General features: G+C 33.5%; 197 protein-coding genes (2 of these 197 cut by a window edge). 125 read left to right on the forward strand and 72 right to left on the reverse strand.

The genetic code is table 11. The features are described from left to right. From NNL09_RS02220 to NNL09_RS02340, 25 genes are all read left to right on the forward strand, one after another. Positions 1-195, forward strand: the final stretch of a protein-coding gene (locus tag NNL09_RS02220) for an MBL fold metallo-hydrolase (RefSeq protein WP_196908979.1). The gene continues 972 nt to the left of window position 1, outside the view; only the last 195 of its 1,167 coding nucleotides appear in the window; the start codon falls outside the window, past its left edge; its stop codon occupies positions 193-195. Positions 196-379: 184 nt separating this feature from the next. Continuing rightward, complete coding sequence (locus NNL09_RS02225; RefSeq protein ID WP_025667107.1) at positions 380-949, forward strand: Crp/Fnr family transcriptional regulator; 570 nt, start codon at positions 380-382, stop codon at positions 947-949. A gap of 70 nt (positions 950-1,019) precedes the next feature. Further along, on the forward strand, positions 1,020-1,505 hold the full coding sequence (locus tag NNL09_RS02230) for a pyridoxamine 5'-phosphate oxidase family protein (protein ID WP_196908980.1): 486 nt from the start codon (positions 1,020-1,022) through the stop codon (positions 1,503-1,505). After that, positions 1,502-1,987: a thioesterase family protein gene (locus NNL09_RS02235; protein ID WP_196908981.1), complete on the forward strand. Its 486-nt coding sequence runs from the start codon at positions 1,502-1,504 to the stop codon at positions 1,985-1,987. The genes NNL09_RS02230 and NNL09_RS02235 overlap by 4 nt, the downstream gene beginning before the upstream one ends. A 56-nt stretch (positions 1,988-2,043) precedes the next feature. Then, the gene (locus NNL09_RS02240; RefSeq protein ID WP_196908982.1) at positions 2,044-2,475 is read left to right on the forward strand and encodes a hypothetical protein; all 432 of its coding nucleotides are present in this window, start codon (positions 2,044-2,046) and stop codon (positions 2,473-2,475) included. Between the two features lie 83 nt (positions 2,476-2,558). After that, complete coding sequence (locus NNL09_RS02245) at positions 2,559-3,653, forward strand: serine hydrolase (RefSeq protein ID WP_196908983.1); 1,095 nt, start codon at positions 2,559-2,561, stop codon at positions 3,651-3,653. 104 nt (positions 3,654-3,757) lie between these two features. Then, complete coding sequence (locus NNL09_RS02250; protein WP_160170136.1) at positions 3,758-3,922, forward strand: hypothetical protein; 165 nt, start codon at positions 3,758-3,760, stop codon at positions 3,920-3,922. Positions 3,923-4,438: 516 nt separating this feature from the next. Then, positions 4,439-5,197, forward strand: coding sequence for an SDR family NAD(P)-dependent oxidoreductase (locus tag NNL09_RS02255; RefSeq protein ID WP_196908984.1), 759 nt, complete (start codon positions 4,439-4,441; stop codon positions 5,195-5,197). Between the two features lie 24 nt (positions 5,198-5,221). Further along, complete coding sequence (locus tag NNL09_RS02260; protein WP_196908985.1) at positions 5,222-6,139, forward strand: AraC family transcriptional regulator; 918 nt, start codon at positions 5,222-5,224, stop codon at positions 6,137-6,139. Between the two features lie 164 nt (positions 6,140-6,303). Continuing rightward, positions 6,304-7,221: a pyridoxal-phosphate dependent enzyme gene (locus tag NNL09_RS02265; RefSeq protein WP_196908986.1), complete on the forward strand. Its 918-nt coding sequence runs from the start codon at positions 6,304-6,306 to the stop codon at positions 7,219-7,221. 180 nt (positions 7,222-7,401) lie between these two features. Beyond that, positions 7,402-8,193, forward strand: coding sequence for a leucine-rich repeat domain-containing protein (locus NNL09_RS02270; RefSeq protein ID WP_196908987.1), 792 nt, complete (start codon positions 7,402-7,404; stop codon positions 8,191-8,193). A gap of 172 nt (positions 8,194-8,365) precedes the next feature. Then, a complete protein-coding gene (locus tag NNL09_RS02275) occupies positions 8,366-8,878 on the forward strand; it encodes a GNAT family N-acetyltransferase (protein WP_196908988.1) in 513 nt (170 codons plus the stop codon). A gap of 110 nt (positions 8,879-8,988) precedes the next feature. Next, complete coding sequence (locus NNL09_RS02280; RefSeq protein ID WP_196908989.1) at positions 8,989-9,891, forward strand: DUF1963 domain-containing protein; 903 nt, start codon at positions 8,989-8,991, stop codon at positions 9,889-9,891. 167 nt (positions 9,892-10,058) lie between these two features. Continuing rightward, positions 10,059-10,436 (forward strand): nuclear transport factor 2 family protein, encoded by a 378-nt coding sequence (locus NNL09_RS02285; protein WP_196909466.1) that lies wholly within the window; start codon positions 10,059-10,061, stop codon positions 10,434-10,436. A 207-nt stretch (positions 10,437-10,643) separates the two neighbouring features. Continuing rightward, the gene (locus NNL09_RS02290; protein ID WP_196908990.1) at positions 10,644-11,150 is read left to right on the forward strand and encodes a flavodoxin family protein; all 507 of its coding nucleotides are present in this window, start codon (positions 10,644-10,646) and stop codon (positions 11,148-11,150) included. Then, positions 11,150-11,914 (forward strand): arylamine N-acetyltransferase, encoded by a 765-nt coding sequence (locus NNL09_RS02295; protein ID WP_196908991.1) that lies wholly within the window; start codon positions 11,150-11,152, stop codon positions 11,912-11,914. Before NNL09_RS02290 ends, NNL09_RS02295 begins: the two co-directional genes overlap by 1 nt. Positions 11,915-11,943: 29 nt before the next feature. Beyond that, positions 11,944-12,492, forward strand: a complete 549-nt coding sequence (locus NNL09_RS02300; RefSeq protein WP_025667120.1) for a GNAT family N-acetyltransferase — start codon at positions 11,944-11,946, stop codon at positions 12,490-12,492. A 113-nt stretch (positions 12,493-12,605) separates the two neighbouring features. Beyond that, positions 12,606-13,733 (forward strand): helix-turn-helix domain-containing protein, encoded by a 1,128-nt coding sequence (locus NNL09_RS02305; RefSeq protein WP_196908992.1) that lies wholly within the window; start codon positions 12,606-12,608, stop codon positions 13,731-13,733. A 98-nt stretch (positions 13,734-13,831) separates the two neighbouring features. Then, a complete protein-coding gene (locus NNL09_RS02310; protein ID WP_196908993.1) occupies positions 13,832-14,239 on the forward strand; it encodes a lipocalin family protein in 408 nt (135 codons plus the stop codon). A 197-nt stretch (positions 14,240-14,436) separates the two neighbouring features. Then, a complete protein-coding gene (locus tag NNL09_RS02315) occupies positions 14,437-14,997 on the forward strand; it encodes a TIR domain-containing protein (protein WP_196908994.1) in 561 nt (186 codons plus the stop codon). Between the two features lie 641 nt (positions 14,998-15,638). Continuing rightward, a complete protein-coding gene (locus NNL09_RS02320; protein ID WP_196908995.1) occupies positions 15,639-18,866 on the forward strand; it encodes a SusC/RagA family TonB-linked outer membrane protein in 3,228 nt (1,075 codons plus the stop codon). 11 nt (positions 18,867-18,877) lie between these two features. Next, entirely contained in the window at positions 18,878-20,293 is a 1,416-nt protein-coding gene (locus tag NNL09_RS02325) for a SusD/RagB family nutrient-binding outer membrane lipoprotein (RefSeq protein WP_196908996.1), read from the forward strand. A 296-nt stretch (positions 20,294-20,589) separates the two neighbouring features. Then, positions 20,590-20,970 carry a hypothetical protein gene (locus tag NNL09_RS02330; protein WP_196908997.1) on the forward strand — a complete coding sequence of 127 codons (381 nt, stop codon included), beginning with the start codon at positions 20,590-20,592 and terminating at the stop codon, positions 20,968-20,970. Positions 20,971-21,015: 45 nt separating this feature from the next. Continuing rightward, a complete protein-coding gene (locus NNL09_RS02335; RefSeq protein ID WP_025667127.1) occupies positions 21,016-21,600 on the forward strand; it encodes a penicillin-binding protein activator LpoB in 585 nt (194 codons plus the stop codon). A 188-nt stretch (positions 21,601-21,788) separates the two neighbouring features. Then, the gene (locus NNL09_RS02340; RefSeq protein WP_254514200.1) at positions 21,789-23,081 is read left to right on the forward strand and encodes a COG3014 family protein; all 1,293 of its coding nucleotides are present in this window, start codon (positions 21,789-21,791) and stop codon (positions 23,079-23,081) included. A 15-nt stretch (positions 23,082-23,096) separates the two neighbouring features. On the opposite strand, the gene hemL is transcribed toward NNL09_RS02340, so the two are convergent. Genes hemL through NNL09_RS02360 form a run of 4 tightly spaced genes read right to left on the reverse strand, consistent with a single transcriptional unit; the run spans position 23,097 to position 26,534 of the window. Then, complete coding sequence (gene hemL / locus NNL09_RS02345) at positions 23,097-24,383, reverse strand: glutamate-1-semialdehyde 2,1-aminomutase (protein ID WP_196908999.1); 1,287 nt, start codon at positions 24,381-24,383, stop codon at positions 23,097-23,099. Positions 24,384-24,385: 2 nt separating this feature from the next. Further along, a complete protein-coding gene (locus NNL09_RS02350) occupies positions 24,386-25,258 on the reverse strand; it encodes a glucosaminidase domain-containing protein (protein WP_196909000.1) in 873 nt (290 codons plus the stop codon). Position 25,259: 1 nt separating this feature from the next. Further along, the gene (locus tag NNL09_RS02355; RefSeq protein ID WP_196909001.1) at positions 25,260-26,207 is read right to left on the reverse strand and encodes a 1-aminocyclopropane-1-carboxylate deaminase/D-cysteine desulfhydrase; all 948 of its coding nucleotides are present in this window, start codon (positions 26,205-26,207) and stop codon (positions 25,260-25,262) included. Then, complete coding sequence (locus tag NNL09_RS02360; RefSeq protein ID WP_025667132.1) at positions 26,208-26,534, reverse strand: hypothetical protein; 327 nt, start codon at positions 26,532-26,534, stop codon at positions 26,208-26,210. 28 nt (positions 26,535-26,562) lie between these two features. Between NNL09_RS02360 and NNL09_RS02365 the strand changes: the two genes are divergently transcribed. From NNL09_RS02365 to NNL09_RS02375, 3 genes are all read left to right on the forward strand, one after another. Beyond that, positions 26,563-26,739, forward strand: a complete 177-nt coding sequence (locus NNL09_RS02365; protein WP_159025630.1) for a DUF5522 domain-containing protein — start codon at positions 26,563-26,565, stop codon at positions 26,737-26,739. Positions 26,740-26,894: 155 nt separating this feature from the next. Further along, the gene (locus NNL09_RS02370; protein ID WP_025667133.1) at positions 26,895-27,425 is read left to right on the forward strand and encodes a DUF4136 domain-containing protein; all 531 of its coding nucleotides are present in this window, start codon (positions 26,895-26,897) and stop codon (positions 27,423-27,425) included. A 94-nt stretch (positions 27,426-27,519) separates the two neighbouring features. Next, a complete protein-coding gene (locus NNL09_RS02375; protein ID WP_196909002.1) occupies positions 27,520-28,131 on the forward strand; it encodes a DUF4230 domain-containing protein in 612 nt (203 codons plus the stop codon). Between the two features lie 212 nt (positions 28,132-28,343). Here NNL09_RS02375 and NNL09_RS02380 read toward each other — a convergent pair whose 3' ends face one another. Then, positions 28,344-28,883: a dihydrofolate reductase family protein gene (locus tag NNL09_RS02380; protein ID WP_196909003.1), complete on the reverse strand. Its 540-nt coding sequence runs from the start codon at positions 28,881-28,883 to the stop codon at positions 28,344-28,346. Between the two features lie 36 nt (positions 28,884-28,919). Then, complete coding sequence (locus NNL09_RS02385) at positions 28,920-29,390, reverse strand: GNAT family N-acetyltransferase (protein ID WP_035096566.1); 471 nt, start codon at positions 29,388-29,390, stop codon at positions 28,920-28,922. 220 nt (positions 29,391-29,610) lie between these two features. On the opposite strand from NNL09_RS02385, the gene NNL09_RS02390 reads away from it, so the two are divergent. From NNL09_RS02390 to NNL09_RS02410, 5 genes are all read left to right on the forward strand, one after another. Continuing rightward, on the forward strand, positions 29,611-29,982 hold the full coding sequence (locus tag NNL09_RS02390; RefSeq protein ID WP_025667137.1) for a hypothetical protein: 372 nt from the start codon (positions 29,611-29,613) through the stop codon (positions 29,980-29,982). An 89-nt stretch (positions 29,983-30,071) separates the two neighbouring features. Beyond that, the gene (locus tag NNL09_RS02395) at positions 30,072-30,617 is read left to right on the forward strand and encodes a YceI family protein (RefSeq protein ID WP_025667138.1); all 546 of its coding nucleotides are present in this window, start codon (positions 30,072-30,074) and stop codon (positions 30,615-30,617) included. Beyond that, on the forward strand, positions 30,614-31,006 hold the full coding sequence (locus tag NNL09_RS02400) for a hypothetical protein (RefSeq protein ID WP_196909004.1): 393 nt from the start codon (positions 30,614-30,616) through the stop codon (positions 31,004-31,006). The genes NNL09_RS02395 and NNL09_RS02400 overlap by 4 nt, the downstream gene beginning before the upstream one ends. Before the next feature lie 10 nt (positions 31,007-31,016). Next, positions 31,017-31,862 carry a DUF5777 family beta-barrel protein gene (locus NNL09_RS02405; protein WP_196909005.1) on the forward strand — a complete coding sequence of 282 codons (846 nt, stop codon included), beginning with the start codon at positions 31,017-31,019 and terminating at the stop codon, positions 31,860-31,862. A 109-nt stretch (positions 31,863-31,971) separates the two neighbouring features. Continuing rightward, positions 31,972-32,166 (forward strand): hypothetical protein, encoded by a 195-nt coding sequence (locus NNL09_RS02410; protein ID WP_196909006.1) that lies wholly within the window; start codon positions 31,972-31,974, stop codon positions 32,164-32,166. A 76-nt stretch (positions 32,167-32,242) separates the two neighbouring features. Here the strand turns inward: NNL09_RS02410 and NNL09_RS02415 are convergent, their stop codons facing one another. The 9 genes from NNL09_RS02415 to NNL09_RS02450 all read right to left on the reverse strand — a co-directional run bounded on the left by NNL09_RS02415 (position 32,243) and on the right by NNL09_RS02450 (position 39,138). Next, positions 32,243-32,935 carry a nitroreductase family protein gene (locus NNL09_RS02415; protein ID WP_025667142.1) on the reverse strand — a complete coding sequence of 231 codons (693 nt, stop codon included), beginning with the start codon at positions 32,933-32,935 and terminating at the stop codon, positions 32,243-32,245. 291 nt (positions 32,936-33,226) lie between these two features. Then, positions 33,227-33,709 (reverse strand): GNAT family N-acetyltransferase, encoded by a 483-nt coding sequence (locus NNL09_RS02420; RefSeq protein WP_196909007.1) that lies wholly within the window; start codon positions 33,707-33,709, stop codon positions 33,227-33,229. A 132-nt stretch (positions 33,710-33,841) separates the two neighbouring features. After that, positions 33,842-34,888, reverse strand: coding sequence for an alpha/beta fold hydrolase (locus NNL09_RS02425; protein WP_196909008.1), 1,047 nt, complete (start codon positions 34,886-34,888; stop codon positions 33,842-33,844). Beyond that, positions 34,888-35,499: a hypothetical protein gene (locus NNL09_RS02430; protein ID WP_025667146.1), complete on the reverse strand. Its 612-nt coding sequence runs from the start codon at positions 35,497-35,499 to the stop codon at positions 34,888-34,890. Before NNL09_RS02430 ends, NNL09_RS02425 begins: the two co-directional genes overlap by 1 nt. Position 35,500: 1 nt before the next feature. Next, on the reverse strand, positions 35,501-35,626 hold the full coding sequence (locus tag NNL09_RS26165) for a hypothetical protein (protein WP_255518908.1): 126 nt from the start codon (positions 35,624-35,626) through the stop codon (positions 35,501-35,503). An 87-nt stretch (positions 35,627-35,713) separates the two neighbouring features. Beyond that, a complete protein-coding gene (locus NNL09_RS02435) occupies positions 35,714-36,850 on the reverse strand; it encodes an AraC family transcriptional regulator (RefSeq protein WP_196909009.1) in 1,137 nt (378 codons plus the stop codon). Between the two features lie 111 nt (positions 36,851-36,961). Continuing rightward, complete coding sequence (locus tag NNL09_RS02440; protein ID WP_196909010.1) at positions 36,962-38,110, reverse strand: ankyrin repeat domain-containing protein; 1,149 nt, start codon at positions 38,108-38,110, stop codon at positions 36,962-36,964. A 187-nt stretch (positions 38,111-38,297) separates the two neighbouring features. Then, positions 38,298-38,834 carry a DUF2199 domain-containing protein gene (locus tag NNL09_RS02445; protein ID WP_196909011.1) on the reverse strand — a complete coding sequence of 179 codons (537 nt, stop codon included), beginning with the start codon at positions 38,832-38,834 and terminating at the stop codon, positions 38,298-38,300. 10 nt (positions 38,835-38,844) lie between these two features. Continuing rightward, the gene (locus tag NNL09_RS02450; RefSeq protein WP_196909012.1) at positions 38,845-39,138 is read right to left on the reverse strand and encodes a hypothetical protein; all 294 of its coding nucleotides are present in this window, start codon (positions 39,136-39,138) and stop codon (positions 38,845-38,847) included. Between the two features lie 307 nt (positions 39,139-39,445). On the opposite strand from NNL09_RS02450, the gene NNL09_RS02455 reads away from it, so the two are divergent. Beyond that, on the forward strand, positions 39,446-39,778 hold the full coding sequence (locus tag NNL09_RS02455; RefSeq protein WP_025667148.1) for a single-stranded DNA-binding protein: 333 nt from the start codon (positions 39,446-39,448) through the stop codon (positions 39,776-39,778). A 94-nt stretch (positions 39,779-39,872) separates the two neighbouring features. On the opposite strand, the gene NNL09_RS02460 is transcribed toward NNL09_RS02455, so the two are convergent. Next, the gene (locus NNL09_RS02460) at positions 39,873-40,526 is read right to left on the reverse strand and encodes an OmpW family protein (RefSeq protein WP_196909013.1); all 654 of its coding nucleotides are present in this window, start codon (positions 40,524-40,526) and stop codon (positions 39,873-39,875) included. A 296-nt stretch (positions 40,527-40,822) separates the two neighbouring features. Between NNL09_RS02460 and NNL09_RS02465 the strand changes: the two genes are divergently transcribed. Together NNL09_RS02465 and NNL09_RS02470 are read left to right on the forward strand one after the other, a co-directional pair. Then, the gene (locus NNL09_RS02465) at positions 40,823-42,064 is read left to right on the forward strand and encodes a peptidase U32 family protein (RefSeq protein ID WP_196909014.1); all 1,242 of its coding nucleotides are present in this window, start codon (positions 40,823-40,825) and stop codon (positions 42,062-42,064) included. Beyond that, positions 42,064-42,294, forward strand: a complete 231-nt coding sequence (locus tag NNL09_RS02470; RefSeq protein ID WP_025667151.1) for a ferredoxin — start codon at positions 42,064-42,066, stop codon at positions 42,292-42,294. The genes NNL09_RS02465 and NNL09_RS02470 overlap by 1 nt, the downstream gene beginning before the upstream one ends. A 62-nt stretch (positions 42,295-42,356) precedes the next feature. Here NNL09_RS02470 and hppD read toward each other — a convergent pair whose 3' ends face one another. Continuing rightward, positions 42,357-43,514, reverse strand: coding sequence for a 4-hydroxyphenylpyruvate dioxygenase (gene hppD, locus NNL09_RS02475; RefSeq protein ID WP_025667152.1), 1,158 nt, complete (start codon positions 43,512-43,514; stop codon positions 42,357-42,359). A 25-nt stretch (positions 43,515-43,539) separates the two neighbouring features. Continuing rightward, positions 43,540-44,700, reverse strand: a complete 1,161-nt coding sequence (locus tag NNL09_RS02480) for a homogentisate 1,2-dioxygenase (RefSeq protein WP_025667153.1) — start codon at positions 44,698-44,700, stop codon at positions 43,540-43,542. A 356-nt stretch (positions 44,701-45,056) separates the two neighbouring features. On the opposite strand from NNL09_RS02480, the gene NNL09_RS02485 reads away from it, so the two are divergent. Continuing rightward, on the forward strand, positions 45,057-45,635 hold the full coding sequence (locus NNL09_RS02485; protein WP_025667154.1) for an XRE family transcriptional regulator: 579 nt from the start codon (positions 45,057-45,059) through the stop codon (positions 45,633-45,635). Between the two features lie 40 nt (positions 45,636-45,675). Here NNL09_RS02485 and NNL09_RS02490 read toward each other — a convergent pair whose 3' ends face one another. The 4 genes from NNL09_RS02490 to NNL09_RS02505 form a co-directional block, all read right to left on the reverse strand. Continuing rightward, entirely contained in the window at positions 45,676-47,499 is a 1,824-nt protein-coding gene (locus tag NNL09_RS02490) for a hemopexin repeat-containing protein (protein WP_196909015.1), read from the reverse strand. Between the two features lie 223 nt (positions 47,500-47,722). Continuing rightward, the gene (locus tag NNL09_RS02495) at positions 47,723-48,409 is read right to left on the reverse strand and encodes a phosphonatase-like hydrolase (protein WP_196909016.1); all 687 of its coding nucleotides are present in this window, start codon (positions 48,407-48,409) and stop codon (positions 47,723-47,725) included. 2 nt (positions 48,410-48,411) lie between these two features. Continuing rightward, entirely contained in the window at positions 48,412-49,569 is a 1,158-nt protein-coding gene (locus NNL09_RS02500; protein WP_196909467.1) for a TIGR03364 family FAD-dependent oxidoreductase, read from the reverse strand. Further along, positions 49,553-50,845, reverse strand: a complete 1,293-nt coding sequence (locus tag NNL09_RS02505; RefSeq protein WP_196909017.1) for a DUF5690 family protein — start codon at positions 50,843-50,845, stop codon at positions 49,553-49,555. The genes NNL09_RS02500 and NNL09_RS02505 overlap by 17 nt, the downstream gene beginning before the upstream one ends. A 637-nt stretch (positions 50,846-51,482) precedes the next feature. Between NNL09_RS02505 and NNL09_RS02510 the strand changes: the two genes are divergently transcribed. From NNL09_RS02510 to NNL09_RS02550, 9 genes are all read left to right on the forward strand, one after another. Continuing rightward, the gene (locus NNL09_RS02510) at positions 51,483-53,093 is read left to right on the forward strand and encodes a glutamate synthase-related protein (protein WP_196909018.1); all 1,611 of its coding nucleotides are present in this window, start codon (positions 51,483-51,485) and stop codon (positions 53,091-53,093) included. Between the two features lie 61 nt (positions 53,094-53,154). Beyond that, entirely contained in the window at positions 53,155-53,901 is a 747-nt protein-coding gene (locus NNL09_RS02515) for a hypothetical protein (protein WP_196909019.1), read from the forward strand. A gap of 5 nt (positions 53,902-53,906) precedes the next feature. Next, a complete protein-coding gene (locus NNL09_RS02520; protein ID WP_025667161.1) occupies positions 53,907-54,290 on the forward strand; it encodes a hypothetical protein in 384 nt (127 codons plus the stop codon). 19 nt (positions 54,291-54,309) lie between these two features. Then, positions 54,310-56,265 carry a thiamine pyrophosphate-binding protein gene (locus NNL09_RS02525; RefSeq protein WP_196909020.1) on the forward strand — a complete coding sequence of 652 codons (1,956 nt, stop codon included), beginning with the start codon at positions 54,310-54,312 and terminating at the stop codon, positions 56,263-56,265. Positions 56,266-56,267: 2 nt separating this feature from the next. Then, complete coding sequence (locus tag NNL09_RS02530; protein WP_025667163.1) at positions 56,268-56,486, forward strand: hypothetical protein; 219 nt, start codon at positions 56,268-56,270, stop codon at positions 56,484-56,486. Then, positions 56,483-56,893: a hypothetical protein gene (locus NNL09_RS02535; RefSeq protein ID WP_196909021.1), complete on the forward strand. Its 411-nt coding sequence runs from the start codon at positions 56,483-56,485 to the stop codon at positions 56,891-56,893. Before NNL09_RS02530 ends, NNL09_RS02535 begins: the two co-directional genes overlap by 4 nt. Further along, positions 56,893-57,924, forward strand: a complete 1,032-nt coding sequence (locus NNL09_RS02540; RefSeq protein ID WP_025667165.1) for a Rieske 2Fe-2S domain-containing protein — start codon at positions 56,893-56,895, stop codon at positions 57,922-57,924. Before NNL09_RS02535 ends, NNL09_RS02540 begins: the two co-directional genes overlap by 1 nt. 11 nt (positions 57,925-57,935) lie before the next feature. After that, positions 57,936-58,733, forward strand: coding sequence for a hypothetical protein (locus NNL09_RS02545; RefSeq protein ID WP_196909022.1), 798 nt, complete (start codon positions 57,936-57,938; stop codon positions 58,731-58,733). An 18-nt stretch (positions 58,734-58,751) separates the two neighbouring features. Then, entirely contained in the window at positions 58,752-59,993 is a 1,242-nt protein-coding gene (locus tag NNL09_RS02550; RefSeq protein WP_196909023.1) for a sodium:proton antiporter, read from the forward strand. A gap of 61 nt (positions 59,994-60,054) precedes the next feature. Here NNL09_RS02550 and NNL09_RS02555 read toward each other — a convergent pair whose 3' ends face one another. After that, positions 60,055-60,231, reverse strand: a complete 177-nt coding sequence (locus NNL09_RS02555) for a helix-turn-helix domain-containing protein (protein WP_196909024.1) — start codon at positions 60,229-60,231, stop codon at positions 60,055-60,057. A 295-nt stretch (positions 60,232-60,526) separates the two neighbouring features. Between NNL09_RS02555 and NNL09_RS02560 the strand changes: the two genes are divergently transcribed. Continuing rightward, a complete protein-coding gene (locus NNL09_RS02560) occupies positions 60,527-61,426 on the forward strand; it encodes a hypothetical protein (RefSeq protein WP_196909025.1) in 900 nt (299 codons plus the stop codon). A 297-nt stretch (positions 61,427-61,723) separates the two neighbouring features. On the opposite strand, the gene NNL09_RS02565 is transcribed toward NNL09_RS02560, so the two are convergent. Next, a complete protein-coding gene (locus NNL09_RS02565; protein ID WP_231389134.1) occupies positions 61,724-67,678 on the reverse strand; it encodes a fibronectin type III domain-containing protein in 5,955 nt (1,984 codons plus the stop codon). A gap of 747 nt (positions 67,679-68,425) precedes the next feature. On the opposite strand from NNL09_RS02565, the gene NNL09_RS02570 reads away from it, so the two are divergent. Continuing rightward, on the forward strand, positions 68,426-71,851 hold the full coding sequence (locus tag NNL09_RS02570; RefSeq protein ID WP_196909026.1) for an amidohydrolase family protein: 3,426 nt from the start codon (positions 68,426-68,428) through the stop codon (positions 71,849-71,851). Between the two features lie 979 nt (positions 71,852-72,830). Here NNL09_RS02570 and NNL09_RS02575 read toward each other — a convergent pair. Beyond that, positions 72,831-73,697 (reverse strand): bile acid:sodium symporter family protein, encoded by an 867-nt coding sequence (locus tag NNL09_RS02575; RefSeq protein WP_196909027.1) that lies wholly within the window; start codon positions 73,695-73,697, stop codon positions 72,831-72,833. Positions 73,698-73,893: 196 nt separating this feature from the next. Here NNL09_RS02575 and NNL09_RS02580 point away from each other — a divergent pair, with 196 nt between their 5' ends. Next, complete coding sequence (locus tag NNL09_RS02580; RefSeq protein WP_025667649.1) at positions 73,894-74,124, forward strand: hypothetical protein; 231 nt, start codon at positions 73,894-73,896, stop codon at positions 74,122-74,124. 23 nt (positions 74,125-74,147) lie between these two features. Beyond that, positions 74,148-74,306: a hypothetical protein gene (locus NNL09_RS02585; protein WP_160170146.1), complete on the forward strand. Its 159-nt coding sequence runs from the start codon at positions 74,148-74,150 to the stop codon at positions 74,304-74,306. Positions 74,307-74,462: 156 nt separating this feature from the next. Here NNL09_RS02585 and NNL09_RS02590 read toward each other — a convergent pair whose 3' ends face one another. The 7 genes from NNL09_RS02590 to NNL09_RS02620 form a co-directional block, all read right to left on the reverse strand. Further along, a complete protein-coding gene (locus NNL09_RS02590; RefSeq protein WP_231389135.1) occupies positions 74,463-76,058 on the reverse strand; it encodes a solute:sodium symporter family transporter in 1,596 nt (531 codons plus the stop codon). 153 nt (positions 76,059-76,211) lie between these two features. Then, positions 76,212-79,523 (reverse strand): VCBS repeat-containing protein, encoded by a 3,312-nt coding sequence (locus NNL09_RS02595; RefSeq protein ID WP_196909028.1) that lies wholly within the window; start codon positions 79,521-79,523, stop codon positions 76,212-76,214. 77 nt (positions 79,524-79,600) lie between these two features. Continuing rightward, positions 79,601-81,373 carry a RagB/SusD family nutrient uptake outer membrane protein gene (locus NNL09_RS02600; protein ID WP_196909029.1) on the reverse strand — a complete coding sequence of 591 codons (1,773 nt, stop codon included), beginning with the start codon at positions 81,371-81,373 and terminating at the stop codon, positions 79,601-79,603. A 12-nt stretch (positions 81,374-81,385) separates the two neighbouring features. Further along, complete coding sequence (locus NNL09_RS02605; protein WP_196909030.1) at positions 81,386-84,847, reverse strand: TonB-dependent receptor; 3,462 nt, start codon at positions 84,845-84,847, stop codon at positions 81,386-81,388. Between the two features lie 135 nt (positions 84,848-84,982). Further along, a complete protein-coding gene (locus NNL09_RS02610) occupies positions 84,983-85,990 on the reverse strand; it encodes a FecR family protein (protein WP_196909031.1) in 1,008 nt (335 codons plus the stop codon). A 182-nt stretch (positions 85,991-86,172) separates the two neighbouring features. Continuing rightward, positions 86,173-86,721: an RNA polymerase sigma factor gene (locus NNL09_RS02615; RefSeq protein ID WP_025667655.1), complete on the reverse strand. Its 549-nt coding sequence runs from the start codon at positions 86,719-86,721 to the stop codon at positions 86,173-86,175. A gap of 110 nt (positions 86,722-86,831) precedes the next feature. Next, the gene (locus tag NNL09_RS02620) at positions 86,832-89,108 is read right to left on the reverse strand and encodes a glycoside hydrolase family 3 N-terminal domain-containing protein (protein WP_231389136.1); all 2,277 of its coding nucleotides are present in this window, start codon (positions 89,106-89,108) and stop codon (positions 86,832-86,834) included. Between the two features lie 275 nt (positions 89,109-89,383). Here NNL09_RS02620 and NNL09_RS02625 point away from each other — a divergent pair, with 275 nt between their 5' ends. The 3 genes from NNL09_RS02625 (at position 89,384) to NNL09_RS02635 (ending at position 92,789) form a co-directional block, all read left to right on the forward strand. After that, a complete protein-coding gene (locus NNL09_RS02625; RefSeq protein ID WP_196909032.1) occupies positions 89,384-90,322 on the forward strand; it encodes a hypothetical protein in 939 nt (312 codons plus the stop codon). A gap of 49 nt (positions 90,323-90,371) precedes the next feature. Continuing rightward, positions 90,372-91,103, forward strand: a complete 732-nt coding sequence (locus NNL09_RS02630) for a glycoside hydrolase family 25 protein (protein ID WP_025667659.1) — start codon at positions 90,372-90,374, stop codon at positions 91,101-91,103. A gap of 147 nt (positions 91,104-91,250) precedes the next feature. Continuing rightward, positions 91,251-92,789: a serine hydrolase gene (locus NNL09_RS02635; RefSeq protein WP_196909033.1), complete on the forward strand. Its 1,539-nt coding sequence runs from the start codon at positions 91,251-91,253 to the stop codon at positions 92,787-92,789. A 79-nt stretch (positions 92,790-92,868) separates the two neighbouring features. Here NNL09_RS02635 and NNL09_RS02640 read toward each other — a convergent pair whose 3' ends face one another. From NNL09_RS02640 to NNL09_RS02725, 18 genes are all read right to left on the reverse strand, one after another. Continuing rightward, a complete protein-coding gene (locus tag NNL09_RS02640) occupies positions 92,869-94,932 on the reverse strand; it encodes a thiamine pyrophosphate-dependent enzyme (protein WP_035096775.1) in 2,064 nt (687 codons plus the stop codon). A gap of 116 nt (positions 94,933-95,048) precedes the next feature. Next, positions 95,049-96,122: a branched-chain amino acid aminotransferase gene (locus NNL09_RS02645; RefSeq protein ID WP_196909034.1), complete on the reverse strand. Its 1,074-nt coding sequence runs from the start codon at positions 96,120-96,122 to the stop codon at positions 95,049-95,051. Between the two features lie 100 nt (positions 96,123-96,222). Then, entirely contained in the window at positions 96,223-97,503 is a 1,281-nt protein-coding gene (locus NNL09_RS02650; protein ID WP_231389137.1) for a dihydrolipoamide acetyltransferase family protein, read from the reverse strand. 144 nt (positions 97,504-97,647) lie between these two features. After that, positions 97,648-98,244, reverse strand: a complete 597-nt coding sequence (locus NNL09_RS02655; RefSeq protein WP_025667664.1) for a transferase hexapeptide repeat family protein — start codon at positions 98,242-98,244, stop codon at positions 97,648-97,650. A gap of 99 nt (positions 98,245-98,343) precedes the next feature. Beyond that, positions 98,344-99,096, reverse strand: a complete 753-nt coding sequence (locus NNL09_RS02660) for an enoyl-CoA hydratase/isomerase family protein (RefSeq protein WP_196909035.1) — start codon at positions 99,094-99,096, stop codon at positions 98,344-98,346. A gap of 173 nt (positions 99,097-99,269) precedes the next feature. After that, positions 99,270-101,771 carry a phenylacetic acid degradation bifunctional protein PaaZ gene (paaZ, locus tag NNL09_RS02665; protein ID WP_196909036.1) on the reverse strand — a complete coding sequence of 834 codons (2,502 nt, stop codon included), beginning with the start codon at positions 101,769-101,771 and terminating at the stop codon, positions 99,270-99,272. 3 nt (positions 101,772-101,774) lie between these two features. Beyond that, complete coding sequence (locus NNL09_RS02670) at positions 101,775-102,986, reverse strand: 3-oxoadipyl-CoA thiolase (RefSeq protein WP_196909037.1); 1,212 nt, start codon at positions 102,984-102,986, stop codon at positions 101,775-101,777. Between the two features lie 95 nt (positions 102,987-103,081). Continuing rightward, entirely contained in the window at positions 103,082-103,507 is a 426-nt protein-coding gene (locus tag NNL09_RS02675) for a PaaI family thioesterase (RefSeq protein ID WP_196909038.1), read from the reverse strand. A 121-nt stretch (positions 103,508-103,628) separates the two neighbouring features. Continuing rightward, entirely contained in the window at positions 103,629-103,841 is a 213-nt protein-coding gene (locus NNL09_RS26285) for a four helix bundle protein (RefSeq protein WP_317193924.1), read from the reverse strand. An 85-nt stretch (positions 103,842-103,926) separates the two neighbouring features. Further along, entirely contained in the window at positions 103,927-105,090 is a 1,164-nt protein-coding gene (locus NNL09_RS02685; protein ID WP_196909470.1) for a 3-hydroxyacyl-CoA dehydrogenase NAD-binding domain-containing protein, read from the reverse strand. 5 nt (positions 105,091-105,095) lie between these two features. Then, positions 105,096-105,875, reverse strand: coding sequence for an enoyl-CoA hydratase-related protein (locus NNL09_RS02690; protein ID WP_025667670.1), 780 nt, complete (start codon positions 105,873-105,875; stop codon positions 105,096-105,098). 2 nt (positions 105,876-105,877) lie between these two features. Next, the gene (locus tag NNL09_RS02695; RefSeq protein WP_231389138.1) at positions 105,878-106,246 is read right to left on the reverse strand and encodes a VOC family protein; all 369 of its coding nucleotides are present in this window, start codon (positions 106,244-106,246) and stop codon (positions 105,878-105,880) included. Continuing rightward, positions 106,246-106,749: a 1,2-phenylacetyl-CoA epoxidase subunit PaaD gene (gene paaD / locus NNL09_RS02700; RefSeq protein WP_196909039.1), complete on the reverse strand. Its 504-nt coding sequence runs from the start codon at positions 106,747-106,749 to the stop codon at positions 106,246-106,248. Before paaD ends, NNL09_RS02695 begins: the two co-directional genes overlap by 1 nt. A 93-nt stretch (positions 106,750-106,842) precedes the next feature. Continuing rightward, positions 106,843-107,598, reverse strand: a complete 756-nt coding sequence (gene paaC / locus NNL09_RS02705; RefSeq protein ID WP_196909040.1) for a 1,2-phenylacetyl-CoA epoxidase subunit PaaC — start codon at positions 107,596-107,598, stop codon at positions 106,843-106,845. 100 nt (positions 107,599-107,698) lie between these two features. After that, on the reverse strand, positions 107,699-107,983 hold the full coding sequence (paaB, locus tag NNL09_RS02710) for a 1,2-phenylacetyl-CoA epoxidase subunit PaaB (RefSeq protein ID WP_025667674.1): 285 nt from the start codon (positions 107,981-107,983) through the stop codon (positions 107,699-107,701). A gap of 33 nt (positions 107,984-108,016) precedes the next feature. Beyond that, positions 108,017-108,997, reverse strand: coding sequence for a 1,2-phenylacetyl-CoA epoxidase subunit PaaA (paaA, locus tag NNL09_RS02715; protein WP_025667675.1), 981 nt, complete (start codon positions 108,995-108,997; stop codon positions 108,017-108,019). Between the two features lie 12 nt (positions 108,998-109,009). Continuing rightward, positions 109,010-110,083: a 2Fe-2S iron-sulfur cluster-binding protein gene (locus NNL09_RS02720; protein ID WP_196909041.1), complete on the reverse strand. Its 1,074-nt coding sequence runs from the start codon at positions 110,081-110,083 to the stop codon at positions 109,010-109,012. Positions 110,084-110,185: 102 nt separating this feature from the next. Next, positions 110,186-110,755 carry a TetR/AcrR family transcriptional regulator gene (locus NNL09_RS02725; RefSeq protein WP_025667677.1) on the reverse strand — a complete coding sequence of 190 codons (570 nt, stop codon included), beginning with the start codon at positions 110,753-110,755 and terminating at the stop codon, positions 110,186-110,188. Positions 110,756-111,005: 250 nt separating this feature from the next. Between NNL09_RS02725 and NNL09_RS02730 the strand changes: the two genes are divergently transcribed. Next, the gene (locus tag NNL09_RS02730; RefSeq protein WP_196909042.1) at positions 111,006-111,443 is read left to right on the forward strand and encodes an META domain-containing protein; all 438 of its coding nucleotides are present in this window, start codon (positions 111,006-111,008) and stop codon (positions 111,441-111,443) included. A 25-nt stretch (positions 111,444-111,468) separates the two neighbouring features. Here the strand turns inward: NNL09_RS02730 and NNL09_RS02735 are convergent, their stop codons facing one another. Continuing rightward, the gene (locus NNL09_RS02735; RefSeq protein WP_196909043.1) at positions 111,469-113,148 is read right to left on the reverse strand and encodes a T9SS type A sorting domain-containing protein; all 1,680 of its coding nucleotides are present in this window, start codon (positions 113,146-113,148) and stop codon (positions 111,469-111,471) included. A 117-nt stretch (positions 113,149-113,265) separates the two neighbouring features. Here NNL09_RS02735 and NNL09_RS02740 point away from each other — a divergent pair, with 117 nt between their 5' ends. Beyond that, complete coding sequence (locus NNL09_RS02740; protein WP_196909044.1) at positions 113,266-115,026, forward strand: aromatic amino acid hydroxylase; 1,761 nt, start codon at positions 113,266-113,268, stop codon at positions 115,024-115,026. Positions 115,027-115,348: 322 nt separating this feature from the next. Next, the gene (locus tag NNL09_RS02745; protein ID WP_196909045.1) at positions 115,349-116,524 is read left to right on the forward strand and encodes a DUF3103 family protein; all 1,176 of its coding nucleotides are present in this window, start codon (positions 115,349-115,351) and stop codon (positions 116,522-116,524) included. Between the two features lie 82 nt (positions 116,525-116,606). Here the strand turns inward: NNL09_RS02745 and NNL09_RS02750 are convergent, their stop codons facing one another. Together NNL09_RS02750 and alaS are read right to left on the reverse strand one after the other, a co-directional pair. Continuing rightward, complete coding sequence (locus tag NNL09_RS02750; RefSeq protein WP_196909046.1) at positions 116,607-117,560, reverse strand: GSCFA domain-containing protein; 954 nt, start codon at positions 117,558-117,560, stop codon at positions 116,607-116,609. Between the two features lie 60 nt (positions 117,561-117,620). Then, positions 117,621-120,254 (reverse strand): alanine--tRNA ligase, encoded by a 2,634-nt coding sequence (gene alaS / locus NNL09_RS02755; protein ID WP_196909047.1) that lies wholly within the window; start codon positions 120,252-120,254, stop codon positions 117,621-117,623. 206 nt (positions 120,255-120,460) lie between these two features. Here alaS and NNL09_RS02760 point away from each other — a divergent pair, with 206 nt between their 5' ends. From NNL09_RS02760 to NNL09_RS02785, 6 genes are read left to right on the forward strand one after another with little or no spacing between them, the layout of a single operon-like run. Continuing rightward, positions 120,461-121,438 carry a M23 family metallopeptidase gene (locus tag NNL09_RS02760; RefSeq protein ID WP_025667684.1) on the forward strand — a complete coding sequence of 326 codons (978 nt, stop codon included), beginning with the start codon at positions 120,461-120,463 and terminating at the stop codon, positions 121,436-121,438. 6 nt (positions 121,439-121,444) lie between these two features. Continuing rightward, on the forward strand, positions 121,445-122,551 hold the full coding sequence (locus NNL09_RS02765) for a CapA family protein (RefSeq protein ID WP_025667685.1): 1,107 nt from the start codon (positions 121,445-121,447) through the stop codon (positions 122,549-122,551). 2 nt (positions 122,552-122,553) lie between these two features. Then, entirely contained in the window at positions 122,554-122,883 is a 330-nt protein-coding gene (locus NNL09_RS02770) for a MerR family transcriptional regulator (protein ID WP_025667686.1), read from the forward strand. Positions 122,884-122,909: 26 nt separating this feature from the next. Further along, entirely contained in the window at positions 122,910-123,512 is a 603-nt protein-coding gene (locus NNL09_RS02775; RefSeq protein ID WP_025667687.1) for a LemA family protein, read from the forward strand. Beyond that, complete coding sequence (locus tag NNL09_RS02780) at positions 123,512-123,949, forward strand: TPM domain-containing protein (RefSeq protein WP_025667688.1); 438 nt, start codon at positions 123,512-123,514, stop codon at positions 123,947-123,949. The genes NNL09_RS02775 and NNL09_RS02780 overlap by 1 nt, the downstream gene beginning before the upstream one ends. Then, positions 123,950-124,744 (forward strand): YgcG family protein, encoded by a 795-nt coding sequence (locus tag NNL09_RS02785; protein ID WP_196909048.1) that lies wholly within the window; start codon positions 123,950-123,952, stop codon positions 124,742-124,744. It begins immediately after the preceding gene. Positions 124,745-125,183: 439 nt separating this feature from the next. On the opposite strand, the gene der is transcribed toward NNL09_RS02785, so the two are convergent. From der to era, 4 genes are all read right to left on the reverse strand, one after another. Beyond that, positions 125,184-126,491 carry a ribosome biogenesis GTPase Der gene (gene der, locus NNL09_RS02790; RefSeq protein ID WP_196909049.1) on the reverse strand — a complete coding sequence of 436 codons (1,308 nt, stop codon included), beginning with the start codon at positions 126,489-126,491 and terminating at the stop codon, positions 125,184-125,186. Positions 126,492-126,795: 304 nt separating this feature from the next. Continuing rightward, on the reverse strand, positions 126,796-128,328 hold the full coding sequence (locus tag NNL09_RS02795; protein ID WP_196909050.1) for a choice-of-anchor I family protein: 1,533 nt from the start codon (positions 128,326-128,328) through the stop codon (positions 126,796-126,798). A 199-nt stretch (positions 128,329-128,527) separates the two neighbouring features. Continuing rightward, positions 128,528-130,534, reverse strand: coding sequence for a collagen-binding domain-containing protein (locus NNL09_RS02800; protein ID WP_196909051.1), 2,007 nt, complete (start codon positions 130,532-130,534; stop codon positions 128,528-128,530). A gap of 388 nt (positions 130,535-130,922) precedes the next feature. Beyond that, a complete protein-coding gene (gene era, locus NNL09_RS02805; protein WP_025667378.1) occupies positions 130,923-131,804 on the reverse strand; it encodes a GTPase Era in 882 nt (293 codons plus the stop codon). 223 nt (positions 131,805-132,027) lie between these two features. Between era and NNL09_RS02810 the strand changes: the two genes are divergently transcribed. Continuing rightward, on the forward strand, positions 132,028-134,049 hold the full coding sequence (locus NNL09_RS02810; protein WP_231389139.1) for an OmpA family protein: 2,022 nt from the start codon (positions 132,028-132,030) through the stop codon (positions 134,047-134,049). Positions 134,050-134,093: 44 nt separating this feature from the next. Here the strand turns inward: NNL09_RS02810 and NNL09_RS02815 are convergent, their stop codons facing one another. The 3 genes from NNL09_RS02815 to NNL09_RS02825 form a co-directional block, all read right to left on the reverse strand. After that, positions 134,094-135,437 carry a sodium:alanine symporter family protein gene (locus tag NNL09_RS02815; protein WP_196909052.1) on the reverse strand — a complete coding sequence of 448 codons (1,344 nt, stop codon included), beginning with the start codon at positions 135,435-135,437 and terminating at the stop codon, positions 134,094-134,096. Between the two features lie 75 nt (positions 135,438-135,512). Then, the gene (locus NNL09_RS02820) at positions 135,513-135,980 is read right to left on the reverse strand and encodes an RNA methyltransferase (RefSeq protein ID WP_196909053.1); all 468 of its coding nucleotides are present in this window, start codon (positions 135,978-135,980) and stop codon (positions 135,513-135,515) included. 79 nt (positions 135,981-136,059) lie between these two features. Beyond that, a complete protein-coding gene (locus NNL09_RS02825; protein ID WP_196909054.1) occupies positions 136,060-136,902 on the reverse strand; it encodes an N-acetylmuramidase family protein in 843 nt (280 codons plus the stop codon). Between the two features lie 569 nt (positions 136,903-137,471). Between NNL09_RS02825 and NNL09_RS02830 the strand changes: the two genes are divergently transcribed. The 3 genes from NNL09_RS02830 to NNL09_RS02840 all read left to right on the forward strand — a co-directional run bounded on the left by NNL09_RS02830 (position 137,472) and on the right by NNL09_RS02840 (position 142,032). Continuing rightward, positions 137,472-138,047, forward strand: a complete 576-nt coding sequence (locus tag NNL09_RS02830) for a hypothetical protein (protein WP_025667383.1) — start codon at positions 137,472-137,474, stop codon at positions 138,045-138,047. Positions 138,048-138,215: 168 nt separating this feature from the next. After that, positions 138,216-141,275 (forward strand): histidine kinase, encoded by a 3,060-nt coding sequence (locus NNL09_RS02835; RefSeq protein WP_196909055.1) that lies wholly within the window; start codon positions 138,216-138,218, stop codon positions 141,273-141,275. Between the two features lie 7 nt (positions 141,276-141,282). Then, on the forward strand, positions 141,283-142,032 hold the full coding sequence (locus tag NNL09_RS02840) for a LytTR family DNA-binding domain-containing protein (protein WP_025667385.1): 750 nt from the start codon (positions 141,283-141,285) through the stop codon (positions 142,030-142,032). Positions 142,033-142,071: 39 nt separating this feature from the next. On the opposite strand, the gene NNL09_RS02845 is transcribed toward NNL09_RS02840, so the two are convergent. Then, positions 142,072-143,313 (reverse strand): NAD(P)/FAD-dependent oxidoreductase, encoded by a 1,242-nt coding sequence (locus NNL09_RS02845; protein WP_025667386.1) that lies wholly within the window; start codon positions 143,311-143,313, stop codon positions 142,072-142,074. Positions 143,314-143,424: 111 nt separating this feature from the next. Between NNL09_RS02845 and hutH the strand changes: the two genes are divergently transcribed. The 33 genes from hutH to NNL09_RS03010 all read left to right on the forward strand — a co-directional run bounded on the left by hutH (position 143,425) and on the right by NNL09_RS03010 (position 176,531). Next, positions 143,425-144,960 carry a histidine ammonia-lyase gene (hutH, locus tag NNL09_RS02850; RefSeq protein WP_196909056.1) on the forward strand — a complete coding sequence of 512 codons (1,536 nt, stop codon included), beginning with the start codon at positions 143,425-143,427 and terminating at the stop codon, positions 144,958-144,960. Further along, positions 144,960-146,087, forward strand: a complete 1,128-nt coding sequence (locus tag NNL09_RS02855; RefSeq protein ID WP_196909057.1) for a WG repeat-containing protein — start codon at positions 144,960-144,962, stop codon at positions 146,085-146,087. Before hutH ends, NNL09_RS02855 begins: the two co-directional genes overlap by 1 nt. A 56-nt stretch (positions 146,088-146,143) precedes the next feature. Further along, positions 146,144-146,875: a 3-oxoacyl-ACP reductase FabG gene (gene fabG, locus NNL09_RS02860; RefSeq protein ID WP_109098371.1), complete on the forward strand. Its 732-nt coding sequence runs from the start codon at positions 146,144-146,146 to the stop codon at positions 146,873-146,875. A gap of 15 nt (positions 146,876-146,890) precedes the next feature. Beyond that, positions 146,891-148,114 (forward strand): beta-ketoacyl synthase, encoded by a 1,224-nt coding sequence (locus NNL09_RS02865; RefSeq protein ID WP_025667390.1) that lies wholly within the window; start codon positions 146,891-146,893, stop codon positions 148,112-148,114. Positions 148,115-148,117: 3 nt separating this feature from the next. Further along, positions 148,118-148,366, forward strand: a complete 249-nt coding sequence (locus tag NNL09_RS02870; protein WP_024771999.1) for a phosphopantetheine-binding protein — start codon at positions 148,118-148,120, stop codon at positions 148,364-148,366. A 6-nt stretch (positions 148,367-148,372) separates the two neighbouring features. Further along, positions 148,373-149,263 (forward strand): lipid A biosynthesis acyltransferase, encoded by an 891-nt coding sequence (locus NNL09_RS02875; RefSeq protein WP_196909058.1) that lies wholly within the window; start codon positions 148,373-148,375, stop codon positions 149,261-149,263. After that, positions 149,260-150,189, forward strand: coding sequence for a dialkylrecorsinol condensing enzyme DarA (locus tag NNL09_RS02880; RefSeq protein ID WP_196909059.1), 930 nt, complete (start codon positions 149,260-149,262; stop codon positions 150,187-150,189). The genes NNL09_RS02875 and NNL09_RS02880 overlap by 4 nt, the downstream gene beginning before the upstream one ends. Beyond that, positions 150,189-151,325, forward strand: coding sequence for a beta-ketoacyl-ACP synthase III (locus NNL09_RS02885; protein WP_025667393.1), 1,137 nt, complete (start codon positions 150,189-150,191; stop codon positions 151,323-151,325). Before NNL09_RS02880 ends, NNL09_RS02885 begins: the two co-directional genes overlap by 1 nt. 1 nt (position 151,326) lies before the next feature. Beyond that, positions 151,327-151,758: a hypothetical protein gene (locus NNL09_RS02890; RefSeq protein WP_025667394.1), complete on the forward strand. Its 432-nt coding sequence runs from the start codon at positions 151,327-151,329 to the stop codon at positions 151,756-151,758. Further along, positions 151,758-152,213 carry an ABC transporter permease gene (locus NNL09_RS02895; RefSeq protein WP_025667395.1) on the forward strand — a complete coding sequence of 152 codons (456 nt, stop codon included), beginning with the start codon at positions 151,758-151,760 and terminating at the stop codon, positions 152,211-152,213. Before NNL09_RS02890 ends, NNL09_RS02895 begins: the two co-directional genes overlap by 1 nt. 7 nt (positions 152,214-152,220) lie before the next feature. Further along, a complete protein-coding gene (locus NNL09_RS02900) occupies positions 152,221-152,628 on the forward strand; it encodes a hypothetical protein (protein ID WP_025667396.1) in 408 nt (135 codons plus the stop codon). Continuing rightward, positions 152,618-153,613: a BtrH N-terminal domain-containing protein gene (locus tag NNL09_RS02905; RefSeq protein ID WP_025667397.1), complete on the forward strand. Its 996-nt coding sequence runs from the start codon at positions 152,618-152,620 to the stop codon at positions 153,611-153,613. Before NNL09_RS02900 ends, NNL09_RS02905 begins: the two co-directional genes overlap by 11 nt. Positions 153,614-153,625: 12 nt before the next feature. Continuing rightward, positions 153,626-154,366 (forward strand): ABC transporter ATP-binding protein, encoded by a 741-nt coding sequence (locus NNL09_RS02910; protein WP_196909060.1) that lies wholly within the window; start codon positions 153,626-153,628, stop codon positions 154,364-154,366. Next, on the forward strand, positions 154,359-155,627 hold the full coding sequence (locus NNL09_RS02915; protein ID WP_196909061.1) for an ABC transporter permease: 1,269 nt from the start codon (positions 154,359-154,361) through the stop codon (positions 155,625-155,627). Before NNL09_RS02910 ends, NNL09_RS02915 begins: the two co-directional genes overlap by 8 nt. Then, the gene (locus NNL09_RS02920; RefSeq protein ID WP_152538381.1) at positions 155,605-156,066 is read left to right on the forward strand and encodes a thioesterase family protein; all 462 of its coding nucleotides are present in this window, start codon (positions 155,605-155,607) and stop codon (positions 156,064-156,066) included. The genes NNL09_RS02915 and NNL09_RS02920 overlap by 23 nt, the downstream gene beginning before the upstream one ends. Further along, entirely contained in the window at positions 156,059-157,204 is a 1,146-nt protein-coding gene (locus NNL09_RS02925; protein ID WP_196909062.1) for a beta-ketoacyl synthase N-terminal-like domain-containing protein, read from the forward strand. The genes NNL09_RS02920 and NNL09_RS02925 overlap by 8 nt, the downstream gene beginning before the upstream one ends. Before the next feature lie 17 nt (positions 157,205-157,221). Then, the gene (locus NNL09_RS02930) at positions 157,222-158,283 is read left to right on the forward strand and encodes a methyltransferase (protein WP_025667402.1); all 1,062 of its coding nucleotides are present in this window, start codon (positions 157,222-157,224) and stop codon (positions 158,281-158,283) included. Between the two features lie 7 nt (positions 158,284-158,290). Next, a complete protein-coding gene (locus NNL09_RS02935) occupies positions 158,291-158,911 on the forward strand; it encodes a 3-oxoacyl-ACP synthase (RefSeq protein ID WP_196909063.1) in 621 nt (206 codons plus the stop codon). A 1-nt stretch (position 158,912) separates the two neighbouring features. Further along, positions 158,913-159,170, forward strand: a complete 258-nt coding sequence (locus NNL09_RS02940; RefSeq protein WP_024771985.1) for a phosphopantetheine-binding protein — start codon at positions 158,913-158,915, stop codon at positions 159,168-159,170. Between the two features lie 17 nt (positions 159,171-159,187). Further along, positions 159,188-160,390 carry a beta-ketoacyl-[acyl-carrier-protein] synthase family protein gene (locus NNL09_RS02945; protein ID WP_196909064.1) on the forward strand — a complete coding sequence of 401 codons (1,203 nt, stop codon included), beginning with the start codon at positions 159,188-159,190 and terminating at the stop codon, positions 160,388-160,390. Between the two features lie 60 nt (positions 160,391-160,450). Further along, the gene (locus NNL09_RS02950) at positions 160,451-161,515 is read left to right on the forward strand and encodes a beta-ketoacyl synthase N-terminal-like domain-containing protein (protein ID WP_025667405.1); all 1,065 of its coding nucleotides are present in this window, start codon (positions 160,451-160,453) and stop codon (positions 161,513-161,515) included. Then, positions 161,509-162,285, forward strand: a complete 777-nt coding sequence (locus NNL09_RS02955) for a polysaccharide deacetylase family protein (protein WP_196909065.1) — start codon at positions 161,509-161,511, stop codon at positions 162,283-162,285. The genes NNL09_RS02950 and NNL09_RS02955 overlap by 7 nt, the downstream gene beginning before the upstream one ends. Beyond that, positions 162,278-162,895 (forward strand): outer membrane lipoprotein carrier protein LolA, encoded by a 618-nt coding sequence (locus tag NNL09_RS02960; RefSeq protein WP_196909066.1) that lies wholly within the window; start codon positions 162,278-162,280, stop codon positions 162,893-162,895. Before NNL09_RS02955 ends, NNL09_RS02960 begins: the two co-directional genes overlap by 8 nt. Further along, positions 162,876-163,487, forward strand: coding sequence for a hypothetical protein (locus NNL09_RS02965; protein ID WP_196909067.1), 612 nt, complete (start codon positions 162,876-162,878; stop codon positions 163,485-163,487). Before NNL09_RS02960 ends, NNL09_RS02965 begins: the two co-directional genes overlap by 20 nt. Then, positions 163,484-164,080 carry a porin family protein gene (locus NNL09_RS02970; RefSeq protein WP_196909068.1) on the forward strand — a complete coding sequence of 199 codons (597 nt, stop codon included), beginning with the start codon at positions 163,484-163,486 and terminating at the stop codon, positions 164,078-164,080. The genes NNL09_RS02965 and NNL09_RS02970 overlap by 4 nt, the downstream gene beginning before the upstream one ends. A gap of 6 nt (positions 164,081-164,086) precedes the next feature. Then, positions 164,087-164,452 (forward strand): 3-hydroxyacyl-ACP dehydratase, encoded by a 366-nt coding sequence (locus NNL09_RS02975; protein WP_196909069.1) that lies wholly within the window; start codon positions 164,087-164,089, stop codon positions 164,450-164,452. Between the two features lie 120 nt (positions 164,453-164,572). Next, positions 164,573-165,070, forward strand: coding sequence for a hypothetical protein (locus tag NNL09_RS02980; RefSeq protein ID WP_025667411.1), 498 nt, complete (start codon positions 164,573-164,575; stop codon positions 165,068-165,070). 21 nt (positions 165,071-165,091) lie between these two features. Further along, positions 165,092-166,276 carry a DUF2062 domain-containing protein gene (locus tag NNL09_RS02985; protein ID WP_196909070.1) on the forward strand — a complete coding sequence of 395 codons (1,185 nt, stop codon included), beginning with the start codon at positions 165,092-165,094 and terminating at the stop codon, positions 166,274-166,276. Further along, the gene (locus NNL09_RS02990) at positions 166,276-169,965 is read left to right on the forward strand and encodes an MMPL family transporter (protein ID WP_196909071.1); all 3,690 of its coding nucleotides are present in this window, start codon (positions 166,276-166,278) and stop codon (positions 169,963-169,965) included. The genes NNL09_RS02985 and NNL09_RS02990 overlap by 1 nt, the downstream gene beginning before the upstream one ends. Before the next feature lie 3 nt (positions 169,966-169,968). After that, entirely contained in the window at positions 169,969-171,507 is a 1,539-nt protein-coding gene (locus tag NNL09_RS02995; RefSeq protein ID WP_196909072.1) for an NAD(P)/FAD-dependent oxidoreductase, read from the forward strand. A gap of 47 nt (positions 171,508-171,554) precedes the next feature. Continuing rightward, complete coding sequence (locus NNL09_RS03000; RefSeq protein ID WP_196909073.1) at positions 171,555-173,231, forward strand: C45 family peptidase; 1,677 nt, start codon at positions 171,555-171,557, stop codon at positions 173,229-173,231. Continuing rightward, positions 173,228-174,523 (forward strand): phenylacetate--CoA ligase family protein, encoded by a 1,296-nt coding sequence (locus NNL09_RS03005; protein WP_025667416.1) that lies wholly within the window; start codon positions 173,228-173,230, stop codon positions 174,521-174,523. The genes NNL09_RS03000 and NNL09_RS03005 overlap by 4 nt, the downstream gene beginning before the upstream one ends. Positions 174,524-174,767: 244 nt before the next feature. After that, positions 174,768-176,531: a serine hydrolase gene (locus NNL09_RS03010; protein ID WP_196909074.1), complete on the forward strand. Its 1,764-nt coding sequence runs from the start codon at positions 174,768-174,770 to the stop codon at positions 176,529-176,531. 81 nt (positions 176,532-176,612) lie between these two features. On the opposite strand, the gene NNL09_RS03015 is transcribed toward NNL09_RS03010, so the two are convergent. Together NNL09_RS03015 and NNL09_RS03020 are read right to left on the reverse strand one after the other, a co-directional pair. After that, the gene (locus NNL09_RS03015) at positions 176,613-178,352 is read right to left on the reverse strand and encodes an NAD(P)/FAD-dependent oxidoreductase (protein ID WP_196909075.1); all 1,740 of its coding nucleotides are present in this window, start codon (positions 178,350-178,352) and stop codon (positions 176,613-176,615) included. Between the two features lie 179 nt (positions 178,353-178,531). Next, positions 178,532-179,500, reverse strand: a complete 969-nt coding sequence (locus NNL09_RS03020) for a LysR substrate-binding domain-containing protein (RefSeq protein WP_196909076.1) — start codon at positions 179,498-179,500, stop codon at positions 178,532-178,534. Positions 179,501-179,607: 107 nt separating this feature from the next. Here NNL09_RS03020 and NNL09_RS03025 point away from each other — a divergent pair, with 107 nt between their 5' ends. The 18 genes from NNL09_RS03025 (at position 179,608) to NNL09_RS03110 (ending at position 205,470) form a co-directional block, all read left to right on the forward strand. After that, complete coding sequence (locus NNL09_RS03025; RefSeq protein WP_196909077.1) at positions 179,608-180,639, forward strand: alpha/beta hydrolase; 1,032 nt, start codon at positions 179,608-179,610, stop codon at positions 180,637-180,639. Between the two features lie 296 nt (positions 180,640-180,935). Next, entirely contained in the window at positions 180,936-181,343 is a 408-nt protein-coding gene (locus NNL09_RS03030; RefSeq protein ID WP_025667419.1) for a response regulator, read from the forward strand. 272 nt (positions 181,344-181,615) lie between these two features. Further along, positions 181,616-182,161 carry a heme NO-binding domain-containing protein gene (locus NNL09_RS03035; protein WP_025667420.1) on the forward strand — a complete coding sequence of 182 codons (546 nt, stop codon included), beginning with the start codon at positions 181,616-181,618 and terminating at the stop codon, positions 182,159-182,161. Beyond that, entirely contained in the window at positions 182,154-183,749 is a 1,596-nt protein-coding gene (locus NNL09_RS03040) for a PAS domain S-box protein (RefSeq protein WP_196909078.1), read from the forward strand. The genes NNL09_RS03035 and NNL09_RS03040 overlap by 8 nt, the downstream gene beginning before the upstream one ends. Positions 183,750-183,754: 5 nt before the next feature. After that, positions 183,755-184,891: an FIST signal transduction protein gene (locus NNL09_RS03045; RefSeq protein ID WP_196909079.1), complete on the forward strand. Its 1,137-nt coding sequence runs from the start codon at positions 183,755-183,757 to the stop codon at positions 184,889-184,891. A gap of 37 nt (positions 184,892-184,928) precedes the next feature. Continuing rightward, a complete protein-coding gene (locus NNL09_RS03050) occupies positions 184,929-185,948 on the forward strand; it encodes an ATP-binding protein (protein ID WP_231389140.1) in 1,020 nt (339 codons plus the stop codon). Positions 185,949-185,951: 3 nt separating this feature from the next. Further along, a complete protein-coding gene (locus NNL09_RS03055; RefSeq protein WP_025667424.1) occupies positions 185,952-186,272 on the forward strand; it encodes an Hpt domain-containing protein in 321 nt (106 codons plus the stop codon). 24 nt (positions 186,273-186,296) lie between these two features. Continuing rightward, complete coding sequence (locus NNL09_RS03060) at positions 186,297-187,028, forward strand: LytTR family DNA-binding domain-containing protein (protein ID WP_025667425.1); 732 nt, start codon at positions 186,297-186,299, stop codon at positions 187,026-187,028. 650 nt (positions 187,029-187,678) lie between these two features. Next, on the forward strand, positions 187,679-191,704 hold the full coding sequence (locus NNL09_RS03065; RefSeq protein WP_196909080.1) for a DUF4114 domain-containing protein: 4,026 nt from the start codon (positions 187,679-187,681) through the stop codon (positions 191,702-191,704). A gap of 435 nt (positions 191,705-192,139) precedes the next feature. Next, on the forward strand, positions 192,140-192,694 hold the full coding sequence (locus NNL09_RS03070; protein ID WP_196909081.1) for a transposase: 555 nt from the start codon (positions 192,140-192,142) through the stop codon (positions 192,692-192,694). A gap of 386 nt (positions 192,695-193,080) precedes the next feature. After that, positions 193,081-193,725: a hypothetical protein gene (locus NNL09_RS03075; protein ID WP_025667427.1), complete on the forward strand. Its 645-nt coding sequence runs from the start codon at positions 193,081-193,083 to the stop codon at positions 193,723-193,725. A 242-nt stretch (positions 193,726-193,967) separates the two neighbouring features. After that, positions 193,968-198,341, forward strand: a complete 4,374-nt coding sequence (locus NNL09_RS03080; protein ID WP_196909082.1) for a PKD domain-containing protein — start codon at positions 193,968-193,970, stop codon at positions 198,339-198,341. A gap of 21 nt (positions 198,342-198,362) precedes the next feature. After that, the gene (locus tag NNL09_RS03085) at positions 198,363-201,950 is read left to right on the forward strand and encodes a DUF6443 domain-containing protein (RefSeq protein ID WP_196909083.1); all 3,588 of its coding nucleotides are present in this window, start codon (positions 198,363-198,365) and stop codon (positions 201,948-201,950) included. A gap of 9 nt (positions 201,951-201,959) precedes the next feature. Then, positions 201,960-202,415 (forward strand): hypothetical protein, encoded by a 456-nt coding sequence (locus tag NNL09_RS03090; protein ID WP_196909084.1) that lies wholly within the window; start codon positions 201,960-201,962, stop codon positions 202,413-202,415. A gap of 331 nt (positions 202,416-202,746) precedes the next feature. Continuing rightward, on the forward strand, positions 202,747-204,006 hold the full coding sequence (locus NNL09_RS03095) for an RHS repeat domain-containing protein (protein ID WP_196909085.1): 1,260 nt from the start codon (positions 202,747-202,749) through the stop codon (positions 204,004-204,006). A 4-nt stretch (positions 204,007-204,010) separates the two neighbouring features. Beyond that, a complete protein-coding gene (locus NNL09_RS03100; RefSeq protein WP_196909086.1) occupies positions 204,011-204,223 on the forward strand; it encodes a hypothetical protein in 213 nt (70 codons plus the stop codon). A gap of 669 nt (positions 204,224-204,892) precedes the next feature. Continuing rightward, a complete protein-coding gene (locus NNL09_RS03105) occupies positions 204,893-205,087 on the forward strand; it encodes a hypothetical protein (protein ID WP_196909087.1) in 195 nt (64 codons plus the stop codon). Further along, on the forward strand, positions 205,072-205,470 hold the full coding sequence (locus tag NNL09_RS03110; RefSeq protein ID WP_196909088.1) for a hypothetical protein: 399 nt from the start codon (positions 205,072-205,074) through the stop codon (positions 205,468-205,470). The genes NNL09_RS03105 and NNL09_RS03110 overlap by 16 nt, the downstream gene beginning before the upstream one ends. An 857-nt stretch (positions 205,471-206,327) precedes the next feature. On the opposite strand, the gene NNL09_RS03115 is transcribed toward NNL09_RS03110, so the two are convergent. Then, positions 206,328-206,519, reverse strand: coding sequence for a ComC/BlpC family leader-containing pheromone/bacteriocin (locus tag NNL09_RS03115; RefSeq protein WP_254514202.1), 192 nt, complete (start codon positions 206,517-206,519; stop codon positions 206,328-206,330). Positions 206,520-206,730: 211 nt separating this feature from the next. Next, positions 206,731-208,770 carry a tetratricopeptide repeat protein gene (locus NNL09_RS03120; protein WP_317193925.1) on the reverse strand — a complete coding sequence of 680 codons (2,040 nt, stop codon included), beginning with the start codon at positions 208,768-208,770 and terminating at the stop codon, positions 206,731-206,733. A gap of 607 nt (positions 208,771-209,377) precedes the next feature. On the opposite strand from NNL09_RS03120, the gene NNL09_RS03125 reads away from it, so the two are divergent. The 6 genes from NNL09_RS03125 to NNL09_RS03150 all read left to right on the forward strand — a co-directional run bounded on the left by NNL09_RS03125 (position 209,378) and on the right by NNL09_RS03150 (position 217,879). After that, the gene (locus NNL09_RS03125) at positions 209,378-210,184 is read left to right on the forward strand and encodes a glycosyltransferase (protein ID WP_035094503.1); all 807 of its coding nucleotides are present in this window, start codon (positions 209,378-209,380) and stop codon (positions 210,182-210,184) included. Between the two features lie 95 nt (positions 210,185-210,279). Next, positions 210,280-214,308, forward strand: a complete 4,029-nt coding sequence (locus NNL09_RS03130; protein ID WP_196909090.1) for a DUF4114 domain-containing protein — start codon at positions 210,280-210,282, stop codon at positions 214,306-214,308. Positions 214,309-214,424: 116 nt separating this feature from the next. Then, entirely contained in the window at positions 214,425-215,687 is a 1,263-nt protein-coding gene (locus NNL09_RS03135; RefSeq protein ID WP_370540748.1) for an oligosaccharide flippase family protein, read from the forward strand. A gap of 102 nt (positions 215,688-215,789) precedes the next feature. Then, positions 215,790-216,086 carry an STAS domain-containing protein gene (locus NNL09_RS03140; RefSeq protein WP_025662981.1) on the forward strand — a complete coding sequence of 99 codons (297 nt, stop codon included), beginning with the start codon at positions 215,790-215,792 and terminating at the stop codon, positions 216,084-216,086. Between the two features lie 26 nt (positions 216,087-216,112). Then, positions 216,113-216,412: a hypothetical protein gene (locus tag NNL09_RS03145; RefSeq protein ID WP_196909091.1), complete on the forward strand. Its 300-nt coding sequence runs from the start codon at positions 216,113-216,115 to the stop codon at positions 216,410-216,412. A gap of 249 nt (positions 216,413-216,661) precedes the next feature. Then, positions 216,662-217,879, forward strand: a complete 1,218-nt coding sequence (locus NNL09_RS03150; protein ID WP_196909092.1) for a glycosyltransferase — start codon at positions 216,662-216,664, stop codon at positions 217,877-217,879. Positions 217,880-217,970: 91 nt separating this feature from the next. Here the strand turns inward: NNL09_RS03150 and NNL09_RS03155 are convergent, their stop codons facing one another. The 3 genes from NNL09_RS03155 to NNL09_RS03165 are packed head-to-tail and all read right to left on the reverse strand — an operon-like array spanning position 217,971 to position 223,839. After that, on the reverse strand, positions 217,971-219,515 hold the full coding sequence (locus NNL09_RS03155; RefSeq protein ID WP_317193926.1) for a cellulase family glycosylhydrolase: 1,545 nt from the start codon (positions 219,513-219,515) through the stop codon (positions 217,971-217,973). Next, positions 219,515-220,750 carry a hypothetical protein gene (locus tag NNL09_RS03160; protein ID WP_231389141.1) on the reverse strand — a complete coding sequence of 412 codons (1,236 nt, stop codon included), beginning with the start codon at positions 220,748-220,750 and terminating at the stop codon, positions 219,515-219,517. Before NNL09_RS03160 ends, NNL09_RS03155 begins: the two co-directional genes overlap by 1 nt. After that, positions 220,750-223,839: a hypothetical protein gene (locus NNL09_RS03165; protein WP_196909094.1), complete on the reverse strand. Its 3,090-nt coding sequence runs from the start codon at positions 223,837-223,839 to the stop codon at positions 220,750-220,752. Before NNL09_RS03165 ends, NNL09_RS03160 begins: the two co-directional genes overlap by 1 nt. Positions 223,840-224,171: 332 nt before the next feature. On the opposite strand from NNL09_RS03165, the gene NNL09_RS03170 reads away from it, so the two are divergent. Continuing rightward, positions 224,172-224,993: a dolichyl-phosphate beta-glucosyltransferase gene (locus NNL09_RS03170; protein ID WP_196909095.1), complete on the forward strand. Its 822-nt coding sequence runs from the start codon at positions 224,172-224,174 to the stop codon at positions 224,991-224,993. Between the two features lie 115 nt (positions 224,994-225,108). On the opposite strand, the gene NNL09_RS03175 is transcribed toward NNL09_RS03170, so the two are convergent. The 4 genes from NNL09_RS03175 to NNL09_RS03190 form a co-directional block, all read right to left on the reverse strand. Further along, positions 225,109-225,762 carry a class I SAM-dependent methyltransferase gene (locus tag NNL09_RS03175; protein ID WP_196909096.1) on the reverse strand — a complete coding sequence of 218 codons (654 nt, stop codon included), beginning with the start codon at positions 225,760-225,762 and terminating at the stop codon, positions 225,109-225,111. Between the two features lie 18 nt (positions 225,763-225,780). Further along, a complete protein-coding gene (locus NNL09_RS03180) occupies positions 225,781-226,500 on the reverse strand; it encodes a DUF4198 domain-containing protein (RefSeq protein WP_025662989.1) in 720 nt (239 codons plus the stop codon). Between the two features lie 85 nt (positions 226,501-226,585). Continuing rightward, positions 226,586-227,860, reverse strand: coding sequence for a DUF4374 domain-containing protein (locus tag NNL09_RS03185; RefSeq protein WP_035094505.1), 1,275 nt, complete (start codon positions 227,858-227,860; stop codon positions 226,586-226,588). Between the two features lie 24 nt (positions 227,861-227,884). After that, positions 227,885-230,272, reverse strand: coding sequence for a carboxypeptidase-like regulatory domain-containing protein (locus NNL09_RS03190; RefSeq protein WP_196909097.1), 2,388 nt, complete (start codon positions 230,270-230,272; stop codon positions 227,885-227,887). A 110-nt stretch (positions 230,273-230,382) separates the two neighbouring features. Here NNL09_RS03190 and NNL09_RS03195 point away from each other — a divergent pair, with 110 nt between their 5' ends. Continuing rightward, a protein-coding gene (locus NNL09_RS03195; RefSeq protein WP_152538228.1) for an AraC family transcriptional regulator crosses the window boundary here: on the forward strand, positions 230,383-230,686 show its 5' portion. Its footprint extends 713 nt past the window's final position; 304 of the gene's 1,017 nt are visible here — the first part of the coding sequence; the start codon lies at positions 230,383-230,385; its stop codon lies off the right edge, out of view.

The following is a 230,686-nucleotide window of genomic DNA, read 5'->3' on the forward strand; positions in this document are numbered from 1 at the left end:
GATGAACTAATTTTTCAAGATAAGAAATTAATGCTGCGAAGAAAAGGCGCATATATATTTGAGCTCTCTACGCTTTCTGATACCAAATTTCATATCAAAGGACAAGTACCATACAGATATATCTCTTTTTCGAATGATGGAAAAGAATTGACTTATTTTAATGGAAAAGAAAGTCAAATCGCAAAAAGAAAATAACAAATAATAATCACTGTTGCAGAAGTCCCTAATGTTATAAAAACCATGTAATGCTGTACCCTAGACAAACTCAGAATAGGCCTTTCGAAAAACTATTTTATGGTTCGAATTCATTATCTTTCCATAGTCAAATCATAACTATATGTAGTCCTAAGTATATCTGATGCGTCAAAAAAATAATTCAATGTTAGATGAAATTATTGCTAAAATAACAAGCCAATATGATACGCTGTCAAATGAAATCATTGAAGAGTGGAAAAGCGATATTTTAATGTTAGAATTAGAAAAAGGTACTCAGTTGGTACGTGAAGGTAGTTATACAAATAAGCTTTTTTATATCTATAAAGGGAGTGCAAAGGCATATCATTTAAAAGATGGAAAAGCCATAGCAGACTGGTTTTCTTTTGAGCATGAATTTATCTGTGCAATTACCGGTTATTTTTTGGGCCACCCTAGTGAGCATTATATAGAACTTACCGAAGATAGTATCTTATTAGAGTTTAACCGGAAACATATCAATATCCTTTCTAATAAATATCACGATTTTGAACGATTTACAAGAAATGCTATTACCAAAATAATGCTTCAACTACAGAAAAGGGTCGTATATCTTCAGTTCTCTACGGCAAAAGAACGATATGACTTTCTTTTAAAAGAATATCCTAAAATAGAATTACATATTTCATTAGGTGATATTGCTTCGTACATCGGTATAACCCAAGAGACCCTAAGCCGAATTAGAGCACAGAAATAGTCGAATTTGATCTATATCAAAAGATTTCTGTTTCCAAATATTGACTTTTACATTATGTAAAAGGAATAAAATGAATAGTATCGCAAACTGGAGATTTATCAGAAAGCATTTTAATGCTACCTATAAGACCAGCTTATCGGTTGCTATAGCTTCTGTAGACAATGATAACAAACCAACGGTAACACCAATAGGAACATTTTTTTTAAACAAAGATCAAACTGGTTTCTATTTTGAGAAATTTCCTAAAAAAATACCCGATAATGTAAAAACAAATAAAAACGTATGTGTTTTAGGCGTGAATAGCAGCAAATGGTTTTGGATAAAAGCACTTTACAAATTAAAATTTGATTCTTATCCCGCTATTAGACTCTATGGAGTGTTAGGAGAGAAAAGAAAAGCTACCGATATTGAGATCTCAAGACTAAACAGACGGATGAAGACAACAAAAGGATTAAAAGGAAATGCATACCTATGGGGAGATATGGAATACGTTCGTGATATAAAATTTACCACGGCAGAAGGAGTAAATATTGGAAAAATGACAGAAGCATTATGAAAATAACCAAAACCCCAGAAAGTATAGCAGTGATTCGTTTTCCTGATTGTGATCCATTCAATCATTTAAACAACTCCAGGTATATAGATTATTTTATAAATGCTAGAGAAGATCATTTGGCAAATAATTATGATTTTGATGTGTATCAGTATGCGAAAAAAACAGGTAGAAGCTGGTTAGTGACTCAAAATCAAATCGCATATTTTAATCCTGCGCAGTTAATGGAAAAAGTAATCATACTATCAACAATATTAGAATGGAATGCCAGCGATATTCTGGTAGAAATGCTAATGTGGAACGAAGAAAAGACCTTATTAAAATCGGTATTATGGACAACATTTACGCATTACGATTTAATTCATCAGAAGAGAAGTAAACATAATGCATATCTAAATGAAAAATTTAGTGAATATGAAAATCCGTTACCATCTCCGCTTCGCTTTGAGCAAAGAATAATCAACATAAAGCAGAATGATAAATAGCACAATACCTATTGAGTCTATTGATCTACATACCTATAACATAATTACAAGCCCATATGAAATCGACTTCAAAAATTTCAAAAATAGCTATAGTAGTTCCTATCCTCTTTTTATTATTTTATCACATATCTAAGCTATATACCATCTATTTTGAAGATGATATGGTAAACTCAAATAATTTCTTACACTCATTTCAAGATGCTATTCTTGTTTCGGCCATAATAACGATACAGAGTATTCTTAGAGGTATTATAATTATTAGTCTAGCCCTAATTATTTTCAGAAAAAATATAGGGCCAGCGTTGATGTGGCTAGGTATAGGAACACTCATTTCTACTCAATTTTTTATCGTATCGCAATCAAACCATGAGCTGATCCTTTCGATTCACTCTGGACTAAAACCGTTAAAAAGTTTAATTCTCCCTATAGTTATAACGTATCTATATAACAAAATCAATCCTACCAAGATATCAAATCATGTTTTCTAAAACCGTATTTTTGAAATGTGCCCTTATGTATAAAATGAACTTTTAAATAAAAATTGGTACGTATATTGTGGCTACTCTTTACTATGAAAAACATAGCAACCCAAACATTTTTTATTCTCATAATTAGTACATTTTGCTACGGACAAAATTCATATAAATATTCTCAGCCAAAAAATCTTGAGGATGGATGGGAAACAAGCAATCTGCACTCACAGAATATAGATACCACAAGAATCTATCAATTATTTAACCAAATACAGAATAGTAAAAACAAGTTGCACAGTATTTTATTAGTAAAAAATAATCAAATCGTTATTGAGGAATATTTCAACGACCATTCTGTAAATAAACAACACGACCTCCGCTCTTCAACAAAAAGCATAAGGTCAATTTTATTAGGGATTGCAATTGATAAAGGATTCATTGATAGTATCGACGATCCCATATCAAAGTATCTCAAAAATCTGGTGCCAACTAAAAATCTTGACGAGAGAAAAAATAAAATTACAATCAGACATCTATTAACAATGTCTCCTGGATTTGATTGTAATGACTGGGACAAGAAATCAGCAGGGCAAGAGGATAGAGTGTATAAAAAAAAGGACTGGCTTCAATATACACTTAATTTACCAATGGTTAACGAACCAGGAACAGTCTCTAATTATTGCTCTATGGGCGTAGTATTAATAGCCGAAATAATAAGTCTAGCTTCAAAAATGACAATCGATACATTTGCTCAACAATATCTATTCAATCCACTAGGCATTACTAATATAAGTTGGGAGCATACTTCGAATAAAAAAGTGATTCCTTCGGGAAAAAGGTTATATATGACCTCTCGTAATATGGCTAAAATTGGGCAATTGATACTCAATAATGGAAAGTGGAATGAAAGACAAATTGTTTCTAAAAAATGGATTGAGGAATCGACTACTCCAAAAACAAAAATTACAGGAATTGATTACGGCTATTTGTGGTGGAATATTCCATTTAAAGTAGGCGAAAAAATGATGGTTTCTAAAACAGCAACTGGAAACGGAGGGCAATATATCATGATTTTTCCTGAACTGGATATGGTTGCTGTATTTACAGGAGGTGCATACAACTCGCAAGAGGATAAGTTACCTTTTGCAATAATGAAAGACATCTTCTTACCGACATTCGCAAACAAAAAATAAAAATCGATAGCATTTAAAACTATTATGATTTTCTAATACAGAAGAAAAATCGTTAAACGAGATTTGGGGTATTCTAAAAAACCTAAATAGTTATCCAACCAAAGATGAAATTGATGCATTGGTATCTGGCTATCGAAGAAACAAGCCTTGAATTAAAAACCGATACATATGAAATGAAATTTATAGCAAACGGATATGTATTCGAGAATCAACAGTCTTTTTTCAAATCTTTAAAATACGGATACAAAGTAGAAGTGATACCCAAATAACGTAAAACAACACTTAGGTATATTAGGTATAACATTATACTAAGCCATTAACATTTACGTGAGGAGTTACCAGGTTTAATTCCTAAAATAGCATTAAACTGTTTGACTTCGCGTTTATAAAACTGGAAGAATTTACGTAGAAAAAAAGCAAAACTATGGCTGGGTTGTTTCATAAGTATGTAATTTTAGATACACTCTATTAGTATCGTTACATGTAAAAACATCACACTTTTTAGAAGAAATTTTTACGATAAAAATAATTGCTATCACTAAAACCTCTCTTATAATGATATACATCCTGCATAAAACATCAATAACCTCATTTTTGGGATAAACTCACCCATATTATATGAGTTTTAAAAAATCATCGGAGATATGTGTACTGGTATGCATATCGTACTATTGGCAGGAATTGATCTTTACACATTAGATTTGGATAAGACAACCATAGATTTGGAATATTATAGTTTTCTGCATTAACTCAACTTTGTATTGTAATTAAAAACAAATATAAAAATGAGTCAACAAACAGCAATTATAACAGGAGCAAGTCGAGGTTTAGGAAGAGATATGGCACTTAATCTTGCAAAGGATGGCATACACATTATCTTCTCCTATCATACCAACGATAAAAAAGCAAAGGAAGTTATTTTAGAAATAGAATCCATTGGGCAAAAAGCAGTAGCTTTTCCTTTTGATGCGAATAACTATAAAAGTGGGCAAGAATTTATGGTTAAAGCCACAGATTATCTAAAGCAACAAAACGGCAATCCTAACTTTGATTTTTTAATTAATAATGCTGGAACAGGAACTTTCAATTTGACATCTGATACTACTGAAGAACAATTCGACGAAATGATGAATGTACACCTCAAAAGTGTATATTTTTTAACACAAAAAGCATTACCATATCTTAATAGAGGCGGGCGAATTATTAATATTTCTAGTGGATTGACGCGTTTTAGTTTACCTGGGATGTCTGCCTATGCTATGATGAAAGGTGGCATAGAAGTATTTACACGTTATTTAGCAAAAGAATTGGGGCAACATAAAATTACGGCCAATGTTATTGCTCCCGGAGCTATAGCAACCGATTTTGCTGGAGGCAGTAATCGGGATAATGAAGAAAAAAGAGCCATTATAGCTAATATTACAGCATTAGGTCGTGTTGGTGAAGCCGAAGATATCGGAGGTACTGTTGCTTTTTTATGTTCTGATAAAGCAGGTTGGATTAACGGCCAACGCATTGAAGTGTCAGGAGGAATGTTGGTATAAAATCTTTTCCATAAATTTATAATAATGAAAGACATAATACACTTAAAAAAGGTTAGTGATTATCATAAACTAGCTCATATCAATCCTCCTGAACATCCGTTAATTAGTCTAATAGACTATAGTAATGTTAAGTACTCATCAGACATTAATGATTTGCAATGGAGACAAGATTATTATACTATTGGGTTAAAACGTAATGTGGTGCATAAGTTTTTTTACGGTCAACAAGAATATGATTTTGATGAAGGCGTAATGACTTTCGTTTCGCCAAATCAAGTGATGAGCTTAAGAAACAATCCAAATATCAAAAACCATACACCTTCTGGTTGGCTATTATTGATACATCCCAATTTTTTATGGAATTCACCTTTAGCGCATCAAATCAAACACTATGGCTTTTTTGGGTATACTATAAATGAAGCCCTTTTTCTTTCTGAAAAAGAAGAGCTAATGATGGTAAATCTTTTGAATACTATACGTCATGAATACCAATCTAATATTGATAAATTTAGTCAGAAGATTATTATTTCGCAGTTAGAATTACTACTCAATTATGCCGAGCGATTCTATGAAAGGCAGTTTATTACTCGTAAAATACCTAATCATCAAATATTACATAAATTTGAAAAAGTTTTGCTAGACTATTTTAACGATGAAAGCATGGATGACAAAGGTTTACCAACAGTTTTATGGGTTGCTAATTGCTTAAATCTTTCTCCAAATTATTTAAGTAGTATGCTCAAATCACTTACAGGGCAAAGTACGCAGCAACATATTCATAATAAATTAATAGAAAAAGCAAAAGAACAACTATCTACTACACCACTTTCAATAAGCGAAATTGCTTACAGTTTGGGTTTTGAGCATCCAGCATCTTTTAGCAAACTTTTCAAGAATAAAACAGAAATGTCTCCTTTAGAATTTAGAAAGTCGTTTAATTAATGATCTCTAGGGTAAAAGACATTCAAAATATCATATCCTATATTGTAAAACCTTATTTTTGATATACACTTATACAGTCTATTAGATGAGTTTTTAAAATAAATTCAAACTAATATGCGCATACTCAATATATATAGTATCGCTAGGCAATTTTAAAATAACAGATGGACCATAAACTTTACATAGAAACCCCAATTTATAGATCACATAAATTAAAAAGAGAGCAACAAAAAAATATATATTATAAGTTAGACTGCTATCAACCAACCGGTTCTTTCAAAATTAGAGGTATGGAAGAATTATGCCGCTTTCATTTCGAAAAAGGGAAAAAAAACTTTATTGCTTCTTCAGGCGGAAATGCAGGATATTCTTTAGCATACGTTGGGAAACATATAGGTGTAAAAGTTAAAGTAGTCGTTCCTAAAACAACTTCTGCATTTATGATTAACAAAATAGCAAATTTAGGGACCGAAGTCGAAGTATATGGTAATGTTTGGGATGAAGCTCATCGATACGCCCAGAAAATTTCGGAAGAGACAGGTGCTGTTTATGTTTCTCCGTTTGATGATCCTTTACTTTGGAAAGGCCATTCGACTATTATCGATGAATGTGCAAGACAAATAAAACAACCCGACAAAATTATAGTATCTGTTGGTGGCGGAGGCTTACTTTGCGGAATACTCGAAGGAATGAAAAAAAATGGATGGGAAAACACTCAGGTAATTACAACCGAAACTACAGGTGCAGCATCATTTTATAAAAGTTGGCAAGCAAAAAAAATTATAGAATTAGAAGAAATATCCTCTATTGCAACCAGTTTAGGAGCAAAAAAAATTGCTGATAAATCATTAGAACTAGCATCTCATTTCAATGTTAAACCAATCACCGTTAGTGATAAAGAAGCTATTGATGCTTCATTTATTTTTTTGGATGAATATAATGTAATCGTTGAACCGGCATGTGGAGCAGCACTTTCTGTTCCTTATTTTCATCCTAAATTGATAACAGAAAATGAAACCGTTTTAGTAATTGTATGTGGTGGAGTGAATACAGAAATAAATACATTACTTAGTAAAAAATAAACTCCACCCACCAGCAATACTAAAATGCTATAAATACCTATCAAAAACAACACATTCTATTTTGTAAAACCGTATTTTTGATATAAGCTCATATTGACCATGTGAAGTTTTAAAATAAATACAAACAAGTATATGTATTCTATTACAAATACTGTTATTGCCAGTACCAAATCGAGCCCTATGAAAATAATCTTAATTTTTCTTTTTACACTATTCATCAGCACTTCTATCCATGCTCAAAAATCTTCATACACTCTGGTAAATGATAGAAAAGGTAATCAAAGTGTTATCGAGTTTCTAGAAGAGTTAATCGATAAAAAAGAAAATATTGAAGAACTGGATTTATCCCACGGAAAATTAGATAGTATTCCTAAAATTATCGGGAGTTTTAAAAACTTAAAAGTACTAAGGCTCTATGGTAATAATTTGTCTAATATAACAGGGCAAATATGCCAACTCACCAATTTAGAACGTCTGGATTTACGGTTAAATATGCTTGAAAAACTACCCAAATCTATAGAATGTCTAAAACAATTAAAAGACTTAGACCTGCAAGAAAATTTATTAACCGAATTACCCGAATCACTTGGAAATTTATCCAACTTAACCGATTTGTATCTACAAAACAATCCGATAAGAAAATTACCTAATTCAATAGGGAATCTTAAACGACTACAAAATATATATTTAAGAAATAACGCAATTAAAGAGCTTCCGGATTCTTTTATCAACTTAGAAAATTTAGAAATTCTTTTTATTGTAAATAATCCTCTGGAACGACTCCCCGATGCTATAGGAAATCTTAAAACATTACAAAGTATTTCTATCTACGATAACAAAATTTCGAATTTACCTCAATCCATCGAGAAGTTGACCAAATTAAGATATTTAGATGTTCATGGAAATAAAATTAATCCTGCTAATATAGAAAATCTAAGGGAAAAATTAAAATATTGTGAAATTGAGAAGTAATGACACATTAGTACTTTAAAAATCAATTGATTGTAACGTCTTGTATTGAAAAAACAAAAATCACTTAGTAAAATCATATCTGATAAAATTCACAAAACATTAGCAATTTTTGGGTTGTTGCACTTTAAAAATAGTCAGACATTTGGATACACATTTCCTAAATGAAAAGAGTATGAAAATTGAAAATTGCACAATAGATGATATTGATGAAATATACAGGTTGTACAGAATAGCTTCAGCATATCAAAAATCAAAAGAAGGAGTTATTGTTTGGCCAGAGTTTGAGCGAAAACTTGTAGAAGATAGTATCTCAGAAAACAGGCAATGGAAACTTACCATTGATAACAAGATTGCTTGTGTATGGACCATCACATTTAGTGATGAGCAAATTTGGGAAGAAAAAAATGGCGATGCTGCTATCTATATTCATCGTATTGCAACCAATCCCGATTATAGAGGTCAAAATTTTGTGGCAATCATTGTAGAGTGGTCAAAAGAATATGCCAAAAAAAGTAATAAGGACTATATACGATTAGATACACTAGGCAACAATGTAAAGCTTATAGAACATTATAAAAAGGCTGGTTTTGACTTTTTAGGATTCTTTGATTTAAAAAACACAGAAGGATTACCCGATCATTATGGTAAGGCTCCCGCCAGTTTATTCGAAATAAAACTTAATTAGTAATCTAAAGAAGAAAAAAAGTAACTCATCAATTTCACTGAAAACAGGGAACTAAAAAACAGAAATGTAATCTATATTTGAGACAAAATAATAGTAATTCTACCTGACACATGAGTGACTTAAAAAATTTAATTATAGAAGAGATTAAAGAGTATGAATGGGACAAAATCGATGGTGTTATAAAATCAATTATCCCTAATATTATTTTCTCGGTCGATGAGAACAAATCTACTCAAAGTTTGTTAAATTCAAGATTTGGAGGAAAACCTGCAGCTCCTTCTGGTTTTACGTGGCCTTTACAATCTTTAGGGCAAAAGGCTCCGCTTGCTTTCTTTTTTCAGCTTAATTTTGAAGAAATAAAACCATTTGACGTAGAGAACATATTCCCCAAAAAAGGAATTCTTTTATGTTTTGCTTCTGTAACAGACGATATCATGTGGGAAGACGATTTGGAAGATGCTTTTAAAATCTATTTCTTTGCAGATACAGAAAATCTCGAACTTGTTGATATTCCAAACAACATCCCAGATGATCAAAAACTAGCTACGAGAACGATAACTTTCAAAAATAGTTTTCAACTTCCTCGTTACCCTTTTAATTTTGCATTACTAGAAGACGGTCATATTTCTGAAGATGATGCTGACGGAATTGATCAGGTTTCAGACGATATGATGGGCGAAGCTATCAATATCCAAATGCGAACAAAAATAGCTCTTGAGTCTGGTTTAAAACCACCAACTCCAAAAAATGATTTACACACGCTTTTTAGTCACAATATGTTATTAGGTGTTCCTTTTTCTGTTCAACATTATATTGCCGAAGAATGGGCCGAAAGACATCATGAAGATGATGATATGAGTCAAAATTATGTCAACTTGATTTCCTTTGAAATGAAAGGTCATGAAGGATATGGATTTAGTTCAAACGGTGCTCATCTTTACCTTTGTATAGATAAAGAAGATCTAAAAAATAACGACTTTAGTAATGTTATTGCCTTAGTTCAGAACACATAAATCCTTGTCTTTATTCCCTATTATATATAGTCTAAAATTGTTAATAAACACAAGAGGTTTTAACATGTAAACAGGGATTAAACAATCACTACATCATGATATACCGAAGAAATAAAATTATCTTAGTAACGGCTATGTAAAATTAGGGTAAAATAAGACTAAAAATGATGAACTTAGAAGAAAACAAAAAGAATGCTATCGCATTCTACAAAACTGCCTATACCGGAAATCCTAAAAAAGCGGTAGAATGCTACGTTGGCGATTTGTATATTCAACATAATCCAGATGTTAAAGATGGTACCCAGGGGTTTATTGATTACTTCGAAAAAATGCAAATCGAATACCCCGAGAAATCAATTGAATTTGTACGTTGTATTGCCGAGGGTGACTTAGTAGCATTACATACACATCAAATCTGGCCCGGAAATGATGAATATATAACTATGGATTTTTTTAGGTTTGATGAAAAAGGCAAAATTGTAGAGCATTGGGATGCCATCCAGCAAATCCCTGAAAAAAGTGCTAATAAAAATACCATGTACTAATTAAAGCTGCCATCGGTATCCTACTAAAACCTTCTTAACGAAATCAATCTAGTTAATACGCAAAACCTGGTATTACAAAAACATATGCTGTTTACCCATAATGATCACGCTGGTTTTTTTCTATCTTAGTCTCAGCATAGCATATCGTAGCAGATAACTATAGAAAACAACAACCAGATCAACAATATAAAAAGAACATCATACCCGATGAAGAAAGGAATTATAATTCTGGGGAGTTCAAATAGTAATGGAGATACATACAAGGCAGCTTCATTCGTTAGCCAGCAAATGAACTATTCTATAATAGATTTAAAAACAAAAAATATATCAGAATTTGATTACGAATTCAAAAATAGAGATGATGATTTTCACCCTTTAATTCATGAAATCGTAAATCAATATGACCTCATTATTTTTGCAACTCCTGTGTATTGGTATACCATGAGTGGAATTCTGAAAACTTTTTTAGATAGAATTTCTGATTGTTTAAAAATAGAAAAAGATACAGGTCGAAAACTAAGAGGAATGGAAATGGCAATACTTAGTTGCGGTTCGGATAAACAACTAAAAGATGGATTTCATATGCCATTTGTAGAAACATCAAAATATCTGGGAATGAAATATATCGGAGATGTACATTGCTGGGTCGAAAACAATACCCTTCCTGATTTGGTAGAAACAAAATTGAAGGATTTTATAAATCAAATACAATAATGGATATTGATCTCTATCTAGAACGAATAAAGTACAAGAAGGACTTAAGTGTTAATAAAAAAGTGCTTTTCGAACTTCAGCAATCTCACTTAAAAAATGTGCCTTTCGAGAATCTAGACATTCATTACGATAACGAAATCACACTTAACGTTGATACTATTTACAATAAAATAGTAGTTCAAAAAAGAGGAGGATTTTGCTATGAGTTAAACGGGTTATTCTATCATTTACTAAAAGAAATTGGGTTTGAGGTAAAAATGATTTCGGGTAGGGTTTATAACACATCAAAAGGGTACGGAAAAGAGTATGATCATTTAGCCATAATAACTTCTATACATAACAATGATTATCTGGTAGATGTAGGATTTGGTAAATTCTCATATACTCCATTACTAATTAAACCCGGAGTTAAATTATCTGATGATTTTGGTTATTTTGAGTTTGATAAATTCGATGATGATTATTTAAGAGTAAACGAAGTGGTAGATGAAGTATTGACTCCACAATATATTTTTAAAACTATAGGTCGAAATTTTAATGAATTTCAAGAAATGTGTATATTTCATCAAACCAGCAAAGATTCTCATTTTACACAAAAAAAAGTAATCTCCAGGATAACTGATACAGGAAGAATTACTTTAAATGACAATCAATGTAAAATTACCCAAGGAGCAGATACTAAGATCATAGAATTTACAAAAGAAACAAAATTGAACGAGCTTCTAAAAGAACATTTTGATATCGAAATACAGAAGCCTTCCTAAATCAAATTATAATATCATACTAAAAATAAATGGCAATTACATTTCCTATTATAGAAACAGAACGATTACGACTACGACAGTTTACAAACCATGATTTAGAGAATGTATATCTCGGTCTATCGAATCCCGATGTAATCAAATACTATGGGGTTAGCTTTAATAGTCGTGAAGCTACCAAAGAGCAAATGATATGGTTTGCAGAATTAGAGAAAAATGAAACCGGCATATGGTGGGCTGTTTGCTCAAAAGATGGTAACACCTTCTATGGCGCAGGAGGACTTAATGCTATCGAAAAAGAAAACAAAAAAGCAGAAATCGGATTCTGGCTTCTTCCCGAGCATTGGGGAAAAGGAATCATGAAAGAAGTAATGCCTCTCATTTGTAAATTCGGATTTGAAAATCTAGGGTTGCATAGAATTGAAGGTTTTGTAGATGCCGAGAATTCGAATTGCAAAAATGGACTAGCAAAATTAGATTTTGAATACGAAGGGACAATGGTCGATTGCGAAATCAAAAACGGAAAACATGTTAGCGTAGCTATTTATGCCATGTTAAATAAAAGTTCCTCTTCTAAGTAAAAAAGAATATCTATATTTTATTATCAGTCCTATTGTAATGCAATTGGTTTCTCTAATTAAACGAATGTCTAAACCAAACTACATAATTAAGATCAAATACATTTTTATTAAGTATGAATTTTGAAATATTAGATTTTTTGATTTTAATAGGGGTAACTCAAGGGTTTATCTTTGCAATCATAATTTTATTTTCCAAATTTTTTAAAAACAAGACCAATTTATACCTGGGCATAAGTCTTTTACTCGGAGTTTTTATCAATATTCAATATTGGGCCTTACATTATAATTGGTATAAAGAGTATCAAAATTTTAGAATACTAGAAGATATTGAATTAGTATTGGCTTTTCCGGTAACCTTATATTTTTATTACTTAAAATTATTAAATCCTTCACTAAAGCTTAGAAATAAGGAGTGGTTATTGTTTGTTCCTTTTATTATATCAGTAGGGTTAAACTTATATATTGGTGGGCAATTTTACTTTGATTTATATCCTATTCATAACAAAGCATGGATACCCCATTTTTATACAATAGAATATTACTTTTCGATTCTATTTAATTTAGGTCTACTTGTAGTAGAATTTCGCTTGTTATTTAAAAACAATATCAAAAATCAACCCGATATCGGCTATGATCTTAAATGGATACGTCTATTTTATACTTTTCATGTTTTACTCATCTTTTTTTGGATTTTAACAAGTGTAGTAGATTATTACTATAACAGTGATTATTCTATCATTATATGGCTATTACTTAATATTCTTTTTTATTGGATCGGTTATCAAGGAATATACAAGTTTACCTTGGCCAAAAACAGATTCGAAATAAGAGAGATTAACAAAAAGAAAACAAACGAAAAACAGAAAGAGCCTGTAAAACTTAAAGAAGGAGAAGACAACCCATATTTTAAAAAATTTATACAACTTCTAGAAACTGAAAAGTTATATAGAAATCAACAATTGAGTAGAGATGATATTGCAACTCGGTTAAATATAAGTATTGGTTACCTTTCTCAAATAATTAATAGTGTCGCTCAAAAGAATTTTTCTGATTATTTAAACGCGTACAGAGTGAAAGAAGCTAAAACTATGATTTTAGATCCTGAGTTTGATAATTATGATATGGTAGCAATAGGACTTGAAGCTGGATTTAATTCTAAATCTGCTTTTTATAAATATTTCAAGAAAGAAACCGGCCATACCCCAACTACATTTAAAAAAATGCACAAAGAACAGATGTAATGATAAAAAAAGAGTCCATAATTGTTCAATTCTAACTTTTAGAGACTTCTAACTTTTTGAACTCAACTAATTTTGCTCAAAACAAAAAAAGAAAAGTTATGAGCAAAAAACTAATTGTATTCGTTTTAATAACATTAAATATTACTTTTTCATGTAATACCGATGATGATGTCGTCGGTACAATTAATGAAACATTTATTGTTGGTCAATGGCAATTATCTAGTTCTACCAAAAATGGAACTGCTATTGATTTAGACACTTGTGATCTTATGGAAACTTATGTTTTTAGTAACTCTAATAAAGTAAGTATTACCCTTTACACTTTTAACACAAACAATGTATGTGAAGAAGGTGCTAAAACAACTTATGATTATACTATTACCGGTACTAATCTTACCATTAGCAACAATAGTGCTTTTGTAATCTCGACTCCAGAAAACGCCACTCTTATTCTCACATCCAAAAATTCATCAGATACTTTTGTAAATACATACACAAGGAAATAACCAAAAAATATCTCGTGTTAAAAATGTCTAGGTTTATTATCATTTTAAACCTGGACATTTCTATATTTTATAAGCTGAATATATAGTAAAGAAACCTTTTATTACACTCGGTATTATGAAGATTTAACAATATTCGTAACAACAAAACCCAGGGATAGTACGTTAAGATATTCACACACGATCATGTTAAAGAACTCATGAATATATTACCTAAATACGGGCTACTGCAGTTTAGAAATGCAGCGAGAATATATAGTAAGTCTATTACTGAAAGTCTGCAGCTCTTTAGAGAAGAAACAAAATTTCTTAAAACTTCTTTGTTTTTTTCTTATAAACACGACGAGCTAGAAGAACTCGATAGTGCAATTAATTTTTTAAAAGGGTTTGGTGTACTTATCTATGCAGATTATTTGTTGCTTGATCCAGATACTACAGAAAACCCCAGTAAGGTAACCGACAAAGAGATCCAGCAAAAAACAGAAGAAAAAATAAAGGATAATAAAAAGTTTATATTCCTGGCCACAGAAAATGCCATTAGTTCTAAACGTTGTAAATGGGAATTACGATACGCCAATACACAAAAACCCAAAGATCATATCGCTATTTTCCCTATACGAGAAGATTATACAGATTATGGTGGTGCCGAGTACTTACTAAAATTTCCTTACATTCAAAAAAGTGAAATCAATCCAGATGGATATGATGTTAAATCCCCTTATGGAGATGTCATAGAACTAGGTGCCTGGTTAGCATCTTAATTTGGTTTCTAAAATCTTAGAAAATACCATATCACAAGTTAAGTGATTTACTATTCAGAGTTTTGTCGTTTACCAAAACCCTGAGATCAAATTCTTATATGATTAATGGGCTTAACCATTTTTTATCTTCTTTAAATATTTTTTTGATTTTTTTTCAATATCTTCATAGTAAATCATAAAAAATTAAAAATTTACTGATTATCTACATTTTTTTATTTAAAAAAAACGAACTCCAATTGGGGGGTAATGCCCAATAACACGTCTTATATAATAGGCGCCATTATCAATACAAGTAACAATTAACGTAGTGCCCAAGCTTAACCAATTTCTAGTAATTGTAGGTATACTTACCTATTTATAGTATATCTCTCTGGTATAAATCTTAGTAAAAACACGAAAAATGCTTCTAAAAAAATCATTTAGTATACATATACTACATGTTTTATTACCCTCTATGTTAATAAAACACTTTGATATTCTATATATCCAATTCCTTTCTATATCAAAGATCCATTTTCTTTTTATTTCGGCATTTCATAAAACACTACCTATTCTATATACTCCCCAAAATATTCAAAATTATAATTCACCAACTAAAATGTAATAGCATTTTAATTCATGTCTAATCAAATCACAATTGTATGAGAAAACAACTCTTAATTTTAATGTGTGCAGTGCTGCTATCAAGTATTGGTTATAGCCAAACTACAATAACAGGTACTGTTCGGGACATAGCAGGTCCCTTACCTGGGGCAACAATTCTAGTACAGGGAACTAGAACTGGAACGACAACAGATTTTGACGGTAAATATACTATCGACGCAAACTCTGATCAGACATTAGTCTTTTCGTATTTGGGATATGTCACGAAAGAAATACCAATTGCTAATCAAACTACAATCGATGTTATCTTACAGGAAGATGCCGAAGCCTTAGGCGAGGTTATTGTAACTTCTTTAGGGTTTGTAGAAAAAAGAGATAAACTATCTTCTACTTATTCTAAAATCGATGCAGACAAGCTAGTACAACCTGTAGAGAATAAAATCATTGACGGTATAGCTGGTAAAGCCGCTGGGGTAAGTATCAATGCCACTTCTGGAGACCCCGGAGCTGGTTCTAATATTCAAATTAGAGGAACCAGTTCTCTGGGAGGTTCTAGCCAACCTCTAATTATTGTAGATGGGGTACCCTTAAACAATGATACCATAGAAGGTTCTGGTAGTGGAGATACCTCTGCAGGAGTATCACAGCAGTCCAGGCTTAATGACCTTAATCCAGATGATATCGAATCTTTTCAAGTATTTAAAGGAGCTTCTGCAGGAGCATTGTATGGAACAAGAGCACTTAACGGTGTAATTGTAATCACCACCAAAAAAGGTAAAAAAGGTAAAATGAGAGTTACCTTCTCTTCTGGTGTTTCTATCGATGAAGTCTCGTATAAGCATCCATTACAACGATCTTTTGGACAAGGTACCAATGGTAACTATAGTCCAACATCTGCCTTCTCTTGGGGGGATAGGATCTCGGACAGAAGCGGAGCTCCAGATGATGTAGATACTACAGGAGAATTTTTTGAATCTTTGGTAACCAATACTACTATTTATCCGATTACTCAAAAAAATAGAACAGATCAGTATGTAGATAGTAATTTTGACAAAGTATTTGGTACCGGGGTCACACTCGATAATCGTTTCACCTTAAGTACCGGAAGTGAAAAAGGTACCTATTTCTTAAGTGGAGGTCACGTAGATCAGGACGGAACGATTAAAAATAGTTATTATAAGAAAACTAATTTCACCTTATCTACTTCTCAGAATTTTACAGATAGGCTTACTGCTAATATCAAAGGAAATTACATACATACCAGCTCTAACAGAATTCAGCAAGGTTCTAATACCGCAGGGTTATATCTGGGATTACTGCGTACATCGCCAGATTTTGATATCACAGATTATAAAGGAGATTATAATAATGGAGCCGGAACTATTGTACAATCGCGTCATCGTTCTTATCGAAGATATCTTGGAAACAGTGATAATGTAATTTATAATAATCCTCTTTGGACCATCAATGAGCAAGGAAGTACTGCCAAAGTAAATCGTTTTATTGGTACAGCAGAATTAAAATATCAATGGAACGATAATATCAACTCTATCCTTAGAGGAGGTGCAGATTTTTATTCTGATAACAGGGTATATTTCTTTCCATACTATACTGCAAGTTCTACCCGAAGGTTTGGTTTACTTAATGACGAAACCATAAATAATGAAGAGTATACGATGGATATACTAACATCTTTTCGATATGCATTAACAGAACAGTTAAACACTAATGTTATTATAGGATATGGTATTAATGACAGGAGAAGAAAACGAGATTTTATTGAAGCAGATAACTTCATTGCCAATTTTAGAAAACCATTAGATCCTGTAGAAATTTCGGCAAAAGAAAATATCTCCTCAGAGATTACCAGAACCTCGAGAAGGAATATTCGCTTCTATGGTACTGCCAATTTTGATTATGCCGATCAATTGTTTTTAACTCTTGGAGGGGCATATGAAAAACATTCTGTACTCCCAAAAAGTGATAATGCATTCTTTTATCCAAGCGCAGAATTAGGCTGGACTTTTAGTCGATTAATTAATGGTTTTGATCCTTTATCCTTTGGTAAACTTAGACTTGCTTTTGGTCAGGTAGGTAATGTTCCTCTGGCACATAGAGAGGAAACCGTTTTTGAAGTAGGGTCTTTTTCTACTTTTTCTGATGCTATCGCACTCGAAGATTTTGGAGGAGGATTTCAATTCGACGAACGCCTTGGAAATCCAAACCTAAAACCAGAAATAAAAACAGAATACGAAGTTGGATTAGATCTTCGTTTCTTTAAAAATAGGTTTTCATTATCAACTACCTATTACAAAAACGAAACTAAAGATGTATTGCTTAATATAGCAATACCTCCAACATTAGGGTTTTCTGAAATTTATGGAAATGGAGCTACTATAGAAAATGAAGGGTTTGAAGCCGAATTGAAATATGATTTTATAAAAAACAGAGATTGGAAAGCTAGTGCTGCCATAAATTTTAGTACTAATAAAAACCTGGTTTCTAAGATCGAAGGAGGAGGAGTGGTTAATTTTACTCCCGGTAGTTCTATCCAATCTGTAGCTATCGAAGGAGAACCGTTAGGAGTTTTGTATACCCAAGGTGCTCAACGTAATGCTGATGGAAGTCTGGTACTAGATGCTAATGGTTTTCCCATAGTAGATACTAGCGGTAACAAAGTAGTAGGAGACCCTAATCCAGATTGGTTAGGAGGTTTACAATTAAGTATATCGTATAAAGATCTATCAATATCGGCATTGTTTGACACCAGTCAAGGTAATGATATGGCGCAAAGAACTCGTTTCATCACTTCATACTTCGGAACTCACGGAGATGTAGGAAACACTATTACTTTAAATGAAGATTTGGTGAATTTTAATGGAGATGTGGTACCAGCAGGTACAAGCGTAAGAGCTAATATAGGTAACTTCGGAAATGGAAATGTACTACTAGACGAGAGTTATTATAGAAACCTATATGGTTTTGGAGATGGTAAATTAAATGAATTTGCTGTTGGAGATGCAAGTTGGACAAGGTTTAGAGAACTTTCATTATCCTATTTACTTAATTCTGACGGTTTACAAAAGACAACAGGGTTAAGTTCGATTGAATTTACAGCCTCTGGAAGAAACCTGGTTATCTGGACCGATGTAGTTGGTATAGATCCCGACATAAATCAATTTGGAGTCGGTAGAGGAAAAGGGCTGGATTATTTCTCGAATCCAGGAGTGAGAACCTATGCTTTTAGTATTAAGTTTAATTATTAAAAAACGAAATCATGAAAACTATATATAAACTAATAGTATCCTGTATCGTAATCACGATGTTCTCCTGCGAAGATTATCTGGATGTTAACGAAAATCCAAATCAGCTGGTTGAAGTTCCATCGGGAGATCTCCTATTAAAAGGAACACTCTTGGCCAATGCACAGGTACAACAAGGACAACTTGCTAGAACATCTATGTATTATTCTGGTGGACTTATCGGGCTAAACCTGGTACAACAAACACTCTATAATTATGATTATACTCCTGGTGATTCTGATGCCGTCTGGGAATTGATCTATAACGGAATATTAGTTCAAAACAAGGAAATTAGAAGAATTTCTCCTAACCTAGATTTATTACAAGGGATCATCGATGTTAATGAGGCATTAGCTATTGGTACAGGAACATCTCTTTTTGGAGATATCCCCTACTCTAATGCAGTACCCGATAATGCCAGTTTAGAATCTCCTGATCCCACAATAGACTCGCAAACAGACATCTATAACAATTTGCAAACTTTACTGGACGGAGCAATATCTAAAATAAATAATGCCACGACTAATGTTGGTAGTGAAGATATTTATTTTTCTGGGAATGGAGCTTCTTGGGCAGCAGCTGCGTACACTCTAAAAGCTAGGTATTATTTACAAACCAAACAGTATGACCTGGCATTAAACAATGTCGTAAATGGTATTAACAGTGCATCTGGAACCATGGCATATAAACCTATTGGTAGTGTCGATACAAACAGTAACATTCTTTTTAATTTTGTAAACAGTAGTCGTGCGGGTGATATGACAGGAGATAATGCCTTTTACCGAGACCTTATAGATCCTGCTAATTCTTCTGGCAGAAATAATGCCAAGACAGATGAGACTGCTCGTAGAAACTATTCTTACATTAGTGGGGATGGAAATCAGGATGATGGTATTGATGGACCATCTACTCCTATGAAATTAGTAAGCTACGAAGAAAATTTATTGATCTGGGCAGAATGTATCTTACGTGTTAATAATGACAATCAGGGAGCTATTGATAAACTTAACGAACTAAGAACTTATCTGGATTCTGGAAATGCATTTAATCTTATCGATGCAGCAGATACATTTAATTATGATCCATATGTCCTGGCAGATTTTCAAGCAGGAGGAATTGAAAACACTGATAATATAGCAGTAGATAGAGCTATCTTAAGAGAGATTATCGAAGAACGTTATGTGACAGGGTTTAGCACCTATATGCCATTTAACGATGCCCGAAGATTACTCAAATCCGATAGTGATGTTATTGTCCCTTTTCCCTTAAACAATACCACCACTACAATCAATCCACAACGATTTTTATATCCACAGGATGAGTTAGATAGTAATGAAAATATCCCCCGACCCATTCCTGATTTATTTACTCCTACTGCAGTAAATCAATAACTAAATTATTCTATTTTTTTGGGAATGGTTAAAAACCTATGAAGTTAACTTCATAGGTTTTTTTATATAAAAATTAGAATACAAGCTGATCTGTTCTAATAAAGTAAGACTTAGATAAATTTTAACATTTCTAAAATAGGGTAATGTTACTACTAAATGTTGTGTATATAAATTGAGAAGTCAAAACAGCTTCATAGATATTAAGATTATTTTTTTTCATATGATGCAACCCTTTGGCTTTTATATTGTCATTTACTATTAGGTAATATTTATATAGAAACTAATCTATAAGCATTATGAGAAATATATTTTCAGTATTCGTTTTTGTTATGATAGGATGTATCGGGTCTGCACAAGAGACACAACTTGCACAAGATCAAAATCCTAATTACAAAAAGGCGATGAATAGATTTTTAAAAAATAGTCAGGAATATACAATACAACAAGGTACTACTGTGCAAGAGACCTATAAAGCTATTGATCCTCTCGAAGAAAAAAGAGAACTACGCTCGTTACGAAGACAATACCGATCACAAAGAGCATACTGGAGACATGAACGAAGATTAAAACGTATCGAAAATACCAGGTATTATGATTATGGATCTTATTATAGTTACAGACCGCGTGGATATGATTGGCTAACACTTGGCATATTAGGCGCATGCATTCTTTGGTAATATCACAAAAAACACATTATAAAATACATTAAATAAAATTACAAAATGAGAAAATCAATCGCTGCTATAGCAGTATTACTAGTAGTATCTTTAACTTCTTCATGCGCAAGAAAAATTACACGTGTAGCTCCGGATACACAAATTGATATTAGCGGACGATGGAACGATACTGATTCACGCTTTGCAGCAGAAGAACTAACGCAAGAAGTACTTACAGGAAACTGGATAACCGATCACACTCAGGAAAAAGGCAAAAAACCTGTGGTTATAGTTGGTTTAATACGCAATAAATCACATGAGCATATAGAAAGCGAAACCTTTATTAAAGATATAGAAAAAGCTTTTATTCAACGACAAAAAGTTAGAGTAGTACAAGGTGGTAAAATGCGCGAAGAGCTAAGAGCAGAACGCGCTGATCAACAGGATAATGCCTCTATGTCTACCGTTAAGAAATTTGGATTAGAAACAGGGGCAGATTATATGCTTCAAGGCAATATTAATTCTATAGTTGATGCACATAAAAGAAACAAAGTAGTATATTATCAAATCGACCTGGAGTTAACCAATATTCAAACCAATGAAAAAGTATGGATTGGAGATAAAAAAATAAAAAAGTTTGTAAAAAACTAATTCTGTAGCACTCTAAATTCACAAAACGCCAAGCTTTCCCAGGAAAGCTTTTTTGATAATTGAATATGGTCCATAAAAAAATGATCTTTCGCATTGTACTATTGTGTTGTTTTTCAATATTACTTAGTAACTGTGGCAGTTATCATACCAAGAGCACACTTTTTCAATCCAAGATACAACAGGGGGATATGGAAGGTGCCATGGAGGTGATCGAAGAAAATAAGTTTTTAGGAAAACCCAGAAATCATCTTCTATATTTATTAGAAAAAGGGAAATTGGCATACCTGGCGGGCAATTATACCTTAAGTAATGAGCTTTTAAACGAAGCAGATCTGTTTATCGAATCTAATAAAAGAGCTATAGGAAATCAAGTTCTGGGTATTCTTTTAAATCCCGAAAAAGAAACATATAAAGGAGAAGATTTTGAAAAAGTTGCAATACACTATTACAAAGCGCTTAATTATATATTTTTAAACCAATATGATGAAGCTATTGTTGAAGCAAAACGCATTTCATTACAACTACAAAGAATAAATGAAAATTATCCTCCCGAGAAAAAGAATAGATATAATGATGATGCATTTGCTCATATATTGCAAGGTCTATTATACGAAGCCTCGGGAGATATAAACAATGCATTTATTGCATATCGCAATGCTGTAGATTTATATCTAGAAAATCAAGGTACTTATATTGGAGTTAATATTCCTGAACAACTATGCCAGGATATGTTTCATACAGCAAGTGTTATGGGATTTACCGATGAAATAGAACGTTATGAAAACCTATTAAACACTACCTATATTCCTAAAAAAACTAATGAAGGCGGAGAAGCAATTATTTTTTGGGAAAACGGACTGGCTCCTTATAAAGATCAAACCTTTTATACGTTTACCATCTTACCAGGTAACGAAATCGGTTTTCTAACCATCATCAATGAAGATCTCTCTTTAAATTTACCATTACCGATACCAACCGGAGGGGATAATAATTCTGATTTTTCTGATCTGGATATTTTTAACGTTGCATTCCCTAAATATGTGAGTCAGCAATCTCTATACAATAATGCAGAGATACAAGTGGACAGTCTATCATATCCGTTTCAACTAACACAAGATTATGAAGAAATTGCTTTTAAAACTTTAAAAGACAGAACGTTTAGAGAGATCGGAAAAATTGCTTTGCGACTAGGAACAAAGAAAGTTTCAGAATACATAGTAAAAAATCAAAATAACGATTTAGGAGCTTTATTAGGGATATTTAATGCATTAACAGAAGGTGCCGACACCCGTAATTGGCAAAGTTTACCTAACAAGATATTTTATACTCGAATCCCTTTAAAGAAAGGAGAAAATAACTTGACCGTTAAATTACGTACACATCAAGGGGAATTAACTTCTAAAAATATTCAGATACAAGGAACCGGAGGAATTCAATTTGAAAAAATCACAACTCCACGAATTTCTCATCCCAGTCAATAAAATCGTGTTTATCCTCTAAAGTGTTTTAGCGACTTTTTGTACTGTAGCAATAGTTTCATCCAGGTCTTCATAGGTAAGTGCCTCGGTTATAAACCAGGTTTCAAAAGCACTTGGCGCAATATAAACACCGTTGTCTAGCATTCCATGAAAAAACTTTTTAAAAGTATCGTTATTACCCTTTGCGGCAGTATCAAAATCTACTACGGTATCTTCAGCAAAATGAACCGAAATCATAGAACCAATTCTATTAATCGTATGAGTAATATTATGCTCATCCAGAGCATTAGCAATTCCATGATGCAAGTATTCAGTCTTACTGGCAAGGTTTTTAAATATCTCAGGATTGTTATTTAATTCGTTTAGCATTGCCAATCCTGCAGCCATCGCTAGTGGATTACCGCTTAAGGTTCCTGCTTGGTATACGGGTCCAAGCGGTGCTAAATGATTCATAATTTCGGCACGTGCTGCAAAAGCACCAACAGGTAATCCTCCTCCAATTACTTTACCAAAAGTAACGATATCGGCATTTACACCTGTAAGCTCTTGCGCCCCTCCTTTTGCTAGTCTAAAACCAGTCATTACCTCATCAAAAATCAATAGTATACCATGGGTATCACATAGAGATCTAAGTCCTTCTAAAAATCCTTTTACTGGTGGGATACACCCCATGTTTCCGGCAATTGGTTCTATAATAATACAAGCAATCTCTCCTTGATTAGACATGATAATACGCTCTACATGATCCAAATCATTGTATCTGGCTAATAAGGTATCTTGTGCTGTTCCTTTGGTTACTCCAGGACTATTGGGACTTCCAAAAGTAACTGCACCACTCCCTGCCTGAATCAGAAAAGAATCACTATGCCCATGATAACATCCTGCAAATTTGATAATCTTATCTTTGTTTGTATATCCACGCGCCAATCGTACAGCACTCATACAGGCTTCGGTACCAGAATTCACAAATCGAATTTTATCGATATTAGGTACCATAGAAACTGCAAGTTCTGCAATTTGAGTTTCAATTTCTGTTGGCATTCCAAAACTGGTTCCTTTTTTAGCTTTATCGATAACCGCATTTACCACTGGTGGATGTGCGTGTCCCAAAATCATCGGTCCCCATGAGTTGATATAATCTATCAATCGGTTACCATCTTCGTCGTACAAATATGCTCCTTTGGCCTCTATAACAAATATGGGATCTCCTCCTACAGCTTTGAAGGCTCGTACTGGTGAATTAACCCCTCCTGGGATTACTTTTTGCGCTGCTGTAAATAATGCGCTACTTCTTTTATAGATCATGTTTAATTAAAATCTTCTTCCTCTTCGTCGGCAGCTGCTACTTTAAGAACTTGCCCGACCTTGATATTATTATTGACCAGATTATTAAATGCTTTGAGTTCCTCTACAGAAATTTTATACCTTTTAGAAATCGAATATAGAGTATCTCCTTTTTTTACTGTATAGCCATCCTTATTAGAAATGGAAGTTATAACTGCAACAGCTTTATTTTTTTCGTTTTTTCTTCGCGGTTTTTTACCAAGTACCTCATCATCAAACTTATCCAAATCATAACGCTCAATAATAGCAATAAGTTTTTGAGGATATTTCTTATCGGTAGCATAACCTGCTTCACGTAATCCACGTGCCCAAGATTTATAATCTTTTTGGCTAAATGTAAATAGTCTGGAATACCGTTTTCTATCTTTTAAGAATAAAGAATGATCTCTAAATGATTCGCTTGCTCGATTATATTTTCTAAAACATTCCTGAGAACGATCATCATCATGATATACCCGATCTCCTTCCCAATCATGACACTTAATCCCAAAATGATTTTTTGCTCTTTGGGTAAGGTCTCCATATCCTGCTCCCGATTCTAATATTCCTTGTGCTAATGTTATACTTGCGGGAATCCCATATGTTTTCATTTCACTTTTGGCAATACCCGAGAACTCATCGATATAACGTTGTACTTTATCCTTGTATGACAATACAGGAAGTGGTTTTTTGGTAGTATGCTCTTCAACTGTTATTTTTTCAGGACTTCGTTCAACCTTGGTTATAACCGCCGGTTTTGGCTTTGGTTTAGATGGTCTTGAAGATGTTACTTTTTTGCTTCCTCCACAAGAAATCATAACCATAGTAACACATAACAATACTATAAATTTCCTCATTTTAATATTCAATTGTAATAAGGGGTAGTTTCTTTTTCTTTAATTTTTTGTTCATTCCGGCTATCCCTTGCAAACCACCAGTATGAATGGCTAAAATACGAGTATTTTTCTTAAAAACACCTTTTTGCACCAGGTCAAAAATACCAAAAACCATCTTAACTGTATAGACTGGATCTAACGCAATATGTTGCTGATTGTTAAACATATTCATAAACTCTACTCCTTCTTGATTTATTTTACCATATCCCCCAAAATGATATTCAGAAATGAGTTTCCAATTGGTTTTTGATGTATGTTTTTTAATCTCTTTGTCAAGAAAATCCCCTTTTAAAGCAGGAAATCCCATAACCGTCTGATGAGCTTTAGCGCTATTAATAACTCCTGAAATTGTACCTCCTGTTCCCACAGCACAACAAATAATATCATAGACATTATCCTGTGGAGTTAATATTTCTTCGCAACCTTTAACAGCCAAATCATTAGTCCCTCCTTCGGGAATAATGTAGCACGAACCAAACTCATCTTTTAACTGTTCTAAAAAAGCTGAGGATGTTTTTTCTCTATATTGCTCTCTACTAATAAATTTAAAATGCATTCCTGAAGCATGAGCAAAACGTAAAGTATCATTTTCTGATAGTGTCTTCTCAAGGTCTTTAGCCAATTCGTCTCCTCTAATTATTCCTATGGTTTGCAACCCCATAATTTCTCCCGCTGCTGCTGTTGCAGCAATATGGTTACTATACGCTCCTCCAAAAGTTAGTATAGTAGCATAACCAGATTTTTTAGCTTCAATAAGGTTATATTTTAATTTCCTGAATTTATTACCCGAAACGTCTCTATGAATCTGGTCTTCTCGTTTGATATCAAGAACAACTCCAGCATTATCCAAAATAGAATGAGTAATCGATTGGTTTTTTGAAGGTTGTGTTTCAGAAAAAAAGATATGCATTTATCGATATTTAAAAAAACTCCAGAGTTTTCTTGTTTTGAGATAATCGAGGTCTTCTTCATTAAGATATGCTTCTCTTTCAAAAGAGATATTGCGATAGGCTTGCTGTAAATTTCGATATTGGATAACTCTAAACAAATATTCTGTGAAGTAAAAAACATAAAAAGGTATAACCAACAGTTCTGCCTGCTGTCTCAAGTGGATTTTTTCGTGATTAATAAAGACTTCATCCTCTTTAAGGAAAGAATTATTAACCACAATAAAAGGCCAAAGGGCGATGCCTACAAAACGACGGCCTATCAAATATTTGTTAACAACAATGGGCATATTACTGCAAGATACTATTTTTGTAACTATGGACAATCCTAAAAAAGTATTAACTCCAAAAGAAGGGGATTATTATATTACTCCAGAAGGGTATCGTTGTTTTACAGAACAATATCACTTAAGAAGAGGCTATTGTTGTGAAAGTGGTTGCAGACATTGCCCGTATGGTTATGATAAAAAAACAAATAGTTATTCTAAAAAATAGATTCACTATCTATCTCATGGTATGATTATTGTGGTTAAATTTGTATATAATAGCTATTGTTAAACCAATATCAAATGCTTATAAAATGATTGATAAAAACGTATTTTTATTTTCTGATCATCATGACATATTTGATATTATAAAAAACTAGGATTATGAAACTTTTTTCACTTTTATCATTAATCCTTATCATAACTCTTAGTTCTTGCTCCACAGTTCGTGTTGCTTCGGATTATGATAAGCAGGCTGATTTTAACACCTATAAAAGCTTTGCATTTTACAAGCCTGGAATCGACAAAGCAGAAATTAGCGATCTCGACAAAAAACGTATCCTGCGTGCTATCGAAGCAGATATGACCTCAAAAGGTTTTGCAAAATCAGCAAATCCAGATGTACTCGTAAGTATTTTTACAAAAACTAAGGAAAATGTAAACATCTATCAAAATAACTTCGGATGGGGTTATGGATGGGGATGGAATCCATGGTTCTGGGGAACTGGGTACAATACTGTTTCTACGACTACAGAAGGCACTCTCTATATAGATCTTATAGATGCTTCTAAAAAGGAATTGGTCTGGCAAGGAATGGGTTCTGCAGCATTAACTAAGAATGTAAACAAAAAGCAAGAAAAAATGAATGAGATTGTTACGGCAATCTTAGAAAAATATCCACCACAGGAACATTAAAAAAATACTCTTTTATTTATATTACAAATAGCCTTTCTTTATAAGAAGGCTATTTTTTTGTGTACATTTATACTCAACTTGATACTATAGATGTATGCGTAATTTTCTACTCGGTGCACTTTTAACAGCACTCCTGGTGTTTGGAATCAAATATGTTATTGATCAATCTAATACCCAAAAAACAGAAGTAGCATCTTCTGGTCTTATTCTGGATCAAATCAAAAACGTAGGTAAACTGGTAGTTACAGAAGGGCACTTTTCTGATATCATTACCTATAAAAATGATAAGACTTATTTTAATGTAATCTCATCAAAGAAAAAAATAATTGTAATGGTTAATGCCAATGTGCAAGTCTCTTATGACTTAAGAAAGATTGAGCATATTATTGATCAAGAAACAAAAACACTAACCATAACAAAAATCCCTGTTGCAGAGGTTAATATTAATCCCGAAATAAAATATCATGATATCGAAGAAGGGATCATCAATAAATTTAATCCAGAAGATCATAATGCTATACGCAAAATAGTAATGGAAGGGTTAAATAAAAAAGTACAAAAATCTGCACTCGTTACCAATTCGCAAAATCGACTCATTAGTGAATTGCAGAAACTATATATTCTTACTAATTCTCTGGGTTGGACATTAAAATATAAGGATACCACGATAGACAGTCAAATAGGTATTAAAGAATTTATATTTTAAAACCCTTAACTATAATCAAAAAATGGGAAGAACGAATTCTTCCCATCTTTAAATTTAAAAAAATCTGAATTACAGAATTCATTTTGTCCCTTAAACTCTAGTGTTATTACAGATTTACAAATTTGTTACTTCTTTATAACGCTTTACTTTCTATATACCCTACCCCTTTATTCAAAAAATAAAAAAATAAAAATTTCCCTACTCGTAAAAAGTTATGCAATTTCATCTATCTGATACCTTAATTCAACCGCTCCCGTAGTGTATTCTTTTGTCTCAATAAGCTTCAGTCGGGTTTCATTCGGGATTCCTTCAAAAAGTTCAACCCCTTCAGAAATGATTATCGGCATTACAAAAATCAGAATCTCATCTATAAGATTTTCATTAAACAACATTGTATTTACCTGTCCACCACCGATTAACCAAATATCATCCCCTTTCTGTTGTTTTAATTTTTTAATAAAATCGATATGATTTTCAGATATAAACTGAACATGCTTAGTATCCTTTACTTTCTTATTTCTGGTTAACACAAAGTTTTTTTTATCTGAATACGGAAAATCAATATCCCAACTCATCACCTGTTCATATGTATTGTTCCCTTGGATTGTAGTATCAATTGTTTTGTAAAACTCGTAGTAACCATGATCTGTGTTATCAGGGTTCGGTATAGATTCTAGCCAATGCACACTTCCGTCTGATTTTGCTATTTTCCCATTAAGACTCATGGCAATATACATCTTGATTTTTCTCATTTCATTCTTAGTTTATAAAATGAATCATTAGGTGTTTCATTTTTTTAGCATGTACTTTCGTTCTATAGTATTTTCTTTTTCAGCATAAAATTCTTCAACATAATTCATTTCTTTTTCAAGAATACGTATAGAACCAACATTATCTGTGCTTGCATATGCGGTTAACTCATTTAATTTAATCTGGTCAAAACAGTATCTAAACAATCCTTTTGCTATTTCTCTTCCAAATCCATTACCCCAGAAACATTCTCTTAATCGATAGGCTATTTCAAATTCTGATTTATCATTCTCATATACTCCACATATACCTACAAATTGATTGTTATTGCGTTCTATTACTGCCCAAATTTTAAAAAAAACATCAACATCTTTATAATACTTAATAAAACGATTTAATTCTTGTTTACTCTCTTCAAAATTCATCGTTTTTTTGATATATCTCATTACATTGGGATTACCCTGCATATCATAAAAAGATTCTAAATCGCTATCCTCTAAGCGTCTCACAAACAGTCTCTTTGTCTCAAACAATATCATTTTGCACTACAAATTACACATTAACATATAAGAATACTCCTTTTTATCACTATCACAAACCACTTTTCCCTTTATAGAGATGCTACTCATAAAAAAGTTACCTGATTTTGTAACCTTTTTCTAAAAAAATTATCAAAAGGCAAAAGCATAAAACAAAATTTAAAATAAATATAAACCAAACACACAAGTTATGAAATCAATATCAAACATCAACAAGGTTCTGGTTGTAGTTATAGTCATAATCGGATATAGTTGTTCTAGTGACAACGAAGACGATATTGCTCCACCTCCGCCGCCTCCTATGGGTGAAAAACTTACGTATACCGCAAATATCAAAAGTATAATTGATTCTAATTGTATAGGGTGTCATGCAAACCCTCCTGTAAATGGAGCTCCTTTTCCTTTAATCACTTTTCAAAATGTTAGTAGCCAAGCCTCTGCTATACTTAATGCTGTTTCTAAACAAACAGGAGAATCAGCAGCCATGCCGCCCTCGGGAAGATTACCACAGGGAACAATAGATAATATTGGTAAATGGATTGAAGATGGATTATTAGAATGATGAAACAAGTCATGACAAAATTTTTGACACACACCAAAAATGACTATTTGGCGAGTTCCATGTGACCTCTAAAACAATACTATAAACACATGAAAATATTCATAATCATATTTTGCTTTTTGATCTCTGGTATTTCTCGTTCTCAAGAAAAATATATAGAAAAAAAGGGAACTATTGCTTTTGAAGCTTCTGAAAAAACATTTGAACCTGTTAAAGCAAAAAATACATCTGTTACTGCAATTCTAAATATAAACACTGGCGAAATAGCCTCATTGGCTTTGATGAAAGAATTTAGGTTTAGAAATGCATTAATGGAAGAGCATTTTAATGAAAATTATATCGAATCAGACACCTACTCTAAAGCTATTTTTAGAGGAAAAATTATAGCTTTTAATTTTTTTGAATTATCCGAACAAGAAAAAGAGTTTAAAATCGACGGACGGCTTAAACTACATGGCAAAGAAAAAAGTATCGAATCGATACTATACATATCAAAAAAAGATAAATGCATCTCTATACGTGGGGACTTTGTTGTTGCACCACAGGATTTTGATATCTCTATTCCAAAAATCGTAAGGAATAAAATAGCCAAACAAGTAAAGGTGTTCGTTGATTTTAAATTACAACAACAATGAAAACCAAGAACTTTATCTTTCTTACTCTGGCGTTTATAGCAGCTACAGGTATTGTTTTATTAAGCTATATACATAAAGAGCATAGAGCCATACATACCGAAAAAGTTGATACCAACACTACGGCTATTGCATTCTATTCGGCATTTATTAAAGACAAAGCAGTTTTTAATGCGATTCATCTTGACAATGCAGTAGAATTAAAAGGTTTGATTACTGCAATAGAGTCTAATCGTATTGTTTTGGATCAAAAAATAGCAGTGACTTTAGAAAGTGATCTAACAGCGTTAAAAATCAACAAAAAAATAACGATCAAAGGAAGGTATGTAGGATTTGACGACCTCTTAGAACACTTAAAAATAGATCAGGCTACAGTTACAAGTACCCAATAAATGTATTATTATGAAAAAAATATTTCTATTGTTTTTAATTCCTCTATTGTCATTCTCGCAAGATGATTTACTTCAGGAAATCACTACTGAAAAAGATGACAATCAATATACGAGTACTGTTTTTAAAGGGTTAAAAATTGTGAATTTCGAATCTACCAAACTAGCCGACAAAGGATTATTTTATTTAGTCGTTTCTCATAGATTTGGTTCTGTTAAATCGGGAATTGAAGATTTTTTTGGATTAGACCAGGCCGTTACCAGGTTAAATTTTATGTATGGTATCAGTAATAAAATACAAATTGGTATATCCCGTAGTTCATTTCAGAAAACATATGAAGTTTCTCTGAAATACCGGTTATTAAGGCAAAAAAAGAGCAGTTTCCCTTTTACAGTAGTGAGTTATCATAGTATAACTGCAAATACCGATCTGGACAAAGAAGATTTACCCGGCCTCGAGTTTAAGCATCGGTTAGCTTATGTATCACAGTTATTAATCGCCAGAAAATTTAACAAAAACCTCTCACTACAGCTAATGCCAACACTTTTACATGAGAATCTGGTAAAAATTAGTGATCAAGATAATACGCAATATGTTATAGGAATTGGGGGGCGACATAAACTTACCAAAAGGTGGTCTGTTAATATTGATTATGGACTTCATCTTAACAGGGCTAGCAATTCTCCATTTAAAAATCCGCTTTCTATAGGGTTTGATTTAGAAACTGGCGGACATGTATTTCAGTTACACTTTACCAACGCCCAACCTATGAATGCAAGTGGGTTCTTGAGCCAGGGATCTGGTGATTGGAGTGACGGAGACTTTTTCTTTGGATTTAATTTATCACGAGTCTTTTAATATAACGGTTATGGTGTTTAGAAATACAATTCCTATTCAAAATCTAAAGTGTAATAATTGTGCTGCAGCTCTAAAAAAGAAAATATTGCAGATTCAAAACATTTCGGATGTGTATATCCACAGTGATTACTCTCATATTTCTTTTAATCATACTTCGGTCAATGATTTATCGAATATTGAAAATATGTTAACTTTTTTAGGGTTTCCTCCTGTAGGCGAAAAAATTAAAAAAAAGAATAATGCGGGATATTATTGTAAAGATCAATCCAGAAATTATTGTGTTTTCGAAAAAACCAGTGCATAGACTCACAATACAGATTACGAAATGATCTGGTTTTTTTGCTCAATAAAGAGTATTTCTACTTTAGATTTTTTCAATTTTATTCATAAAAAACGGTCATTTCATCCAACCCTTTTCTTTTTAAATCTGGTACATAGGTAGGGAATTTAGGATAGCCAACCGGAAGTAACAAAAAGGCTCTTTCGTTGGCCGGTCTCTTAAGGATATTTGTCAAAAAGTTCATGGGACTAGGTGTATGAGTTAATGTCACCAACCCAGCATTATGAATTGCAGAGATTAACATTCCACACGCAATTCCTATAGATTCATTCACATAATAATTATTATGTTTATCACCATTTTCTTCGAATTCATAAGCTTTTTTGAATGCAATAATCAACCAGGGAGCAACTTCTAAAAAAGGTTTATTCATATCGGTAGCTAGTGGTTCTAGGTCCTTTTTCCAGCGTTCACTCATCCTGTTCCCATAGTTTATTTTTTCTTCGATTTCTGCTTCTTTACGAATTTGGGTTTTTAAGGCCGGATTAGAAATAGCGCAAAATGTCCAGGGTTGTTTATGAGCTCCAGATGGAGCTGTAGAAGCACTTTTGATAAGATTTTCAATAACCTCTTTGGGAACATGTTTATCAGAGAAATCTCTTACCGATCTCCTTTTATCTAACCACTCGTAAAATGATTTACTTTTTAAAACTAGTTCTTCTTCAGGGAAAACATCAGAATGGTAAGAAACATGATTATATCCATTGATGGTAATGCTACTTGGTGATTCCATTTTTATAGTTTTATGTTATTGTTTAATTCCTACTTCGTCTTAGCTTATAAGTATATGGTTGTATAAAGTTAATATACTTTTTCTTAATTGATACATTTCATTTATTTTTTCTGAATCAGATTTTTACTGTTTTTTCCATTTTATAATCCTCTACAGAATATCCGTCTAGAAATGAATTTACAATCAATTCTTTGATTATAAATCCTTTTTTTAGGTAGATATCAATTGTATTTTGGTTTTCCCGGTTGACTATCAATTCAATTTTTTCGGCTTTATTTTCTTTTGCAAACCCTACACATCTAACTTTTGATTCAATTGCATTATGACTCTTCCCGAATGATCTCCAAAATAGTTTGATTCATTCTTAATAATTTCAAAGCCTAATTTTTTGTAAAAATCAACTGCAGGAGTATTAGGTTCGGTAGTCAAAAGAATACTGGTAATATCCAACTCATTAATTTTTTTTATAACAGTCGAAATTAATTTTAAGCCTATTCCCTGTTTTCTAAACTTTTTTTCGGTTGCCAAAGCTAGTATCCAGCCATCTTTCTCTTTAGGATTAATTCCTCCAAGAATATATCCTGCTATTTCTTTTTCTTCATTTTCGGCCACCAAAAAATAATCTGAAAATAAATCATAATACTGCCTAATCACAAATAGGGGATAATTCATCGGGGAAAACACTTTTTCTTCGATTTTGTATATAGTCTCTAGCTCACTTAATGTTACTTTTCTTATCGATATTTTCATTTGTTTTTCCTGAGATGATTTCAATGATAAAAAGTTTTAACTCAAATGTACTCTAAAATTTCTACTACTAGTTAAAGGAAAGAACAAAAGATGATTCTTCATTGTTAGGAGTTAACCTTGAGATCTGTACTACTAGATCATATACTTGCTATCTCACTATTTATGCAAATTGATAAAATCAATTACTTTTTCGGCAAAAAGATCTGGTTCTGTATCCATAGGGCTATGTGCCGATTTTTCAAAAATGAAGAGTTCTTTTTGATTAGACCCTAAATTGTCATAAGCTTCCTGGGCATATACCGTAGGAACACCAATGTCATATTTACCCCAAAGTACTAGTGATGGTATGGTAATTTCATGCAATCTATTGGTAAATGACACCTTCTGAAAAAGCCCTTTTTTAACCAAAATAGACTGTATTCTGTTAGCATTCCAAATATTTGTAAAGAAATTATATTGTGAACCATTATCATCAGATACTGGTTTATTAATCACCTTGTCATCAGCAAGTTTTTCTTCTGCTCTATACGCTTCTCTGTTCATTTTATAAAAATCATCCTCATTATAATCCGGGCCTACATTTTTTACTAGATCAAGTACAGCTTTCCAATAATCAATATTATTTCCTAAAGCAATCTGCTCATCTGCCATCTTCTTTAAAGCTATTTTATATTCGTTGTAAGATCCTTTAGGATCATGAGCACCGTCTACATCGATCCACCCTAAAAAATCTTCTTGATTTTTTAATAAGGTAGCAGGTCCCAAAGTGCCTCCCCAGCTATGTCCCATTAAAAATAATCGGGAATCATCACCATATTTAGCTTTTAACACCTTTACAAGAGCCAACACATCTTCTGCCATAATATCCACACTCACATCTGCTTCAGAGTAACTCCCCTGCGAGTTGCCAGAGCCACGTTGATCAAAATAAACAACGGCATTGTTTTTTTCAATTTTACTTTTAATGGTGTTTTTTCTATACTGCCATCCGGATCCACCGGGACCACCATGTAGTATAATTAGAAATACTTTTTCAGATGCATTGCCATGAATATACGCAGCCATATCTGCATTTTTATGTCTTACAAAAATGGTTTCGCTTAAGTCATTAATGTTATCATCGTCTTTTGAACAAGAGAAAATACTTAAAACGATTAATATTAGCACTACTATTTTTACGTTACTAAGAGTTATTTTTTTCATTATCTTTTTCTTTTAAAATTAAACCGATGACCGTAGTGCAATGATAAAACGGGTAATGTACCGGCATTATAATTGGTTCTAAGGGTTAATTGAAGGTTTAAATACCAACCCGAACGTTTTTTCCCTTTACGAAGTTTCCCTATCCCAACAGCAATAGAGGGAGCATAATATCCCCTGCCAGGCAAGGAAACTTTAGAAACACGATCTCCTTTTACCTCATACGTTTCGGGTAAAAATGATCGATAGTACCCAAGTGGATTTAACTCTACATTATATTGTTTGCCTTTGGGATTTGTTCTTCGCCAGATAAGGCCATAATAAGTAGATAGCCCATTATCTGTTTGTGTTGAGAAATTTGTAGAATAACCAAGATTTCCATTAAACAAAAATTGGTGTGTAATGATCTTTTGCCCTCTCTTTCTTTCTTTGATATTGATGTATTCTTTCCATACATATTCGGTACCAATAGTAAGTCCGTTATCCCAAGCAATATTTCCATAATACCCAATTTTAAATTCTGTTCTATCTAAAAAAGAAGAACCACTGATTTGATTTTGGGCTTGAAGATGCATAGTAGCTACAAGTAGAAAAATAATAGTATGTATTTTCATGTTACTTAAAACTAAATAAAGTAGTTAATACTAGTTTTTTTGCCATATACTTTTCTGTAATCTGAGCTTGTATAGCTGCCACACATAAAAGACTAATTGCAATAATTAGATATTGTTTTAAATTCATTTTAGTATTTAATTGATTTCTGTGGCAAACGTATATGTACTAAGGGTATTTAAGGTATTGAAACCTTAAATTTGAACAAATTCGTACTTATTTATACTTCTTTCGATAAGCATTTGGTGTAGTGCCTGCTATTTTTTTGAAAGCATTATGAAAAGTTGACTTTGAAGAAAAACCACATTCTAGTCCTATTGCCAAAAGACTATAGTTATCGAATTCTGAATTGAGAATTAAGTCTTTAACCGCCTCAACACGATAGTGATTAATATAAGTAGTAAAATTATCTCCTGTAGCTGTATTTACAAGCTGAGAAACATAGCCAGTACTAATACCTAGCATTTCTGCAACTTTATCCCTGTCTAATGTACTGTCTCTATAAATATGATGATTTGTACAAAGGTCTTCTAGCTTTTTGAAATAGGAGTGTTCTTTAGTAAAAGATTCTGTTTTTTTTGCCTCATGTATTTTAGATAGTTTAACATCGGTAACAACATCTGCAGTACTATCGTTTTTTCGTTTGTGTATTAAGGCTCTAATTTCTTCCTGATCTTTTGCTAGTCTAAATTTAAAAATACCAAAATAGCTCACCCAATGTATTAAGAATGCAACAACTACAGTAAGAATTTTCATGATAGGTGTAATATCATACTCTAAAAAAATACCAGAAAGTATAGTCAAAATCCAAGATCCAAATAATAGTACAGTTAACAACCACAAATGAGTAAGCCATCTTCTTTCCTGAGTATTCTTCGAATAACAGATAAGGACAAAGGCATAGATTAAAATGCCCGGTATGAAAAAAAGTATTATTAGAATTTGTATGAGATTTAGGAAAAGTAGAACGAAATTATAAGGAGTATCAAGATCAGTAATTATAGTAAGATCCTCAAAAACATCTAAAATTGTAGAATACAAATAGGGTACAAATAACCATATTATTTTTCTGGATTTTTTAATCGGACGATCAATTTGATGAGCAACATATAAAAAAATAAAAACAGGAAAAAGAAACCCCGAATCTATGGTGTCGATAAAGCTTAGTAATGGAATATTAGTATATACTCCAATATCATCAAGAACGAAATTTAGTAGAGAAATTGAAATTGAAAAAAAGGCATAGGCTAAATATTTATTCGCCTTGCTTTTGAATATAGGAGATTTTAAAATAATTATTCCCAAGACAACTCCTTGGAATATCGCAATATTAAGAAGGGCTATTAATATCAATGGTAAGTTTTATTTTAAAATTCAAGAGTTCATTTAATGTTTTATAACGTTTCTTGTATGGTTTGTTTTCCGAAAGGTAAAAAATGAACTGTACAAATTGTACTAGATTTTTTAATTCTCTAATAGTTTTATAATTCCCTCATTTTTCATCACTACAGCTAATGATAACGGTGTATGATTTTCTGCTTCTACATTTTTATCAGCCCCATTTGCTAATAACATGCGGACCATTTCATCACGTCCCATTTCTGAAGCTCTATGTAATGCAGTAAAACCTCTATCATCTTTAGCATTGACATCAGCATTATTTTTAATTAATAAGTCTAAATGCTGAATTTTATCAGATTGTACAGCATTCATTATAGGTGTTGCTCCTTCAGTTGATCTAGAGTTTGGATCGGCTCCATTTTCAAGTAAGAAATTCAAAATGTTTGAATCAGTTGTCATTGCCCATTGTAAAGTTGAAAGCCCATCTCCTGCCAAACAATTTATATTAACTCCTTTATTTAACTCATCAATAATTTTATCCATCTCACCTCTAGCAATTGCAATATGTAATAATGAATGAGTTCTTAATTTCAAATCAGTCTCATACTTGAAATTGTTTTCAAAATATCCTAAATGAGCCATGTTTCCATAAGTTGAAAAAGCCCACATTCCAGCCTGATCTGTGTTTTCAAATAAATCATTTGGAATTGGAGCAGGTATAGTTTCATTTAAAGAATGACTAAATAATAGAAACATTAGGATAGATTCGGTCATTTCTCGAGATTCATCATCTGTGAATTCTCCTGTTATTTCAGTTATTCTTAATTGGTTTTTCTCTTGAATGGTTTTTGCAACTACAAAAGCTTCCCTTAACCAACTTCTAATAAATATCAGACGATCATTCATAAAATAAATAGCCCATTTGTGTTCCATTGTTGAGGGGTTAAATAAAACTCCTTCTTCAAGTTTACCGTCAATTGGAATACTTAGATCACTAGAAAAACTCTTCCTTGATTTAGGAAAATAATCCTTAAAAGTTGTTCCATCTTCTTGGTTGTATGAAATAGCATTGGTCGCCATGCTCTGATCCTTTGAAGTAGAAAGCATATTTTGAGAAATTGGTCGTAAATCCAAAATGTTCAGGCCCCAAGGGTTTTGTTCTGGGGTAATCCATTGTAAATTATATTCACTTTTCTTGATTTCTTTTTTTTCAGGATCATTTTTCTGACCTCCTCCAAATAGTTTTTTTAAAATCCCCATATTTTTCTTCATTAAAAATAACGTTTAGCTATGCGTAATGTGGAAGCAGAAAATCAATGTTTTTCGACCTAACACTTAGCCAAAGTTTATGTTTTGTTTTTATCTTTTCTAAAATATTAAATTTAATACTTTGGCGACAAACCAAATAGACAATAACCTTTCGATTAGACCTAAACCCCGTATTATCGCATAGGTGTTGTTACCCAACGTTTTTTATCATTTCATTTATTCTTTTTTCCGCTTCTTCTTTTGTAATTCCATCGTAGTAATCTCTAACAAATGGATGGTCAAAATCTTCGTGTGGAAAAATCTCAGGTCTATCATTTCCGCTTTTTGTCATTACATCACAAGGAATAGAAGAAGTATCTCCATATCCGGGGATATTACTACATAACCAACCAAAATATCCAGTTTCGTGGTTTTCATTGTCAAAATTGGACTTATAATCAGAATAACTTTTTTCGCTTAATGAAACCCAAAGTCCGTATTCCAGTGTTTCACAAGCGTCATTTACTTTTTGAGTAAGTGTTACTCTTATAAATCGGTCAATTTGGTCTTCATATCGAATTTCACAAAAGTCTGTATCCAGTATTCCTATTTCTGATTTTTCATTACCAGAAAGATTATGATAATTAGCAGGTGAACTAAAAGCTAATGCTGGCCATTCCGAATGAACCCGTCCACATTCAGAGCATTTAAATTCCGTTGATTTATTTTTCTTTCTTTTCCAGAACATTTAATATTATTTAAGCGTCAAATACTACATAATGTATCAATCTTTCACATTTTTTTTCAAGAGTAGGATATTGTAATGATATATCTTCCATAAATTCTTTTACAAGGAAAGCTTCCATGAAATATTCGAAACCAGGACATTTTTTTTCTGTTACTTCAAAAGTTTTCCATTCTAACTCTTCCTCTGTTAAATTGAGTATTGTGACTTCCGATTCACTAGAAAATTCACAGTCAATCCTTTTAACATAAAGAACGGATTCTTCGTCAATTTTCTCAATGTTTGTTAAGAGTTCAATTAGTTTCATTTAATGTTGGGTAACAAGCAAATAAACGTATCTATAGTGTCTACTTATATTATCGTACTAAAATAGACTTTTTTGCAAAAAAAACATTAATTATTCAAATTCCTCATATACTCTAATAATCAACACTATTAATCATTTTCAAACGACTACAAACGATTACAAACGAAAATAAACACTTCCTAACCGAATATGGTTATGGTCCCATTCTAAGTTTGCATTGTCGAATTGAAGTAAGCTTTTCTTAAACCATAAAAGTTCTTCTCTGATTTGATAGGTATTAACTGTTTAACACGAAAAAATTAAAATTATGAACACGCTAAAAAACAAAGTACAGTTGATTGGAAACTTAGGACAAGAACCAGAAACTGTAAATCTGGAATCCGGTAAAAAACTTGTTAAATTCTCTATTGCAACAAATGATCACTATTATAACAAACAAGGAGATAAAATCACAGATACCCAGTGGCATAATATCATTGCATGGGGTAAAATTGCCGATATCGTAGATAAATATGTAAACAAAGGACAAGAAGTCGCGATCCAGGGTAAACTTACCTCTCGAAGCTATGAAGATAACGAAGGTCAAAAACGATATATCACAGAGGTAGTTTGTAATGAGCTATTGATGTTAGGAAAATAAGAACAATTAATTTATTTGAGTATTATTATAGCCAATCAAAAAACCGCTTAACAGATCTGTTAAGCGGTTTTCACAGTATCTAACTTGTATTTATTTACAATTTAATACCTACTCCGGCTCCAAATATCCATGGATTAATATCTACATCTGCACCTACAGTTGCGCCCAAAGCCGTCGTTGCATTAACCGTAGCATCTGTACTTAAAAATACTTTTTTGACATCTACATTTATAAACCATTTGTCGTTAAGCATAAAATCAAAACCACCCTGAAAAGCAAAACCTACAGCAGTATCATAATCTACATCATCGGCCACCGGTCCTTCGTCCACTCCATAAAAAAGGGTTAAATTAACACCGGCACCAACATAAGGAACAAAATTACCACCAGTAAAATGATATTGCCCAAGTAAAGTAGGAGGCAATAACCACACATCACCCAGATCTATATTTCCTGCAGCGGTGCCCACAGCTTTTACATCATGTTTTGTAGTTGCCAAAATTAGCTCTGCAGACCAGTTTTCGGTAAAAAAATAAGTGATATCCAGTTCTGGAACAACAGCCGTAGAAATATCTACATCTCCTCCTATAGCATCTATTGTAGCACTTTCATCTGGTGATACAACGATTCCTCTTAGTCTGATTTGCCATTTGCTAAAATCGGCATTATCATTTGATTTTTCTTGTGCATACGCAAAATTAGTCACTCCTAATAGTACAACCAACACAGTAATTATTACATTTTTCATCTTGAAAGAATTTTGAATTATGTAACAAAAATATCGACAAGAAAAAGGGCTAAATATGACTTTTATCATTCCTCAAATCAGGCTTCCCTGACTTCAAAAACGATTGTTTTTACATGCTTACAAACCAACACGTTATCTCTATTGAAAAGAATAAAAAAGAATGATTTTAAATATCATTTTTATTCAGCAAATAACATACATTTGCGTTTTAAAAATAAGAACTCTTAACCCCTAAATTTTTACATCAAAAAAGATGAAAAATAATGTATTTTTGTACTTGAATTAATGAAGAAAATATGACCCCAACAGGAACAATGGAGTTAATGGCACCAGCAGGTAATTTTGAATCTCTACAAGCTGCTATTGATAATGGAGCAGATTCTGTTTATTTTGGAGTAGATCAATTAAATATGCGAGCCAGAGCTAGCATAAATTTTACGATTGCGGATTTACCTGAAATAGCGCGTCGCTGTACCAAAAAAAATGTACGTACTTACCTTACACTTAATACTATAATTTATGATCACGATTTATCGATTATAAAAACCCTATTAGATGCTGCCAAGGCAGCAAATCTAACTGCGGTAATCGCAATGGATCAGGCCGTTATAGCTTATGCTAGACAGATCGATATGGAAGTTCACATTTCTACTCAAATCAATATCACCAATATTGAAACGGTAAAGTTCTATTCTCTTTTTGCAGACACTATGGTAATGAGTCGGGAACTAAGTTTACGACAGGTAAAGAAAATTTGTGATCAGATAGAGAAAGAACAAATTAAAGGCCCTTCGGGGAGATTGGTTGAAGTTGAAATTTTTGGTCATGGAGCACTTTGTATGGCTGTATCTGGTAAGTGCTACCTGAGCTTGCATTCGCATAATTCCTCTGCCAACCGTGGTGCCTGTAAACAAAATTGTAGAAAAAAATATAGTGTTGTAGATCAGGAAACTGGTTTTGAAATGGAATTGGATAATGAATATATCATGTCTCCAAAAGATTTATGCACATTAGATTTCTTAGATCAGGTTATAGACACAGGGGCCAAAGTATTAAAGATTGAAGGCCGTGGGCGAGCTCCCGAATATGTAGCCAAAGTAATTAAGACGTATCGTGAAGCCATAGATGCCTGTACCAATGGAGACTTTACCAAAACCAAAGTCGATCACTGGATGAAAGAATTAGAAAAAGTATACAACAGAGGCTTTTGGAGTGGGTATTATCTAGGGCAAAAATTAGGAGAATGGAGTGATGTTTCTGGATCCAAAGCCACACAAAAGAAAGTATACATCGGTAAAGGTGTTCACTTTTTTCCTAAGCCCAGCATCGCTGAGTTTAAAATTGAAGCTTATGATATTAAACTGGGAGATACGATTTTAATTACAGGCCCTACAACAGGAGTAGAAGAGTTCGAACTTAAAGAGATGATGGTAAACGATGAGCGATTAGATACTGCACAAAAAGGAGATTCGTGCACTATTCCTACTAATTTTAGAATACGCCCATCTGATAAACTTTATAAAATCGTTCAGGAATAATGGTAGTAGTTACCCTACAACGCGAAAAATGTATTGGTTGTAATTATTGTGTAGAAATGGCCCCTACCCATTTTCAGATGTCAAAAAAAGATGGAAAAACAGTACTACTACATGCCACAGATAAAAAAGGTTTCCACACCCTGAAATCTCCCGATAACACTATTTATGATGATTGTGTACAGGCTCAAAAAGCTTGCCCAGTAAAGATTATTACAACAAAGATGGTATAACCCCTCCTATCTTTAATAATGTAACGTTTCTTTAAAGGGCAGCCTATTCTATAAGTACATTTCTACAATGTTCCTCGTCTTGCCTGTTCTGCTTCTATAGATTCAAACAGGGCTTTAAAATTTCCTTTTCCAAAAGATTGTGCTCCTTTGCGTTGAATAATTTCAAAAAACAATGTGGGCCTATCGGTCAATGGTTTAGTAAAAATCTGAAGCAAATACCCTTCTTCATCTCTATCTACCATAATCCCATGTTTTTTAAGAAGTTTCATATCTTCTGCTATTTCTCCAACACGATCGCCAACGGTATCATAATACGTTCCTGGTACATATAGAAACTCTACCCCTCGTTTTTTCATTTCGCTAACCGTAAATACAATATCATCTGTAGCAACGGCTATATGCTGACATCCTGCTCCACCATAAAAATCTATGTATTCTTCAATTTGAGATTTCTTTTTGCCTTCGGCGGGTTCATTTATCGGAAATTTAATTCTTCCATTTCCATTGGTCATTACTTTACTCATTAAAGCCGTATACTCTGTAGAAATATCTTTATCATCAAAGGTGATCAGGTTTGCAAACCCCATCACTTCGTTGTAGAATTTTGCCCAAACATTCATTTGACCCCAATCTACATTACCTACCATATGATCGATATATTTTAAACCACAACTTGTTGGATTGTAGTGAGATTCCCATTTTTCGAACTTCGGAAGAAATGTCCCGTTGTAGTTTTTACGTTCAACAAAAACATGTACTGTATCTCCATAAGTATGTATTCCTGATCGCACTACTTCTCCATCTTCATCTTTTTCTACTCTTGGTTCAAAATAAGATTTTGCTCCTCTTTTTGTAGTTTCCTCCCAGGATTTACGAGCATCTTCGACCCATAATGCAATAACTTTAACTCCATCACCATGTTTTTGAATATGATCATATATTTCTTCACTTTCTCCACCTGGCATTGGTGTGGTAAAGACCAAACGTATTTTATCTTGTACGACAACATAGGATGTTCTGTCTTTTAGACCTGTCTCTAAACCTGCATAAGCCAAAGACTGAAACCCAAGTGCTGTTTTATAAAAATGAGCTGCCTGTTTTGCGTTTCCAACATAATACTCTACGTAGTCTGTTCCTAAAAGCGGTAAAAAATCTTCGGCTTCAGGAAATATTTTCTCTAAGCTGTATTTATAGTTTTCTATATTTTTTAAATCTGGCATGTCTTTAAATTTTTAAGTGAAAAACCTATTTGGTTTTCCAGGATTTATAATAATCATCTACTTGTAAATTCATTGCTTCTTCTGTAATCATAATAGGATTAAAGGGGTCTATCATAACTGCAAGTTCTTCTGTCGATTTTTTACCAACGCTTCGTTCTATTGCTCCTGGATGAGGCCCGTGAGGAATACCTCCCGGATGTAATGTAATTTGCCCTTTTTGGATATTATTTCTACTCATAAAATCGCCATCTACATAATACAGTAGTTCTTCAGAATCAATATTACTATGATGATACGGTGCAGGAACCGCTTTAGGGTGGTAATCATATAATCTTGGCACAAAAGAGCAGACCACAAATCCTGCAGCTTCCCATTGCTGATGTATTGGTGGGGGCAAATGTATACGCCCTGTTATGGGTTCGAAATCAAAAATTGAAAAAGCAAATGGGTAATTAAAACCATCCCAACCAATCACATCAAAAGGATGATTGGCATAGGTATATTCCCATAATACATCTTGTTTTTTAGAAATGATTTTAAACTCTCCCTGTTCATCATGCGTTTCTAAATTTTGTGGTAATCTAAAATCACGTTCACAAAATGGAGAATGTTCTAAAAACTGCCCATAATTATTTCTATAACGTTTAGGCGATTCTATTGCACTTGATGATTCGATAAATAATATTCTATTGGTTTCGGTATCAAAATTTATCTGATATGTTGTTCCTCTTGGTATAATTAAATAATCTCCATATTTAAAAGGAATATTCCCATACATTGTTTTTAATGTCCCCGAACCCACATGAATAAACAGCATTTCGTCTGCATCACTATTTCTATAAAAATAATCTTGTGAAAATGCTATGGGAGCAGCCAAACCGATCTTTAGATCATTATTGGTAAATAGTATTTTTCTGCTTTCCAGAAATTCTTCTCCTTTAGGAAGTGAAAACCCCTGAAAACTCATCGCTTTCATGTTTTTATCGATCGCAATTTTTGGAGTGATGTCTTTACCTCTTTTAATTTCTGAAACAACTGTAGGGGGATATAGATGATAGATAAGTGATGACATTCCTGCAAAACCTGCTGTTCCAAATAATTCTTCTTGATACAACCCACCTTTAGGGTTGTTAAAAGTGATATGTCTTTTATGAGGAATCTCTCCCAATGAATGATATCTAGGCATAAATTGTAATGTTAAAATGATTAATACGAAATAAATAGGCGTAAGGTTAGGCAAACCTTATTCTGGGTTTCTCTTAATGAGAAAGTGCAAATAGATGAGTATGTATATCCATTGAGAATTCACAACGCTAATAAAAGTATTGCGTTTTAGAAAAAACATGACAAATGTCATATTACAGCACATTTATTCTTCTGGTAAAGTACATAGCAAATCCAAAAAACACTATATGTAGTATTTCAAAAAGCATAATTTTGTTAAATAATACCTATTATTTCCCTGATCTTACGATCAGAAACATTTTCTTTGTCTTTACTTTTAAGAATATTGTTGTACTATTATTTACTATTTACAAACAAATGGAAGATTATTTAATAGGTATTGGTAAGCGTCTAAAAGAAATCCGTAAAAGTGATAAAAAAACCATTAATGACATTGCCACTAAAGCTGGAGTTAGTAATGGGCTTATTTCCCGAATTGAAAACGGAAGAACTATACCTTCTTTACCGGTTTTATTAAATATTATCAATGCGCTCGATATAGAGATTCCTGCTTTTTTTAATGGGATGCCTAGTCAGACTAATTTTACATTTTTAGTTACCAGAGCTTCTGAGTACAGTGTTATCGAAAAAGAGGATGATGCTATTGGATTTAGCTACAAATACATTTTTGGCAAACAGCTTTCTTCTATTGGATTTGAAGCTGTCTTTTTGGAAGTGCAACCAGGTTCTGAACGTAATAAAGTAGAAACTGATGCTTATGAATTTAAATATATCCTAACCGGAGAATGCCATTATATTATTGGAGACGAAGAAGTTCTTTTGAAAGAGGGAGATTCGATTTTCTTTGATGGACGGATTCCTCATGTGCCTGTAAATCGTGGAGAAACATCTTCTAAAATGATTGTTTTATATTTCTTTTTAGATAAAGGAAATTAAAAAGGCCACCAAAGGCAGCCTTTTATTTAGTTTGTCTTTTTTAGTCTAAAATTCCTGGCCATGTAGTATCATCCACATTTTTTGGATACCCTGAAACCATAGCATCTTTTTGCTTATCATATTTTATATATGTATTATCTGTTAAAAAGAAATATACGTACTTCGTATTCCAATCTACAACCGATGAGATAGAAGTGGCATAATTTCCTAATCCAGGCCAGTTGCCATTATTTATAGATCTGGGATAGCCAGGGTCTGCACTGTCATTCGTAATACTATAGCGAGTATAAGTCCCATCATTTAAGAAGAAATAAGCTTTATCATTATTCCAGTTTACGGCTCCAACAATCTTATCTCCCAAACCTTCAAGGCCTGGCCAGTTGTTATTATTAATCAAAGCGGGATATCCATTATCTACTTTATCTGCATTCATATCATATCTCAAGTACCTACCGTCTGATAAAAAGAAATATCCTTTATGATTATTCCATTTAAATGCTGCTGTGATCAATTCTTTGTAAGCTCCTAATCCAGGCCACAAACTATTACTTGTTTCTTTTGGATATCCCGAATCTGTTTCATCTTTTAGCTTATTATAACGTATATATTGCCCATCATTTCTAAAGAAATATGCTCTGTTGTTTAGAATATCATTCCAATCTAAACATGCTATAATTTTTAAATTCTGATTCCTTGATTCTATCGATGCAGTAGATTCTTCGATTCTAATAGTGTATGTTGTTTTCCCATCATTTGTTGCTGTGTCTAGATAATTCCCTTGAGAAGCAGGCACTGTGGTAACTAATTGATTGTTTTTGTAGATCTCTGCATTACTTCCACTATTCGATACCCAGAATAATTCATTTTGATTGTTATTAACAAACAGCAACTTTCTTGGCCCATCGGCACCTATTAATGGAGCTGAACTTAATTGCCAATTGGTTTCAATATTGATTTCCATATGTCTTAATATCGTAGGTACAATAGATGTCTGTGCAGGATATCCATACAAGCCATTAAAATCGGTATTTGGAAGATTTGATATTTTAGATTTGAATTCCTCGTTTCCGGGTTTGTTCATTCCGATAAATATTGTTTTTTCGGATTCTGTAGTTCCTCCATGACTATATCCTCCGTTTGAATTTCTGCCGTGATCTGTAGTAACCATAATCAACCAATCTTCGTTCTTGGTTGCTAAGCGTTGTGTAATAGCATCCATTAGTCGCCCCAATTGCTGATCGGCAGTGATAATTGCATTGTCATATGCACTACCAAACCCAGATGCATGCCCTACAATATCGACATTATCTAAATGAATAAATACCAAATCATGATTACTATTTGATATTTGATGTACTCCCAGATTAGTTGAATTAGCATCACTACCTCCCTCATTTCGATAATCAACCAGAGACATATCATTCTGTAAGAATTCGTGAATTGGGCTCCAGGTTGCAATACTTGCTATAGATGTATTGTTTTTATTTTCTTTGATAAGTCTGTATATGCTTTTGACTTTAGATTTGTATGTTCCCGAACTATTATTAGGCACACCGTGTTTATCTTTCCAGACTCCTGTTAAAATTGATGTCCATCCCGGGCCGCTTGATGTTGCTTGCTGACTCAAATTTCCTTTGATCCCACCAGTATAGGCTTTCGAAATATGTAGTTTATCCAGGTTTGGGGTATTGAGGGCAGCAATCCTTTCAAATTGTAATCCATCGATCCCCACCAGTAATACTTTTTTGGGCATCGATGTTTGTTTTGATGTATTGTTAGGGTCGGTCGGTAGATTTTCTTCACATCCTGTCATAAATACCAGGAAAACAAGAAAAGTAAGTTTAAAAAAGAGATTTGTTTTCATAAGTTGATTTTTTTAATATTAGTAACATTTTGATTCAAAATTATACAAATATTAAAATTAAAAACTACTCAAATAATCATTTAATCATTTGATAATTAAATTAATACAGAGCATTTATTTTCATAAAGCAAATTTCACTATTAGTTAACTTTTACACTTCTTAATAAACATTAAAAAAACCGCCAAAAGGCGGTTTTCAGAAACAAACAATTAAAACGTTGATCTAATAAAATATAATATTGATCAACTCTATTAACTCATTTACAATAAAATCTGGTTTCGCTTTTTCTAGTTGTTCTCTATTTTGTGCTCCGGTTAAAACGCCGACGGTAATTCCACAATCCGCATTTTTACCTTCTTCGATATCTATTGCAGAATCTCCTGCTTTTAATACTTTAGAAGCATCTGTAATATCAAACATTTGCATTGCCTTACAAATCATTTCTTTATGTGGTCGGCCATTAGTTACGTCATCTGCTGTGAGTAACGCATCAAAATGTTCTCCTTTTTTCCAACCTAATTTTGTAATAAGCTGATTTGCTGTCTTTGAATCGTATCCTGTATTAAGTACTACATTTATTTTATTATTTTTCAACACATCAAATAACTCTTCAACTCTTTCAAAAGCTACAACGTCTAACGCTGCATATAGTTTTTTTAAAATGGGCTTGAAATTAGAAAATGCTCTTTTTGCAGTACTTTTTACTTCTTCACAAGAAGTAACACTAGTCAAAATATCCTGTATAGCCTGATGTTTTTCTTTACCTGCTCCATGCTCAAGTACATCATTCAGGCTAATGTTATACCCCTCGTCATTAATGACTTGTTGTACGGTTTTATAGACTATATTATCTTCATTTACTGTGGTTCCTGCCATATCAAAAACAGCCAGTTCAATTTTTTTATTCATACTTATATATTAAAAATTCTTGTAATATTCTCTTTTGCAAAGCCAGCACTTCCTGTCATTCCTTTTCCTCCAATCCCGGTTATGATATGGATATTACTACCTATCGTTTCCTGAAACACGTCCTTCGTTTTACACTGAGAATACATCCCATACCATCGATTTTGAATATCATAAGTTGGTAAATCAATGATTTTTTGTGCCTCAGAAATCATAAAATCATCTATATTCATATCTAAATCATATCCCAAATCTTCTATATGTTTTGCATCGGCATATTCATGAGAATCTCCAACAATTACAGATCCATCTGGCGCCTGTTTAAACAAAATATGTACTCCCCATTTTTTCTGAAGTGAGTCTGGGTCTTCTTGTGATTTAATTCCTGAAAAGGCAGCACACTCGGTAAATGCTTCATAACGACGTATCGACCATCCCGTTAGAATATTTCCTGGTAATTGATATCCCGATTGAGGTTTAGTTTGAAGCATTTGTAGTTTTGTTACTTCGAGATCACTTTCACTGAAAAGTTTTGGGTACAGATTTTTAAACTCGTTTCCATTACAGATGATCACTTTTTCGGCTTCAAAAACTTCTTCGGAAGAAGAGGTAACTTTTACTGTTGTATTTACTTCCTCACAAGAGATTACATTTTGATTAGTAAAATAGGCCAGATTCATATGTTTCACCATAAAATCCTGCAATCGATGAATCATTTCTCTGGATTCTACAGTAACTTCCTCTGGGAAGAATAATCCTGCTTCTATATAATCCGATCGCAATCCCGGATATTTTTTCAAGCATTCTTCCTTTGTTAATAGTACTGAGGTATATTGGTTGTTCTTATTAATTTGATGAAGTTCTTCGATGAGCTGTACTTCTTCATGATTTGAAGCCAGATAAACAGATCCATTCTCTCGAAGGGTAATATCAAATTGTTGCTGAATCTCTTTATAAATTTTTAAACTTTCCCTACCATAGGTTTGCCATTTGGTATTCATCCCAGATGGAACTACTTGTCCAAAATTTTGAGTCGTAGCTCCTTGTGGTCTTCTATTTTTTTCTAGTAAGGCTACCTGTAATCCATTTTGCAGTGCATGATATGCATGAAACGTACCTAGCACTCCACCTCCTACAACAATGAGGTCATATTTTTTCATAATGTAATTCTGTTTGTATCGTTTTTAATCGAGTTTGATATGCATTTTTAAAATAAAGCAAGGACCCCAGTATGGAGAATACTCCTAATACTGTTACGCCATATGCTCCATAAATAAAAAAGTCTAACCATGTTAAATTTGCTTGTCCAAAATTTTTATATAACAAAGCAGATATGCTGCCTAAATACCCAAAAGAATCTGCTATATAGATTAAGAACCCCGCATTACCTTTTACTTTAAATGTTGCTATAAATCGATCAAAAAACAAGCAATTAAAAGGAACATAACAAATGTAGAGTCCAAAACCACAAATCACCATCCAGATAAAAGGGTTTAATATTTCTAACTGAAATAGTAGCGTAGAAATTCCAATACACAGGATACCTGTTAAAATCAAAAGATGGTAGATATACAATGCCTTTGCATTGTTTTTGATATAGAATGTACTTCCTAAGAGTAATAAGACCACTACAGCAATGATAGTTTCTGAAGTGGTATATACCGATATATCCCCCTGATAACCGATACTATCCCAAAGTTCTCGAGCAAAATTATCTCTAAAATCTCTAAATGCAGTTAAAATCGTATAAAACACCACAATTCCTATAATAGGTACAAGAAAGGAGTATAACAGGTTTTTTCTATCTATTGAAGACATTGGCATACGAGCAGAGCGCATTTTCTTATCTTCTTCAGTAGTACCCGGTAGCTTTTCTAACAACCATGCAAAAAACACTAATGGGATTATGAATAATGCCCCTGTGGTTGCGGGCATCCAAAACTGAGATACCTCCCAGGTATTCATAAGATATAAACCAATAGATTTTACAATTCCGCTAGATACAATAAAACTTGAGCATAGAGCTACTCCAAGTATTTCTGTAAACTTTCGTCCTTCTAAATATGAGAACACAATACCCCATATCATTCCTAGTGGTAAGCCATTAAAAAATAAAGAAACCGCATTGTATGGTCTAGGAAGGATCGCAAAAAGTAGTAATGCTAATTCTGCAAAAAGAATCAACCCAATTAGATAAAATATACGCTTTCCTGTTTTTAATTCTGAAATTATTTTAATCCCAAAAAACTTTGATAAAGTATATCCAAGCACTTGAGCAATAATCAATATGATTTTGTAATCTATATTGAAAACAGAAAAACCCTCAAAAGTCGCAACACTAAATGGCTTTCTAAATGCATACATACAAAAATATGCTCCGAAAGAAGCGATACAAGCATGTAAGATAAATTTTAGGTTAGAAAATTTAGTTTCTCTCAATTTTTTACAATTAGTAAATATTAAGCTTCAAAAATGAAAAATATTTTACTATTTGTAAAATTATAGAGTTTAAGAAATATTTACCATAGTTTTGATTAATTGTAAAATTCAGATTAAAAATATTTCCAAAACTAAGGCCATTAATAACGAATTCTTAATCTTGAAAAAGAGGTTGAAATCATTCTAAACGAATCACTGTACAATACAAAAATCTATTTTTTTTATTCCTCGAATAACTTATACCACTGATAATCAATAAATAAAAAAATTAATTGATAGATAGTATAGTTAGAATTGAGTATTTTTAATAATACTAACTAATAACCTATTTTCTTGAATATATGTGCTAACAATAGTTTTCTAAAGAAATTAATCTATTTAATAAACTAGAAGAATACTCTATTGCATTACCTACATAAGGTATAATAGTACAAATCAAGGCCTATTTGCTTTTATACTAGAGTTTGTTTTTGCAAACAACAATACCTGTAAACAAATGATTATTAGTCAGTTTTATCTAAAAAATAAAAACAATTATTGTAAGCTAATGAAAGTCTTACTAAAGTTTTGAGACCAAATACAATATTTATTCTGATTACGATCAAAATAAGCTCTACTTAAACTAATAAAAAAATAGATGAAACAACCAATCTTAATAGCTCAACTTAGTAATTTAGAAAATAAAGAACCTGCACACGCCTTGGTAAATGGATTAGATTTGGTCATTGTAAAATATGATGATGAAATTTCTGTATTATACGGAAGATGTTTACACAGGGGAGCGCTTATGGCGGATGGTCATATCGATGGGCATAATCTTATCTGCGGGGTACATGGTTGGGATTATCGCTATGACACTGGTGTTTCTGAGTATAACAACAGCGAGGTTTTACATAAATTTAGCACAAAAACAGAAGGAGACAATCTCTATGTAGATGAAATTGAAATCAACTCTTATATCACAGATCACCCACAACCATTTAACCGGGAAGAATACCTCGGTGCTTATGCAGATACTCACCCCGAAGAAACCGAACCCTATACAGGTTATATTAAAGAATTAGCTAAAAACGGTTTAAAAAACCTAGGACATCATGGATTCTCTGCATCCATGGGAGTAGATAGAAACACCTTACCAAAATGGAATGATATCCAATTTCTGCCAGCTCAGTTAGCCAACCGACCTTTGTTAGACCATGAAGAAGTAGCAACCAAAGTAATTATTGGCCCCAATGCCCAAAAACCTTTATCTATTGATATTCCTTTATTTGTAAGTGATATGAGTTTTGGGGCACTTTCTAGAGAAGCAAAAATAGCATTGTCTCGCGGAGCAGAAATGGCAGGGACTGGTATCTGCTCGGGAGAAGGTGGAATGTTACCACAGGAGCAGGAAAGTAACACCAAATATTTTTATGAATTAGCATCTGCGCAATTTGGATTCTCGTGGGATAAACTAGATAAAGTACAGGCCTTTCATTTTAAAGGAGGCCAAGGTGCAAAAACAGGAACCGGAGGACATCTTCCTGGAAGCAAAGTAAGTAAAGAGATTGCAGAAGTTCGAGGATTACGAGAAGGACAAACTGCAATCTCTCCTGCAACCTTTCCTGATTTTCATGGTGTACAGGATTTCAAAGCTTTTGCAGATCAGGTACGTGAACGAACTGGTGGTATCCCAGTCGGTTTTAAGATTGCTGCCAGTCATATCGAGAAAGATATACAGTTTGCATTAGATGTAGGCGTAGATTACATTATTCTGGACGGTCGTGGCGGAGGAACAGGTTCTGCCCCTACTATTTTGCGCGATAATATTAATGTGCCTACCATACCTGCACTCGCAAGAGCACGAAAGTATCTTGATAAAGTAGGCGCAAACGATGTAACGCTAATTATTACCGGAGGACTTCGTATTGCCGAAGATTTTGCGAAAGCAATGATGCTGGGAGCAGATGCTATTGCTGTATCTAACTCTGCTTTACAGGCAATTGGGTGTCTGGGGATGCGTGCTTGTGGAAGTAATAATTGCCCGGTAGGGATTGCAACACAAAAAGAATCTTTAAGAAGCAGAATGATTATAGAATCTTCTGCTAAGCAACTACATAATTATTTTGATGCGACCAATGACCTCATAAAGGTTATTGCAAGAGCTTGTGGATATGATGATATTTCAAAATTTAATCATAATGACCTTTCAACTTTTGATCACGATATACACCGATTAGCAGGTATCAATTATGCTGGTGTTATGTAGAACCTAGTTTAAAACAATAAATAAAAATTCTAACGAAGACTAACTAATAAATCAACAAAGTATGACTACTCAAATGCATTTAGCAGCGCAATACCTGGCAGCTGCAGGAATTAGCTTTCTAGAAAATAAAAGTGATGATAGCCACACTAATCTGGGGTTTTCTACAGATAGAGGAAGTTTATACACCAGACCTCTTAATTCATCTGGAGACTTGCTGTCTCTTAATTACCACCTTTTCACATTAGAGTGGACCAGTCATAATACAATAAAGACATTGCAATTAAACGGTACTTCGCATGTAGAAGTTTTGCAATGGATAAGACGTATGGCAAAAGATAGTGATCTCGATTCTCCTTATACCTATGCTCTACATTACGAATTACCATATACTATAACAGATAGTTACATCTACACACTGAAAGATATAAACAGATTGTCACAATTGATAGCATATAGAAAACTATCCAAGTTTGCTATTCAAGAATTTTTACAAAACAATCAATTAAGTTCTGAAATTAGAATATGGCCTCATCACTTTGATACAGGTGCTTTTGCTTCATTAGAAGACGAATCTGGTCTCGCCATAGGACTGGGACTTGCCATTCCTGACACGATGTGTAATGATTATTATTTCTACATCAGTGGATATCAAGGCCATGATGGTCTAAATACTTCTGATTTCAAACCGTTAACAACAGGAAAATGGTATAGTGAAGGATTTAAAGGTGCTGTTTTACCTATTTCTGGAGTAGATAAAACTACAATTATTGCCTTTTTTGAAGAAGCATTTACGGCATATAAAAATTAAACACTATGGAACATTGGTATATTCCGGCAACTATAATACCTGGTATTGGGCTTTTGATATTATCTACTTCTAACCTATTAGTTAATCTCAGTACCGAGATTAAAACCTTAATTGTAGAAGTAACGATCAAAGAAGTCCTCATTACACGTAAACTTAAGCAGCTTAAATTATTAAACAGTGCTATGGTTTTCTTGTATGTCGCTGTGGCCAGTTTTGTCATTTCTGCATTAGTTTCTGGGGTATATAGAAGCGTAGAAACCAATTTTGACTCTGCCATATACATTACTATAGCAGGCATTATCAGTGCTTTATTAGGTTTGATTGCACTAGTCATATATTCATTTAGAGCAGTAAAAATCAGGCAAGACCAATTTAATAACAAATGTTAACACCAAAAAATAATCGATCATGGCTTCAGAAAAAGAAATCGTATGGTATAAAGTACTCGGTAATAAAGACAAACTTCCCGAAGGAAGGGTACAAACCGTTACTGCTGGTCATCAAGGTATTTGCTTAACACATTTTGAAGGAAAATTCTCGGCATTAGATAATCGATGCCCTCATCAGGGTGGACCATTGGGAGAAGGGTCTATAGAAAATGGCTTGCTTCGTTGCCCATGGCATGGTTGGGATTTTGATCCTTGCACAGGACTTCCTCCTGGAGGTTATGATGATGGTGTAACCACCTTTGATGTTAAAGAAGAAGGTAATGCTATTTATGTAGGTATTCCCGAAGAACCTGCTCACGCAGAGACCGTTTCTGATATTATGATTGAAACTATGGTTAACTGGGGGATAGATACAGTTTTTGGGATGGTAGGCCATAGTAATCTTGGTGTTGCAGATGCTATGCGAAGGCAGGAAAAAGAAGGAAAATTACGTTTCTTTGGTATTCGTCATGAAGGTGCAGCCGCATTTGCTGCTTCGGGCTATGCTAAACTTACCGGTAAACCTGCTGCTTGTTTTGGAATTGCAGGCCCTGGAGCAACCAATATGTTCACCGGTATGTGGGATGCCAAAGTAGATCGTGCACCACTATTAGCACTATCTGGGCAAGTAAACACCCAAGTGGTCGGTACCGGAGCTTTTCAGGAAGTAGATCTCACCAAAGCATTTGATTCTGTAGCAGAATTTAACCACGCTGTTCATCAAAATTCTAACCATAGTGAACTAATGTCCTTAGCCATTAAAACTGCACTCATTAAAAGAGATGTTTCGCATTTAACTTTTCCTGATGAAGTTGCTTTCAGTAAAAAGCCCGATAAAGCAAAGTCGCAAACTCCAGAAAATAGAATTACCACTTTTGGTATTTCTCCGCCAAAAGAAATGGTCAATAAAGCAAGTGATATGATCCTCTCGGCAAAAAGACCTGTTATCATTGTTGGCCATGGAGCTCGTTTTAACATGGCTCCTATTATTGATTATGCAAAAACTCTTAATTGTCCTGTAATCACCACATTTAAGGGAAAAGGCCTTATTGCAGATGATCACGAATTAGGATGTGGTGTTTTAGGAAGAAGTGGTACTCCCATTGCTTCCTGGTTTATGAATGAAAGTGATCTACTTATCGTTTTTGGAGCTTCTTTTTCTAATCATACCGGTATTACTCCCAAAAAACCTATCATTCAGGTCGATTTTGATCCAATGGCATTAAGTAAATTTCATAAAGTTGATGCTGCTTTATGGGGAGAAATTTCAGAAACGCTGGATATTCTTACCAAAAAGACAAAAGGAAAAACAAATACAATAGATCAAAAACCTGAAATAGAAGAACGGTGGAAACTTTGGAAAGAAGAAAAACAAAGTCGCCTCGAAGATTCTAGTAGTAAAGGGCTAAGCTCTATTGCCGTTTTTGATGCAATGAACAGAATAACTCCTGCTAATGCTGTGATTGCCGTAGATGTCGGAAACAACACCTACTCCTTCGGTAGATATTTTGAACCCCAAAACCAATCTATTTTAATGTCTGGATATTTAGGATCCATAGGATTTGCATTACCCGCAGCAATGGGTGCATGGGCAGCACAAGGGCATGAAAGACCCATATGGTCTGTATCGGGAGATGGTGGTTTAGGGCAGTATCTGGCAGAGATTTCTACATTAGTAAAATACAATATGAATATTAAGCATGTCGTATTAAACAATGCTGAACTTGGTAAAATCTCTAAAGAACAACGTGCCGCAGAATTAGATGTTTGGCAAACTTCATTACATAACCCAAGTTTTGCTGCTTATGCAGAGAATTGTGGTGCTTTGGGAATACGGGTAGAGAAATTAGAAGATTTAACTCCTGCAATGGAAAAACTAAGAGATCACAATGGTCCTGCTTTACTCGAAATAATAACAGATGTAAATCTTATATAGTTATGATAATCGTAGTTCAGATTATAGTAAGTCTTTTAGCGCTTTACTTTGGAATAGGTTTTTTATTTGGAATCTATTTTTTCATCAAAGGTGCATTTCAATTAGATGAATTGATTACAGAAAGTAAATGGACAGTTCGTTTATTACTGGTTCCTGGAGCAATAGGTCTTTGGCCCATTCTTCTTTTAAAAATAATTAATAAATCAAGAATCGACTCATGACCTCAGGATTAAGAAAAACACATAAAATTATATGGATAGTACTGATCATTATCATGCCAGTATTAATCGTCTTATCTATTAAAAGTATCAAAGAACCTTTGCTTACAGATGATGATCTATCGCTAACTCCTATACTATCTGGGCAACGGATAGTTTTAGATGACGATAGTTTTTTTATCGGTGTAAAAGAACAAAATTCCTTAAACGCGCTTCAAATCATTTTGAAGAAACCTTTAAAAAGTGCTTCATCACTTGTATATGGAGTTCTACCAAGTGAAAAAAAAGACACCTATTTAGGAGTCTTGGATAAGAAAGGAGTATACATGTTTGAAATTGACAAACAGATTAGAAGTATCAGAATTTATGATGAAATAAAGAAAAGTGACATTGTTAATATAGAATTATAATGGGAGTAAATTATCAACCAGTACTTTGGAATAGGAACAAAAAGATCTATGATAAGTGGATCGTGATTGGCATGCTTATTTATCTTTTATGTTTCATAGGAATCACTATAATTACTAATAACGAAACAAGTGTAGAAACACTGATTATACGAGCTTTTGGAACATTAGCCATTGCTTTATTGCATATCATATTAGTTATTGGACCTCTTGCCAGATTAAATTCTAAGTTTTTGCCTTTATTATATAATCGCAGGCATCTGGGAGTGAGCATGTTTTTGGCGGCACTAGTTCATGGTGGGTTTTCTGTTTTTCAATTTCATTCTTTAGGAAATGTGAACCCTATCTATGCCATTTTTACATCTAATATGGATTATGGTTCCCTGGCAAATTTTCCTTTTCAGGTATTAGGCTTTTTTGCATTGGTTATTCTGTTTCTCATGGCGGCAACCAGCCATGATTTCTGGCTAAAGAATCTTTCTCCCAAAACATGGAAACGCCTGCATATGATGGTATATCTCGCCTATGGATTGATAATTCTACATGTTTTCCTTGGTGCTTTACAACAGCAACCCTCAATAGGGTCTATTGCTATTATGAGTTTAGGATTTATAACTATTGCTACCTTACATTTGGTTACTGGTAGTAAGGAAACCAAAGCAGATAAAACTAAAACTCAACATATTGAAAACGGATGGGAATATGTATGTGATATTGATGAAGTACCAGAAGACAGAGCCAAAATATTTATTGTAGGTAAAGAAAGGATTGCTGTGTTTAAATATGACAATAAACTATCTGCTATCTCTAATGTATGCAAACACCAGGGTGGTCCTCTCGGTGAAGGAAAAGTTGTAGACGGATGCGTTACTTGCCCCTGGCATGGGTATCAATATCTACCTCACAATGGGCAATCGCCTCCTCCTTTTACCGAAAAAATAGCTACCTATCGACTTAAAAATGACAATAACAAAATATACGTTCTACCAGAAGCCCTTGCAGAAGGAACAGAAGTTGAACCTATCACCTTTTAAATATTAGACTTATGGAAAATAAAGAGGATGATTTTTACATCGGATATGTTGATAATATTTCTGTTAAAACTAAAAAAACGGTAACGAATTTTGTATTCTTCGGTATACTCACTCTAATAACCATAGCTGTTATTTTTGCTTTTACCCAAAACACTTTTAAGAACAGCACATTCGAACTAACAACCAATACCAAAATTATGGGAGTCTACCACGAGATGCCTTATCCTATGCTAAAAGTTAAAACAGCAGAAAATACCTTTAAAAATATACTATTGCTTGGTTTTGGAAAATCCAGTGCAAATCCATTTCTGAAAAAGATAAGAAATGAAATATCTCAATTATCTGGCAGTATGGTAAGTATTGAAGGGAATCTTATTTACTATAATGGAAAAACATTATTACAAATCACAAACGACGAGAAAATAACGTTGGTTGAAAAAGCAAATTCGCAAAGATTACCTCAAACAAAATCGCTGGTTAAAGACATGGAACTTAAAGGAGAAATCATTGATCCAAAATGTTATTTTGGAGTGATGAAGCCTGGGAAGGGAAAAATTCATAGAAGCTGTGCTGTGCTGTGTATTTCTGGTGGGATTCCACCTGTATTGGCTACTACAGACGAAAATAATATATCAGAATATTATCTAATTACAGATCTAAAGGGAAATCCGATCAATAAAAAGATACTACCCTACATAGGAAAGCCATCATTACTTACTGGTAATATAGTACAATTAGAAGATTGGTATCAATTACAAATAGATGTTAATACCATTAAGGACTTAAACAGGCCTTCAAAAATATATTAATATAAAACCTTAGAAAACATGTTACAATCTTTCAGCATCATTTTTGCTATCGCTGCTTTCTTCAACTTTGTGAACTATAAGTGGCTTAAACTACCTACTACAATTGGTTTGATGCTGATGAGTTTGGCTACGATTCTAATCATAACCATTAGTAAAAGTATTATCCCAGAATTCTATCAGTTTTTTTGTGATATTGTTACTAATTCTGATTTCAGATCTTTACTGCTGGATGGGATCTTAAGTTTTCTTCTTTTTGCAGGAGCGTTACATGTAAACATTGACGAATTAGCAAAAGAAAAATGGCCCATCCTTTTATTTGCAACACTCGGTGTAGTGATTTCTACTATAATTGTAGGTGGATTAACCTTTGGAGCCGCACAATTGATTGGCCTCGAACTTCCTTTTCTGCATGCTCTACTATTTGGTGCATTAATTTCTCCAACAGATCCAATTGCTGTAATGGCGATTCTTAAAAAGGCAAATATCGCTAAAAATCTAGGCATCAAAATTGAAGGAGAATCCCTTTTTAATGATGGTATTGGAGTAGTAGTTTTCTCTGCAATATTGATTCTTGCAGGGATGGGAGAACATCCTATAGAAGGTTCTATAACCTCTGAAATAGGTAAACTCTTTCTTGAAGAAGCTATTGGTGGAATAGTGTACGGAGGATTACTAGGGCTTATTGGATATCAATCTATCAAATCTGTAAAAGACAATCCGCAATTGGCAGTAATGATTAGCCTGGCAATTGTGATGGGTGGTTATGCATTTGCATCCCTTATTCATGTTTCGGGCCCATTAGCCATGGTAGTTGCAGGAATGATAATCGGTAATAAACTAAATATTGCTACAAATAAAGGGGCGACCAGAAAAATGCTTAATGACATTTGGGAAGTACTTGATGATGTTTTTAATGGTATTTTATTTGTACTTATAGGGTTAGCTATTCATTTATTAAAATTTGACCTGAGTCATCTTATTCTAGGAAGTATAGCTATCTTGATTGTATTAATTTCGCGATTTATTTCTGTATTTATTCCCTACTCTTTACTGAAACATTCAGAAAATAGCCCTATAAAAACGGTGACCATATTAACCTGGGGAGGTTTAAGAGGAGGAATTTCTATTGCGTTGGCATTAAGTTTGACAGATAATCCCTCTTCAGAAATAATTCTATATATAACATATGTGGTTGTATTATTTTCTATAATCGTTCAAGGATTAAGTATAGGGAAATTAGTTAGACAATTATACCATTAAGCTATAATTATGATTTCAGAAAATATGAAAGGTGTATACACTGTTATAAAATTAATCAGAATTATATCACATTAGTTATACCAATCAATTTTTCCATATCTTTAATGAGCATTGCATTCTCTTTGATTTCAATAACTTCTTCTTCTTTAAAATCATGCAAAACTCTAACCAAAGACTCTATAGATGTTCCTACTATATTGCTATGATCTTTTCTCGATAATCTAATTCCGTCATTCATAATTGTATCTTCGTTAAAGAATTCTTTTAACTTTATAAGTCGATAATGCTATTTTTTTCACCCTCACAAGATGCTAACCCATATATTAAGTCCAAAATAAATACTTAAAAAAATTTGATTTCATAATAAGTTGAGTTTATAATTTTATGTGTTCAAAAATATAAGCTTGTTAGTATTTTTTGTGCTATATCCATCAATAAAGAATATGATATTTATCAATTAATTTATTGACTATTGAATGGTTCAAACCAGAATAAATCGATATTTTTAAAGTATTAACTATCACACAAAACTCATGACACAATCCTCTAATCCACGACATAAATTAATTACTATTTTAAAACTCTCTACTTTTCTTATTTTTTTGGGCAGAGCCTATCAACACATGGTTTGGGATGCCCCTTACAGAACTTTTTTATGGGACGAAAGTATTCTAAAAAGTAGTGTTGAAACCATTTTTGGTATCACCTGGAATGATTATGTGACCAGCCTGTCTGCTGCTAATTCTATTTCTTTTTCTATAAAAGTAATAGGCATCTTTTATCTCACTTGTGCTATCATTACTTTAATGATAAAACCCAACATGAAAAAAACAGGTAAATTCTTTCTAATTGGCGGAAGTATTGGCCTTTTTATTTTAGCGCTTTTGTATTGTAAAGAGAAGTTTTTGCATGTAGGGCAATTTTTTGAATATACAATTCAATTTATGACTCCGGTACTTCTTTATATGGTAGTATTCACCTCTATAGAATTTAAAAAAATACGCTTAATTGCTCTTATTGCTATTGCGCTTACATTTAGTTGTCATGGTTTGTATGCTATCGGATATTATCCCAGACCAGGTAGTTTTATCGACATGACACTTAACACCTTACCTATTAGTGAGCCTAGTGCACATGCTATGCTAAAAATTGCAGGCATCCTCGATTTTGTAGTAGCCATTGCTATTTTTATTCCCAGAATATCGTATGCTGCCTTAGTCTATGCCTTTGTATGGGGAGGGTTGACTGCAATAGCCCGACTGGTAGGTCATTTTCACATTGCTTTTCTATGGAATTCATTTAGTCAATGGACCTGGGAAATGTTGATTAGACTGCCTCATGGTTTAATCCCCTTGTTTGTGATGATTGCAGATCGTCCTAATGCACGCTATCTAAAGAAACTTTCTTTTAGAAAAACCCCTCAGACTGTATGACTCATTCGCCATTATATTTAGAATAAGTTCAGTTAATCATCTTTATACAATACGCCATATTCTTTTTCTATACTTTAATTTTTAATGAGTTGAACTACAATTTTTGTTATGCTATAGAGCACTTTGAAATGGAAAATGAATTTCACACTAACCTTCTTTCTTCATAATCTGGTCAATCATCAAGCTTAAAAAAACGACGATATTCGTTGAACAAATCTTGGAGTATTAATCCTTCTTAGAATAAAAAAACTGCCTGAACATACGTTCAGGCAGCTTACTACTAGTAAGAAAGATAGTTTATCTTTTAATAAACTTCTTACTTTCCTCTCCTTTTCTTGTTTTGATAACAATGAAATATACCCCTGCATTTAATTTATCAATAGCATAGGTTGTTGTTTCTGATTTAAAGTACACTTTATCAACCATCCTTCCGAACATATCTCTGATAATAGCTTCAGACCTATTGGCCTTAGTATAATTAGGATATTTGATGTGTAATACACCAGATTCTATCGGATTTGGATGGATTTCCAGTTTTTTCTCTACAACACTGTTCTTGTCTACTAATGAAATATCATTTCTTTGAGCAACAGCTGCGATAGTATGTGGATTGTCAATAGTCACAAGACTACCTCCTGCAGGGTTCCAAACATCGATATTGGTAGGTAAAACAAACAAGTTGTTATCACTTAACTGCCCTACACTACTCGCATTATCTACTTTAATAGTTCTAAGTTCTATCTTGTTTTTATCGATCCATAACCACTTAAACTGGTTAAAGGATCCGGCTGCTCTTGTCCAGTTTTTGGTATCTGAAGCATTACGTAAAGGAGCTCCCCAACACCCTTCACCAACATAGATTGCTCTATTTGGATCACTATCTGCTCTTACAAATCCTTCATCACTTCCTGTACCTGTTGATGGGATAATAGGCCAGGTACGTTTCACAACATGAGAATCACTCTCCATCACCAATTGCACAGCATGAGTATAAAAAGGTTTGGACCAAGCATCATACTGATCGTTTTGTTCTGATTTACCAGGTTCATGAGGTCTTGTCGATCTGTGATATTGAGCTACTGCCCAGGTGTGATTAGCAGAATTGGATGCTAAATCATTAGCTAACCAGGTTCCTTGTGTACCTGCTGGTGTTACTTCTGTATTTAAGGTATAGGTTCTCATCAGGTTACCTCCAAAACTCAACGCATAATATTCTCCTCCTGCAGCAGTAGGAATATCAAAAAGATCTCTAATATCATTAGAGCTTTCATGATTACCTCGTGCAGCTACAACCGGAATAATTCTTCCATCAGAACCTATGGTTAATTGCCAGTCATCAAACCAGTTTTGCCATTGAGAACTAGATGATGAACTTGTCATATCTCCTCCAAATAGCACAGCGTGTGGTCTGATCTTGGCAACAAGTCTATTCGCATTTTGTCGTGGAGTACGATTGTTTCGGGAATCTCCTCCTGCAATAATTGATAATCGAGTATTGGGATCACTAGGTGCTGTTTTAAACCAAAATCTTTTAGAAACTCCTTCACTATCTTTGATCACAAAATAATAAGCAGTATCTGCCTGAAGCCCTGTTAATCTAGCATAGTTATTATTCATCCCTTTACTAGAAACTGCTCTATCTACAGTTTTGCTAAACGGATATGACGCAGCATTACTTCCAAAATCTGTTGTACCATAATGCACAACTGGATTCGTTCCTCGTACCTGATTCCATCCTATAACCATAGTTGTGGAAGTATTATCTCTCCAGGTTAATCGATACTTTTCTGTTGATGTACTGATTACAGGAGATTCTGTAAAGGTTGCTGTTACTGTTTTATCAGAATTCATTGTAACCGATCCTGGGTTAGTATTGCCTGATAAAGCACCTGACCACCCGCTAAAATCCCATCCTGATGCAGCAGTAGCTGTAACAGTAACCGAGGTTCCTGAGTTGTAGGTTCCACCACCACTTACGGTTCCTTGTCCTGTCGTACTTGTAGTTAAAGTATATTGAACAACATTTGTTGTCGTGGCATTTATAGCAGTACTATTTGCAGATACATTACCTGCTGCATCTTTGGCTCTTACCGTAAAACTATAAGTAGTATTCGCGGTAAGACCACTAACACTATACGTAGTACTGGTTGATGAACCAATACTTGCTCCATCCTGATATACATCATACCCTGTGACTCCTGTATTATCTGTCGAAGCATCCCAACTAAGATCTACTGATGTATTTGCAATATTAGAAGCTGTTAAATTTGTTGGCACCGTTGGGGCTTGTGTATCAGGAACAATAGATATGATCTTCACATTATCTATTGCTATATCACTACTCCATCCCGATCCTGTAGTTGCTTTAAATTGTAACTTGATTACAGATCCAGAATATGTAGCAAGAGATACAGTAGCTTGGTTCCAAACATCTCCCTGGCTACCATTCCTCGACCATATAGAAGTATACGTAACTCCATCATCGGTACTTGCCAAAACTTCCATATTACCCATGGCAGTTCCTTGCATATGATATCCAAATTCTAATGATCCGTTAGGAACTCCTGTCAGATCAACACATGGACTGTTTAGCATAGCTACTTTATTAGGGCTACCTGCCGGAGTAACATTAGTCGAAGCTTCGGTATACAGATAGAATGAACCATCTTGCCCACTTGCAGGACCAGTACCGTTAGATGGGGTCCCTCCTGAATCTCGGGTCCAATCGATATCATCACCTGTAGCATTGGTCCAAACTCCTATACCGGATTCGAAACTCTCACTGTATGGAAAACTACTAATCCCAGCACAGGCTGGAGTAGCTGTAGTAGTAATATTGGCAACATTACTGTTTCCTGATACATTACCTGCCGCATCTTTAGCTTTTACCGTAAAACTATAGGCTGTTGAAGCAGTAAGACCCGTAACATTAAAACTAGTTGTGGTTGATGTTCCAATACTATTACCTCCCTGAAAAATCTCATATTCGGTAACTCCTATATTATCTGTAGAAGCAGTCCAGGATAAATCTGCTGTTGTTGCTCCAATATTGGAAGCTGCTAAACTTGCCGGAGCACTTGGTGCTTGGGTGTCGGGTGTTGTAGAAATGATCTTTATATTATCGATCGCTATATCACTACTCCATCCTGATCCTGTAGTTGCTTTAAATTGTAACTTGATTACAGATCCAGAATAGGAAGTAAGTGCAACAGTAGCTTGGTTCCAAACATCTCCCTGACTACCATTCTTTGACCATATAGAAGTATATGTAACTCCATCATCGGTACTTGCCAAAACTTCCATATTACCCATAGCAGTTCCCTGCATATGATATCCAAATTCTAATGAAGTATTTGTAACTCCTGTTAAATCTATACATGGACTGTTTAATAAAGCTACTTTATTCGGACTACCCGCTGGAGTAACATTAGTCGAAGCTTCGGTATACAGATAGAATGAACCATCTTGTCCACTTGCAGGACCAGTACCGTTAGATGGGGTCCCTCCTGAATCTCGGGTCCAATCGATATCATCACCTGTAGCATTGGTCCAAACTCCTATACCGGATTCGAAACTCTCACTGTATGGAAAACTACTAATCCCAGCACAGGCTGGAGTAGCTGTAGTAGTAATATTGGCAACATTACTGTTTCCTGATACATTACCTGCCGCATCTTTAGCTTTTACAGTAAAACTATAGGCTGTTGAAGCAGTAAGACCCGTAACATTAAAACTAGTTGTGGTTGATGTTCCTATACTACTTCCTCCCTGAAAAATCTCATATCCTGTAACTCCTATATTATCTGTAGAAGCAGTCCAGGATAAATCTGCTGTTGTTGCTCCAATATTGGAAGCTGCTAAACTTGCCGGAGCACTTGGTGCTTGGGTGTCGGGTGTTGTAGAAATGATCTTTATATTATCGATCGCTATATCACTACTCCATCCTGATCCTGTAGTTGCTTTAAATTGTAACTTGATTACAGATCCAGAATAGGAAGTAAGTGCAACAGTAGCTTGGTTCCAAACATCTCCCTGACTACCATTCTTTGACCATATAGAAGTATACGTAACTCCATTATCGGTACTTGCCAAAACTTCCATATTACCCATAGCAGTTCCTTGCATATGATATCCAAATTCTAATGAAGTATTTGTAACTCCTGTTAAATCTATACATGGACTGTTTAATAAAGCTACTTTATTTGGACTACCTGCCGGAGTAACATTAGTCGAAGCTTCGGTATACAGATAGAATGAACCATCTTGCCCACTTGCAGGACCAGTACCGTTAGATGGGGTCCCTCCTGAATCTCGGGTCCAATCGATATCATCACCTGTAGCATTGGTCCAAACTCCTAAACCAGATTCGAAACTCTCACTGTATGGAAAACTACTAATACCAGCACAGGCTGGAGTAGCTGTAGTAGTAATATTGGCAACATTACTGTTTCCTGATACATTACCTGCTGCATCTTTAGCTTTTACAGTAAAACTATAGGCTGTTGAAGCAGTAAGACCCGTAACATTAAAACTAGTTGTGGTTGATGTTCCTATACTACTTCCTCCCTGAAAAATCTCATATCCTGTAACTCCTATATTATCTGTAGAAGCGGCCCAGGATAAGTCTGCTGTTGTTGCCCCAATATTAGAAGCTGCTAAATTTGCCGGAGCACTTGGTGCCTGTGTATCTGCGCTTACTACAACCCCGTTAACAATCAATGAAAAATCCTGAGAGCCATTAGTTAGAGTTCCTTTGTGAGTAACTGTAACGGTATATGTTCCTGCAGTTAAAACAGCATCTATTTTTTCGACATTATCTCTAAAATTATCACCTTTTTGAGCAGGATCCGTATAGTTATTAAAACTTCCGTTAGGTACCATTACCCAAGGAGAATAAGTAGTATTGTTACCAGTCACACGAACATCCAGGTCATTTACCAATACAGGTGTATTTCCTGAACCTATTGCTCCTGCGGGGTCATTCCATACGATAGTCAAAGCTAATGGGGTAGATCCATTAGAAATAATAGTTCTGGTATATGTACTTCCGTTATTTAAGGTTAACTCATCCATAATAGATGTGTTACCATTATTAGTGATCACCTGGGCAGCTCTTTCTGCATTCACCAGCCCCCATCCACTCGCAAAATCTGGACCATCATTAGCTCCCATTTCATCAGCAGTATCAATAATCAATCCTTTAGCTGTAGCAGCCCTCATATACACTCCATTAATATTTTTATAGTGCTCTTGTAACAAAGCAATAGTACCTGCAGTTGCCGGAGTAGACATCGAAGTACCGCTCTTAGTACCATAATCTGTATTATTAGCACTATCAGAAGAATATACCGTAGTACCATTATTAGTAATATCTGGTTTAATTCTCCAATCATCAGAAGGACCGTAGGAACTAGATGAAGACATACTTACAGAAGAAGGTCCTGTATAGTTTAGTACATCATTACAATTTCCGACAACCAGTAAATTCTTTGCGAGCTGGTTTGTTTTTACTACTCCATAATTATTTCCACTATTTCCCGCAGATTTACAATGCAGGTAAAATGGAGCATTATGAGTGACTTCATCCATATCGCGGGCAGTAGCGTCATAAACACCTGCCGAACCACTCGGAGTATTAGAGTTATTAGCCAAAATTCCTCCGGCAGCTGCAAATGAAGCAGCTTCTGTTACCATCCCAGAAGCTGTATAGTTTTTTATAGTTGCTCCAGAAGCCATTCCTCTGGCAGCAGGATCGGTACCACTGGCAATTAATGTACCTCCTGTATGTGTCCCGTGACTGGTAACAGATCCCCCATCGCCTCCATTAGAAGCTCTGCCTCCAAATTCCTGATGAGACGGTCTGGCATAACCACTTTCCCAGACACCTATTTCGATACCAGCACCAGTAAGATTGAGGCCAGATGAACCTCCTGCCCAAATTTTATTTGTACGTCCCGAAGCAGCAGCATCAACATTATCATCATATGCATAAATGGCTTCACCTTTTTCATTAAAAGAATAAAAAACTCCTAATCGACCATCTGCAGTGGTCTTAGTAAGAGGAACTTTTTGGTTAGCAATTTTGGCCTTATTGGCATTATTTACATTATTAGACCTGTCAACAATGCTTTGTAAGGCTTGTAAATTGGTCTGCTTTTTAATATTCTCTCGGTCATTCTGATTTTGTGCGTTAACGAATATCGAAAACAACAAAAAAGGAATAAGGAGGAATATGCTCTTCCTTGATTTCATGAGTTGAGTTTTAATTAATTAAGATTGTGTGTATAGAAAAATTAGTTTAAGATTTTTATCAGAAAAATCTTTTATGTCTAAAAAGACATTGGGTTCGGGGAATCATGATCTTCGTTTGGTTACTTCTGGTTTTTTGAGTATTCATAGGTTTTAATTTGGTTACTAATTAAAATGACTGTGTCTATTTATTATGACGTATTAATCATAATCACCCCCTAGTTCATTATTTTTTTTATTTAAATAAAGCTTTTACTATCAATAGATTATAAACCACCACCACAAACTACATCTATCCTGAAGGTAGTTTATCATTTTTCTTAAACTGAATTCATTTTTTTATAAAAATGCTATGTGTTTTTATAAAGCTGTAATCCAGTTTTTTCTCTTTCTACATTTAGAAGTGTAAAATTGTAATAAATGATAGTATATAAATTTAGAGATGAAGGTATTTCTCCGCTTGTCATAAGCTTGTGTAGATTTGTGGTTAATAATGATTCAAAAATACTTTCTTATCATCATTCAAATTCTCGAATTAATCAACCCAAATCCTGATATTTATCAATTGTTTTTTTGATAAATGTCAGTTTAATGGCTTCATTAAAGATGATTTTTCTAATTTACCGTTAGAGAACTTAAAAAGGTAAATACATTTCACAAAACTTTAGTATTTAGGGTTTTGAACAAGAGCAGAGTCCATTAATTTATTGTTTATATTTACTTTTCAAAATAATTCAACATTCACAATCAATGAATTCACATATCACTCTAAGGGTTACTTCCCTATTTTTATTTTTATGTACGCTCACTACATTTTCTCAAAATGCTAAAAAGGAAAAAGATTCAATCAAAAAAGCAACTAAGGAACTTCCTTTAGAGCCTGAACGTACAATATCTTTTACAACCGATCAGGGAACCTGGATTTCGCTAGATGTAAGTCCGGATGGAAAAACTATTGTTTTTGATCTTATGGGTGATATTTATTCTATTCCAATTAGTGGTGGTAAAGCAACACAAATTACTAGTGGTATGGCATATGATGTACACCCCAGATATAGCCCTGATGGTAAGTCTTTGGTTTTTATCTCAGATAAAAGTGGTTCTGATAATATCTGGACTCTGGATCTTGCTACCAAAGAGGATAAACAGATTACCAAAGAAGAAAAGCACAATTTCTTTTCTGCAGAATGGACTACCGATGGCGAATATATTATAGGAGGTAAAGGCCGTAGAAATATTAAACTACATATTTATCATAAAGAAGGTGGTTCTGGTGGTCAATTGTTTGAAAAACCTAAGGATATCAAAGCCATTGATCCTGCTTTTAGTGCAGATGGTAAAGTATTGTATTTCTCTCAGCGTAAAGGTTCGTGGAACTACAATGCTCAATTACCACAATACCAAATAGGTACTTATGACATGGAAGATGGTGATATGGCGGTAATAACCTCTCGATATGGTTCTGCTTTCACTCCTACTTTATCTAATGATGGCAACTGGTTGGTGTACGGTACTCGTTTTGAAGAAGAAACCGGACTTGTATTACGAAACTTAAAAACTGGAAAAGAACGATGGCTAGCATACCCGGTTCAACGAGATGAGCAAGAATCGATTGCTCCTCTGGGAGTGCTTCCGGCTATGTCATTTACTCCTGACAATAAGAACTTAATTGTTTCGTATGGTGGAAAAATATATGCTGTTTCTGTAGAAAATAATACTGCCAAAGAAATCCCTTTTCAGGTTAATGTAAACCTTGACTTAGGACCAAAACTAGCTTTTAAATACCCTATAAAAGATACTGAAAATGTATTGGCAACCCAAATTCGTGATGCTAAACCATCACCAGATGGTTCTAAACTGGTATTTACCGCGTTGAATCGGTTATATGTAATGAATTTACCAAATGGTACTCCCAGACGTTTAACTACAAATAATTTTACAGAAGCACAACCTACCTGGTCTCCCGATGGAAAACATATCGTATTCACTACATGGAAACAAGGAGGTGGTCATTTATTTAAAGTAAGTCATGATGGTCGCTCTGCGCCTATACAATTAACCAAACAACCCGGTATTTATACAAAACCTTCATGGTCTTATTCTTCAAATAGAATTGCATTTCATCGAGGAGTAGCTCAGACATATGATGATGCAATTGATCCATTTTCAAATAGAGCCCAAGAAGATTTAGTATGGATAAATGCTAATGGAGGTATTATCAATATGATTGATAAAACAAAAGGAAGGCAAAGTCCTCATTTTACCAAAATAGATAATCGCATTTATTTAAGTAGTAATGAAAAAGGGTTAATTTCTATTCGCTGGGATGGATCTGATGAAAAAGAGCACCTAAAATTAACCGGAATCACTACTCATGGTTCTCAGGATGTTTTTGGTAAAGATCATCATGAAAATAATATTGATAGTTATATTTCTAGTGCATTACCATCTGCAGAAGAAGGGTGGCGTGATAAAAGTAAAGCTTCCAAGCCTTCAGAAATACAAATCTCCCCAGATGGGAAAACTGCACTCGCTTTAATTAATAACGATATTTATACGGTAATTATTCCTCGATATGGTAAAACACCTTCGGTTTCTGTCGCCAAAGTTAGCGGAGCTGCGTTTCCGGCTATGAAATTAACGGTTATGGGTGGTGAATTTCCTACCTGGTCCTCGAACAGTAAAAAAGTACATTGGTCCCTGGGGGCAAGTCATTTCAGGTACGATCTAGAAGCAGGAAAAAAGTTTAACGATAGCATAACTGCGGCCAAGAAAAAAGAAGAAGAACTTAAGGAAACAGAGAAAAAATCTGGTACTACAAAAACAGACAAGAAAGAAGATGAAGAAAAAAAGAAAGATCCAAAATTTGAAGCTGAAGAATTTAAAATTAAAGTAAATTATAAAAAGGATATTCCTAAAGGAACTTTATTATTACAAGGAGGTCATATTGTTACTATGAAAGGATATGATGTTATCAAAAAGGGAGATATTCTTATAGAGAACAATAGAATTAAGGCTATTGGTATTTCGGGAAGCATAACAATTCCTGCAGGTACACAAACCATTGATGTTTCAGGAAAAACATTAGTTCCTGGATTCATTGATACTCATGCCCATATGTGGCCTAATTGGGGTGTACATAAAAACCAGGTGTGGATGTATTCTGCAAATCTGGCCTATGGCGTTACGACTACCAGAGATCCGCAGACCGGTACAACCGATGTTCTTACCTATAGTGATATGGTAGAATCTGGTATGATTCATGGTCCACGTGTATATAGTACTGGTCCGGGAGTTGGATTTTGGAAATATCAAATCGAAAGCCTGGATCATGCCAAAGATGTATTAAAGCAGTATAGCGAGTATTACAATACCAAGAGTATTAAAATGTATTTGGTGGGCAATCGCAAACACCGACAATGGATCATGATGGCTGCAAAAGAATTAAAACTAATGCCTACTACTGAAGGAGGCTTAGATTTTAAACTAAATATGACTCAGCTTTTAGACGGCTATCCCGGTCATGAACATTCCTTACCTATTTACCCTATCTATAAAGATGTTGTAAAAACCGTAGCAGATTCAAAAATGGCAGTAACACCTACTTTATTAGTATCCTATGGCGGGCCTTGGGCAGAAAATTATTATTACTCACGTGAGAATGTTTGGAGCGATCAAAAAATTCAATATTTCACACCTTATGAAGAATTAGCACAAAAATCCAGAAGAAGACCAGGCTGGTTTATGGAAGAGGAACATGTATTTAAAAAACATGCAGCGTTTATGAAAGAATTGATAGAAGCAGGTGGTTTAGCCGGAATAGGAAGTCATGGACAATTACAAGGACTCGGATTTCATTGGGAATTATGGTCTGTGGGTAGTGGCGGAATGAAAAATCATGATGCTCTTAGAGTTGCTACAACACTTGGAGCCGAAGCACTGGGATTAGATAATGATTTGGGAAGCATTGAAGTCGGAAAACTAGCCGATATTTTAATTTTATCAAAAAACCCATTAGAAAATATCAGAAACACAAATACATTAACTCATGTAATCAAAAATGGAAGAGTGTATAATGCAAATACATTGGATGAAGTATGGCCAAAAAAACAAAAAGCAGAAACTTTTCATTGGCAAACCAAAAAACCTAATGGATTACCCGGAATTAAGAAGTAGGTATGTGAAAATAGAGTTAATTTCAATAAATATTTGGAAAACAATAAAGAAACTATTAATATTTGCATAACAAAATGAGAAACAATAGACTACATATTAATCCTAAAACATTGTATAAACAATGTGAGTATCGTAGGGTAAATACATTATCCCCACAAAATAGGATGCTATATAGCTATTTTTGATTTTTTTTGAAGTGATTTAAAACTAAACCTAAATATAACTCAAGCGTCCAAGAAATTGGACGCTTTTTTTATTGAATCTTTTTAATGTAAAACAAAGTAAGTACAAAAATCTAGTCGAAATAATCTCACTAAAGAATAGAATTTGATATAAGTAACAATACATTTTGATCTCATAACTCAATAATCCGAATAAATTCAGTAAAAAAATTAGACATATGAATAAAAATTAATTAGCACATAAAAAATACCATTTGGAAAGTAAGCAACAGGGAGACAGACAATTGCAAGAATATCCAAAATCTGTTGAAAAACGGACAAGAGCTCCTATGCTTAAAAATAAATTTAACATGCTGATTATCAATAAAATAAATCAAAAAAATATTTGCTTTTTTAAAAAATGTTTTGATCTTTGCATCGAAACAATTATCAACCTAAATTATTATCAATAGCACATATTTAACTAAAAAATTAAAAAATGACACCAAGTAACTTACAACATATACTAACTCGTTTTTTTATTAAACAATCGAGGTATTGTTCTGTAGTGAACATAAAAGGTGTCTATTATATACAAAAGATAATTATAAGAGTATAACTTATAAACAGATCAAGATATAAAAAAGACGCCCTAATAAGGCGTCTTTTTTTGTTGATAAGGTTCATTGACATATTGAAAAAACTAACGTATAAGGTTCTAATATCAGAACCAATATAATATAGTATGTACTGTAGCACAATGCTAGTATATCCGACTGTCTCTTGGATGTACATCCCGCACTGCGGGATCGGTACTACTAATTTTCCTGGGCATTACTTTTCTTAATACCCAAATAAACAGCAATACCTCCTGTAAAAAACATTAATAAGCTATACACTGCCGGAGCAACTGCAAACGAAGTATTTTTAAGCAAAACAACAGCAATAGTTATTGCTAGAGTTCCATTTTGGATTCCTGACTCTATTGCGATTGAAATAGCTCTTTTATCTTTAATATTAAATAATTTAGCAGAGTAATACCCCACAATCATTGTAATAACATTTAAACATAAGGCAACAATTCCTGCTTGCTGAAAGTAAGACACAATATTATCTTTTTCTTTAATTGTGATACCTGCAATTACAAGTATAAGTACAATGCCAGAGGCTCTTCGAACAGGTTTAGCCATTTTTAAAGCAAATCGTTCATTATATTTTCTAATTAACATACCAATACCTACAGGAATAATGGTAATTACCAATATCTGAACAATAGTTGTTACTACATTCAATTTAATCATTTGTCCCTCTTCCAAAAAATGAAGAAGTGCAAAATTTATAATAAAAGGTATAGTTAAAATAGTAATAAAGCTACTTAATGCAGTAAGAGTAACAGATAATGCTATATCTCCTTTTGCCAAATGAGATATCAAATTAGACGTTGGCCCACCTGGACATGCAGTTAAAATCATAATTCCGATTGCAATCTCGGGTTGAATAGGAAATAAAGATGCTAATGCAAATCCCAATACTGGTAATATTAGTATTTGATTGGTCAATCCTAACAGTATTGCTTTAGGATATATAAATATTCTTCTAAAATCATCAACAACTAGCGATAATCCCATTCCAAGCATTATAATAATAAGAGATAAAGCTAAAATAATTGTCGATACACTATCCATCTTTTATAGTTCTAATTGAATAAGCAATATAGAAATTTTTGAAGGATATTCTGGTAAAACATCACAAGGAATACGGTATTCCTCAAGCATCTAATTACCATCAATTTAGATCATATCATAATTAACATATAGTATAAAAAAGCAAAAACTGATAAGATAACCTTATCGGCTCTATTAATCTTTAAAAACAATAATCATGAAAAATGATGAATCACAATGGTTTTTGCGTAAAACCACAGAAACAGGAAAGTTCATTGTACAATCTAGAACTATGAGTATTACTCCTCACCTCAAACCAACTAGCGGGAGTAACCACGATAGGTATTGTCGCGACATGAGCTATACAGCAAAGAAACGAACAGAGAATTATTCAAATTCTTTTGAAAAAATCAACGCACCTGAGTTTGAATCATTACCAGGCACATAAATAACAATTGAAAATTTAATAATATGAAAACACAACTTACCACTAATAAAGAAAGAAAAATATCAAAAATATTAGCAAAATGGCTTTCTAATTACATTACAGCTATGAGCAAAACTTTATACCCCCCAGAAGTAAAAGGAGTACAAAGTAAAAATGATAGACATCGCATTTTTGATAAATGATAACATAATCTACACAAAATTGAAATTTTAGTGAACAACAAACCCTCATCAGGTTTAATAGGATTACCATAAACGAGGGCTTGTAGTAGTGCCCTGTTACAAATGGGGAAGGTAACAGGGTTTAAATTAGAATTATATCAAAAGGGAATTCTTATTTTATGAAAAATACGTGTAGATAACAATAACTATAATACAAATTGACGCACCTATAGGTACAACATATTTGAATGGACTTATATTTACTTGTCTCGTGTATTCTTGCTTATATTCGTTTTTCATTGGGTATAGTTTACCGATAAGTAACATAATAATTACATTTAGAATAAACAGCAATGCCATTACATGTAAGAAATGCGGATAATCTTCTTCTCCAATCACATATGGTTTTAATATAAACTGGCTAATAATATACAGTATAGAACCAGAGATAAGTCCTATTTTTGCAGCAATTGCCGGAACATGTTTTGTTAGATACCCTACTACAATTATTGTCAAAATCGGAATACTATAAATACCATTTGCCTCTTGCAGGTAACCAAATAATCCATCTGAAGCGTAAACAAGAAGTGGTGCTACAAACATTGATATTATTGCTAAGATAATTCCAAATCGTTTTCCTGCTTTTACAATAGTAGTTTCACTCGCTTCTTTATCAAAATATTCTTTATAAATATCTATCCCAAATAGGGTTACAGAACTATTCAAAGCACTATTAAATGAACTTAAAATAGCTCCAAATAATACTGCAGCAAAAAAACCTACCAAGGATACTGGCAAAACTTTACTTACCAGCATCGGATAAGCTTCATCTGGGTTTTTGAGTGTATCTCCAAACATATGAAAAGCAATAATACCCGGTAACACAACTATAATTGGCCCTAAAATCTTAATAAATGATCCCAATAATAGACCTTTTTGACCTTCTTTTAAGTTTTTTGCTCCAAGAGCTCTTTGAATAATTGCTTGATTGGTTCCCCAATAAAATAATTGCACCAACATCATTCCTGTAAAAATAGTTGTAAAAGGAACCGATGCTTTTTTATCTCCCATTGCATTAAATTTATCAGGATATAAATCAAATAAAACATTAACTCCTTCCGAAATACTACCACTCCCAATATCCCACAATCCAAATAAAGGGATCATTACTCCTCCTATTAATAATCCAATGGCATTAATTGTATCTGATACTGCAACAGCTTTTAACCCTCCAAAAATTGCATAAATTGAGCCTATACTTCCTATTCCCCATACTGTAATCCATAATGCTATTGATTCTGATACTCCTAGAAGTTCTGGTATATTAAACATTGTATTTATAGCCAATGCTCCCGAATATAAAACTGTGGGCAATAAAATAACTGCATAACCTGTAAGAAATAAACCCGAGGTTATTGCTTTGGTTGTTGTATCATATCTTCGTTGCAAAAACTGGGGTACCGTAGTAATCCCTCCTTTTAGATACCGAGGTAATAAAAATATGGCCGTAATTACCATTGCAATGGCTGCAAGTGTTTCCCATGCCATCACCAATATACCTTCTTTAAATGCTGCTCCATTTAGACCTACTATTTGTTCTGTTGATAGATTAGTAAGTAATAAGGAGCCTGCAATGACTCCTGCTGTTAAACTTCTTCCTCCCAAAAAGTAACCATCAGAAGATTTTTCATCTGTTTTTGATGTAGATAAGTAAGAAATCACTCCTACCAAAAGTGTAAACCCTAAAAAAGAAATAATACCAATATAATTCATAACTTTATTTTAATCTTCATTTATAACTGCAACATAATTCACTAACAAACCTCAATATCTATGGCAAATGGAATAATTGCTACTATTTTACCAATGTGTATCAAAACATTCTTTACACTTTTTTATATTCTTTCATTATTATAATCTCGAAACCTAAGGAGTGTTTTTATTCACTTCTTGAATTCTTACAAACTGTAAATAATCGTTGTTTTTTGCTGCTACAACATATCTAGTAGTATCTGCCTGTAGTATAGCTAAATCTTTTACATCTCCTTGTATGAATAAGCCGCTTTTGGCTGCAGAAATTGGCTTGAATTTTCCTGTTCCATCGCCTTTTAAGAATAATCCGTGCCCGGCATCATTTCTTGGTGTTTCAACTTCTGAAGCATGTAAATTTCCTGCAATAAGAGCATCCATATAACCATCTTCATCAAAATCATCTACCAAAATTTGATTAATCGATGATACTTGAGCTTCTAATGGTAGTTTATGAATGATGAATTTTCCTTCTTTATTTTCGAGATATACACTTGCAAAAGATTTTACTTGATAATGCAGTGATGATTCTAGTGATTTTTTTGTGTATACATCAACTAATGTGGCTTCAGAAAAACTTTCATAGTCTTTAAATTTATGTTTGATCATTGATATTTGATCAGATGAGCATTCTCTTCCTCTTACCGGAAATTGCTCTCCGTCATTATAATAACTAAGTACAATGTCAGCATTACTATCCTTATCAAAATCATTTACATAAATATCAAAAGTTTCTTCTTCTGTAGCTTTGTACTTGTAATTCAATCCGTTATTTCCTAGGATATAATCCATATCACCATCGTTATCAATATCTCCTTGCCCGATACTCCACCACCATCCTGTAGTATCTTTTGTTAATCCCAATTCTTGCGATACTTCTTTAAATCCTTTTCTAATATTTTTGAAAACCCGAATAGGCATCCATTCACCAACAACAATAATATCTAACCAATCATCATTGTCATAATCTGTAATTACAGCACTTGTGGCCATACCCAAATCAATAAAATCTTTTGCATAAGAATCAGTAACATCATCAAATTGTATATTCCCGTTCTGACTATTATTTTTTAACAGATAGCTATGTGCAGGAATTGGGTATTGTTCAGGAACTTGACGTCCTAAAACCAGTAAATCTTGCTTACCATCTTTGTCAAAATCTAAAGGATATACTCTCGATCCACTTGTTAACATTTGTGGTAGACTGTTTTTTGATTTGGTAAAACGCCCTCTACCATCATTAATGTATAATCTATCTTGTAATATGTTTGATGTTGGAGAAAATTCATAACCTCCACTCACCACATATAAATCATTATCACCGTCTTGATCTGCATCAAAAAAAACAGCGCCAACATCTTCATTTAATTTATCTTCTTCAAATACCTCTACAATTTGCTTTTCAAATCCGGTTTTATTTTGAAAAAACAAACTTCCAGGTTGTTCTGATGCTCCGCCTACAAAAAAATCATCTAAGCCATCATTATTTACATCCCCAACTGCTATTCCTGGTCCAAAAGCTGACATCTTATGAGGAAGTAAAACTTGTTTCGAGAAATCATTATAATTATTTTCCTGGTGTTTGTATTCTGAAAAATCACCTTTTTTTTCTGAAGCAAATAAGACAGTCTCTTTTTTTGATATTGAATTTTCAGGTATTGCATCCTCGTATTTTACTGTCAATTTTTGGTTTACTTCAAGGTTTTTGAATTTTTGAAGTTTCCCATCAGGCCAAACAACTTTTAATTCTTCAATAGTTTTTGATTGATGAACTCCAAAATGTAATTCTGGAGCAACTGATGACTGAAACCCTCTTGATAAAGTGAGTTCTTGCATTTGAGTTTGATCACCTGTTTTGAGATATACTCTATTTCCTAATCCAAATTTATTTTTAATACTTCCATCAAATTGGATAGTGATATAGTTATTTTTATCCGAGCTCTTATTTTCAAAAACTGAAGCATAATCATCAATATTATTTGTAATAATTTCTAAATCCCCATCATTATCCAAATCTGCATATGCAACTCCATTAGAGAAGCCTTCATATTGTATTCCCCAACGTTTATTTACTTTTTCAAAGCTATAATCTCCAACATTACGAAACATGAAGTTATCTATCTTTTCAGAAGGGATCATTAAGCTTCTTTGCAAAAGACTATCTTTCTTGTTTTTTAATTTCTTTAAATTTTCAAAATAGTCGTTATTATTTATTTCTCTTCTGGTACCATTGGTAATGAATAAATCTTTACGCCCATCGTTATCAAAATCTGCAAAAAGAGGTCCCCAGCTCCAATCTGTTGAAGAAGTTCCTGTTATTCTTGAAACATTAGAAAAATGAGGTATTCCGTCATCTACTACTCCCGTATTTAATTGCAAGCAGTTATGCATATATTGATAATGAAAACCAGAATTAACCGTACTCCAAAACAACTTAGGGTTCATACTTGCCATATTTGCTTTTTTACGCCGGTTTTTCTGAGCATCCATATCCACCTGAAAAATATCCAGGTTTCCATCATTGTTATAATCTGCAATATCAGCTCCCATACCAAAAAAAGCAGTATGTGATGTCGCTTGTTTAACTACTTCCCTGAAAGTTCCGTCCTGATTATTTAAGTATAGATAATCTGGGGTACTAAAATCATTAGACACATATATATCTGACCACCCATCATTATTTAGATCTCCTACTGTTGCACTAAGAGTAAGCCCAAAACTCTTTACTCCTGCTTCTTCTGTGACATCGGTAAATCTATCTCCATCATTTCTATATAAATGATCTGTTTCTTTACCGGTTACATTTTTCATCTTAAACCTATAATAGAAATTAGGAGCATTAAATTTTGTGGGAGGGTAATTAGCTACATAAAGATCAAGGTCTCCGTCATTATCATAGTCAAAGAATGTTCCCTGAACACTATTTCCAATATCATCGATACCATACTCAGAAGCTCTTTCTGTAAATGTATTATCCCCATTATTGATGAATAACTGATTCATCTTAGAACCAAATTTTCCACCAACAGAGCAATATATATCTAAAAAACCATCTGCATTAACATCTGTCATGGTTACACCAGTATACCATCTATCATCTCCAACAACACCGGCTTTTATGGTAATATCTTCAAACTTAAGATTACCTTTATTGATATATAATTTATTTGAAACCTGATTTCCTGTAAAATAAATATCTATAAGTCCATCGTTATTAATATCACCTGTCGCAACACCTCCACCCATATATAAATATGAATATGTAAAGTAATTCAAAGAGTCATTCTCGGTAAGATCATTACTAAAATGAATCCCGGTTGATGAGTATTCTAGGTCTGTAAATATTCGATCATCAATTGATGTACTCTTTTGCGAACAACTGGTAAGTACAATCAAACTAACAACAAAAACAAAGCACTTATATATCATATTTTACAAAATCATATGTAAAAGACAGCATGTAAAAACACGCTGTCTTCTTTTAAAAACAATTCAAATAAACAAATCTAATATCCATTGTTTTGTTTAAGTTGCCCATTACTTACCGCAATCACGATTTGCGCTATAGGGTAACGTTCGTTCACTCCAGGAGTAAATGATGCGCTGGATAAATGTGAGCGCTTTGTAGTTTCTACAGATAAGTAAGAATTTAAAACCTGAGCGGCATTACCTCTTCTTACTAAATCAAAAAATCGATGACCTTCTAAAGCTGTTTCTATTCTATATTCATGAGCTACTGCTTTTATAGCTTGATCTTGTCCTGTAAAAGTACCGTAAGTTCCTACAACATAGTTTGCTGCTGGAGTAGCAGTTGGGTTTCCATCTACATCTAACTCTTTAACAAAATCATTAGGATTTGCAGCACGTGTTCTAACTCTGTCTACTAATGATACTCCAAGATCCCCTTCTCCCAATGCAGCCATAATCTCAGCTCGCCATAAAAGAACCTCTGCAAATCTGATAATATTTGTATTTATAGCACTAACCCCAGGTGCCCATGCAGAAGAAGCATCTATACCAGCATTATTAAATTGACTAGCTCTAAACACTGTAATTTTCTGGAGATATGGCCCTCCATTAGAAGGGTTTCTTATCCAGGATTGACCAGGCATTTTACCCCATCCATTAAAATCAATACCTCTTCTACCTACTTTCCAATCTAGTCTGGGATCCAATTCTCCTGTATGTGGGGTAAAAGCATCGGTAGATGCCACTCCATCATCATTAGTAACATCGACATCATTAAATGTATCTAACATAGGTAACCCAGTAGCATCTGTCTTATAAGCATTTACCAGGTTTTGCGATGGTTGATAAAACCCACAACATGCATTTCCTGTAGTTCCTACAGGCGCCCCATTAGGGAAATTTAATGCGTCTCCCCAATTGGCGTTATCATCATTAGCAGCTCCATCATTTACTGTATTTTGAACCGCAAATATAGACTCTATATTATTCTTGGAAGCTGCATTAAAATTGTCAGAATAATTTGGTGCCAAATCATAAGGGCCGGCATTAATAACATCATCTAATATTGGTGCCGCTGCCGCATAATCTAATTGATACATATGTATTTTTGCCAAATATGCTTTTGCTGCCCAACTATTAGCTCCATTTGTAACAAGTGTTGATGTTTCTGGTAAATTAGCGGCTGCAAATGCAAAATCTTCCTCCATGCGAGTCCAAGAATCAACATTTTCATTAGATAAAGATGCAGTGACCGTTTCGTCAACAAAAGGTATATTATCCCACATTTTTTTGGCTTCAAAATGATAATGAGCCCTTAAAAATCTTGCTTCTGCCTCAAACATAGCCGCCTCAGATTCTATAAGATCTCCGCTTTCCAAACCTTTTTTAGCCGCTTTTATCACCTCATTACTTCTTGCAACACCCTCATAAACAGCATTCCACTTATACCCATAAAATCTTCCTTCTCCAGAATTAGGTGAGTAAAATTCGACATTATCAACCTGTGGCTGATCACCAGGATCACTTCCTTTATATGCATTATCTGATGCTACTTCTCCATAAATCCAGTTTGATGCAGCAGCACGCCATGGATCACTTGTATCTAGATTCCCGTTTAACGAACCATAAGCAGCGGTTAACAATCCATTTACCCAAACTTTATTATTAACAATTACTTCATCGCTAAATTGCCCTTGTAATGGAATTTCCAGTTCTTTTTGACAAGACTGAAAAACTGTAATTGTAGTTCCTGAAATAGCTACTAAAAGCAATATTTTTTTCCACTCTAAGTATTTAAATATTTTTTTCATCTTTCTGTTCTTTTAGAATGTAACGTTTAAACCAATATTCATAGATCTGGCAATCGGATATGCGCCTCTATCAACCCCAATTTCCAGATTTGCCTGTTGTTGATTCGAATAATTTGTAAGATTGATTTCTGGATCTATCCCGCTATAATCTGTAAAGGTCAATAAGTTTTTACCTTGTATAAAGATTCTAATTTTATCGACTTTTAATTTAGAAATAATCTTTTCATCTAACGAGTACCCTAATGATACATTTTTAAGTCTTAAGTATGATCCGTCTTCAATATAATAAGAAGATCCTGTCGATTCAGCACTTGTGTTAGTACCATTTAATGTTAGTGCAGGTAATACCGCATTAGGATTACTCGGAGACCAAGAGTTTTCAACAAAATCAATACTCTTCCCTCCTTGGAAGTTATGAAAATCAGTCCAAAATTTTGTTAAATTATAGATATCGTTTCCTTGCGACCCCTGAAATAACATAGTGAAATCAAAATTCTTATAATCTGCACTAAAATTTATTCCATAGGTAAAATCTGGATGAGGATTTCCTATAACATCTTGTGGAGTTCCTGTAAGGATTGCTCTACCTGTAGTCTGATCTATTCCTTCCCATGTTAGGCCAACAAAAGAAGATATTGGATAATCAGCCAAAGTATTCGTAGTTTGAAAACCTGTATGCGACCCTAAAGTTGGATTAGCAATTGGAGAAGGGTTATCCCTATCCAAAAAGTCAACATTATTATCATAATGTGAAACATTAACCCCAATAGAATAATTAAAATCACGTTCAGATTTACTAGAATACTGTAATCCTAAGTCGAAACCTACATTAGTCATCTGACCTATGTTTCTAAATATTGTGTTTGTGGTATTTCCAAAAATAGTAGGATCCACTGGTACTGCTAGTAACATATCTTTGGTTACGGATTCATAAACATCAAGATTTACATCAAACTTATTTTCAAAAAATGTCCCCGCAATACCTATATTTTTTGTAGTTGTAGTTTCCCAAGATAAATTTGGATCTCCAACATTCGTTAAATAATATCCCGTTTGACCATTATAATTATTATAATTAAGATTTGGTCCGTAAGCAGTAATTGCTCTAGATGCAGGTATATTATCATTACCTAACTCTCCCCAACTTAACTTAAGGAGTAAATTATTTACAATAGAAGACTCGCTTAAAAAATTTTCTCCAGAAATTCTCCAACCTACACTTACTGCGGGGAAAGTACCTACTTGATTACCTCCTTCAAACTTAGAAGATTGATCACGTCTTAATGTAGCACTTAATAAATACTTGTCGTTATATGCATAATCTGCCTTTCCAAATACTGAAAAACTTGACGTTTTTGATTGATTACTCCCTACTACTTGTGCTCCTGTACCTGCTCCCAAAAAAGTAGCATCTGGGGTAATAAACAGGAAGTTTGAAATTTGCCCATAAAAAGATTCATTTCTATTTTTCTTAAACTCTGTTCCGGCAAAAATATCTATATCATGAACATCATTAATAGTTTTTGAGTATTGCAATATATTGTACCAGTTGGTATTGATTATATCTGTTGATGTTTCTCTAAGTTGATTTACCGATCGTGCCGAGGCATTTTCAAAATCTACAGGTTGAAAAAATGAAAATTTCGAACTGCTGATATCTGCTGTATACGTTGTTTTTACCATTAAATCATCTGTAATATCAAATTCTGCATATATCGCACCCAGTGCTCTAAACGTTTCTGCTACATTATCTTTATTTCTGTCTGCCACAGCAAGTGCATTATAACCATTACCAACACCTGCAATGCCTGCTGTTCCTGCATAATTCCCTCCAACATCTCTAACCGGAATTATGGGATGCATTCTGTATAAAGCAGCTATTTGACTTTCATTATTTTGATTATTATTCTGATTTAAAGGATCTGTAACACTTACCTTTTCAGAAAAAGAAACATTTAATGTCTCCCCAATACGAAATTTATCGGTAATATTAAATTCAGAATTTACTCTAAGGTTATATCTATCAAAATACGTAGCTCTACCAACGCCCTCTTGATCTAATAGTCCTACACCAACATAGAACTTAGAATTTTCACTTCCTCCTTTAATCCCTATATTATGTTGTTGAACTAAAGCCGTATCAAAGAATTCTTTAAACCAATTTGTTCCTGCTTTATTTGCTCTTGTAATTCTATTCGACGGATATCTATAAGTACTTTCATCCACGTTTCCTACAACACCTTGAGGCATAATATAATCCGGTAATACTGGATTTGCGCCAGATCCATATTGTTGATGCCCTACCGCAGTCCCATCATTCCTTTGTGCTTGAAAATACGCATCTGCTATTTGTTGTGGTGTAGCCATTTCGGGAAACACAGAATCTGGTATAAAATCAACTCCAGTAACGCCATTATACGTAAACGTAACCTTGTTATTCCTTGTTCCATTTTTAGTTGTAATAATAATAACTCCGTTTGCTGCTCCAACACCATAAATGGAAGCTGCTGCTGCATCTTTAAGTATCTGAATAGATGCGATATCATCGGGATTAAGGTCATTTAATCCCTGTCCCGTTTGAACTCCATCGATTACATATAAAGGATCATTACCATTAATAGTCCCAAATCCTCTGATACGTACAGCTGCATTTCCTCCAGGGCCACCTTCAACTCCAACAGTAACACCAGATGCCTGCCCCTGTAATGCTTGTTCAATACTTGAGGGAGTTGTTGCTGCTATTGATTCTGATTGAACAATTGTTACCGAACCAGTTATATTTCTAGTACTTTGCTTTGTATATCCAGTTACAATTACTTCACTCAATTCACTTGCATCTTCAATCAAGGTAATATTTATTGCAGACTGACCAGAGAATACTACCTCTTTAGTTATGAATCCGACGTAAGAAAACACCAGAGATTCTCCATTAGAAATTTCTAATGTATAATTACCATCAAAATCGGTTTGTGTTCCTCTATCTGTTCCTTTTATTAGTACACTTGCTCCTGGTAATGGAACACCATCTCCTGTAATAACTTTACCCGTTAATATTGCTTGTAATGGATCTTTTGATTCTGAAAACGTTTTCGTTTCTAACTCTTTTTTTTGTCTAGATATAACTATTTGCCGATCAATTATTTTATAGGTGAGGTCTGTTTTTTTAAATACCCTATTTAGTATCTCTTTTACAGTAGATTGTTTAAGACGTAGTGTGATTTTTGTATTGGTTTTTACAATATCATCCTTATAAAAAAATATAAACTCGCTTTGAGAATGAATTTGATCAAACAGCTCTTCAAGAGTACCGTTTTTTAAATTAATGTCCAGCTTAGTTTGCGAATAAGAGTTATGTGCATATACACTTGTTAAGCCAAAACACAGAAATAAAATAAAAACTCTCATAAGGGTTAATAAAAAATTGAATTTCTTCTTTTCAGACAAAAAAGAAATGCCGTTAACTTTTTTATTCATAATTTTGTTTTTTATGCATTAAGTATTGCGATATCGCAATATTTTGATTTAGGTCAGGAAATGTTGCCGCATTTTCTGACTTTTTTGTAATAAATTACGGTTGTTTTGTTATTTCATATCATATAGTTGGTGATTTTAGTTAATTACAAATTTTCCATTTTCTATTTTGTATTTCAAATCTGTTGACTGTTTAAGAACTTCCATTACCTTTTCTACACTATCTTTTAAATCCAAATGCCCAGAGAAAGTTTGTTTTTTAAGTTCTTCGCTCTCGATTGAAATCGCAACATTATAGTATCGAGAAAGTTTTTTAACTATCATATCCATTCTTTGTTTTTTGAATATAAACTTACCATCTCTCCATGACATATATTTGGTGACATCAACTCTACTACTTCGTATCTTCTTTGTTTTGTTATTATATATAGCAAGTGTTCCCGGAGTTATTTTTATACTCGATTTCCCGAAAATAGAATTCCCTTGATATTTTATCTCTACACTTCCTCTTTCTAGAGCTGTACTAGTATAAAAATCATCGCTATAACTACTTACATTAAATACAGTACCCAAAACTTTAATATCATAATCCTCTGTCACTACATAAAAAGGTTGTTTTTTATTATGCTTTACGTCAAAAATAGCTTCACCCGTAAGATGCACCTCTCTTTTATCCCCATTAAACACAACAGGATATGTAAGTTTAGAACCCGAATTGAGCCAAACTTTTGTGCCTTCAGAAAGTGTAATTTTAGTTCTCTTTCCGTAAGGAACAATAATTGTGTTAAAAGTATTCTCTGATGATTGTTCAACTTTTTTAGAGTTATTAATATCAACTTCTCCTCCAGAATTAGAATAAGTAATACTTGATGCCTTTTCAGTAATTTTCACTTCATCTTTGTCATTCAAAACTAGTTTCACATCTCCATCTTTATCAATACTGATATCTGTAGCATCAACATAGTTTTTAATTGCTGAAGAGTTTTGATAGTTATTTGTATACCTGACAGAAAAGAATACAATCGTGACTGCAGCCGCAGCAGTTATGTAATACCCTATTCGTCGTTTTTTTCTTTTATTACGATAATCAGTAATAGAAGTATTTATTTTGTTTTTTAAAAGCCTTTTTTCTTCTTCATTTAACATTTTGGGAAGGTTTTAATATCAATTATACTATTTTATGTTCTTTATTTAACACATTATTATATTATAGTATTCGGCAAAATTTAGAGATGAAATAACAAATTCAGCACCTCACCATACTATTAAAGGATAAAAATCAAAAAACATAGACAAAAAAATTATTGTTTTTTTAATTTTTATTTAACTTATATTTTATTTCGCAATTTTTTTACTGCCCTGTAGATAAGTGTACGTACTGATTCTATAGAAATACCCATGATCGCTGCAATTTCTTCATAAGACTTTTTTTCTTCAAACTTTAAGGACAATCCTTTTCGCTGTCTACTAGAAAGAGATGTTAAAGCAACAGAAAGTTTAGCCTCAATTTCTGAAGAATTTTCTGATTGAATAATCGTTTCTTCTATGGATTTGTATTCTGATTTAATTTCATTTTTTTTCTCTTCTGTTGAAAATAGAGTAAGTTTTGATTTAAATTTTCTATTAATCTTTCTTTTCAAAGATTTAAAAAGATAATATTTTACATTATCTACATCAGAAAGTTTTTTACGATATTTATAAATATCCAAAAATAGATCATGAATACAGTCTTTAACATAGTCTGTATCGTTCGTATATTGAATACCAAATTCATAAAGTGCATCTATATATTTATCATATAGTTGATTAAAAGCATCTAAATCCCCTAATTTAACTTTTGTCCACAATGTAGTATCTTTAGTTTTAACGGATTGCATTTAAAATAGTTTTAAGCATTTATGAATTCCCAAAAGAATAGGGTATATTTTTAACGTTTTGACAATTGACCTAACATTAAATTAATAAAAATAAATATAATCAAAAATACCTATAACTCTTTTTCAAGTACAATTTTTTTAGAAAGTGATCCGATCATTATTTCGAATTCTCCGCTTTCTGTAACCCATTGATTATTGTCATTTACAAATTTTAAATCGTCAACCCCAATTGTAAATGAAACTGTTTTGTTTTCTCCTGGTTGAAGTTCTATTTTTTTAAATCTTTTTAGTTTTTTTACTTCTGGTGTAATACTAGCAAACATATCTCTAAGATAGAGCTGCACCACTTCTTTTCCGGTTCTTACTCCGGTATTTTGAACATCTACAGTTATTTGAATAACATCTTCTTTATTAATAAATATCTTATCTAGTTTCAAATTTTTATAGCTAAAAGTTGTGTATGATAACCCATAACCAAACTCATATTGTGGATTATAACTCTTTTGATAATTTGCATCATCATTTTGCTCTTCATCCCCTAAACTTTCAGTATACTTTCTATTATATTTTTGTAGAGAATTTGTATATCTGGGATAATTGTAAGGCAATTTTCCACTTGGGTTTATATCGCCGTAAACAATATCTATCAAAGCACGTGCTCCTTCATTTCCCGGAAGATAACATTGTAAAACGGCATCCATATCATTTTCAAACTGATTTATGATTCTTGGTCTTCCTTCATTTAGGATTAGTATAACCGGCTTATTTAGTTTAGCTAATGCCTGAGCCAATTTGATCTGGGGTTCTGTGATTATCAAATCATTAATATCTCCCGGAGTTTCTGTATAATTATGCTCCCCCAGACATAAAACAATGTAATCTACATTACTGGCAAGTGAAACAGATTTGGCGATATCGACTTCTTCAAAAATAGATACACCAGGCGTATATATTACATTTTGCTCTCCTATTTTATTTTTAAATGCTTCTAAAATAGTAAGCTTATCATTTGCATATTCATCACTTTTTTCTCCTTGCCAAGTATATGACCATCCGCCATTAAGGTACTTCATGCTATTGGCAGTAGGGCCAGTTATCAACACTTTACTCTCTTTAGAGATAGGAAGTATTTTATCTGTATTTTTTAGTAAAGTAATAGACTCAGATGCTGCGATATACGACATTGCTATCGAAGAAGGGGAACCAAAATTAGGATAATCCTCGGGGTCAGTAACTGGTGTTCTAAATAAGTCTAGTTCAAACTTCACTCTCAGGATTCTACGTACAGCATCGTCAATTCTAGACATAGGTATTTCACCATCACTTACTAAAGAGAATAGCTCTTCAAAAAATGAATAATCCTCGGGAACCATACTCATGTCTATACCTGCCATTACAGATTTTTTAACTGCTTCACGCATTGTAGAAGCGACCTTATGGCGCGTATGCAAGTAAATTATATCTTTCCAATCGGTTACAACAAAACCTTTAAATCCTAATTCACCCTTTAAAATATCAGTTATCATTTTTTTACTGGCATGAACCGGAGTACCATTAATTTCTCCAGAACTCACCATTACACTCTTGGCACCAGCACTTATGCTTTTCTCATATATAGGTAAATCATATTGCCTTAAAACTCGCTCTGGTATAATGCTTGGAGTTCTATCTTTCCCTGTAGTTGGACTACCATATCCTATATAATGCTTAATACAAGTTGCTACTTTATCAGAATTACCAATGTCATTCCCCTGAAACCCCTTCACCATAGCAACCGCCATTTGCGAGGATAGATAGGTATCTTCTCCAAAAGATTCCCAAAGTCTTGACCAGGCTGGATTTCGGGGTAGATCAAGATCGGGAGAAAAGACCCAGGGTATTGAAGATGCTCTGGTCTCATAAGCAGAAATAGCAGTGCATTTCTCTACTAGTTCAGCATCCCATGTTGCAGCTAGGCCTATTTGTTGAGGAAATAAAACTGCTCCATTAGTATAACTTGCACCATGAATAGCATCTATTCCATAAATTATCGGAATTTTTTTATCGGTTTGATTAGTTTCTGCTAGAATTTCGTTCAAAATTGCATTCCATCTCTTTGGTGTTGGAGCTCCTGGATTAGGAGTATTAAGTATTGAACCTATCTTATATTTATGAATAGCTTTTTTTAGTTTATTTTTATCAAGTATTCCTGGATTCCCTTCTTTTTCAAGAGCAGTGATTGTAATTTGAGTCATTTGACCAATTTTTTCTTCCAAAGTCATACCAGATAATAGTGCAGACACTTTGGCCTCAATTGGATCAGAAGGAATATCTTCTTGTTTTTTAAATGAACAAGATGATAACAGAACTACACTTAATAGCATAGTAAAAATTGTACTAATTCTCATATTGGTGATATATAATTAATTCTTAAACATTCTTTATAAAGAGTGCCTATTTCAAAAAACATAGACACTATATTTATTAACTTTTCATTTAAATACCTAAAAACTTAATTTTATTCATATCAAAACCATCGTAAATTATAAGACCAAGTTGCGTATGATTTTGCCCAAAAACCTGGTGCAGTTTATAAAATAATTACGTATAAATACCTATATAATTTACTTCAAAAATTCTCTACCTTTAAATTACACAAAAACGAACCAACTTTACTACTGCTATGGATATTAACCAAACACTATCCAATCTTATTAAAAATGATAAAATCTGGGTTATTATCATCTCTTTGATTATTATCGTTCTGGGATTTAGTAACATATTAGTAGCACCAGCTATTGATTTTTTATCTAATATAAATGGAGATATGATGCTGGGTCTTGGCGTTGCCATGGAGTTAAAAAGTATCACTGCAGGTATTGGCAATTCTGGTATCCTTTTAGTTGGTGGGCTGGCCACAGAGCTTTCTGATATTTTTACACGAGCCATCAATTACTTAACCTTTGCAAATATTGTAATCGCGGTTCAAACCATATTAGTGAATATGGGTAAATCGTTACTGTTTAAAGTACTTCCTTTAATTTTTCTTATTGGTATATTCTTCGAAAAATATAAAAAAACAGCTTTAAAACTGCTTATTATAGCATTGCTTATAAACCCGGGACTTTCTTTATATGTTAATGGAATACACTATGTATCTGACACAATGGAATTAAGTCTTGGTTCTTCGTTACATAAACATCTTTCATCTATTAAAAACAAATATGAAGCAAAGAAAAAGCACATCAAATCAAAACAAGAAGCTCGAAAAAACAGGCAATTAGAGAAAGCCAAAGAAAAAGGTCGTAAAGGTATAGGCATTTTTAAAAAAGTTGAAGATGCAGTTGTTGATAAAGTCGAAGATGTTAGTATTGACGCAGAAGAAGGGTTTTCTGAAGCTTTTCAAATCTTAAAAGAAGGTAAAAAAGAATTGATGAAACTTATCATAAACATGATTAGTAACCTCATTGTTCTTTTTCTTATTCTGCCACTATTATATTTTTATCTCATGAGTTTCTTACTTAAGAAGTTCTTTCATTTTTCTGGATTAAGTAAAATTGAAGAAGCTCAAGACGAAAATTTAAAAAAACTTGGCAAAGATCTAACTCATGATCCACATTAACCTAAAAATTAAACAATTAAATATTCTTAAGACTTAACCAATAGAATTCATGAAAAAAATTACCACTCAACTTTTTGTACTATCGTTAGTACTGTTTTCTTGCGCAACAGACAAAAACAATTTGTGTAGTTCAGAAAATCAAAGACTCGAAACAGATCCTTCTATCTTAGGGATGGATGTCTCTCATTTTCAAGGAGATATTAAATGGGATGATATTAAGAAAGACGGTGTTAATTTTGTGTATATCAAAGCTTCAGAAGGTGATGATTTTAAAGATCCAATGTTTAAAACAAACAGAGCAGCTGCAAAAAGTAAGTGCATCTACCGGGGTGCATATCATTTTTATGAAACTGGTTACGATCCTACAAAGCAAGCTCAAAATTTTATAGCTGCAGTAGGTACATTAGAACCGGGAGATTTACCTCCTGTTTTAGATCTAGAAGAATTAGGGATTCAAGCCCACGTAACCAAAAAAGAATATCAAAAAAACACCTTACTCTGGTTACAAACAGTAGAAAAAGAATGGGGAGTCACCCCAATTATCTATTCTAATTTTTATTTTGGTGTTAAATACCTTGACCATCCCGATTTTGCCAAATATAAATTGTGGATTGCAGAGTATACCAAAAAAACTCCAAAAGTTCCCAACACCTGGAAAAGTGAAGGCTGGATTATCTGGCAACGTACAGATCTTAAAAACTTAAAAGGAATTAGAGGCGATGTCGATTATGATCTATTTCATGGAAATGCTGAAGCATTCAGAAAATTGTTAAAAAAATAGCATCCCATATACCTAACTATAATTATTAGTTAGACAAAATCGATTGTATAGTTGATCCTCTTTTGAAGGAGATATAGCATTCTTATCATCTTAAATAAATTATATTTACCTTTCGAAACACACAAAACACTATCTAAAATTAATATCATGAAAAAACTATTGCTGTTATTTACAGTATTACTGATTTCTACAACGAATATATTAAGTCAAACAGGCACTACAGTTGATCTTAAAAAGTTAGATGAATACTATGCAAAAATGGCAAAAGACTGGGATATACCTAGTGTTTCTATTGGAATTGTTAAAGATGGAAAACTGATTTTCAGTGGTAATTACGGAGGAAAAGAAAAAGGAAAAGACGAAAAACCAGATGAAAATACGCTGTATGCCATTGCATCTAACTCTAAAGCGTTTACGGCTACTATTATTGGAATGCTGGTTCAGGAAGGAAAGCTTAATTGGGATGATAAAGTAAAAAAACATCTACCATATTTTGCGCTTTACGATCCATGGGTAAGTAATCAAGTTACTATTAGAGATATATTAAGTCATCGTGTTGGACTTGGCACATTCAGTGGTGATGTGATCTGGTATAAAGCAAACTTAACATCAGAAGAAATTATAAAAAGAATTAAACATCTTCCTAAAACTCATGATTTCAGATCTGGATTTGGGTACTCTAATGTAATGTACATTACTGCAGGAGAAATTATAAAAAAAGTAACGGGGAAAAGTTGGGGAGAAAATGTAAAAGAACGAATTCTAGATCCTCTGGGAATGGATAGAACCATAACATCATATAAAAAACTGGATACAAAAAAGAATTATGCCACCCCGCATGGTCGTGAAAATGATAAAAATATCCCTATCGACTGGGTAGATTGGGAAGAAATAGGAGCTATGGGTGGGCTTATTTCTAGTGTTAAAGATGTTTCTAAATGGATGATCTTTAATCTAAACCATGGTCGTATCGATAAAGATACATTACTTACCAAAAACACCAGAAATATGATCTGGACACCTCATAACAATTATAGAGTAGATCACACTTCAAAAAATGATTTCAATAAACATTTTAGTGGCTATGGATTAGGATGGGGATTAAGTGATTATCAAGGAAGACTTAGCGTTGCTCATACAGGAGGGTTTGATGGGATGATTACGGCAGTTACTTTAATTCCTGATGAAAATCTAGGGGTTGTAGTACTTACCAATGGTATGAAAAGTCCAATTAGAGCTGCAACTTATTATGCTTTAGATCAATTTCTAGGTACAGCATCTATCGATTGGTCTGCCAAACTATTGAAAAAGGCAAATAATAATGGCAAAAAAGATACTCGAATCTCTAAAAGAAAAGAAAAAAGAGAGCTAAACACCAAACCTTCTGTCGCACCAACTAAAATAGCAGGAGATTATATGTCTGATATCTACGGAAAAATTAAAATCTCGTTAGAAAAAGACCAGTTACGCATGAAATTTGAACATACTCCAGATTTATCTGCTACACTACGACACTGGCATCATGACGTTTGGGAAATTGTTTGGGATAAGAAACATGCCTGGTTTAGTTTTGGAACCGTAAAATTTAATACCGATAATAACTTAAATGTTAAAAGTATGGATTTTGATGTTCCTAATGATGATATCTTCTTTGAAGAACTAAAACCATATAGAGTTTCTAAATAATAGAAAAAAAAAAAATGAAAAACCTGGATTCTAAATTAAATTCAGGTTTTTCATTTTTAATCTAACCTATTTGAACAAATCAATATGCTAATAATTCCATTATCTTAGCTTTTACCTTTTCGGTAGAAGGAATCATGGTTTGTTCCAAAGTGCTGTTCAAAGGAATGGCTGGCATATTCTCTGATCCAATAGTCATTACAGGAGCATCCAGAGATCTAAAACACTCTTCCTGGATTTTACCCGATAATGCTCTTGCAAAAGAATTATTGGTAGGTTCTTCGGTAACTACAAGACATTTCTTTGTTTTCTTTACCGATTCCATAATGGTTTCTTCATCCAGAGGATACAATGTACGTAAATCAATAACCTCAACTACATCTTTCATGTCTTTTGTGGCATTAAGCGCCCAATGTACTCCCATACCGTAGGTTATAATCGTCATGGTTTCTTTTTGATCCTGTGGCCATATACGTTGTACAACATTAGCTTTACCAAAAGGTAATATATAATCCTCTGATGGCTCTATGGTCCTGGCAGCATCGGTTCCTTTTACCTTTGACCAATACAAGCCTTTGTGCTCTAAGATTACTACAGGATTTGGATCATGGTATGCAGCTTTCATCAACCCTTTAAGATCTGCTCCGGTACTTGGATATGCAATCTTGATTCCGCGAATATTAGTTACTACAGATTCAACAGAGGAAGAATGGTATGGTCCTCCACTACCATAAGCTCCAATCGGAACTCGTAGAATCATCGATACCGGCCATTTTCCATTAGATAAGTAACATGACCTGCTTACTTCTGTAAATAATTGATTTAGCCCTGGCCAGATATAATCGGCAAACTGTACTTCTACAATAGGCTTTAAACCAACAGCAGACATTCCAACAGTAGAACCAACAATAAAAGCTTCCTGGATAGGAGTATTAAACACACGTTCGTCTCCAAATTTTTGAGCTAATGTAGCTGCTTCTCTAAATACTCCTCCTAGTCTTCCCCCTACATCTTGTCCATATAACAAACATTCTTTATGCTTCTTCATTAATTCTTCTACAGCAAACAAAGCACAATCTACCATCACTACTTCTTCTTTATCAGCAGGGGATCGTTCTCCTTTCTCTTCTGTAATTGGTGTAGGAGCAAAATCATGAGTAAATAAGTCTTCTGGTTTTGGATCTTCAGCTTTCATGGCTTCTTCCAAATCTTTGGCCACTACTGCTTTTGCTTCTGCTTCTATAGCCAGTACTTCATCTTCGGTAAAACCAGATGAAAGCAATTGGTTTCTCAATACAGGATATGGATCACGAGAACGAGCTTCTTCAAGATCATCACGATACCATTCCATTCGCACTCCCGAGGTATGATGATTTAGTAAAGGTACTTTGGCATGCACCAGAATTGGTCTTCTTTCTTCTCTTATGGTTTTGATTACTTCTTGTATCGCCAGATAACTTTCTGTAAAATTAGCCCCGTCGATAGAAATAGCTTCTAATCCATTAAATCCTGCTGCATATTCAAAAGCATTTTGTGCACGGGTTTCCTCTTCATTTGCAGAAATATCCCATCCGTTATCCTGTACCAAATACAAAATCGGTAATTGCTTTAAGGCAGCCATCTGAAAAGCTTCTGCAATCTCTCCCTCTGTTACCGATGCATCTCCAAGAGAACATACTACCAGAGGTTTATCTTTTAATGATTTGTCATCCAAACCAACCAATTCTTTGTATTGCATTCCTAATGCTACTCCCGTAGAAGGTATGGCCTGCATTCCTGTTGCTGATGATTGGTGCGGGATTTTTGGTTTATCCTCATCTCGTAAACTGGGGTGCGAGTAATAGGTTCTACCTCCCGAAAATGGATCTTCCTTTTTTGCTAGTAACTGCAACATCAAATCATACGGGCGCATTCCTATCCCCAGCAACATCGAATCATCTCTGTAATAGGGAAACGCATAATCCTGAGGTAATAGCTGCATTGCTGTAGCTATTTGGATTGCTTCATGTCCTCTCGAGGTAGCATGTACATATTTAGAAACAATCTTAAAGTTTTCTTCGTACAACTCTGTCATCGACTTAGCCGTACAGAGCGTCATGAATGCTTTTTCTAATACTTCTTTTGCTATTGTTTTTTCAGCTAACATTTTAAATCAATTTTTGATGTACGACTTACGATTTTTAATTTCACTTGCTCTCGATATTTTTTTAACCATCGTTAAACACTGAAACAACCAAAATTCTTCCTTAAATAACATTCTAATTATTTTACTTTCTCTTTAATAGACACAGGTATAATCCAACCATGCTTATCTTCTCTTTTCTGAGCTTTGATCTCATCCAGAGTATTTTTCATATCCTGGCTTACAGGGTTTGTATCGGGTAAAGTGATTAATTCTTCATTATATCCAATAGCTTCTATCATGGCAATAGCAACTGCTGTTCCGGTTCCAAAAGCCTCTCCTAATTTTCCTTCTTTCGAAAACTCAATAACCTCATCAATCGTAATTGGGCGTTCCTCTACTTCAAAACCTTTATCTTTTAGCAAAGTGATTACACTATCACGAGTAATTCCTTTTAAAATCGATCCATTGGTCCTCGGAGTAATAAACTTACCATCTACCTTAAAAAAGATATTCATAGTTCCTACTTCCTGAATATACTTGTGCTCATTAGCATCTAACCACAATACCTGATCATAGCCTTTGGCTTTGGCTTTTTCGGTAGGTAGGATCGCAGCAGCATAATTACCTGCCGCTTTTGCTTCACCCGTTCCTCCGTCTGCAGCCCTTATATATTCGGTTTCAGCATACAATCTTATTTTTTTGGTAAAGAACGGTCCGGCAGGAGAGCAGATCACAATAAACTTATAACTTGTTGCTGCACGCATCCCAATAAAAGGTTCATCTGCGTACATAAATGGTCGTAAATACAATGCACTTCCTTCTTGTGGTGGTATCCACCCATACTCTATGCCTACAATCTGCTTTACTGCTTCTACAAAAAGTTCTTCGGGTACAGAAGGCATTCCCATTCTTGCAGCACTATGATTAAATCGTTTTGCATTTTCTTCTGGTCTAAACAACAACGGAGTATTATCCTTTCCTACTGTAGCTTTCATTCCTTCAAAAATCGCCTGTCCATAATGCAAAGCCATCGCTGCAGGATGTGTAGGAATAAATTCTAATGGTTCGATACGCGGGTTTTGCCACGCTCCATTTTCATAATCACAGATAAACATATGATCGGTAAAGGCTTTACCCAAAGGAATATTATCAAAATCAATATCCTTTAATTTTGAATCCGAGGTTGTTGTAATTTTGATTTGCTGCTCCATTAGTATTTGTTTTGGGCACATCCCCGAATCGTATCTCTCGGGGTCGGGCTATTCGCGCTACATGGTAGCTTGCTTCTATCCCTTGTGCATGTATTGATTATTATATTTCTCTATTTATATCAAAAGCTTCCAGTTCATCACCTACTTTACGTAAAAATGACCCTCCTAAAAACCCGTCTACTACTCTATGATCAAAAGACAATGATAAATACATCATACTTCTAATTGCGATTTCGTCTCCTTTTTCTGTAGTAATCACCTCTGGTCTTTTCTTAATAATTCCTAAAGCCAGAATAGCAACTTCGGGTTGATTAATAATTGGTGTTCCCATCAAACTACCAAAGGTTCCTACATTAGAAATGGTAAAAGTACTTCCTTGTATTTCATCTGGTTTCAAGGCATTACTTCTTGCACTATTCGCCAAATGATTTACACGTTTAGCCAATCCAAGTAGGTTTTTTTCATCTGCATTTTTAACCACCGGAACGATTAAATTACCATTAGGCAGTGCAGTTGCCATACCAACATTAATATCGTTATGTACCACAATCTTCTTGTCATCTACAGAAACATTAATCATTGGATATTCCTGAATTGCCTTAGCAACCGCTTCTACAAAAATTGGAGTGAATGTTAATTTTTCTCCGTGTTTTTCCTGAAACTTCACCTTTACTTCATTTCTCCAATTCACAATATTGGTTACATCAACTTCGATATAGCTGGTTACATGGGGCGAAGTATGTTTAGAGTACACCATATGATCTGCAATCATTTTGCGCATACGGTCCATTTCTACAATACGATCTTTGCCTTCTATAAATGAGATCGGAGGTGCATTATAAGTCGATTTTGGTGATTGCGGTTGTGGCCTGCTAGGCAGTGGGTATTTCCTGTTTTTCAGGTATTGCATCACATCACTTTTGCGTATACGACCATCTACTCCTGTACCTGCAATACTTTGCAGTTCTTCTATAGTGATATTTTCTTTTTGAGCAATGCTAATGATCAAAGGAGATAAAAAACCGTCATTTTCGCCTAGGTTTAGATTTTTAAAATCAGAATTACTTGTTGTTTTTGATTCTATTTGAACAGATGGTTCTGGTTTTTTTTGTGATCTTTCAATAGTAGTTTCTGTCTCTTCCGATTTTTGATGAGATGACCCAGATACTGCATCGGCATTGATAACAGCAATTACCTGCCCTATCTCTACTACATCATTAGGCTGATATCGTATTTCTGTAATCACTCCATTACAAGGAGAAGGCACTTCAGAATCTACTTTATCTGTAGCTACTTCTAAAATTGTTTCATCCTCTTCTACCGTATCACCTACATTCTTTAACCAGTTAAGAATGGTAGCCTCTGATATACTTTCACCCATTTTGGGCATTTTTAATTCTACTGTCGACATCTTGGTTAACAAATGTTTGTTAGTTTATTTATATTAATTTTATTCGTTTATGTTACATTTCGGCAACACCTCGACAAGCTTAGTGTGGCAACTCAATGCTACATTCGTAATGATCTATTTTCGCTTAAACTCCTCTAGCGTTTTATAAAATGCTTCCTGCCTTCCTCTATCCTCCGGAACTTCTCTTAGAGGCTCTACTTCTTTTAGTGACTCATAACAATCTGCTGGCAATTGTTGATATAACTGTGTGCCCTTTGTTTTCCAGGCTATCATTTCATCACTTACCTCTTTAATTACCTTTGCCGGATTACCAACAATCAAACTTCGTTTTGAAAAAACTGTATTTGCTTTCACAAAAGACATTGCCCCCACGATACATTCATCTCCGATCTCTGCATCATCCATAATCACAGTATTCATTCCAATTAAACAATTACGTCCCAAATTTGCACCATGAATCACCGCTCCGTGTCCTACATGCGAACTTTCTTTGAGCACAATAGATTTACCAGGAAACATATGTACCGTACAATTTTCTTGCACATTAACTCCATCTTCAAGGATAATCTCTCCCCAATCTCCACGTATCGCCGCTCCTGGACCGATATAACAGTTTTTACCAATGATCACATTACCGGTCACTGCCGCCAGTGGATGTACAAAACTACTTTCGTGTACTACAGGTATATATCCTTTAAAGCTGTAAATCATATAAATATCTAATATTGAATACTGAAATCAAATTATTATTTAATAAAATATAAACTTCGATACTCGATACTCTTTGTTTAGTATTTGGTGTTCAATATTCTATTTAAATCCTTTTAATTTCTCTTTTGTAAAATCACTTAACACCAATCTTCCACTAATTACAGCTCTATCTGCCAAAAATGTATCCCAATCTTCTGTTCCTTTCCAAAATGCTTGTTTCATATCCTTCATTGCCTCTGGATTGTATGTACATAAATGTTCTGCAAAAGCTTTTACTTCAGCATCTAATGTTTCTACATCTTCAAAAACTTTGGTAAACAACCCTTTATCTCTAGCCCACTCTGCATCATAAAACGAATTTGCATCAATTGCGATCTGCGTCATTGCAGACAATCCTATTTTACGTTCTACTGCAGGTCCTACTACAAATGGTCCTATACCTACATTAAGTTCACTTAATTTTATGGATGCATATTTTGTTGCCATACAATAATCGGTTGCAGAAGCTAATCCAACTCCTCCTCCAACAGTTTTTCCTTGTACTCGCCCAATAATAAATTTTGGGCATTTACGCATCGCATTGATTACATTGGCAAAACCAGAGAAAAATACTTTTCCGGTTTCGGCATCATTAATATTGATCAACTCTTTAAAACTGGCTCCAGCACAAAATGTTCTGTCTTTTCCACTTTTTAATACAATTACCTTGATATCATCATTAGTACCCGCATCAGTAATTGTTTGAGCAAGCTTAGTCAAAATATCTCCCGGTAAGGAGTTATGCGCAGGATGAAAAAATTCAATAATTCCTACCTGATTTTCTATGTTTATGTTTACGTATGGTTGTGTCAAAATAAATATCAAATTTTAAATGTAAAATCTAAAAGTTTAAAGTAGATGGCATTGCTTTAAAATTTTATCATTTACTATTTTACATTGTTCGGTTTTTATAATATATTTTTTTTCTTCTAAAACCTCACAGGTTTTCAAAACCTGTGAGGTTTATATTTTATTTTCTAAACTACTTAGCCTAACAGATCAAATTGATCAAAGTGATGGTTTAAATGTTTTCTTTCTAACAGATACCATTCATATTTATTCAATTCTCCGAAAACAATATTTTTTAATATTGCATCTGGATTTTCCTTAAAATATGTTTTATATACTTCTCTTGCTTCGTTCAGCTTTATTACAGCTGTTTCTAGGTCAGGATGTTTTAAATCTTCTAACTCTCCTTTTTTAAGTAATGGAAAATCTGTGTTTTTAGGAAAAGGTTCGTAATTATATAAGCTATTATGTACTTTATCCAAAATCTTTTCTGGTGTTGCAATTTCAAAATCCTGAATTTCTCCTGAAGCAATTTTATAGGTATACTCCAAATGTTCTATCATATGCTGGGGTGTCATAATCCCCCATTTTGGTTTGGTGTCTGCAGATAGTTTCAGTAAGCATTTCTTAATTTTTGCTTCGGTCATTTCTACAAGAGAGGTTTGTTTTTTCTGTACCATTGTTAAAATGGTAGCAATAGCTACTAACTCATCTTCGGTATCAAATACTTCTACAAACCATTTTACAATACCACTAGGATGTTCTGCACTTGCAACATCGCGATCTACTTTTTCTTTACAGGTTAGTCTAACATATATTGTATCATTATGATAGATTGGTCTCAAGAATCTACATTCTTCTAATCCATAATTAGCTGCTACTGGGCCTTTGTTTGGATATACAAATAATCCCGCTGCGGCTGCCAGGATAAAATACCCATGTGCCGTTCGTTTTTCAAAAATACTCCCGTCTAAAGATGTGATGTCGGTATGCGCATAGAAATGATCCCAGGTAAGGTTTGCAAAACCAATGATATCTGTATCAGTTACTGTACGTTTATGGGTTTTTAGTGACATTCCCGGTTCTATATCCTCCCAATGATATGAGAACGGATGATTTTCTGATTCTTTATACGCAGAATTTGCCTGGTATATACCTGTTACTTCGGTAAGTGTGGTTGGTGTTCCCTGGATGGCACAACGTTGCATAAAGTGTTTAATTCCTCGCATTCCTCCCATTTCTTCGCCACCACCAGCTCGTCCCGGGCCTCCATGTGTAAGTAATGGTAATGGAGAACCATGACCAGTACTTTGTTTCGCATTTTCTCGATTACCAACCAAGATACGTCCGTGATGAGAAGCTGCACCTACGATATAATCTTTGGCTATTTTATCATCGTATGTAAAAATAGAGGACACTAATGATCCTTTACCCATTTGAGATAAGGTAATAGCATCTTCTAGCGTATCATAAGGCATAATAGTCGCTACTGGACCGAATGCTTCAATCGTATGTGCATTTGTATTTTTGAATGGGTTATCTTCTCGCATCAAAATTGGACTTACGAATGCTCCTTTTTGAGCATCGGCTCCTACAGTTTCAAGTTTATCTAAATCACCATATACAATCTGAGCAGTTTTAGCTATTTCTGAGATATTATTTTTAAAACTTTCTACCTGCTGCTTACTTGCCAGTGCTCCCATTCGCACTTCTTTCAATCTTGGATCTCCTACAGTAACTTTATCCAACTGTTGACCTAAAGCAATTTGTACATCTTCAACCAATTCTGAAGGCACAATAATTCTACGAATTGCAGTACATTTCTGACCACATTTCACAGTCATTTCTTTTCGAACTTCTTTAACAAATAAATCAAACTCTGGTGTACCTGGCACAGCATCTTTTCCTAATATAGAAGCATTTAATGAATCTGCCTCCATTGTAAAAGGTACAGATTCTTCTATAAGTCTTGGATGTGCTTTCAACATTCTTCCTGTATGCGCAGAACCTGTAAAAGTTACTACATCCTGAGATTCTACTGTGTCCAGAATCGTTTTGGTCATTCCGCTAAGTAACTGTAATGCTCCTTCGGGGAGTATTCCAGAATCTATAATTACTCGTACTACTGCTTCTGTTAAATATGCGGTTTGTGGTGCAGGTAATACCACTGCTGGTACTCCTGCCATCCAGTTAACAGCACATTTTTCTAGCATTCCCCAAATAGGAAAATTAAAAGCATTGATATGTACAGCGACTCCTCTTTTGGGTACTAAAATATGATGTGCCATAAACCGTCCTCCTTTAGACAGATCTATAGGATCTCCTTCTACATGGTATGGTTGATTAGGGAATAGTTTTCGTAATGATGCATTGGCAAAAAGATTACCAAAACCACCTTCGATATCGATCCAGCTATCTACTCGGGTTGCTCCTGTACGATAACTTAGTTCATAAAACTCTTCTTTGCGTTTGGTAAGATATAATGCCAATTTTTTAAGCATATTACCACGTTGCTGAAAAGTCATTTCCCTCAGTATTTCTCCTCCTTTTGTTCTACCATATTGTAATACTTCGGGGATATCTAATCCTTCAGTTGTAGACGTCCCAATAACTTCACCTGTAATGGCATCGTGCATTACGATTCCATCTCCAGAACCTGAAGTCCATTTTCCGTTTATGTAGCTTTCTAGTTTTTTCATAAATCAGACATTTGTATTTTCGATTACACAAGCATAGCCTTGACCTACTCCAACACACATTGTGATTAGTGCATATCGTTTATTTTGTTGTTGTAACTCTAAAGCTGCAGAATACGCAATCCTGGTACCTGTTACTCCTAATGGATGCCCAATTGCAATAGATCCTCCGTTAGGGTTTATTCTTGGGTCATCATCTGCTAATCCCCATTCTCGTATACACGCTAATGCTTGTGAGGCAAAGGCTTCATTAAGCTCAATAACATCTATATCATCCATTGTAATCCCTGCTTTTTCCAAAGCTTTATTAGAAGCCTGAACAGGTCCAATACCCATAATCCTAGGTTCTACTCCTACCACTGCAGAGCTTGCTATTCTAGCTAGTGTTTTTAGATTGTATTTTTTAACTGCATCTTCTGATGCAATAATGGTAGCTGCTGCTCCATCATTTAATCCTGAAGAATTTCCTGCTGTTACACTACCTTCTTTTTTAAAAGCTGGGCGTAATTTTGCTAATACCTCTTTGGTAGTAGTTGGTTTTACAAACTCATCATCAGAAAATAAGATTGGATCTTTTTTGCGCTGTGGGATTTCGACTGTAGTAATTTCTTTGGCTAATCTCCCCGATTTCTGGGCATTGGTTGCTTTCATCTGACTCCAATACGCAAATGCATCCTGATCTTCTCTAGATATATTATATTTCTCTACCAGGTTTTCTGCAGTATTTCCCATACCATCTGTACCATACAGGTCATGCATTTTTTGATTTACAAATCGCCATCCAAAACTAGAGTCATACATTTTAGAATCATTACCAAAGGCAGATGACGGTTTTGCGATCACGTATGGCCCACGTGTCATATTTTCTACTCCACCCGAAATAAATAGATCGCCGTCTCCTGCTTTGATTGCTCTATTAGCATGTATTATTGCAGATAACCCTGAGCTACACAAACGATTAACCGTTTCTCCCGGAACAGTATAAGGTAGCCCTGCTAATAACGCAGCCATTCTGGCTACATTACGATTATCTTCACCAGCCTGATTAGCACACCCCATAATGACATCATCATATGCATCTTTTGGAATATTTGGATTATTTTCTACTAACTTTTCTATTACCAAAGCTCCTAAATCATCAGTTCTTACTGCTGATAATGTTCCTTTATAGCTTCCTATAGGAGTGCGGACTCCGTCTATTATATACGATTCTTTCAAAAGTTTAAATTTTAAATGTTAAATCATAAATTCTAAAGTGTAATAATCTCATATATCTGAACCACTTTTATATTTATCATTTTACGGTTTTATATTTATTCCTCCCAGTCTTTACTGGTTCTATATACTACTCCTTTAAAAAGTGCGACAATATCATCTCCTCTTTTAACTTCTACAATATTGAAGCCTACTTTTGTTTTAGTAATATCAACTGTAGCTTCTGCTGTTAGATAATCCCCCTCTTCTAATGCCTCGATATGATTGATCGAGGTTTCTATAGATACAGCATATTTGCCATGGGTGTTTGCAGAAAAACCAAAAGCTGTATCAGCTAAGCTATAGGATATTCCTCCGTGAGCTTTACTCATGCTATTGAGCATTTCTTTCCTAATCGTCATTCCTACTTTACATCTTCCTTTTTCGACTTCAATAATTTCGATACCTAACCATTGGCTAAAGGCGTCTTGAGAAAGCATTTGCTTAGGTATGAAGTTTGAGGGAATAGGTTTGAGATTTTTCATCATTTTAAATTCTTATTCTTTATTCTTTCTGAAATTCTATTTCTTAATGTTGTAATCATTTTAGAAAGTTCGGTCAATATTCTTCGATTTTCTTCATCTTCTACAAAAGTTATGTACTTTCTTAATCTAGCTTTAGAACTACATGAAACACATTCATGGGCACTATGCCAAACATTTCCCAAGTAGTTAAAAACTGAGGATCAGTTCCGGAAGAGCCTTCAGCTATATTTAAAGCTATAGAGTCTGCTGCTCTTTTAAACTGAGAGCTCAATTCAAACCTCTCTTCTTTTGGAAACTTTTTTGTCAACGTATTCACTATTTCCCCGAATTCCATAGCTTTAACATAGACTGTTAAATTTTCGAACTTAAAATTATATTTAGAATCCATATTTAGTTACTAACACCTAATTTATCAGACCTCATGCCATTGAAAAAAAACTCTTTTTTTCTTTCACCATTTTTCTTAATAGTGGACTACATCGATATCGATCTTCATGATATTCATTATAGAGATTATCCAGCATAGTAACACACCAGTCAATTCCTTTTTCATCTGCCCAGGTTAATAATCCCTTAGGGTAATTTACTCCTTTGGTCATTGCATTATCAATATCTTCTGCCGAAGCTATATTCCAGAATAATGCATCAGCAGCTTCATTAATTAACATTACTAATACTCTATTAAAAATATACTCTGCCAGTACTTTATCTTCTTTTGGGGCATCTTTTACTGCAGTATCACTATAATCATAATATCCTTTACCTGATTTTCTTCCTAGATATCCTGCTTCAGACAATCTTTTTTGTGTAAAAGAAGGTTTATATCGGGGATCATAGTAAAATGCTTTGAAAACAGTTTCTGTAACCGTATAATTGATATCGTTTCCTATAAAATCCATTAATTCAAAAGGGCCCATTCTAAACCCTCCCAAAGTTTTTAAACTCCAATCTATGGTAGCAATATCAGCCAAGCCTTCTTCATAAATACGTAAAGATTCTCCATAAAATGGTCGTGCTACACGATTCACAATAAACCCGGGAGTATCTTTTGCTAAGGCAACTACTTTTTTCCAGCCATTAATGATTTCTACCACCTTGTCGGTAACCTGAGTTGAAGTTTGTACTGCCGGAATCACCTCAACCAATTTCATTAACGGAGCAGGGTTAAAAAAATGAATTCCTATACATCGCTCTGGTTTTTGTAATGATGATGCTATAGATGCTATAGATAAAGAGGAGGTATTGGATGCAATAATGGTATCTTCTGAAACATATGTTTCTAGTTCTGAAAATACTTTCTTTTTAATATCCAGGTTCTCTATGATAGCTTCGATAGTAAGATTTGCGTCTTTAAGGTCTTTTAAAGAATCTACATAAGAAATATTACCTTGAATACGTGTTTTCTCTGTTTGATCAATTCTTCCTTTTTCAATCAAGCGGGAAAGAATTTTTTCTAAAGCTTGTTTACTTCTATCTAGTGCTTCTTGCTTTGTGTCAAATACTTTTACTTTACAACCAGAAGTAGCTGCTACCTGAGCGATACCACTTCCCATTGTTCCTGATCCTATTACTCCAACAATCATCATTCTTATTTACCTTTAAATATTGGTTTTCTTTTTTCAATAAATGCATTTACACCTTCTGCATAATCTTCACTTTCTGCAGATTCTATCTGTAGATCCGATTCTATTGCTAATTGCTCATCGAGCGTATTTACCAATGACTGATTTAATAATCTCTTAGTCAATCCTAAAGCTTTGGTTGGCATTTGAGCTAATTTTGAAACTAGCTTAGTTACCTCTTCTTCAAAGGTTTCTGTTTCAAACACTTTATATATCATCCCTAATTGCTCTGCCTCTCTTGCGCTTACTTTATCACCTAACATCATTAAAGCAGAAGCTTTTTGAAAACCGATTAATCTGGGTAGAAAAAAAGTTCCGGCACTATCAGGAACCAATCCTATCTTACTAAATGCCTGGATAAAGCTTGCCGCCTCAGTAGCTACAACAATATCACACGCCAAAGCTATATTAGCTCCTGCTCCTGCAGCAACTCCATTTACAGCTGCCACAATAGGTTTTTCGATAGTTCTAATGCGGCTGATTATTGGATTATAATGTTCTTCTAATATTTTTCTGAAACCAGGGTTCAATTCGGGAGAAGTTACTTCTTTAAGGTCCTGTCCTGCACAAAACGCTTTTCCGTTTCCGATAAGCATAATGGCTCTTACTTTATCATTAGCATTACACTCGTCTAATGTTTTTTGTAGTAACAAGGCCATTTCTCTATTGAAACTATTAAAAGTATCTGGGCGGTTTAGCGTTATTCTCGCTACTCCATTATCAATGTGCAATTCGATTGAAGGCATATTTAATTCTCTATTTTGAATTGTGGGTTATAAATTATTCCGATGATATTATTCCATGGGCATTTAACTGTTGCTACCACGATTTCTCCTCCTACATTTGTTGGTTTTTCATGTTCGGTAGCTCCTAAATCGAGTAATCTTTGGTATGTTGCATCTATCTTTTCTACACCCCAATACGAAAGTACGCTATCAGATTTTGTTTCTGAAGGGGCTTCTTCTGGAAGTAATCCAAGTTCATACCCTCCTATATTGAATCCTATATAAAAAGGTTCGTCGAAATAGGGTTTCGTATTAAATGCGTCTGAATACCATTTCCTGGCTTTATCCAGATCACTAACTTTATATATTGTTGTTCTTAATCCGAGCATCATTATTTGAGACATTTGAAGTAATCAAAAGGTTCTAAACAATCATTACATTGAAAAAGTGCTTTACACGCTGTCGAACCAAACTGGCTTACCATTTTTGTGTTTGTTGAGCCACATTGGGTACATTTTACTATTTTTTTACCTCCAAGTAATGCTTCTTTATCTGCTTTTTCATGTAAAGGTGCGGCAATCCCATATTTTTCTAGAGCTTCTCTACCTCTTGGTGTAATCCAATCGGTAGTCCATGCCGGCGATAAAACTAAGGAAACTTTGGCTTCTATATTTTTTTTTGCAAAAGCACTTATAATATCATCCCCTATCACATCCATTGCAGGGCAACCACTATATGTTGGGGTAATTGTAATCTGAGCAATAGTTTCTATCATTTGAGCAGAGCGAACCACTCCCATATCCATAATAGACAATACCGGAATTTCGGGATCATGAACTTTTTCCAAAATTGGAATCAGCATAGGATCAATATGTTTCTCAAATTCTATTGTCATAATAAATATGGAATATCGAACATTTAATATCCAAGACTGAAGTTTTATTTCTCTTCATCATTCAATATTCTAAATTCGGTATTCTGTATTATTTCACCACTTCATATTAGGATAGGTACGTTGCATATATTGCAAATCTGAAAGCAAGTAGCCCATATGTTCACTATGAATACCTTGTTTACCGCCTTTCTGAAACCATTTTGTTTCTGGTATGGTAATTCTAGCCTCTTCAAATACGTCTCTAATCCTTTGGTCGTACTTTTCTCGCAAAGCCGAAGTATTAACACCAACTCCATTTTCTACAGCAATTTTATCATCCTCTGTCATATGAAATAGTTCGTCTGTATACTTCCACAGATCATCAACTGCTTCCTGAACTTTTTGATGACTTTCTTCTGTACCATCTCCCAATCTTTTCATCCAGTCTGACGAAAATCTTTGATGATAACTTACTTCTTTAATTCCTTTCTTTGCAATTGCTGCTACTGTTTCATCATCACTATTTTGCAATTCTTCTAACAATAGTAAGTGAAAAGCGTCATAGAAAAACTGTCTTGTAATCACATATCCAAAGTGTCTGTTTGGTTGTTCGACAAGAAGTACGTTTTTGTACTGTCTTTCTATTCTCAAAAAAGCAATATCATCTTCAGTTTTTCCATCTCCAGAAAGCTGAGCCACGTATTGGTAATAACTTCGCGTTTGGCCTAATAAATCTAATGCCATATTAGTCATTGCAATATCTGTTTCCAGGTTTGGTCCATGCCCACATAATTCTGATAATCGCTGACCAAGGATCAAAGCATTATCTGCTATACCGTAGATGTATTGTATTTTATTTTCGTTTTTCATAACACTGCCCGTAATGATGGGTATCTTATTTAAATAACTTTAATTTCAAATAGTAAGTTTTCCGTATTCACGGGAATTGCAATTTTTACCATTGTAAAAATCACATATGTTTTACTTCATCTGGTAATGTATAAAATGTAGGGTGTCTATACACTTTATCCTGAGCAGGTTCAAATAATTCTCCGTTATTTTCGGGGTTTGATGCTGTGATATGTTTAGATTCTACTACCCATATACTTACTCCTTCATTTCTTCGTGTATATACATCTCTGGCATTTTCTAAAGCCATTTCTGCATCGGCCGCATGAATACTACCAAAATGACGATGTTCTAAACCATTTTTACTTCTTACAAACACTTCCCAAAGTGGCCAGTTATTTTTCATAATTATGAATTTTAAATTCTGAATTCAGAATTATTATATTGCTTTTTTAAGCTTTTTATCTTCTTGTTTTTTGGCATATGCCATCGCTGCATCCCTTACCCATTCTCCTTTTTCCCAGGCATTAACTCTAGCTGCCATACGCTCTTTATTACAAGGGCCATGACCTTTTACTACTTGCCAGAATTCGTCCCAATCTATTTCTCCAAAATCGTAACTCCCTTTTTCTTCATTCCATTTTAAATCCGGATCAGGAATAGTAAGTCCAATTAATTCTGCTTGCGGAACTGTTTGATCAATAAACTGCTGACGTAATTCATCATTAGTTTTTCTTTTTAATTTCCACTTCATTGATTGGGCTGTATGTACAGATTCTGCATCTGTAGGTCCCAGCATCATCAACGATGGCCACCACCATCTATTTAACGCATCTTGCGCCATTTCTTTTTGCTCTGGGGTACCATTCGCCAATGTGATCATTATTTCATATCCTTGACGCTGATGAAAACTCTCTTCTTTACATACTCTAATCATCGCTCTTGCATATGGCCCATAAGAAGTACTGCATAGTGGCACTTGATTAATAATTGCCGCACCATCTACCAGCCAGCCAATTGCTCCCATATCTGCCCAGGTGATTGTAGGGTAATTGAATATACTAGAGTATTTTGCTTTACCTGTATGCAATTGCTCGTATAGCTCTTCTCTAGAAATTCCTAAAGTCTCACATGCACTATATAAGTATAATCCATGTCCTGCCTCATCCTGAACTTTAGCTAACAAAGCTACTTTACGTCTTAGAGAGGGTGCACGGGTGATCCAGTTTCCTTCTGGTAGCATTCCAATAATTTCGGAATGTGCGTGTTGAGAAATTTGCCGAATATGAGTTTTTCGGTATTTTTCCGGCATCCAATCTTTAGGTTCGATCTTTTCATCTCTGGCAATTCTCTGCTCAAAGATTTCTTCTAGACTTAGACTCTGCCCAGTCCCATGGTTTTTTATTTCTTTTTCGCTCATAATCCTAGAGTTTTATACATCAAAATCAACTACTACTTTTTCTGTAGTAGGAACAGCCTGGCAAGATAAGACAAGGCCTTTTGCTACCTCATCTTCTTCTAATGCGTAATTTATCTTCATCTCTACTGCTCCTTCAACAACTTTACATTTACAAGTACTGCACACTCCACCTTTACAGGCAAAAGGCAGATCTGCGCCAGAAGCCAACGCTCCATCTAATATATTATCATGATCATCATCCATGGCAAAGTGAAACTCTTTTCCTCCATCTATAATAGTAACCACGGTTCCATCAAATTTATGATCAACTACTTCTGCTGCTTTTTTCTTATCTTCTTCAGAAACACCTGAAAAGAAAAGTTCATAATGAATTTTGTCTTTTGACAATCCTGCATTCACCAATCCATCTCTAATCAAAAAGATCATTTCTTCGGGGCCACAGACAAAGCATTCATCTACACTGGATACGTCAATTATTTTATCAGTAAGTTCCTGTATCTTTTCTTCTGTAAATCTTCCATTAAGTAATGGTATATCCCGATGTTCTTTTGTTAAAAAGTAAAATATCTCTACTCTTCCAAAATACTTGTTTCTAAGCGCTTCTATCTCTTCTTTAAAGATAATGGATTTCGCATTCCGATTCAAGTAAAAGAGCTTGAAAGTACTTTTTGGCTCAGACGCAAGATGAGTTTTTAGTATAGATAATATGGGTGTAATACCGCTTCCTGCAGCAAAAACAATATAATTTTTGGCTTTTGAAGGTGCTACTTCAACAAAAAAGTTTCCCATAGGAGGCATTACTTCCAGAACATCTCCTTCTTTAAGCACATCATTTGCAAAGTTAGAGAACAATCCCTGATCAATTCGTTTAACTGCCACCTGCCATTTATTTTCAACAGGACTTGAACACAAAGAATAAGAGCGTCTTACCTCTTCATCATTAATAGATGTTTTTAGAGTAAGATGCTGGCCTTGCTTAAACAAAAATGTATTTCTAAGCTCTTCTGGTATATCAAAAGTGATAGATGTACAATCCTTAGTTTCTTTAGTTAATTCAGAAACACGAATAGAATAAAAATCAGTCATATCTTAATTTAACTATATAGTTATAGCTAAACAAAACTAACAATTGTTAGTTTGATACACAAATAATTATCTGTTAATTTTATGACTACCTCAAAATACTAGTCATGCCACTCCTTTTAACAATACTGATATCATATCTCGTTTCAAGATATCAGAATCAATCTCTTTTTGTTCGGGGTACCATAAATACAATGTTCTTAAGGTAGAGAGTGTAGAAAACACCATAATTTCTACATTATAGGGTTTAATCTCTCCTTTTTCTAATCCTTTCTTTACTATATCTCTAAAATTATCTTCATATTCCTGGCGCATTTTCTCAAAATATTGCAAATTATTTTCTTCAAGATGCATCCAATCATTATTAAGTGAAGCTAGACCATCTGCATTTCGCAATGTCACATCTATATGTAAATCAATAATGTTTTCCAGCTTTTGGATCGTATTTTCATCAGAATTCACAATTTTATTCATCCCAATAGTAAATTCTTCTGCAAGTCCAATTATGATAGTAGATAATATTTCTTGTTTTGACTGAATATGATTATACAAGCTTGCTGCTTTAATCCCCATAGCTTTTGCCAAATCTCTCATAGTTACGGCGCTATACCCTTTTTCTTTAAAAAGAATAGCTGCTGCATTTATAATTTCTTGTTTTCTGCTTTCGGGTCTCATCTGTTTCGATTTATCATTTTTATTGGTCAGATAAAATTCACATAGTAATCATTTTTCAACAGGCTCAACTAATAAAGTGAAGCCGGTATCAAAAACCTTAACTATACTCATTTCATGGTAGGTATTTTGTTTTCCACTCAAAAATAAATTTTAATCTCATATAACCCATATTTTTGTGACCAAAAACAATGATTATGATGAATTTATGTTATAAATAATACTATATTAACCATAAAAAGAAACTAGACTTATGAAATCTTTACTAATCATTTTGTTTTTCGTGGCATTTTCAAATGCAAATAGTTGCGCAAACAAAAATAATGCAGCAGTCAAAAGTCAGGAAAAAGAAAATCAGGTTACTAAAAAAACAACTTTTTCTATTACTCGTCTTAATGAGAAAGATGTTTCTAACAGGAAGTTACATATCACTTTTGACGAAGAACAAAGCTCTGCTTATGGCCACTCTGGTTGTAATACGTTTTCGTCTAAGTATACCGAAGAGGGCAACACTATTTCTTTTAGTTTTCCTATTGCAACAAAAATGTATTGTAAAAAAAATGCAGCAATAGAAAAAGAATTTTTTAAAACTCTTATTGAAGTTAAAACCAGAATCCAGAAAGAAGATACTCTAATTTTAAAAGATGGTAATAATAAAGAGTTATTCTTTGGGATAAGATCCAAAGAATAACTCTTTGTATTTTGTTATTCTATATCTAGAATTGTTTACTTACAATTACCTTTTTGGTAAAGGAAGTACCATCAGATGTGTTTTTAACATAAATAAAATACATTCCTGTAGATTTATCTGACATATCAATTTGCCCTTTTTCCTCAGACAATTTCCCAGAATCTACAACCATTCCTGAAATATTATAAAGGTAATATTCTAATTTACCCTCTACCGTATTAGTAATACTAATAATAGCTTCTGATGCGTTAAAAGAAACCGCTAACACTTTTTCTTCCTCTGGCTCAGGATCAGGATCAATTGGCGGTGGCGGTGGCGGTGGTGGATTTCCATCGTTTTCTTGAGAAAGCATATTTAATGTTTCTCTTCCAGTATTATCGGGATCTAACCAATTAGAGAGTCGGTTAGAATCTGAGTTACCAAAACTCCATGAAATATTAAACCTACCATAAAAATCTGAAAGACCATTATCATTTGTTCCAGAACAGGCTGCTCCTCCTCCCGCAAGTTGCCCTACTATTCTACCACTTGGATCAAAAAGAGCAGAACCAGAAGATCCTCCTTCTGTAACTCCAAGATCCCAATCTATTACCTGCCAGGAATCAACAGGAGCCGTTAAACCTCCAATATTAGTTTTTATTTGTGATAACGCTGTATTTTCTCTACATACCTTCATTATATCTCCACTAGGATGGTGAATCCCTATCGCAAAATTTGCTGCTACATCTCTTCGATCCCAACCGGCCCATTCTAAATCCCAGGATTCATCTAAACCTCCATCCAAATTCAACAGTTTGAAATCAGATTCTGCATTCGCAGCTAATCGTGTAGCTCCACTCGTTGTTTGGTTTACTGCTGCATCTGTACTGCCTGTAGTTGTTGCACAAGAAGGATTAGGACTAATCCAATTAAAACGAAATGCCCAAGTAGATTCATTACCAGCATTACAATGATTAGCTGTCAAAAAATATGGTGCTTTATCATTCTTCGTATTATTAATCAATGTCCCTGTACAAACAAATCCTTGCATAATCACAAAAGCTACAGCATGTTTTAATCTATCTTTTAATTCATCAAAATCTTCTCCAACAGGACAATTCACATCTTGATTACAGTCTCCCGATTCATCTATTTTTTGCTGAATTTGAGTATTTGTAATTGAACGATATCCATGAATTACTTTAGCAATATTTAATTGCCCTTTACCAGCAACAGAAGCAGGTTCAAAATATTCTATCCAAACATTATCTCCTTCTACCATCCAAGTACCTAGCATCTGGTCTGGTCTGTTAAAGATATTTGTATATGCACCCAAAAGATCAGATTTATCTCTATTATATAGATGCACGGTAGCTCCTCTAGGTATTTTATAGGTGTCAAAAATGAAATTTAATGTCTTGGCACCTTTAGATATAATATTAATACGCCATATTCTATCTCCATTGGGTAATTCGTCCCATACTCCAGAATTTTTAAGACCTAAGTTTACTTTAAGTTCATAACCAAATCTCCATGGTCTTGATTTATCTAAATCATTCTTGGCATCTTCAGCTTCAATTTTAGCCAAATCAAAATTTTTCATAAGCATCGGAACTATGCTTTTTTTCTCCTGCATACCCCAACTTACTGGTTCACTATATGTAACCTGGGCATTTATACCTAATGTAAATAATAATAATCCTAATACTATCAGCTTAATTCTCACAACCATTTATTTTTTTAATTGATAAAACAAATTTAACTATTTAAGAATACTTCAATATCAAAATAAAACTATTAATTTTCCAATTAAATTGTCTTGATAAAAAATTAATTTCTATATATGTCTCTAAATATTGTATCTAACCCCCTAATTGAAAGGCTTCCCGCACATTTAAAACAATTCATAAAACCACAAAATTATGAAGAGTATACGCCGATAAATCAAGCGGTTTGGAGGTATGTTATGCGCAAAAACACCACTTCTCTTAGTAAAGTTGCCCATAATTCTTATCTAAATGGCCTTAAAAAGACAGGAATTTCGATCGATGAGATACCAAGTATGTATGGAATGAATCGAATTTTAAAAGAAATTGGTTGGGCGGCTGTAGCTGTCGATGGATTTATCCCTCCTAATGCATTTATGGAGTTTCAGGCATATAATATTCTTGTTATCGCATCAGACATCAGGCAATTAGAAAATATTGAATACACCCCTGCTCCCGATATAATTCATGAAGCGGCGGGACATGCTCCTATCATTGCTAATCCTGATTATGCAGAGTACCTACGACGTTTCGGGAAAATTGGTTGCAAAGCAATCTCTTCTAAAAAAGATTATGATATGTATGAAGCTGTGCGTACACTTTCTATTCTAAAAGAGGCATATGGTACAAATCCAAAAGAGATAGAAGAAGCAGAAAGAAAAATAGAAGAGTTACAAAATCAAAAAGAGAACCCTTCGGAAATGGCTTTGATACGTAACTTACATTGGTGGACGGTTGAATATGGTTTAATTGGTACAGTAGATGAGCCTAGAATCTATGGTGCAGGATTGCTTTCCTCGATTGGAGAAAGCGAATGGTGCATGACAGACAATGTAAAAAAACTGCCCTACTCTCCCGATGCTGCTTTTCAGGATTTTGACATTACCAAACCACAACCTCAACTCTTTGTAACGCCAGATTTTGCTTATTTATGTCAGGTATTAGAAGAATTTGCAGATACTATGGCTTTAAGAAAAGGTGGGCACAGAGGACTTGCAAAATTAATCGAATCAGAAAATTTAGGAACCATAGAGCTAAGTACTGGTCTACAAATCTCGGGAGTATTTACACGAATGATAAAAAATGAGGATAACGAAGTTATTTATTTTGAAACTAATGGCCCAACAGCACTTTCTTTTAGAGAAAAAGAGCTTATTGGCCATGGTATAGAAGCTCACCCTAATGGGCTTAGATCTCCTCTTGGGAAATTAAAAGGGATCAATCTTGCTATAGAAAACATGTCTCCAAGAGACCTGAAAGCTTATAATTTCTATGATGGAGAGTATATAGAATTCGAATTCGAAAGTGGAATTACTATTGCAGGAACTAATATTACCGGGATAAGAAACATTAAAGGTGAATTGATTTTAATTCAATTTAGTGAATGTACTATCAAATACAAAGACGAATATCTTTTTAAACCAGAATGGGGTACTTTTGATTTGGCTGTCGGAAAAGAAATCGTATCTGCTTTCTCTGGTCCTGCAGATGATAACTCATTTGATTTAGTGACTCATAACCCTTCGTCGGTTACTGCACAAAGAACATATTCTGAAAAAGAAAAAGATCTACATTCTTTATACTCCTCTGTTAAAAATATTAGAGAAGGAAAAAATACTACGTTTTCACTGGAAGCCGTATTCGAAATTTTAGAAAAAGATCACCCCAGCGATTGGTTACTCTCTTTAGAGATTTATGAATTAGTTTATGATAGAGATTCAATATTTGCTTCGCAAGTGTTAGAACATCTTAAAAACATACAATCTAAAAGACCTAATATTAAACATTTAATTAATAGCGGTATTGATACTGTGATCAATTCAGAATTTACGGTATAGAATACTATTTCTTTTTTTTAAATTATTTCTTCAGAAATCATGGCTTCTAGAATTTTTAGTTTGCTACCATATAAGTGTGTGTGTTTCTAAAATTCTTAACCAAAACAACCTAAACACAATTAATAATCTCATTACCAATAGATTAGATATAAAGCGCGTTTTATATGCATGCATAATAAATATGTAAAAAACAAAAAATCACTTGTCAATTTTTATGGCCTAACCACATTTTTTTTGAGTATTTAACACCTTACAAATCAAGCCAATAAGATATCATTTTCCTAATTTTAAAAGACAAAACTAACTTAAGTATATTAAAATTATGAAAAAATCATTTTTACTTTTAAATGTAGTTCTCGTTTCCTTGTTATTTTTTAATTGCGAAACGGAAGAAGTAGTCATTAACGAAACTAATGTCGTTCAAAATAAGAATAGAATAGACAAAAAGAAGATTGCATTTGACCTAATTGATTTACTAGCTAACACAGAGTTTAGTACTAATATTGTGGAGGTATTAGGCAAAGATCGAACACCAGGTGTTAAGTTATCTAAGGTATTAAAAGAAAACGCCTCCTTATTATCAGATCAGGAATCGTATCAATCCTTAAAAAAAGTAGTAGATAAAGCAGATAATCAGCTTAAATCTAATGAAATACCTGATAATATAGAAATACCAGAATTATGGTTACAAAAACCTAATAATAAATCTGTAAACTACGCTGATCTATTAGTATCATTTGCTCCCGAAGGTGATGAAAAATCATGGACAAAAATTGAAGCGTATACGCTTGATGGAGAAACCGTTTTTCTAGACGTTAAAGATATACCTAGTGTACCTGTACTTGTTATAGAAACCAAAGGTTATGAAACCTTAAAAGCAGAAGTTGATTATATGAATAAGCAGTTACAAACTGCTGGATTACAAAATAATCGTTTTAAGTCTGCTAAAATGGACTTAAGTCCTTCTTCAAAAGCCAATGCAGGGCTTGAAACTACCAAATTAGACAAAATACGATTAAATAACGATGAGGAGCCCTGGATTAGTGGTGCTGCAGAAGTTTACGCTATCACTTCTGGAATAAAAAACAATAGTAATGAAGCTGAAGTAAAGATCATACCTATGTATTATCTGGATTATGAAGGCACAACATATTACCCTAACCAAATCTTGCTTTTCTGGGACGATTATAAATACCAGGCAGCAAATATCCAATTATTCGAAAAAGACGACAACTATAATTTTAAGCAATTGGTCACCATTATTGTTGATGGTATTTTTCAAATTGTTGGTACAGTTTCTGGACAGCCATGGGTAAATGTACTTGGGCAGGTGGCAGGAGCTATCTTACAAGCAATGCCAGATGAATGGTACACCAATAACGATGATTATGTAGATTCTTTGTATACCATTCAAAAAAACAAAACCTATACCAATCACGTAGGTGCCCGAGGTAATGCAACCGTTACTTTATCTCCTCTGTTTATCCCTAATAATTAAACAACACGTTATAAAAATAAAAGAGGTGACTGTATTTACTACGGTCACCTCTTTTTATTTTAATCATAGAACTCATAAATAATCATTCTCCCCAAATCATATGAGGGTATTCTTTATAGAGTTGATATTTTTTTGATTCAAGCTTCTGTAAAAATAACACATGTTGCTCACTTTTTGGATTAAACGGTCTATGCATCATTCCTTTTTTGATTTCTTCGACTCTACCCATAGTCTGGGCTGTCTTTTCAGAAATCCAAGCTTCAGAAAAACGCTCCCAAATATAATCTATCGCCAGTGTATTAGGGTGAATCATATCTACATTGTAAAACCGATAATCCCTAAGTTCATCCATCATGATTTCATAAGAAGGAAAATAATTTAGATTTTTATTGCTACTAATAGTTTGATGTAACGATGTGATTAAATGAGACTTACTTCTATTGTTTTCTACAAACCCATCTTTACTATGCCGTACAGGGGAAACAGTAAATACAATTTCTACTAATGGATTAATACCTCTAATTAGATGTATACAATTCTGAAGGCATTGATTGATCTCATCTACAGATAATAATTCTTTTTCAAACTCTCTTTGCGGAATTTTATGACAGTTCGCCACCACCATATCCAGAGATTTTAATCGATATACCCAAGCGGTTCCTAAAGTGATAAAAACATGTGTCGCAGAATTAATATTCTTTCTTGTAGTCGTTAATGCCGTATTTAAATTAGACAATGCTACATTTTGGTTGGCATTGCTTAAAGAGGAGTGTGCATCAAAACAATGCCATTGTTCATTGATATAAAACAAATCGGTATCGGTATATTGTTCTCCCTGAGTAGCCATCCACAAAAATGTTTCTATTGCTTTAGGGTGAAATAATATCCCAAATGGATTGATCTTATTCCTGAACTTAAAATATTCGAATTTCTCTCCTATGTTTTCTGCAAAACATGAACCTAACAGTAAAAGTTCTGAGTTATAATCAACTTTTGGCTCTTGAGACTGTAGCGTTATTTTGGTTTGTAGGTTCATAAGTCTCCTTACTCCAACCTCTTCCTTTAGGCGGAAGAGGGAGAGTTTTATAGTTTAAGATTATTTCAAATATTGTTTTGCATTCTCTAATGCTTCTTCTATACCGGCAGGGTTCTTTCCTCCTGCTGTAGCAAAAAATGGTTGTCCACCACCACCACCTTGAATATACTTACCAAGTTCACGAACCATTTGCCCGGCATTTAACTGTTTTTCTTCTACCAGATTTTTAGAAATATAGCATGACAACAAGGCCTTTCCTTTCTGATCTGATCCGAATAGCATTACAACATTTTCAAGTTCACCTCCTAATTCGAATGACAAATCTTTAATTCCGGCTGCATCTAAGTCTACTTTTTTAGCCAGAAATTTAACCCCATTTACATCTTCAAATTCTGATTTAAGATCTCCTTTCAGGTTTTTAGCTTTATCCTTAAGAAGAGTTTCTATTTGTTTTTTCAGATTTGAGTTTTCTTCTTGTAATGATATAATAGTTTTTAAAGGATCCTTTGTTTTAAGAACTGCTTTTACTTCTCCATACGCTTCAGATTGAGTTGTAAAGAATTCTTTTGCTGCATCACCGGTAATTGCTTCAATCCTACGAATCCCTGCTGCAATTGCACTTTCTGATACAATTTTAAAATGCCATATGCTACTGGTATTTTTTACATGAGTACCACCACAAAGCTCCATAGATTCCCCAAATCGTATTGCTCTTACTGTATCTCCATATTTTTCTCCAAACAGTGCTATTGCTCCTTCTTCTATTGCCTGATCATAAGAAATATTGCGTCGCTCTTCTAGTGGAAGTTGCTCGCGAATTCTCGCATTTACAAAATGCTCAACTTCTTTCAATTCTTCAGTAGTCATTTTAGCAAAATGAGAAAAATCAAAACGTAAATTACCACTATGAACCATCGATCCCTTTTGTTCTACATGAGTACCCAGAATTGTACGCAATGCCTGATGCATCAAATGTGTTGCTGTATGGTTAGAAGCAGATCTCGAACGTTGTTTTTCATCTACCACAGCAGTCAAAGTCTCGTCTATATGCTTAGGTAAATTTTTAGTAAAGTGAATGATCAGATTATTTTCTTTCTTGGTATCTATGATGTATACCACATCACCATTAGGTACCTCTAGATATCCTTTGTCTCCAACCTGTCCCCCTCCTTCGGGATAAAAAGGTGTTTTATCAAACACTAACTGAAACAGTTCTCCATCTTTCTTACTATTTACTTTGCGATAACGGGTTACTTTTACATCTGTTTTAAGATGATCATATCCAATAAAATTTTCTGTAGTAGTATCATCTAGTAATATTTTCCAATCTCCCGCAGTTACTTGTGATGCTGCTCTGGATCTATCTTTTTGTTTCTGAAGTTCTATTTCAAAAGCTTTTTCATCTAATTCATATCCCTGCTCACTTAAAATTAAAGCTGTTAAATCAATCGGAAAACCAAAAGTATCATACAATTCGAAAGCTTTCTCTCCAGAGATTATATTTCCTTTAGTATTCTTGATCACATTTTCTAGCAATACTAATCCTTGATCCAATGTTCTTAAAAAAGATTGTTCTTCTTCTTTAATTACATTAGTGATTAAGTTTTTCTGAGCCTTCAATTCGGGGAAAGCTTTACTCATTTGTTTGCTAAGTGTTTCTACCAACTTATATATAAAAGGCTCTTTGGTATCCAGAAAAGTAAACCCATATCGAATAGCTCTACGCAAAATTCTTCGTATCACATATCCTGCTCCTGTATTACTAGGTAGTTGACCATCTGCAATAGAAAATGACACAGCTCTTACATGATCGGCAATAACACGAATTGCAACACTTACTTTTCCATCATCATTGGTTGGTAAGCTATTTTTATCATATGTAGAATTGGTGATCGTTTCAATTTCTCGAATTAAAGGTGTAAAAACATCGGTATCATAATTTGATTTCACTCCTTGTAACACCATACATAAACGTTCGAAACCCATTCCGGTATCTACATGTTGCGCGGGCAACTTCTCTAATGATCCATCTGCTTTTCGGTTATACTGCATAAAAACCAGGTTCCAGATCTCTACCACTTGTGGATGATCCATATTTACCAGGTCCCGACCAGGAGTTTTAGCTTTTTCTTCATCAGAACGAATATCTACATGAATTTCGGAACAAGGACCACAAGGTCCCTGATCTCCCATTTCCCAGAAATTATCTTTCTTATTTCCCATGATGATACGCTCTTCAGGAACAATAGCTGTCCAAAGATCATAAGCTTCCTGATCCATATCCAGGTTTTCATCTTTCGCACCTTCAAAAACAGAAACATAAAGAATATCTTTATCTATACCATATACTTGGGTCAATAATTCCCAGGCCCATTGAATTGCTTCTTTTTTAAAATAATCTCCAAAACTCCAATTCCCAAGCATTTCGAACATAGTATGGTGATAGGTATCCATACCTACTTCTTCCAGATCATTATGTTTACCACTTACACGTAAACATTTTTGAGTATCTGTTATTCGATTACTTTTTGGAATACCATTACCTAAAAAGAATTCTTTAAACTGGTTCATCCCGGCATTAGTAAACATTAAAGTAGGATCGTCCTTAATCACCATTGGTGCAGAAGGCACGATGCTATGTTTTTTGGATTTAAAAAACTCTAAAAATTGATTTCGTATTTCTTGGGATTTCATGAATTCTATGTATTACTATTTTTTCGAAATAAAACACTTAACACAATCGCGATCATTATTTTGCGTTGTTTAAAAAAAAGATTCTAAATCGATATTTGTCAGTTTTTTCTGGACTTTGCAACAATTTATTATATTTGTTGCGATGTCTTGGTTTTTTATAAACCACATTTTGGTTGATATCCTGCAAAAATAGCATATTTTAGATTATGTCAAAGGTTAAATATTACTATGATAGTGAGACGCTTTCTTATCGCAGAATTGAGCAAAAGAAAGGTCGTAAATTTGGTATAGCTGCATTAGGAGTTATTAGCGCTTTTTTAGCTGGTTTCATCCTTCTTCTTATTTATCTTAATATCCCTCAATTAGAGACTCCTAAAGAAAAAGCATATAAAAGAGAACTTGAAAATATGCAGCTTCAGTATGATTTAATGAATCAAAGATTGAAGCGTGATGAAGATATTCTAAAAGAAATCGCAGAACGTGACGATAACATTTATCGCCTTTATTTTGGTGCCAATCCTATTCCCGAGGAATTACGTAATGCTGGATTTGGAGGTGTAAACAGATATAAAAGCTTAGAAGGTTTTGACAATTCTGATATTATTATTGAAAGCAGTGAACGTATCGATAAATTAACAAAACAAATTGTCGTTCAATCAAAATCTCTTGATGAAATCGCATCGTTGGCAGAGAAAAAAGAAGAATTATTAGCCACAATCCCTGCTATACAGCCCATACAAAATTCGGATTTAAGACGTATGGCTTCTGGTTATGGATGGAGAAGTGATCCTTTTACCAAAGCACGAAAATTTCATTACGGAATGGATTTTTCGGCTAATACAGGGACACCAGTTTATGCATCGGGTACTGGTGTAGTAACCCGGGCAGATGCTAATTCTTCTGGTTATGGAAAGCATATTCGTATTGATCACGGCTTTAATTATGTGAGTTTATATGCTCACTTAAGTAAATATAATGTAGAGAAAGGTCAGAAAGTAAATCGTGGAGATGTTATTGGATACGTAGGAAGCACAGGAAGATCTGTAGCACCTCATCTACATTATGAAATTTTTAAAGATGGTGAACGAATCAATCCTCGTAATTTTTACTACGGAAGTTTAACTTCTGAAGAATTTAGTGAAATGCTTAAGGCCTCTAATTTAATTAATGAAACTTTAGATTAAACATCAATGCGCAAACTTCTTTTTATTGTCTTCGTTTTTGGTTTCTGTTCTTCAATACAAGCTCAAAAATATTCAAAAGAAGTATTGGATTCGATGTACGTAATAGTCCAAAACACCCAACAAAAATTAGCAAAACCAAAGTATATCAAAATCATGGCCGTTGGTGATATCATGATGGGAACTGATTTCCCTAATGATAGTTACTTACCTCCTGAAGGTAAAGGTCCTTTTGATGATGTTAATCCTATACTTAGTCAGGCAGATTTGCTTTTTGGTAATTTAGAAGGCACACTTACTGATGAGGGAGAGAATGCTAAACGTTGTTCTGATCCATCAAAATGTTACTCTTTTAGATCCCCAGAATATTTTGGAAAATACCTTGAAGAAACTGGGTTTGATGTAATGAGTATTGCCAATAATCACATTGGTGATTTTGGTGAAATCGGAATTAAGAATACTTCTAAAACTCTCGAAAAGCACAATATTGCTTATGCAGGAGTATTTGCTCAACCTTCTACAATTTTTGAAAAAGATGGTATCACGTATGGATTTTGTGCTTTTGCCCCTAACAAGGATTGCATAAAAATTCATAACTTAACCAATGCTAAAAAAATCGTAACCGAACTCAAACAAAAGGTAGATATCGTGATCGTTTCTTTTCATGGAGGGGCAGAAGGCCTTAAATACACTCATGTTCCCAGAAAAACAGAACGTTTTTATGGTGAAGATCGCGGTGATGTATATCGTTTTGCACATACTATGATTGATGCAGGTGCTGATATCATTCTAGGGCACGGCCCGCATGTATCAAGAGCTTTTGAAGTATATAAAAACAAATTTATAGCATATAGCCTAGGCAATTTTTGCACCTACTCCCGATTTAATTTAAGAGGAATTAAAGGATATGCTCCTATTGCAGAAATCGATATTGATACCGATGGTAATTTTATTAAAGGAAAACTTCATTCTGCCAAACAAATAGATGAAGTATATCCATTTATGGATGAGAAAAAGGGAGCGTTAAATGAAATCAAATCACTAACAGAAGAGGATTTCCCTGAAAGTAAGCTCATTTTTGAAGATGACGGAAGTTTTACACAACAAAAAGAATAAGTATGTATGTAGACTTGCCTAAAAAAATGTATTATAGTATCGGTGAGGTAGCCGATGCTTTTGATGTAAATGCCTCATTAATTCGTTTTTGGGAAAAAGAGTTTGATATTATAAAGCCTAAAAAAAATGCTAAAGGCAATAGAAAATTCACTCCAGAAGATATCAAAAATCTCGAGTTAATTTACCATCTGGTAAAAGAACGTGGATTTACTCTCGAAGGTGCTAAAACTCACCTTAAAGAGCAGAAACAAGAAGCCTTAGATAGTTTCGACATCATAAGAAAACTAGAATCTATCAAAGGACAATTGCTTAAGATTAAAGAACAACTATAAAAAGTCATCTTATTATAATTTGAGTTATGAAAAAACTTTTAATACCAGTATTAGTAATCGTAGGAATCATTGTAATTCTGTATTTCTTTTTTGGAAGTCGTTATAACACTGCTGTTACACTACATGAAGATGCAAAAACAGCATGGTCTAATGTAGAAAGTGCTTACCAAAGACGTAGTGACCTTATTGGCAACTTAGTTAAAACTGTTCAGGGAGCTGCAGATTTTGAACGTAATACTCTAAAAGAAGTAATCGAAGCCAGAGCCAAAGCAACTGCTGTAAATATTGACCCTAGTAATATTACACCAGATCAAATAGCACAATTTCAACAGGCACAAGGAGGATTAACCTCTGCCTTATCAAAATTATTAGTAACCGTAGAGCGTTATCCTGATCTAAAAGCAAATCAAAATTTTCTAAATCTGCAAACCCAATTAGAAGGAACAGAAAATAGGATTAACGTAGAGCGTAACAGGTACAACGAAGCTGTAGGTGGCTATACAAAATTTATGAGAAAATTTCCTAATAATATCATTTTAAGTATTTTTGGAAGCCTTGAAGAAATGGCACGGTTTGAAGCCGATAGAGGAGCAGAAAAAGCACCAGATGTTGATTTTAATTTTAAATAATGTCTAAAGTAGAAGATTTTCTTACTCATGACCAAGAGCAACAAGTTGTAGCTGCAATTAGAAGTGCAGAAAAAACAACATCGGGAGAGATTCGTGTACATCTTGAAAAACATACTGAAATAGAAATTTTAGAAAGAGCTACCGAGGTTTTTCATTGGTTAAAAATGGACAATACCATCCAACGTAATGGGGTTCTTATCTATGTTGCTGTAGAAGACCGTAGTTTTGCTATTTTTGGAGATAAAGGTATTAATGATGTCGTTGAAGATGATTTTTGGGAAAGCACAAAAGATACTATACTCGAGCAGTTTAAAAAAGGTGATTTTACTCAAGGATTAATTAACGGAGTTCTTCTTGCCGGAGAGCAATTACAGAAATACTTCCCCTGGGATCATACCGATATCAATGAACTCTCTGATGAAATCTCTAAAGGATAAATGAATACTATCAAACAATTCATATTGCTCTTATTGTTTCTAGGAATACCCTTCCTATCTTTTAATACTACATCTGCGCAAAGAAAAATTCCGCCAAAACCTAAATTACAAACGGCTGTTTATGACGAAGCCGCTATGCTTACTACTTCTGAGTCAAAACACCTACAAGAAAAGCTAATTCGATATTCTGATACTACCTCAACACAGATTGTGGTAGCTACTATTAATTCTCTTCAAGGTGAAAATATTGGTTTATACGCAGCAGAATGGGCGCACAAATGGGGAATTGGTCAAAGTAAAGAAGATAATGGTGTTTTTATCCTGGTAGCCAAAAATGACAGGAAAATATGGATTGCCACAGGGTATGGTGTAGAAGAAAAGCTCACAGATTTTACCTCAAAAACTATTATTGATCAGATCATAACTCCAGAATTTAAAAGAGGTAATTTTTATACTGGTTTAGACAAAGGTACTACTGCAATTTTTCAAGTGCTTGATGGCACTTTTAAAGGTTCTAGAAAAAACAAAAAAGAGCTACCTATAACAGAATTAATTATTTTGGGTATAGCTTTTATCATCATCATTAAAGCTTTTTCTAAAAGCAATCATAGAAATGGCGGAAAAGGAAATCGAGGAAATCGATCAGGAAGCAGCCTTCTGGATGTAATCATCCTAAGCAACATGGGACGTGGGAGTTTTGGTGGAGGAAGCTTTGGCGGAGGATCTAGTGGTGGTTTTGGCGGTGGTTTTGGCGGTGGCGGATTTGGTGGCGGTGGTGCCGGAGGAAGCTGGTAATCGTTTTACTTCTAGTTAGTTCTGGGTTAACATGACCAAAAAACAGAAGATATTTAGCACATCATTTGAAAGATTAAATTCGCACCAAAAAGAAAGCAGTTATGCAACAAATAATTATCATAAACATAGGTCGTAGCACCAAAAAGGCGAACTAGTCAACAAAATTGATACGATTACCTGGTAATCAAGTGAAGAATCACACTATAGTGAGTCGGTAGACCGACAATCCTACTCGACACTCCCAGTTTTGAAGCACCATAACTGACAAACACGGGGTTCTTTAACAAATACAGTATCCTGGGGCACTTGTATAAGTGGGGTCTGTTATAAATAACAAATTATTAAATGTAAAACCAGAAAACACTGAATACTGTGAACTATAAAAAATAAAAAGTCAATCACATCTCAAACAGTAAAATAGTATCAGAAAAACACACCTCTACTTCTTTCTCAAATACACCGAAACTGGCACACCATGAAAATCAAACTCTTTACGAAGTTGGTTTTCGAGAAATCGTTTGTATGGATCCCTTATGTATTGTGGTAAATTACAGAAAAATGCAAATTGCGGTTGTGGTGTCGGTAACTGTGTGATGTATTTTATTTTTACATATTTACCTTTATAGGCAGGCGGTGGATTATGCTCAATTATTGGTAATAAAACATCGTTAAGCTCGCTGGTTTTGATCTTTTTAGACCTGTTTTTATATACCTCTACTGCCGTTTCTATAGCTTTAAATATACGTTGCTTTGTTAAAGCCGAAATAAATATGACAGGAACATCTGTAAATGGTTCTATTTCTCTACGTATATATTTTTCAAAATCTTTTAAGGTATTACTTTCCTTATTTTCTACAAGATCCCATTTGTTAACCAGGATTACAATCCCTTTGCGATTACGCTCGGCTAACCAAAAAATATTTTGCACTTGCCCATCAAAACCTCTGGTTGCATCCAAAACTATTAAACAAACATCACTATGCTCTATTGCTCGAACAGATCGCATAACAGAATAAAACTCCAGGTCTTCTTTTACCTTAGATTTACGTCGTATCCCTGCAGTATCTACCAGATTAAACTCGAATCCAAAACGATTATACTTGGTATCAATTGCATCCCGGGTAGTTCCTGCTATATCTGTTACAATATACCGATCTTCTCCTATCAAAGCATTAATAAATGAAGATTTACCTGCATTAGGCCTTCCTACAACTGCAAATCGAGGCAACTCATTTGATTCGTCTTCATCTTTTTCGGGCAATACTTTTACCAATTCATCCAAAAGTTCTCCTGTACCACTTCCATTAATACTGGCAATAGTATAATATTCGCCAAGGCCCAAATTATAAAACTCTACTGCATTTGTTGCTCTCTGTCCATTATCCACCTTATTTACAACCAAAAAAACAGGTTTATCCACTCTGCGAAGTAGATTAGCGACATCCTGATCCATTCCTGTTATTCCTGACTCTACATCAACCATAAAAATAATAGCATCAGCTTCATCGATAGCCAGTTCTACTTGCTTATCGATTTCGGTTTCAAAAACATCATCACTCCCCACAACATAACCTCCGGTATCAATCAACGAGAACTCTACTCCATTCCAATCACTCTTTCCATAATGTCTATCACGGGTTACCCCGCTAACAGCATCTACAATAGCCTCTCTTCTTTGAATTAACCGGTTAAAGAACGTTGACTTTCCAACATTAGGTCTTCCTACAATTGCCACTATACCACTCATTGATATCTTTTCTAAATTTTGTGCAAAATTAGACTTTTTATTTTAGCAATACTATAAATGTTTTGATTTGATTAACAATACATAAGAAAGTAAAAATAAAAAGCCCAAAGGCCAATGTTTCAGGCCGATGGAACTTTTCATAATTGATAGTCAGTCAGTGAAATAATTACTTAGTCAAATATACCACGTATTATAGTCAAGTTGGTTACTGTAAAACAACAAAGTTTTTATTGTTATTAGTGAAAAAACAGGGTTGTTTAGCCGCTTGCCAGCATTATGACAAGGATTCTCTTTTTATATTGATTTAATTCTTTTTTTGTATCTCATAAATAGCAACTGTATTAGATACTTCATTAGTTACTATAATCAGGTCGTTTTCTGTTGGACTATCTTTTGCTTCGACTGCAATCAATCCTTCTGGAGAAATATCTGTCTCATCTCTTAACCATTCTAAAAACTTTGGGCTAGACGGATTGGATACATCATACACCAATACTCCTCCTGTTCTCTCTAATCCTACAAAAAGTAGTGTCTTGTTACCCACTTTAATAGTTGCTACAGCTTCTGGCTCTGCTCCTTTATCATCAGATCTTTTATCGGCTGCACTTCCTTCATTACTATTAAAAGCACTTGGATCCAAATCAAAAATTGTTTTTCCTATTTGGTCTCCGCTGTCATAAACAACTGCTCCAGATGTAGACCATATTGTAAATGATCTCGCGCCATAAGCATAAATCCTGTCATAATCTCCATCACCATCAATATCTCCATTTGCGGTAGTAATTTTAAGTCTTCCCAAATTCTCATCTAATTGTAAGGTAGCTGCATTAGAAAAAACGACAGGGTCAAGAGTTAGATCTTTTACTCTTTCTTCTTCAGAAAATCCATCATAATCTCTAGCATCTCCTTCGTTTGCCGTTATTAAATATCGCCCTCCTCTAATCTTAGTGTATACAATAGCATCTGGGTGATAAAACCCTAAGACCGGCCAGTTTTGAAAATTTCCTACAATATCATCTTTATCACTAGCATCTATTTGATTATTAGGTAACCCATAATTTTTTACTCCCAGTCCGATGATATCCGTAATTGTCTTGGTTTCTAGATTAACAATTGCCAATCCATTATTTTCCTGTAGCGTAACATATGCTGTCTTCGAATCATGTGAAATAGCTACATACTCTGGCTCTACGTCTTGTGCCAGAGATGCTCCTGGTCCAAAAACCCGAAAGTCATTACCAATAGTCTGGCCATTAAAAGCTGTAAAATTTACATTCGAGACTTGCCCAGTTGCCACTTCTATGATCGTTATTGATCCTTCTGGATCATCTGTATACAAATCATTAGGTTCTCCTTCATTTGCTGCTACAATATATTTCCCGTTAGGGCTAAAAGTTACCATATCTGGTAGCGCACCTGCCGGATAAGTATGTAACAGTTCTTGCGAATCCGAATTATAAATCGCAATAGTTCCATTAGCTTGTTTATTTGCTGCATTTTCTAAAGCCACAGCCACCATCCCGTTGTTTACGGCTACGCTATTAGGTATACCGACCAAAGCTATATCTACTCCTTGTACTGGTACGCCTGGATCAGATATATCCCAAACCGAAAGTTCTGATTCTTTTGGATTTACAACAAAAAGCTTACCTGTTTGAGGGTCAAAAGCAGAAATCTCTGCAAACCCTTCATCACCTGTTCCATTGACAAAGCCTCCAATTTTTTTAAATGTTAATTTACCTGTGTTTCCACCTCCATGGTAATCATCAGGGTCACATGCGCTAAAAAGCCCTAATACAACTGCGGAAATAAGAATAGTTTTGTTAAAAATTTTCATTATTGATCTCGTTTTGTGTGATTAAAAATTCAAATGTTAACAACACATATATCCTTAACGTTATGCTAAGGATAAATTATCGACATTAATAAATGAGCTACACAAATATCATTAATAATAAATTTTTAAAATATCGGTAAACATTAAAGCCTGTTGAAAAGCATATCAACAGGCTTTAAACAAATATGTATTAAAAAAACTAATCTATAACTATTCTTTTCACCGCCATAACTCCATAGTTTCCTACTATTTTAAGCATATAGATCCCTGAAGATAATTTTACAAACCGATCAAGGTCTATATCAATTGCATTATCTCCTTTAAATATTTTTCTAACAATTTCTGATTCCACCATATATCCTGAAACATTATATAATGAAATCTTGATCTCTTGTGTGTCTTCAGATTTTATATTCAAAAATAAATTATCCGTTGACTTTAAAAATGTTGGGTACACATTTATCATTTTACTTTTTGGAATAAAACCTCCTTCGCACGAATAAGCAATAAGTTCTACATCATCCTTACCAACACATCCATCTATAATAACCTCTAGTGCATAACTAGTAGGCTGTATCGGATGTACCGTAATAGATCTGGATGTTTCTCCTGTTGACCACAGATAAGTATCTGCCTCAATTGGAGAGGTAAGAGTAACCGATTCTCCTAAACATACCATTTGATCTTCTCCTAGATCAATTGTAATACCAGAAGAAACAGAAACAAGTACTTTGTCTGTTATTTCTTTACATGTATCGCAACCATTTACTATTACTTTATAGTTCGTATTTTTTTCTGGAGAAACAATAATGTTTTTTGTAGTTTCTCCTGTTGACCATAAATACGTCAAACCTGAAGTAGCACAATCTCCTTTTACTTCTGCAACAAGATTAATTTCCTGCCCTGCGCAAATTTCTTGATCTTCTCCGACAGTAACAAATAATGATTTTCTTGCTCTTACTTCAACTGCATCTGAATCTTCACAATTTTCGCAATCTTTTACAATTACAGTATATATCCCTTCTTTATTAACGACAATTGAAGAAGTAGTTTCTCCAGTAGACCATAAATAGGCAATATCACATGTAGATTCACCAGAAACTAAAGCGTTAAGTGTTATATTTTCATTATCACAAATTTCGACATCATCACCTACATCAACCCTTAATTTACAATCTGTATCAGGATTATCTATACAAGGCTCAAAAACATGATGATGTAATTCACCTTCGTTATGATAATAGTTTGCTGCTATAACTTGTCCATTAATATTACCTGAAGAGTTTTTAACTACATTTGATTCTGGAGCGAATAAGGTCCCTACAAGTGTACCTCCTCCAATAAGAGTTATTTTTGAAGAGTTAAAGAAATTCCAAAGAATAAACTTCCCATGATGATCTCCTATATTATTTATGTTAAACACATTCCACTCAAAATCTCCTGATACATCTACATTAATAATAACTGGTGTATCAACATTTGGTTCATTCTCAAATGTTAAATAAGGTAAATTAATAAGCTCACTCCCTTTAAGATTTAAAACATTTATTTTGTTTTGAACTAGTACAATTTTGTTATACTGGTCTATGGTTAAATTAGCATCAAGAGTACTTAGGTGAAGAGATGTGGATTTGAATCCAGCAAAAGCTGTTTCAAAATCAATTAAACCCTTATGTCCTACGCTATTCTCTGGTTGTTTCCTTTGTACTTGAACTCTAGGCAACCCATCATACCTCCCCGAAGTTAATCTAGTATTCACAGAAGCATTATTAAAATCTTTATCAAAAACATTAGAATTGCTAAGATTACCTACTTTCACAAATCCCTGATTAAGATGAATTCCCTGGCCAGAATCATATATAATTTTCCCATTAATAACCAATGAAGAAGCCTGACTATCTCCATTAAAATAATTCTCTCCAGCTACATGAGACGCAAGAGTAATGATTCCGTTCATTGTCAAATCTCCTCCGACAGCAACAGGACCTTCTGTATCCCCACCTCCAAGATGAGCTTCTCCTCTTACAAATACATTATAACCTAAAGCTTCTTTTAATGGGTTTTTACATTCTTGGAGTGCAACTATTTTTTCATTATTTAATCGGGTAAAACTGGTCAAAACTAAGAAAACAGAAAGTGACGCAAGGTTTAATAGATTAAATGGTTTTGTAGCTTTAGCTACATTTTTTTTGTTAATACTAAACATTGTAATAATTTTTGAGTTTGATTATTGCTCTTATAAAACCCTAGTAATGACCCCTATAAGAACAGGTTAGGTTTACAACTAAAATAAAAGTGAAAAAAAACATTTGTAAAAACTGTTAATCAGCTAAATACCTTATGTCTTTATTTTGCTTGACGAAATACGTGGAAAGTGTAGTTTTATTCATTATTTAAGGGCGTTTTTGGTTAAGTTTTTGATTTCAAGAATGTTGAATATATTAATTTCAATCACTATCGAAACTTACCAAGAACGACAAATAATAAATATTATTATTTAGAATATGGAATTACTCAAAACTTAATCAAAAAAACACAAATCAATTGTATAAATATCTATTAAGAAATTTGTAAGATTATGCTTAAAAACGAAATCAATTATTATATCCAAATCGTTTTAATTGACGTTCATTACTACGCCAATTTTTATTAATTTTTACATACAGTTCTATATGTATCTTTTTTCCGAAAAACTTTTCCAGTTCTTTACGTGCTTCTGTACCTACTCTTTTTAGAGCAGATCCTTTATGACCTATAATGATTCCTTTTTGAGAATCACGTTCTACCATAATCACCGAACGAATTCTAATAATAGTATCGTCCTCTACAAACTCCTCTGTCTCTACCTCTACAGAATAAGGAATTTCTTTTTTATAATGCACTAATATTTTTTCGCGAATGGCTTCATTTACAAAAAAGCGCTCTGGTTTATCTGTTAACTGATCTTTTGGATAAAAAGGTGGTGAATCTGGTAACAATTCGACTATTCTACCAAAAACTTCTTTTACATTAAAATTTTCTAAAGCAGATACAGGGTATATTTCTGCATTAGGTACTTTTTGACTCCAAAACTGAACCTGTTCTTCTAATTTTTCCTGATTGGATTGGTCTATTTTATTTATAAGTAGAAGAATAGGGATTTTCGCATTTGTTATTTTATTAAAAAAAGCCTCATCTTTCAGGTCTTTTTCACCAATCTCTACCATATATATCAATACATCTGCATCTTCAAAAGCAGATTTAACAAAATCCATCATAGATTCCTGAAGCTCATAAGCAGGTTTTATAATCCCGGGAGTATCTGACAGAATCGCCTGAAAATCATCACCGTTTACAATTCCCAAAATACGATGTCTTGTGGTTTGTGCTTTAGAAGTAATAATAGATAACTTCTCACCTATAAAGGCATTCATTAATGTAGATTTACCTACATTAGGGTTACCTATAATATTTACAAAGCCAGCTTTATGAGCCATATAATTGATTTTAATGCAAAGGTAGATGAATATTAAGCAAGAAAACAACAGATCATAGAATTATTACATACATCCCTGTTTTATTAACATTTTCCTACAAAAAGAAGTTATTAAAATAAAGAAGTTGAATTGAATTTTTAATTGAATTTTTCTTAAATTTAGTTCCAGTATGTTTTCAAATACCCCGTGAAAACAAGTTTTTAACATTAAATTCTGGGATCGTTTGAAAAATCACACCTTATTTTTTACTTCAATCTTTATAAGAAGAAATCTCATTTCTTTCTGCATACTCATTTTCATAACATCATCGCAGCTTTTTTCTCAAGATCAGGATAAACGTATAACTAAAGCAGATCAAAGTTTTACGGCATTTGCATATATAGATGCCAGAGCAATCTACATGGATGTGGCTCAACGCGGATATTCTTCTCAAAATCTATACTCTAAACTAGGAGATTCGTTCTATTTCACAGGAGATCTTGAAGATTCTGTGGGGTGGTATGAAAAGCTTATTCAAACCTATCCAGAGGATCTAAATCCCGAATATTTATTTAGATATGCACAAAGCTTAAAAAGTGTTGAACGCTATAAGGAAGCCGATAAGATTATGGATCAATTCTATGCTATTACAGGAAATGACAAACGAGCCAAGTCTTTTATAGAAAAAAGAAATTACTTAGATTTTATCGAAATGCAATCGGGTAAATATGACATATTTCCTTTGAGTATTAATTCAAAAAACTCTGAATACGCGCCTAGTTTCAATAACAAAAATCAAATTGTCTTTGCTTCATCAAGAAGTAAAAACATTAATGACTCAAAACTTCATAAATGGAATAAAATGCCTTTTTTAGATATCTTTTCTTCAAATATCAAAGAAGATCAGATTACTCTAGAAGATCCTATTAAACTTAAAGGGAAAATAAATACAAAATTCCATGAGTCATCTACCAGTTTTAGTAAGGACGGAGAAACTGTATATTTTTCAAGAAACAACTACACCAACAACAAATTAGGAACCAGTAAAAAGGGGGTTGTACTCCTAAAATTATATAAAGCCACTCTAAAAGACGGAATATGGACTGATATCGTAGAATTACCTTTTTCTAGTGATGATTATTCTGTATCTCATCCTTCATTAAGTGCTGATGGAACTAAACTCTATTTTGCCAGTGATATGCCGGGTACTTTCGGACAGTCTGATTTGTTTGTGGTAGATGTACTAGGAGATGGAAAATATGGCGAACCAAAAAACTTAGGAAACAAAATAAACACAGAAGGCAGAGAGACTTTTCCTTATATAAGTGATAGCGGAAGGTTATACTTTTCTAGTGATGGTCATGTAGGTCTAGGCGGATTAGATATTTTTGTTTCTGTACCTAATGAATCTGGTTTTTCTGATGCTTTTAATATTGGCAAACCTGTAAATAGCTCTAAAGACGACTTTACCTTTGTATTAAATGAAGATACCAAAATAGGGTATTTTGCCAGTAACAGAAAAGGAGGTAAAGGTAATGATGACATCTACAGTTTTAAGCAAGTCGAAGAATTGATCACTTCTTGTATGCAATATATAGAAGGCACAATTACAGATAGCGCAACTGGCGAGCCACTTATAAGAACAGACATTATAGTGTTGGATAAAGATGGAAACACATTGCATCAAGCTGTTTCTGATTTAAAAGGGAAATACAAAATCAAAGTTCCTTGTGATGAATCGTATGTGATACAAGCAACACTAAATGAATATATCCCAAAAGAGGCTACACTAGAAACTACAGATGTTTTTGAATTTATTCATGATATTCCTTTTGCATTAGAAAAAACAGGAGCGCAAAAAGTATTATCTACTACAATAGAGGTTACTGTTGGTGATGATCTAGGAAAGATTTTACAACTAGAACCTATTTATTTTGGACTGGATGATTATGAAATTAGCCCAAAAGCCGAAGTCGAGCTTCAAAAAATAATTTCGGCGATGAACAAGTATCCCAAATTAAAAATTGAAGTTCGCTCACATACCGATAGCAGATCCAGTCATTGGTACAACAAAAAGTTAAGTGTAAAAAGAATGAGAGCCACAATAAGATATATCGTACGAAAAGGCAATATCGATTGGCGGCGCATACCTGGCAAAGCATATGGAGAAAGAAGATTGATTAATAAATGTGCTGATGGAGTTGATTGCACAGAAGAAGAGCATCAGGAAAACAGAAGAAGTGAGTTTATTATTATGAAAATATAATACTGTAAAAATCTGGCTTAATAAAACACATAATAAAGAACAGTTTAGACCTTATATTTTTCAAAATAGATTTTAGCTCTGGCATTTACTCTTGGAGCCAGTAATAATCCAGAAATCACCGTAGGGATTGCCATTATAGCAAAAGCACTATCAATAAGATTAATCGCAAACTCTATTTTTACTACTGCAGCAATTATAATCGACACTATGTATAAATAATTATAATATTTACCATACTTCGGCTTGGTTAAAAAGCCTAAACATGTAGTACCATAATGAGAATATGAAAACAGTGTCGAAAGCCCAAACACCAAAACCATAATAACCACTACAATATCCCCCAATCCATATGGGAGAACAGAGTTAAAAGCCTCTAAAGTAAGAGATATACCATTATCATTAGAGCTTTGCCATACTCCTGTAGAAAGTATTGCCAAAGCAGTTAGTGTGCATACCAGCAATGTATCTATTGCCGGGCCAATCATTGCCACTAGTCCCTCTCTAATTGGCTCATTTGTTTTTGCAGTACCATGCATCATAGGAGCGGTTCCTATACCTGCCTCGTTAGAAAATGCAGCTCTTTTTACTCCTGTTTTAATCAAATACCCTAAAGCTCCTCCTGCAGCCGCTTTTCCAGAAAATGCATCAGAAAAAATTAGCATAAACATATCTGGTATTTTTTCTATTTGTAATACCAAAATAGTAATCACAGTAATAAAATATAGCACTACCATAAAAGGAACCAATCTACTGGCCACAATACCAATTCTTTTTATTCCTCCCATAATGACCAGCGAAGCAAAACCTGCTAAGACAATCCCGATATACCATTTATAATCATCATCCCAATCTAAAACATCTACTAATGTTTGAGTTAACTGATTTGCAGTAAACGCAGGTAGTGTACCAACCAATCCTGCCAAGGCAAAAAGTATAGCCAAGGGCTTCCATTGACCCCCAAGACCTTTGGCGATTACATACATAGGACCACTAAGTAAAGCTCCTTTATCATCTTTTGATCGATACATTACCGCTAGTGAGCAGGTATAAAACTTGGTTGCCATACCGATTAAAGCACTGATCCACATCCAGAACACAGCTCCTGGACCACCCGCGACAATTGCTACTGCAACCCCGCTTATATTACCCATACCTACTGTAGCTGCAATTGCAGAAGATAATGCCTGAAAATGACTAAGCTGGCCAGGCGCATGCTCATTATCATATTTACCTCGCAACACATCGATCGCATGTTTGAAATAGAAAAAAGGTGTAAATCTAGAATAGATCAGAAAAAACATTCCTCCACCAATAAGCAATACCAATAAAGGCCAGTCCCATACCCAGGAGCTAAAACCAGCAATAAAATCTTCTACTATTTTAAACATAAACAATAAGGATAGTGGTTATAAATGTAGTGACAAAAATTAGATATGATGCCTTCAATGTAAAAATTACAGAATCTACGCTCTTATAAATCTAGGTTTATCAATGCCACGATCATACATAATAATACTTCCTGCTACAGCCACATTAATACTTAATTCGGATTTAAATTTGACTAAAAACTGTGATTTTTCGATAGCTATTTTGGATAATCCATGATCCTCGGCTCCTAGTAAATACACACAACGTTTTGGGTGGCTAAAAGCCTCTAGAGATTGGGCGTTATCTGTTAGCTCTACCCCTACCAACATTGCTCCTTTAGGCAGGTGTCGGTAAAAATCCTCAAAAGTATCGTAATGAAAATACGGCATGGCTTTTACCGCATTATGAGTATCACTAGCTTGTTTTGCATATCGATTACCTATTGTAAAAATAAAACTAGCTCCCATATTCTGTGCAGAACGCCATAATACACCAAGGTTCTCTGGTGTTTTACCATTTTGAATACCGATCCCAAAAAATTCATTCTCGAAATTATCAATCATAGGACAAAAATAGAAAAACTGAGATATAGTTCTGGGAACACAACTTAAAAACAAATTTAATTCTATTATACAATCCCCATTAACTAGTACCATATTTTATGTAAGCATTTTTTAGTTTAGTATCGTATTTATTCTTCTTATAACCAGATCCATTATATCCTTCGGCAAATCTTGCCCAGTTCTTTTCTATTATCCAATCTAGTAATTTTTTACCCTTAAAAGATGTAGCTTCTATAAATTTACCAAAAGCTTTAAGATGTTCTCTTTCATGATCATACATCTCTGAAACAAAATGGTCTACAGAAGAAAAACCTAAATTCGCATAATGAAATCCCATAATCTGAAAAGCCCCCCATGATGCAGAACTATAGGCCGCTTCATGGAAAGCTGGCTCATCAGACATCCCAGCAGCTTTTTCTAAACGATCATACTCTCCAGCTCCTCCTTTATAGTGTACTTTTGTCCATTTCTTATATAATACATTTTTGGTATATTCTGAAACATATTGAGATGGGGTTACTCCTCGTTTCTCTAATTCTTTCCAAAAAATATGGCCTTCAAACAAAATTCTAGGTCTACCAGATACCAAAAAGCCTTTTCCATTACTTTCTATTTCATTAACCGCTTTCACCATTGCTAATTCTAACCCAAACTGATCTGCAAAATCTTCGATATCTTGTTCAGATAAGAGTTTATCATTAAACGCAATAAAGTCATTTTTTACTTCAATAAGTTTAGACCAGGTTTTAAGCCCAACAATACCATCTATCACAAGGTTATGCTTGGCTTGAAAATCTCTGACAGCTGTATCTGTATCTTTTCCAAAAAAATTAGACACATATACTTGATATCCCAGTGTGGTTAGAATTTCTTCCAAAAAATGAACATCCTGTCCGTTCGAACGATACCGTATTGTTTTCATTTGTTTATATTTTATAGATTTTCTGTATTGAATCAACTTCTATTAAAACAGAAGGTAAGTATCAAAATAGTCTATAACTAAACGCAAAATTCTCTAAATATGTTTAGCAAAAACTGAATATCTGGAATATTGATTTTTATTTTCTCTAGCTATTAATAGATAGACATGCACATCTTTGTATAACCATAAGAGATGTCTACATCTAAATTTTGTAAGGGTAATTCTTATGAAGATACAAAAAACAGAGCCCTAAAGCCAATTTTAGCTTCACCATTTCATCACATTATCAAACACTTACATCTAATTTTACAGTAAATGATGTAGATCAAAAGCAACAAAAATTTTATAGAACCTGAAAAGATAAATTCATTAAACAATTAACCTACAGGTTACTAAAACACCTTTGTCTCTTATCTTATAAAGTATTAGAATATAAAATCACTAAGGGATGGTTTTATTTTACAAAAAACGAATTCTAGTTGAATCATTACGAATACTAAAAGTACATCCTCAAGAATAAGATAAGGAAGTACTTTTATACAAAATAGCCAACCTCAAAATAAGCTGTTATGAAAAATGTTGCCATAATCATTATTCTATTTCAAAGTTTTCAAGGTATCCACGCACAAAAAGTTTTTGCCGATACTCAAGAGTTTTTGGTAACTACCGAAATTATGGACCGTGGAGAAAAACACCCCTCATATGTTATTAATCTGGTTCGTTCGGGAGAAGAAAATTTAGATATAATATCTACTCTTACGATTGAAGACACAGAACTTTTTGAGGATATCTTTATAACTGCCTTAGAGAACCCTGGACTAGAAGGGGTCTCTAAGGTAATTAAGATGGAGGTCGAGTATCTAGCATGTTGTGCTCATGTAGAAGCATATTACTATATGCTTAAAGAAGATAATACAATTGTAGCATTGCCTGAACTTAAAAATGTGTATTGTGAAAATTCTGATAATGATTTTCAATACATATTTCCAAATCAGGAATACGGCATAAAAGATAACATATTACAAACACAAACATTTTACCAAACAACAACAACTAATACTAAATATGTAAACCTAAAACAAAGTTTTACCTGGAAAGATGGCATTGTTGGAGATTCAAAAACAACTGCTATCACTGGGTACTAATTATTAATCCTAACAGTAATCTCAATCTAATAAACAAAAAGGGGGAAACTTTTGTTTATTATACCGACCCGCCTTAACCGGTGGTGTCGGTTTTTTTTACATTTAAATCGATTATATCTCAGAAAAAAGCAGTTTGATTATATTTGTTACCAACCAGACAAATCTCTTGTGAACTTAAACTATAAATACATCTATCTTGTTTCTTTCCTGGTATTGAATATTATCGGCTCACTATCAGCACAAAACAATCAACTTAGAGCATATACTCTAGAAGATGGGCTACCTCAATCACAAGTCTATGATATTGTACAAGATAAAATAGGATACTTATGGTTAGGTACTCAAGGAGGAGGGCTCTCTAGGTTTAATGGCGAAGAGTTTAAAACCTGGAATGAAAATGATGGATTACAGTCAAACTACATTCATTCTCTTGCCTTTGTAAATGACAGTCTTTTTATCGGTACAAAAAATGGGCTTAGTATCAAGGTCAAGAATAAATTCACCAATATTGAAGGACCTCGAATTAACAAAATATGCCTAATAGGTAACAAGACCTATCTGGCCACCAATATTGGCATTTATGAATATCGAAAAAACCTGGGGTTAATTAAGATTAATCTTAATCCAAAAATCAATACCAGTATTATTAATGATATTGTTTTCGATGGTAAGCTATTCTGGGTTGCTACCAATAAAGGGCTTTGGAAACTAAATCACATTAAACAAGGTGCAAAAATTATAGAAAGACATAGCGCATATGATTTTACAGCGGCAATCTTTCATAATAACAAAGTATTTGCTGCTGCTTTTAATCAAGGGATTTTAGTACTAAACACCAATGCAAAAACATATGGTAACCAATGGATTCAAAAACCAGTTCGAGTAACAGATATTTCAATACATAGCAATAATGAGCTATGGTTTGCTACAGATAATGACGGAATTACCATACTTGATTTTAAAACGCATACCCTAAAAAAGAAAATTAATCGAAAAAACGGCTTGTCTGTTTCGTACACCCGAAAAAGTATTTTAGACCTTCAATCTAATATATGGATTGCTACATCTGGCGGAGGGTTTTATAAATATTTTCAGAATAATTTTACACACTATGACCAAAATACAGGACTAAAAGGTAATCGTGTATATGCTGTTCATAATGCAAAAAATGGTATATGGACATCCAATTCTGAAGCTGGAATGGTAAAAATCGATTCTACCGGGATTCATCATATACCTCAGGAAGAACGTTTATCTGATGTAAAAATCAAAACTATAACCAGTGATAACTCTGGAAACATATGGGCTGGTACAGAAGGTAAGGGAATTCTTTTTAAAGAGATTATGCAAGTTGATAGTATTGTTGTAGATACTATCAATAGCAAAGAATTAGATGAAGATCCAATTATAACTACTGACACGATTGCCATTACAGTTAGTAAAAATCACATTATTGACAGAGACAAAGGTTTATTATCAGATTGGATAAGAACTATACAAGTAATAGATAATACTGTTTGGGTTGCCTCGTATTCTGCCGGGATCTCCAGATTTATATACGACCCAAAAAAGAAACGTATAAGATCTTTAAAGAAATTTACCCAAAAAAGTGGTATTGAAGATTTGCAAATAAGAGACATGAAAAAAGATTCTCTTGGCAAAATCTGGTATGCTACTCAAAATGGGCATCTGGGGTATATTGAAAGAAATAAAGTTACGCACTTAGGCAATGTTTTAAATCAAAAGACGGCAATTAGCACATTACTTTTTCACAAAAACATATTATACCTCGGGACAGCAGGAAGAGGGATTTGGTGGTCTGATCTTGATCAGAAGATCACATTTAAAAAATTAAAAGGAAGAAAAAAACCCTATTCAGACAATATTTATCAAATGATATTTGATGACAAAAACAATCTATGGGCAGGGAGTGAACGAGGAGTTGATAGAATTGAGCTAAATCAATCAAATGATATTGTAGATGTTTTTCATTTTGGAAGAAATGATGGTTTCTTAGGGATTGAAACCTGTCTTAATGCTGTTACCAAAGATGATCATGGTAATCTATGGTTTGGAGCAATATACGGGCTAACCAAATATCAACCAACAGAAACTACTAAAGCTACAATCAAGCCTAGTATACATTTTGAAGATGTAGAAGTTGCGTATCGCAGTGTTGATTCTATACAGTTGGGAGCCTGGGTAAACAATAAACGTGTTCTTAAACTAAAACCAAATCAAACAGAATTATCATTTAGCTATAAAACTATTGATCTTGATCATCCTAATGATGTAGAATATCGATGGAGGTTAAACAATTCTGAATGGAGTCCCTGGTCATCAGATCACAAACAAAATCTTGCCGGATTAGCATATGGGCCACATTACTTTTCTGCACAATCCCGAAATTACAGATGGGAAGAAAGTGATCCTATTATGTTTCGTTTTTTTATTGATAGTCCTATCTATGAAAAAGCCTGGTTTCAATTAACTGTATTAGTAATAATCGTATTGATTTTAGGTGGATATGCATTATCTTACATCCGAAGAGTGAAACAAAAAAACCGGGAAGAACGTAACCGTCTACAAATGCAAAATCACTTACTATCATTAGAACAAAAAGCATTGCGTTTACAAATGAATCCTCATTTCATATTTAATGCGTTAAACGGTATAAAAGCGATGGGAACCAACAATCCCAATCGCATGAATACTACTATAAATACGTTTGCTACTTTATTAAGAGAAACTCTATACAACTCTAGAAAAGATCATATAACCCTAGATCAGGAAATACAGACCTTAAAACATTATATCGAAATAGAACAATTAATGGCCAGTAAACCATTTGTATATGATATTTCTATAGATTCTGATTTTGACCCCGAAGAAATTCTTATTCCGCCTATGTTAATCCAACCCTTTGTAGAAAATGCGGTTAGACATGGTATTTTAAAAGGAAGCAGAGATGGTGAGTTAAAAGTATTATTTCATACTAGCGAAGAACATTTACATTGCACTATATTAGATAATGGGCAAGGTATTTTCCAATCACAAAAGAACAAAACCAATACAGATCATCAATCTATGGCACTTACAGTGACCCGAGAACGACTTGAATCAATTTCAGGGAAGGATTCCTTACACATAAAAGAAATCCTCTTAAACGGCAATTCTGTGGCAGGAACAGAGATTACATTTAAAATACCATTACAAACCGACTATTAAAACAATTATGCTTACAGCAATTATCGTAGAAGACATGCCCGATGCACTTCAGCTTTTAAAAAGCGACTTAAAAGCGAATCATCCAGAAATAAAAGTAGTTGATACTGCCCAAAGTGTAGTTGAGGCAGCAAAATCATTACGCAATACACAACCTGATATTCTCTTTTTAGATATTATGCTCGGCGATGGTACTGGATTTGATATATTAGAAATATTCCCTGACCTAAAATCAAAGATCATTTTTGTTACAGCCAGTGATGAATTTGCTATCAGAGCTTTTAAATTTGCAGCTATTGATTATGTCTTAAAACCATATTCTAATGAAGAATTAGCTCAAGCTATTGCTCGGGCAAAAGAACAGATTCAACCCAACAAAGAACGTCTTAACATCCTAAAAGACACATTATCTGCACCAGAGCAAAAACCAGACAAAATCTCGCTACACACTCTCGACAAAATTATCATCGTAAATTTGGATGATATTATTCGTTGCGAATCTGATAGTAATAATACCATTTTCTACCTTCAGGATGGACAGAAAATTTTTGTAACCAAGACATTAAAATACTTTTCTGACATGCTTAAGAACTATCAATTTTTGCGAGTACACCAAAGTCACCTTGTTAATTTACAATGTATTAGCGCCTTTATTAAAACTGACGGAGGGTATCTTATGCTAAAAAACGGAGAAAACATCCCCGTTTCGGTACGAAAAAAAATAGAAGTAATGGAAATTCTAGATCGTTTGCATAGATAAATACTTACAGAGATCTCAAAAATTATTACCTCTACTCGACTATGCTTCTTTTTCGGTTTCCATATCTATCATATGGGCAACCGTTTTAATCAATCTGTTATGTTTGGTAACAAAAGGGTTTGTTTTATCCCATACGTAACCTGCTAAAACTGCACATATTTGTCTCTTGATTTCTGGGTTCTCTGGTTGATGGAAAAACAACTTTTGAAGATTTCCGGTGTACCATTCTTTTACATAGGACGCAAAAACATTAACGCCTCCTTTAATATATCCTGTATATTCCTCTTCCCAATCTACAGCTTCATCTTGCAATTCTTTAGCAACAAGTTTTGCTGCTAACAATGCAGATTCTGTAGCAAATGTAACTCCAGAAGAAAACACGGGATCTAAAAACTCTGCGCTATTTCCTGTTAACACATATCCTTTGCCGTACAATTGTTTTACAGATTTTGAATAATTTTTAATTGATATAGGATCAAACATAAAATCAACATTCTTAAAACGCTCATAGAAATAATCCGAACGCTGTAACATTTGTGTTAATTTCTCTGTAGCATTACCTTCGAATGAATCCAGAAATTCTGTTGGCCCTACATATCCTATACTAGTAACTCCATTAGAAAAAGGAATCACCCATAACCAGGTTTCTGTATCAATCACATCAAATGTAATAAGTGTCCCTTCGCCCCCTTCAGGTCTATTAATATCCTTAACATGTGTAAAAATTGAAGAGTGTTTTGGTAATTCAGATGGCTGTTCTAAATCTAAAAGTCTAGGTAGTACTCTTCCATAACCACTAGAATCTATAACATATTTTGCAGTAATAACACGATGTTTCCCTTCTTTATCTTTTATAGTCGTTTTTGAAATTTTCCCTTCAAAATCTACAGCAACCACTTCTTCTTCAAAACAGATATCTACTCCTCTATTAATAAGTTCTTTTGCCAGAGCCGAATCAAAATCTGCACGAGGTACTTGCCATGTCCAATCCCAACCTTCTGTATGCTTTTTACTAAAATCAAAATTACAAACCTTCTCTCCTTTAATAAATCGTGCTCCTGATTTCACTTCAAACTCACATGCTTTTAGGCAATCTAATAGTCCTACTTCTTCAAAATGATCCATACATCTTGGCAAAAGACTTTCTCCGATTACAAATCTTGGAAAAAGGCTCTTTTCAACAACTTTCACATTATAACCATTATTATGTAAATAAGAAGCTGCAACACATCCCGAAGGTCCCGCCCCTACTACTAAAACATCAATATTTTCATCATTCATAGCACTATTGTACTTATTAATTCCTTAATTATTATAAATTTGCAAACCAAAATAACTGTTTTATTTTTGGTTATTAAAATATTATTCATTAAAATTTTGAGCAAAATATAGATGCTAACACTAAAAGGGAAGATAGAAATACAGGACTTTTTCAACATTATATTTAAAGAAGAATCGATTGCAATAGACGAAAGTGTTCTAGCAACTGTAGAAGAAAGTTTTAATTTTTTAAAAGAATTTTCTGAAAATAAAATCATTTACGGTGTAAATACTGGTTTTGGGCCAATGGCACAATACAAAATAAACGACAAAGAAAGAAATCAACTACAATATAACTTAATAAGAAGTCATGCTTCGGGGACAGGAAATCCGATTCCTCCCATGTACGTAAAAGCAGCAATGTTAGCACGATTAAATACGCTTTGTCTAGGGTATTCTGGTGTGCATAAATCTGTTGTAGATGTTATGACATCTTTGATCAATAAAAATATTACTCCTCTTATTTATGAACATGGTGGTGTTGGTGCTAGTGGAGATTTGGTTCAATTAGCACATTTGGCCTTAACTCTTATTGGAGAGGGAGAAGTGTTTCATGAAGGAGAACAAAAAAACACAAAAGAAGTTTTTGAACAAGAAAATATCAACCCCATTACAATTGCTTTACGAGAAGGACTTGGCTTAATGAATGGTACATCTGTGATGACTGGGGTGGGATTAGTAAATACTATTTACACAAGAAGGCTATTAAACTGGATGATTACAGCTTCATGTGCAATTAATGAAATTGTAAAAGCATATGATGATCATTTATCACAAGAATTAAATCATGCAAAAAAGCATATAGGACAGCAACAAATTGCTAAACAAATGCGAGAGCATTTAGAAAGTAGTTCTTTAATTAGGAAAAGAGAAGAGTATCTATATACCGATCAAACTGAAGTAACTGTTTTTAAAGAGAAGGTTCAGGAATACTATTCATTACGTTGTGTTCCTCAAATATTAGGCCCAGTTTTAGATACTTTAAACAATATTGAAAAGATCCTAATAGAAGAAGTTAACTCTGCTAATGACAATCCTATTATCGATGTTAAAGAAAAACACGTATATCATGGAGGTAATTTTCATGGGGATTATGTTTCTTTAGAAATGGATAAGTTAAAAATTGTAGTTACAAAATTATCGATGTTGGCAGAACGTCAATTAAATTATTTGTTAAACTCTAAATTAAATGACATACTTCCTCCTTTTGTAAACCTTGCCAAACTAGGCTTAAACTTTGGAATGCAAGGAGTACAATTTACAGCAACATCTACTACAGCAGAAAACCAAATGCTATCAAACCCGATGTATGTGCATAGTATCCCCAATAACAATGACAATCAAGATATTGTAAGTATGGGAACAAATGCTGCTTTGATCACAAAAAAGGTTATAGAAAATGCTTTTGAAGTTGTTGCGATAGAACTAATAACTGTTGTTCAGGCAATAGAATATTTAGGCGTAAAAGATCAAGTTTCTACGAATACAAAAAAGATGTATGATGCCATACGAAATATAGTTCCTATATTTACAGAAGATGTTGTTATGTACCCCTATGTGAATCAAGTAAAAGATTTTATTATTAATAATGAAAACATAGAAGTGTGATGAAAACTAAACATTTTTTAATTTTTGTAATTTCTCTTTGTTCGTTACTAGGATCTGCTCAAGAACTAGCATTAGCAAAATTTGAAGGTAAATTTGGTTATCTTACAAAATCAGGTGACTGGCAAATACCCGCAACATTAGATGTTGCAAAAAACTTTTCTGAAGATCTAGCTGCTGCGAGAAAAGGTAAACTATGGGGATTTATAAACAGAAAAGGAGAATGGGTTATTGAACCTAATTTCGATAAAGTTAAAGCTTTTAGTTCTGGTATAGCTGTCGTTTTAAAAAATAAAGAATGGTTTTACATCAACACCAAAGGAGAGAAAGTCCTTACCAATATTGATTCTGACAAAATTTATGATTTTAAAGACGGTTTTGCTATCGTAAGAAAAGAAGATAAAGTAGGTTTTATCAATACCAAAGGAGAAACTACAGTAGCTCCAAAATTTTCGAAAGTATTCAATTTTAGAAATGGATATGCAAAAGTAAGAGAGGGTGAAAAATGGGGATTAATTGATCCTTCTGGTAATTACTTTGTAAAAACAACCTATGATGGTATAAGTAATGTCTACCATAATACAATTGTAGCTACTCAAGGCCTTCGTCATGGATTGATTATTAACGGAGAATTTAAAGAAGTATCAGGAGCTCAAAAAATATGGGATTTCTCTGTAAATGCAGAATATACTTATGCCAAAAAAAATGACAAAATAGGATTTATCAACAAAAATGGAGAATGGGTAGTTGAGCCTGCATATGATAAAGTAAGAGCTTTTAATAATGGATTAGCACCTGTGTTTAAAGATGGTAAATGGGGATATATTAACATTAGTGGCGAAACTGTAATTCCTTTTAAATTTAGAGATGCAGAAATATTTAGTGCCGATGGACTAGCACCTGTTAAAACTAAAAAACTTTGGGGGTTTGTAAATACTAAAGGAGAACTCGTTATAGAAGAAAAATATGAAATTACTGCTGGTGGTTTTTCTATTTTCAAAAAAAATGCACAAAAAGGTTTTGTAAATGGCTTAGCAAGAGTTAAACAAAAAAAATCTTGGTGTTATCTAAACACTAAAGGAGAAATACTTAAAAACTTGTGGTTTGAAAATTTAGAATTATTTAATTAATACTTATTAATCTTTATCTAAAATCGATTGAAATAACTATTACATCTTACAAATAAATGAAGTGTGCTTTAATAACAGGTGGCTCGAGGGGAATTGGAAAAGCAATTTGCGTACAACTCGCTAAAGACACCGATTATCATATATTAATTAATTACAATAGTAACGAAACTGCTGCAAAGCAAACTCTTACAGAAATAGAAGCCAATGGTGGAACTGCAGAAATTATTCAATTTAATGTAGTTGATGCTGATCAAGTAAAAACAAAATTAGATACCTGGCAAGAGAATAATAAAGACGCTATTATTGAAGTCATCATAAATAATGCGGGAATCACAAAGGATAACCTATTCATGTGGATGACCCAAAATGATTGGCAAAATGTTATTAACACCTCTCTTGATGGTTTTTATAATGTAACAAATCATTTAATTCAAAAATTATTACGAAACAGATACGGTAGAATTATAAATATTGCTTCTGTATCTGGAGTTAAGGGGACAGCTGGGCAAACTAATTATTCTGCCGCTAAAGGTGCTATAATCGGGGCTACAAAGGCTCTGGCACAAGAAATAGCAAAAAGAAATATCACAGTAAATGCTGTTGCTCCGGGGTTTATTAGAACTGACATGACCAATGAGTTGGATGAAAAAGAACTTAAAAAGTTAATTCCTGCCAATAGATTTGGAGAAGCCGAAGAAGTAGCGCATATCGTATCGTTTTTAGCCTCCAAAAAAGCTTCATATATTACAGGTGAAGTGATTAATATAAACGGCGGAATTTACTCGTAAATTAATTCTGAATATATGAGAAGAGTTGTAATCACAGGAATGGGTATATATTCTTGTATTGGTAAAAACCTGGAAGAAGTAAAAACATCATTATACAATGGGACATCTGGAATTGTTTTTGATGAAAAAAGAAAAGAATTCGGATATCGTTCTTGTTTAACAGGAATGGTAGCAGAACCAGAATTAAATAAATTACTTTCCCGAAGACAACGCATTAGTTTAGGGCAAGAAGGAACATATGCATATATAGCTACACTCGAAGCTTTAAAAAATGCAAATATAGATCAATCTTTCCTCGATCAAAATGAAGTTGGTATTCTTTACGGGAATGATAGTACTGCACAATCGGTTATTGAATCTGTAGAAAAGATCAGAGAAAAAAAAGATACCACATTAGTAGGTTCGGGGGCCATTTTTAGAGGGATGAACTCCTCTGTAACCATGAATCTCTCTACAATTTTTAAACTTAGGGGAATAAACTTCACTATTAGTGCGGCATGTGCCAGTGGCTCTCATGCTATCGGAATGGCATATCAGTTTATAAAAAGCGGATTACAAGACTGTATTGTTTGTGGAGGAGCTCAGGAAATAAACCAGCTTGCCATGGGAAGTTTTGATGGTTTAGGAGTATTCTCTACAAATACAGAACATCCAGAAAAAGCCTCTCGACCATTTGATACTAATCGCGATGGATTGGTCCCTAGTGGTGGATCTGCTACTCTTATCGTAGAAAGTTATGAATCAGCAGTCAAAAGAGGAGCAACAATTCTTGGAGAAATTATAGGGTATGGTTTTTCTTCAAACGGTGAACATATCTCTACTCCTAATGTTGATGGTCCATCTAGAGCTATGAAAAAAGCACTCCTGCAAGCAGATATTGAAACATCGGCCATAGATTATGTAAATGCACATGCAACCTCGACTCCTGTTGGAGATGCCAATGAAGCAAAAGCTATCTATAATGTTTTTGGAAAAAACGGACCATATGTAAGCTCTACAAAATCTATGACAGGGCATGAATGTTGGATGGCAGGAGCTAGTGAAGTGATCTATTCTATGCTCATGATGCAACATTCTTTTATTGCACCAAATATAAATTTGGAGCACCCAGATGATGATGCAGCAAAACTAAATTTGGTTAATAAAACTCTAGATAAAAAAATTGATGTATTTTTGTCTAATTCTTTTGGATTTGGGGGAACAAATTCCGCGTTAATAATAAAAAAATTTAATAAATAGAATATGGATAAAGAAGTTATTATTGAAAAGATAAACGACTTTCTTATTGATGAGTTTGAAGTAGAAGGGGAAAATATTTCTCCAGAAGCAAACTTAAAAGAGACTCTTGAGCTAGATAGCTTAGATTTTGTTGATCTTGTAGTAGCTGTAGAATCCAATTTTGGTGTAAAATTAATAGGCGAAGATTTTATAAATGTTGTAACACTTCAAAATTTTTACGATCTTATAGAGAATAAAATAAAATCGCTATAAACATATATGACTACTGAATGGAAAGGAAAGTCCAGAGGTACAGTATTTGGGTATAAAATATTTGTTTTCTTTATTAAAAAAGTTGGCTTAGGCTCTGCCTATTTTATTTTATACTTTGTTGCTGCATATTTTTGTTTTTTTGCCTTATCTAGTAGTAGATCTATATATTACTATTTAAATAAGAGACTTAAATACCCTAGATTTAAGAGTATTTTAAAAATATTCCAAAGCTATTATGTTTTTGGGCAGACCATTATTGATAAAGTAGCGATATCGTCAGGCCTTAGAGACAAATTTACTTATGAGTTTGATGGTGTAGAACTCATAAACGAAACCCTAAAGGAAAAAAAAGGAGGTATTCTTATTAGTGCACATCTTGGTAATTTTGAGATTGCTGAACATTTTTTTGGTGAGTTAGAAGAAAATGCTGCAATTAGCCTTTTAACTACAGACATAGAACATACTGCAATTAAGAATTACCTTGATAGCGTTACCTCTAAATCTAATATTAAATTTATTTTCATCAAAGAAGATCTTTCTCATATCTTTCAAATTAATGCTGCTTTGGCTAGAAATGAAATTGTATGCATTACAGGAGATCGTTATTTTGAAGGTTCTAAATATTTAACGCAAGATTTATTGGGGCAAGAAGCCAAGTTCCCTTCTGGGCCTTTTATGCTAGCCTCTAGATTAAAAGTACCTGTACTTTTTGTGTATGTTATGAAAGAAACGAATACACATTACCACCTTTATGCCAGAAAAGCTAAAGCAAAACATAGGGATGCCAAAGAGTTACTAAAAGAATACACAGAAAGCTTAAAATGGATGTTAGACAAATATCCATTACAATGGTTTAACTATTTCGACTTTTGGAATGTAAATAAGCAAGTAAAATGAAACATGTTTTAGCTATACATTATTCGCAGTCTGGACAGTTGACAGAAATTGTCAACAACATAGTTAACCCTATGGACTCTTCTGAAGAAATAAAGGTAACCCATCACAAAATTGAAATGGAAAAACCTTACCCTTTTCCGTGGAATAGAAAAGCTTTTTTTGGTGTTTTCCCAGAAGCATTTCTTCAGATACCAGAAAAATTCAAACCAATTCCTTCAGAAATAACAAATCAAAAATATGATTTAGTATTACTTGGCTATCAAGTCTGGTATCTAACACCTTCTATTCCTATTAATTCTTTTTTAAAGTCAGAAAGTGCAAAAAAAATACTAGATAACACACCTGTGATTACCGTAATTGGATGTAGAAATATGTGGATTAAGGCACAAGAAAAAATGAAGATCCTTCTAGCATCTTGTAATGCAAAACTGGTAGGAAACATTGTCTTGGCAGATAGACACATTAATCACATAAGTGTAATAACCATAAAACACTGGATGTTTAAAGGAAAAAAAAGTCGGTTTTTAGGTTTTTTTCCTAAACCAGGGGTTTCTGATAAAGATATAAAGAATGTAGTGAAATTTGCTCCACCTATAAAAGATGCATTGCTCACTAGTAATTTTTCAGAATTACAAAAAAAATTGGTACAATTAGGTGCAGTAAAAATTAAATCATTTTTAGTTTTAGTAGACAAGCGAGGCAATATTATATTTTCAAAATTAGCCAACTTAGCTTACAAAAAAGGAAAAACAAGTAAGACAGGGCGTAAAAATCTTCTTGTTTTTTTTAATTATTACTTGTTATTTGCAATTTGGATTATAGCACCACTAGTTTTTATTGTATTTTTGACTGCTTATATTTTTATGTATAAAAAAATTAGCAGAGAAAAAAAATATTATTCATCTGTTGATACAAAAAATAATTAATGAAAGACGTATACATTACCAGAATATCAAAGTTTTTACCTAACGACCCAATCGACAATGATCAGATGGAAGAGAGATTAGGCATCATAGATGGAAAAGTATCAAAAGGCCGAAGAATTGTTTTACGAAATAATCAAATAAAAACCAGATATTATGCAATTGATAATGATGGAAATATAACACACAATAATGCACAGCTTACTAAAGAAGCTATAGAGCTTTTGTGTGACGAAAGTTTTACTACAGAAAATATTGAATTATTATCTTGTGGTACAGGGAGTCCTGATCAAATACTACCATCACATGCTGCAATGGTTCATGGGTTTTTAAAAAACGGAAATGTAGAAATTAACTCCCCTTCGGGTGCCTGTTGCTCTGGTATGAGTGCTTTAAAATTTGGTTATCTAGCAATTAAATCAGGACAAAATACTAATGCCGTTTGCACAGGATCTGAACGAGCATCTTCGTGGATGAAATCAGATGTTTTTAAAAACGAAATAGAGCATCTAAAAAAATTAGAAGAAACACCAATTCTAGCTTTTAATAAGGACTTCTTACGTTGGATGTTATCTGATGGTGCTGGAGCCTTTCTTTTAGAAGATCAACCTAATGGTAATCTTCCTTTAAAGATTGAATGGATGGATGCTTATTCTTATGCACATGAGATAGAAGCATGCATGTATGCAGGAGGAGACAAACTAGAAAATGGAGAACTTAAACCGTGGAGCGAGTACCCATCAGAAGAATGGGCACAAAAATCTTTATTTGCGATAAAGCAAGATGTTAAATTGTTATCTGAAAATATTCTAAAAAAGGCTGTAGAAACCTTAGTTAAAGTATTTGAAAAACATGATGATATTAAACCAGAAGACATAACATATTATTTACCACATATTTCTTCATACTATTTTAAAGATGACTTATATGAAGCCATGAAAAACAGAGGTGTAGAAATACCTTGGGAAAATTGGTTTATTAATTTAAGTACAGTAGGAAATGTTGGCGCTGGTTCTATTTATATTGTGCTAGAAGAATTAGTAAATACTGGAAAATTAAAAAAAGGAAATAAAATTTTACTTTCTGTACCAGAAAGCTCCCGTTTTTCATATTCGGTGGCGCTTTTAACCGTTTGCTAAAATGAAAAACACAAAATTTCCTATTAGAAATATTAAACACTTAATACCTCAAAAAGAACCTTTTGAGATGGTAGATACTTTGCTGGGTTTTTCAGAGACAAGTGTTGCATCCTCTTTTAAAATTACAGAAAACAACCTTTTTTTAAAAGATAATTTATTTTTAGAACCTGGAATTATAGAAAATATGGCACAAACTGTGGCATTACATACAGGTTACGATTATTTTCTTAAAAACGAACCTGCTCCTACAGGCTATATTGGGTCAATAAAAAAAGTAGAAGTTTTTTATCTTCCAAAAATAAATGAGACTATAACTACCAAGGCCGAAATTTTACACGAATTTATGGGAGTTACCATGGTTAAAATCGAAGTATTTAACGCCAAAAAAGAAGTAATTGCTTCTGGGCAAATGAAAACAGTTATTGCTAGTTAATGGATAAAGTCAAAACATTAGATATTGCTAAATTCCTGCCACACCGAACTCCTTTTTTAATGGTAGACAAAGTGTTATCTATTGACGACGAACATGTAGCAACTTCGTTTACTATAAAATCAGACTGCATTTTTGTTAGCGATACTATTTTTAACGAAATTGGTATGGTAGAGAATGCCGCTCAAACCTGTTCTTCGATCGTTGGTAAAAGTTATTTTGAAGACGATGACCTAGAAGGTGAAGGCACAAAACTTATTGGTTTTATTAGCGCAATAAAAAAAGTACAAGTGTATAGTTGTCCTACCGTAGGAGAGACAATAGTCTCTAAAGCTGTTTTAAAATCCCGATTTGACACTGAGCAATATAGCATGTGTACATTAGAGTGCACCATTCATGAAGCAGATAAAGAATTATTATCTTGTGAAATGAATTTATTTATTCAAGAAATGAAATAGGTGTACTATGAAAAAAAGTGAAGTTCCACAAGATAAAGGTAGTTTAAAGTCTGCAAATTTTAAAGAACTATGTTATGCTGTTAATGAAAATGGAGAGTATACAACTGCAGGTAGTAGTGGGTGGACTCCTAAGACCATTGCATTAAACAATGCGCTACAGGAAATAAACGAACGTGTAGAAAAAGCTAAAATTAAAGTTTTAAATAACCAGACAAGCCCTATAGAATATTATATGGAGCTACATAAAATGGATGTTACTATTTTAGCTAGTTATGTCGGTCTATGGAAATGGCGCGTTAAAAGACACTTTAAACCAAAAGTGTTTCAAAAACTATCTCAAAAAAAATTACAAAAATACGCTGACGTTTTCGAAATCACAGTTGATCAATTAAAACACATTGAACATGGAAATTAACTTTACGCATCATCAATCTGCACACTGCGAAAATGGTGTTGTGTCTAATTTAATGAAACATAATGGCTTCAATGTTAGCGAACCCATGGTCTTTGGTATTGGATCTGGTTTATTGTTTTGTTACATCCCATTTTTGATGGTAAATCATGCTCCTGCTCTAACTTATAGAGCAATGCCTGGCTTTATCTTTAAGCGATTTGCAAAAAGAGTCGGCATAAAAATAAAACGAGAAAAATTTAAAAACCCTCAGAATGCTAAAGCACGTTTAGATGAAAATCTTAACAAAAATAATCCTGTAGGGCTTCAAGTTGGGGTATATAATCTAGTGTATTTTCCTGATGAATATCGTTTTCATTTTAACGCTCACAACTTAGTTGTTTACGGAAAAAAAGAAGATTCGTATCTAATCAGCGATCCAGTAATGGAAACTGTTACAACTTTAACAGCAAAAGAGCTAGAAAAAGTACGTTTTGCTAAAGGTGCTTTTGCTCCCAAAGGACATATGTATTATCCTATCGATTTCCCTAAGGAGTTAGCTTTAGAAAAAGCTATAGTAAAAGGAATTAAACAAACCTGTAGAGAAATGCTTGCTCCAGTACCTATAGTTGGAGTTAAAGGAATTCGAACGGTGGCTAAATTAATTCGCAAATGGCCAAAAAAGAAAGGTACAAAAGTGGCCAATCACTATTTAGGACAAGTGGTTAGAATGCAAGAAGAAATAGGAACCGGAGGCGGTGGTTTTAGGTATATCTATGCTGCATTCTTACAAGAAGCCGGTAAAGTATTAAAGAATGATACATTAATCGAGTTGTCTACAGAAATGACTTCAATTGGTGATTCGTGGAGGGATTTTGCTTTAGATGCTTCTCGTATATATAAAAACCGAAGCGCAAAAGATGATGCATATAACGATGTTGCCATGCAACTAGAAGATATAGCAAATCGAGAAGAAGTTTTCTTTAAAAAATTAAAGAAAGCGATTTAACAGCAAAAAAGCATGATTAAAATTGAACAATTATCTAAAAAATATAAAGGTGCAGATGCATATTCTGTATCAGATTTAGATTTGTTTATCGATGAAAAAGAAATTTTTGGATTACTTGGTCCAAATGGAGCCGGAAAAACTACACTAATTTCGTTGTTATGCTCTTTAATAAAACCTACATCAGGATCATTTACTATAGACGGTTTAACGTATAAAAACCCTAATCAATTAAAACAACTAATTGGTATCGTACCACAAGAATATGCTTTATACCCTTCGTTGACTGCTAGTGAAAATCTTAAGTATTTTGGCAGTATGTATGGTTTAAAAGGGCAGCTACTAAAATCTAAAATAAGTCAGGCCATTGAAACATTGGGTTTATCAAAGTTTGCGAATAAAAAAGTGAATACGTTTTCTGGAGGAATGAAACGTCGTATTAATTTAATCGCTAGTATATTACACGAACCCAAAGTATTATTTTTAGACGAACCAACTGTTGGGGTAGATGTGCAATCTAAAAATGTAATTATCCAATACTTACAACTGTTAAATAAAAAAGGAACTACGATTATTTATACATCACATCATTTAAATGAAGCTGAAGATTTTTGTACCAAAGTAGCTATTATAGATCATGGAAAAATAATATCTCAAGGACAGCCACAAGAATTAATTTCTAATCAAGAAAATGCAAATAACCTTGAAGATGTATTTTTAGCCTTAACCGGGAAAGCATTAAGAGATCATGCATAAATTATGGGCTTCTACATATAAAGAGTTTTTATTGCTTACCAGGGATATTGGAGGTATTGCTATTTTATTTGTAATGCCAATTGTATTAATCATTACGATAACAATAATTCAAGACAGCAGCTTTAAAACGATTAGTGATACTAAAATCCCAATACTTCTTGTAAATAATGATAGTGGTCATGTTTCTGAAACTATAATTAGCAGCTTAACAGAGTCCAATACTTTTCAGGTCATTCAAAAAGATAGTGAGCAAGAAGCCAGGGATCAGGTATTTAAAGGAAATTATCAACTAGCCATAATCATTCCAGAAAAGTTATCATCAGACTTAGAGAAAAAAATCAATCAGAATGTAGAAGGTATTTTATCAAAGTTTGGTCTAGAAGAAGAAAAAGAAGTTGAACCAGAAGAAACTATTTTAAACAAAGAGGTTAGGCTATATTTTGACCCTGCAACTCAACTAACTTTTAAAAGTTCTGTAAAAAATGGTATTGATAAAATGATTTCTAAAATAGAAACACAATCTATATACAAAGCTTTTCGTGAACAAGTTGCAGAAGACGATACCGAGGTTATTTTTGAGACAGACAATTTTATCAGTTTTAAAGAAATAGTCCCAAAACAAGGAGACAAAGAGATTATTCCGAATTCTGCACAGCATAATGTACCTGCCTGGACATTATTTGCTATCTTTTTTATTATAGTACCTCTATCTATAAATATTGTAAAAGAAAAAAACCAGGGAACTTTTGTACGATTAAGAACAAACCCTGTATCCTATGCAATAGTATTAGGAGGAAAAACTACGGTATATCTGGTTGTTTGTCTCATACAATTTACTTTAATGTTAGCCATAGGGGTGTTTTTATTTCCTAAACTAGGTTTACCAACATTAGATGTATCCGGAAGAATAGTAAACCTATTTATTGTAGCTTTTTTTGCGGGCTTGGCTGCAATAGGACTAGGATTATTATTAGGAACCATTGCAAAAACGCAAGAACAATCTGCTCCGTTTGGAGCAACTTTTGTGGTTATTCTAGCTGCTTTAGGAGGTGTTTGGGTACCTGTTTTTGTGATGCCAAAATTCATGCAGTTGTTGTCAAATATTTCGCCAATGAATTGGGGTTTAAATGCCTTCTATGATGTATTTTTGCGAAATGCCAGCTTTATAGAAATTGTTCCAGAAATAATATTACTTTTATTATTTTTTATAATAACAGCTTTAATTTCTATTGTTTATAATGAAAAGAAAAATGCAGTCTAAAAATAACAAAGAAATAAGTTTTACCAGTCAGGTTAGAGTACGTTTTGTAGAAACTGATCCTTTAGGAATTGTTTGGCATGGTAATTATATTCAATATTTTGAAGATGGTAGGGAAGCTTTTGGAAGACATCATGGTATTTCTTATTTAGATCAAAAAAAATTTGGTTATGCAACACCAATCGTAAAATCTAGTACAGAACACAAACTACCTTTACGATACGGAGATATTGCTACCATAAAAACAATTTATGTAGATAGTCCTGCTGCTAAAATGATTTTTAGATATGAAATTTACAACCAAAATCATAAATTAGTCTGCACAGGAGAAACCGTACAAGTGTTTGTTGAAGATATAGGAAATGGTGACTTATCACTAACTATTCCACCTTTCTTTATCAAATGGAAACAAAAAGAGGGCCTTATAAAATTGGATGAGTAAGATTTACGCTTCATATAATAATATAATATCATCGCTTGGCTTTGACAGCGAGACTGTTGTACAGAATATTCATAACGAGAATTCGGGCTTACGGCTTGTTGATGACAAAAATCTATTACCCAGTCCATTTTATTCTTCAATTATAAACACCGAAGATTTAGCTGCTAGTTTTAAGCAATTAAATAATGAAGGGCAGTTCACCCGTTTAGAACAGATGATGATTTCTTCATTAAGCCAGGTTATCAAAGCATCTAAAACCCCCTTAACAAATCGTGTTGGACTTATCATATCTACAACCAAAGGCAATATCGATGTCTTAAATAAAAACAATGGATTTCAAAAAGAGCGAGCTTATTTAAGCACTCTAGGAAAAGTAATTAAAGAAACTTTAGGTTTTAAAAATGATGCTATTGTTGTTTCTAATGCATGTGTTTCCGGAATCTTATCTATTGCCATTGCAAAACGCTATATTAACCATGGCACCTATGATGATGTTTTTATTGTTAGCGGAGATATGGTAAGTGAATTTATAGTAACCGGTTTCAATTCGTTTCAAGCACTAAGTGATGAGCCTTGTAAGCCTTATGATAAAGATAGAAAAGGGGTTAATATCGGAGAAGTTGCTGCCAGTATTTTAATTACTAATACTAAAAAAAGATTATCAAAAGAAGCCGTTGTTATTTTGGGTGAAGGCTCGTGTAACGATGCGAATCATATTTCTGGACCTTCCCGAACTGGTGAAGGTTTGTATCGAAGTGTACAATCTGCTTTTAAAGAAGGGAATGTTACTCATACCGACATTGATTACATTTCGGCCCATGGAACAGCAACACTATTTAATGATGAAACAGAATCAATTGCATTTAACAGGCTTAATTTAGGTAAAGTACCTTTAAATAGTTTAAAAGGCTATTTTGGTCATACATTGGGAGCCTCGGGATTAGTTGAAACTATTGTAGGAATGTATTCATTGCAAAAGAATACGCTATACACCTCATTAGGTTTTAAAGAACCCGGTACCTCAAAGCCTTTAAATATTATTACAAAAACCACCCCAAAACAATTAGATATTTTCCTAAAAACCGCCTCTGGATTTGGAGGCTGTAATACAGCAGTTGTATTCCAAAAAATAAAATAACTTATATTTATAAACGTATGTCAGTTCAAACTATAAAAGCTATAGACGCAATTCAGGAAGCACAAAAAATAGCTTTTGCACCTTTCGTTTTTCAAGCAACAATTTCATTAAGAAAGCTTGGGGTTTTAGATCTTATTTTTGATAGAAGGAAAAAAGGAGGAATCACATTAGAGGATATTTCTAAAGAATTATCTATTAGCAATTATGGTATTGGTGTTTTATTAGAAATTGCCGAAAGCTCTAATATTGTTAGTAAAAATGAGAATGACACTTATGAATTAACTAATATTGGTTATTTTTTAAATTATAACAAAACGGTTGATGTTAATATCAACTTCACTAATGATGTTTGCTATAAAGGATTATATCATTTAAACGATTCTATTAAAGAAGGGAAACCCGAAGGGTTAAAAGAATTAGGAAATTGGGACACCATATATGAAGGTCTATCACAATTAGATCCAGAAATACAAAAATCCTGGTTTGAGTTCGATCATCATTATTCTGATGATATATTTCAGGATGCATTAGAAATAGTCTTCAGAAAAAAACCAAAATTGATATTTGATATTGGTGCAAACACAGGAAAATTTGCTATTAGCTGTTGTAACTATAATGATGATGTATCGATAAAAATGATTGATCTACCTGGTCAATTAAAAAAAGCGCTTGCTGCTGTAAAAAATAATCAATTTGAAAACCGTGTCACTGGCCATGAAATAGACTGGCTATCTGAAAATCCAAAAATCCCAACCGGAGCAGATACCATATGGATGTGTCAGTTTTTAGATTGTTTTTCTAAAGATGAAATCCTAAAAATATTAAAAGTTTGTGTCAAATCTATGGATGATAACACCGAGCTATTAATTATGGAAACATATACAGACAGGCAAAAATTTGATAATGCTAAATTTATTCTAGAAGCCACATCATTGTATTTTACGGTGCTGGCAAATGGAAATAGTAAAATGTATAAAGCTACCGAATTAATCGAATTGGTAAACGAAGCTGGATTAACAATAAAAGAAGATTTGGCTGTAGGAGAATACCATACCATATTTGTCTGTAAAAAAAAGTAGTCGATTAATGGAGTCTGAATTTTACATAAAATCATTCTGTCATATAAAAGACAATAAAGTTTCTTTAAACGGAACCGTTATATACAACGATAATGATACTTTAGAATTTTTAGAATTTATAAAAGCAGCGTACAGAAGTTTTGATACTAAATATCCTAAATTCTTTAAAATGGATGGATTAAGTAAGCTTGCTTTTTTGGCATCAGATCTTATCCTGCAAGAAGAAAAATTAAATATAGAAGACGAAAATAACATTGCTATTGTATTTTCAAATAAATCATCTAGTTTAGATACCGATGAAAAACATCAGGAATCTATCCAAAATAAAGACAATTACTATCCAAGTCCTGCTGTTTTTGTTTATACATTACCCAATATCTGTATTGGTGAGATTAGTATAAGATATAAACTTCATTCTGAAAATAGTTTTTTTATCTTTGACAGCTTTAATGCCGAATATTTATCAGACTATACCAATAGTCTATTATCAGCAAACAAAGCTAATGAAGCACTTTGTGGTTGGGTAGAATTTGATGGAGTAGCATATGACGCATTTTTATATCTGGTTTCTAGAGAAGGAACCACAATACATACTAAACAAAATATAGTAAATTTATATAATACATAATATGGAGGTTTTAAAACAAGAACTAAAGGAAAACATTATTGAGCAATTAAATCTTGAAGATATTGCTGTTGAAGATATTGCTGATGACGATATTCTTTTTGGTGATGGTTTAGGTTTAGACTCAATTGATGCATTAGAATTAATTGTAATGTTAGATAAAAACTACGGTATTAAATTAACCGACCCTAAAGAAGGACGTGAAATTTTTGCATCTATAGAAGTAATGGCAAAATACATTTCTGAACATAGAACAAAATAAATTTTATTTATATTTAAATGAGTAAAGGTGTTGCTATAACCGGAATGGGAATAATTTCTGCTATCGGAAACAATGTTGCAGAAAATTACCAATCACTTATTAATGGTAAAAAAGGAATTTCTAGAGTTTCTAAAATTAATACCATTCATAAAGATGATATCATGGTTGGTGAAATTGCATCTACAAATCTGGAGTTAGAACAACAATTGGGTCTAACTCCTGATAACAATTACTCAAGAACGGCTTTATTAGGTGCTATTGCTGCTAAGCAGGCAATACAAGATGCTAGAATTTCTGATATCAATGCCTTTAAAACAGGATTAGTTTCGGCAACCAGTGTTGGTGGGATGGATATGACAGAAACGTATTATTATGATTATCTTGAAAATAAAAGCACTCAAAAATATATCGAAGGCCACCATGCCGGAGATTCTACTCAAAAAATTGCAGAACAGTTAGGGATCGAAAAAAGCCTGGTAACTACAATAAGTACAGCTTGTTCTTCTGCTGCAAATGCTATAATGCTTGGTGCCCGATTGATTAAGTCGGGAAAACTAGACAGGGTTATTGTGGGTGGTTCTGATTGTTTGTCTAAGTTTACCATTAACGGGTTTAAAACTTTAATGATCTTATCTGACACGTATAACACTCCTTTTGATGAAAATAGAAAAGGACTTAATCTAGGTGAAGCTGCGGCTTTCTTAGTATTAGAATCTGATAAAGTTATTGCTGCAGAAAAAAAAGAAGTACTGGGATATGTTAAAGGATATGGCAATGCAAATGATGCCTATCATCAAACTGCATCTTCAGAAAATGGAGATGGAGCAACTTTGGCAATGCAAAAAGCTTTAAAAGTTGCAGCATACACAGCAAATGATATTGATTACATTAATGCGCACGGGACAGCAACGGGAAATAATGATTTATCTGAAGGACGTGCTATTCTAAGAGTTTTTGGTGAAGAAATTCCCGATTTTAGTTCTACAAAAGCATACACAGGACACACCTTGGCGGCTGCAGGAGCTATCGAAGCTGTTTATGCGGTATTAGCGCTTCAACATAATATCATTTATCCTAATCTCAATTTTAAAACTCAGATGAAAGAGTTTGATATTACACCACAATTAGAACTCAAAGAAAAAGAATTGCACACGGTGTTGTCTAATTCCTTAGGTTTTGGAGGTAATTGTTCTACGATAATTTTTTCAAAAGAACAATAACAAAATTGTAAACAAAGAGGGTAATACCCAATATGCAAAAAACTGTTTAATTAAAGAGATATGAGTGCAGTCTATATAACCGGTATCGGGTCTATTTCATCTCAAAAAACTTATGACAATACCGAGTTTTTGAAAGAAATCAATACCTATACAGATAATGTGATTTCTGTGGTTAATCCCAATTATAAAGAATATATTCCCCCTGCTGCAGCACGTAGAATGGCAAAAGGCATTAAAATGGGAGTGGTTGCCTCTAGAATCGCATTGGCAGACGCAAACATAGACAATGTTGATGCTATTATCACAGGAACAGGAATGGGATGTGTTAGGGATTCTGAAAAATTTGTTAGTGCAATTATAGATAATAACGAGCAATACCTCACTCCTACTTCATTTATACAATCAACTCATAATACGGTTGGCGGACAAATCGCTCTGGGGCTTCAGTGTAAAGGTTACAATTTTACATATGTACATGCAAGCGTATCTTTTGAATCGGCATTATTAGATGCCCAATTACAACTAGAAAATGATGAAGCCAATACTATTCTAATCGGAGGTGTTGATGAGCATGGTGATCATACTATTACGATTCACAAGCTTATTAATCATATTAAATCAGAAAAAACCGATTCTACCAAGGTATTGGACTCTAAAACAGAAGGTGCAATATTTGGAGAAGGTGCAAATTTCTTTGTCGTATCAAATCAAAAACAAGACTCGAGCTATGCCCAGGTTATAGCAGTACAAACCTATAATACATTATCTGAAACCGAAGTCTCTCATGCAGCTCAACTATTTTTAGAGGATAATAACTTAGGTATTGACGATATAGATGCTATTGTATTAGGAAATAATGGAGATGTAAAATACGATACATTTTACAATGAGTTAAGTTCAAACCTATTTAAAGATACACAACAAGTATATTATAAACATTTATCTGGTGAATTTAATACCGCATCGTCTTTTGGAGTATGGTTAGCTTCAAAAATCCTGAAAACACAAGAGTTACCAGAAGTAGTTCGGTTAAATAAAAAATCAACATCAAACTTTACTACTGTTTTATTATACAATCAATATAGAGGAGAAAATCATAGTTTCACTTTACTGCGTAAATGCTAAATTTTAAATACGTAAATAGAATAACAGCGCTCATTTTTTTGGTTTTACATATAACCAATTACTCATTAGAAATACCGATATGGTTTTATTTCTTATTGGGTTTTATATGGTTACTTATTACAATGGCTGGTTCTGGACTTATACAGTGGAATTACCATTTTACATCTCTTAATGCAAATAAGAATATAAAAAGTAATCAAGTGGCCATTACTTTTGATGATGGGCCGAACCCCGAATTTACACCTCAAGTCTTAAAACTCTTAAAGCAATATAATGCAAAAGCTACCTTTTTCTGTATTGGCAAGCATATTGAGGCTTATCCCGAATTAGTTAAAGAGAGTATTAAACAAGGGCATGTTATTGGCAATCACACATATTCACACCCTAATTCTTTTGGCTTTTTAAAAACAGAAGATGTAATTTCAGAATTACAACAAACCAATGCTGTAGTAAAAAAAGTAACAGGGTTAACTATGCGGCTTTACAGACCTGCTTTTGGAGTAACAAATCCAAGAATTAAAAAAGCATTAAAAGTAACAGGTTTACAATCTATCGGATGGAATGTTAGATCCCTGGATACGACATCCAGAAGTTCGGATAAAGTACTAAGGCGAATAACAAAAAAGCTTTCTAAAGGTGATGTTATTTTACTTCACGACACAAGTTTAAAAACAATTATTGTTTTGGAACAGTTATTGTTATTTTTACAACAACAAAATATAGAATCGATTACTATAGATTCTTTATTTAAGATAAAAGCATATGCCTAAAATTGTTTATTTACTACTATTTATAGTTACTACGCTATCTGCCCAAACCAAAATGAGCACTATAGAAGCCAAAGCTTTAAAAACAAAAGTAAAAGCTCTTGCTACCACAACAAAAACTATTTCGAGTGATTTTACGCAGTACAAACACATGGATTTTTTGTCGAATGATATTATCACAACAGGAAAACTGGCTTTTAAAACACCTAGTATTGTAAAGTGGGAATATGTAGAACCTTTTAAATATTCTGTGTTATTTAAAAACAAAACACTATACATTAATAATGAAGGCAATAAAAGCAACATTGATATTGGATCTAGCGAGCAGTTTAAACAATTAAACAAGCTTATTATTAATAGTGTTAAAGGGGATATGTTTAATGATGATGAGTTTAGTATCAGTTATTATAAAAACAAAGGTAATAGCGAAGTACATTTTAACCCCAAAGACAAAAAATTTGAAAAATTTATTAAAGCATTTCATATTACATTTAATTCTAAAGGTGATGTTATTGAAGTAAAAATGATAGAGCCTTCAAATGATTATACCAGAATAGTATTTAGCAATAGAGTCTTAAACACACCCTTGGCAGATGAGATATTTGCTCATTAGTTTTTGTTTTATATGTATAGGATGTGCTTCCTATCCTAAGAAAAATAATTTCATTAAAGGAGAAGCATCTGATATAGAAGTAAGAAGTTTATATTTTTCAGATAAGACGCAAGATTATGTGTATAAAGCAAATATTGATGTTTACAAAAAACATTTTGGTGGGATTTTTATTGTAAAAAAGATTGAAGATAATAATCACCGTATTGTCTTTACTACAGAAATGGGAAATAAAATTTTTGACTTTTCATTTATTAACGAAAGCTTTACCGTAAATTACATCTTAGAAGACTTCAATAAAAAGATTTTAATAAACATTTTAAAAAAAGATTTTAAAGCATTGATTGAAGAAACTCCTACCCTTTTAAATACATTTTCACATCAAAACGATGTTGTTTTTGAAACTGAAATTAATAACGATAAACATTATTATTACAATACAAATAACGTAATACATAAAATTGTTAGAACTGGGAATAGAAAAGAAAAAGTAGTTTTTACATTTTCAGAAATTAGTGATACTATTGCAAATCTAATTACGATTGAGCATAAGAATTTAAAGCTCAAAATTAATTTAAAATCGATTCAAAAATGAGAAATCTTTTATTGATCATAACCTTTCTTGGTGTTTTTGGAGCTACCTCTGCACAAAACAAGACATCTTTTGGATTAAGAGGTGGAGCTAATATTTCGGATCTTTCTAATGCTAATTTAGAACCTAAAGCAGGGGTTTACATCGGAGCTTTTTTACATTTCAGATTCTCAGAGCTATATGCTCTTCAACCCGAAGTGGGATATTCTAACCAAGGAGGTAATAACAAATTTTCAAATGGAGATGATCTCGAAATCCATTACGTTTCAATATCTGCTACTAATAAATTTTTTGTTAGAAATACAGGATTACATTTGATCATTGCACCAAGTCTTGATTTTGATTTTGACGATACCCCGGTAAGTCTTGTAAACAGAGAAGAAGGTAATGACATTACCTTTGTAGACCTTTCTATTGCAGCAGGTCTTGGTTATGAATTTAAAAACGGAATTGCTATAGAAGCTAGATATAAGCATGGCACACTAGATGTATTTTCTGGTGATTTCCATGACTTTTCAACACAATCTATATACGAAGAAAAAAATCAATTTAATCGCGTTTTTCAAATTGGCCTATCGTATAGATTTAATTTCTAATTACATATGTTACTAAAAGATTTTTACACCGCAAATACATTAGAGACTGTTGAAAATATGTCGACAGCTACTATTACCATCAACAAAAACCATGAGATTTTCAAAGGGCATTTTCCGGGAAACCCTGTAACACCAGGTGTTTGCATGATGCAAATCATAAAAGAATTAACAGAAGGTATTGTAGATAAAAAACTATTTATGCAATCCTCTAGTAATATTAAATTTATGGCTATTATAAATCCGGAAAAAAACCCAGATTTAATTTTAACTTTAGATATTACCCAAACAGATGATACTTATAAAGTAAAAAATGTAACTACATTTGAGGATACAGTTGCTTTAAAATTAACAGCTAATTTTAAAACACAATAAATCTAAACATGAAACGAACATTAAAAATATTTTAATTTTTTAATGAGAGAATGTAGTGCATACATATGTTCTTAATTTTATAATTAATATATTATCAAATAATTACCAAAACCTAAACGTGTGAAATTTTTGATTGCATTCATATCATTATTATCTTTTACTATGCTATCGATAGATTTGGATACCATACGAATTGCATATAAAGAAGCTGCTCATGACAAAACAAAAGTAGCTGCACTTAATGAGCAACTTGCACCTGTAAATAAAGAAGATGATATTGTTTTGGTGGCTTATAAAGGAGCTGCTATTACACTGCAGGCGAAGTATGAAAAAAGTATAAAAGAAAAAAAACGACTGTTTATAGAAGGAGTTTCATATATCGAATTTGCTATAGAGAAATCACCAAATGCTGTCGAACCTCGTTTTATACGTATAGGAATCCAAGAAAATACTCCTAAATTGCTAAAATATAAATCCAATATAAAAGAAGATAAATTATTTCTGCTTAAACAATACAAGACGATAAAACCGAAAATTTTAAAAAAGCATATCGGTGAGTATATTTTGCAATCGAAAGCTTTTAGTGATGAAGAAAAAGCAGTAATTTTAGTTCCTTAAAAATTGAAACACTTCAATTGAGTGATAAAAGAGTTTACAAAACAAAAAATCGACCTATTTAACGTATGTGTAATAATTCCTACCTACAATAATTGCAAAACATTACGACGGGTTATAGACGGTGTATTATTTTACACTAAAAATATTATTGTTGTAAACGATGGAGCCACAGATACTACTGGGGAGATATTAAAGGAATATCCTCAAATTCAACAAATCCATCTACCAAAAAACAAAGGAAAAGGTAATGCTTTGCGTGTTGGGTTTGCAGCTGCACAAAAACAGGGTTATAAGTATGCAATTACGATAGATTCTGATGGTCAGCATTTTCCCGAAGATATTCCTGCATTTATTACAGCTTTAGAAAAATCAGAACATAAAAACATCTTACTCATTGGCGCAAGAAATATGAGTCAGGAAAGTGTTCCTAAAAAAAGTAGCTTCGGAAATAAGTTTTCTAATTTCTGGTTTTGGGTAGAAACGGGTACAAAACTTCAGGATACTCAATCAGGATATAGATTATATCCACTAGAAGAATTAGCAAAATTGAATTTTTATACCTCAAAATTTGAATTTGAAATAGAGGTTATTGTAAAAGCGGCGTGGAGTGATGTAATTGTAAAAAATATTCCGATACAAGTATTATATGATGAAACCGAGCGGGTATCACATTTTAGGCCTTTTAAAGATTTTACCCGAATAAGTATTCTTAATACTTGGTTGGTTACAGTAGCTTTTTTATATATAAAGCCTAGAAACTTATTTCGGAAAGTTAAAAAAAAAGGGGTAAAACGTTTCTTTTTTGAAGATTTCTTAGAAAGCCAGGATTCTCCGCAAAAAAAAGCGTTATCAGTAGCTCTGGGAGTTTTTATAGGGATATCTCCACTATGGGGGTTTCACACAGTACTCGTGCTGTTTTTTGCTGTCGTTTTAAAGCTAAACAAAGTAATTGCTTTTGCTTTTTCTAATGTAAGTTTGCCTCCTTTCATTCCGTTTATCATTTTTATGAGCTTAAAAGTTGGTAGTTTTGTTTTAGGAGAACCTCAACCATCATTCGCCAATATTGGTCAAAATTTTGAAATGATAAAAAGCCTTAAAACCTATATTGTAGGTAGTTTTACTTTAGCCATAATTTCTGCTATTACTTTAGGAATTTTAGGATATGTATTTCTTACCATTTTTTATAGAAAAAATAATGCATCATAATGGATAGCTTTTTTTATAGTTTATATACATCTATTGTTTCCAAAAAAGTAATGAGCTTTGGAATACTTGCACTCATCATTACGGGGCTATTATTTATTGCTTCAAAAATTGAATTTGAAGAGGATATCACTAAGTTAATTCCTACAAATGATAAGACTTCTGAGATTCAAAAAGTATTAAAAACAGTAAACTTTGCTGATAAAATCATAGTAAACATTACACGCGACTCCGAAGGATCGGTTGATGATCTTACTCAATATGCATCACAATTTATTGATAGTGTTACAATAAAATCTGGTGAGCATATTACCCAAATTCAAGGTAAGGTCGAAGAAGAAGATATTTTTAACACCTTGGATTTTGTCTACAAAAACCTTCCTCTTTTTTTACAAGAAAGTGACTATAAGAACATTAAAAACAAAATTCAAAAAGATAGCATCGAAGCTATAACGAATAGTAATTATAAAACTTTAATTTCTCCTACAGGAATTATTGCAAGAGATAATATTTTAAAGGATCCTTTGGGATTATCATTTATTGCCTTAAAAAAATTACAACAACTTAGTTTTGGAGATGATTTCACATTGCACAATGGTTTTTTACTTAGTAAAGATCAGAATCATGTTTTATTATTTATTACTCCTAAGTTAAAATCTAGCGAAACAGACAAGAATGCCAAATTTGTAGAAGATCTTTATCAAATAAACAATCAACTTAATGATCATTTTAAAGGTAAAGTACAAAGTGAATATTTTGGAGGTACTTTAATTGCTGTAGCAAATGCCAAACAAATAAAAAGGGATATTCAACTAACCATTAGTATCGCTATTACGATTTTATTAATCATACTTATCTTCTTTTATAGAAAAATTACTATTCCGATTATTTTATTTGTTCCAACAATTTTTGGAGGACTATTAGCAATTGCTTTATTGTTCCTAATTCGTGCAAAAATTTCTGCAATATCTCTGGGTATTGGTTCTGTACTATTAGGGGTTACTTTGGATTATTCTCTTCATATCCTAACACATATAAGAAGTAACACTAATATAAAAGCAGTTTATAAAGAAATTACTACTCCGGTTTTAATGAGTAGTTTAACCACCGCTTTAGCATTTTTATGTTTATTATTTTTAGAATCACAAGCACTTCAGGATTTAGGTATTTTTGCAGCAATTAGTGTTGTAGGATCTTCCTTTTTTGCATTAATTTTTATCCCTCAAGTATATAAAAGCACTTCTCAAAAAAGGCCAAAAACAACACTCATAGATAATGCCGCTCAATATCCTTTACATAAAAACAAATGGGTAATTATAACATTAACGTTGGTATTAATAGTAAGCTTGTTTACCTATAGCAAAGTACAATTTAACAATGATATTTCTAAACTAAACTTTGAGCCGCAAGAGTTAAAAGATGCACAATTAAGATTAGATGCTTTAACCAATATTGCCTCAAAATCAATTTATCTGGCGGCCTATGAAAATTCGGAGCAAGGTACTTTACAGGTAAATGATAAGATTTTTGAAAAACTACAACTACTAAAAAATGAAGGAAAAGTAATCGATTTTAGCTCTATCGGATCTTTAATCTATTCAGAAAAAACTCAAAAAGAAAGAATCTCGAGATGGAATTCTTTTTGGAACACCAACACAATAGCAAGCACAAAAGCTAATCTTATTGAAAGCGGAAACAAATTAGGTTTTAAGCCTACTAGTTTTAATGCATTTTATACGCTCCTGGAATCGAATTTTAAGCCTTTAAAAATCAAAGATTACAATGCCTTAAAAACGATTTCTATAGCAGATTATATAACAACAAAAGAGGATTTTGTCACAGCAACAACGCTCGTTAAAGTAAAAGATGAAAATGCACAACATGTAGTTGATCTTTTTAAAGACCAACCTCAAACCATAGTTATCGACAGAAAACATATGAATGAAACCTTTTTAGGAAATCTAAAAAATGACTTTAACAAACTAGTTGGTTACTCATTAATTGTTGTATTACTTATTCTTTTATTCTTCTACAGAAGCTTATCTCTTACCTTGGTAACAAGTATTCCTATAGCGATCACCTGGTTGCTAACCATTGGTATAATGGGATTATTCTCATTAGAGTTTAACATCTTTAATATTATAATTTCGACCTTTATTTTTGGTCTGGGAATTGACTATAGTATTTTTATGACTAATGGGTTGTTGCATGAATATAGAACAGGAGAAAAAGCAGTAGCAACTCATAAAACATCTATTATTTTATCTGTTATTACTACTATTTTGGGAGTAGGTGTTTTAATATTTGCCAAACATCCTGCACTATATACAATATCATTACTTTCTATTATCGGTATACTATCGGCAATTGTTATTTCATTCACCATCCAACCTCAATTATTTAAGCTTTTTATTGGCAGTAAGACAAAAAGACCAATAACACTTAGGTTATTTTTACATTCCATTCTTTCTTTTGCTTACTATGGTTTAGGAGGTTTATTACTTTCGTTATTTAGTGTAGTTTTCATAAAAATTATCCCATTACCTAAAAAAATGAAAATGAAATGGTTTCATAAAATAATGTCAAAATTTATGGGATCAGTACTATATACAAATCCATTTGTACGTAAAAAGATTATAAACCAAAGTAATGAAACCTTTGATAAACCAGGAGTTATTATTGCTAATCATACTTCTTTCTTAGATATTTTGGCGATAGGAATGTTATATCCAAAAATTATTTTTCTGGTAAACGATTGGGTATACAACTCTCCTGTTTTTGGAAAAGCAGTACAATTAGCTGGCTTTTACCCTGTGTCTAGTGGTATAGAGAATGGATTAGAGCATTTAAAGAAAAAAGTTGATCAAGGCTATTCACTTATAGCTTTTCCCGAAGGAACAAGATCTAATACCAACAAAATTAAACGGTTTCACAAAGGAGCATTTTATCTGGCAGAGCAATTTGGGTTAGACATCATTCCTATACTTATACACGGAAATTCTGAAGTACTCCCTAAAGGAAGTTTTATTATTAAAGACGGTAGTATAACCATTAAAATACTTGATAGGATAAAAGCAAATGATATTAGTTTTGGCGAAAACTATGCTAGAAAAACAAAACAAATTGGAGCATATTTTAAAGGTGAATTTGAGAAACTTAGAAATGAGATAGAGCACGATAAGTATTTTAACAAAATTATTCTCGAAGAATATCGATACAAAGGTGACCCTCTTTATAGAGAAGTACTAAAAGATTTAAAAGCCAATAAAGAGATTTACAAAATAATTATAGACACAATCGAAAAAAAAGAAACTATACTTCATATTTCAAAAGATTCGGGTCAATTAGATTTTCTGTTATCTTTAGATAGTCCAGACAGAAAGATTATTAACTATATAGAAAATAAAAACACTAGAGATATTGTTAAAAACAGCTATATTACTAATAATCATAGTAAAATTATTTGTACCAATAATATAGAAGAAACAATAGCATATGATGCAAATGTGCTTATTCTAAATTTAGCTACGATTACAGAAAATGAATTAGAAAAGATACTAAGCAGTAAAATTAATCTATTAGTTTTACTAAACGAAAGTCAAAATATACATACACAGATAATTACTAATTTGGGATTCGAGATCAAGCACCAAAAGAATAATCTGTTTATTTTAAAAAATAAAGAAAATTAAAAAATGAAAGAGCGTTATGATATTGTAATTATTGGAAGTGGTTTAGGTGGTTTGGTTTCTGCCATCATTTTAGCCAAAGAAGGTTATAGTGTATGTGTGTTAGAAAAAAATAATCAGTATGGAGGGAATTTACAAACCTTTGTAAGAGACAAAACTATTTTTGATACCGGAGTACATTATATCGGTGGGCTTTCTGAAGGCCAAAATCTATATCAATATTTTAAATACATTGGTATCATCGATGATTTAAAATTAAAAAAACTCGATGAAGACGGTTTTGATATCATAACTTTTGAAGGTGATGAAAAAGAATACAAACATGCTCAAGGGTATGATAATTTTATAAAAATTTTAGTTAACCAATTTCCAGACGAGGAAGAAGCTATTATCACCTATTGTAATAAATTAAAAGAAACATGTCGTAAGTTTCCGCTATATCAATTAAAACAAGGGAAGCCTTACTTTGATGATAGTGAAATTTTTTCACTCAATGCAAAATCCTATATCAATTCCCTTACAGATAATAAAAAGCTACAAGGAGTTCTTGCAGGAACAAATTATTTATATGCTGGAGACAGTGATCGTACTCCTTTTTATGTACATGCCTTATGTATCAATTCTTACATCGAAAGCTCATACCGATGTATAAATGGTGGAAGCCAGATTACAAAAGTCTTAATTAAAAGGCTAAAGGAATATGGCGGAGAAACATACAAACACCACGAGGTTATTAAATTTGGATTTGATGATAAAAAAATCAATTCTGTTACCTGCAAAAACGGTAAAGAAATAAAAGGAGATTTGTTTATTTCTAATATTGAGCCAAAACTAACTCTAAAGCTAGCAGGAGAAGATAAATTTAGAAAATCATATGCTAATAGAGTACATAAGATCGAAAGCACAATTGCTGCTTTTACACTATACATTGTACTAAAACCAAACACTTTTGCTTATCAAAACAAAAATTTCTATCATTTTAATCATCCGGATAGGGTTTGGGATACACAAAGTTATACCCACGAAAGTTGGCCAGAAGGATATATGATGACTATGGGGATTAATAAAAACACAGATGAATATGGAGATAGTATTGCTGTAATGACCTATATGCGTTATGAAGAAGTTAAACCCTGGCAGGATACATTTAATACAGTAGCTAATAAAAATGAAAGAGGGCAAACCTATGAAGAATTTAAAGCTGAAAAAGCTGAAAAAATCATTATTGAATTAGAGAGAAAATTTCCAAACATAAGAGATTGTATTCAAGAAACATATACCTCGACACCATTATCCTACAGAGATTACATCGGTAGTAATGAAGGGTCGATGTATGGTTATGTTAAAGATGTTAATAAACCAATGCACTCTTTTTTATCTCCAAAAACCAAAATCAAAAACCTAATGTTTACGGGGCAGAGTTTAAATATGCATGGCATTTTGGGAGTCACTATTAGTGCCGTCACTACTTGCTCAGAAATAATAGGTAAAGATTATTTACTTGATAAAATACTAGAAGCCAATAAAGAGCAAAAAACGATTTAGGCCATGAGAATAACAAAAATAACAAGCATCTAAAAAAACAAAGAAGTATGTTCTTAAAAACATCTTGTTTTACAAAATGGTTGTGCTTTTTTGCACTCTTTTTTCTGTTAATGTCATGTGGTGTATCTAAATCAATAAAAGATATCCCGGACGTTAGTAGCTATTCTTCTTCTATTGAAAAAAGAATCAAAGTTTCTGATTCTGTTTTTACCATCGGAAATAGCTTTCTTAGTAAAAACAAGCAAGGTTTATGGGAACTTTATGTAGAAGGAGATCCTTTACAAATAGGTTTACAAACCGGAAGCCTGACACAAGAACTATTTAAAAAACAAGAGCATGCTTTTTTATCTAAGGTAGGAGAATTAGTGCCTTCAAAAACAAAACAATATTTATTAAGAAAAGTTGTAGCCTGGTATAACAGAAAAATGTATTTACATATTCCCGCAGAGTATAAAGCAGAAATATACGGACTTTCAAAATATGCATCGAACGATTATAACCATATAGCAGAAAACTACTTAAGAATACTGTATCTTCATGGTGCACATGACATAGGACATGCTTTACAGGATTTAGCATTAGTAGGATGTTCTTCATTTGCCGCCTGGGGAGAAAAAACCGTAGATGGCGATTTGATCATTGGTAGGAATTTTGATTTTTATGCTGGTGATGACTTTGCCAAAGATAAAATCATTGCTTTTGTAGCCCCTACAAAAGGTCATAAATTTATGTCTGTAACCTGGGGAGGAATGATTGGTGTAGTTTCGGGAATGAATGAGCATGGACTTACGGTAACGATAAATGCAGGAAAATCTAAAATTCCTTTATTAGCAAAAACACCAATTTCAATTTTGGTTCGTGAGATTTTACAATACGCCTCGACAATAGACGAAGCGATAGCAATAGCAAAAAAACGAGAAGTCTTTGTGTCTGAATCAATATTTATAGGAAGTGCAAAAGATAAAAAGGCAATCACTATTGAAGTATCTCCCAAAAACTTTGGTGTTTATGATGCCGCTAACTCTAATCAATTAATTTGCTCTAATCATTTTCAAAGTGAGGCCTATTCTGATGATCAAAACAATATAAAACATATCGAAGAAAGCCATTCTCAATATCGCTATAAAAGAATGCAGGAATTATTACAACAGCAACCAAAAGTAACACCGCAAATTGCTGTGGATATCCTAAGAAACAAAGAAGGATTAAATAACAAACAAATAGGGTATGGTAATGAAAAAGCTTTAAATCAATTATTGGCACATCATGGTATTGTTTTTAAACCAGAAGATCGTATGGTATGGGTGTCATCAAACCCATATCAATTGGGAGAATTTGTTGCTTATAACCTGAATGATATTTTTAATAAAAAACATACAAAAACAACATTATCTCAATCTGAATTAAATATTGAAAAAGATCCTTTTCAATTTACTAAGGCATATAAAGATTACGAAAACTACAGACGGTTACGTAAAGATCTTCAAAAAGCAATTGATAACAAAGAAATGTTAGATCCCGCTTTTATTGGGACCTTTCAGAAGGCCAATCCAGAGTATTGGGAAGTATATTATTTAATTGGTAAGTATTACTACGAAAAACAATATTATACTGCTGCATTGCATGCTTTTGAAGAAGCTAGCAACAAAGAAATTACGACAGTTCCCGACAAACGTGAAATTGATTCGTATATTAAAAAATTAAAAAGGAAATTAAAACAATGATTCCTGAAATAGAAAAAGCATCGTTGGCTGAGATCAAAACAGTGCAAGAGCAAGAATTAAAGAAATTAATATCGTATTTAGATACACACTCTACTTATTATCAAGGTATTTTTGCAAAACATAACATTCTTCCTTCGACAATTAATACTCTAGAAGATTTAGTAAAAATACCAGTTACTACCAAAGAGCAATTACAACAGTTTAATGATGATTTTATCTGTGTACCAAAAAGTGAAATCATAGATTATGTTACTACCTCCGGAACCTTGGGAGAGCCTGTTACTTTTGCACTAACAGATAATGATTTAAAAAGATTAGCGTACAACGAAGCCATTTCTTTTGCCTGTGCGGGTGTACAAAAGGAAGACGTAATGCAATTAATGACAACTATCGACAGGCGCTTTATGGCAGGAATAGCCTATTTTCTGGGCGCTCGGGAATTAGGAGCTGGGATTATACGTGTAGGAGCTGGGATTCCCGAATTACAATGGGACTCTATTTTAAAATTTAAACCTACCTACTTAATCGTAGTTCCTTCGTTTTTATTAAAATTAATTAAATATGCCCAAGAACACGATATTGATCTGAATGCTTCGGGAATAAAAGGCGCTATTTGCATAGGAGAATCTCTTAGAAATCAAGATTTTTCGTTAAATACACTTGCAAAAAAGATAAAAGACAGTTGGAACATAGCATTATACTCTACCTATGCATCTACAGAAATGAATACTGCTTTTACAGAATGTAGTGAACAACAAGGAGGGCATCATCACCCAGAGCTAATTATTGCAGAAATTCTGGATGATCATAATTGCCCTGTTCCTCCTGGTGAGGTAGGAGAACTTACTGTTACTACTCTGGGGGTAGAAGCAATGCCCTTATTACGATTTAAAACAGGAGATATGATTAAGGCGCATACTTCAAGTTGTGCATGTGGGCGTAATACCATGCGTTTGGGGCCTGTGGTAGGAAGAAAAAAGCAAATGATTAAGTATAAAGGAACAACTTTATACCCTCCTGCTATGGATAATATACTTAATGATTTTAATGAGGTAGAGAATTATATTATTGAGATTTTTCACAATTCAATAGGTACAGATGAAATCTTAATTAAAATAGTTACCCAAACCCCGACAGAAGATTTATTACATGATATAAAAGATCATTTTAGAGCAAAGTTAAGAGTATCTCCAAAAATTGAATTTCATGATAAAAAAGACATTCAGAAACTTCAATTCCCTAAACTAAGCAGAAAACCTGTAATTGTTATTGATAAAAGAGAAATAGAATAATATTTTTCTGATTTACGCATTACTCATATAAGACTTTACAATCTCTAGATTGATTTTAGTTACCTTCGGTAAACAAAAAGATACTCGTAATGGTACTAGTTACACACATTCTGTATAAAATTATAATTGTGTAGGCAAGTGTTGTATTTTGATTCTTTATAAAAAATGACAGATAGGTGACATCTAAATGTCGTTACAAAAACAAGGAGCCCTCCATAGCTTTGTATCAAACAAAAATATAATTATGGAAACCCAATCAATTGCAAAAAACTTAGTGTATCAACGAAAATTAAAAGGATATACTCAAGAAGAATTATCAGAAAAAACACAAGTTACAATTCGTACTATCCAGCGTATAGAAAAAGGAGATGTAACTCCGCATCTTCAAACTGTAAAATTGTTAGCTACGGCATTAGATATTGAGGTGAATGATTTATTGATATTAGAAAATCCAAAAGAAGAAACGATACAGAAAAAATGGTTAATCTTATTACATAGCACTCCTTTTTTAGGTTTTATAATACCTCTGGCAAATATACTTTTCCCTTTATTTATTTGGATTCATAAACGAGAAGATAACGAATTATACAACCGTCATGGTATTAAAATTATTAATTTTCAAATAACGATGAGCATAGTGTACATACTTTCATTAGTAGCTCTTGTAACTATTGAAAAGTGGGGGTTTTTCTTGTTTATATCTGTAATCCCATTTGGTATAATTTGTATGTTATTTAATATCGTAAGAGTGGTTAATTCTCAAAAGTGTTATTACCCATTATCATTTCCGTTTTTGAGCAGTAATAAAAACGATGCGTCAAAAAAAATGATCGTATTACTATTGATAAGCACAATGTTTTTCACAAGTTGTACTCATGCAAAAGCACAAAATATTATACGCTTGGACGGAACCGAAATAACCAAAGATTCATTAACAACTCAAATTAATCGACTTATTAAAAATGCAAACATACCTGGGATTGCTGTTACTATTTTTAATGACAATGAGGTTACATATCAGAAGACTTTTGGGTATAAAGATTATGATAAAAAATTAACTCTAAATGATTCTACTAATATCTACGGAGGTTCTTTTAGTAAAGCAGTTTTTGGAGTACTGGTAATGAAATTGGTAGAAGACGGCGTTATTGATCTCGATACAGCTTTAGAGTCTTATTTACCTAAAAAAATATACGAGTACAAACCACTTACACGTTGGCATGATGATTTTTCTGCCTTAAAAAATGACAGTCTATATCATAAAATAACGGCTCGTATGTGTTTAACACACACTACAGGTTTTGCTAATTCCCGATGGATGGAGTCAGATTATCAACTGCGTGTACACCGGGAACCAGGAAGCAGGTATAGTTATTCTGGAGAAGGATTTATTTACCTGCAGGTTGTCTTAGAAAAAATAATGGGGAAGAATCTAGAAGAATTAGCACAAGAAATAATTTTCAAACCATTAAACATGAGTCACTCCAGTTACCAATGGTCAACATCATTTGAAGATAATTTTGCATACGGTCATACCGTCACAAGTGAGCGTTTTAAAAAAGATAAAGACAATGAACCGAGAGGAGGTAGTACATTAGAAACTACTTCAGAAGATTATTCGAAATTTCTTAAAGCCGTATTACAAAATAAAATTATCACACAAAATTCTTGGAATGAACTGTTTAAACCACAGCTTAGGATTCATTCTATCAAGCAATTTGGACCACTTGCTCTAAAAGATTCTACACAAAATGATGCTATTGCATTAAGTTATGGATTGGGTTGGGGTGTATTGAAAACTCCATATGGTTTTGGAGCTTTTAAAGAGTGTCATGGTAATGGGTTTCAGCATTATTCAATTATATTTCCAGAAGCACAAAAAGGTATTATGATAATGACCAATAGTGATAATGGAGAAAGTATCTTTAAAGAACTATTAGAAGTTTCGATTGCAGATACATATACGCCATGGTATTGGGAGAATTATATCCCTTATAATAAGAAGTAAAAATAAAGAAAGTAAACATTAGCATTATCCCTATTAGACTCTATAATTTAATTAGGATAATGTTAATATTTCTGGTAAGGATTACTTTTCCTTCACAGAAGAAAATTTATTATCATCGGTGGCCAAACGTGCTTTTTTAACTTCTATTTTGCGTAGCATCCAGTCTGGATAATCAGAAGAATCTTCGGCATCATAAATACGAACATCCTGATTTAGATCCACATCTGGTTGTATAAGATCATCTTGTCTACATTTAAGGATTATCGCCGCCGTTTGAACTCCAGAATAACTTGCTCCTGCTACTCCATGAGATGCAATACTGGCACCACAGAGGTATAAATTTTCGATTTCACTTTTTGGTTTATACGCCAAAGGCCCAATATGGCGTAAACTTTTTTCGGTACCATATACACAGCCATTAGTAGAATTTATATAATACTCATTGGTAATCGGAGTTCCTAGTTCTTTTTGTACAACACGATCACTAATCCCGGGAACTACTTTTTCCAGGCTATTCATAAACTTTTGAGTCAATTTTTCTTTGAATTTCAGGTATTCTGGAGAGCGTTCTTTATTCTCATTTTCGAATCGTTTAAAAGCTTCATAATTAATATAGGTAATTACTTCAATTGTATGATATCGACCATCATAACTTATAGGGTCTTTAAGCGTTGTGCAGCTTATAAAAAGGCCCGCAAATTCTTCACCTTCTTCGATATCAATTCTTTGCATTTCTGCAAACTGTTCATCCATATCTGCATTTTTGGGCATCATCCAAATATTACCAGAATCCAATCCTGCTTTTCGAAGATCCATATCTACTGTCAAAAACAGCATTAGGGAAGTACACGAATATTTCGTTTTATTTAGTTTCTTTATTAATTTACTGCTTATATTATCCCGACCTACCATATCTAAATAGGTTTTCCCCGGATCTGCATTAGAGATCACTCTTTTGGCAAGAATTCGCTCACCGTTTTCGAGTTCGACTCCAATAGCTCGTTTTTTCTTTTCTCCTTCTAATAAAATACGTTTTACACTTTGCCCGGTACGCACTTCACTACCATGTTTTTTAATAGCATTGGTCATTGCCTTTACTATGGCTCCTCCTCCACCCATAGGATAAAAACCACCATCAAAATAATGATCCATTACTGCGCAATGCAAAGGAAAACTTGCTTTACCTGGTGGTAATCCATGATCACCATATTGTATATTGAGTATTGTTTTGAGTAATGGGTTTTTGAGATACCAACCAATCACCCTTTTTAAACTAAATAATGCATATTTACCCATGTATTTGGTTCGAAAAGGAATAGTGACATGATCCCAAAAGCCTTTTATTTTAGGAATCAATTGTATTTGTCGACTCACTGTGCGAACCATAGTGAGGTATTTTTTAATATCCTTCTTTTCTTCGGGAAAGCGTTGTGATAACGAGTCGCATAATTCATCAAAATTAGCAGGAAAATCAAAACGTTCATCACCAATCCAGCAATGTTCGTATGCCTTTGTATTCATTCTAAAAAAAGCGAGATCATTTGCAATCCCAAGTCCTTCATAAAGTTCGCTTGTCGATTGTCCTTTATCTAACAACCCTACATAATGTACTCCAGGTGTAAACCTATATCCATTTAGATAAAAACTATGACACCATCCTCCAGGTACATCATGTTGTTCGAGAACTAATACACGTTGACCACTACGAGCCAGACAAATTGCAGAAGCTAACCCTCCTACTCCAGAACCAACAATAATTGTATCTATCTCATTTTCAACTTTTAATTTTGGGTCTGATGTTTCTTGAGGGTTGTCTTGCATTATTTATACTAAAATAAAGGATTAACTTTTTAATTGTTTTGTAATGATACAACTATATTTTTAGAAGTAACTAATGAACTTATCTTGAGTACTGTATTTATCATCTATTATATGGCGCGTTTGCATCCCACAGGGTGCATATACAATATGCAAATTGTTATACATAGTTTTTATTAAAACTATTTGGAAGTTGATTTTATAAAGTAAGGTGAGTCGTTCCATCTTATTTTTTTATGTATAGTTTTCTGCTTCAATTCTTGAGGAAGGCAATCATACACAACTTCACTTATTTTTTTAATTAGTAGTTTTTTTGAAAAGGTGTCCGATGTTACCAAACTTATTTCTCTAACAGGTATGGGTGACTTAAATGGGATAGACACAGTGTTATTTAGGTTATTTTCACCATTAGTTGATAGCCAAGGCAAAATTGCAAATCCAAAATCTGCTTTAACCAAGCTTTTTAAAGATTCGATTGAATTGATTTGATAAGAGAAATTAGTTTTGAATTTTGTATGTTCTATGCCACATATGCTCAACAGTTGTGAATTATAACAAAATTCACTCTCCAGAAGAATTAAATTATTGGAATCAGTATTGTCCATTTTGTAACATTCTCTACTTGCTTGAGGGTGTTTTTTATTAAGATAAGCCATAAAAGGTTCTTCAAAGATTGGAAACTCCTTAAGAAATTTTTCTCCAGTAGGTGTTGCCATAATTGCAATATCCAATTCACCATTATCAATGTTTTTTATCAAGTCGATGGTAGGTGCTTCACTTATGATGTAGTGAATGTTTGGAGTTGTTTTCTGCAATTCACTTAAACATAAAGGTATTAAATAAGCAGATAAGGTAGAAACCACTCCTATTTTAATAGTACCTTTTAGTTCATTTTTTTTTGAAATAACAAAATCCCGAATTTCATCCGTTTCTTTTATTACTTTTTTTGCTTTATTAATTATTTCTTCGCCTAATGCTGTTGGTTTTAATGGAACCTTTGAACGGTCAAAGATTTTAATTCCTATTTCTTCTTCAAGTTTTTTCAATTGAATAGTCAACCCTGGCTGACTTACCATACATTTTTCAGCGGCCTTTGCAAAATGCCTCTCTTCATTTAATGCGATTACATATTTCAGCTGTTGAATTGTCATAATTATAAATAAAATCAATTAGGTTATAAAATTATTTATTTGATTTATGAAATGCAAATTTCCACCTTTGAACCATCAAACAAGATATAACTCAAAAACAAGAAATCATGAAAACAATATTTAATTTTTTAATTCTAATTATTATGAGTATCAATGTAAATGCACAAGTAAAAGATTATACATTAGATCCAAATTTGGATAATGAAACAAAAGAATTTTTAAAAGTTTTGAATACTTCTGGTAGTCCTGCTTTAGAAACCTTATCAAAGGAAGACGCTCGTCAAGTGTTAATAGGAGCACAAGCATCAATAAAGGTCGATTTATCCGGGATAGAAGAATCAGAAAAGACAATTAATGCTGATGGATATGAAATCAAACTTAACATTGTAAGACCTGAAGGAGTAAAAGAAAATCTACCTGTTTTTATGTTCATACATGGAGGAGGATGGATTTTAGGAGATTACCCAACACATCAACGATTGGTTAGGGATTTAGTTGTTCGTTCTGGAGCTGTGGCAGTATTTGTAAACTATACACCGTCACCAGAAGCCCAATATCCAACTGCTATCAATGAAATCTATGCAGCGACTAAATGGGTCTCGAAACATGGTTCTAAAATCAATGTAGATGGGAAAAGGTTAGCTGTTGTTGGTAATAGTGTTGGTGGAAACATGAGTGCTGTTACAGCTCTAAGAGCTAAAGATGATTCATCTTTAGATATCAAAGCACAAATTCTACTTTGGCCTGTAGCGGATGCCACTTTTTCTCAAGAATCCTATAAATCGTATGCAACAGACAGATTTCTTACTACCCGGATTATGAAATGGATGTGGGATCAGTATACAACGGATTCCAAAGAACGTGCATCAATTTACGCTTCACCTTTGCAAGCAAACATTGATCAGCTTAAGGGGGTAGCACCAGCTGTAATAATGGTAGCCGAAAATGATATCTTACGCGATGAAGCTGAGATGTATGCAAGAAAATTGGATCAAGCAGGAGTAGAGGTAAGCACAGTTCGTTTTAATGGTACTATTCATGATTTTGGATTACTTAATGTACTTACCGATCTACCGGTCACCCAAAGTATGCTTGATTTCGCAGGTAATCAGATCAAAAAATATTTAGATCAGAAATAAACTCTATTGTTATATTCTGTTTGGAATATGAGTTAATACGTTCAAATTTTAATGATAGTCATGATCTTCAACCCAGTTGTTTCCCGCAGCTGGGTTTAATTGTGTACAACTGCAGAATATACATGCTATACTTCAATTTTGTTATGTTTTTCAATCCCCCATTTATCTATAAAAAATTACCATTCGTCTACACTAAAAATACATTTCAACGAAAGTAACAATAAAATTATCCCTAAAAAGGAGACCTTTAGTGTTGTTAAAGAACATTTTTTAACCTAACTTAAAACACTGAAACGATGAGTTTGACTTTTTTATTAATAGATGATGATGAAATAGAACGGCTAAAATTTGCCAGAGTTTTGGATAAAAATGATTATCCTCACAAAATTATAGAGGCCAAAAATGGTGAAGAAGCTTTAGATGTTTTAGCGCAAAAGGATCAACAACCAGATATTATTTTCCTTGATCTAAACATGCCTAAAATGAATGGTTTAGAGTTTTTAAAAGAGTTAAAATCAGATACATCATTACAATACATACCGGTGATCATTTTAAGTACATCTAATAATCATCAAGATCTTAAAGAGGCCTATGAAATTGGAGCTGCGGGTTATATTGTAAAACCATTAAAATATGAAGAATACACACATAAAATAAAATGTTTAATCGAATACTGGAGTGTTAATGAACTTTTAAAAGCATAACGGTTATCTTTATAAACTTCAAAAAAATAATATGGATATGAAATAAATACATTTTAATGAATTCAATGTAAATATATTGTCACTATAGGAGTTCTTATCCGTTTTTTATACCCCGAGAAGAAAACATCAGTTCGAGTTAAAGTAATTACAACTCAAATACTGATAGCTACCCCTATATGGTTTTCTTTCAAGATCACGCAAAATCACTCGAAACTACAACACAATAGCATTTTTGAGGTATAAAAACATCTAACCAAAAAGTTTTTAAAAGAATGAAAGGAATAGTATTTACAGAATTTTTAGAATTAGTCGAAGATAAATTCGGATTAGAAGTAGTTGATAAAATCATTCAACAATCTAATCTACCCTCACAAGGAGCATATACGGCCATAGGCACTTATGACTTTTCTGAAATGCTGGGATTGTTAAAGCATCTTAGCGAGCATACAAAACTAAGTATCGACGATCTTCTTCTTACATATGCCGAACATTTTTTTTCTGTTTTAGCTAGTAGCTACCCCGATTTAATTAATAAGTACGACGATCCAATAGAAATGCTATCTTCTATCGAAAATCATATTCATGTCGAAGTTCGAAAAATATATCCTGATGCAGAACTTCCCACTTTTGAAATACAAGAAAAAACAGCTTCTAAACTGGTTATGATTTATAAATCCAGTAGAGCCATGTATAGTTTTGGGCTTGGACTAATGCGTAAAACTTTTGAGCATTTTGATGCTACAGCCAAAATCACTCTAGAAAAACTCACATCAGATGGAACGGAAGTAAAATTTAGTATCGTGAAAACAAATGAGTAGTGATGATATCGAAATACTAAAAAGAGCCATACAAAGAGAAAAATTAGCTCGAAAACAAGCAGAAAAAATTCTTGAGGATAAATCCCGAGAGCTTTATCTCATTACTCAAGAATTAAAAAAAACCAATGAAAAACTAGAAGATCAGGTAGGTACAAAAGAATCTGAGCTACAAGGTGTATTCGATAATTTACTGGATGCCTACGTTAGAATGGACATTTTTGGTAATGTCCTGGAGATGAACTATGCCGCTAGAAATTTATTTGGATATGATATCGCCGAAGAAAAACTAAATGTCGTAAAACTTATTTATAAAGAAGATTATAAATATGCCATGACTTCTTTTCAGGAATTGGTTACCAAAGGTTCTTTTTCTGATTACCAGGCCCGGGTATATACAAAGGAAAATGGAATACGCACCGTTCATATCAATGCCAGTCTTATTTATGATAAAAACAAGACCCCGATAGGCGCACAGGGTATTGTAACCGATATTACCGAAGAGCTTAAACAGAAACAAATATTCGAAGAACATAAAAAACAACTATCTGTTATTGTCGAAAACTCGTCTTTAGGAATTGTACTTGCTCAATTTGGTACAATAGTTCAAACCAATAAGGCATTTCAAAACCTATTAGGCTATACCGCAGAAGAACTCCTTAAAAAAGAAGTTAAAGATATTTCTATGAAAGATGAATATGAGGCTGTAGCAGAAAATTTAGAAAAGATGAATACAGGAATAATCGATAGCTTTTCTGTAAACAAAAGGTATATAAAACACAATGGCTCTTCATTTTGGGCCAAAACCAATATCGCAGCAGTACGAGATCATAATGGAAACATTAAATACCAGGTCGCATTTATAGAAGATATTACAGAGCAATTAAAGGTAGAAAAACAAAGGGATCAACTCGTAAAAAACCTGGAGAAAACAAACCAGGAGCTTAAAGATTATGCACATATCGTTTCTCATGATCTAAAATCCCCATTACGAAGTATTAATGCTCTTGTAAACTGGATTAAGGAAGATCATATCGATACACTTGATAAAAACGGGGTACATCATTTTACCATGATCGAAAATACACTCGAAAAAATGGAAACTCTTATCAATAATATCCTTAGTTATTCTAGTGTAAGTAATAAAGACAACCTGCAAACCAAAGAAATAGATCTTAATATACTTATAGGTGATCTAAAAAAGATCATTCTGATTCCTGATCATATAAAAATTTCTATTAAAAAGAAACTTCCTGTAATCAATGGTGATATGACCAGAATTCAACAGCTTTTTCAAAACCTAATTGGTAATGCCGTTATTTATACCGATAAAGAAATCGGAAAAATAGAAATTGATTACGAAGATAAAAAAACACATCACCTCTTTAGTATTAAGGACAATGGTATTGGTATAAAACAAGAACATCACGAGAAGATATTTAAGATGTTTCAATCTGTAGGAGACAACGAAAACTCTTCTGGAATCGGACTTGCAATTGTAAAAAAAATAATAGATCTATATGAAGGCGATATATGGCTAGAAAGTGAATTAGGTAAGGGTACAACATTTTATTTCACATTAAAAAAATAGGACCTATGAGATTTCAACAATTTGAAAAGAAAAAAAATCAAGATTGGACTGCTGTTGTCACGACAGAAAAAAAACTAAAAAACCCTTTAGTACTGGTTTTCGGAAATCGATATGAATTAGAGAATCCCGAAGTTTATAACGACGTTAAAAAACTATTCCCAGATGGAGAAATTGTTATCGGTTCTACTGCCGGTGAAATTATTGGGAGTAAAGTTCTTGATGATTCGATAGCATTAACTGCTATAGAGTTTGAAAAAAGTACCTATGCCATATTTCGAGAAAATAGTATCGATAATAATAAAGATGCAATACAACTAGGAAACAAACTGATTCAAAAAGTACCAAAAGAAGGCTTAAAACATATTTTTATTATTTCTGAAGGCAGTTTTGTAAACGGTTCGGCCTTAATCGAAGGGTTAGAAACAAGGATCGACAATATTGCTATTACAGGAGGACTCTGTGGGGATGATTCTAGGTTTGAAAAAACAATATCGGGATATAATGAGAATCCTAAAGAAGGAGAAGTGATATTAATCGCTTTTTATGGTGAATCTCTAGAGATTAGTTATGCCCAGTATGGAGGGTGGACTCCTTTTGGGCCAGAGCGAATTATTACAAAATCTGATCAGAATGTACTGTATGAATTAGATCATCAACCTGCTCTGGATTTATACAAAAAATATTTGGGTGATAAAGCTGCAGAACTTCCTCAATCTGCACTATTATACCCACTTAGTGTTAAATCTAAAGATAAAGAAGAACCTATTGTAAGAACAATTCTATCTATCGATGAGAAAACCAATACCATGACACTGGCAGGAGATGTACCAGAGGGGGCTGTAGTTCAATTAATGATGGGACATATTGATAATATTATAGATGGAGCATTGCAAGCAGCAGAAATAGGAATGAAAGACAGAAAACACAAACCCGAATTAGCAGTATTGGTAAGCTGTATCGGTAGAAAATTAGTCATGGATCAACGTGTTGAAGAAGAAGTAGAAGAAGTTATAGATGCTATTGGTACCCAGGCTACTGTAGCTGGATTTTATTCGTATGGTGAACTCTCTCCTTTTGAAGGAAAAAATTCGAACTGCGAACTACACAATCAAACCATGACCCTAACTTTATTTAGTGAATAATATGCACTCGTTATTGACCAGACAAATCAAAAAACATTTGAATACCGAGCATAAAGAATCTCAGTATTCAGAAAAATTTCTAAATGCTATTGATAGATCCTATCACAATTTTGAAGATCAACTAGGCATGTTACAAAGGGCAATGTCTATAAGTTCTAAAGAATTGTTTGATGCCAATCAAAAGCTTCAGCAAGAGGCAGAACAGCAAAAAAAGGTGATTGCCAGTTTAACCGATGCCACCAGGATTCTACAATCCATAACGTTCAAAAATATGAAAGGAGGCAAAAATGGAAACGAACTCTCGGGAATCGAACTTGCGGTAATGATCGAAGAGCAAGCTGTTCAAATTTCTGAAATCGAGAAACAAAGAGAATTGCTCCTCAAGGATTTAGAAAAAAGTAACAAAGAACTTAACGATTATGCACATGTAGTATCTCACGATTTAAAATCTCCGTTACGAAGTATCAATACGCTTATTAACTGGATAAAAGAAGATGCTAACGGAGAACTTGAAGCGCCAATACTAAAGAACCTGGATTTGATAGATCAAAATATTGAAAAAATGGATAATCTAATCAGTGGGATTTTAGAGTATTCTATAATTAGCGATAAATCGAGGAATTTAGAATCTGATATTGATGTAAATATCTTAATCGAAGATATTACACATCTCATACATCCTCCTGATCATATTACAATTAGTACACACCATAAACTTCCTGTTATATATGCAGATGTATCACGAATTAAACAAGTATTTCAGAATTTAATGAATAATGCGATACAAGCAATAGACAAGGAGAAAGGAGAGATTATCATAATGTATGAAGAAATCCCCAATTTCTGGAAATTCGGTATTAAAGACAATGGAAGAGGGATTTCTAAAAAATATCACAACAAGATATTTCAGATATTTCAAACGCTTGATGATCAAAAAAAATCAACAGGTATTGGATTATCGATCGTAAAAAAAATAGTAGAATTTTATAATGGTAAAATCTGGATCGAATCTGAAGAAGGGCAAGGAACTACTTTTTATTTTACATTAAAAAAATAACCGATGAACGAAACTCCTAATCTCATATATATAAAAGAATTGGCTGCAGGTTCTGAAGCTTTTGAACAAAAATTAATTGGTATTGTAAAACGAGAATTTCCTGATGAAAAAGATGAATTTCTTAAAAATTATACCTCAAAAGCATATACTAAAGCAGCAGAAAATGTGCATAAACTAAAACATAAAATCGGAATGTTTGGTTTTGAAGAAGGGTATCAAACTGCAATAGATTTTGAAGAAGAGCTAAAAAGCAGTAACACTTCTCTATATTCAAAATTTATATTAATTTTAGAATCCATAGAGCATTTTCTAAAAACGCTTTAAAAAATCCTTAAAAACCAACTTACTATGAATTGCATAATTATAGATGATGAAGAAACCGCAAGAATGATTATTCAACAACTTTGTTCGCAGGTTGATGAACTCAATGTGATTGAGGATTTCCCTAATGCAATTCAGGCTATTAAATTCTTAAACAAAGAAGAGGTAGATCTTATATTTCTGGATATTCATATGCCCGATTTTACAGGTTTTGATTTTATCGATACCCTAAAAAATCCGCCAAAGATTATTTTAACAACTTCTGATAAGAATTTTGCTTTAGAAGCTTTTGAGTATGAGTGTATTGTAGATTACCTGGTAAAACCGATAACCTTACCTAGATTTCTTAAAGCAATACAAAAGGCAGAAAGTGCAACAACAGTTACAACAACAGAAGCCTCTGCAGAGACTTCTACAGAACTACCATCAAACACATCTTCTTCTGAAGAAAATGAACTTTATATTAATATCGATAGGAGATTAATAAAGATTAATATCCCAACTATTAATTTAATAGAAGCCAAAGGAGATTATGTACTTATAAAAACCGAAAAGCAAAATTATACGGTGCATTCTACCTTAAAAAAAGTTGAAGAAAAACTACCCACCGACCTTTTCTTAAAAGTACATCGATCCTATATTATTAATATCAAAAAAATTATTGATATAGAAGACAATAGTGTACTTATTGCAAAAGATGTTATCCCCGTAAGCCGTTCTAACCGACCAGAGTTAATGAAGCGTCTTAATATGCTTTAAACTAAATTAGCATCATTTCATTGATTTGTCACACTGAGCCTGTCGAAGTGCTTTCAAATTTGTATTTTCAAATGTCTTCGACAGGCTACCATTGACGTATTTTATAACAATTTGTTTTTCAAATATTTACAGTTCTTAAATTTCATATAATTTCCTTCAATTTGGCTTTCTGTTCATTTTAGTTCACAAGGTTTTTATTTGATAATATTGAGTTCATGAATCTACGATTTCTTTGCTCGCCCTGCAGCAAACAGAACCAAAAGAAAAGGCGCTCAACCACATCATCTCGCCCACAGCTTACGCTATGTCGTAAGGTATTTTTCAGTTTCACTGAAAACCAGATTTATTGTGCTAAAATCTTTCCAAGGCTTCAATATTTTTTAACGCAAAACAAATCTTATACTGGTGAAAAAAGATAATCAAAGCTCTGCTTTGGAACGTCAGTTCATTCACTGGATAAAATTTTATTGGATGTCTCAGACTGACAAGAAGTTTTAAATCCTATCCTCAGACATTGATTATCCGGTTTAAAAACTCATCTCTTCGTAAAACCCATTCATCTACAGCAAATTACCACTGATCGAATAGTACCAACATAAGGGGTTGATATAGATTAATTTTAGACATCAGAAACCTAAATCTATATCAACATGAAAAAAATAACTACCCTTATAGCCTTCTTGATAGCCTTATCCGCAAACGCTCAACAACCCTTTGATTGTGATGAAGGTAATTTCTACCAGGTAATCTCTGGATCTTTAAAAGCATATGATCCCATTACAGGTTCATATTCTGAAGCACTACACACCTATTCTACTACCTACAATGCGGGAGGATATAATCCCGAAGATAATTACCTGTATGCCATTAAGAAAGGTGACAATCATCTCCTTAGAATTGCTAAAGATATGGTGATCGATCTTGGTGCTGTAACCCCAGCCGGAACAACAGTTTTTGGAGGTGGGTATGCAGCAGATGTAGATGCAGACGGAAACCTTTGGGTGTATCAAAACAACAATAAAAAAACATTTCATAAAATAACAAACCTAAAAGACTATGACGGTTCTTCTTCTCCCGTTTTCGAGGTTGTAGAGGCTGATCAGGCTTCGCCCAGTACTTGTGCAGATATTGCCTATATAAATGGTTCTTTTTATGGAGGAAGCAGAGGAAAACTATACAAATGGGACCTGTCTTCGGGAACACCCGTATTTTCTGAAAAAGCAGTAACCAATTTACCAACAGGTACTTTTGGTGCAGCATATGCCGATGCTAATAACAGATTGTATTTATCTGTTAACAACGGAGGTTTATACCTAATCAATGATTACGAAAGTGCTACCCCAACAGCTACATTGCTTAATCTTACCGAGACCACAAACTCTAATGACGGTTTTAAATGTGCCAACGGTATTTCTCCGCTAGATAAAGATCAAGACGGTACCTTAGATTCTATGGATACCGATAGTGATGGTGATGGTATTACAAATATTGCAGAATGTAACGGTATGAACCCTTACGGAGACGATGATGGAGATGATTTATACAACTACCTTGATAATGATATCAGTGGTAACGGAGACAATGTAGTACAAGATGCTTTTGATAGAGACAGCGACGGTAATCCCGATTTTCTGGATATCGATTCTGATAACGATGGTATCTATGATATTGTAGAAGCAGGGCAAGGCGATAAAGACACGAATAACGACGGAGTCTACAATGGATCAGACAACAACTTTCAGGATACCGATTTAGATGGATTAGCAGATGCTTTTGATCCTGATCAAGGAAATACAGTTACGCTACTAGATACAGATAATGATGGGATATACGATTGCTACGATATCGATTCTGATAATGATGGGATTGTAGATATCATAGAAGGACAAAATAGTGCTAGCTACCAGGGATTATCTAATATTGATGAAGATAACGATGGTATGGATGATGCCTTTGATCCCGATTATGCAGGAACTGTAAACGGAACCGTAAATACCGATGGTACCGATGTTTATGATCACCTGGATACCGATTCTGATAATAATGGTATATCTGATAGTACCGAAGCATATGATAGTGATGGTGACGGAGTTGCAGAAACTACACTATCCGGAGTTGATAATGATAATGATGGTTTAGACGATAGCTTTGATTTAAGAAAAAGTAGTTTTGCTCCAGAAAACGGAGGGCAAACCCCTGCAAGTTTTCCTATCCCAGAGATTTGTGACCGATATAACTACTTAGGTGATTTTTCTTCTAACGGAAAGCCACTGTATTTAGACGGGCAGGATGTAGTTACCCAGGAAACTATCGATTTGATAAATAATGCGCTACCAGAAGGGTACCCGGTACCAGATTTTAACCCTCACTATATTTCTTCGGGTTATGATACAGATATTGAAGTACAGGAACAAGCTGATATATGGGTTACTTTTATAGGAGAAGGAGCAGGATATAAAAACACACTGGGGTTCTATACGTATGATATTAATAACCCATCACCTTCAATACCAGCACCAGAAGATATTACGATCATTTTCCCTAATGTATCTGCTGTAGGAAGCGGTGGCGAATTAGAAGTAGGTGATAAAGTAAAAATCGGAACTTTTCCTCCAAATACAGGAATAGGATGGGTATTGCTAGCCAATGCATGGTCAGACGGTTGTGTAGGAACAGGACACTGGCAACTACACTCTAATCCGGATTATAATCCAGAAACAGATCCTACCCTACGATATCACAATGTATTATTATCTGATCCCGATAACGAAAGAATTATATTAGGTTTTGAAGATATTAGAAGAGATTATGCTTCTTGTGATCAGGATTTTAACGACGCCTTATTCTATATCACTGCAAGCCCTTATACAGCAATCTCAACAGATAATTGCGTAGATATCGATACCGCAACCGATGTTACTTCTGCCAATAATGGAGGATTAGAAAGTAACGGTGACTTAGCAAACTTAATCGCTAAACGTAACTTTAGCAGAACAAAAACAAACAGCGTTTTCAATACCAAAAAGAGTCAAAAAAGATTTCAGCCTGGTATGAAATCATACAAATCTGCAAACAATGAAGATTTAAGTATCTATTTCCCTAGCACAGGAATATTTGGGACCGAGTCTACTTATGTATCCAGCCCAGAAGATCTATTGGGTATCACCAATGCAGAAGCTGTATTCTCTGTAGATTATTATAAAGGAAATGAAAGAGTAGCTGCGGCACTGGCAACATCGACCAAAGGTTCTATTTATGATCATTCGAAAACCATATGTGATCGATTAAACGGCTCTAAATTATTAGATGTACGAACGGTAACTATCAAAAATCATACACTTGTAAGTACCAGAATAGAAAGAGCTACAGGTCAAATTGAATATGCACTAACCTTTTCGGTTAAGAAAGGTGAATCTGAAAATGAAATCTATAGTTTATGGAATATCGGTAACTACCCAGATGGAGATTATTTAAATTTCCAAGTGTGGGGTGGATCGGTACCACAAGTAGCCAATATTGCCAATCACATCTTAGATACATTTACGACCGATAAACCTATGCGTAGTCATAAAGTGAGTCATAGGGTACCTACAGTATTTGTAGAAAAAGGATCATATGCAGATGGAAAACTAACCCTTAATATCATCAATAAATTAGGTGCTCATCATATGACATTTAATGGTAACATTAGAACGACCGAACAGTCAAAAGAACACAATATGATTGAAACCGTAGCACTATCAGGAGCATACAATGAGCAAATCACTATAGAGACAGGACATTTATTTGATATCGGGTTCTCTATCAAAGGAGAAAACTCTGCTCAATTAGATGCATTATACCTGGCAGATGGTCCCTGGGGTATTGATTACCAGGAACAAGGAGTAGTAATCGAGAATTTTGAAGTCACAACACATGATGCAGCAGTACAGAAAAATGAATATACTATAGAACGTAACGCATTAGTACAGGGCGAAGTAAAAGAAACGCTAAACCTTTTTAGAAATATATTGGCAGGTGAACTTACACTAGCTGTATCTGACTACGATGCTGTACAGTTCGAAATGTATAACGATAGAGATATCGAGGTGATATTAGTAACCGAAGGCCTTACAAACTGGAGTAACAGACTTAGATATAGAATTGCTGCCACCGATAAAAAAACAACACATACCATTTCTTTTGCTGATTTTACAAACGGGAATAAAGAAAATGAAACTTTCGAAAAAGTAAGAAGCATTGTATTTTCTGTACAGGGAGATTACCAAAACTTTACTCCATTTCATTTAGAAGTATCGGATCTGGCATTCACCAGTACGACAACAATAGATCCAGAATTAGACCCCGAGACACCAGCTGTGGTAGCAGAAGATGAGGAAGAAGATAATGATGACCAAATCGCACAAGTAGAAACCGATGAACAAATCGCAGTGACTACACTTTCTAATTATCCTAATCCTTTTAGAAACAAAACTACGATTAGAGTACCAGACACACACCAGACCATAGAAATGGTTGTTATCGATATGATAGGAAGAACAGTGCGACAAGAACGTATGGCTTTACATAATAACAGTATAACTTTTGAAACCAAAAACCTTATCCCTGGTGTATACTATTACATCTTAAGAGGCGATAACAAACAAAAATATAAAGGCAGTTTTTTAATCCGATAATAAAGTATACCATTTAGCACTTATGTTTACACTAAATGGTATTAGGTTAAGTTCAGGATTTGGGTAATAGCGAGGATGATGTCATGGTTGTCCTCGCTATTTTTTTTAACCCGAATGATCAATACTGTTCCGTTAAGGAAAAACACGACGTCATACTGACAATACAAAAACCCGATGGCGCGGATTTGTAACCCGCGAAACATATAAAATATGAAAATAGCCATTTATAATGTGATGTTTTTTCTATAGTAAATTATTTATAATTGTTCAGATCCCGATGGCGCGGATTTGTAATCCGTGAAACATATAAAATATGAAAATAGCCATTTATAATGTGATGTTTTTTCTATAGTAAATTATTTATAATTGTTCAGACCCGAAAAATGAAACTGGCATGGTTTATTATTGTTTCATATACCTTAATAAAACTCTATTATGTCTACAAAATACAAAGCAACAATGCCAGATGTCGGTTATTTTATTACGATAACGATTGTTGGTTGGATTGACGTTTTTACGAGAGTGAAACAGAAATATATAATTATTGATAGCCTAAAATATTGTCAAGAAGAGAAGGGTTTAGAAGTTTATGGGTATTGTATCATGCCTAGTCATATCCATATGTTATGCAAAGCAAAAGAAGGGTATGTATTATCAGATATCATCCGTGATTTTAAGAAGTTTACTTCCAAAAAAATTATAGAAACAATCAAAAAATACCCTGAAAGTAGACGAGAGTGGATGTTAAAATATTTTAGTAAAGCTTGTGAACATTTAAAACGTGGACAAGGCTATAAAGTTTGGCAAAACGGATACCACGCAGAGATTGCAAGTTCAAATTGGTTTATAAAACAAAAAATAAAATACATTCATAATAATCCAGTTATAGATAAGATTGTTTTAAATCCTGAGGATTATATTTTTAGTTCTGCTAGAAATTACGCAGATTTAGATCATGAATTAGACATCGTTGTTTTAAATTTATTTTGAGGCTTTAAAAACACGGATTGCAAATCCGCGTCATCGGGTTTAAAAAAAACAGTAAATCATTAAAAAAACATCCAGCTACAGTAAGAAAATATACACTACTACTCAACAAATACTCTTCTACATTCAAAAAACATTTCCTTACATTCAAAAAATGACCATCTACATCAAAAAAATGTACCCTTACATTCTACAAATAAGCATCTGCATTAAGAAAATGTATACTTCGATTTAATAAATAGCCTTTTACATATAGAAAATAACTTACTATGCTGTCTAAAAAAATAAGGGGAAGGGGTAACAAAATAGCAACTAGGTAAATATACTAAGAGCATATGCTTAAATACATTATAGCACACAAATTAGTATACACTTAAAACCCAATTTTTATGGATCAAAGACAGATCAATCGATTAGAAATGTACCAGGCAGTACAAACATTTATGGATACCAATACCAATATATGGAGCAGTGTACCCGTATTAGTAACTTTTAAAAACGAGCTAGATGAGTTATTGATACAAATTAATGAAAACAAAGATACTCAGGAAGCCTCTAGAGTATATCTGGGTAGTAATAAAACTATTCAAAAACGGTTTGTATCAGAAAAAGGAGACATTCTTAATGACGCACTAGAGGCTTATGCAGCTGTAGAAGGTAATACAGTATTAGAACAAAAAGCAGCAAAAAGTTTTACCGATCTATATAGTCTGCGCAATCAGGATTTTGTGACTGTCGTTACAGAAACCATCTCATTATTAGATCAAAACATAGCTCCTCTTGCAGATTATGGGGTGACCCAGGATCAAATCACTGACCTAAAAAATAGTTTTGACAGTTTTATGGTTCTTAATGGCCAACCCAGACAATATCGTATTACTCAAAAACAAGCCACAGCTACCTTGTCTGATCTTTTTAATCAAACCTCGGCTTTACTTAGTAATAAGATTGATAAAGTCATGAAACGTTTTAAACGTACCAATACTTCTTTTTATAATGGGTATCTGGCAGCACGCGTGATCGTTGGCAATTAGCCTGCCAAATCCAAATTAATTACAGTAATTCTTAACATAGAGCAGATTGATTTCTGCTCTATTTTTTTAGTATGGGTTCTACCCTATATGCTGGTGTTTACCTCTCCTTAACATCAGGTTTTTATTTTTTTTGAAAAAACTTTCACTTTTTTTTCTCAGTCCCGAAAAACGAAACTGGGATGATTTAATATTGTATCGGGAATACGATTAAAAAAACAAAATCAGTCACTAATTACTTTTTTATGAAACATCTTATTACTACGGGGGCATTCTTGCTTCTGGGACTTATCGTTCTTGGTCAGGCAGAGCCATCACCCGTACGACCACCACAGATTTTCCCGACCTCTCCCGAGGCTGCTAGTTTGGGGAAATATGGAGAAATTCCTGTTAATCTTTCTACAGGAAGGATCAATCACGGCATCCCATTGCATACTATTAACGAAGCAGGTTTTAGTTTACCAATTTCATTATCCTATAACTATGCCGGCCTGCAAGTAGAAGCTATCCCCGGAGCTGTTGGATTAGGCTGGGATTTTATAGGAAAAGGTATGATCACCCGACAGATTCGCGGTCTTCCTGATGAATCGCCACTTGGGTATGTCGGCCCCAATGCTATTGGTCAAAAAGTATATCAATTTCATACCAATAAAGATGGGATGTCTAATGCAGATAAAAATGCACTTGTTCGCGGAGCCGTATCCGGAAAATGGGATACCGAATCTGATAAATACATCATTAGTGTAGGATCTTTATCGGCTACCTTTTATCTAAATCATAATGATGAAGCTGTTTTTGCACCATATAAGAATTACAAGCTTACCCGTTTACCTAATAATGGCGGTTTCGAACTTATCGATGATTCTGGGATCAAATATTATTTTAATGATAAAGAAGAAACCACCACAGAGAACGGAGATCATATCCAGATATATACATCGGCCTGGGTGATTAATAAAATTGTACTGCCTAATACCAAAGAAATTACATTTACCTATGTAAATCAACACACGCGTCAAAAAGTACATTCAGACACCTGGGTAACCGCAGCTCCTACATATGATTCAGACTATTGCCAGGCCAAACCTAATCTGATAGGGCTCTTTAAAAGTGAAACACTTTCGAATACCCAGGGATTAAGTATTAGTACGATTACTACTCCATCAGAAACCGTAACCTTTGACTATACGATACTAAACTCTGCTCCCGAAGGACAAAACCCGGTGACCCTTGATGGTATTAAGATCAAAAACACCGTAGGGCAGGATATTATGCAATATGCGTTTGCTTATGATGATAAGACTATAAAACGAAAATTACTTACCGCAATTCATAAGGGTAAACACACACCCAATACGCAAAGAAATTATTACACATTCGAGTATTTTGATGGTTCACATATAGAGATTCCTTACTATAAACAGGATTATTGGGGATATTATAATGGAAACACCAATACTTCTGGAAGCCTGGTTTCTTCAAACTCAAATCGATCTCCTGATTTTAATAGTACTAGATTAGGGGCATTAAAAAGAATATATTACCCTACCAAAGGATATTCTGAAATTACCTATGCTCAAAATCAAGTATACGGGGCATTAGATACCGGAGAAATTGGTATAGAAGACAGATTGAATACTCCAGATGGGTTACTTTTAAAATCAACCGATTATCCAGATAGTCAATTTGTGACCGAAACCAAATCGATTACTTTCACTCCGGGAGAAATCCCCGGACAGGGAACTTATATTTCTATCTCATATAATTTACGAGCTACCGGCGGAGGGGCAGAAGCCCTGGTAAAACTTAAAAAGAAAAATGTAGTATCAACCGTAAGTTGTGTTACCCCTGGTAGCATATGTAATTACCTATATGATCAGCTTGTAATAGAACTTGATCCAAGAGATCCTATAGATAAGGATAAAACGATATTTAAACTGGATCCAGGAGAATATGAGCTAGAAGTATATATCAATAGGCCCCTAGAACCTAATGATCCTTCTTATGCTAAAGCCAGTGTAGACATAAAGTATTATAAAGCTAGCGATAGTACCCCTACGCCAACATATGCTAATATCCCCTTTGGAGGTATTCGGGTAGCACAGGTAAAATCTTGTGATAAAGAAGGAAATTGTATTGCTAAAACATATTCTTATGACGATGAAGCAGGGAAATCTACAGGAATCAATCTTTCTAAACCCATATATAGAACCGGAGAAATACACGGGTACGTTGCTCAAAACGAGTGTGCCGTAATAAAAAACAGGTCTTCGAGTAATATCCCGTTAAGTAGTTATATTGGGAGCCCTGTCTTATACAAATCTGTCGAAGAAATTAAAGTAGGTAATAATGCAGAAGATCAACGAACACAACGTTTCTTTTCTGGAGGTCCCGATATAGAAGAAATTTTTCCTTTTGCTCCAACCGAAAAAAACAACTGGCGAAGAGGGAAAGTACTGAAACAAAAAGCATTGAAAAAGGAAGACAATCTATACGCCTCTATTGCTAGTACTACCAATTATCATAGTGTTATACATAAGAATTTTGGAGCTTTAGAGCATTTAAACTCGTATAATTTAAAAGCAGGTCAAATCGTCTTTTATTATGATCCAGAATCTGTAACAGAATATAATTACACAGATGTTCCTAATTTTTTTGGAGTAAAAGAATATATCAACTACTCAGAGATATTTCCCGTTACATCGTCTAAACAAATAGAAGTTCATGCAGGAAAAACCATTACCAGGGATATTACCTATACGTATGACAACCTATATGGGCAGTTAAAAACGCAAACCTATACAGATAGTGATGATAAAAATATACTTACCGAATATACCTATCCCTATGATAAGAGTAGTACGGTTAATGATGCTTTGGTGGCTCAAAACAGGATCACCACGCCTATAGAAACCCAAACGAAAGAAAGTAGTGCGTTTGTCGCCTTTCAAAACACCGAATATAAAGATTGGGGTAATGGCATATTACTCCCCAGGATGATCAAAACATTAAAAGGACAAAAAAGCATTGTTAATGTGCTACAAGATCGCCTGGAGTATCAGGCTTATGATCCCCAGGGAAATCCTTTAGAAGTTTCTCAAGTCGATGGGCGTCATACTATGTATGTCTGGGGATATAATAACACTCAGCCTATTGTAAAGATCGATAATGCTACTTATACCGGGATTCCTTCAGCTGCAAGTTCCTTAATCACCCAGTTACAAACCGTATCGAATACAGAAGATACAGCAGCAGAAGAGGTAACGATGCGTGATCTGTTTAAAGATCTTAGAGAGCATGCCTATTTTGCAGATGCGCAGGTAACAGGATATACCTATGATCCACTGGTTGGGCCGACGAGTATGACAGACCTTAAAGGGTATACTACTTTCTACAAATATGATGAAATGAATCGATTACAATATGCTCTGGATGATGATCAGCATATCGCACAACAAGTACGTTATAACTATCAAGGGCAACAATCTGATATTCTGGGTGGGGTGACTATTCAGCTCTCGGCTTCTGGATCTGTTCAACCCAATCAAACGGTTACTTTTACGGCCAATACTTCAGGAAGCGGTGGCGCGAACCTGTATACCTGGTCTGTAGATGGTACACAAGAACAATGTGATGGTACCACAAGTTTTACCAGGTCTTTTAGTAATGAAGGAACATACACTGTATCAGTAATAGCCTATAATAGTCAAACCAAACACAGGGTAAATACCACGATGACTGTAGTGGTGGCCTACCCTCCTATTACGATCCCTACGGTAAATGCAAATTATACGCATGTGATCACAGGTACCCATGTAAATTTTAGTGCTACGGGTATAGGAGGTGGTACTGGTGATCTACGCTACGAATGGTATGTAAATGATGTAAAGCAGGCCAGTACAGCAACTACGTTTACATACAATCCAGGTACTGCAGGAACATACAATGTATACTCTAAAGTGATCGATAATATAAGTGGTAAGTCTGTAAACAGTGCGGTGCGGCCATTACATGTGTATAATCCTTTAAACACCCCTACAATAAGTGCAACCACAACCGATATTGTAAAAGGAACTACTATTAACTTTAGCGCCAATGGTATTGGAGGGGGATCAGGACATCGAAGGTACGAATGGTATGTAAATAATGTAATACAGAGTGCTACAGGTACTAGTTACTCTAATAATTTCCCAACTGCTGGTGAATATACGATTAAATTTCTTGTTATAGACGATACCGTTTCTGAGCATTTTAAAGAAGGTAGTGTTATTATCAATTCCTATAATCCTATGGTGATTAATGTAACCCCGAGTAATGCTACGCTTACCAATGCTAATCCTAGTGTAACTTTTAATTTAACAAAAAGTGCAGGTTCGGGGCATTATAGTACCGTTACCTGGAAAGTATGGCGATTATCAAATCCTTCGTCTACCTATACCTCTAATAGAACAGGAACTTCATTCTCTTATGGTACTACAGACAACGGGGAGTATGAAATTCAGGCTACTGTGACAGATACCAGAACAAACCAGTCGGTACTAAAAACTATGCCAGTGATTGTTAGTAAATCCTCTGGTGGTGGCGGTAACGGTGATGGTAACACAGGAGAACAACATTAATCCCATAAACAATATAGTAAGATGAAAAAACAAATTATATACAGTATTATAGTACTGCTTATGGGATTGAAGCTTCAAGCCCAGGTAGTATTATCCGATAAGAACTATATACATACGGTAGTTCCTCAAACTCCAATGGTCATTACCGAGTTAGAGAATGTAAACTGCTCTAATATCAATGATATAGACAGAGCGATAGAAAGTGTTACCTATTTTGATGGCTTGGGTAGACCTATACAACAACGAGCGATCAAAGCCTCGAGAGATGGTAAAGACATCGTAACCCACATCACCTATGATGCCTATGGCAGACAGGATAAACAATACCTTCCTTTTGAAGCAAGTAATACGATTGGGAGTTATAAAGAGATCGATGTAAATACTGATATTAACCAGTATTATAAGGATACCTATGCCAGTGATTTCCCTGGGATAACTGATCTTAACCAGATCAATGCCTACTCAGAAAGTGTATTTGATAAGTCACCGCTTAATCGCGTACTAGAACAGGGAGCACCAGGTACAGCATGGAAAGCTATTAAAGATAGTGATACAGATCATACTATTAAATTTGATTGGAATACCAATATAGCTAATGAAGTGGTACATTTTAAAGTAAATTTTGCCAATCCTGGCAATACAGAAGACCCTAGTTTGGTAAAAGATACGCATTACGATCCTGATCAATTATATGTAACTATTACCAAAGATGAAAACTGGACTCTGGCAGATGGTAACAATCGTACGACCAGGGAATATAAAGACAAACAAGGCAGAGTAGTTTTAAAAAGAACTTTTGCTTCGACAAGCTCAGCAACCCCAGAGGCGCATGATACGTATTATGTATATGATAGATTTGGTAATTTAACATACGTAATCCCTCCTAAAGTAACCACTAGCGATGGCGTATCAGATATTGAGCTTGCCGAACTCTGTTATCAATACCGATATGATTATAAAAATCGATTAATCGAAAAGAAAATTCCTGGCAAAGATTGGGAGTATATTGTATACAATACACTAGATCAACCGATCATGACCCAGGATGCTAGTTTAAGAAAAGAGAATTCGGGTAAACCCTGGGATCAATGGTTATTTACCAAGTATGATGCCTTTGGTAGAGTGGTGTATACAGGAACTATAATCAATGGCAGTTACAGAAACGTATTACAGAGTAGAGTTAATAATTTTGACGGCCCACAGTACGAAACCAAAAGTAATACCCCCATTAGCATTGCAGGGACACCTACATATTATAGCCTCGATGCCTACCCAAAAACAGGGTTATATAAAGTATATACCATCAATTACTATGACAATTATACTTTTGATACGGCTTCTATAAACCTACCCGCTACTACAGCTTTTGGGCAGGACATTATCAATCATGATAACAATAGCCCTATAAAAACCAAAGGGCTGCCTACCGGTAGTAAAGTACGGGTATTAGAGACCAATGACTGGATCACCAGTCTTACAGGATATGATAAAAAAGGAAGGCCTATATATATTGCTAGTAAGAATGAGTATCTTAACACTACCGATATTGTAGAAACCCAGCTGGATTTTGTGGGTAAGGTAACACAAACCAAAACCACCCATACCAAAGACAGCAGTGCAGCTATTGTAACGATAGATACCTTTACCTATGATCATATAGGTAGGATGCGTACCCAAACCCAAAAGATCAATGATCAGGCAGTTGAAACTATTGTTGAAAACACCTATGATGCTTTAGGACAATTAGAAAATAAGAAAACAGGAGGAGGATTACAAGAGGTGGATTACAGCTATAATGTACGGGGTTGGCTTACTAAAATCAATGATCCTGATATAGCTCTTGGCAACAAGCTTTTTGCATTCGGCATCAATTACAACACCACTACAGAGAATCTGGGAGCAACGGCTTTGTACAATGGTAATATTAGTGAAACCTCCTGGAAAACAGCAAATGACAATACCAAAAGAGGATATGGATACCAGTATGATGCACTCAACAGAATCATTAGTGCTTCTGGCAATGACAACAAGTATACTTTGAGAGCAGTAACTTATGATAAGATAGGTAACATCTTATCATTAAACAGAAGTGGTTGGCAGAACTCAACTGCTTTTGGTGGTATGGATATTCTCAACTATGAGTATGATGCAGGAAACAAACTCTTAAAAGTAGCTGATACCGGCAATACCAGTTTTGGTTTTAAAGATGGTAGCAATACGGGTAATGATTATACCTATGATGCTAATGGCAATATGACCCAGGATCAAAACAAAGGGATTACAGGGATTACCTATAATCACTTAAATTTACCTAAAACAGTAACGGTAAATAATGCTTCTCATACCGGAAATATTACCTATATTTACGACGCCACTGGGGTAAAATTAAAAAAGATTACAACAGAGGGAAGTTCATTAACAACAGAATATGCTGGTAATTACGTCTATAAAAATGGTACGCTAGAGTTCTTTAACCATACAGAAGGAATCGTAGAGCATGAAGCTGATGGGTATAAATATGTATACCAGTTTAAAGATCATTTAGGAAACATCAGACTATCCTATAAAGATGCGGATAAAGATGGGACTATTGCTCAAAATGAGATCGTGCAGGAGAAGAACTACTATCCTTTTGGGATGACTCATTCTGGATATAATACTACACTACGAGGAAGAAATCATAATTATGGGTTTAATGGTATAGAGCTTACTGAGGGTTTAGACTTGAATCTCTATGAGATGGATTTACGCAAGTACGATCCTGCAATTGCAAGATGGACAGGAATTGATCCTGTGACACATCATTCCATGTCTACTTATAATGCTTTTGATAATAACCCTGTGTTCTGGGCTGATCCTTCTGGAGCTAATTCTACAGCAGAATGGATGAAAGAAAATGGGGTAACAAACGATGATTTGATTACAGTCTATCAAGCAAGTGATAGTGGAGATGAGAGTAGTCAAAATCAATCAGGTTCAGGAAGTAATAACTCGAACTCAAGAAGTAACGAGTGCGATGATTGTAGTAAATGCCCTGAAACTTGTGGGCAAAAACCTGGATTAAAACCTGCTTCAAATTATGACTACACTCAAGATGTAATTCCTGGTAAGCAAGCGGAAGATATTGATTTTATTTTGAATGGTTTCGAACCAGGAATGAGTACTATGTTCCATAGATTATTTGCTATTCTTGATAGAGATTTTAATGCAGATGCTGAATCACAGGAAATGATAAGTGTTTTATCTGTTACATTTCCTATTAAGTTCAAAGGTACAACTACTTTAACTGGAATAGCTAAAAATGCCAAATGGGTTAAACCAAAACAGGGAGTTACTGGACCTGGGTTAAGAGATCATTATATTAAACATGGAGAACAAGTAGGTGCTTTTAGTACTAAGCAATATGATATAAGTGCTAGAATGACTATTCAAAATGGTAGAAGGTTTACTTATCGTGATAGATCAAGTGGTGCAAGACGTGTAGGTTATTATAATTCTTCTACTGGATTGTTTACAGCTACTAGTCAAACAAGAGGTGTACCTACTATTATGACTCATTTTGCAGAAACTTGGGAAAACCTCAGAAAACTACCTGGATTTTCCAATTAATAGAATAAGATGAAAAATACAACTTTAATAAAATCAGTAGATTCTCGTTTAGATAGTGATATAGGTTTACCATATCATGCTAGCTCTTTAGCGTATGATCTACTCTTACTAAACAATCAATCAGATAAGAGTCAAGAAGTTTTAAATATGAATTCAAGATTTAAAGAAAGATTATTTGAATGGGGCTTGAATGATATATTAAATACTCAATTTAGATATGCTATAAGAATAGCTAACTCAGAAGGAGTTTTAGAATATGAAGAAATGCATAAGCTATTTTCTTTATGCGATGAAATATATGCTCTTGAAATACTTGGAATTAGCTTTGACAATAGTGTCAAATCTGAATTTATAACTTCTGTTAGAAAAAGATTTGCAAATGAAAGAAAAAAAGCTTCAATGGTAGCTCAAGATAAAATAGAAACTTGGAAGTCAAATTTATGGTGGTATAATGAAAATATCTAGGGGTAATGTCCCAAACTGGTGCTTTTGAAAAAGAGCATTATAAAGTTTGATTATCAAATAAATTATATAAGTAGAAAAGAGTTGTAGAAATGCAGCTCTTTTTTTATACATAAAAGTGAACTAAGAAAACAGCTCTCTAGCATACCAGAAAGAAGGAAAAGAATACTACAACCCCCAGCTGTTCCTAGCGTGTAATTGATTGCCCCGCTGTTCCTAGCGAATAATTGATCGCTCCCGCTATGCCTCCGGCTAGTGGCGTTTATGAGTGAGGGGTACGAGTAAGAGATAAATTATACCAAATCCACAGCATTAATGTTGTGGATTTAGTATTGTGAATAGCTCTGGAAATATTACCTATATTTACGACGCCACTGGGGTAAAATTAAAAAAGATTACCACAGAGGGAAGTTCTTTAACAACTGAGTATGCCGGTAATTATGTGTATAAGAATGGTACACTAGAATTCTTTAACCATACAGAAGGGATTGTAGAGCATGAAGCCGATGGGTATAAATATGTATATCAGTACAAAGACCATTTAGGAAATATCAGATTATCCTACAAAGATGCTGATAAGAATGGCAGTATCACTACTTCTGAGGTTATTGAAGTTAAAGATTACTATCCTTTTGGTATGAGAATCAATTACGGAGTAGATCATCCCAACTCTATGGTTAATGGTAGAAAGCATAATTACTCTTTTAATGGGAAAGAATTTGATGAGAATTTAGGATTAAACCTAATTGAGATGGATTGGAGACATTATGATCCAACCATTGGTAGGTTTCCTTCCATTGATCCATTAGCGGATCATCCTTTTCAACTAGATTTAACTCCTTATAACTTTGCTTGGAACAACCCTATCATGTATAATGACCCTTCGGGATTATGTCCAGAGTGTCCAAATGCTAGTGATTTTAATGTTGGTGATACCCATGATATTAATGGAGTTACTTATGTAGTAGATAATGATGGACAATGGGCAAGAGAAGGTGGATCATTAGGAGAAGTTGTAATAAATTCTGGAGATAACACAGAATCTACAAGAAATCGAATTGATCTAAATGCACCCTATGGCGGAAAAATTTCTCGTTCTATAGGAAATTTAAGCGGTTGGGATAAGTTTTCTGCGGAAGCTCAAGAAAACATGCCTTGGCTTTTTGGTAGAAGGACATCCGATGATGGCAGGTTTTTTGTTGATCCTAGTGGTAATAGTATAGGTATAGTTCCTATGGGTGCACCTATTAATCTTCCTTTTGGGCCAGGAGGAAGTAAAAACCTTATTAATGGACTAGATGATTTAATTAAGGCTGCTACTAAAATAGATAAAGGAGCTTTAACTAAAGTAGGTAGAGCTTTACAAAAACATGGAAGTAGGCCCGGAAGTGTTTTTCCTAAAGCAACAGGTAATCCTGCGAGCATAAATGCACAAGGAGAAGCAGTTTTAAGAAGTATTTTGACTAATCCAAGTGCAACAACAACGGTTAGACATCACGCAAGATTCGGTGACATAATGGATATTCAAATACCAGGAGGTCAAGGAGTAAGATTTAGCGCCGATGGAAAAACCTTCATTCACTTTTTAGAATAATAATATGAAAAATTATGAAATTTTAATAACGAGTCCTCCAGATAGAGAACAGTTAGTAGCAGAAATTTGGCAGGGCGATACTATGATCGCTGAATTAAATCAAGAAAACAAAGAAAGATTAGAGTTAGAGATTTATTCTAATGAGAAAAAACTTTCTTTAAATTATAATGATTTTACTGAGGTTTTAAAAATTGCAAAAGAAAAGTTATTAGGTTAGTGCAATAGATATAAATCTGGTCTGCGAATGTCTCCTGACTTCGTAGCAATAGTTAAGTAATACATATAAGAAACAGTTACAGGCATTACGTTTGTAGCTGTTTTTTTATATCATACTAATTTTAGAAGCTTTGATAAAATGGTCAACGGTGGTGAGTAGTCCCGATGGCGCGGATTTGCAATCCGTGAAACATACCAAAATATGAAAACAGCCATTTATAATGTGATGTTTTTTCTATCATAAATTATTAATAATTGTTCCCCGCTCTCGCTAGTGGCGTCAAAAACTGGTAGGTAAGAGTAATAAATAAAAGAAGTCACAATTGATAAAAAAATTGTGACTTCTTTACTTGAAATCTCTTATACCAATATCAAAAAATGAAACTCTAATATTGTATTTTGGTCAGATAAACAAGTATTATAATATTTCATAATACATCTGGTTATATGTGGTTAGTTTCCCTATGGTGTATTGTAAATATAGTAGTGTGAAAAAATATAAGAATGACTATACCATGTAGAGATTGATGTTTTTTGGGTTATCTAAAACTGTAGTGCCACTAGCGAGACGCTAGCGGGAGCGGGGGTACATCAACTTTTAGTACACGGTAGATATGATTATTTTATTATCAATGGTTCAATAACTACTACTAAACAAGTTGCTAGAACATTGTTGAGTGCTGGATTTAGAAAAGGAACTCCTATCAGATGTATTTCTTGTTATACAGGAAAATTTCCCGATGGAGCTGCATATCAATTATCAAGATATTTGAAATCACCAGTAATTGCTCCAACTGACAAAGTTCGAGTTTTAGAAGGTGGTGGATATGAAATTTTAGGAAATGGAACATGGAAACAATTTTAAATATGAAATTAATAGGATTTATTAAAGAACATAATGATGTAAAAGGAGCTGTTTCTTTTGCTGATATAAATAAAGATGCCTTGGAGAACAACAAACCTTTGTTTGAGGTTATTGACTATTTAAATAAAGGAACGTTAGTCTTTTCTTGGATGGGTTACTCTGAGGACTTAGACAATGGAGAGCTAATTACTCCCGATAGCTATCATACGGATGGGGTATTTGTATGGCCAGCATACTTCCCTTATTACCTAAACAAATATCCTGAATATAAAGTTAATGAAGAGTTTTTAGTGCATTTGGCTAATAATAATTTTCATCAAGATGAACTAAATCCCAATACAGTTAAAAATATAGAAAAATGGTTATCAGAGAAATTAGAATAATAGCTCATGAATAATATAGTAAAACCTTTTGTAATATTATTAGTGTTTTTTCCCCCAGCTGTTCCTAGCGTGTAATTGATCGCTCCCGCTATGCCTCCGGCTAGTGGCGTTTATGAGTGAGGGGTACTAGTAAGAGATAAATTATACCAAATCCACAGCATTAATGTTGTGGATTTAGTATTGTGAATAGCTCTGGAAATATTACCTATATTTACGACCCCCGCTCCCGCTAGCGTCTCGCTAGTGGTATCAAAAATTGGTGGGCAAGAGTAATAAATAAAAGAAGTCACAATTGATAAAAAAATTGTGACTTTTTTAGTTGAAATCTCTTATACCAGTATCAAAAAATGAAACTCTAATATTGTATTTTGGTCAGATAAACAGGTATTATAATATTTCATAATACATCTATATGTGGTTAGTTTTGCTATGGTATATTGTAAATATAGATGTAAATCTATTTTAGGATTAAGTATAAATATGTAAACTTTTTTTAGGACGAGACAAACTGTAGTACCACTAGCGAGACGCTAGTGGAAACAGAGAAAAATTAAATTATATCTATATGGATTTTATTAATATAATTTTAGGCTTCTTATTAATCGTGTTTGGTATACTTATTTTGATTTATTACCAAAATCATGTAAAAAAGTATGCAGGTCTTACCATGAATCTTATAAGTGGTGGTATAGGCTTTATTATAATTGGACTTGGATTAATAGTAAGAGAACTTTTAAAAAATTAAAATAATGTAAAATGAAATATGTATTTTTTACATTATTTGCATCTCATGGTGGATTTGCAATCCGTGAAACATACCAAAATATGAAAACAGTCACTTAATAATGTGACTGTTTTTATCTAAAGAATATAGTATACTTATTCTTTACCATTAATGGATAGCCATTGCTGCATACATTATATTTAGCACATAACATTGCGGGCATAAAAAAAAACGGAACGGGTTCTGGTTGTCTGTCATCACCTCCCCCATTGATTTTGGATAATTCTTTTCTATCTAACTTCTTGAAATTTTTAAGATTGTTCATAATCAATTTGTTTTTGTTTACACATTTTTATAGAACGCTTAACCTGCATTTCTAAGCATAGTATAAACCTAATAACAAAATGTTTTTTGAATGTCCGAAATGTTTGAATTTCAAAAAATTCGGACTTTTTAGCGAGCGCTTCTATAGATATCAATTATAATACTTGCGAAGTTGCGTAGCTTTGACAGCAGATTTAAGGTACAAATCTGTGCTATTTTTGTAACTCCATAATCTTTTTATCAAAAATTGGTTTTTTTAAGAAATACCATTTTAATCTAAATCCAAATTCTACATACTCAAAACCTGCTGCCGTAGCCGAAGCAATATTACTATATTTACCATAGACATCTGCTTTAAATCGTTCTGAAAACCGATATCCAAATTTTCCTTCTGCTCTAAAAGTAGATGAACCCGGGTCGTCTTCTACAAATTGTCGACCCAAAGCTGCACTTGCATTATAAAACCACTTTTTTTGTGGGTCACTTACCACTTCTGCAAATAGCTCTCCCAAATTAAACCGTGCAGGACTAAAATAAATTACAGGCACCTGATTCTTAAAAGAAAGGTATTGATAATTAATACCTACTTTTAGAACAGGTCGTTGCAGTACCGTATAGTATAAAGAGGTAAAAAGTAGATTTCTGCTATTATCATCGGTTTGAGAAGTATAGATATACTGGGTATACCACCCCAAATTAAAATTGGTCCCCAGGTTATAATTCAAAAAGTAATTGTTCATTACAATCTCCCGGTTTAATAAATCTGCATTAAAATTTTGCAACTCTCTTTTATATCCAACATCTAAGTTTTGAAGTTTAAAAGGTTTTGTCTTTACTATCGCCTCGGCAACTAATTCTGTATATTCGGTTGTAAATCCATCGGCATTAGTGATTCCTATTTTGGATTGTAGAGAAACTTTTCCATTAAATTTATATACTCCTCCCAGCCAAAAATCGTGAGAAGTGGCTTCATTTTTGGTTACTGTATTTTTTGTAGTTCTATAATCGTATTGAATCTCTGATTTGAATTTGGCAGACAGAGGAATCTCGGTCTTTACTGTAATATTTACGGCTTCATTATCTCCGTTATCAAAAGTGAATGCTGTTTTCTCTTCGATAAATGGGGTATGTGATTTCTTTAATGTCTTTATCAATTTTTCTGCATCTTGTTGCTTTGGGTAGTATTCTAATGTTTTAAAGGCATATGTATAGGACTTCATATCCTCCCCCACAGCTCTATATGCATTTGCTATTCCTAAATTACCATCAAAAGACCCCTTGTCTTTTTCTAATATCGTATCGTATTTTTGAAGACTGGTTTTAAAATTACTGGTATACATCCCATGAGTAGCCTGTAAAGCCAGTACTCTTGGATGATCTGGATATAATTGCTGTAATCGGGCTATATCTTCTTTTGCTACGGCAAATTTCCTGTTCCATAATAGCGCTTGTATATATCGTTCTCGTGTAGATAAGTAGAGCTCTTTATCTTCTTTAAACTTTTTTACTTTATGCATCGCCATACCAGCTATAGTTAATGCTTTTTTCTCTTTATGTCTTTTATGCGCTACAAGAGCCAGGCCATTTAGCGATATAATACTATCCTTAGGATTAACTGCCAAAGCAGTATATGCTTTTTCTGCATGATCTAAGTCATTAGTCATGAGATACAGGTTTGCTTTGTTTAACTGGGTATCCTTATCATTAGGAAAATCAATTAGGTTTTGATCTAATAATGCAATGGCCTCATTATATTTTTTGTCTTGTGCAATGGTATTGGCATACCCAAGACGAATATATTTGCGTGATAACAGAGCATTGGGGTTTCCTTCTTGTAATTGTAATGCATTGTTAACCATCTTTAATGCATTTTCATATTTTTTGAGATTAGAAAGTGTATTTGCGTACCCCAATACTGCAGGAAAGCTTTTACTATCTTCTTTAATCAATTTTTCATAAAACGTTTCAGCTTTGGCAAACTGGCTATTCCAGAGTAGTGATTCGGCATAATTTAGTTTAATTTCGAAATCATCTGGATATTCTTTTTTTAGCCCTGTAAAAATAGATACCGCCTGTTGCGAATCTCCTAGTAACCCCACTGCTCTTCCGTAACACAAACGTGCTGTTTTGTTATCGGGATATTGTTTTAGAATTTTATCAAAAAAAGATTTTGCCTTATCATATTTGCCGGTTTCTAAATACGTAAACCCTTCTTGCATATCTTGTGCAAATAGAAGTGAAAATGAAAACAAAAATATAAGGCTAATAAAAAATGACTTTAGGTGCATTATTTTGTGTAATAGTTGATTAACATCGTTAAAGTAAGAATAACTAAAAAAACAGCAGTCAAAAACTTAATAAGTTTTATAAAAATAATATCTCTACCCTGGATTCATTTAACAAAAAATGTATCGACGTTAACATAATTTTAAATAATTAAGGAGAAAAACAGGGGAAAAACCCCCTTTTTTTAACATTAAAATAATCGAAAAATCATTTTTTTCTTTAACACTTGTAGTACTTTACCTTCTTTTTTAAATCAAAAAATGTTAAAATTTCAGTAAAAAATGTCGATTAATCGACGAAATACACTGTTTTTGGCATTTGCGTAAATATTTTGTGGTTTTACCATAACCAAATTTCAAAAACCAATATTACTTTTACAACGAATTGATAACTAGCGCTTAGCATCAATTCGAGATTACAGTAAATTCGTCAAAATGTAAAATAGTCTTCAAAAATCCCCAGAAGAATGTTTAACATGTTTTAAAAGATTAAGGTCTAAAAAAATAATAAAGACCAGTATTAAAAAACCAATACTTCTACTACCCCGGAAGTATGTCCCAAAATCTAAAAAAAATGACGAAAATTACCGGAATTATTATCCCATGCTATAATGAATATAATAGACTGGATCAAAAAAAGTTTTGCGATTTCTTAAGCAAAAATTCTAACTACCACTTATGTTTTGTAAATGACGGCAGTTCTGATGACACTTTAAAAATGTTGTGCGAGCTCAAAGAGTTTGATCCACAAAGGATAGCAGTACTTGATCTCGAACATAACCAAGGTAAGGCTACCGCAGTACAAACCGGAGCAAACTACCTAGCAGATATAGACATTATAGAAAATATTGCTTTTCTTGATGCCGACCTTTCTACATCATTAGAAGAAATGGACAACTTAGTAAAGAAACTAAATAGTGATCCAAAACTAACCATGGTTTTTGGTTCTAGAAAAGCAGCAGAAGCAAACAATATTGAAAGAAATATAATTAGAAAGCTCTTATCAAACTTTGTTGGATTCTTTATCCGATTTATTCTTCAGCTTCCTATTAAAGATACACAGTGTGGTGCAAAAGTATTTAAGAAAAGTATCATCGAAAATGTATATAGTCAACGATTTATAAGCAGATGGCTATTTGATATCGAAATCTTTCTTCGATTAAAAAAACATGTAGGGTTAAAAGATCTGTTAAACTGTATTAGTGAAGAACCACTAGATAGTTGGATTGAAGTAGAAGGCTCTAAAATAACATTAAAAGATTCTTTTCTTATCCCGATCAATCTATTAATGATTTGGTTTAGCTACTTCAAAATTAAAACAAATAGCAAAAGTGCCTCAGATATTTTCAACCTTAAAACAAACTACTATATGGTAAGATAACTACTTTTCTTCTTAAGCAAAATTTAATTCAAAATCTATTTTAACTATCAAAAAAACGTCTGTATTAGTTTTAATACATACGACCAGTATATACTATGAAAAAGATCATTATCCTTTTGATAATTCTCCTAGCGAATATTACGTATGCCCAACAATCTTTTGATTGTAACGAGGGAAAATTTTATCAGGTAATTTCTGGAGCATTACGATCATACGACCCGATAACAGGAACATACTCAGACCCTCTTCATACGCATACAGCGTACAATGCGGGAGGATATAACCCTGTAGATAACTTTTTATATGCGATTAGAAATAGCGATAAGCATTTATTACGTATCGGAACAGACATTGTAGTAGATCTAGGCGCTGTGGCCCAAAACGGAGGTGTTTCTTTTGGTGGTGGTTATGCTGCCGATGTAGATAGCGAAGGAAATCTATGGGTTTTTCAAAACGCACTCGACAAACAATCTTTTCATAAGATTACCAATCTTCAAAGCTATGATGGTTCTTCATCTCCTACATTTGAGATTGTAGTATCTGATCAGGCTTCACCAAGTACTTGTGCAGATATCGTATTTATAGATGGTAATCTATATGGCGGTAGCAAAGGAAATGTGTATAAATGGGATCTTACAACAGCTACACCTGCTTTTAGTTATAAGTCTGTTACAGATTTACCTAGTCATACATTTGGTGCGTGTTATACCGACACCAGTAACCGATTATATGTATCTAGTAATAAAGGTGGATTGTATTTAGTAAATGACTATGAGTCTGCTACTCCTTATGCTACATTATTAAACAATACAGAAGTAACAAATTCTAATGATGGCTTTAAATGTGCAGTTGGAGTATCTCCTATAGACGCTGATAAAGATGAAGTATTAGATCCTTTTGATAAAGATACCGATGGTGACGGAATCCCTGATGTTGTTGAAGGTGGTGGAATAGACCCATATGGAGACGATGACTCTGATGGAATTTTTAATTACCTGGATCCGGATTTTGGTAACACCTGTAATAGTGGAGTGTCTTTGGCTTTTGATACTGATCGTGACGGAGTTCCTAATGCATTGGATCTTGATAGTGATAACGATGGGATATTTGATATCGTTGAAGCCGGACTAGGAAGTTATGACACCAATGGAGATGGTTTTTTTAATTCTGAAGATGATAATTTTGTGGATTCTGATCTTGATGGAATTGCAGACATAGTAGACGTTGATCAAACCGGAGTTGCCTTCTACCCTACCGATACCGATGGTGACTTAATTTATGATCCATACGATATTGATGCAGATCAAGACGGTATTATTGATCTTATCGAAGGGCAAAACAGCGCAAGTTTCGTAACCCTTTCTGGTTCTGATCAGGATAGAGATGGTATGGACGATGCTTTTGATCCAGATCATGGTGGTACTCCCCAAGGATATGTAAATACTGATGGTACTGATAATCCAGACTTTATGGATACCGATTCTAATAATGATGGAACTTTGGATACCGTAGATGGGTATGATACTAACAGTGATGGTACTGCTGATACAGTTGCCGCAGGAAATGATTTTGATCAGGATGGCTTAGATGATAATTTTGATTTAAAAGAAACTGTATTTGATTCTGATAACGGAAACCAAACTCCAAGCAGTTTTCCTGTACTAAGTATTGGTCAGCGATACCAATACCCAGGAACATACAATAGTAACGGAACGCCAGACTATCTGGGAACAAACGAAACACTCGCTTCTGATTATCTCACACGAATCGATAACGCATTACCAGAAGGAAATTCTGTACCAAATCTTAACCCGAATTATATCTACTCGGGATATGACACCAATGTTATTATTGAAAGTACAACGAATGTTTCTGTAACTTTTATTGGTGAAAACACAAATTATAAAAATACACTAGGTTTTTATACCTATGATATCAATAGTCCTTCTGCTGCGGCTCCTAGCCCAGAAGATATAACTATTGTATTTCCTAATGCTTCTAAAACAGGTAGTAATGGTGAATTAAATGCTGGTAACACTGTAAACATAGGAAGTTTTGCAGCAGATACTGGTATTGGCTGGGTATTACTTGTAGACGGTTGGAATGGTAGCACCGTAGACTCTGGGTTATGGCAAATCTATTCTAATCCTGATTACAATCCAGAATGTGATGAAGCCCTACGACCACATAATATCTTGCTTGCTGATACGGCAAATGAGAGTATCGTACTTGGTTTTGAAGATATTAGAAGAGACTATCCGGGAGCAGATCACGATTTTAATGATGTTCTTTTTCATATCAAAGCTGATCAATACTCCTCCTTAAAAACTACAAACATCCCAGAATTAACAGAAGAAGGTGTTGTAACTTCTGGAAACGACGGTGGATTAGAAAGTAATGGTGACCTGGCTAGTTTAATTGCCAAAAGAAATTTTTTAAGATCAAAAACAAACAACGTATACAATCAAAAGAAATTACAGAAACGTTTCGCTCCGGGTCAAAAATCATACAAGTCTGGTAATAACCAAGATTTAAGTATTTATTTCCCAACAACCGGTGCTACAGGAACAGAAACATCTTTTGTTTCTAGCCCAGACGATCTAATTGGTATAACCAATGCTACAGCGGTATTTTCGATAGACTACTACAATCAAAATAAGAGAGTTGGAGCTGCCCTGGCAATGGCAACCAAAGGATCTGTTTATGATCATTCTAAAACGATCTGTGATAGACTTAATGGTTCTGTATTAGAAGATATAAGAACATTAACGATTCGAAATCATACTTTGGTAAATACCAAAATCAGAAGAGTTACCGGAGAAGTCGAACAAGCCTTACATTTTTCTGTAAGAATAGATGAGTTTCAAAATGAATTATATAGCTTATGGAATATCGATCAATATCCAGAAGGCGACTACCTTAACTTCCAGATTTGGGGTGGTTCTATCCCACAGGTAGCAACTATCGCAAATACGATTATCGATAAATTGATCGAACAAAAATCATTAGGTAAAACTTTTATCCCCAATAATATCCCATCTGTATTTGTACAAAAAGGATTTTATAGAGATGGTAAACTTGTTCTGGATATTGTAAATAAATCAGAAGTAAGTCAGTTCAATTTCAGAGGAAACAAAAGAGTTACCGAACTTTCTAAAGAAGAACTAATTACCAAAACGATATCCTTATCTGGTAAATATCAAGAAACTATTACTGTAGAAACCGGATACTTATTTGATATTGGATTTGCAATTACGGGAGATAATCCCAATACAGCAGATGTATTATACCTGGCAGATGGTCCATGGGGTATCGATTTTCTTGAGCAGGGAGCTACTGTATTTAATTTTGAAATCATAAAAAATAAAAACAGTGACACGCAAGAAGGGCATTATCAAGTAGAACGAGATGCCAAAGTAAGTGGTAACCTTAAAGAAACCGTGAACTTGTTTAGAAATATTCTTGGTGGTGATCTAACCCTAAATGTTTCTGAGTATGATGCAGTTGAGTTTGAATTATATACAGATAGAGATGTAGAAGTAGTTTTAGTAACCAAAGATCTTGTAAACTGGAATGACAGACTTAGATATACCATAAAAGCAAGTGATACAAAAGAAACATATACCATTCCTTTTTCAGAGTTTTCGAGTAAAGCAAAACAAAGTGTTTCTATCGATGAATTAAGAAGTGTGGTATTTTCTATTCAGGGTGATTACCAAAGCTTTGTTCTTTTTAATCTAGAAGTTGCTAAACTTGCTTTTACCAAGGAGAAAGAAAATACCGATGACACTACCGATGAGGAAGGTAGTGATGCTACAATTATTAATAATGATTATATCGAGGACATTGCGCTAACCACAGATAATAATACTGTTATACATAATTCTCCTAACCCATTCAGGACACAAACAACGATCAAAATGCCTACAGTAAATCAAAAAATTACAATTTCTGTAATCGATATGCTGGGTAGAGTTGTACAAAAAGAAGAGTTAGGAAGTATAGCAGCCCCATCGGATACTTTTACGTTTACTGCCAAGAATTTACAGCAAGGAGTGTATAAGTATATTATTAGAGGAGATGACTTTAAGAAAAGATACGAGGGAAGTTTTTTAATACAATAGCAATAGTTAATAAAAACCACTATACTACCTAAAAAAACAGGTGGTATAGTGGCTTTATAAAAAAGAGATTTTTTTTAGAATAAAATGTAAAGGTTGGAAAATTAAAAACTAACTTTATGAATATGATTCTTAATACTGCTTTAAAAAAATTGAGTGCTGAACAAAAATTTATGATCAGCGTTATCATTGTTAATGGAGGGAATTATCTATATAACCTGATATTAGGAAGAATCTTAGGTCCCGAACAATTTGCAGATGCAGCATTATTAATTACTTTTCTTTTGGTTTTATCGTTTATAGCGATGACATTTCAGCTATCTACCGCCAAATTCTCTGTTCTTTTTGAGGATTCAATATTTAAAAGTTTTATCAATATTATTTATAAATATTCAAGTAGTATCGGGGTTGTCTTTGGTGCACTCTTAGTTATTTTCTCCAAACAACTTCAGCTACTTTTTAATACTCAATCCTCTGCTATGTTTACCATTTTTGGGATTGGTGTCCCTATTTATTTTATAATGAGTGTTAACAGAGGAGTGTTTCAGGGCAGTAAAAAGTTTGACAGCCTTGCAATTACCTACCAGGGAGAGATGCTAAGCAGATTGGTTATTACTCTTATTTTAATTTACACCTTAGGTTTACAATCTTCTATTTTAGTTGCTTTGGGTATTGCAATTTCTTTTTTGTTTGGGTTGTTACCTTTTCGTTCTCAAGATATAGAGATCACAAAAAAACATAAACTACCATCTGCAGAATCTAAATATATCATTAAGTTTTTCTTACTAACAGCTTTCTATGAGCTTACTCAAATCATAATCAACAATAGTGACATCCTGATGGTTAAACATTATTTTGAAACTTATGAGGCAGGTCTATATGCATCCTTAGCATTGATTGGCAGAGTCGTTTATTTTGTTGCCTGGATGTTTGTAATGTTACTATTACCCAAAGTGGTAGAAAAACAAAAAGAAGGAGAATCTCATGCTCCTATCTTGTTTAAGTATGTGTTCTATATCACATTGCTTTCGGCTTCAATTGTTCTGGGGTGTTACCTGTTTCCCGAATTCGTGATCAATATCATGTTTGGCTCAGAATATTTAAGTGTTGCACCACTACTGTGGAAATATGCAATCGCAACTTCGCTTTTTGCTATTTCTAACATTTTTGCCTATTATTTTTTATCCTTAGATCAATATATACCAGTTGTATTATCTGCGTTACTTGGGGTTTCGCAAGTGGTACTTATCATATTCTTTCACGACACATTATCTGATATTGTTATTATGCAAATAATAGCAATGGCTATTCTTCTCATATTTCAGGTCTTCTTTTTTTTAAGCTATCAGAAGATATCTAAAAAAGGCTCAACGAACAATTAAATCAATTCATCGAAGGATACTTGCAACTCAACAGATTTAGCGTAGAGATGCAAAAAAAATGATCCATCTTTGAAATAATAATAACCTATAAAACAAGAAGTTATGGCTTTACAAATTACTAAAAACCAAGGGATTTTTGAAATTAAAGGAAGTATTGTGGCAGAAAATACCAAATCGCTACAGCATCATTTTGAGAAGTTATTATTCAATTCTGATAAAGTGATATTGTGTATTGATAAGGTTAAAAAAATTGATGCTTCAGGTGTTAGAGTATTGACCAAATTATTTAGAAGTGCTATGGAAAGCAACAAGATTTTTTACATCATTGGAAAAGAAAACAAAAAAATAAGTAATGCTTTTGGTAAAGTAAGTTACATACTAAGAAGTGATTTCGTATAAAACATAACCCCCAAATATAAAATATCATGAAACTACAAATAATACATACCTCAGGAACATTTGAAATCGTAGGAAACTTTACTTTGGATAATACAGAATTAGTAAAAGATCATTTTAACTACTTATTAGATCATTATGAAGAAGTAGTCATGTCTTTAAAAAAAGTAAAAAAAATCGACAAAAAAGCAATAAAAGTTTTAAAAGAAATCTATGCAAAAGCCAATAGAAGAAGTAAAATACTTTTTGTTTTAGGAAAAGAAAATAATGTAATAGCAAACGCTTTCAAAAAAAATAAAGCAGATCATATTTTTAGAGAAAATTACTAACCTCTAGTTATATAAGTTTTGTATCTGTAACACACACAAAACTCTTTCTAATCGACAACATTATAGTTATTCTTCTTATGTTTCAGTTGTTTTTGTTGTCAGGTTATTATAAATTGTAGTTTATTATATTAAAAAAGTAAAGACGTACCCCATTCGTCCTAAAATCTTGAAACCTGTTAACCAACAAGATTTCTACTCGATTTTAATTCGTCTCTGTCTGTTTCTAAAAAAGAATACAAAATTCAACAGATGAAATTAGCAATTGTAACGGCGTATCCGCCTAGTAAGGTGACTTTAAATGAATATGCATACCACCTGGTAAAACATTTTAGACAACATGCCGAGGTATCTGAGCTTGTTTTATTAACCGATGTATCTCCCAAAGATGCCGATACCGTTTTTGAAGAACAAGGATGTAATGTAGTCGTTAAACAATGTTGGAAATTTAATAGTTATAGTAATATCTTCTCTGTTATGAAAGCTATTAAACAAATGCGTCCAGATGCAGTATTGTTCAATCTTCAGTTTATGAAATTTGGTGACAAAAAAATAGCTGCAGCGCTTGGTTTATTATTACCCAAACGTTGTGTCTTTAACAACATACCCACAATAGTTCTATTACATAATATTATGGAGCAAGTAGATCTTGAAAGCTCTGGGTTTACAAAAAATAAAGTCTTACAAAAAATCTATAATGTTATAGGAACAACACTCACCCGGTTTATTTTATCTGCCGATATTGTTGCTGTTACCATTGACAAGTATGTTCACATCTTAAAAGCAAAATATAAAACCGAAAATGTAGTACAGATTCCTCATGGGACGTTTGAGTTACCTGAAGAACCAAAATACACGCTTCCCGAAGGCCCACTGCAGATTATGACTTTTGGTAAATTTGGCACCTACAAGAAAGTAGAAATCATGATTGAAGCGGTAGAAAAAATACGATCCAGAACAAATATTGATTTAGAGATTGTAATTGCCGGAACAGACAATCCTAATGTTATTGGGTATTTGCAATCGATGAAAGAAAAATATGCAGATGTACCTCAACTCACTTTTACCGGTTATGTAGAAGAAGCAGATGTACCTCGAATCTTTGCAGAAAGTGCAATGGTCGTATTTCCTTATACCTCTACAACAGGAAGTTCTGGAGTATTACATCAGGCAGGAAGTTACGGCAAAGCAGTGGTTATGCCAGATTTGGGAGATCTAAGTTTATTAGTAAAAGACGAAGGCTACCAGGGAGAGTTCTTTAATCCAGAAAGTGTAGACAGTCTGGCTGATGCTATAGAAAAAATAGTATTGGATCCTGCATATCGCACTGCTTTGGGGCAAGCAAATTATAAGGCAGCAACTGCCCTACCAATGAGTAAAATCACAGCAATGTATTTAGAGCAGTTTAATGCTATCAAAAAAAGTAAAGCACGCAAAATTGAAAAGACATACAAAGGGGCTTCTTTATAAAAATACTTCTGCCGATATACTGGCAGGATTGCCCCAAACTTAATGATTTGTCATAACTGTAAAAACACTTGTATCTCGTACAAGTGTTTTTTTATTTATTTATGTACTCAAAAGCAGGTTTCTTGTTGCCATCACGATCTATAAATCCAAAGTGTTTTTGCTTATGTTTTCGCCAGGGCAGCTTGCCTACCACAGTACTAGGCACCTCATCAAAATCATATAAGGTCCAGGAGAGATAATGGATATTATCTTGCTTAATAATCTCTTGAAATTGTTTATAATAGTTAGCTTGCCCTTTTTCTGAGGGACCGAAAGGGCTCCAAAACCCTCTATTAGAGGATAATCCAAATTCTTGTAAAACCATAGGTTTCTCAATTTTTGTACTCATTGCAGTATACGCTTCAGAAAAGGTATCGATATCCAGATAATAATGAAAAGAAATAATATCTACTTCATTTTGTAGTAAGCCAGCGGATGCTGTATCAGACCACCCGATTGTTACCAAATGATTAGGGTCAAATTGTTTGATCTGGTAGATCATTTCTTTTAGCCAGGCCAATACATTTTCTTTTCCTCTGGTATCAAAATCCAGATTAGGTTCGTTCTTTATATCCCAGGCAAGGATAGCATTATGATTTGTAAAAACACTTACAATTTGTTCTGCATGACGATGAGTTAATGTCCAATCCAATACAGAGTAATCTCCATAAAAGTCAAATAGTGTAACAATAACTTTAAGGTTTTTGGCTTCTGCCTTATCTAATACTTGTTTAAGTTTTTCTAATTTTTCAGTCTCTACTTTAGCTTTGCCAAAAACTTCATAGGGTATAAAAATTCGTATCGTATTTAAGCCTGCGTTCTTAATAATATCGAAATCTGTAGCAATCACATTAATATCATAATCATCACCAAACATATCCCATGGTGTTTTCTGTGGGTAATAATTAATCCCTTTGATCTGGTATTCTTCATCTTCAACAAATATTTTGTCTCCCATAACTTTAACCGACCTACTGGTTTGTGTTACTGGATCTGGTGAATGATTTTTTTCTTTTACCATATGGCGTATTCGCCAAAAACCGTCTTCTAGCATTAACAATACTTGATAGTCAGATTGTAATTTTGTTTCTAATAACAGTTCATGATCATGATAAACCCTTTGATATTCTTTTACACCAGTATCTGTTATAACTGCTAATTGGCCATCTGCACTATAAAAATCTAGTGCTACATTATGAGTAGTTGTTGTGCTATGTATAGCAATATTTTTTTCTTTGTTTGATATTAGTGATGCAAAAATGTGTTTTCGTGCACTTTTGGTATAATAATCATCTATTCCTTTTGGTGTATTAGTTTGATATGCTGTATTACGTATATACCATGCATTAAGGTAATCTTGTTCTATTTCTAGTAGTGTTTGTTTTTCTATAGGTCGCCCGGGATTGATAGTATCTTTCCATTTTAATTTAGGTAAATACACTTGTTCTTTATGCAAAGCCAGATGTAGCATCGAACTTCGATCTGCTCCCGTAGTAAGATAGGATAATGTCTGACTGATACCAAAAAGCATTAGTATAATAACTCCAACAAAGGAAATAATGATGAATGACCTATATATATTTCTATTCCAACCCATCATTTTAGTGTTATATTCTTAAATTCTTTTTGTATTCCTAAAGCTTTGATCTGCATATCGTAATTTCCTGAAGCATAGAACCCATCTTGTAACAGGAATCTAACCAACCCATGTGAAGAAGTTTTAACTTTGGTATCTATTTTTTGATTATCCTTAAAAATATCCATCTTTACTATGGTACCGTCGGGGATTAATTGTTCCATAAAACTTATCAGGGGTCCAATAGTAATCTCTCTATTATCGTTGTCAAATTTCACTTCAAAATCATCCAAAACCTGGGTATACGCTATGGTTAGTATATTGCTCTCTGCCATGCCCGGCACATAGGCTTTAATCTGCCACGTATCTTTATGATCGGGATGCAAAATTTTACCTACTGCCTGACCATTAACTGTACTTCCCTGTGTATGTAATAGCTGCCCTTTTTCATCTTTAATTACAAATTTTACAAGAGAACCATCACTTACTATATTACCATATTCATCCTTTATGATAGATGTAATAAGCTCGGTAATTTGATTACCGTCTGCATATGCATGTTTTCGATTACTTCTAATCTCAAAATTTTGTGGCAGTGAAGGATATACCTCAACAGAAAATTCCTTAGAAACTGTTTTGCCAACCTTCGAAAACAACAATATTCGCCCTGATTGATCATAAGAAAATATGTTTGCCCAACCGATCATATCTTTGCTCTGTAATATCCTTTCTTTTTCTATATCTAAAAATTGATGCCTAATCAATACTGCAGTACTATCCGGCAATGGATTATCAAAAGAATCTGTAGAAACGATAATTTGCATGGTATAATCTTCTCCCCCCGCTATGATACTAGGAGGTCCTATATAGGATTCTAAATGTACTTTTGTTTTGGTATTAGATATAATACGTATTTCGCCTTCATATAAACTCCCCGACTCACCAAGTAAGGTATACGATACTAACCCTTTTTTCTTAGCCATAAACTCTGGAACGGTAAAACGAGCTGTATCATGTGTATCGGGATCGATCACATTGCTGCCAAAAGAGGAATGTATAAAAAGTTGAGTTCGAACAGATGTATTAAGCTTAAAATCTAACACAATAGGATTTCCTGCTTCAAATACTCTTTCTTTGGTTACTAACACTGCAGAAATTTCATCTTGTGTTTTTAGAACAGTCGTAAAAGCAATACTTATAGCACAAATTAATGCTCCCAAAAACAATAGAATAATATGTTTCTTTTTTAGCTTCATTAGTTTGGTGCTCCGATATAGGTATTAATTTCAAACTTAATATAACTAAATCCTTTTCCTTCTATTGGTATAAATTGTACCGATTGGTGTTCAACTTTTCTGCTAGGAACTACTTTATTACTAATTAAAGTATTTAATAACCCATTTACAAAAACGTTCTTCAAATCTTTACTAATAGTTTGTACGCCTGATAAATCCAATAACTGATAATCAAAATATTGTTTGCGTTGTGGGCGAATACCTTCTGGTAAATATTGATGATCGACCCACACTAGCTCATGATCTTTACTGTAATAGGAAACTAATAGTAAAGGAACGGTAACCTCTTCTAGCCCGGAGTTAAACAAGACTCCTTCTACATGATCATTTTTTATAGAAAGCTCATTTATGGCAACGCCTTTATATAAATCTACTGTGGTTACATTTCCTGCACATTGCAAATTAAATTTAGCAGGCTTTTCATCAAATTTCATTGCTGTGAACTGATCGGGGTCAAACGTTTTTGGTTTATGATCTTCTTTATTTATCCAGGCAATTCCTTCAAAATTAATACGGAAACTCGTAATTTCCTTAGGCATTAATTTATGTTTCATTTGGTGTTTGGCATTATACCTAGCTAACTTTTCATCTTTACCATTATACAATGTACCAGTGATTACAACATCGGCTGGTATATTATCAACATTTTGTATTTCGCCTATCAGGCTATATTGATCACTACATTCAACAATTTTTGCTGATAGTACCTCTAATACAGGTTGTTTAAGAACATCTTCATGATAGGTCTGTTCTGAACTAATTCTACGCCTTCCATGATTATAAAAAGCCGTGATGTTTTCTGCAAACAACTGATCAGGAGGAATATCTAAATCATATGGCAATGGTTTTACATACCACTTATTATGATATTTCACCAACTCATGATAGAATGTTTTATCTATTATTTCTAATGGAGTGATCCAATGTGTAATGGCTTTAACTCTGGCAGTACTATCTGTTTGAGTAGTAATACTTACATTAATTGCATCCATTTTGGCATACGAACTCAATAAACCATCTGTTACGGCAACCTCTAACATATATTGATCGACCGTCTTATCACTTTTTGGATCCAGATAAGAATATGCTCTTTTAAATTCTTTAAAATCTAATGCATCATAATATGCTTCTGTTACATTAACGGGACTTATTTGTTTTACATTTTTTATATATATCAAATAAGAACCATACCCTATAATAATTAACATTAGGAACCCCCATAGGTAAGATGCTTTAAAAACTGATTTTTGAAATTCCTTATAGTGTACTCCAAACTTAAAATATACAGGAAAACTCTTATGCTTAGCTTTTAAAGCGTGTATCCATATCAACTGTACATTAATAATAAATGCTAGTAATACAGTGCATATCGGAATCAAACTCCACATTAATTTTTGAAACATAGGAACATCCTCTTTGGGTAAAATACTGGATAGCGGAGGAACATTTAACTTTTCCCAAACCATAATCCCATTTTCTAATTGCCGCAACCTCTGCCAACCACAGAAATACAAAATAGGGTCATAAAACTTATCGTTAGAAAACACATATTTTAAATTATATTTCTCGGGAACCGTAAGAAATTGTTGCAGAGAACCAATGCCTTCTACACCTCTAAATTTTGAATTTTCTAGTCGTTCTACTGCCCTGGTCGTTAGCTCGGGTAATCTCCTTGCAGAGTGATAATTGCCATCAACCGTCATTGCATTAGTTTGAGCAGAAAGCCACGCCATCTGATCTCCAAACCCCAAAGGAAGGTATCTCCAGTGATCGTGTTGATCCTGGCTTAAAAAATTTAAGATGGGCAACATTTTGATTTTTTGTGGCTGCGAAGGTCTAAAATACCCCAGACTCATTGTAAAAAGTGTCATAAAAACAAGAACTGCGGTAAATAGCCCCCCCAAAATCCTATGATAGACACCTCCGTATTTTTCTTGAATCTTTTCTTTTAAATCACCTTCTATAAATCGATAACCAAATTCGCCAAACATGGGTAAAGCCATAATAGAAGCCCATAGGGTAAACCTGTCTAATGTAAGAATATTAAACGCATTGTCTCCCAACATCATTCTGGGGATTGGCGTTGTCCCCCCTGTTCCTAAAATTGTTAAAAGCGTTATCGATAACCCAAAAAACAAATATCGTTTACTGTAAAATCGATACCATATATAGGGTAATAAGAATAGTAAAACTCCCCACGGAATCAAAAAGAACACTAATCCTGATGAAGTGACCTCTAAAAAATTATCTCTCGACCCATGCGGTATGGGGACTTGAGTAATTGGGTTATTCTTAGTATTAATCCAATACGGAAGAATACAAACAATGATAAGTAGTAGCGATCCAAAACCAAAACCTACAATTCTTTTAAAAAGTGAAAGAAAACTTTGTAAAAACAGTAAAAATCTAATTTCTTTATATGAACCTACCTTTTCTCTAGAAACATCCATGATTACCATACCTATTAACGGAAAAATAAAGAACACCATTCCAAAAATTGGGGTTACATGATGAGAAGTCACTGTAACTGCTATTAGACTCAAAGCATTTAATAAATATTTATATTTTCCGATTTTAAGCCATAGATAAATTTCGGGTAACGCATGCAACAGGATAGACAATCCTATAATACTGGGTAATTGTCCAAAAATATGTAGTGTTTCTATAAAAGCGGAAGAGAACACTGCAAGTATAGCTGTGTATCCTGCAACTTTTCTATTAGAGGTAAGCACTAAGGCAAAACGATATATTCCTGTAATAAAAAGAATGATAGCTATAATAGCCACAGTAAACAAACCAAATTTAAGCCCACCAATATAAGAGAACAATCCAATACTTTGATGCACTAATGGTGGATATCCCATTACTGTAAACCCCGTATACCAACTATAGTTCCAGGGTTCGAACCAATTATTGGCATAATGATTTCCAAAAAATAGATGAATTAATGCATCATATGTAGACTCTAGGGTAAAAAAAATGGTGGTACCATGAAAAACCACTCCGATGAGTAATGCACTTATCAAATACTTATTTGTGGTTTTATCCATAAAGACTCGCCATAGTTTTCGATTTAAATATACGATAAAGGTTTCGGTTTAGAACAAGTCTGAAAAGAATGCAAATTAAAAATTAGCAGTTTACGGTTCTGATTGACTACAAATCAGACTTCTATTGAAATCTACAACCTTTTCAAAGTAATCTCACAATCCTCAAAACATTGGTTTTCAAGAATCCCAGCATTCTAATATAGCTATAGACGAATGGTATGTCTTTCGATAAAAACCATTCACCGACAGCAATATTCTACTCATCGAAATACCTTCTCGTACAGCGCAAATCGTGGCTACTTTTGGAGTATAAACCTCAAAATACTACCATTATGAAAACAGGAATTATCATACCATGCTATAACGAAGAAAACAGATTAAATGTAACTGCTTTTTTAAACTTTATACAAAAGGAAAACGATTTCCACTTATGTTTTGTAAATGATGGAAGTAAGGATAACACTGTAGAAGTATTAAAGAAGATTCAATCTCACAACCCTCTTAAAGTAAGTGTTATTGATATCAAAAAAAATTCTGGAAAGGCTGCAGCAGTAAGAGCAGGTGCCAGATACTTACACAGTAGAGGTGATATAGAATTTATTGGTTTTATTGATGCTGATTTATCTACAGATTTTGAAGATTTTGACGGACTTTTAAAAACATTAAAAACAAATAAAAGATTAAGTTTTGTTTTTGGATCGAGAGCTAAAAACGCTTCAGATGATATCAAAAAAGATGGTATTAGAGCAATGATTTCAAAACTTATTAATATTCTTATTGTATTCATTTTGGGATTATCTATTCAAGATACACAATGTGGAGCCAAAGTGTTCAAAGCAGACCTGGTTCCTGTGATTTTTAACAAAAATTTCTTTAGCAGATGGTTATTTGATGTAGAAATGTTTATAAAAATGAAAAAACACTTCGGTAAAACCGAAATTATGAATAAGATTTATGAACAACCTCTTAAAAGATGGGTTCATATGGAAGATTCTAAATTAGGATTAAAAGATTCATTAGAAATTCCTTACAGATTATTATCGATATGGTTTAACTATAATATACTTCAATCTTTACAGGTTTCATTTTCTAAAGAAATTACCGAACCTACAATAGAAGTATACGGAATGGCTACTCCGGCTTTAGCTGCCTAAGGTATAAGAATACCTTACAAAATTTGACTCGAAATTGCCCCTAAATATATCTATCAATAAAGAGAACATACTTTATACAAGTATGTTCTCTCTTTTTTTGCATCGGCTAATATAGTTACTTAGTAAATTTTACGATTGTATATTCTCTATTCACCATATCTCCCGATTTACTTTCGACAGTTTCTATTTTATCAATAATTTCGATTGATCTGAATGGTATTTTATTTGCCAAAGTTTTGACTTTATTAGCATCATACAATTCAAACCTTGAATCTACAAAAGGTAGTGTTTTCATAAAATCCATGCTAGCAAATGCTATAGAACACACCCCATCTTTTTTTAAAACTCTATAAATTTCTGCTAATAAAAAGAGTGGTTTTTCCCAAAAGTAAATTGTGTTTACCGACAGTATTTTATCAAAATAATGATCTAAAAAAGGAATCGTATTCCCATCGTAAAGTGAAAATATAGATTGGTTATTTTTCACAAACTTTTTGTTGAGCTTCTCAGATTCAGATTTCATTGATTCTGATATTTCTAAACCAACATAAGATATGTCGTTTGCTTGCTTTAGAATTTCAGTAAGATGAATAGCATTACCATGTCCTAATTCTAAAACATGATTCTCTTTTTCGAGCTTTAAACTCTTAATCGTATTAAGGATCATCCCTAAATTAGACTGATTCATTTTTTTTGCTATTTCCAGACCAGAATCTCCACTAGGGCAACTTAATTGGGATGCTATTGCTTTCAACTCTTTTTCGGTCATAGCTTTTTCTAATATAAATTAATTGATAGTATATACTGCACAATGCCAGGTAAATTGATATGCTACGCTATCATATGTTCCTGGTTGTTTATCTTCGTGTGTTGCTTCAATCACATATCGGGTTTCAAAAGGCAAACCAAATGTTATCATTCCGTTCTTATCGGTTTTTACTTTTTTTGACCAATCCTCTTTTATGAATACTGTAACTTCTGCTTCTGCCAGAGGTTTATCTTTAAAAAGTATTTGAAGTTTAGCCTGTTTAGATGTTGTAGAAAGATCAACTATCGCTATACTTTCAGGATTTATGGCAACCGTTTTATGTGTCGTATTTTTTCCTACTTCTACCTTAGCAACCGAATGGTATTGTGGTCTAAAAATACCATAATCATATTGAGTATAATCTAAAACCTTATATTTCTTATTATCTAAAACGATAGAATATGTACCTTCGGATTTTGGAGTAAAATTAGCTACATGATAAGCTGATTTTGCTTTGGTCTCTAGTTTTATCTTATTCCCTTGTTGATCCACAACCCAAAGTGTAAAATGTTGTGCGTTTTGAAATACTTCACCATCTGTTTTTTCTGCAACTCCGCTAGCAAATTCTCCAAAATACACACGTATTTCGTGCTCTTGGTTTATCATTCCATTAGGATTGGTTTCTATCCAAAAGAAGTGCGCAAAAGTTTTTGTAGTACATAGTAATAATAGAATTACTAATCCTGTTATTTTTCTCATTTCTTATTGCTTTATACTTTGATTAAAAATGTAAAACACTCCTAAACCAAATTGTTCAGGAGTGTTTCTTCTCACAAAGATTAGATTAGTTAGTTACTTTAAAAATTCCTTTAAGTGCTAATCCTTGTACTTTAGCACCTTTGGTGGCTGTAGCTGTTTTAGGATCTACAATATACACATGTGTTTCTGTCCCTGCATAACTACTAAGGTATGCTTTACCATCTTCTACATACATCGGTGATGTATATCGGTTTGCATGGGTTGGCATTCCTTGTACATCGGTAACGGTTTTATTTTCTAAATCAATAATAACCAGCTTGAAAAAATCTCCTGTTTCTTTAAATACGCCCCAAGGCCCAACAGTATCGTCTATAATTATTCTAGCGATTGCTTTACCGTCTCCCACATAATCCATCCAGAATAATTTTCCTCCATTAGGTGCAGATTCTACATCAAAGAAATAACTTTTATCAAATTCTGTAGCTCCGTTTTTTATTCTTAAAATACCTGAAGGTTTTGTAGCAGAAGTAAAACCAGCACTTAATGCTGAAGTAGAAAACGAATAAATATCTCCATTTTCTGTTTTTTCGATCCCTGTGCTATGCCCATTAACTCCTATCGGACTAGTTCTATCATCATAAATTATTTTTTCTAATTCGAATTCGGGATATTTAAAAACTGCAACATAAGCTCTATTCACATCTGGTGTCACATAAGAACCATCGGCCATCCATTTATGATAAGAAACAAACAGTTTTCCGTCTCTTAAAACCATACCTGTTACCCAAGGAATCGTTCCTGGATTTTTTGCAGTACCATCTCCTTTATCAATATCAATAGGATGCTCAACAATTTTTTCTAGTTTACCTGTTTCTGCATTTATAATATGAAATCTCTTATCAGATAATCCACTATAAGTAAGTTCTACAGCCAATAGTGTTTTATCATCTATCGCTGAATAGTTATCTAAAGTTGATTGAAATGCAAAATTTCCTTTTTCTATTAATTTACCGTCTTTGTCTAATCCATAGGCAATACATTTGTCATCATCAGAATATCCTGCAGTAAAAACTGTATTTTTTACGTTATGAAAAAACCTCCAACCTTTTAGTGGTGTTCCTTGTCCTTCTACAGAGATTTCACCAGTTGTAAGTGATGCCAATGATGGCAATTCTAAGATATAGTCTACCGGAGATGCGTCCCCTACAGGAAGTGCCTGAAAACCAACTACATATTTTGAAGTAGAAGTTGGGGTTGGATCTATAACAGGCCCTCCGTCGTCGTCACTACTACAAGAAGTAGCTAGTATTGATATTGCTGCTAGCAACATCAAATATTTAATACAATTTATTATTTTCATTATGATATGATTTTATAGTTATTACTAGTTTTTGTTTGTTAAATAGTATCTTAATTTTACATAGAAAGCTCTTCCTGGCTGTTGTATTTCAAAATTGTCATACACTTTCTCGTCTGTTATATTTCGTGCCTGTACAGATATATTATAGGTTCCCTTTTTAAAAGAGTATCCTAGCTGTACATTATGTGACAGTTGTTCTGGTATAATATCTCTCTCATTTGGATCTCCTTCTACAAAAGAGGTAAGTGGATAATCGTGTACGTAGTAAGAACCCCAGGAGAATGTTACTTGATCGTTTGTAGAAAAAATATCTTTTAAATTACATCCTATTCTGGCATTACCAAATAGATATGGGATATTAGCAATTCGTTGATTTTTTAGAAAATCAACACCAGAATTCCCTCCTACATTACGATCTATAATATTTTGATAGGTTGCATTAAGATCCAGAAATAGAATATCATTATATAATGTTCTAATTTCTCCTTCTACCCCTGTACTTCTTGCTGCTGCAGTATTATAAAATCTAGAAAAAATCCCTTCAGATCGAATTGCTACAAAATTCTCTGATTCTCTAAGGAAAACGTTAGTATCAAAACGCAATTTGAACTTATTAATATCTGTATTTAAAAGAACTCCAAGATTTGCATTATAGCTTTCTTCTGGTAACAATTCGGGGTTTGATTTCAATAGAAACCCATCTCCAAATACCTCATAGCCATCAGGAATTCTAAATGTTTTCTCAAACGAGCCTTTTACCTGAACGTGATCAGAAAATTTATAGGTCGATGCAAATCCGTATCCCAGTTCTTCGAATGTATTCTCAATCTTTGTAAAACGATCTGCTTCTACAGTAGTAAATGAATCTTCAATAATACCTTCTGAGTTTAATAAATATCCTTTAGCGAATAGTGTGGTATTCCAGGTATCATCAAACAAGCCTAAATCGTAGGATACACCAAATATATTTTTATCTATAATATGGGGGTCATTAAAAGGTATTCTTCCCACCCTGGCAGGATCTTCACCTCTTCTTTTAATATAATTCTTGGTAAAATTAATATTGAACTTGCTCCAGTCATTGATCTTATACCTTCCAAAAGCATTAATCAAATGTGTATTATCCTTAAATTCAAATAAAGTTTTACTAAATTCAAGTTCTCCTAAGTTTTGGTCTCCCCTTTCTATAAAATTACCAAACCAATCATATTTTCGTGCAGAAGTATCTACTACCTTATCATTATTTTGACCAATAGAAGCATATAACTTTACTTTTAACTTTTCCTTGAGTAGATTTGCTTTTTCAAAAATGACAAAAGCCTTAGTTACATCATTCTCTGTAAAAACTTCGCCAAAAGGGTTCTGAGGATCAATAGGGTGCTGAATCTCATTTTTATTGGCTGATGCGGTAATCCCAACCAGTAATTTATCTGCAAATTTTTTATCTACAAAACCGGTTTCAACACTGATCATTTGTGAATTATATGCGTCATGAAATCGTCTTACATTATCACGTCTGATTCCTGTATCATTACCCAGTTCATCTCTTATTTCAATACCATCTATCTTATAATCATTATCAGAATAATTATAAAACGAAGAAACTTTTACAGCAAAGCCTTTTTTGCTATAATATTGTCCATTTATTGTAGCACGATGCGTATTAAAAGACCCCGTATCATAAGATACATCCAGGAAATTATTTTTGCGTTGGTTTGTAATAATATTTACTGCTCCTCCCAAGGCATCTGCTCCTAAATATATAGGAACAACACCTTTATAGACCTCAGCTCTCTCTACCAAAGTTGCTGGGAAATTATTTAGCGATAATGAGCTCCCAAAATTTTCTAAAGGAATACCATCGATAAAAAATTTAACCTGCTTACCAGATAAACCGTTTAATGAAAAGTCAAAACCAGAGCCTAAACCACCTCTCTGCCTTACATTTACACCAGGAATAGTCATTAAAATCGAGTTGACATCTACACTTACATTTTTAAGTCCTTTGGTCTGTACAACTTCAACTTCAAATGCCTTTTCTCTTGTATTTCGAGCGTTAGATTTTGCTTTTACAATCACATCACTTAACTCCTTAATATCTTCTTGTAGAACAATTGTTAAGGATGCAGTTGTTGAATTATCTACTACGATCTTCTTGATGTAGTTCTTAAAACCTACAAAACTAGCTTTTAGAGTATAGGATCCCGGAGGTATTTCTAAACTAAAGTTACCATCAAAATCACTTACAGTCCCTCTATCTTGATGTTCTAAAACCTGTATAGATGCTTCGGGAATCGGATTAGAATTCTGATCCAAAACCACGCCTGTTACCTTACTCTGAGCGTTACAGACCATTGCGTATAAAAACAGAAAAAAAAGAGCGCTGTTTTTTCTTAAAATAATCACTGACATTACAATTTTTTTTAAACAATTTAGTTTAGACTTTATATTATTATTTATATTTGGTCTAAATAAATTTAATTGCAAAATTAGTATCTAGGGAAAGAGAAAAATGACGCATTATGGATAAAAAAAGACGCAATATAGAGTCGTCAAAAACAACAAACTCAAACAATCAAAAAAAATGCACATTACTTACTGTTACAGAACTAATTAATACCCAGGAACACTGTGGTATACTTACAAAAAAATTTCAATTCCTACCTGAATATGGAGATGGTTATATAGAGTATATCCATTTTGATGGATTACATATAGCAATTTTTGATGTATCCTTAAACAAGGATTTCGATATTCATGGTACGTATGCGATAAATGCACTAGAGCTTTCTTACCTAATTGATGGTGAACAAATCATTAAAATTA

This window comes from Aquimarina sp. EL_43 (assembly GCF_943422735.1).
Classification (GTDB): Bacteria; Bacteroidota; Bacteroidia; order Flavobacteriales; family Flavobacteriaceae; genus Aquimarina; species Aquimarina megaterium.

Excerpts from the sequence above, each read along its gene's own strand:
- NNL09_RS02225 (WP_025667107.1), top strand. The coding sequence starts at position 380 with ATGTTAGATGAAATTATTGCTAAAATAACAAGCCAATATGATACGCTG.
- NNL09_RS02230 (WP_196908980.1), top strand. The coding sequence starts at position 1,020 with ATGAATAGTATCGCAAACTGGAGATTTATCAGAAAGCATTTTAATGCT.
- NNL09_RS02235 (WP_196908981.1), top strand. The coding sequence starts at position 1,502 with ATGAAAATAACCAAAACCCCAGAAAGTATAGCAGTGATTCGTTTTCCT.
- NNL09_RS02240 (WP_196908982.1), top strand. The coding sequence starts at position 2,044 with ATGAAATCGACTTCAAAAATTTCAAAAATAGCTATAGTAGTTCCTATC.
- NNL09_RS02245 (WP_196908983.1), top strand. The coding sequence starts at position 2,559 with ATGAAAAACATAGCAACCCAAACATTTTTTATTCTCATAATTAGTACA.
- NNL09_RS02250 (WP_160170136.1), top strand. The coding sequence starts at position 3,758 with ATGAAATTGATGCATTGGTATCTGGCTATCGAAGAAACAAGCCTTGAA.
- NNL09_RS02255 (WP_196908984.1), top strand. The coding sequence starts at position 4,439 with ATGAGTCAACAAACAGCAATTATAACAGGAGCAAGTCGAGGTTTAGGA.
- NNL09_RS02260 (WP_196908985.1), top strand. The coding sequence starts at position 5,222 with ATGAAAGACATAATACACTTAAAAAAGGTTAGTGATTATCATAAACTA.
- NNL09_RS02265 (WP_196908986.1), top strand. The coding sequence starts at position 6,304 with ATGGACCATAAACTTTACATAGAAACCCCAATTTATAGATCACATAAA.
- NNL09_RS02270 (WP_196908987.1), top strand. The coding sequence starts at position 7,402 with ATGAAAATAATCTTAATTTTTCTTTTTACACTATTCATCAGCACTTCT.
- NNL09_RS02275 (WP_196908988.1), top strand. The coding sequence starts at position 8,366 with ATGAAAATTGAAAATTGCACAATAGATGATATTGATGAAATATACAGG.
- NNL09_RS02280 (WP_196908989.1), top strand. The coding sequence starts at position 8,989 with ATGAGTGACTTAAAAAATTTAATTATAGAAGAGATTAAAGAGTATGAA.
- NNL09_RS02285 (WP_196909466.1), top strand. The coding sequence starts at position 10,059 with ATGAACTTAGAAGAAAACAAAAAGAATGCTATCGCATTCTACAAAACT.
- NNL09_RS02290 (WP_196908990.1), top strand. The coding sequence starts at position 10,644 with ATGAAGAAAGGAATTATAATTCTGGGGAGTTCAAATAGTAATGGAGAT.
- NNL09_RS02295 (WP_196908991.1), top strand. The coding sequence starts at position 11,150 with ATGGATATTGATCTCTATCTAGAACGAATAAAGTACAAGAAGGACTTA.
- NNL09_RS02300 (WP_025667120.1), top strand. The coding sequence starts at position 11,944 with ATGGCAATTACATTTCCTATTATAGAAACAGAACGATTACGACTACGA.
- NNL09_RS02305 (WP_196908992.1), top strand. The coding sequence starts at position 12,606 with ATGAATTTTGAAATATTAGATTTTTTGATTTTAATAGGGGTAACTCAA.
- NNL09_RS02310 (WP_196908993.1), top strand. The coding sequence starts at position 13,832 with ATGAGCAAAAAACTAATTGTATTCGTTTTAATAACATTAAATATTACT.
- NNL09_RS02315 (WP_196908994.1), top strand. The coding sequence starts at position 14,437 with ATGAATATATTACCTAAATACGGGCTACTGCAGTTTAGAAATGCAGCG.
- NNL09_RS02320 (WP_196908995.1), top strand. The coding sequence starts at position 15,639 with ATGAGAAAACAACTCTTAATTTTAATGTGTGCAGTGCTGCTATCAAGT.
- NNL09_RS02325 (WP_196908996.1), top strand. The coding sequence starts at position 18,878 with ATGAAAACTATATATAAACTAATAGTATCCTGTATCGTAATCACGATG.
- NNL09_RS02330 (WP_196908997.1), top strand. The coding sequence starts at position 20,590 with ATGAGAAATATATTTTCAGTATTCGTTTTTGTTATGATAGGATGTATC.
- NNL09_RS02335 (WP_025667127.1), top strand. The coding sequence starts at position 21,016 with ATGAGAAAATCAATCGCTGCTATAGCAGTATTACTAGTAGTATCTTTA.
- NNL09_RS02340 (WP_254514200.1), top strand. The coding sequence starts at position 21,789 with ATGGAAGGTGCCATGGAGGTGATCGAAGAAAATAAGTTTTTAGGAAAA.
- hemL (WP_196908999.1), bottom strand. The coding sequence starts at position 24,383 with ATGATCTATAAAAGAAGTAGCGCATTATTTACAGCAGCGCAAAAAGTA.
- NNL09_RS02350 (WP_196909000.1), bottom strand. The coding sequence starts at position 25,258 with ATGAGGAAATTTATAGTATTGTTATGTGTTACTATGGTTATGATTTCT.
- NNL09_RS02355 (WP_196909001.1), bottom strand. The coding sequence starts at position 26,207 with ATGCATATCTTTTTTTCTGAAACACAACCTTCAAAAAACCAATCGATT.
- NNL09_RS02360 (WP_025667132.1), bottom strand. The coding sequence starts at position 26,534 with ATGCCCATTGTTGTTAACAAATATTTGATAGGCCGTCGTTTTGTAGGC.
- NNL09_RS02365 (WP_159025630.1), top strand. The coding sequence starts at position 26,563 with ATGGACAATCCTAAAAAAGTATTAACTCCAAAAGAAGGGGATTATTAT.
- NNL09_RS02370 (WP_025667133.1), top strand. The coding sequence starts at position 26,895 with ATGAAACTTTTTTCACTTTTATCATTAATCCTTATCATAACTCTTAGT.
- NNL09_RS02375 (WP_196909002.1), top strand. The coding sequence starts at position 27,520 with ATGCGTAATTTTCTACTCGGTGCACTTTTAACAGCACTCCTGGTGTTT.
- NNL09_RS02380 (WP_196909003.1), bottom strand. The coding sequence starts at position 28,883 with ATGAGAAAAATCAAGATGTATATTGCCATGAGTCTTAATGGGAAAATA.
- NNL09_RS02390 (WP_025667137.1), top strand. The coding sequence starts at position 29,611 with ATGAAATCAATATCAAACATCAACAAGGTTCTGGTTGTAGTTATAGTC.
- NNL09_RS02395 (WP_025667138.1), top strand. The coding sequence starts at position 30,072 with ATGAAAATATTCATAATCATATTTTGCTTTTTGATCTCTGGTATTTCT.
- NNL09_RS02400 (WP_196909004.1), top strand. The coding sequence starts at position 30,614 with ATGAAAACCAAGAACTTTATCTTTCTTACTCTGGCGTTTATAGCAGCT.
- NNL09_RS02405 (WP_196909005.1), top strand. The coding sequence starts at position 31,017 with ATGAAAAAAATATTTCTATTGTTTTTAATTCCTCTATTGTCATTCTCG.
- NNL09_RS02415 (WP_025667142.1), bottom strand. The coding sequence starts at position 32,935 with ATGGAATCACCAAGTAGCATTACCATCAATGGATATAATCATGTTTCT.
- NNL09_RS02425 (WP_196909008.1), bottom strand. The coding sequence starts at position 34,888 with ATGAAAAAAATAACTCTTAGTAACGTAAAAATAGTAGTGCTAATATTA.
- NNL09_RS02430 (WP_025667146.1), bottom strand. The coding sequence starts at position 35,499 with ATGAAAATACATACTATTATTTTTCTACTTGTAGCTACTATGCATCTT.
- NNL09_RS26165 (WP_255518908.1), bottom strand. The coding sequence starts at position 35,626 with ATGAATTTAAAACAATATCTAATTATTGCAATTAGTCTTTTATGTGTG.
- NNL09_RS02440 (WP_196909010.1), bottom strand. The coding sequence starts at position 38,110 with ATGAAGAAAAATATGGGGATTTTAAAAAAACTATTTGGAGGAGGTCAG.
- NNL09_RS02445 (WP_196909011.1), bottom strand. The coding sequence starts at position 38,834 with ATGTTCTGGAAAAGAAAGAAAAATAAATCAACGGAATTTAAATGCTCT.
- NNL09_RS02450 (WP_196909012.1), bottom strand. The coding sequence starts at position 39,138 with ATGAAACTAATTGAACTCTTAACAAACATTGAGAAAATTGACGAAGAA.
- NNL09_RS02455 (WP_025667148.1), top strand. The coding sequence starts at position 39,446 with ATGAACACGCTAAAAAACAAAGTACAGTTGATTGGAAACTTAGGACAA.
- NNL09_RS02460 (WP_196909013.1), bottom strand. The coding sequence starts at position 40,526 with ATGAAAAATGTAATAATTACTGTGTTGGTTGTACTATTAGGAGTGACT.
- NNL09_RS02465 (WP_196909014.1), top strand. The coding sequence starts at position 40,823 with ATGACCCCAACAGGAACAATGGAGTTAATGGCACCAGCAGGTAATTTT.
- NNL09_RS02470 (WP_025667151.1), top strand. The coding sequence starts at position 42,064 with ATGGTAGTAGTTACCCTACAACGCGAAAAATGTATTGGTTGTAATTAT.
- hppD (WP_025667152.1), bottom strand. The coding sequence starts at position 43,514 with ATGCCAGATTTAAAAAATATAGAAAACTATAAATACAGCTTAGAGAAA.
- NNL09_RS02480 (WP_025667153.1), bottom strand. The coding sequence starts at position 44,700 with ATGCCTAGATATCATTCATTGGGAGAGATTCCTCATAAAAGACATATC.
- NNL09_RS02485 (WP_025667154.1), top strand. The coding sequence starts at position 45,057 with ATGGAAGATTATTTAATAGGTATTGGTAAGCGTCTAAAAGAAATCCGT.
- NNL09_RS02490 (WP_196909015.1), bottom strand. The coding sequence starts at position 47,499 with ATGAAAACAAATCTCTTTTTTAAACTTACTTTTCTTGTTTTCCTGGTA.
- NNL09_RS02495 (WP_196909016.1), bottom strand. The coding sequence starts at position 48,409 with ATGAATAAAAAAATTGAACTGGCTGTTTTTGATATGGCAGGAACCACA.
- NNL09_RS02510 (WP_196909018.1), top strand. The coding sequence starts at position 51,483 with ATGAAACAACCAATCTTAATAGCTCAACTTAGTAATTTAGAAAATAAA.
- NNL09_RS02515 (WP_196909019.1), top strand. The coding sequence starts at position 53,155 with ATGACTACTCAAATGCATTTAGCAGCGCAATACCTGGCAGCTGCAGGA.
- NNL09_RS02520 (WP_025667161.1), top strand. The coding sequence starts at position 53,907 with ATGGAACATTGGTATATTCCGGCAACTATAATACCTGGTATTGGGCTT.
- NNL09_RS02525 (WP_196909020.1), top strand. The coding sequence starts at position 54,310 with ATGGCTTCAGAAAAAGAAATCGTATGGTATAAAGTACTCGGTAATAAA.
- NNL09_RS02530 (WP_025667163.1), top strand. The coding sequence starts at position 56,268 with ATGATAATCGTAGTTCAGATTATAGTAAGTCTTTTAGCGCTTTACTTT.
- NNL09_RS02535 (WP_196909021.1), top strand. The coding sequence starts at position 56,483 with ATGACCTCAGGATTAAGAAAAACACATAAAATTATATGGATAGTACTG.
- NNL09_RS02540 (WP_025667165.1), top strand. The coding sequence starts at position 56,893 with ATGGGAGTAAATTATCAACCAGTACTTTGGAATAGGAACAAAAAGATC.
- NNL09_RS02545 (WP_196909022.1), top strand. The coding sequence starts at position 57,936 with ATGGAAAATAAAGAGGATGATTTTTACATCGGATATGTTGATAATATT.
- NNL09_RS02550 (WP_196909023.1), top strand. The coding sequence starts at position 58,752 with ATGTTACAATCTTTCAGCATCATTTTTGCTATCGCTGCTTTCTTCAAC.
- NNL09_RS02555 (WP_196909024.1), bottom strand. The coding sequence starts at position 60,231 with ATGAATGACGGAATTAGATTATCGAGAAAAGATCATAGCAATATAGTA.
- NNL09_RS02560 (WP_196909025.1), top strand. The coding sequence starts at position 60,527 with ATGACACAATCCTCTAATCCACGACATAAATTAATTACTATTTTAAAA.
- NNL09_RS02565 (WP_231389134.1), bottom strand. The coding sequence starts at position 67,678 with ATGAAATCAAGGAAGAGCATATTCCTCCTTATTCCTTTTTTGTTGTTT.
- NNL09_RS02570 (WP_196909026.1), top strand. The coding sequence starts at position 68,426 with ATGAATTCACATATCACTCTAAGGGTTACTTCCCTATTTTTATTTTTA.
- NNL09_RS02575 (WP_196909027.1), bottom strand. The coding sequence starts at position 73,697 with ATGGATAGTGTATCGACAATTATTTTAGCTTTATCTCTTATTATTATA.
- NNL09_RS02580 (WP_025667649.1), top strand. The coding sequence starts at position 73,894 with ATGAAAAATGATGAATCACAATGGTTTTTGCGTAAAACCACAGAAACA.
- NNL09_RS02585 (WP_160170146.1), top strand. The coding sequence starts at position 74,148 with ATGAAAACACAACTTACCACTAATAAAGAAAGAAAAATATCAAAAATA.
- NNL09_RS02590 (WP_231389135.1), bottom strand. The coding sequence starts at position 76,058 with ATGAATTATATTGGTATTATTTCTTTTTTAGGGTTTACACTTTTGGTA.
- NNL09_RS02595 (WP_196909028.1), bottom strand. The coding sequence starts at position 79,523 with ATGATATATAAGTGCTTTGTTTTTGTTGTTAGTTTGATTGTACTTACC.
- NNL09_RS02600 (WP_196909029.1), bottom strand. The coding sequence starts at position 81,373 with ATGAAAAAAATATTTAAATACTTAGAGTGGAAAAAAATATTGCTTTTA.
- NNL09_RS02605 (WP_196909030.1), bottom strand. The coding sequence starts at position 84,847 with ATGAATAAAAAAGTTAACGGCATTTCTTTTTTGTCTGAAAAGAAGAAA.
- NNL09_RS02610 (WP_196909031.1), bottom strand. The coding sequence starts at position 85,990 with ATGTTAAATGAAGAAGAAAAAAGGCTTTTAAAAAACAAAATAAATACT.
- NNL09_RS02615 (WP_025667655.1), bottom strand. The coding sequence starts at position 86,721 with ATGCAATCCGTTAAAACTAAAGATACTACATTGTGGACAAAAGTTAAA.
- NNL09_RS02620 (WP_231389136.1), bottom strand. The coding sequence starts at position 89,108 with ATGAGAATTAGTACAATTTTTACTATGCTATTAAGTGTAGTTCTGTTA.
- NNL09_RS02625 (WP_196909032.1), top strand. The coding sequence starts at position 89,384 with ATGGATATTAACCAAACACTATCCAATCTTATTAAAAATGATAAAATC.
- NNL09_RS02630 (WP_025667659.1), top strand. The coding sequence starts at position 90,372 with ATGAAAAAAATTACCACTCAACTTTTTGTACTATCGTTAGTACTGTTT.
- NNL09_RS02635 (WP_196909033.1), top strand. The coding sequence starts at position 91,251 with ATGAAAAAACTATTGCTGTTATTTACAGTATTACTGATTTCTACAACG.
- NNL09_RS02640 (WP_035096775.1), bottom strand. The coding sequence starts at position 94,932 with ATGTTAGCTGAAAAAACAATAGCAAAAGAAGTATTAGAAAAAGCATTC.
- NNL09_RS02645 (WP_196909034.1), bottom strand. The coding sequence starts at position 96,122 with ATGGAGCAGCAAATCAAAATTACAACAACCTCGGATTCAAAATTAAAG.
- NNL09_RS02650 (WP_231389137.1), bottom strand. The coding sequence starts at position 97,503 with ATGGGTGAAAGTATATCAGAGGCTACCATTCTTAACTGGTTAAAGAAT.
- NNL09_RS02655 (WP_025667664.1), bottom strand. The coding sequence starts at position 98,244 with ATGATTTACAGCTTTAAAGGATATATACCTGTAGTACACGAAAGTAGT.
- paaZ (WP_196909036.1), bottom strand. The coding sequence starts at position 101,771 with ATGAAAAAACTAGAAAGCTACATAAACGGAAAATGGACTTCAGGTTCT.
- NNL09_RS02675 (WP_196909038.1), bottom strand. The coding sequence starts at position 103,507 with ATGAAAAATCTCAAACCTATTCCCTCAAACTTCATACCTAAGCAAATG.
- NNL09_RS26285 (WP_317193924.1), bottom strand. The coding sequence starts at position 103,841 with ATGGAATTCGGGGAAATAGTGAATACGTTGACAAAAAAGTTTCCAAAA.
- NNL09_RS02685 (WP_196909470.1), bottom strand. The coding sequence starts at position 105,090 with ATGATTGTTGGAGTAATAGGATCAGGAACAATGGGAAGTGGTATCGCT.
- NNL09_RS02690 (WP_025667670.1), bottom strand. The coding sequence starts at position 105,875 with ATGCCTTCAATCGAATTGCACATTGATAATGGAGTAGCGAGAATAACG.
- NNL09_RS02695 (WP_231389138.1), bottom strand. The coding sequence starts at position 106,246 with ATGATGCTCGGATTAAGAACAACAATATATAAAGTTAGTGATCTGGAT.
- paaD (WP_196909039.1), bottom strand. The coding sequence starts at position 106,749 with ATGACAATAGAATTTGAGAAACATATTGATCCTATGCTGATTCCAATT.
- paaC (WP_196909040.1), bottom strand. The coding sequence starts at position 107,598 with ATGAAAAACGAAAATAAAATACAATACATCTACGGTATAGCAGATAAT.
- paaB (WP_025667674.1), bottom strand. The coding sequence starts at position 107,983 with ATGAAAAATAACTGGCCACTTTGGGAAGTGTTTGTAAGAAGTAAAAAT.
- paaA (WP_025667675.1), bottom strand. The coding sequence starts at position 108,997 with ATGAGCGAAAAAGAAATAAAAAACCATGGGACTGGGCAGAGTCTAAGT.
- NNL09_RS02720 (WP_196909041.1), bottom strand. The coding sequence starts at position 110,083 with ATGACTGATTTTTATTCTATTCGTGTTTCTGAATTAACTAAAGAAACT.
- NNL09_RS02725 (WP_025667677.1), bottom strand. The coding sequence starts at position 110,755 with ATGAGACCCGAAAGCAGAAAACAAGAAATTATAAATGCAGCAGCTATT.
- NNL09_RS02730 (WP_196909042.1), top strand. The coding sequence starts at position 111,006 with ATGAAATCTTTACTAATCATTTTGTTTTTCGTGGCATTTTCAAATGCA.
- NNL09_RS02740 (WP_196909044.1), top strand. The coding sequence starts at position 113,266 with ATGTCTCTAAATATTGTATCTAACCCCCTAATTGAAAGGCTTCCCGCA.
- NNL09_RS02745 (WP_196909045.1), top strand. The coding sequence starts at position 115,349 with ATGAAAAAATCATTTTTACTTTTAAATGTAGTTCTCGTTTCCTTGTTA.
- NNL09_RS02750 (WP_196909046.1), bottom strand. The coding sequence starts at position 117,560 with ATGAACCTACAAACCAAAATAACGCTACAGTCTCAAGAGCCAAAAGTT.
- alaS (WP_196909047.1), bottom strand. The coding sequence starts at position 120,254 with ATGAAATCCCAAGAAATACGAAATCAATTTTTAGAGTTTTTTAAATCC.
- NNL09_RS02760 (WP_025667684.1), top strand. The coding sequence starts at position 120,461 with ATGTCAAAGGTTAAATATTACTATGATAGTGAGACGCTTTCTTATCGC.
- NNL09_RS02765 (WP_025667685.1), top strand. The coding sequence starts at position 121,445 with ATGCGCAAACTTCTTTTTATTGTCTTCGTTTTTGGTTTCTGTTCTTCA.
- NNL09_RS02770 (WP_025667686.1), top strand. The coding sequence starts at position 122,554 with ATGTATGTAGACTTGCCTAAAAAAATGTATTATAGTATCGGTGAGGTA.
- NNL09_RS02775 (WP_025667687.1), top strand. The coding sequence starts at position 122,910 with ATGAAAAAACTTTTAATACCAGTATTAGTAATCGTAGGAATCATTGTA.
- NNL09_RS02780 (WP_025667688.1), top strand. The coding sequence starts at position 123,512 with ATGTCTAAAGTAGAAGATTTTCTTACTCATGACCAAGAGCAACAAGTT.
- NNL09_RS02785 (WP_196909048.1), top strand. The coding sequence starts at position 123,950 with ATGAATACTATCAAACAATTCATATTGCTCTTATTGTTTCTAGGAATA.
- der (WP_196909049.1), bottom strand. The coding sequence starts at position 126,491 with ATGAGTGGTATAGTGGCAATTGTAGGAAGACCTAATGTTGGAAAGTCA.
- NNL09_RS02795 (WP_196909050.1), bottom strand. The coding sequence starts at position 128,328 with ATGAAAATTTTTAACAAAACTATTCTTATTTCCGCAGTTGTATTAGGG.
- NNL09_RS02800 (WP_196909051.1), bottom strand. The coding sequence starts at position 130,534 with ATGTTTAGTATTAACAAAAAAAATGTAGCTAAAGCTACAAAACCATTT.
- era (WP_025667378.1), bottom strand. The coding sequence starts at position 131,804 with ATGGCTCATAAAGCTGGCTTTGTAAATATTATAGGTAACCCTAATGTA.
- NNL09_RS02815 (WP_196909052.1), bottom strand. The coding sequence starts at position 135,437 with ATGTTTAAAATAGTAGAAGATTTTATTGCTGGTTTTAGCTCCTGGGTA.
- NNL09_RS02820 (WP_196909053.1), bottom strand. The coding sequence starts at position 135,980 with ATGATTGATAATTTCGAGAATGAATTTTTTGGGATCGGTATTCAAAAT.
- NNL09_RS02825 (WP_196909054.1), bottom strand. The coding sequence starts at position 136,902 with ATGAAAACAATACGGTATCGTTCGAACGGACAGGATGTTCATTTTTTG.
- NNL09_RS02830 (WP_025667383.1), top strand. The coding sequence starts at position 137,472 with ATGAAAAATGTTGCCATAATCATTATTCTATTTCAAAGTTTTCAAGGT.
- NNL09_RS02840 (WP_025667385.1), top strand. The coding sequence starts at position 141,283 with ATGCTTACAGCAATTATCGTAGAAGACATGCCCGATGCACTTCAGCTT.
- NNL09_RS02845 (WP_025667386.1), bottom strand. The coding sequence starts at position 143,313 with ATGAATGATGAAAATATTGATGTTTTAGTAGTAGGGGCGGGACCTTCG.
- hutH (WP_196909056.1), top strand. The coding sequence starts at position 143,425 with ATGCTAACACTAAAAGGGAAGATAGAAATACAGGACTTTTTCAACATT.
- NNL09_RS02855 (WP_196909057.1), top strand. The coding sequence starts at position 144,960 with ATGAAAACTAAACATTTTTTAATTTTTGTAATTTCTCTTTGTTCGTTA.
- fabG (WP_109098371.1), top strand. The coding sequence starts at position 146,144 with ATGAAGTGTGCTTTAATAACAGGTGGCTCGAGGGGAATTGGAAAAGCA.
- NNL09_RS02865 (WP_025667390.1), top strand. The coding sequence starts at position 146,891 with ATGAGAAGAGTTGTAATCACAGGAATGGGTATATATTCTTGTATTGGT.
- NNL09_RS02870 (WP_024771999.1), top strand. The coding sequence starts at position 148,118 with ATGGATAAAGAAGTTATTATTGAAAAGATAAACGACTTTCTTATTGAT.
- NNL09_RS02875 (WP_196909058.1), top strand. The coding sequence starts at position 148,373 with ATGACTACTGAATGGAAAGGAAAGTCCAGAGGTACAGTATTTGGGTAT.
- NNL09_RS02880 (WP_196909059.1), top strand. The coding sequence starts at position 149,260 with ATGAAACATGTTTTAGCTATACATTATTCGCAGTCTGGACAGTTGACA.
- NNL09_RS02885 (WP_025667393.1), top strand. The coding sequence starts at position 150,189 with ATGAAAGACGTATACATTACCAGAATATCAAAGTTTTTACCTAACGAC.
- NNL09_RS02890 (WP_025667394.1), top strand. The coding sequence starts at position 151,327 with ATGAAAAACACAAAATTTCCTATTAGAAATATTAAACACTTAATACCT.
- NNL09_RS02895 (WP_025667395.1), top strand. The coding sequence starts at position 151,758 with ATGGATAAAGTCAAAACATTAGATATTGCTAAATTCCTGCCACACCGA.
- NNL09_RS02900 (WP_025667396.1), top strand. The coding sequence starts at position 152,221 with ATGAAAAAAAGTGAAGTTCCACAAGATAAAGGTAGTTTAAAGTCTGCA.
- NNL09_RS02905 (WP_025667397.1), top strand. The coding sequence starts at position 152,618 with ATGGAAATTAACTTTACGCATCATCAATCTGCACACTGCGAAAATGGT.
- NNL09_RS02910 (WP_196909060.1), top strand. The coding sequence starts at position 153,626 with ATGATTAAAATTGAACAATTATCTAAAAAATATAAAGGTGCAGATGCA.
- NNL09_RS02915 (WP_196909061.1), top strand. The coding sequence starts at position 154,359 with ATGCATAAATTATGGGCTTCTACATATAAAGAGTTTTTATTGCTTACC.
- NNL09_RS02920 (WP_152538381.1), top strand. The coding sequence starts at position 155,605 with ATGAAAAGAAAAATGCAGTCTAAAAATAACAAAGAAATAAGTTTTACC.
- NNL09_RS02925 (WP_196909062.1), top strand. The coding sequence starts at position 156,059 with ATGAGTAAGATTTACGCTTCATATAATAATATAATATCATCGCTTGGC.
- NNL09_RS02930 (WP_025667402.1), top strand. The coding sequence starts at position 157,222 with ATGTCAGTTCAAACTATAAAAGCTATAGACGCAATTCAGGAAGCACAA.
- NNL09_RS02935 (WP_196909063.1), top strand. The coding sequence starts at position 158,291 with ATGGAGTCTGAATTTTACATAAAATCATTCTGTCATATAAAAGACAAT.
- NNL09_RS02940 (WP_024771985.1), top strand. The coding sequence starts at position 158,913 with ATGGAGGTTTTAAAACAAGAACTAAAGGAAAACATTATTGAGCAATTA.
- NNL09_RS02945 (WP_196909064.1), top strand. The coding sequence starts at position 159,188 with ATGAGTAAAGGTGTTGCTATAACCGGAATGGGAATAATTTCTGCTATC.
- NNL09_RS02950 (WP_025667405.1), top strand. The coding sequence starts at position 160,451 with ATGAGTGCAGTCTATATAACCGGTATCGGGTCTATTTCATCTCAAAAA.
- NNL09_RS02955 (WP_196909065.1), top strand. The coding sequence starts at position 161,509 with ATGCTAAATTTTAAATACGTAAATAGAATAACAGCGCTCATTTTTTTG.
- NNL09_RS02960 (WP_196909066.1), top strand. The coding sequence starts at position 162,278 with ATGCCTAAAATTGTTTATTTACTACTATTTATAGTTACTACGCTATCT.
- NNL09_RS02965 (WP_196909067.1), top strand. The coding sequence starts at position 162,876 with ATGAGATATTTGCTCATTAGTTTTTGTTTTATATGTATAGGATGTGCT.
- NNL09_RS02970 (WP_196909068.1), top strand. The coding sequence starts at position 163,484 with ATGAGAAATCTTTTATTGATCATAACCTTTCTTGGTGTTTTTGGAGCT.
- NNL09_RS02975 (WP_196909069.1), top strand. The coding sequence starts at position 164,087 with ATGTTACTAAAAGATTTTTACACCGCAAATACATTAGAGACTGTTGAA.
- NNL09_RS02990 (WP_196909071.1), top strand. The coding sequence starts at position 166,276 with ATGGATAGCTTTTTTTATAGTTTATATACATCTATTGTTTCCAAAAAA.
- NNL09_RS02995 (WP_196909072.1), top strand. The coding sequence starts at position 169,969 with ATGAAAGAGCGTTATGATATTGTAATTATTGGAAGTGGTTTAGGTGGT.
- NNL09_RS03000 (WP_196909073.1), top strand. The coding sequence starts at position 171,555 with ATGTTCTTAAAAACATCTTGTTTTACAAAATGGTTGTGCTTTTTTGCA.
- NNL09_RS03005 (WP_025667416.1), top strand. The coding sequence starts at position 173,228 with ATGATTCCTGAAATAGAAAAAGCATCGTTGGCTGAGATCAAAACAGTG.
- NNL09_RS03010 (WP_196909074.1), top strand. The coding sequence starts at position 174,768 with ATGGAAACCCAATCAATTGCAAAAAACTTAGTGTATCAACGAAAATTA.
- NNL09_RS03015 (WP_196909075.1), bottom strand. The coding sequence starts at position 178,352 with ATGCAAGACAACCCTCAAGAAACATCAGACCCAAAATTAAAAGTTGAA.
- NNL09_RS03020 (WP_196909076.1), bottom strand. The coding sequence starts at position 179,500 with ATGACAATTCAACAGCTGAAATATGTAATCGCATTAAATGAAGAGAGG.
- NNL09_RS03025 (WP_196909077.1), top strand. The coding sequence starts at position 179,608 with ATGAAAACAATATTTAATTTTTTAATTCTAATTATTATGAGTATCAAT.
- NNL09_RS03030 (WP_025667419.1), top strand. The coding sequence starts at position 180,936 with ATGAGTTTGACTTTTTTATTAATAGATGATGATGAAATAGAACGGCTA.
- NNL09_RS03035 (WP_025667420.1), top strand. The coding sequence starts at position 181,616 with ATGAAAGGAATAGTATTTACAGAATTTTTAGAATTAGTCGAAGATAAA.
- NNL09_RS03040 (WP_196909078.1), top strand. The coding sequence starts at position 182,154 with ATGAGTAGTGATGATATCGAAATACTAAAAAGAGCCATACAAAGAGAA.
- NNL09_RS03045 (WP_196909079.1), top strand. The coding sequence starts at position 183,755 with ATGAGATTTCAACAATTTGAAAAGAAAAAAAATCAAGATTGGACTGCT.
- NNL09_RS03055 (WP_025667424.1), top strand. The coding sequence starts at position 185,952 with ATGAACGAAACTCCTAATCTCATATATATAAAAGAATTGGCTGCAGGT.
- NNL09_RS03060 (WP_025667425.1), top strand. The coding sequence starts at position 186,297 with ATGAATTGCATAATTATAGATGATGAAGAAACCGCAAGAATGATTATT.
- NNL09_RS03065 (WP_196909080.1), top strand. The coding sequence starts at position 187,679 with ATGAAAAAAATAACTACCCTTATAGCCTTCTTGATAGCCTTATCCGCA.
- NNL09_RS03070 (WP_196909081.1), top strand. The coding sequence starts at position 192,140 with ATGTCTACAAAATACAAAGCAACAATGCCAGATGTCGGTTATTTTATT.
- NNL09_RS03075 (WP_025667427.1), top strand. The coding sequence starts at position 193,081 with ATGGATCAAAGACAGATCAATCGATTAGAAATGTACCAGGCAGTACAA.
- NNL09_RS03080 (WP_196909082.1), top strand. The coding sequence starts at position 193,968 with ATGAAACATCTTATTACTACGGGGGCATTCTTGCTTCTGGGACTTATC.
- NNL09_RS03085 (WP_196909083.1), top strand. The coding sequence starts at position 198,363 with ATGAAAAAACAAATTATATACAGTATTATAGTACTGCTTATGGGATTG.
- NNL09_RS03090 (WP_196909084.1), top strand. The coding sequence starts at position 201,960 with ATGAAAAATACAACTTTAATAAAATCAGTAGATTCTCGTTTAGATAGT.
- NNL09_RS03100 (WP_196909086.1), top strand. The coding sequence starts at position 204,011 with ATGAAAAATTATGAAATTTTAATAACGAGTCCTCCAGATAGAGAACAG.
- NNL09_RS03110 (WP_196909088.1), top strand. The coding sequence starts at position 205,072 with ATGGAAACAATTTTAAATATGAAATTAATAGGATTTATTAAAGAACAT.
- NNL09_RS03115 (WP_254514202.1), bottom strand. The coding sequence starts at position 206,519 with ATGAACAATCTTAAAAATTTCAAGAAGTTAGATAGAAAAGAATTATCC.
- NNL09_RS03125 (WP_035094503.1), top strand. The coding sequence starts at position 209,378 with ATGACGAAAATTACCGGAATTATTATCCCATGCTATAATGAATATAAT.
- NNL09_RS03130 (WP_196909090.1), top strand. The coding sequence starts at position 210,280 with ATGAAAAAGATCATTATCCTTTTGATAATTCTCCTAGCGAATATTACG.
- NNL09_RS03135 (WP_370540748.1), top strand. The coding sequence starts at position 214,425 with ATGAATATGATTCTTAATACTGCTTTAAAAAAATTGAGTGCTGAACAA.
- NNL09_RS03140 (WP_025662981.1), top strand. The coding sequence starts at position 215,790 with ATGGCTTTACAAATTACTAAAAACCAAGGGATTTTTGAAATTAAAGGA.
- NNL09_RS03145 (WP_196909091.1), top strand. The coding sequence starts at position 216,113 with ATGAAACTACAAATAATACATACCTCAGGAACATTTGAAATCGTAGGA.
- NNL09_RS03150 (WP_196909092.1), top strand. The coding sequence starts at position 216,662 with ATGAAATTAGCAATTGTAACGGCGTATCCGCCTAGTAAGGTGACTTTA.
- NNL09_RS03155 (WP_317193926.1), bottom strand. The coding sequence starts at position 219,515 with ATGGGTTGGAATAGAAATATATATAGGTCATTCATCATTATTTCCTTT.
- NNL09_RS03160 (WP_231389141.1), bottom strand. The coding sequence starts at position 220,750 with ATGAAGCTAAAAAAGAAACATATTATTCTATTGTTTTTGGGAGCATTA.
- NNL09_RS03165 (WP_196909094.1), bottom strand. The coding sequence starts at position 223,839 with ATGGATAAAACCACAAATAAGTATTTGATAAGTGCATTACTCATCGGA.
- NNL09_RS03170 (WP_196909095.1), top strand. The coding sequence starts at position 224,172 with ATGAAAACAGGAATTATCATACCATGCTATAACGAAGAAAACAGATTA.
- NNL09_RS03175 (WP_196909096.1), bottom strand. The coding sequence starts at position 225,762 with ATGACCGAAAAAGAGTTGAAAGCAATAGCATCCCAATTAAGTTGCCCT.
- NNL09_RS03180 (WP_025662989.1), bottom strand. The coding sequence starts at position 226,500 with ATGAGAAAAATAACAGGATTAGTAATTCTATTATTACTATGTACTACA.
- NNL09_RS03185 (WP_035094505.1), bottom strand. The coding sequence starts at position 227,860 with ATGAAAATAATAAATTGTATTAAATATTTGATGTTGCTAGCAGCAATA.
- NNL09_RS03190 (WP_196909097.1), bottom strand. The coding sequence starts at position 230,272 with ATGTCAGTGATTATTTTAAGAAAAAACAGCGCTCTTTTTTTTCTGTTT.